The 228,023-nt window shown below is 61.8% G+C and carries 215 protein-coding genes and 2 tRNA genes (2 of these 217 only partly in view); 78 read left to right on the top strand and 139 right to left on the bottom strand.

Annotated elements, in window-relative coordinates:
• Nucleotides 1-320 carry the 3' portion of an aminotransferase class V-fold PLP-dependent enzyme gene (locus KHO49_RS07655; RefSeq protein ID WP_213664837.1) on the top strand. It extends 889 nt beyond the left edge of the window, so the window shows 320 of its 1,209 coding nt (coding positions 890-1,209); the start codon falls outside the window, past its left edge; it ends in the stop codon at nt 318-320.
• Here the strand turns inward: KHO49_RS07655 and KHO49_RS07650 are convergent.
• Nucleotides 317-658 carry an aspartate-semialdehyde dehydrogenase gene (locus KHO49_RS07650; protein WP_102861487.1) on the bottom strand — a complete coding sequence of 114 codons (342 nt, stop codon included), beginning with the start codon at nt 656-658 and terminating at the stop codon, nt 317-319. The genes KHO49_RS07655 and KHO49_RS07650 overlap by 4 nt on opposite strands.
• Before the next feature lie 218 nt (nt 659-876).
• On the opposite strand from KHO49_RS07650, the gene rapA reads away from it, so the two are divergent.
• Nucleotides 877-3,726, top strand: a complete 2,850-nt coding sequence (gene rapA, locus KHO49_RS07645; protein ID WP_102878638.1) for an RNA polymerase-associated protein RapA — start codon at nt 877-879, stop codon at nt 3,724-3,726.
• A 64-nt stretch (nt 3,727-3,790) separates the two neighbouring features.
• Here the strand turns inward: rapA and KHO49_RS07640 are convergent, their stop codons facing one another.
• Nucleotides 3,791-5,137, bottom strand: coding sequence for a spinster family MFS transporter (locus KHO49_RS07640; RefSeq protein WP_110595004.1), 1,347 nt, complete (start codon nt 5,135-5,137; stop codon nt 3,791-3,793).
• Nucleotides 5,138-5,467: 330 nt separating this feature from the next.
• Here KHO49_RS07640 and KHO49_RS07635 point away from each other — a divergent pair, with 330 nt between their 5' ends.
• Entirely contained in the window at nt 5,468-5,836 is a 369-nt protein-coding gene (locus tag KHO49_RS07635; RefSeq protein ID WP_102861484.1) for a YkgJ family cysteine cluster protein, read from the top strand.
• A gap of 142 nt (nt 5,837-5,978) precedes the next feature.
• On the top strand, nt 5,979-8,255 hold the full coding sequence (locus KHO49_RS07630) for a putative bifunctional diguanylate cyclase/phosphodiesterase (protein ID WP_213664836.1): 2,277 nt from the start codon (nt 5,979-5,981) through the stop codon (nt 8,253-8,255).
• On the opposite strand, the gene KHO49_RS07625 is transcribed toward KHO49_RS07630, so the two are convergent.
• Nucleotides 8,146-9,042, bottom strand: a complete 897-nt coding sequence (locus KHO49_RS07625; protein ID WP_213664835.1) for an NAD(P)-dependent oxidoreductase — start codon at nt 9,040-9,042, stop codon at nt 8,146-8,148. The two genes, KHO49_RS07630 and KHO49_RS07625, sit on opposite strands and share 110 nt — an antisense overlap.
• A gap of 197 nt (nt 9,043-9,239) precedes the next feature.
• Between KHO49_RS07625 and KHO49_RS07620 the strand changes: the two genes are divergently transcribed.
• Nucleotides 9,240-11,420, top strand: a complete 2,181-nt coding sequence (locus tag KHO49_RS07620; RefSeq protein WP_102878634.1) for a hypothetical protein — start codon at nt 9,240-9,242, stop codon at nt 11,418-11,420.
• A 289-nt stretch (nt 11,421-11,709) separates the two neighbouring features.
• Here KHO49_RS07620 and KHO49_RS07615 read toward each other — a convergent pair whose 3' ends face one another.
• Nucleotides 11,710-12,015 (bottom strand): DUF2288 domain-containing protein, encoded by a 306-nt coding sequence (locus tag KHO49_RS07615; RefSeq protein ID WP_102878633.1) that lies wholly within the window; start codon nt 12,013-12,015, stop codon nt 11,710-11,712.
• Between the two features lie 339 nt (nt 12,016-12,354).
• Here KHO49_RS07615 and KHO49_RS07610 point away from each other — a divergent pair, with 339 nt between their 5' ends.
• From KHO49_RS07610 to KHO49_RS07570, 9 genes are all read left to right on the top strand, one after another.
• Nucleotides 12,355-13,482, top strand: coding sequence for a branched-chain amino acid ABC transporter substrate-binding protein (locus tag KHO49_RS07610; protein ID WP_102861479.1), 1,128 nt, complete (start codon nt 12,355-12,357; stop codon nt 13,480-13,482).
• Between the two features lie 230 nt (nt 13,483-13,712).
• Entirely contained in the window at nt 13,713-14,636 is a 924-nt protein-coding gene (gene livH, locus KHO49_RS07605) for a high-affinity branched-chain amino acid ABC transporter permease LivH (protein ID WP_102861478.1), read from the top strand.
• The gene (locus KHO49_RS07600; RefSeq protein WP_102861477.1) at nt 14,633-15,889 is read left to right on the top strand and encodes a high-affinity branched-chain amino acid ABC transporter permease LivM; all 1,257 of its coding nucleotides are present in this window, start codon (nt 14,633-14,635) and stop codon (nt 15,887-15,889) included. Before livH ends, KHO49_RS07600 begins: the two co-directional genes overlap by 4 nt.
• A complete protein-coding gene (gene livG, locus KHO49_RS07595; RefSeq protein WP_016967588.1) occupies nt 15,886-16,653 on the top strand; it encodes a high-affinity branched-chain amino acid ABC transporter ATP-binding protein LivG in 768 nt (255 codons plus the stop codon). Before KHO49_RS07600 ends, livG begins: the two co-directional genes overlap by 4 nt.
• Nucleotides 16,654-17,355: an ABC transporter ATP-binding protein gene (locus KHO49_RS07590; RefSeq protein WP_025127774.1), complete on the top strand. Its 702-nt coding sequence runs from the start codon at nt 16,654-16,656 to the stop codon at nt 17,353-17,355.
• Between the two features lie 148 nt (nt 17,356-17,503).
• Nucleotides 17,504-17,809, top strand: a complete 306-nt coding sequence (locus KHO49_RS07585) for a BufA1 family periplasmic bufferin-type metallophore (protein WP_102861476.1) — start codon at nt 17,504-17,506, stop codon at nt 17,807-17,809.
• Between the two features lie 37 nt (nt 17,810-17,846).
• Nucleotides 17,847-18,725, top strand: a complete 879-nt coding sequence (gene bufB, locus KHO49_RS07580) for an MNIO family bufferin maturase (RefSeq protein ID WP_502937857.1) — start codon at nt 17,847-17,849, stop codon at nt 18,723-18,725.
• A complete protein-coding gene (locus tag KHO49_RS07575) occupies nt 18,722-19,492 on the top strand; it encodes an HvfC/BufC N-terminal domain-containing protein (RefSeq protein WP_213664833.1) in 771 nt (256 codons plus the stop codon). The genes bufB and KHO49_RS07575 overlap by 4 nt, the downstream gene beginning before the upstream one ends.
• Before the next feature lie 2 nt (nt 19,493-19,494).
• Complete coding sequence (locus tag KHO49_RS07570) at nt 19,495-20,004, top strand: DoxX family protein (RefSeq protein WP_213664832.1); 510 nt, start codon at nt 19,495-19,497, stop codon at nt 20,002-20,004.
• Nucleotides 20,005-20,075: 71 nt separating this feature from the next.
• On the opposite strand, the gene KHO49_RS07565 is transcribed toward KHO49_RS07570, so the two are convergent.
• The gene (locus KHO49_RS07565) at nt 20,076-20,984 is read right to left on the bottom strand and encodes a LysR family transcriptional regulator (RefSeq protein ID WP_102878628.1); all 909 of its coding nucleotides are present in this window, start codon (nt 20,982-20,984) and stop codon (nt 20,076-20,078) included.
• A 102-nt stretch (nt 20,985-21,086) separates the two neighbouring features.
• Between KHO49_RS07565 and KHO49_RS07560 the strand changes: the two genes are divergently transcribed.
• The 3 genes from KHO49_RS07560 to KHO49_RS07550 all read left to right on the top strand — a co-directional run bounded on the left by KHO49_RS07560 (nt 21,087) and on the right by KHO49_RS07550 (nt 24,284).
• On the top strand, nt 21,087-21,686 hold the full coding sequence (locus KHO49_RS07560) for a short chain dehydrogenase (protein WP_102878627.1): 600 nt from the start codon (nt 21,087-21,089) through the stop codon (nt 21,684-21,686).
• A 194-nt stretch (nt 21,687-21,880) separates the two neighbouring features.
• Nucleotides 21,881-22,558 carry a COG3650 family protein gene (locus tag KHO49_RS07555; RefSeq protein WP_213665258.1) on the top strand — a complete coding sequence of 226 codons (678 nt, stop codon included), beginning with the start codon at nt 21,881-21,883 and terminating at the stop codon, nt 22,556-22,558.
• Nucleotides 22,559-22,670: 112 nt separating this feature from the next.
• Nucleotides 22,671-24,284, top strand: a complete 1,614-nt coding sequence (locus KHO49_RS07550; RefSeq protein WP_213664831.1) for an NAD(P)/FAD-dependent oxidoreductase — start codon at nt 22,671-22,673, stop codon at nt 24,282-24,284.
• Nucleotides 24,285-24,416: 132 nt separating this feature from the next.
• Here the strand turns inward: KHO49_RS07550 and KHO49_RS07545 are convergent, their stop codons facing one another.
• Nucleotides 24,417-25,511, bottom strand: a complete 1,095-nt coding sequence (locus KHO49_RS07545) for a PLP-dependent cysteine synthase family protein (RefSeq protein WP_102878624.1) — start codon at nt 25,509-25,511, stop codon at nt 24,417-24,419.
• Nucleotides 25,512-25,830: 319 nt separating this feature from the next.
• On the opposite strand from KHO49_RS07545, the gene nhaA reads away from it, so the two are divergent.
• Complete coding sequence (gene nhaA / locus KHO49_RS07540; protein WP_213664830.1) at nt 25,831-27,018, top strand: Na+/H+ antiporter NhaA; 1,188 nt, start codon at nt 25,831-25,833, stop codon at nt 27,016-27,018.
• Between the two features lie 78 nt (nt 27,019-27,096).
• Here the strand turns inward: nhaA and KHO49_RS07535 are convergent, their stop codons facing one another.
• Nucleotides 27,097-27,561 (bottom strand): outer membrane lipoprotein, encoded by a 465-nt coding sequence (locus KHO49_RS07535; RefSeq protein WP_025127763.1) that lies wholly within the window; start codon nt 27,559-27,561, stop codon nt 27,097-27,099.
• Nucleotides 27,562-27,734: 173 nt separating this feature from the next.
• Between KHO49_RS07535 and KHO49_RS07530 the strand changes: the two genes are divergently transcribed.
• Complete coding sequence (locus tag KHO49_RS07530) at nt 27,735-27,971, top strand: hypothetical protein (RefSeq protein WP_102878622.1); 237 nt, start codon at nt 27,735-27,737, stop codon at nt 27,969-27,971.
• Between the two features lie 10 nt (nt 27,972-27,981).
• On the opposite strand, the gene pdxH is transcribed toward KHO49_RS07530, so the two are convergent.
• The 5 genes from pdxH to dinG form a co-directional block, all read right to left on the bottom strand.
• Nucleotides 27,982-28,629: a pyridoxamine 5'-phosphate oxidase gene (gene pdxH / locus KHO49_RS07525; protein WP_170002618.1), complete on the bottom strand. Its 648-nt coding sequence runs from the start codon at nt 28,627-28,629 to the stop codon at nt 27,982-27,984.
• 23 nt (nt 28,630-28,652) lie between these two features.
• Entirely contained in the window at nt 28,653-29,897 is a 1,245-nt protein-coding gene (locus KHO49_RS07520) for an OmpA family protein (protein WP_213664829.1), read from the bottom strand.
• Nucleotides 29,898-30,037: 140 nt separating this feature from the next.
• On the bottom strand, nt 30,038-31,183 hold the full coding sequence (locus tag KHO49_RS07515) for a serine hydrolase domain-containing protein (protein ID WP_102878620.1): 1,146 nt from the start codon (nt 31,181-31,183) through the stop codon (nt 30,038-30,040).
• 112 nt (nt 31,184-31,295) lie between these two features.
• Nucleotides 31,296-33,695, bottom strand: a complete 2,400-nt coding sequence (locus KHO49_RS07510) for a beta-galactosidase (RefSeq protein ID WP_213664828.1) — start codon at nt 33,693-33,695, stop codon at nt 31,296-31,298.
• 93 nt (nt 33,696-33,788) lie between these two features.
• Nucleotides 33,789-35,933, bottom strand: a complete 2,145-nt coding sequence (dinG, locus tag KHO49_RS07505) for an ATP-dependent DNA helicase DinG (RefSeq protein WP_102878618.1) — start codon at nt 35,931-35,933, stop codon at nt 33,789-33,791.
• Nucleotides 35,934-36,032: 99 nt separating this feature from the next.
• Here dinG and KHO49_RS07500 point away from each other — a divergent pair, with 99 nt between their 5' ends.
• Nucleotides 36,033-36,497 (top strand): CopD family protein, encoded by a 465-nt coding sequence (locus tag KHO49_RS07500; protein ID WP_102861461.1) that lies wholly within the window; start codon nt 36,033-36,035, stop codon nt 36,495-36,497.
• Nucleotides 36,498-36,553: 56 nt separating this feature from the next.
• On the opposite strand, the gene KHO49_RS07495 is transcribed toward KHO49_RS07500, so the two are convergent.
• The 4 genes from KHO49_RS07495 to KHO49_RS07480 form a co-directional block, all read right to left on the bottom strand.
• On the bottom strand, nt 36,554-37,312 hold the full coding sequence (locus tag KHO49_RS07495; protein ID WP_213664827.1) for a collagen-like protein: 759 nt from the start codon (nt 37,310-37,312) through the stop codon (nt 36,554-36,556).
• Nucleotides 37,305-37,586, bottom strand: coding sequence for a DUF1145 domain-containing protein (locus KHO49_RS07490; protein ID WP_102878616.1), 282 nt, complete (start codon nt 37,584-37,586; stop codon nt 37,305-37,307). The genes KHO49_RS07495 and KHO49_RS07490 overlap by 8 nt, the downstream gene beginning before the upstream one ends.
• 139 nt (nt 37,587-37,725) lie before the next feature.
• The gene (locus tag KHO49_RS07485) at nt 37,726-38,454 is read right to left on the bottom strand and encodes a PA1041 family peptidoglycan-binding anchor lipoprotein (protein ID WP_213665257.1); all 729 of its coding nucleotides are present in this window, start codon (nt 38,452-38,454) and stop codon (nt 37,726-37,728) included.
• Between the two features lie 89 nt (nt 38,455-38,543).
• On the bottom strand, nt 38,544-39,233 hold the full coding sequence (locus KHO49_RS07480; protein WP_102878615.1) for a PA1041 family peptidoglycan-binding anchor lipoprotein: 690 nt from the start codon (nt 39,231-39,233) through the stop codon (nt 38,544-38,546).
• 190 nt (nt 39,234-39,423) lie between these two features.
• On the opposite strand from KHO49_RS07480, the gene KHO49_RS07475 reads away from it, so the two are divergent.
• From KHO49_RS07475 to KHO49_RS07460, 4 genes are all read left to right on the top strand, one after another.
• The gene (locus KHO49_RS07475) at nt 39,424-39,921 is read left to right on the top strand and encodes a DUF6231 family protein (protein WP_102861456.1); all 498 of its coding nucleotides are present in this window, start codon (nt 39,424-39,426) and stop codon (nt 39,919-39,921) included.
• Nucleotides 39,922-39,925: 4 nt separating this feature from the next.
• Entirely contained in the window at nt 39,926-40,402 is a 477-nt protein-coding gene (locus KHO49_RS07470; protein ID WP_102861455.1) for a YchJ family protein, read from the top strand.
• Between the two features lie 63 nt (nt 40,403-40,465).
• On the top strand, nt 40,466-40,951 hold the full coding sequence (locus tag KHO49_RS07465; protein WP_102861454.1) for an LEA/WHy family protein: 486 nt from the start codon (nt 40,466-40,468) through the stop codon (nt 40,949-40,951).
• 6 nt (nt 40,952-40,957) lie between these two features.
• Nucleotides 40,958-41,158: an SEC-C metal-binding domain-containing protein gene (locus tag KHO49_RS07460; protein WP_007923047.1), complete on the top strand. Its 201-nt coding sequence runs from the start codon at nt 40,958-40,960 to the stop codon at nt 41,156-41,158.
• Nucleotides 41,159-41,209: 51 nt separating this feature from the next.
• Here the strand turns inward: KHO49_RS07460 and KHO49_RS07455 are convergent, their stop codons facing one another.
• Nucleotides 41,210-41,758 carry a cysteine hydrolase family protein gene (locus KHO49_RS07455; protein ID WP_102861453.1) on the bottom strand — a complete coding sequence of 183 codons (549 nt, stop codon included), beginning with the start codon at nt 41,756-41,758 and terminating at the stop codon, nt 41,210-41,212.
• A gap of 266 nt (nt 41,759-42,024) precedes the next feature.
• Between KHO49_RS07455 and KHO49_RS07450 the strand changes: the two genes are divergently transcribed.
• The 6 genes from KHO49_RS07450 to KHO49_RS07425 all read left to right on the top strand — a co-directional run bounded on the left by KHO49_RS07450 (nt 42,025) and on the right by KHO49_RS07425 (nt 48,995).
• Nucleotides 42,025-44,466: a penicillin acylase family protein gene (locus KHO49_RS07450; RefSeq protein ID WP_213664826.1), complete on the top strand. Its 2,442-nt coding sequence runs from the start codon at nt 42,025-42,027 to the stop codon at nt 44,464-44,466.
• A 334-nt stretch (nt 44,467-44,800) separates the two neighbouring features.
• Entirely contained in the window at nt 44,801-45,583 is a 783-nt protein-coding gene (locus tag KHO49_RS07445; protein ID WP_102878612.1) for a transporter substrate-binding domain-containing protein, read from the top strand.
• Between the two features lie 56 nt (nt 45,584-45,639).
• On the top strand, nt 45,640-46,368 hold the full coding sequence (locus KHO49_RS07440) for an ABC transporter permease (protein ID WP_102861450.1): 729 nt from the start codon (nt 45,640-45,642) through the stop codon (nt 46,366-46,368).
• Nucleotides 46,365-47,075, top strand: a complete 711-nt coding sequence (locus tag KHO49_RS07435; RefSeq protein ID WP_102861449.1) for an ABC transporter permease — start codon at nt 46,365-46,367, stop codon at nt 47,073-47,075. Before KHO49_RS07440 ends, KHO49_RS07435 begins: the two co-directional genes overlap by 4 nt.
• A gap of 23 nt (nt 47,076-47,098) precedes the next feature.
• A complete protein-coding gene (locus KHO49_RS07430; protein WP_213664825.1) occupies nt 47,099-48,217 on the top strand; it encodes a succinylglutamate desuccinylase/aspartoacylase family protein in 1,119 nt (372 codons plus the stop codon).
• A gap of 13 nt (nt 48,218-48,230) precedes the next feature.
• On the top strand, nt 48,231-48,995 hold the full coding sequence (locus tag KHO49_RS07425; protein ID WP_110594985.1) for an ABC transporter ATP-binding protein: 765 nt from the start codon (nt 48,231-48,233) through the stop codon (nt 48,993-48,995).
• Between the two features lie 69 nt (nt 48,996-49,064).
• Here the strand turns inward: KHO49_RS07425 and KHO49_RS07420 are convergent, their stop codons facing one another.
• Nucleotides 49,065-49,277, bottom strand: a complete 213-nt coding sequence (locus KHO49_RS07420) for a hypothetical protein (RefSeq protein WP_102861446.1) — start codon at nt 49,275-49,277, stop codon at nt 49,065-49,067.
• 105 nt (nt 49,278-49,382) lie between these two features.
• Entirely contained in the window at nt 49,383-49,949 is a 567-nt protein-coding gene (dcd, locus tag KHO49_RS07415; RefSeq protein ID WP_016965530.1) for a dCTP deaminase, read from the bottom strand.
• A 352-nt stretch (nt 49,950-50,301) separates the two neighbouring features.
• Here dcd and KHO49_RS07410 point away from each other — a divergent pair, with 352 nt between their 5' ends.
• Nucleotides 50,302-50,511: a cold-shock protein gene (locus tag KHO49_RS07410; protein WP_002554837.1), complete on the top strand. Its 210-nt coding sequence runs from the start codon at nt 50,302-50,304 to the stop codon at nt 50,509-50,511.
• 116 nt (nt 50,512-50,627) lie between these two features.
• On the opposite strand, the gene KHO49_RS07405 is transcribed toward KHO49_RS07410, so the two are convergent.
• Complete coding sequence (locus tag KHO49_RS07405) at nt 50,628-51,635, bottom strand: DUF481 domain-containing protein (RefSeq protein WP_102878608.1); 1,008 nt, start codon at nt 51,633-51,635, stop codon at nt 50,628-50,630.
• 159 nt (nt 51,636-51,794) lie between these two features.
• Between KHO49_RS07405 and KHO49_RS07400 the strand changes: the two genes are divergently transcribed.
• From KHO49_RS07400 to KHO49_RS07385, 4 genes are all read left to right on the top strand, one after another.
• Nucleotides 51,795-52,148 carry an MGMT family protein gene (locus KHO49_RS07400; RefSeq protein WP_102878607.1) on the top strand — a complete coding sequence of 118 codons (354 nt, stop codon included), beginning with the start codon at nt 51,795-51,797 and terminating at the stop codon, nt 52,146-52,148.
• Between the two features lie 42 nt (nt 52,149-52,190).
• Nucleotides 52,191-53,756, top strand: coding sequence for an AmpG family muropeptide MFS transporter (locus KHO49_RS07395; RefSeq protein ID WP_102878606.1), 1,566 nt, complete (start codon nt 52,191-52,193; stop codon nt 53,754-53,756).
• A gap of 127 nt (nt 53,757-53,883) precedes the next feature.
• Entirely contained in the window at nt 53,884-55,599 is a 1,716-nt protein-coding gene (locus KHO49_RS07390) for a proline--tRNA ligase (protein WP_102878605.1), read from the top strand.
• Between the two features lie 17 nt (nt 55,600-55,616).
• Nucleotides 55,617-56,567, top strand: coding sequence for a hypothetical protein (locus tag KHO49_RS07385; protein ID WP_213664824.1), 951 nt, complete (start codon nt 55,617-55,619; stop codon nt 56,565-56,567).
• A gap of 77 nt (nt 56,568-56,644) precedes the next feature.
• Here KHO49_RS07385 and dinB read toward each other — a convergent pair whose 3' ends face one another.
• Nucleotides 56,645-57,712 carry a DNA polymerase IV gene (gene dinB / locus KHO49_RS07380; RefSeq protein ID WP_213664823.1) on the bottom strand — a complete coding sequence of 356 codons (1,068 nt, stop codon included), beginning with the start codon at nt 57,710-57,712 and terminating at the stop codon, nt 56,645-56,647.
• Between the two features lie 294 nt (nt 57,713-58,006).
• On the opposite strand from dinB, the gene KHO49_RS07375 reads away from it, so the two are divergent.
• From KHO49_RS07375 to KHO49_RS07355, 5 genes are all read left to right on the top strand, one after another.
• Nucleotides 58,007-58,083, top strand: a tRNA-Met gene (locus KHO49_RS07375).
• Nucleotides 58,084-58,285: 202 nt separating this feature from the next.
• Nucleotides 58,286-58,362 (top strand) — tRNA-Met (locus KHO49_RS07370).
• A 278-nt stretch (nt 58,363-58,640) separates the two neighbouring features.
• Entirely contained in the window at nt 58,641-61,289 is a 2,649-nt protein-coding gene (gene mprF / locus KHO49_RS07365) for a bifunctional lysylphosphatidylglycerol flippase/synthetase MprF (RefSeq protein WP_102878602.1), read from the top strand.
• Nucleotides 61,289-62,587, top strand: coding sequence for a virulence factor family protein (locus KHO49_RS07360; RefSeq protein ID WP_170001050.1), 1,299 nt, complete (start codon nt 61,289-61,291; stop codon nt 62,585-62,587). The genes mprF and KHO49_RS07360 overlap by 1 nt, the downstream gene beginning before the upstream one ends.
• Nucleotides 62,588-63,023: 436 nt before the next feature.
• Nucleotides 63,024-63,299 (top strand): DUF3077 domain-containing protein, encoded by a 276-nt coding sequence (locus KHO49_RS07355; protein WP_213664822.1) that lies wholly within the window; start codon nt 63,024-63,026, stop codon nt 63,297-63,299.
• Nucleotides 63,300-63,467: 168 nt separating this feature from the next.
• On the opposite strand, the gene KHO49_RS07350 is transcribed toward KHO49_RS07355, so the two are convergent.
• Nucleotides 63,468-65,309 (bottom strand): potassium transporter Kup, encoded by a 1,842-nt coding sequence (locus KHO49_RS07350; RefSeq protein ID WP_420793964.1) that lies wholly within the window; start codon nt 65,307-65,309, stop codon nt 63,468-63,470.
• 381 nt (nt 65,310-65,690) lie between these two features.
• On the opposite strand from KHO49_RS07350, the gene rimO reads away from it, so the two are divergent.
• From rimO to tsaA, 5 genes are all read left to right on the top strand, one after another.
• Nucleotides 65,691-67,028 carry a 30S ribosomal protein S12 methylthiotransferase RimO gene (gene rimO, locus KHO49_RS07345; RefSeq protein ID WP_047284184.1) on the top strand — a complete coding sequence of 446 codons (1,338 nt, stop codon included), beginning with the start codon at nt 65,691-65,693 and terminating at the stop codon, nt 67,026-67,028.
• Nucleotides 67,029-67,125: 97 nt separating this feature from the next.
• Entirely contained in the window at nt 67,126-67,599 is a 474-nt protein-coding gene (locus tag KHO49_RS07340) for a GNAT family N-acetyltransferase (RefSeq protein WP_102861435.1), read from the top strand.
• An 82-nt stretch (nt 67,600-67,681) separates the two neighbouring features.
• Nucleotides 67,682-68,392, top strand: coding sequence for an rRNA pseudouridine synthase (locus KHO49_RS07335; RefSeq protein WP_102878598.1), 711 nt, complete (start codon nt 67,682-67,684; stop codon nt 68,390-68,392).
• A 66-nt stretch (nt 68,393-68,458) separates the two neighbouring features.
• A complete protein-coding gene (locus tag KHO49_RS07330) occupies nt 68,459-68,920 on the top strand; it encodes a YehS family protein (RefSeq protein WP_110594980.1) in 462 nt (153 codons plus the stop codon).
• Nucleotides 68,921-68,996: 76 nt separating this feature from the next.
• The gene (gene tsaA, locus KHO49_RS07325) at nt 68,997-69,692 is read left to right on the top strand and encodes a tRNA (N6-threonylcarbamoyladenosine(37)-N6)-methyltransferase TrmO (protein WP_110594979.1); all 696 of its coding nucleotides are present in this window, start codon (nt 68,997-68,999) and stop codon (nt 69,690-69,692) included.
• A gap of 122 nt (nt 69,693-69,814) precedes the next feature.
• Here the strand turns inward: tsaA and fpr are convergent, their stop codons facing one another.
• Nucleotides 69,815-70,594 (bottom strand): ferredoxin-NADP reductase, encoded by a 780-nt coding sequence (fpr, locus tag KHO49_RS07320; RefSeq protein WP_016966062.1) that lies wholly within the window; start codon nt 70,592-70,594, stop codon nt 69,815-69,817.
• 119 nt (nt 70,595-70,713) lie between these two features.
• Between fpr and KHO49_RS07315 the strand changes: the two genes are divergently transcribed.
• Nucleotides 70,714-71,640, top strand: a complete 927-nt coding sequence (locus KHO49_RS07315) for a LysR family transcriptional regulator (RefSeq protein ID WP_102861432.1) — start codon at nt 70,714-70,716, stop codon at nt 71,638-71,640.
• Here the strand turns inward: KHO49_RS07315 and KHO49_RS07310 are convergent.
• Together KHO49_RS07310 and erdR are read right to left on the bottom strand one after the other, a co-directional pair.
• Nucleotides 71,637-71,999 (bottom strand): diacylglycerol kinase, encoded by a 363-nt coding sequence (locus KHO49_RS07310; RefSeq protein WP_011059587.1) that lies wholly within the window; start codon nt 71,997-71,999, stop codon nt 71,637-71,639. The two genes, KHO49_RS07315 and KHO49_RS07310, sit on opposite strands and share 4 nt — an antisense overlap.
• A gap of 73 nt (nt 72,000-72,072) precedes the next feature.
• Nucleotides 72,073-72,723, bottom strand: a complete 651-nt coding sequence (erdR, locus tag KHO49_RS07305) for a response regulator transcription factor ErdR (RefSeq protein WP_110594978.1) — start codon at nt 72,721-72,723, stop codon at nt 72,073-72,075.
• A 237-nt stretch (nt 72,724-72,960) separates the two neighbouring features.
• Between erdR and KHO49_RS07300 the strand changes: the two genes are divergently transcribed.
• On the top strand, nt 72,961-73,869 hold the full coding sequence (locus KHO49_RS07300) for a DMT family transporter (protein ID WP_213664820.1): 909 nt from the start codon (nt 72,961-72,963) through the stop codon (nt 73,867-73,869).
• On the opposite strand, the gene KHO49_RS07295 is transcribed toward KHO49_RS07300, so the two are convergent.
• A complete protein-coding gene (locus tag KHO49_RS07295; RefSeq protein WP_110594976.1) occupies nt 73,853-74,563 on the bottom strand; it encodes a tRNA-uridine aminocarboxypropyltransferase in 711 nt (236 codons plus the stop codon). The genes KHO49_RS07300 and KHO49_RS07295 overlap by 17 nt on opposite strands.
• Before the next feature lie 191 nt (nt 74,564-74,754).
• Here KHO49_RS07295 and KHO49_RS07290 point away from each other — a divergent pair, with 191 nt between their 5' ends.
• The gene (locus KHO49_RS07290; protein WP_102861428.1) at nt 74,755-75,180 is read left to right on the top strand and encodes a quorum-sensing-regulated virulence factor family protein; all 426 of its coding nucleotides are present in this window, start codon (nt 74,755-74,757) and stop codon (nt 75,178-75,180) included.
• A gap of 1 nt (nt 75,181) precedes the next feature.
• Here the strand turns inward: KHO49_RS07290 and KHO49_RS07285 are convergent, their stop codons facing one another.
• Nucleotides 75,182-75,376 carry a hypothetical protein gene (locus tag KHO49_RS07285; RefSeq protein WP_102861427.1) on the bottom strand — a complete coding sequence of 65 codons (195 nt, stop codon included), beginning with the start codon at nt 75,374-75,376 and terminating at the stop codon, nt 75,182-75,184.
• A 453-nt stretch (nt 75,377-75,829) separates the two neighbouring features.
• Here KHO49_RS07285 and KHO49_RS07280 point away from each other — a divergent pair, with 453 nt between their 5' ends.
• Nucleotides 75,830-76,948, top strand: coding sequence for an LOG family protein (locus KHO49_RS07280; protein ID WP_102878593.1), 1,119 nt, complete (start codon nt 75,830-75,832; stop codon nt 76,946-76,948).
• Nucleotides 76,949-76,988: 40 nt separating this feature from the next.
• On the opposite strand, the gene recX is transcribed toward KHO49_RS07280, so the two are convergent.
• The 43 genes from recX to KHO49_RS07065 form a co-directional block, all read right to left on the bottom strand.
• Nucleotides 76,989-77,456 (bottom strand): recombination regulator RecX, encoded by a 468-nt coding sequence (gene recX, locus KHO49_RS07275; RefSeq protein ID WP_102861425.1) that lies wholly within the window; start codon nt 77,454-77,456, stop codon nt 76,989-76,991.
• Between the two features lie 8 nt (nt 77,457-77,464).
• Complete coding sequence (gene recA, locus KHO49_RS07270; RefSeq protein WP_011059579.1) at nt 77,465-78,517, bottom strand: recombinase RecA; 1,053 nt, start codon at nt 78,515-78,517, stop codon at nt 77,465-77,467.
• A gap of 83 nt (nt 78,518-78,600) precedes the next feature.
• Entirely contained in the window at nt 78,601-79,101 is a 501-nt protein-coding gene (locus KHO49_RS07265; protein WP_110594973.1) for a CinA family protein, read from the bottom strand.
• Nucleotides 79,102-79,346: 245 nt separating this feature from the next.
• Nucleotides 79,347-79,679, bottom strand: coding sequence for a hypothetical protein (locus tag KHO49_RS07260; RefSeq protein WP_102861423.1), 333 nt, complete (start codon nt 79,677-79,679; stop codon nt 79,347-79,349).
• Nucleotides 79,680-79,684: 5 nt separating this feature from the next.
• Entirely contained in the window at nt 79,685-79,879 is a 195-nt protein-coding gene (locus tag KHO49_RS07255; RefSeq protein ID WP_181433922.1) for a Com family DNA-binding transcriptional regulator, read from the bottom strand.
• A 77-nt stretch (nt 79,880-79,956) separates the two neighbouring features.
• Complete coding sequence (locus KHO49_RS07250; RefSeq protein ID WP_102878590.1) at nt 79,957-80,463, bottom strand: hypothetical protein; 507 nt, start codon at nt 80,461-80,463, stop codon at nt 79,957-79,959.
• Between the two features lie 156 nt (nt 80,464-80,619).
• Nucleotides 80,620-81,183 carry a glycoside hydrolase family 19 protein gene (locus KHO49_RS07245; protein ID WP_102878589.1) on the bottom strand — a complete coding sequence of 188 codons (564 nt, stop codon included), beginning with the start codon at nt 81,181-81,183 and terminating at the stop codon, nt 80,620-80,622.
• Nucleotides 81,184-81,232: 49 nt separating this feature from the next.
• Complete coding sequence (locus KHO49_RS07240; RefSeq protein WP_249735481.1) at nt 81,233-81,661, bottom strand: phage tail assembly chaperone; 429 nt, start codon at nt 81,659-81,661, stop codon at nt 81,233-81,235.
• An 8-nt stretch (nt 81,662-81,669) separates the two neighbouring features.
• A complete protein-coding gene (locus KHO49_RS31355) occupies nt 81,670-82,986 on the bottom strand; it encodes a phage tail protein (protein WP_306394517.1) in 1,317 nt (438 codons plus the stop codon).
• Nucleotides 82,987-83,084: 98 nt separating this feature from the next.
• Nucleotides 83,085-83,447 carry a tail fiber assembly protein gene (locus tag KHO49_RS07230; RefSeq protein WP_110653778.1) on the bottom strand — a complete coding sequence of 121 codons (363 nt, stop codon included), beginning with the start codon at nt 83,445-83,447 and terminating at the stop codon, nt 83,085-83,087.
• The gene (locus KHO49_RS07225; protein WP_349628956.1) at nt 83,444-85,231 is read right to left on the bottom strand and encodes a phage tail protein; all 1,788 of its coding nucleotides are present in this window, start codon (nt 85,229-85,231) and stop codon (nt 83,444-83,446) included. Before KHO49_RS07225 ends, KHO49_RS07230 begins: the two co-directional genes overlap by 4 nt.
• A 15-nt stretch (nt 85,232-85,246) precedes the next feature.
• Nucleotides 85,247-85,846, bottom strand: coding sequence for a YmfQ family protein (locus KHO49_RS07220; RefSeq protein WP_110596503.1), 600 nt, complete (start codon nt 85,844-85,846; stop codon nt 85,247-85,249).
• Nucleotides 85,834-86,874, bottom strand: a complete 1,041-nt coding sequence (locus KHO49_RS07215; protein ID WP_213664819.1) for a baseplate J/gp47 family protein — start codon at nt 86,872-86,874, stop codon at nt 85,834-85,836. The genes KHO49_RS07220 and KHO49_RS07215 overlap by 13 nt, the downstream gene beginning before the upstream one ends.
• Nucleotides 86,864-87,262 (bottom strand): phage GP46 family protein, encoded by a 399-nt coding sequence (locus tag KHO49_RS07210; protein ID WP_213664818.1) that lies wholly within the window; start codon nt 87,260-87,262, stop codon nt 86,864-86,866. Before KHO49_RS07210 ends, KHO49_RS07215 begins: the two co-directional genes overlap by 11 nt.
• Nucleotides 87,263-87,264: 2 nt before the next feature.
• A complete protein-coding gene (locus KHO49_RS07205; RefSeq protein ID WP_170001060.1) occupies nt 87,265-87,771 on the bottom strand; it encodes a phage baseplate assembly protein V in 507 nt (168 codons plus the stop codon).
• Nucleotides 87,772-87,879: 108 nt separating this feature from the next.
• Nucleotides 87,880-88,920 (bottom strand): phage baseplate assembly protein, encoded by a 1,041-nt coding sequence (locus KHO49_RS07200; RefSeq protein ID WP_102878584.1) that lies wholly within the window; start codon nt 88,918-88,920, stop codon nt 87,880-87,882.
• A gap of 3 nt (nt 88,921-88,923) precedes the next feature.
• On the bottom strand, nt 88,924-90,168 hold the full coding sequence (locus tag KHO49_RS07195) for a DNA circularization protein (protein ID WP_102878583.1): 1,245 nt from the start codon (nt 90,166-90,168) through the stop codon (nt 88,924-88,926).
• A complete protein-coding gene (locus tag KHO49_RS07190; RefSeq protein ID WP_213664817.1) occupies nt 90,158-91,879 on the bottom strand; it encodes a phage tail family protein in 1,722 nt (573 codons plus the stop codon). The genes KHO49_RS07195 and KHO49_RS07190 overlap by 11 nt, the downstream gene beginning before the upstream one ends.
• A 130-nt stretch (nt 91,880-92,009) precedes the next feature.
• The gene (locus KHO49_RS07185) at nt 92,010-92,306 is read right to left on the bottom strand and encodes a phage tail assembly protein (RefSeq protein WP_102861412.1); all 297 of its coding nucleotides are present in this window, start codon (nt 92,304-92,306) and stop codon (nt 92,010-92,012) included.
• Entirely contained in the window at nt 92,303-92,650 is a 348-nt protein-coding gene (locus KHO49_RS07180) for a phage tail tube protein (protein ID WP_011059564.1), read from the bottom strand. Before KHO49_RS07180 ends, KHO49_RS07185 begins: the two co-directional genes overlap by 4 nt.
• 66 nt (nt 92,651-92,716) lie before the next feature.
• Nucleotides 92,717-94,213 carry a phage tail sheath subtilisin-like domain-containing protein gene (locus KHO49_RS07175; protein ID WP_102878580.1) on the bottom strand — a complete coding sequence of 499 codons (1,497 nt, stop codon included), beginning with the start codon at nt 94,211-94,213 and terminating at the stop codon, nt 92,717-92,719.
• A complete protein-coding gene (locus tag KHO49_RS07170) occupies nt 94,213-94,395 on the bottom strand; it encodes a DUF2635 domain-containing protein (protein WP_047302105.1) in 183 nt (60 codons plus the stop codon). The genes KHO49_RS07175 and KHO49_RS07170 overlap by 1 nt, the downstream gene beginning before the upstream one ends.
• A complete protein-coding gene (locus KHO49_RS07165) occupies nt 94,392-94,976 on the bottom strand; it encodes a phage tail terminator protein (protein WP_213664816.1) in 585 nt (194 codons plus the stop codon). Before KHO49_RS07165 ends, KHO49_RS07170 begins: the two co-directional genes overlap by 4 nt.
• A gap of 197 nt (nt 94,977-95,173) precedes the next feature.
• The gene (locus tag KHO49_RS07160; protein WP_213664815.1) at nt 95,174-95,674 is read right to left on the bottom strand and encodes a fimbrial protein; all 501 of its coding nucleotides are present in this window, start codon (nt 95,672-95,674) and stop codon (nt 95,174-95,176) included.
• Between the two features lie 181 nt (nt 95,675-95,855).
• On the bottom strand, nt 95,856-97,007 hold the full coding sequence (locus KHO49_RS07155; RefSeq protein ID WP_213664814.1) for a glycosyl hydrolase family 18 protein: 1,152 nt from the start codon (nt 97,005-97,007) through the stop codon (nt 95,856-95,858).
• Nucleotides 97,008-97,112: 105 nt separating this feature from the next.
• Nucleotides 97,113-98,156 carry a phage late control D family protein gene (locus KHO49_RS07150; RefSeq protein ID WP_213664813.1) on the bottom strand — a complete coding sequence of 348 codons (1,044 nt, stop codon included), beginning with the start codon at nt 98,154-98,156 and terminating at the stop codon, nt 97,113-97,115.
• A 61-nt stretch (nt 98,157-98,217) separates the two neighbouring features.
• Entirely contained in the window at nt 98,218-98,424 is a 207-nt protein-coding gene (locus KHO49_RS07145; protein ID WP_047302087.1) for a tail protein X, read from the bottom strand.
• Nucleotides 98,399-99,244, bottom strand: coding sequence for a phage tail protein (locus KHO49_RS07140; protein ID WP_170001067.1), 846 nt, complete (start codon nt 99,242-99,244; stop codon nt 98,399-98,401). The genes KHO49_RS07145 and KHO49_RS07140 overlap by 26 nt, the downstream gene beginning before the upstream one ends.
• Nucleotides 99,245-99,253: 9 nt before the next feature.
• Nucleotides 99,254-101,827 (bottom strand): phage tail tape measure protein, encoded by a 2,574-nt coding sequence (locus KHO49_RS07135; RefSeq protein WP_213664812.1) that lies wholly within the window; start codon nt 101,825-101,827, stop codon nt 99,254-99,256.
• Nucleotides 101,828-101,968: 141 nt separating this feature from the next.
• On the bottom strand, nt 101,969-102,274 hold the full coding sequence (locus KHO49_RS07130) for a phage tail assembly protein (RefSeq protein WP_110596493.1): 306 nt from the start codon (nt 102,272-102,274) through the stop codon (nt 101,969-101,971).
• A 12-nt stretch (nt 102,275-102,286) separates the two neighbouring features.
• Nucleotides 102,287-102,796 carry a phage major tail tube protein gene (locus KHO49_RS07125; protein ID WP_016965333.1) on the bottom strand — a complete coding sequence of 170 codons (510 nt, stop codon included), beginning with the start codon at nt 102,794-102,796 and terminating at the stop codon, nt 102,287-102,289.
• A 12-nt stretch (nt 102,797-102,808) separates the two neighbouring features.
• On the bottom strand, nt 102,809-103,975 hold the full coding sequence (locus tag KHO49_RS07120; RefSeq protein ID WP_102878571.1) for a phage tail sheath subtilisin-like domain-containing protein: 1,167 nt from the start codon (nt 103,973-103,975) through the stop codon (nt 102,809-102,811).
• Between the two features lie 101 nt (nt 103,976-104,076).
• Nucleotides 104,077-104,529 carry a phage tail assembly chaperone gene (locus tag KHO49_RS07115; RefSeq protein ID WP_258010200.1) on the bottom strand — a complete coding sequence of 151 codons (453 nt, stop codon included), beginning with the start codon at nt 104,527-104,529 and terminating at the stop codon, nt 104,077-104,079.
• Nucleotides 104,526-105,296, bottom strand: coding sequence for a hypothetical protein (locus KHO49_RS07110; RefSeq protein ID WP_146036617.1), 771 nt, complete (start codon nt 105,294-105,296; stop codon nt 104,526-104,528). The genes KHO49_RS07115 and KHO49_RS07110 overlap by 4 nt, the downstream gene beginning before the upstream one ends.
• Nucleotides 105,296-106,321, bottom strand: a complete 1,026-nt coding sequence (locus KHO49_RS07105) for a phage tail protein (RefSeq protein WP_102878570.1) — start codon at nt 106,319-106,321, stop codon at nt 105,296-105,298. Before KHO49_RS07105 ends, KHO49_RS07110 begins: the two co-directional genes overlap by 1 nt.
• Nucleotides 106,318-106,923 (bottom strand): phage tail protein I, encoded by a 606-nt coding sequence (locus KHO49_RS07100; RefSeq protein WP_102878569.1) that lies wholly within the window; start codon nt 106,921-106,923, stop codon nt 106,318-106,320. Before KHO49_RS07100 ends, KHO49_RS07105 begins: the two co-directional genes overlap by 4 nt.
• A 1-nt stretch (nt 106,924) precedes the next feature.
• Nucleotides 106,925-107,806 carry a baseplate assembly protein gene (locus KHO49_RS07095; protein WP_102861400.1) on the bottom strand — a complete coding sequence of 294 codons (882 nt, stop codon included), beginning with the start codon at nt 107,804-107,806 and terminating at the stop codon, nt 106,925-106,927.
• On the bottom strand, nt 107,803-108,129 hold the full coding sequence (locus tag KHO49_RS07090; RefSeq protein WP_102861399.1) for a GPW/gp25 family protein: 327 nt from the start codon (nt 108,127-108,129) through the stop codon (nt 107,803-107,805). The genes KHO49_RS07095 and KHO49_RS07090 overlap by 4 nt, the downstream gene beginning before the upstream one ends.
• A gap of 4 nt (nt 108,130-108,133) precedes the next feature.
• Nucleotides 108,134-108,337 carry a hypothetical protein gene (locus KHO49_RS07085; RefSeq protein WP_213664811.1) on the bottom strand — a complete coding sequence of 68 codons (204 nt, stop codon included), beginning with the start codon at nt 108,335-108,337 and terminating at the stop codon, nt 108,134-108,136.
• A gap of 103 nt (nt 108,338-108,440) precedes the next feature.
• Nucleotides 108,441-109,031, bottom strand: a complete 591-nt coding sequence (locus tag KHO49_RS07080) for a phage baseplate assembly protein V (protein ID WP_170001070.1) — start codon at nt 109,029-109,031, stop codon at nt 108,441-108,443.
• Nucleotides 109,028-109,549: a hypothetical protein gene (locus KHO49_RS07075; protein ID WP_170001071.1), complete on the bottom strand. Its 522-nt coding sequence runs from the start codon at nt 109,547-109,549 to the stop codon at nt 109,028-109,030. Before KHO49_RS07075 ends, KHO49_RS07080 begins: the two co-directional genes overlap by 4 nt.
• 79 nt (nt 109,550-109,628) lie before the next feature.
• The gene (locus KHO49_RS07070; protein WP_102861395.1) at nt 109,629-109,979 is read right to left on the bottom strand and encodes a phage holin family protein; all 351 of its coding nucleotides are present in this window, start codon (nt 109,977-109,979) and stop codon (nt 109,629-109,631) included.
• 519 nt (nt 109,980-110,498) lie between these two features.
• Entirely contained in the window at nt 110,499-111,245 is a 747-nt protein-coding gene (locus KHO49_RS07065; protein WP_213664810.1) for a LexA family transcriptional regulator, read from the bottom strand.
• Nucleotides 111,246-111,431: 186 nt separating this feature from the next.
• On the opposite strand from KHO49_RS07065, the gene mutS reads away from it, so the two are divergent.
• Both mutS and fdxA read left to right on the top strand, forming a co-directional pair.
• Nucleotides 111,432-114,011, top strand: coding sequence for a DNA mismatch repair protein MutS (gene mutS / locus KHO49_RS07060; RefSeq protein ID WP_102861393.1), 2,580 nt, complete (start codon nt 111,432-111,434; stop codon nt 114,009-114,011).
• A 142-nt stretch (nt 114,012-114,153) separates the two neighbouring features.
• Nucleotides 114,154-114,477, top strand: a complete 324-nt coding sequence (gene fdxA / locus KHO49_RS07055; RefSeq protein WP_102861392.1) for a ferredoxin FdxA — start codon at nt 114,154-114,156, stop codon at nt 114,475-114,477.
• 516 nt (nt 114,478-114,993) lie between these two features.
• Here the strand turns inward: fdxA and rpoS are convergent.
• The 8 genes from rpoS to KHO49_RS07015 all read right to left on the bottom strand — a co-directional run bounded on the left by rpoS (nt 114,994) and on the right by KHO49_RS07015 (nt 122,221).
• Nucleotides 114,994-116,001, bottom strand: coding sequence for an RNA polymerase sigma factor RpoS (rpoS, locus tag KHO49_RS07050; RefSeq protein ID WP_016964675.1), 1,008 nt, complete (start codon nt 115,999-116,001; stop codon nt 114,994-114,996).
• 106 nt (nt 116,002-116,107) lie between these two features.
• Nucleotides 116,108-116,968, bottom strand: coding sequence for a peptidoglycan DD-metalloendopeptidase family protein (locus tag KHO49_RS07045; protein WP_102878564.1), 861 nt, complete (start codon nt 116,966-116,968; stop codon nt 116,108-116,110).
• 212 nt (nt 116,969-117,180) lie between these two features.
• Nucleotides 117,181-117,816 (bottom strand): protein-L-isoaspartate(D-aspartate) O-methyltransferase, encoded by a 636-nt coding sequence (locus KHO49_RS07040; protein ID WP_170001073.1) that lies wholly within the window; start codon nt 117,814-117,816, stop codon nt 117,181-117,183.
• Between the two features lie 41 nt (nt 117,817-117,857).
• Nucleotides 117,858-118,607: a 5'/3'-nucleotidase SurE gene (gene surE, locus KHO49_RS07035; protein ID WP_102861388.1), complete on the bottom strand. Its 750-nt coding sequence runs from the start codon at nt 118,605-118,607 to the stop codon at nt 117,858-117,860.
• Nucleotides 118,595-119,653, bottom strand: coding sequence for a tRNA pseudouridine(13) synthase TruD (gene truD / locus KHO49_RS07030; RefSeq protein ID WP_213664809.1), 1,059 nt, complete (start codon nt 119,651-119,653; stop codon nt 118,595-118,597). Before truD ends, surE begins: the two co-directional genes overlap by 13 nt.
• Nucleotides 119,650-120,123, bottom strand: a complete 474-nt coding sequence (gene ispF / locus KHO49_RS07025; protein WP_102878561.1) for a 2-C-methyl-D-erythritol 2,4-cyclodiphosphate synthase — start codon at nt 120,121-120,123, stop codon at nt 119,650-119,652. The genes truD and ispF overlap by 4 nt, the downstream gene beginning before the upstream one ends.
• A gap of 52 nt (nt 120,124-120,175) precedes the next feature.
• Complete coding sequence (gene fghA, locus KHO49_RS07020) at nt 120,176-121,021, bottom strand: S-formylglutathione hydrolase (RefSeq protein WP_110596486.1); 846 nt, start codon at nt 121,019-121,021, stop codon at nt 120,176-120,178.
• An 87-nt stretch (nt 121,022-121,108) separates the two neighbouring features.
• Nucleotides 121,109-122,221: an S-(hydroxymethyl)glutathione dehydrogenase/class III alcohol dehydrogenase gene (locus KHO49_RS07015; protein WP_102861385.1), complete on the bottom strand. Its 1,113-nt coding sequence runs from the start codon at nt 122,219-122,221 to the stop codon at nt 121,109-121,111.
• A 104-nt stretch (nt 122,222-122,325) separates the two neighbouring features.
• Between KHO49_RS07015 and KHO49_RS07010 the strand changes: the two genes are divergently transcribed.
• Nucleotides 122,326-123,225, top strand: a complete 900-nt coding sequence (locus KHO49_RS07010; protein WP_123393586.1) for a LysR substrate-binding domain-containing protein — start codon at nt 122,326-122,328, stop codon at nt 123,223-123,225.
• 117 nt (nt 123,226-123,342) lie between these two features.
• Here the strand turns inward: KHO49_RS07010 and ispD are convergent, their stop codons facing one another.
• The 23 genes from ispD to rpsB all read right to left on the bottom strand — a co-directional run bounded on the left by ispD (nt 123,343) and on the right by rpsB (nt 149,463).
• A complete protein-coding gene (gene ispD / locus KHO49_RS07005; RefSeq protein WP_102861383.1) occupies nt 123,343-124,050 on the bottom strand; it encodes a 2-C-methyl-D-erythritol 4-phosphate cytidylyltransferase in 708 nt (235 codons plus the stop codon).
• Nucleotides 124,047-124,325, bottom strand: coding sequence for a cell division protein FtsB (ftsB, locus tag KHO49_RS07000; protein ID WP_102861382.1), 279 nt, complete (start codon nt 124,323-124,325; stop codon nt 124,047-124,049). Before ftsB ends, ispD begins: the two co-directional genes overlap by 4 nt.
• Nucleotides 124,326-124,498: 173 nt before the next feature.
• On the bottom strand, nt 124,499-125,788 hold the full coding sequence (gene eno / locus KHO49_RS06995; protein ID WP_102878558.1) for a phosphopyruvate hydratase: 1,290 nt from the start codon (nt 125,786-125,788) through the stop codon (nt 124,499-124,501).
• A 157-nt stretch (nt 125,789-125,945) separates the two neighbouring features.
• The gene (gene kdsA / locus KHO49_RS06990; protein ID WP_213664808.1) at nt 125,946-126,791 is read right to left on the bottom strand and encodes a 3-deoxy-8-phosphooctulonate synthase; all 846 of its coding nucleotides are present in this window, start codon (nt 126,789-126,791) and stop codon (nt 125,946-125,948) included.
• A gap of 5 nt (nt 126,792-126,796) precedes the next feature.
• Nucleotides 126,797-128,428: a CTP synthase gene (pyrG, locus tag KHO49_RS06985; protein ID WP_213664807.1), complete on the bottom strand. Its 1,632-nt coding sequence runs from the start codon at nt 128,426-128,428 to the stop codon at nt 126,797-126,799.
• A 274-nt stretch (nt 128,429-128,702) separates the two neighbouring features.
• Complete coding sequence (tilS, locus tag KHO49_RS06980) at nt 128,703-130,019, bottom strand: tRNA lysidine(34) synthetase TilS (protein ID WP_213664806.1); 1,317 nt, start codon at nt 130,017-130,019, stop codon at nt 128,703-128,705.
• Between the two features lie 115 nt (nt 130,020-130,134).
• Nucleotides 130,135-131,082: an acetyl-CoA carboxylase carboxyltransferase subunit alpha gene (locus KHO49_RS06975; protein WP_016964689.1), complete on the bottom strand. Its 948-nt coding sequence runs from the start codon at nt 131,080-131,082 to the stop codon at nt 130,135-130,137.
• A 139-nt stretch (nt 131,083-131,221) separates the two neighbouring features.
• Nucleotides 131,222-134,743, bottom strand: coding sequence for a DNA polymerase III subunit alpha (gene dnaE, locus KHO49_RS06970; protein ID WP_123393590.1), 3,522 nt, complete (start codon nt 134,741-134,743; stop codon nt 131,222-131,224).
• A 69-nt stretch (nt 134,744-134,812) separates the two neighbouring features.
• The gene (rnhB, locus tag KHO49_RS06965; protein WP_102861377.1) at nt 134,813-135,445 is read right to left on the bottom strand and encodes a ribonuclease HII; all 633 of its coding nucleotides are present in this window, start codon (nt 135,443-135,445) and stop codon (nt 134,813-134,815) included.
• Nucleotides 135,446-135,456: 11 nt separating this feature from the next.
• Nucleotides 135,457-136,587: a lipid-A-disaccharide synthase gene (lpxB, locus tag KHO49_RS06960; protein WP_102878553.1), complete on the bottom strand. Its 1,131-nt coding sequence runs from the start codon at nt 136,585-136,587 to the stop codon at nt 135,457-135,459.
• Nucleotides 136,588-136,589: 2 nt separating this feature from the next.
• A complete protein-coding gene (lpxA, locus tag KHO49_RS06955) occupies nt 136,590-137,366 on the bottom strand; it encodes an acyl-ACP--UDP-N-acetylglucosamine O-acyltransferase (RefSeq protein WP_102861375.1) in 777 nt (258 codons plus the stop codon).
• On the bottom strand, nt 137,363-137,803 hold the full coding sequence (gene fabZ, locus KHO49_RS06950; protein WP_007924058.1) for a 3-hydroxyacyl-ACP dehydratase FabZ: 441 nt from the start codon (nt 137,801-137,803) through the stop codon (nt 137,363-137,365). The genes lpxA and fabZ overlap by 4 nt, the downstream gene beginning before the upstream one ends.
• A 109-nt stretch (nt 137,804-137,912) precedes the next feature.
• The gene (gene lpxD, locus KHO49_RS06945) at nt 137,913-138,968 is read right to left on the bottom strand and encodes a UDP-3-O-(3-hydroxymyristoyl)glucosamine N-acyltransferase (protein WP_213664805.1); all 1,056 of its coding nucleotides are present in this window, start codon (nt 138,966-138,968) and stop codon (nt 137,913-137,915) included.
• A gap of 3 nt (nt 138,969-138,971) precedes the next feature.
• A complete protein-coding gene (locus tag KHO49_RS06940) occupies nt 138,972-139,475 on the bottom strand; it encodes an OmpH/Skp family outer membrane protein (protein WP_102861373.1) in 504 nt (167 codons plus the stop codon).
• Nucleotides 139,476-139,519: 44 nt separating this feature from the next.
• The gene (gene bamA / locus KHO49_RS06935) at nt 139,520-141,910 is read right to left on the bottom strand and encodes an outer membrane protein assembly factor BamA (protein WP_102861372.1); all 2,391 of its coding nucleotides are present in this window, start codon (nt 141,908-141,910) and stop codon (nt 139,520-139,522) included.
• A 74-nt stretch (nt 141,911-141,984) separates the two neighbouring features.
• Complete coding sequence (gene rseP, locus KHO49_RS06930; protein ID WP_110596481.1) at nt 141,985-143,337, bottom strand: sigma E protease regulator RseP; 1,353 nt, start codon at nt 143,335-143,337, stop codon at nt 141,985-141,987.
• A gap of 48 nt (nt 143,338-143,385) precedes the next feature.
• Complete coding sequence (ispC, locus tag KHO49_RS06925) at nt 143,386-144,576, bottom strand: 1-deoxy-D-xylulose-5-phosphate reductoisomerase (RefSeq protein WP_213664804.1); 1,191 nt, start codon at nt 144,574-144,576, stop codon at nt 143,386-143,388.
• Complete coding sequence (locus KHO49_RS06920) at nt 144,573-145,379, bottom strand: phosphatidate cytidylyltransferase (protein ID WP_123393595.1); 807 nt, start codon at nt 145,377-145,379, stop codon at nt 144,573-144,575. Before KHO49_RS06920 ends, ispC begins: the two co-directional genes overlap by 4 nt.
• On the bottom strand, nt 145,379-146,134 hold the full coding sequence (uppS, locus tag KHO49_RS06915) for a polyprenyl diphosphate synthase (protein WP_011059528.1): 756 nt from the start codon (nt 146,132-146,134) through the stop codon (nt 145,379-145,381). Before uppS ends, KHO49_RS06920 begins: the two co-directional genes overlap by 1 nt.
• A gap of 15 nt (nt 146,135-146,149) precedes the next feature.
• Nucleotides 146,150-146,707 (bottom strand): ribosome recycling factor, encoded by a 558-nt coding sequence (frr, locus tag KHO49_RS06910; RefSeq protein WP_102861367.1) that lies wholly within the window; start codon nt 146,705-146,707, stop codon nt 146,150-146,152.
• Nucleotides 146,704-147,447 carry a UMP kinase gene (gene pyrH / locus KHO49_RS06905; RefSeq protein ID WP_011059526.1) on the bottom strand — a complete coding sequence of 248 codons (744 nt, stop codon included), beginning with the start codon at nt 147,445-147,447 and terminating at the stop codon, nt 146,704-146,706. Before pyrH ends, frr begins: the two co-directional genes overlap by 4 nt.
• A gap of 208 nt (nt 147,448-147,655) precedes the next feature.
• Nucleotides 147,656-148,522: a translation elongation factor Ts gene (gene tsf / locus KHO49_RS06900; RefSeq protein ID WP_016962579.1), complete on the bottom strand. Its 867-nt coding sequence runs from the start codon at nt 148,520-148,522 to the stop codon at nt 147,656-147,658.
• 203 nt (nt 148,523-148,725) lie between these two features.
• The gene (rpsB, locus tag KHO49_RS06895) at nt 148,726-149,463 is read right to left on the bottom strand and encodes a 30S ribosomal protein S2 (RefSeq protein ID WP_011059524.1); all 738 of its coding nucleotides are present in this window, start codon (nt 149,461-149,463) and stop codon (nt 148,726-148,728) included.
• A gap of 407 nt (nt 149,464-149,870) precedes the next feature.
• On the opposite strand from rpsB, the gene map reads away from it, so the two are divergent.
• Genes map through dapC form a run of 3 tightly spaced genes read left to right on the top strand, consistent with a single transcriptional unit; the run spans nt 149,871 to nt 154,642 of the window.
• A complete protein-coding gene (map, locus tag KHO49_RS06890) occupies nt 149,871-150,653 on the top strand; it encodes a type I methionyl aminopeptidase (RefSeq protein WP_102861366.1) in 783 nt (260 codons plus the stop codon).
• Nucleotides 150,654-150,701: 48 nt separating this feature from the next.
• On the top strand, nt 150,702-153,404 hold the full coding sequence (locus KHO49_RS06885; protein WP_213664803.1) for a [protein-PII] uridylyltransferase: 2,703 nt from the start codon (nt 150,702-150,704) through the stop codon (nt 153,402-153,404).
• A gap of 38 nt (nt 153,405-153,442) precedes the next feature.
• Nucleotides 153,443-154,642 (top strand): succinyldiaminopimelate transaminase, encoded by a 1,200-nt coding sequence (gene dapC, locus KHO49_RS06880; protein WP_213664802.1) that lies wholly within the window; start codon nt 153,443-153,445, stop codon nt 154,640-154,642.
• Between the two features lie 73 nt (nt 154,643-154,715).
• Here the strand turns inward: dapC and KHO49_RS06875 are convergent, their stop codons facing one another.
• Complete coding sequence (locus tag KHO49_RS06875; protein ID WP_102861360.1) at nt 154,716-156,362, bottom strand: Na+/H+ antiporter; 1,647 nt, start codon at nt 156,360-156,362, stop codon at nt 154,716-154,718.
• Nucleotides 156,363-156,599: 237 nt separating this feature from the next.
• On the opposite strand from KHO49_RS06875, the gene KHO49_RS06870 reads away from it, so the two are divergent.
• The 4 genes from KHO49_RS06870 to KHO49_RS06855 all read left to right on the top strand — a co-directional run bounded on the left by KHO49_RS06870 (nt 156,600) and on the right by KHO49_RS06855 (nt 159,719).
• Nucleotides 156,600-156,962, top strand: coding sequence for an ArsC family reductase (locus KHO49_RS06870; protein WP_102861359.1), 363 nt, complete (start codon nt 156,600-156,602; stop codon nt 156,960-156,962).
• A gap of 33 nt (nt 156,963-156,995) precedes the next feature.
• Entirely contained in the window at nt 156,996-158,030 is a 1,035-nt protein-coding gene (gene dapD, locus KHO49_RS06865; protein WP_102861358.1) for a 2,3,4,5-tetrahydropyridine-2,6-dicarboxylate N-succinyltransferase, read from the top strand.
• 76 nt (nt 158,031-158,106) lie between these two features.
• The gene (locus tag KHO49_RS06860; RefSeq protein ID WP_213664801.1) at nt 158,107-159,312 is read left to right on the top strand and encodes an aminotransferase class V-fold PLP-dependent enzyme; all 1,206 of its coding nucleotides are present in this window, start codon (nt 158,107-158,109) and stop codon (nt 159,310-159,312) included.
• Entirely contained in the window at nt 159,309-159,719 is a 411-nt protein-coding gene (locus tag KHO49_RS06855; protein WP_213664800.1) for a SufE family protein, read from the top strand. Before KHO49_RS06860 ends, KHO49_RS06855 begins: the two co-directional genes overlap by 4 nt.
• Nucleotides 159,720-159,842: 123 nt before the next feature.
• Here the strand turns inward: KHO49_RS06855 and tcdA are convergent, their stop codons facing one another.
• Entirely contained in the window at nt 159,843-160,652 is an 810-nt protein-coding gene (gene tcdA / locus KHO49_RS06850) for a tRNA cyclic N6-threonylcarbamoyladenosine(37) synthase TcdA (protein ID WP_372342423.1), read from the bottom strand.
• Between the two features lie 217 nt (nt 160,653-160,869).
• Between tcdA and KHO49_RS06845 the strand changes: the two genes are divergently transcribed.
• The 4 genes from KHO49_RS06845 (at nt 160,870) to KHO49_RS06830 (ending at nt 166,073) form a co-directional block, all read left to right on the top strand.
• Nucleotides 160,870-163,461, top strand: a complete 2,592-nt coding sequence (locus tag KHO49_RS06845) for a glycosyltransferase (RefSeq protein WP_110596474.1) — start codon at nt 160,870-160,872, stop codon at nt 163,459-163,461.
• Nucleotides 163,462-163,646: 185 nt separating this feature from the next.
• Nucleotides 163,647-164,798, top strand: a complete 1,152-nt coding sequence (gene dapE / locus KHO49_RS06840) for a succinyl-diaminopimelate desuccinylase (RefSeq protein WP_102878542.1) — start codon at nt 163,647-163,649, stop codon at nt 164,796-164,798.
• A complete protein-coding gene (locus KHO49_RS06835) occupies nt 164,798-165,607 on the top strand; it encodes a putative RNA methyltransferase (protein ID WP_213664799.1) in 810 nt (269 codons plus the stop codon). The genes dapE and KHO49_RS06835 overlap by 1 nt, the downstream gene beginning before the upstream one ends.
• An 88-nt stretch (nt 165,608-165,695) precedes the next feature.
• A complete protein-coding gene (locus KHO49_RS06830) occupies nt 165,696-166,073 on the top strand; it encodes a hypothetical protein (RefSeq protein WP_102861352.1) in 378 nt (125 codons plus the stop codon).
• A 100-nt stretch (nt 166,074-166,173) separates the two neighbouring features.
• On the opposite strand, the gene KHO49_RS06825 is transcribed toward KHO49_RS06830, so the two are convergent.
• A complete protein-coding gene (locus KHO49_RS06825) occupies nt 166,174-166,383 on the bottom strand; it encodes a cold-shock protein (RefSeq protein ID WP_011059510.1) in 210 nt (69 codons plus the stop codon).
• 253 nt (nt 166,384-166,636) lie between these two features.
• Here KHO49_RS06825 and plsB point away from each other — a divergent pair, with 253 nt between their 5' ends.
• From plsB to KHO49_RS06810, 3 genes are read left to right on the top strand one after another with little or no spacing between them, the layout of a single operon-like run.
• Nucleotides 166,637-169,141, top strand: a complete 2,505-nt coding sequence (gene plsB, locus KHO49_RS06820; RefSeq protein WP_102878541.1) for a glycerol-3-phosphate 1-O-acyltransferase PlsB — start codon at nt 166,637-166,639, stop codon at nt 169,139-169,141.
• Between the two features lie 51 nt (nt 169,142-169,192).
• Nucleotides 169,193-169,591 carry a YbaY family lipoprotein gene (locus tag KHO49_RS06815; protein ID WP_102878540.1) on the top strand — a complete coding sequence of 133 codons (399 nt, stop codon included), beginning with the start codon at nt 169,193-169,195 and terminating at the stop codon, nt 169,589-169,591.
• 24 nt (nt 169,592-169,615) lie between these two features.
• Nucleotides 169,616-170,305: a DUF4197 domain-containing protein gene (locus KHO49_RS06810; RefSeq protein WP_102878539.1), complete on the top strand. Its 690-nt coding sequence runs from the start codon at nt 169,616-169,618 to the stop codon at nt 170,303-170,305.
• A 367-nt stretch (nt 170,306-170,672) separates the two neighbouring features.
• On the opposite strand, the gene KHO49_RS06805 is transcribed toward KHO49_RS06810, so the two are convergent.
• Both KHO49_RS06805 and KHO49_RS06800 read right to left on the bottom strand, forming a co-directional pair.
• Nucleotides 170,673-173,729, bottom strand: a complete 3,057-nt coding sequence (locus tag KHO49_RS06805; protein WP_110596471.1) for an efflux RND transporter permease subunit — start codon at nt 173,727-173,729, stop codon at nt 170,673-170,675.
• A 6-nt stretch (nt 173,730-173,735) separates the two neighbouring features.
• Complete coding sequence (locus tag KHO49_RS06800; protein ID WP_213664798.1) at nt 173,736-174,824, bottom strand: efflux RND transporter periplasmic adaptor subunit; 1,089 nt, start codon at nt 174,822-174,824, stop codon at nt 173,736-173,738.
• Nucleotides 174,825-174,918: 94 nt separating this feature from the next.
• On the opposite strand from KHO49_RS06800, the gene KHO49_RS06795 reads away from it, so the two are divergent.
• A complete protein-coding gene (locus tag KHO49_RS06795) occupies nt 174,919-175,554 on the top strand; it encodes a TetR/AcrR family transcriptional regulator (protein WP_102861347.1) in 636 nt (211 codons plus the stop codon).
• 148 nt (nt 175,555-175,702) lie between these two features.
• Here KHO49_RS06795 and KHO49_RS06790 read toward each other — a convergent pair whose 3' ends face one another.
• Complete coding sequence (locus KHO49_RS06790) at nt 175,703-176,485, bottom strand: class I SAM-dependent methyltransferase (protein WP_102861346.1); 783 nt, start codon at nt 176,483-176,485, stop codon at nt 175,703-175,705.
• A 93-nt stretch (nt 176,486-176,578) separates the two neighbouring features.
• On the opposite strand from KHO49_RS06790, the gene KHO49_RS06785 reads away from it, so the two are divergent.
• A complete protein-coding gene (locus KHO49_RS06785; RefSeq protein WP_213664797.1) occupies nt 176,579-177,196 on the top strand; it encodes an energy transducer TonB in 618 nt (205 codons plus the stop codon).
• 9 nt (nt 177,197-177,205) lie between these two features.
• Here the strand turns inward: KHO49_RS06785 and KHO49_RS06780 are convergent, their stop codons facing one another.
• The 7 genes from KHO49_RS06780 to ppc form a co-directional block, all read right to left on the bottom strand.
• The gene (locus KHO49_RS06780; protein ID WP_102878534.1) at nt 177,206-177,904 is read right to left on the bottom strand and encodes an extensin-like domain-containing protein; all 699 of its coding nucleotides are present in this window, start codon (nt 177,902-177,904) and stop codon (nt 177,206-177,208) included.
• A gap of 13 nt (nt 177,905-177,917) precedes the next feature.
• Nucleotides 177,918-178,748: an isocitrate lyase/PEP mutase family protein gene (locus KHO49_RS06775; protein WP_102878533.1), complete on the bottom strand. Its 831-nt coding sequence runs from the start codon at nt 178,746-178,748 to the stop codon at nt 177,918-177,920.
• Between the two features lie 33 nt (nt 178,749-178,781).
• Nucleotides 178,782-179,642: a DUF72 domain-containing protein gene (locus KHO49_RS06770; protein WP_102861716.1), complete on the bottom strand. Its 861-nt coding sequence runs from the start codon at nt 179,640-179,642 to the stop codon at nt 178,782-178,784.
• Nucleotides 179,639-179,941: a hypothetical protein gene (locus tag KHO49_RS06765; RefSeq protein WP_102878532.1), complete on the bottom strand. Its 303-nt coding sequence runs from the start codon at nt 179,939-179,941 to the stop codon at nt 179,639-179,641. The genes KHO49_RS06770 and KHO49_RS06765 overlap by 4 nt, the downstream gene beginning before the upstream one ends.
• A gap of 186 nt (nt 179,942-180,127) precedes the next feature.
• Nucleotides 180,128-180,802, bottom strand: coding sequence for a tRNA (adenosine(37)-N6)-threonylcarbamoyltransferase complex dimerization subunit type 1 TsaB (tsaB, locus tag KHO49_RS06760; RefSeq protein ID WP_102878531.1), 675 nt, complete (start codon nt 180,800-180,802; stop codon nt 180,128-180,130).
• A 90-nt stretch (nt 180,803-180,892) separates the two neighbouring features.
• Complete coding sequence (adk, locus tag KHO49_RS06755) at nt 180,893-181,540, bottom strand: adenylate kinase (RefSeq protein ID WP_102861340.1); 648 nt, start codon at nt 181,538-181,540, stop codon at nt 180,893-180,895.
• A gap of 289 nt (nt 181,541-181,829) precedes the next feature.
• Nucleotides 181,830-184,460, bottom strand: a complete 2,631-nt coding sequence (ppc, locus tag KHO49_RS06750) for a phosphoenolpyruvate carboxylase (protein WP_102861339.1) — start codon at nt 184,458-184,460, stop codon at nt 181,830-181,832.
• Nucleotides 184,461-184,664: 204 nt separating this feature from the next.
• Here ppc and KHO49_RS06745 point away from each other — a divergent pair, with 204 nt between their 5' ends.
• The 3 genes from KHO49_RS06745 (at nt 184,665) to lptF (ending at nt 186,547) form a co-directional block, all read left to right on the top strand.
• Nucleotides 184,665-185,009 carry a pilin assembly protein gene (locus tag KHO49_RS06745; protein ID WP_102878530.1) on the top strand — a complete coding sequence of 115 codons (345 nt, stop codon included), beginning with the start codon at nt 184,665-184,667 and terminating at the stop codon, nt 185,007-185,009.
• A 285-nt stretch (nt 185,010-185,294) separates the two neighbouring features.
• Nucleotides 185,295-185,708: a DUF4398 domain-containing protein gene (locus KHO49_RS06740; RefSeq protein WP_016967758.1), complete on the top strand. Its 414-nt coding sequence runs from the start codon at nt 185,295-185,297 to the stop codon at nt 185,706-185,708.
• A 50-nt stretch (nt 185,709-185,758) separates the two neighbouring features.
• A complete protein-coding gene (gene lptF, locus KHO49_RS06735) occupies nt 185,759-186,547 on the top strand; it encodes a lipotoxin F family OmpA-related lipoprotein LptF (RefSeq protein WP_110596467.1) in 789 nt (262 codons plus the stop codon).
• Nucleotides 186,548-186,658: 111 nt separating this feature from the next.
• On the opposite strand, the gene KHO49_RS06730 is transcribed toward lptF, so the two are convergent.
• From KHO49_RS06730 to KHO49_RS06665, 14 genes are all read right to left on the bottom strand, one after another.
• Entirely contained in the window at nt 186,659-186,985 is a 327-nt protein-coding gene (locus tag KHO49_RS06730) for a PA3694 family proteiin (protein WP_102878528.1), read from the bottom strand.
• Nucleotides 186,982-187,896, bottom strand: a complete 915-nt coding sequence (locus tag KHO49_RS06725; RefSeq protein WP_110596509.1) for an alpha/beta hydrolase — start codon at nt 187,894-187,896, stop codon at nt 186,982-186,984. The genes KHO49_RS06730 and KHO49_RS06725 overlap by 4 nt, the downstream gene beginning before the upstream one ends.
• 53 nt (nt 187,897-187,949) lie before the next feature.
• Nucleotides 187,950-189,227 carry a flavohemoglobin expression-modulating QEGLA motif protein gene (locus KHO49_RS06720; RefSeq protein WP_102878527.1) on the bottom strand — a complete coding sequence of 426 codons (1,278 nt, stop codon included), beginning with the start codon at nt 189,225-189,227 and terminating at the stop codon, nt 187,950-187,952.
• Between the two features lie 243 nt (nt 189,228-189,470).
• Nucleotides 189,471-190,187 (bottom strand): TetR/AcrR family transcriptional regulator, encoded by a 717-nt coding sequence (locus KHO49_RS06715; protein WP_102878526.1) that lies wholly within the window; start codon nt 190,185-190,187, stop codon nt 189,471-189,473.
• Between the two features lie 105 nt (nt 190,188-190,292).
• Nucleotides 190,293-191,795 carry a lysine--tRNA ligase gene (lysS, locus tag KHO49_RS06710; protein WP_102861335.1) on the bottom strand — a complete coding sequence of 501 codons (1,503 nt, stop codon included), beginning with the start codon at nt 191,793-191,795 and terminating at the stop codon, nt 190,293-190,295.
• A 92-nt stretch (nt 191,796-191,887) separates the two neighbouring features.
• Nucleotides 191,888-192,983 (bottom strand): peptide chain release factor 2 gene (gene prfB, locus KHO49_RS06705; RefSeq protein WP_102861334.1). Its coding sequence is split into 2 segments (ribosomal slippage): nt 191,888-192,910 and nt 192,912-192,983, totalling 1,095 coding nucleotides; the frame shifts between segments, so codons are not numbered across the junction.
• A 237-nt stretch (nt 192,984-193,220) separates the two neighbouring features.
• Nucleotides 193,221-194,222: a response regulator gene (locus KHO49_RS06700; RefSeq protein ID WP_102861333.1), complete on the bottom strand. Its 1,002-nt coding sequence runs from the start codon at nt 194,220-194,222 to the stop codon at nt 193,221-193,223.
• 48 nt (nt 194,223-194,270) lie between these two features.
• Nucleotides 194,271-195,281 (bottom strand): chemotaxis response regulator protein-glutamate methylesterase, encoded by a 1,011-nt coding sequence (locus KHO49_RS06695; RefSeq protein ID WP_102878525.1) that lies wholly within the window; start codon nt 195,279-195,281, stop codon nt 194,271-194,273.
• Nucleotides 195,278-197,596 (bottom strand): hybrid sensor histidine kinase/response regulator, encoded by a 2,319-nt coding sequence (locus KHO49_RS06690; RefSeq protein WP_110596466.1) that lies wholly within the window; start codon nt 197,594-197,596, stop codon nt 195,278-195,280. Before KHO49_RS06690 ends, KHO49_RS06695 begins: the two co-directional genes overlap by 4 nt.
• Complete coding sequence (locus KHO49_RS06685; RefSeq protein ID WP_213664796.1) at nt 197,593-198,279, bottom strand: chemotaxis protein CheW; 687 nt, start codon at nt 198,277-198,279, stop codon at nt 197,593-197,595. Before KHO49_RS06685 ends, KHO49_RS06690 begins: the two co-directional genes overlap by 4 nt.
• Nucleotides 198,276-199,553, bottom strand: a complete 1,278-nt coding sequence (locus KHO49_RS06680; RefSeq protein ID WP_110596465.1) for a CheR family methyltransferase — start codon at nt 199,551-199,553, stop codon at nt 198,276-198,278. Before KHO49_RS06680 ends, KHO49_RS06685 begins: the two co-directional genes overlap by 4 nt.
• Nucleotides 199,550-200,086, bottom strand: a complete 537-nt coding sequence (locus KHO49_RS06675) for a chemotaxis protein CheW (RefSeq protein WP_102861328.1) — start codon at nt 200,084-200,086, stop codon at nt 199,550-199,552. The genes KHO49_RS06680 and KHO49_RS06675 overlap by 4 nt, the downstream gene beginning before the upstream one ends.
• The gene (locus KHO49_RS06670; protein ID WP_110596463.1) at nt 200,086-201,708 is read right to left on the bottom strand and encodes a methyl-accepting chemotaxis protein; all 1,623 of its coding nucleotides are present in this window, start codon (nt 201,706-201,708) and stop codon (nt 200,086-200,088) included. Before KHO49_RS06670 ends, KHO49_RS06675 begins: the two co-directional genes overlap by 1 nt.
• Before the next feature lie 214 nt (nt 201,709-201,922).
• Nucleotides 201,923-202,648, bottom strand: coding sequence for a tellurite resistance TerB family protein (locus tag KHO49_RS06665; protein ID WP_110652331.1), 726 nt, complete (start codon nt 202,646-202,648; stop codon nt 201,923-201,925).
• A gap of 402 nt (nt 202,649-203,050) precedes the next feature.
• Between KHO49_RS06665 and KHO49_RS06660 the strand changes: the two genes are divergently transcribed.
• The 3 genes from KHO49_RS06660 (at nt 203,051) to KHO49_RS06650 (ending at nt 205,897) form a co-directional block, all read left to right on the top strand.
• Nucleotides 203,051-203,461: a hypothetical protein gene (locus KHO49_RS06660; protein WP_102878519.1), complete on the top strand. Its 411-nt coding sequence runs from the start codon at nt 203,051-203,053 to the stop codon at nt 203,459-203,461.
• 35 nt (nt 203,462-203,496) lie between these two features.
• Nucleotides 203,497-204,519, top strand: coding sequence for an SEL1-like repeat protein (locus KHO49_RS06655; protein ID WP_249735480.1), 1,023 nt, complete (start codon nt 203,497-203,499; stop codon nt 204,517-204,519).
• A 184-nt stretch (nt 204,520-204,703) separates the two neighbouring features.
• Nucleotides 204,704-205,897, top strand: a complete 1,194-nt coding sequence (locus KHO49_RS06650; protein WP_213664795.1) for a DUF418 domain-containing protein — start codon at nt 204,704-204,706, stop codon at nt 205,895-205,897.
• Here the strand turns inward: KHO49_RS06650 and KHO49_RS06645 are convergent.
• Nucleotides 205,894-206,427 (bottom strand): GNAT family N-acetyltransferase, encoded by a 534-nt coding sequence (locus KHO49_RS06645; protein ID WP_102861323.1) that lies wholly within the window; start codon nt 206,425-206,427, stop codon nt 205,894-205,896. The two genes, KHO49_RS06650 and KHO49_RS06645, sit on opposite strands and share 4 nt — an antisense overlap.
• Nucleotides 206,428-206,626: 199 nt before the next feature.
• Between KHO49_RS06645 and KHO49_RS06640 the strand changes: the two genes are divergently transcribed.
• Nucleotides 206,627-208,246, top strand: coding sequence for a glucan biosynthesis protein D (locus tag KHO49_RS06640; RefSeq protein ID WP_102878516.1), 1,620 nt, complete (start codon nt 206,627-206,629; stop codon nt 208,244-208,246).
• A gap of 163 nt (nt 208,247-208,409) precedes the next feature.
• On the opposite strand, the gene KHO49_RS06635 is transcribed toward KHO49_RS06640, so the two are convergent.
• The 4 genes from KHO49_RS06635 to KHO49_RS06620 all read right to left on the bottom strand — a co-directional run bounded on the left by KHO49_RS06635 (nt 208,410) and on the right by KHO49_RS06620 (nt 212,795).
• The gene (locus KHO49_RS06635; RefSeq protein WP_102878515.1) at nt 208,410-209,516 is read right to left on the bottom strand and encodes an NADH:flavin oxidoreductase/NADH oxidase; all 1,107 of its coding nucleotides are present in this window, start codon (nt 209,514-209,516) and stop codon (nt 208,410-208,412) included.
• A gap of 231 nt (nt 209,517-209,747) precedes the next feature.
• Nucleotides 209,748-210,131 carry a DUF6124 family protein gene (locus tag KHO49_RS06630; protein ID WP_102878514.1) on the bottom strand — a complete coding sequence of 128 codons (384 nt, stop codon included), beginning with the start codon at nt 210,129-210,131 and terminating at the stop codon, nt 209,748-209,750.
• A 354-nt stretch (nt 210,132-210,485) separates the two neighbouring features.
• Nucleotides 210,486-212,195, bottom strand: a complete 1,710-nt coding sequence (recJ, locus tag KHO49_RS06625) for a single-stranded-DNA-specific exonuclease RecJ (protein ID WP_213664794.1) — start codon at nt 212,193-212,195, stop codon at nt 210,486-210,488.
• 57 nt (nt 212,196-212,252) lie between these two features.
• Nucleotides 212,253-212,795, bottom strand: coding sequence for a YaeQ family protein (locus tag KHO49_RS06620; RefSeq protein ID WP_011059467.1), 543 nt, complete (start codon nt 212,793-212,795; stop codon nt 212,253-212,255).
• A 219-nt stretch (nt 212,796-213,014) separates the two neighbouring features.
• Between KHO49_RS06620 and KHO49_RS06615 the strand changes: the two genes are divergently transcribed.
• Together KHO49_RS06615 and KHO49_RS06610 are read left to right on the top strand one after the other, a co-directional pair.
• Nucleotides 213,015-214,751, top strand: coding sequence for a tetratricopeptide repeat protein (locus KHO49_RS06615; protein ID WP_213664793.1), 1,737 nt, complete (start codon nt 213,015-213,017; stop codon nt 214,749-214,751).
• A gap of 139 nt (nt 214,752-214,890) precedes the next feature.
• Entirely contained in the window at nt 214,891-216,621 is a 1,731-nt protein-coding gene (locus tag KHO49_RS06610; RefSeq protein ID WP_213664792.1) for a hypothetical protein, read from the top strand.
• Nucleotides 216,622-216,650: 29 nt separating this feature from the next.
• Here the strand turns inward: KHO49_RS06610 and KHO49_RS06605 are convergent, their stop codons facing one another.
• From KHO49_RS06605 to bacA, 6 genes are all read right to left on the bottom strand, one after another.
• Entirely contained in the window at nt 216,651-217,340 is a 690-nt protein-coding gene (locus KHO49_RS06605) for a phospholipase D-like domain-containing protein (protein ID WP_102878510.1), read from the bottom strand.
• A 39-nt stretch (nt 217,341-217,379) separates the two neighbouring features.
• Nucleotides 217,380-222,524 (bottom strand): DNA repair ATPase, encoded by a 5,145-nt coding sequence (locus KHO49_RS06600; RefSeq protein ID WP_213664791.1) that lies wholly within the window; start codon nt 222,522-222,524, stop codon nt 217,380-217,382.
• A 192-nt stretch (nt 222,525-222,716) separates the two neighbouring features.
• On the bottom strand, nt 222,717-224,792 hold the full coding sequence (locus tag KHO49_RS06595) for a flotillin family protein (RefSeq protein WP_170001087.1): 2,076 nt from the start codon (nt 224,790-224,792) through the stop codon (nt 222,717-222,719).
• Between the two features lie 36 nt (nt 224,793-224,828).
• On the bottom strand, nt 224,829-225,470 hold the full coding sequence (locus KHO49_RS06590) for an OB-fold-containig protein (RefSeq protein ID WP_213664790.1): 642 nt from the start codon (nt 225,468-225,470) through the stop codon (nt 224,829-224,831).
• 66 nt (nt 225,471-225,536) lie between these two features.
• On the bottom strand, nt 225,537-226,232 hold the full coding sequence (locus KHO49_RS06585) for a PspA/IM30 family protein (RefSeq protein ID WP_102861313.1): 696 nt from the start codon (nt 226,230-226,232) through the stop codon (nt 225,537-225,539).
• Nucleotides 226,233-226,247: 15 nt separating this feature from the next.
• A complete protein-coding gene (gene bacA / locus KHO49_RS06580) occupies nt 226,248-226,868 on the bottom strand; it encodes a biofilm formation regulator BacA (RefSeq protein WP_102878507.1) in 621 nt (206 codons plus the stop codon).
• Nucleotides 226,869-227,186: 318 nt separating this feature from the next.
• Between bacA and KHO49_RS06575 the strand changes: the two genes are divergently transcribed.
• Nucleotides 227,187-228,023 carry the 5' portion of a CaiB/BaiF CoA transferase family protein gene (locus KHO49_RS06575; RefSeq protein ID WP_102861311.1) on the top strand. 363 nt of this gene lie beyond the right edge of the window, so the window shows 837 of its 1,200 coding nt (coding positions 1-837); it begins with the start codon at nt 227,187-227,189; its stop codon lies beyond the right edge, outside the window.

The following is a 228,023-nucleotide window of genomic DNA, read 5'->3' as shown; positions in this document are numbered from 1 at the left end:
AGACCCTGGCCGACACGCTGCGTCAGGACCTCGACCGCCTGCCCGGCCTGCAGCGCCAGGACCTGGGGGTCGCCGGGCAGCAGTCAGGCCTGATTGCCTTCACCCTCAAGGGCTGGGACTGTTTTGCGCTGAAGGAAGCGTTGGCTCGAAGGGGCATCAATATCGGTGCCAATGGCGTGGCCTACACCCCGCTGGACATGCAGGCCCGAGGCCTGACCCAGATTGCCCGGATCGCCTTGAGCTATTTGAATACCGAAGCGGAAATCCAGTGCCTGCTGGAGGCGCTGACGGAACTGGCCGAACGCGGCCCCGCGGGCTAGACCTGCACGTCCACCCACAGGCCCTGGCGCGGGGCATCCTCGATCAGCGGTGCCACCGGCACGGTGTTGTCGGCGTTCAATTCGTCGCCGGGCACGGCCAGGTGCTGCTCCGGATCGTCATCGGCCTCACGCTTGCGCCGCTGCTTTTCCTGTTGGCGCTGCTGCTCCTCGCGCAAGAGCAGGGCCGACTGCTCGGCATCGCGCTTTTGCAAGTCGATGGTGCTTTCGTTGGAGCTTTCCTGCACCGGCACCACTGGCGGGATATCCGGACGCTGCCGGATCGGGTCCTGCTGGGCAGTGATGGGCACGGCACTCAAGGGGAGCATCGGTGGCAGCATGTTATGGGTCTCCTGTCGGCAGGCTGTCGGCTGCGGCACGGGCGACTTGAGCCATCGGTCGCAAAACTGTGACCCGGTCGTCAGCCGATAGTGCCCTCGGGGCCGACGAACGCCGCTGTACGCTACCTTTTATTCCAGGGGTTTTTATCAGAGTTCTTTGGACTGGAAGCGTCGTTCCGTTAAGATAGTCGGCTTTTTCAAAGCGGGAGTCAGGCAGCATGGCGCAGCAGTATCAACCGGGGCAACGCTGGATTAGTGACAGCGAAGCCGAGCTAGGTTTAGGCACCGTTCTGGCACAGGACGGTCGCTTGCTGACCGTGCTCTATCCGGCCACTGGCGACACCCGCCAGTATGCGCTACGGAATGCGCCCCTCACTCGCGTGAGGTTTTCTCCAGGGGACAGCATCACCCACTTCGAAGGCTGGAAAATGACTGTTCAGGAAGTCGACGACGTCGACGGCCTGCTGGTCTATCACGGCCTCAACGGGCAGAACGAGGCCGTTACCCTGCCGGAAACCCAACTCTCGAACTTCATCCAGTTCCGTCTGGCCAGCGACCGTCTGTTCGCCGGACAGATCGACCCGCTGGCCTGGTTCTCCCTGCGCTACCACACCCTGGAACACACCAGCCGCCAACTGCAGTCCTCGCTCTGGGGCCTGGGCGGCGTGCGCGCCCAACCCATCGCTCACCAGTTGCACATTGCCCGTGAAGTCGCCGACCGTATCGCGCCACGGGTCCTGCTGGCGGACGAAGTGGGCCTGGGCAAGACCATCGAGGCCGGCCTGGTCATCCATCGCCAACTGCTCTCGGGCCGCGCCAGCCGGGTGCTGATCCTGGTTCCGGAAAACCTCCAGCACCAGTGGCTGGTGGAAATGCGCCGGCGCTTCAACCTGCAAGTGGCACTGTTCGACGAAGAGCGCTTTATCGAAAGCGATGCCAGCAACCCGTTCGAAGATACCCAGTTGGCCCTGGTGGCCCTGGAGTGGCTGGTGGACGACGAGAAGGCCCAGGACGCGCTGTTCGCCGCCGGCTGGGACCTGATGGTGGTGGACGAAGCCCACCACCTGGTGTGGCACGAAGATCAGGTCAGCCCGGAATACGCCCTGGTGGAACAGCTGGCCGAGACCATCCCTGGCGTGCTGCTGCTGACCGCGACCCCGGAACAACTGGGCCAGGACAGCCACTTCGCCCGTTTGCGCCTGCTGGACCCGAATCGCTTCCACGACCTCGCGGCCTTCCGCGCCGAGAGCGAGAACTACCGCCCGGTGGCCGAAGCGGTGCAGGAGTTGCTGGACAAGGGCCGCCTGTCTCCCGAGGCGCACCAGACCATCCACGGCTTCCTCGGCAACGAAGGCGAAGCCCTGCTGGCCGCAGTCAACGACGGCGACAGCGAAGCCAGCGCGCGCCTGGTGCGCGAACTGCTGGACCGCCACGGCACCGGCCGCGTGCTGTTCCGCAACACCCGCGCCGCCGTGCAAGGTTTCCCGGAGCGCAAGCTGCACGCCTACCCGCTGCCGTGCCCGGACGAATACCTGGAACTGCCCCTGGGCGAACACGCCGAGCTGTATCCGGAAGTCAGCTTCCAGGCCCAGCCCGACGCCAGCGATGAAGAACAGCGCTGGTGGAAATTCGACCCGCGGGTCGAGTGGCTGATCGACCAGTTGAAGATGCTCAAGCGCACCAAGGTCCTGGTGATCTGCGCCCACGCGGAAACCGCCATGGATCTGGAGGACGCCCTGCGCGTGCGCTCCGGCATTCCGGCCACGGTCTTCCATGAAGGCATGAACATCCTCGAACGCGACCGGGCTGCCGCCTACTTCGCCGATGAAGAGTTCGGCGCCCAGGTGCTGATCTGCTCGGAAATCGGCAGTGAAGGCCGCAACTTCCAGTTCGCCCACCACCTGGTGCTGTTCGATCTGCCGTCGCACCCGGACCTGCTGGAGCAGCGGATCGGCCGTCTCGACCGGATCGGCCAGAAACACGTGATCGAACTGCACGTGCCGTACCTGGAAACCAGCCCGCAAGAGCGCCTGTTCCAGTGGTACCACGAAGCCCTGAACGCCTTCCTCAACACCTGCCCGACCGGCAACGCCTTGCAGCACCAGTTCGGCCCGCGCCTGCTGCCGCTGCTGGAAAACGCCGACGACGGCGAGTGGCAAGCCCTGATCGACGAAGCCCGTGGCGAACGCGAGCGCCTGGAAGCCGAGTTGCATACCGGCCGCGACCGCCTGCTGGAGCTCAACTCCGGCGGCGCCGGTGAAGGCGATGCACTGGTGGAAGCGATCCTCGAACAGGACGACCAGTTCGCCCTGCCGATCTACATGGAAACCCTGTTCGACGCCTTCGGCATCGACAGCGAAGACCATTCGGAAAACGCCCTGATCCTCAAGCCCAGCGAGAAGATGCTCGATGCCAGCTTCCCCCTGGGCGACGACGAAGGCGTGACCATCACCTACGACCGCAACCAGGCGCTGTCCCGCGAAGACATGCAGTTCATCACCTGGGAGCACCCGATGGTGCAGGGCGGCATGGACCTGGTGCTATCCGGTTCCATGGGCAACACCGCCGTGGCGCTGATCAAGAACAAGGCGCTCAAACCCGGCACCGTGCTGCTTGAGCTGCTGTATGTGAGTGAAGTCGTGGCCCCGCGTTCGCTGCAACTGGGCCGCTACCTGCCGCCGGCCGCCCTGCGCTGCCTGCTGGACGCCAACGGCAACGACCTGTCGGCACGGGTGGCTTTCGAGACCCTCAACGACCAACTGGAAAGCGTGCCCAAGGCCAGCGCCAACAAGTTCATCCAGGCTCAGCGCGACCAGCTGGCACCGAAGATCAACGCTGGCGAAGCCAAGGTCGCACCGCGTCACGCCGAACGCGTGGCCGAGGCCCAACGTCGCCTGGCGGCCGATACCGATGAAGAACTGGCGCGCCTGACCGCGTTGCAGGCGGTCAACCCGACCGTCCGTGACAGCGAGCTGGTCGCCCTGCGCAAGCAACGGGAACAAGGTCTGGCGATGCTGGAAAAAGCCGCCCTGCGCCTGGAAGCGATCCGGGTGCTGGTGGCGGGCTGATTGCCCGACGCCAAGCGCTAAACAAAAGGCCCGCATCGTGCGGGCCTTTTTTTCATCTGCCAGATCAGACCGCCAACGCCGTCGCCGCAGGCTCAGCCAGCGCCAGCCCCTCCTTCATGCGCTGGGCATCGCGGACAAAACAACGAGCGGCCTGGAACAGAAACAGCAGGGTCAGGAACAGCGCCACCGGAATCAGGTACATGGCGTCGTGCAGGCCGATGGCCTTGAACTCCTCGGTCATCAGCTCGGCACCGGCGGCATACATCGCCGAGTGGGCGAAGTGATCCGACAGCGCACCGACCACCACTGGCCCCAACCCGCCGCCCAGCAGGTACAGACCGGCGAAAAACAAGGCCATGGCCGTGGCCCGCAAACGGGGTTCGACCACGTCCTGCAAAGCGGTATAGACACAGGTGTAGAAGTTGTAGGCAAACAGCCAGCCGACGCTGAACACCGCAACAAATACCCCGATCTCGACGCGCCCGGCATGCAACGCCCAGCCAGTGGCCAAGGTCGAGATGATCAGGCTGCAGGCCGCAAACAGCAGGCGGCCGTTGGCAACCCGCTGATGAATCTTGTCGGCGACCCAGCCCCCCAGGGTCAAACCCACCAACCCGGTAACGCCGACAATCAGCCCCGTCGCCATGGCCGCCTCCTGCAAGGGCATGAGGAAGTAACGCTGCAGCATCGGCACCAGGAAGGAGTTGCAGGCGTAAGTGGCGAAGTTGAAGGTCAGCCCGGCCAAGGTCAGCCAGAGAAAGGTCGGAATCGCCAACACCCGGCGAATCGGACGGTCGACAGGCACTTGCGCCACCTTCACCGCTTCCGCCGCGCCGCGCTTGGGCTCCTTGATGAAAAACATGAACACCGCCAGCACCAACCCGGGTACCGCAGCGATGAAGAACGGTGCCCGCCAGCTGTCAAAAGCCTTGACCATGGCCCCGATGGTGAAGAAGGCCAGCACCAGCCCCAGGGGCAGCCCAAGCATGAAGATACCCATGGCCCGGGCCCGGCGGTGCGCGGGGAACAGGTCGCCGATCAGCGAGTTGGCCGCCGGTGCGTAGCTCGCCTCGCCAATGCCCACCCCCATGCGCACCAGCAGGAAACTCCAGAAACTGCCGACCATGCCGTTGACCGCCGTCAGCCCGCTCCACACCGCCAGGCCCCAGCCCATCAGCTTGCTCCGCGAGCCAGTATCGGCCAGGCGCCCGAGGGGCAGGCCGGCGATGGCGTAGACGATGGTAAAGGCGGTGCCGATGATCCCCAGCTGGAAGTCACTCAAGTGCCATTCCATGCGGATCGGCTCGATGATGATGGCGGGAATGGTGCGGTCGAAGAAGTTGAACAGGTTTGCCAAAAACAACAGGAACAGAATGCGCCAGGCATTTGCCGCTTGAGTCGAGTTATCCATGGGGTCGATCTCTTTATTGTTATTCGGCCAGACGCGAGCGAGCCTGGAAGCTGCAATCTAGTCAGGCCCGGCTTGGCTGTCTGTGATCATTCGTCAGCCTGATATCAAACCATCGCATGCAGGCCCCGGCCGCGACCTTCAAAACCCTCACAGCGCGGCGCGGCGAATTCGCCACAGCCCCCAGGACCCGGGGCTTTCCCAGTCTTTTCAAGGGCTTGGCCGGCACTGAAAAAATACCTGGCGCCCCCCCCTTCCCAAGGCCGATGGGAAGCCTAGAATAGCCGCCTTGCCTGCCCCCCCTTACCCTTCCCTCTCCCTTTGAATACGCCTATGTCCGAAGCCAGTCCGTGTCTGAATTGCGGTGCCTGCTGTTCATACTTTCGTGTGTCTTTTTTCTGGGGCGAATGCGCCTCATCCGGTGGCACGGTCCCCGACGATCTGGTGCAGAGCATCAGTCCCACTCGGGTAGCCATGCTCGGCACCGACTGCAAATCGCCGCGCTGCATCGCCCTTGAAGGCGAGGTCGGCCAGGGCGTGAGCTGCTCGATTTATGAGCAGCGTTCCAGCCCCTGCCGGGAGTTCGAAGCCTCCTGGGCCGACGGCCAGCACAACAGCGACTGCGACGCCGCCCGGGCCGCCTTTGGCCTGGCGCCCCTGGAGCCGCTGGATCACGAGCCCTGGTTCGAGAAAAGCGCATAGCACCATTGGCGATAGGGCTCATAAGCAAATCATTAGAGCCAGATTGCCACCTCCCATTGCAGCCAACGGGTGCCTTCTATACTGCAAGCACTTGTTGGCGCGCGGGTCCGCCGACACCACATGACTCAGAGATGGGCATGCTATGGAATGGCTGGGTCTGCATTTCCTCACCGAGCTTCCAGATAGCGGGCAAGTGGTTCTGCAATGCAGTCACAACCCGGTCCTGGTGCTGCTGGCTTATATAGTGGCCTGTGCCGCCAGCTTCGCGACACTGGATATGGCCGAACGTGTCAGCCACGTCGAACAAGCCACCCATCAACGCCTGTGGCGCTGGGTCGGTGTCTGCTGTCTGGCCGGCGGTATCTGGGCCATGCACTTCATCGCCATGCTGGCGCTCGAAGTGCCCCTGGAGATCCAGTACGACCTGCCACTGACCCTGGTTTCCCTGCTCCTCGCCCTGATCGCCGCCTGGCTGGCAATGAACACCTTGAGCCATATCGAGCTGCCGCTCTGGCGCTATGGCGTGGCTTCGGTGTGGATTGGCCTGGGCATCTGCTGCATGCATTACGTGGGCATGGCCGCTATGCGCTCCAGTGCCAGCCTGTACTACGAACCAATGCTCATGGGGCTGTCGCTGCTGGTGGCGATCGGCGGCAGCCTGGCCGCGCTGCTGCTGTCCCGGCACCTGCGCGATGGCAGCGGGATGTTCCATCAACTGCTCAAGTACGCCATCAGCCTGGTGCTGGGTGGCGCCATCGTGCTGATGCATTTCACCGGCATCTGGTCCATGACCCTGGTGCTGCCCGCAGGCAGCCTGCCGACCTCAGTGGCACCCAACGGCCACATGCAACTGGGCCTGACCCTCAGCGTGATCACGCTCCTGATCATCGCCAGCGGTATCAGTGCGGCCCTGGCGGACAAGAAGCTGCAACACAAGGAGCGGGACCTGCGTCGGGTCAACGCCTTGCTCTCGCAACTGGACCAGGCCCGGGTCTCGCTGCAGCAGGTGGCTCATTACGATGCCCTGACCAACCTGATCAACCGCCGTGGCTTCAACCAGCTGTTCGCGGAAAAACTCATGGAGAAAAACACCTTCGGCGGCATGCTGGCGGTGATGTTCCTCGACATCGACCACTTCAAGCGAATCAACGACAGCCTCGGCCACGATGCCGGCGACGAGTTGCTCAAGGTCATCGCCGGGCATATCAAGAGTTCCACCCGCAGCCATGAAGACGTGGTGGCACGCCTGGGTGGCGATGAATTCTGCATTCTCATCAACCTCCATGAGCGAGATGAGGCGCGGCTCATGGCCCAGCGCATCATGCAGAAGATGAAGGAACCGATCGAACTGGGGGGCCGGCGCATGGTGATGACCACCAGCATCGGCATCAGTGTCTTCCCTGACGACGGCAAGACCTGCGAGGAGCTGCTGAAGAACGCCGACCTGGCGCTCTATCAGTCCAAGGGTGCCGGGCGCAACAGCCTGCACTTCTTCAGTTCCGGCCTGAAGACCCGCGCCACCCTGGAGCTGCAACTGGAAGAAGAGCTGCGCAATGCCCTGCGCGACGATCAAGGGCTGCTGCTGTATTACCAGCCGATCTACGACCTCAAGCTCGGCAGGGTCACCAAGCTCGAAGCCCTGGTCCGCTGGCAACATCCGCAGCATGGATTGCTGTTACCGGATCGCTTCATCGACATTGCCGAAACCAACGGCATGATCGCCGAGCTGGACAACTGGGTATTGCGCAAGGCTTGCGAGGACCTGGCCTACCTGTCCCAAAACGGCAGTGGCGAGTTGAAGATCGCAGTCAACTGCTCGGCCCTGAACCTGACCCGTGACACCCTGGCCGAGGAAATCGCGACCGCCCTGCGTGACGCCCAGGTAGCCCCGCAACGCCTGGAACTGGAAGTCACGGAAAACGCCCTGATGGGCAACATCGCCAGTACCCTGGCCCTGCTCCAGCAGATCCGCGACCTGGGCGTATCCCTGTCGATCGACGACTTCGGCACCGGTTACTCATCCCTGGCCTACCTCAAGCGCCTGCCGCTCAATACCCTGAAGATCGATCGATCGTTCATCCAGGACATCCCCAAGTCGACCCAGGACAGGGAAATAGTCCAGGCAATCATCGTCATGGCCCACACCCTGCACCTGCAGGTGGTCACCGAAGGGGTCGAGACCCTGGAGCAGCAGCAGTTCCTCGAACACTACGGCTGCGACTACCTGCAGGGCTACCTGCTCAGTCGCCCGGTGCCGCTGCAGGACTTGGGTCGGGTACTGGATGAACTGAACCAGCGCCACGATAGGCTCAATCTGCGGATGCCGGGTCTCGATAGAGGCGAACCAGGGTCGCCGGGTCCTGCTCCAGATAGCCCTGACCACCATGCAGACGCATCAACTGTGCAGCTAATCCGCTGATCGGCGTAGCCGAACCCTGCTCCCGGGAAAACTTCACCGCACCGTCCAGATCCTTGAGCAGGGTCCGCACATGCCACTTCACCGGTTCGAAACGGCTCTCAGCCATCTGCGGGGCCAGGATCTGCAGCGGCTTGGAGTCAGCGAAACCGCCGGCCAGGGCCTCGGCAATCAACCGTGCATCCACGCCGGAACGCTCCGCCAGGGCCACCACTTCGGCAATCACCAGGGCATTGCAGGCGACAATCATCTGGTTGCAGGCCTTGGTGATCTGTCCTGCCCCCACAGCCCCCATGTGCGTGACCCGCTGCCCCAGGGCCAGCAACACCGGGCGAACCCGTTCGATATCCGCCGCCTCACCGCCCACCATGATCGCCAGGCTGCCGGACTCGGCACCGGGGGTTCCACCGGAAACCGGGGCATCGACCCAGGCCATGCCGGTGTCGCGAGCCAGCATCGCGGCCATCTCCCGGGTGGCGATGGGTTCCAGGCTGGACAGGTCCAGCAGCAGTTGCCCGGCCCGGGCGCCCTGGGCGATGCCATCGGCAGCAAACACCACCTGGCGCACCACGTCAGTGTTGGCCAGGCACAGCAGCACCAGATCCGCGTGCTCGCACAGCTGCGCGGGTGTGGCCACTTGTCGCGCCCCGGCGGCCACCAGAGGCGCGCACTTCTGCGGATTGCGGTTCCACACCGTCAGCGGATAGCCCGCAGCCAGCAGGCGCCGGCACATGGGCAGCCCCATCAGGCCGATCCCGGCAAACCCGAGTGAAGGTAACGCTGACATCATATTGCCCCCATTTGATTAAAGATCATCGAATACTGGCCGATTCATCATGATTCAGGAAAGGATTCCCCCGAGCGACGCTCAGTAAATACCCTGACGCCTTGGGCAAAATTCGCGCTCCACGCAGCGGCGAGGTCCCATTCCGTGATGGTTCGCTGACACCTCGTCTCGAGCCAACCAGACCAGGCATATGGCGCACAATGACTTCTAAAAACAATCCTGCCAACGCAGTCTCCGAGATGACGCTGACCTCCCCCACATCAAGCCACTCAGATACGAAGCCATTGTCCAGTTCACGCCCCCTGTCGACCCAGCAGTACCTGTATTTCACCGAAACCAACACCGACCGCATCCTCGACAACCTCGATGGCCTGCGCGACTCCGTGTTCCCGCGCCCGCCGCACCTGGAAGACGAGCAGGAAAATCGCCGTGACCAGGAATTCCCGTCGGTGTGCCTGATCGGCCTGGGCCGCTGCGGCTCCAACATCGCCCTGGACGTGGCGGAGCTGGTGTACAACGCCCGCAAGTTCTACCTCAACGAATTCAATAACGAAGACAAGGCCTACGAAGGCGGCTACAGCCCCGGCCAGTGGATCCGCCAGAACCTGCGCCTGGGCCAGAGCAAGGCCAGCAAGCCGGTGTTCCTGGTGGAGCCCCTGGTGATGCTCGGTGACCTGGACAAGGACATCGCCGGGCGCATCCGCTTCTCGCGCAAGGGTGAGAAAAGCGGCTTCATCCGCGACTACAGCAAGATGAAGATCATGGACCTCTCGGAAGTCCACGCCGGTGGCGCCGGTAACGCGCCGATCCTCGGCCAGTACCTGGCCAAGATCATCCTCAACAAGGACACCCAGCGTTTCTCCAGCCCTGACTGGAAAATGATCCACTCGTACCTGATCGATTCCTGCGGGATCAAGGCCAACCAGTCGCGTCTGTACTTCTCGATCTTCAGTGCCGGTGGCGGTACCGGCTCGGGCATGGCCTCGGAATTCGGCCTGGCCCAGCAGTACTCGTACATGAACAAGACCTTCGACACCAAGCCGATGGACGAGCACGACAGCAAGAGCGGGCACTCCTTCGTCTTCGAGCCGATCTTCACCAGCGGCATCTGCGTGCTGCCGAACATCTCGGACCATCGCAGCGAAATGTCCGAGGCGCTGCACATCAACGCCGGCCGCCTGCTGTGCAAATACCTTTCGGAAGAGTGGGACTTCTCCTACAACTTCGACAATGAAGACAGCAGCGAAGCCAGCGTCATGGGGCGGATCCGCCCCTGGAACGCGATGATGCTGATCTCCAACGACATCATGCGCTACGCCGAAGAAAGCGATGACGGCAACATCCAGAACATTGACGTCAACGCCATGGAGAAGCACGCCAACCAGTACATCTCCCAGCAGATCTTCAACATCCTCACTGCCCAGGCAGTGACCACCGACTACGACCAGAACTACTTCCGTCGCGCCGGCATCGACATCGGCGAGACCATCCGCCTGGACGCCAACGACCTGTTCATGAGCCTGGCCGGCCCGGTGGCGATCGCCTACGCCGAATCCGTGGTGCCGGAGCAGCCGGTGCCCAGCGGCGACAAGTTCAAGGTGTTCGAGAAAGAGCCGCAGCGCCTGAACATCGACGACCTGTTCTTCCGCTCCATCGACCTGCCGCACTTCAACAAGGTGACCCAGGCCATTGAAGGCATCAGCCTGCTGCCCATCGAGTCCAAGCGCTATCGTGCGGCCCTGGAGCAGTACAAGGCCTCGGGGTATGACGCCGCGGCGCTGCACGACCTGCATTTCTTCAAGAACTGCTCGTCGGTGGTATCGATTGTGTCCCTGCCCAAGGACTACAAGCTGTCCTACATGGACCTGAACCGGCTCAAGACTCACCTCAACAGCCTGTTCCCCAACACCACCCTCAAGCGCTACGCGCTGGTGATCGGCGCCTCGGCCAACCTGTCGCTGACCACCCTGATCGCCAAGAGCCCGTGCCTGTCGGATGATTTCCTGACCCTGATCGTGGCCTTTATCAAGCGTTGCTTTGCGCGCAATCCGTACCGCTTCGACGACACCCTGGACAACTCGGTGCTGGATTTCATCGTCAGCGAGCAATTCGACGAAGACCGCATCGACGATCTGCTCAACGAATTCGAGAACCCGGCGAAGATCCTCGATACCAACTGGTACGCGATCAAGCCGATGTACGAGAAGAAGTACCGCGAGCTGATCAACGACAAGGACAAGTTCGTCTCGATCAACGACATCCGCCTGTCCCGCGATTGCGTGAAGAAGGCCATCAAGTACCTGCGCGAGATCTACCGTCACCGCATCGGCAAGACCCGGGTCATCTCCCTCAATAGCCACACCGGCAAGACCGCCTATTAAGAAGGGCTTCGCCAGCGAGCCGGCTCCTACACAGCAGGGAAAAAACCTGCTGCCCTGTAGGGGCGGCCGGGCGGCGTTCCGCTCGCCGGCCAATGGTCTATTTGTTCACACCGCGAAACAATTAAGCAGCTCGTCGGACCGACTTGAAACTGTGCCCCTTCCGTGAACGTCACCCTGGCTGAAATCCCTGTGGGGCCTTTCTCCACGGCAAGATGCCATCACTGGACTCACGGTTACTCGGCTACACACTTTTGTCCGACAAAATAGCGCACCAGATTGGCGCTCACCTTCAGCGCGACGCCCTCTCCTGGGTCAGAATCCAGGGCGAGACCACCACGGCCCACAGCTGCGGATCACGCTCCAACAGATCGGACGCCCGCGTCGCAGACAGCTTTTCAACCTTCCCTTCGGCCAGCCAGGCCGCGACTTTTTGTGCCTGATTCTCCGCTACCGCCTGGGCCGCCTCGATCAGATCCAGGTCGGCGTCGACCCACAATAGGGCACCCTTGGCAAAGAACGGCTCCAGTTCCTTCCAGCTGATAGATGCGGTCTCACCAAGCAGCTTGGCATAGAGGGTGCTAGGTTCTTGAGTCATGGGACTGTCCAGAAATGAAATCGGCGCAATCATAACGTCGGTGCTCTGGCAGAAAAACCCAGAAGCAAATGCATCACCGATCGAGAAGCTCAGAAGCGCCAGGGACTGACGCCGAACCGGGCGCAAGCCACGCCGCAAATCTGTCTTTTTCTTTCGATTAAGCGACACCCCGCGTTTTTGCCCCCAGCCGCCAGCTTTTCAAGCGAACAACCGGCGCTCTACACTGTACCGGTACAGTTGCCAGGGGCACTTCCGACGGATATTCGCGATATATCTGATTCGGTTCTGCGACCAAGGCCGCCGGAACTATAAAAATTACAACAGTAAGAGTGGAGCACTATGAATAAGGCTACTAAGCAGATTTCCAAACTGTTTGCCGCTATGGTCCTGGCCGGTGTTGCCAGCCATTCGTTCGCAGCTGACACCATCAAGATCGGTATCGCCGGCCCCAAGACCGGCCCGGTAGCCCAGTACGGCGACATGCAGTTCAGTGGCGCGAAAATGGCCATCGAGCAGATCAACGCCAAGGGCGGCGTCAACGGCAAGAAGCTCGAAGCCGTTGAATACGATGACGCCTGTGATCCAAAACAAGCCGTGGCGGTGGCCAACAAAGTGGTCAACGATGGCGTCAAGTTCGTGGTCGGCCACCTGTGCTCCAGCTCCACTCAACCCGCTTCCGACATCTACGAAGATGAAGGCGTGATCATGATCACCCCGGCAGCCACCAGCCCGGACATCACCGCCCGTGGTTACAAAATGGTGTTCCGCACCATCGGCCTGGACAGCGCCCAGGGCCCTGCCGCCGGTAACTACATCGCCGACCACGTGAAGCCAAAAGTCGTTGCCGTACTCCACGACAAACAGCAGTACGGTGAAGGCATCGCCAGCGCCGTGAAGCAGACCCTGGAGAAGAAAGGCACCAAGGTGGCCGTGTTCGAAGGCATCAACGCCGGCGACAAGGACTTCTCTTCGCTGATCGCCAAGCTCAAGCAAGCCAACGTCGACTTCGTCTACTACGGCGGCTACCACCCGGAGCTGGGCCTGATCCTGCGTCAATCCCAGGAAAAGGGCCTGAAGGCCAAGTTCATGGGTCCGGAAGGCGTGGGTAACGACTCCATCTCGCAGATCGCCAAGGACGCGTCCGAAGGCCTGCTGGTGACCCTGCCCAAATCCTTCGACCAGGACCCGGCCAACGTCGCCCTGGCTGACGCATTCAAGGCCAAGAAAGAAGACCCGAGCGGTCCTTTCGTATTCCCCTCCTACTCCGCGGTTGAAGTGATCGCTGGCGCCATCACCAACGCCAAGAGCGAAGACGCGGCCAAGGTGGCTGAAGCCATCCACGCCGGGACCTTCAAGACCCCGACCGGTGACTTGAGCTTCGACGCCAAGGGCGACTTGAAAGACTTCAAATTCGTGGTCTACGAGTGGCACTTCGGCAAACCTAAAACCGAAGTCTCTCCTCAGTAAGGCGCGCCCTGACTGACTGCCAATAAAGCCCACGGCTCGCCGTGGGCTTTGTTTTACGAATGTATGGGCCTGTGTTCCGTGATCCGGAATCCCGCCCACCTGAAAATCTCAAAACCGTCATCAGCGGTTCGCTGGCAAAACCCAGCCCGAAGTGGGTGCAGATCCACGGGGCCTGGGCGGGAAAATGACTCCACCAGTGAAATGCGTATCAGGTTTTTAGGAGCGTTGTAATGCCTGACCTCTATCACTTTTTCCAACAGCTGGTTAACGGTCTCACCGTTGGCAGCACGTATGCCCTGATCGCCATCGGCTATACGATGGTTTACGGCATCATTGGAATGATCAACTTCGCCCACGGCGAGGTGTACATGATCGGCTCCTATGTGGCGTTCATCGCCATCGCCGGGCTGGCCATGATGGGACTCGACAGCGTGCCGCTGTTGATGACCGCAGCCTTTATCGCGAGCATCGTCGTCACCAGTGCCTACGGCTACAGCATCGAACGGATCGCCTACCGCCCCTTGCGGGGCAGTAACCGCCTGATCCCGCTGATCTCGGCCATCGGCATGTCGATCTTCCTGCAGAACACCGTTCTGCTGGCGCAAGACTCCAAGGACAAATCCATTCCCAACCTGATCCCGGGCAATTTCTCCATCGGGCCAGGTGGCGCACATGAAGTGCTGATTTCCTACATGCAGATCGTGGTATTCGTGGTGACCCTGGTCGCCATGCTCGGTCTGACGCTGTTCATCTCCCGTTCTCGTCTGGGTCGCGCCTGCCGTGCCTGTGCCGAAGACATCAAGATGGCCAACCTCCTGGGGATCAATACCAACAACATCATCGCCCTGACCTTCGTGATCGGCGCCGCACTGGCGGCCATCGCCGCCGTGCTGCTGAGCATGCAATACGGTGTGATCAACCCCAACGCCGGTTTCCTGGTGGGCCTCAAGGCCTTCACCGCAGCGGTCTTGGGCGGCATCGGCAGTATCCCGGGCGCGATGCTCGGCGGGCTGGTGCTGGGGGTGGCCGAAGCCTTTGGCGCCGACGTGTTCGGCGACCAGTACAAGGACGTCGTGGCGTTCGGCCTGTTGGTTCTGGTGCTGTTGTTCCGTCCGACCGGCATTCTGGGCCGTCCGGAGGTTGAGAAAGTATGACTAGGAATCTTAAATCGGCGCTATTCAGCGCCTTGCTGGTCTGGGCCGTCGCCTACCCGGTACTGGGCCTGAAACTGACCATCGTCGGCATCAACCTGGAAGTCCACAACACCAGCCCGACCATCCTGGCCACCATCGCGGTGTGCTCGGTGCTGATGTTCCTGCGGGTGCTGTTCCATAGCCAGATCAGCGCCGCCTGGAAGTCTTCTCCCAGCATGCCGCTGATTCCGGCCAAGGCCAGCAACTTCCTGACCCTGCCGGGCACCCAGCGCTGGATCATCCTGGCATTGATCGTCGTTGCCCTGGTCTGGCCATTCTTTGGCTCCCGCGGTGCGGTGGACATTGCCACGCTGATCCTGATCTACGTGATGCTGGGCCTGGGCCTGAACATCGTCGTCGGTCTGGCCGGCCTGCTGGACCTGGGTTACGTGGGGTTCTATGCCGTCGGTGCCTACAGCTACGCGCTGCTCTCGCACTACTTCGGCCTGAGCTTCTGGATCTGCCTGCCGATCGCGGGGATGATGGCGGCCACCTTCGGCTTCCTGCTGGGCTTCCCGGTGCTGCGCCTGCGCGGTGACTACCTGGCGATCGTGACCCTGGGCTTTGGCGAGATCATCCGTCTGCTGCTACGCAACATGACCGATCTCACTGGCGGCCCGAACGGCATCAGCAACATCGACAAGCCGACCTTCTTCGGCCTGACCTTCGAGCGCAAGGCAGCAGAAGGCATGCAGACCTTCCACGAGTTCTTCGGCCTGCAATACAACTCGATCAACAAGGTGATCTTCCTCTACCTGGTGGCCCTGCTGCTGGCGCTGGCGGCGCTGTTCGTCATCAACCGCCTGCTGCGCATGCCCATCGGCCGTGCCTGGGAAGCCTTGCGTGAAGACGAGATTGCCTGCCGCGCGCTGGGCCTGAACCCCACCGTGATCAAGCTCTCGGCCTTTACCCTGGGCGCCGCGTTCGCCGGTTTCGCCGGCAGCTTCTTCGCCGCGCGCCAAGGCCTGGTGACCCCGGAGTCCTTCACCTTCATCGAGTCGGCGATCATCCTCGCCATCGTCGTGCTGGGTGGCATGGGCTCGCAGCTGGGTGTGATCCTGGCGGCGATCGTGATGATCCTCTTGCCTGAAATGATGCGTGAATTCAGCGAATACCGGATGTTGATGTTCGGCGCCATGATGGTGCTGATGATGATCTGGCGTCCTCAAGGTCTGCTGCCCATGCAACGTCCTCACATGGAGCTGCGCAAATGAGCCGTGAGATCCTCAAAGTAACCGGCCTGTCGATGCGCTTCGGCGGCCTGCTGGCGGTCAACGGCGTGGCCCTGACCGTCAAGGAAAAACAAGTGGTGGCGCTGATCGGCCCGAACGGCGCCGGCAAGACCACGGTGTTCAACTGCCTGACCGGTTTCTACCAGCCAAGCGCCGGCAGCATCCTCCTGGACGGTGAGCCGATCGAAGGCCTGCCGGGCCACCAGATCGCCCGCAAGGGTGTGGTGCGAACCTTCCAGAACGTGCGCCTGTTCAAGGACATGACCGCGGTCGAGAACCTGTTGATCGCCCAGCACCGTCACCTGAACACCAACTTCCTGGCCGGTCTGTTCAAGACCCCGGCGTTCCGCAAGAGCGAGCGCGAAGCCATGGAGTACGCTGGCTACTGGCTGGACAAGGTCAACCTGCGGGAATTCGCCAACCGTCCCGCCGGCACCCTGGCCTACGGTCAGCAACGGCGTCTGGAAATCGCCCGCTGCATGATGACCCGCCCACGGATCCTCATGCTCGACGAGCCGGCCGCCGGCCTCAACCCCAAGGAAACCGAGGACCTCAAGGCGCTGATCAGCGTGTTGCGTGAGGAGCACAACGTCACCGTGCTGCTGATCGAGCACGACATGAAGCTGGTCATGAGCATTTCCGACCACATCGTGGTGATCAACCAGGGCACGCCCCTGGCCGACGGCACACCGGAACAGATCCGCGACAATCCCGAAGTGATCAAAGCCTACCTGGGGGAAGCGTAAATGCTGCAGTTCGAAAACGTTTCCACCTACTACGGCAAGATCCAGGCGTTGCACAGCGTCAACGTCGAGATCCGCCAGGGCGAAATCGTCACCCTGATCGGCGCCAACGGCGCCGGCAAATCCACCCTGCTGATGACCCTCTGCGGCTCGCCACAGGCCCACAGCGGCAGCATCCGTTACCTGGGTGAAGAGCTGGTGGGGCAAAGCTCGGCGCAGATCATGCGCAAGAGCATTGCCGTGGTGCCGGAAGGCCGCCGGGTGTTCGCCCGCCTGACCGTGGAAGAAAACCTCGCCATGGGCGGTTTCTTCACCGACAAGGGCGACTATCAGGAGCAGATGGACAAGGTCCTGGAGCTGTTTCCACGGCTCAAGGAGCGCTTCACCCAGCGCGGCGGCACCATGTCCGGCGGCGAGCAGCAGATGCTTGCCATCGGTCGGGCGCTGATGAGCAAGCCCAAGCTGTTGCTCCTGGACGAACCGTCCCTGGGCCTGGCGCCGATCATCATTCAGCAGATCTTCGACATCATCGAACAGCTGCGCCGCGACGGCGTGACGGTGTTCCTGGTGGAGCAGAACGCCAACCAGGCGCTGAAGATCGCCGACCGCGCCTATGTGCTGGAAAACGGCCGGGTGGTGATGCAAGGCACCGGCGAAGCGCTGCTGACCGATCCGAAGGTGCGCGAAGCCTATCTGGGCGGCTAAACACCTGCGTCACAAAAAACGGCCCTTCGGGGCCGTTTTTTTTATTCCGGGATAAAAAACTGTCCCGGGCTGTAACGAATGCCAATGAGCCTTCTCTAGAGGGGTAAGCAAGCACAAATGCTTCCTTACCCAACCGATCTGGAGAAACATCATGAGCACCACTCGCACCCTGTCCGCCACCGCCCTAGTCCTGGCCCTGGGCTCCGCCCTGAGCATCGCTGCCGTCTCCACCACCGCCCACGCCGCCGACGACATGGAGAAATGCTTCGGCGTGGCCATGAAGGGCAAGAACGACTGCGCCGCGGGCGCCGGCACCAGCTGCGCCGGTACCTCCAAGGTCAACGACCAGGCCAACGCCTGGAAACTGGTGCCCAAGGGCACTTGCGAAAAAACCGCCAGCAGCACCTCGCCCACCGGTTTCGGCCAGCTCGAAGCCTTCAAAGCCAAGTCCTGATCCTGCGCCAGCCTGAGTGTCGATGATGAACACAGCCTTGATCCCACGTCCCCGCCAAGACATTCAGGCGTCCACCCCGAGCCTGCCGCCCTGTGCAGGCCTGGGGCTCAAGAGCCAACACTTCAAGGACGTCCTCGAACAGCGTCCCGACATTGGCTTTTTCGAGGTGCATGCCGAGAACTACATGGTGGCGGGCGGGCCCTTCCATCATTACCTGGGCCTGATTCGCCAGGAGTATCCGCTGTCGCTGCACGGTGTCGGTCTGTCCATTGGCGGCGAAGGCCCCCTGGACAGCGAGCATCTGCGGCGTCTGGCGGTCTTGATCGAGCGCTATCAACCCCAGTCCTTTTCCGAACACCTGGCCTGGTCCAGCCACGGCCCGGTGTTTCTCAACGACCTGCTGCCCCTGGCCTACGATGTGCCGACCCTGCAGCGGGTCTGCGACCACATCGACCAACTGCAGAATCATCTGGGGCGAACCATGCTGCTGGAAAACCCCGCTACCTACCTGCAGTTCCAACGCTCGACCCTGGACGAGACGGACTTCATCCGCGAAGTGATCCAGCGCAGCGGTTGCGGCCTGCTGCTGGACGTCAACAACCTCTACGTGTCCTGCATCAACCACCAGCGCGATCCCCTGGCCTATCTGCAGGCACTGCCGCTGCAGGCCGTGGGCGAGATCCATCTGGCCGGGTTCGCCGAAGACCGGGACAACCTCGGCGACCGCCTGTTGATCGACGACCACGGCGCCCCGGTGGACCGGGAAGTCTGGGCCCTGTACCAACAGGTGCTGGGGCGGATCGGCCCCATGGCCACCCTGATCGAACGGGACAATCAGGTGCCGAGCCTGACCACGCTGCTGGGGGAGGCCGCTCAGGCCCAGGCGCTGTTACACCAGGCGCGGGTGCAGCCATGAGCAACCACGCCCTCTTTGCCCAGGCGCTACTAAGCGCCGAATCCATCTGCCCAGAGGGGCTTTGCAGCAGCAACGGCGCCGATCCGGCCAGTCGCTTCGCGGTCTATCGCAACAACGTGCAAGGCTCGCTGATCAACGCCCTGGCGGAGGCCTACCCAGTGCTGGCGCAACTGGTGGGGCAGACATTCTTCAACGCCATGGCCCGTCTGTATGTGCAGGATTTCCCTCCACACAGCCCGCTGCTCAACGACTACGGCCAGGACCTGGCGGACTTCATCCAGGGCTTCGCTCCGGCGGCGGCCCTGCCCTATCTGGCCGATATGGCGCGCCTGGAACGGCTGCGGGTCGAGGCTTATCACGCCGCCGACGCCGAGCCTCTGCAACCGGCCCAACTGCTGGCGGCGATGAACCAGCCCGATCGCCTCGGCCAGCTCTGCCTGCAGTTGCATCCGTCACTGCGCACCCTGCACTCGGCGTTCGCCGTCGTCAGCCTGTGGGCCGCTCACCAGAGCGACGCTGCCTGGCCGGCGTTCGACCTGCACCAGAGCCAGCACGCCCTGGTGCTGCGCAATGCCATGGAAGTGCGGGTGATCGCACTGGACGCCGGCAGCGCCACCTTCATCGACAGCCTGCGCCACCACTGGCCGCTGGAAATCGCCGTCGCTTATGCCCTGGACGCCCAGGCCGACTTCGACCTGGGCCAGTGCCTGGGCCTGCTGCTGGCCCACGGCGCCCTCATCGACCTGCAACCTCACCAAAAGGCTTGACCATGAACACCCAGACACCTGCCCCCGTTAGCGGACTGCTGCACCGAATCATTCAAGGGTTCGAGCGTATTCCCTACAGCCTGATCGCCTTTATCGCGCGCTTCTCCATCGCCGCGGTGTTCTGGAAATCCGGCCAGACCAAGGTCGAGGGACTGGCCATCGACCTGTTCTCCGGGACCTTCGAGCTGGGCTGGCCGCGTCTGGCGGACTCCACCATTCCCCTGTTCCAGAGCGAATACCACGTACCCCTGCTGAGCCCGGAAGTGGCGGCGCACCTGGCGGCCTTTGCCGAGCACTTTTTCCCGGTGCTGATCCTGCTGGGACTGGCCACGCGCTTTTCCGCCCTGGCGCTGCTGGGGATGACCCTGACCATCCAGCTTTTCGTCTACCCCGACGCCTACCCGACCCACGGCACCTGGGCGGCGATCTTGCTGCTGTTGATGGCCCGTGGCCCGGGCATGTTTTCCCTCGACCACCTGCTGGCCCGGCATTTTCACCACCGTCCTCTGTAGCCGCTGCCGCAGGTTGCGAAAAGGGCCATAGGCCCTTGAACCGATTCAAGTTCGCACCCCACTGGCCGCGGCTACAGACGATCCAGCGCCTCACCGCTGCGGCGGAACCAGTCCATCAGGTAATCGGCCAGCACCTGGGTGCGCCTGGGTAGGCCGCCCTGATAGGGATGCACCAGGTACATCGGCATGCTGCGGGTCTGGTAGTCCCGCAGCAGCCAGCGCAAGCGGCCATCGGCCAGCTCGCTGTGCAGCATGTAGGAAGGCAACCGGGCGATTCCCGCCCCCACCAGGGCGGCCTTCTTCAGCAGGTTGTAGTGATTGCTGGCAAAAGGACCGCTGACCCGCACCCGCAGCAGTTCGTGACGCTGGTGATAGAGCCACTCTTCCCGCCCACTGTAGTGGCTGTTGAGCAGGCAGCGATGCTCGGCCAGCTCCGCGGGAGTCTGCGGCTCACCGTATTGCTCCAGATAGGCCGGGCTGGCGCAGGTCATCTCATGCCAGGCCAGCAGCGGCCGGGCGACCAGGCGCTGATCGTTGGCCACTTCCGAGCGCACCGCCAGATCAAACCCCTCCCGAGCCAGGTCGCGGTAGCTGTTGTTCAGGTCCAGCTCGATCTGCACCTGGGGATAGTGCCGGGAGAACTCCAGCAGCAGGCCGTCGAAAAAGGTTTCGCCCAAGGACACCGGCACCGTCAGGCGCACCGGGCCGGCCATGTCGTCCTTGAGCCGCGCCAGGGCCTGATGCGCTCGCTCGACTTGAGCCACCAGCGCCTGGGCCTGAGGCAAAAGTGCCGCGCCGGCGGCGGTCAGGTCCAGGCGCCGAGTGGTGCGTTGCAATAGCACCACGGCGAACTTGGCTTCCAGAGCACTGATGCGCTTGGACAGCTGGCCCTTGCTGCACCCCAGTTGCTGGGCCGCCAGGGTAAAGCTGCCCGCCTCCACCAACACTGCAAACGCCACCAGATCATCCATCTCGCTCATGGATTGTTTCCATTTGAAAACCAAAGGTTGCCTATTAGCGCGTTAATCCATGGAAAAAACCACTCTAGACTGCAACCTCCCCCCCTTTTCGAGGAACAGCCCATGAAGATTCTCTTGATCGGTGCCAACGGCACCATTGGCTCGGCGGTAGACCGGGAACTGTCCCAGCGCCACGAAGTGATCCGTATCGGCCGCACCAGCGGTGACTTCCAGGTGGATATCAGTGATGCCCAGTCGATCCGCGCACTGTTCGAAAAGACCGGTCGCTTCGATGCGCTGGTCTGTGCCGCAGGCAACGTCACTTTCGCCCCCTTGGCAGAAATGACCGCCGAACACTTCAGCCTGGGCCTGCACGACAAACTGATGGGCCAGGTCAACCTGCTGCTGATCGGCCGCGAATACGCCAACGACGGTGCGTCCTTCACCTTCACCACCGGCGTGCTGAGCCACGACCCGATCCGCAGCGGCGCTTCGGCCGCCCTGGTCAACGGCGCCATCGACAGCTTCGTGCGGGCCGCCGCCATCGAGCTGCCCCGGGGCCTGCGAGTCAACTCCATCAGCCCCAACGTGCTGCAGGAAGCCATGGGCAGCTATGCCCCCTACTTTCGCGGCTTCAAGCCGGTGCCGGCGGCCGACGTGGCCCTGGCCTACGCCAAGAGCGTGGAAGGCCTGCAGACCGGCCAGACCTACCACGTCGGCTGATCCGGCTTGTGTAGGAGCTGGTTTGTGTAGGAGCTGGCTTGTCAGCGAAGGCGTCCTCCCGAACCACACAAGGCTCCAGGGCCTCTTCGCCGGCAAGCCGGCTCCTACGGTTGATGGCGCTGCTGCGTTCAATCCGGGGTTGTGGTGACCGGGCGGGCTGCGTAACGTGTCGGCTTCCGCTTGGAGGCCCCATGATGCGCACCGCCCGTTCACTGCTTTGCTTCGCCCTGTTACCGCTGTTTGCCGGCTGTCAGATGTTGCCGATGTTCAACTCACAACCCGAGGCGCCCTCCATGGCCGGGCTGACCCGGATGCAGGGTGAACTCAGCGCGGCAGACGGCAAGTTGCTGTTCAAGCCCTGCGCCGAAGATCGCCGTTATGTGGTCAGCGATGGCGGCGACACCAGCGTGCTGCAAGAGGCCGCTACCCTGGCTGAAAAACAGGGCAAGCTGTTCGCCGACCTGCGAGGCAAGTTTTCCGCCAGCGGCAGCAGCGACGGGCAGCTGGACCTGCGCCAGCTGTATCGCATCGAAGGTTCCGGCAATGCCTGCAACGACCCGAATTTCCAGCGTCTGATCCTGCGGGCCGGCGGCAAGAATCCGGCCTGGAATGTCGATGTCAGTGCCAAGGGCATGATGATCGAGCGCGTCGGCCAGCCAAACCTGGCTCTGCCGTATCTGGAAGAGCAACTGGGCGACGGCCGTTTCAACCTCAGCAGCGAAGCCAATCACCAGCGCGTGGAGCTTTGGGTCGCACCGCAACGCTGCGTCGACCCCGTTACCGGCAGCGTCCAGCACCTGAGCGCCGAGCTGCGGGTGGATGGTCAGGTGCAGCGCGGTTGCGGCTATTTCGGCGGCTCGCGCAACGACTGATTCGACGAGCAGCGGTTTTAGCCTCACGGCGACGGTGGATTGCGGCTTATAATCGCCGGTTTGTGCAAAGCAAGCCGGCGCACTGTTGCGCACCGCCTACCCGGATCCTGTCATGTTACGAATCACCGAACTCAAGTTGCCGATCGACCATCCCGATGAAGACCTGCGCGCCGCTATCGTGCAGCGCTTGGGGATCGCCAGCGATGACCTGCTCGATTTCACCTTGTTCAAACGCAGCTACGATGCGCGCAAGAAATCTTCCGAGCTGTGCTTCATCTACACCATCGACCTCAACGTGCGCGACGAAGCGGCGCTGCTGCTCAAGTTCGCCGACGACCGTAACGTCAACCCGGCGCCGGATGTCAGCTACAAGGTGGTGGGCCAGGCCCCGGCAGACCTGAGCGAGCGACCGATCGTGGTGGGTTTCGGCCCTTGCGGCATCTTTGCCGGCCTGTTGCTGGCCCAGATGGGCTTCAAGCCGATCGTCCTCGAGCGCGGCAAGGAAGTGCGCCAGCGCACCAAGGACACCTGGGGCCTGTGGCGCAAAAGCGTGCTCAACCCCGAGTCCAACGTGCAGTTCGGCGAAGGCGGCGCCGGGACCTTCTCCGACGGCAAGCTCTACAGCCAGATCAAGGACCCGCAGCACCACGGCCGCAAGGTGCTCCACGAGTTCGTCAAGGCCGGTGCGCCAGACGAGATTCTCTACGTCAGCAAGCCGCACATCGGCACCTTCCGCCTCACTGGCGTGGTGGAAAACATGCGCCAGCAGATCATCGCCCTGGGCGGTGAAGTGCGCTTCGAGCAGCGGGTCACCGACGTGCTGATCGAAGACGGTCAATTGCAGGGCGTGGAACTGGCCAGCGGTGAACAACTGCATTCCCGGCACGTGATCCTGGCCCTGGGTCACAGCGCCCGCGACACCTTCCGCATGCTCCACAGTCGGGGCGTGTACATGGAAGCCAAGCCGTTCTCGGTGGGTTTCCGCATCGAACACCCGCAATCGCTGATCGACAGCGCGCGCCTGGGCAAGTACGCCGGCCACCCGAAACTCGGCGCCGCCGACTACAAGCTGGTGCACCACGCCAAGAACGGCCGTTCGGTCTACAGCTTCTGCATGTGCCCGGGCGGCACCGTGGTTGCCGCCACCTCTGAGCCAAACCGGGTGGTGACCAACGGCATGAGCCAGTACTCGCGCAACGAGCGCAATGCCAACTCGGGCATCGTGGTAGGCATCACTCCTGAAGTGGACTACCCGGGCGGGCCGTTGGCGGGTATCGAGTTGCAAGAGCGCCTGGAGTCCCACGCCTTCGTCCTGGGTGGCAGCAACTACCAGGCCCCAGCGCAGTTGGTGGGCGACTTCATCGCCGGCAAACCCACCACGGTACTGGGCAGCGTCGAACCGTCCTACAAGCCCGGCGTAAGCCTGGGGGATCTGGCGCTGGCCCTGCCGGATTTCGCCATCGAGGCCATTCGCGAGGCGCTGCCGGCCTTCGAACGGCAGATCAAGGGCTACTCGTTGCACGATGCGGTGCTGACCGGCATCGAGACCCGCACCTCATCGCCACTGCGCATTACCCGTGATGCCTCGATGCAGAGCCTGAATGTGAAGGGTCTGTACCCCGCTGGCGAAGGCGCCGGTTATGCCGGGGGAATTCTTTCCGCCGGAGTGGACGGGATTCGTATTGCCGAAGCCGTGGCCCGCGACATCCTCGGCATTCAGGCCTGACGCACCGGCCCTTTCGCCGGCAAGCCGGCTCCTACCGCCTGCCGTAGGAGCTGGCTCGCCAGCGAAGATGTCATCCAGGACAGTGCAAGGCTCAAGGGCCTCTTCGCCGGCAAGCCGGCTCCTACGACAGGTTCAGATGCCGGCGCGCAATACGCTGGCCGGGAGTGCCTCGCCACGCTCGACGCTGGCCGCTACCGCATCGATCAAGGCATCCAACTCATACCCCTGCTCCGCCAGCCACTGCTCATCGTAGTAAGTGGTCGCATAGCGCTCGCCACCGTCACAGAGAATCGCCACGATCGACCCCGTCTCACCCGCGGCGGCCATCTGCTGCGCGGCCATCAGTGCGCCAATCAGGTTGGTGCCGCTGGAGCCACCAACCCGTCGGCCAAGGCGCTGGGCCAGGTAATGCATGGCCGCCAGGGACAAGGCATCCGGCACCTTGACCATGGCGTCGATCACTTTGGGCAGGAACGAAGCTTCGACCCGCGGACGGCCGATGCCTTCGATCCGCGAACCGCAGTCCAAACGCAAACTAGCATCGCCGCTCAGGTAGTAGTCGAAGAACACCGAACGCTCGGCGTCGGCACACAACACCCGGGTGCCGTGCTGGCGATAACGCACGTAGCGACCCAGAGTCGCGGTAGTGCCGCCGGTACCAGGGCTGGAGATCAGCCAGCTGGGCTCGGGATAACGCTCGAAGCGCAGCTGCTGGAAGATCGACTCGGCAATGTTGTTGTTGGCCCGCCAGTCGGTGGCCCGCTCGGCGTAGGTGAATTGATCCATGAAGTGGCCGCCACTCTCCCGGGCCAGGCGCTCGGATTCGGCGTAGATCTGCGTGGGGTCCTGCACCAGATGGCTCTTGCCACCATAGAAGGCGATCTGCGCGATCTTTTCCTGGGAGGTGGTGGCTGGCATCACGGCAATGAAAGGCAATCCCAGGAGACGGGCGAAATAAGCCTCGGAAATCGCCGTGGAGCCACTGGAGGCCTCGATCACTGGCGCACCGGGCTTGAGCCAGCCGTTACACAGGGCATAAAGAAACAGCGAGCGAGCCAGGCGGTGCTTGAGACTGCCGGTGGGATGGCTGGATTCATCCTTGAAATACAATTCAATGCCCGGCAGTCCCGGCAAAGGCAGCGGAATCAGGTGGGTGTCGGCGCTGCGCTGGAAGTCGGCTTCGATGATGCGGATGGCCTCACGGGCCCACTGGCGATTGTCACTCATGTTCTATTCTCGTCAGATCGAACGCCGTACCGGCGCAAGAAGATGAAATGCACCCGGCGGAGATGATCCGGGTTCGTGGCTGACTGGCGTTTTCCCGGGAAAAACAGCTCGGAACGGCCCTGAAAAGACATGTTATGAAATAACTTTCGGACCTTACAGGTACAGCTGGGAAGCAATTGGAAACACAACTGCAAAAGCGCATTTTCAAGCAGGCCCTTTAGCCTCTGCATATAACAAAAAAGAATATAATTTTTGTTTTAACAACTATCTGTACGGGTTAGGGTGTGCCACCTTTTTTAGATTTAGATGGAGAGCGACCTTGCCTCTGCGTAGCACTTTCACTCGTTTCTTTGCCATGGAAGCTGCCAGCGGTCTGTTATTGATCGCCGCTGCCATCCTGGCTCTCATCATCAACAACTCGCCACTGTCCTGGCTGTACAACGGCCTGCTGGAAACCCCGGTGGTGGCCCAGATCGGCGCCTTGAAGATCGCCAAACCGCTGTTGCTGTGGATCAACGACGGTCTAATGGCGCTGTTCTTCCTGCTGATCGGCCTTGAGGTCAAGCGCGAAGTCCTGGAAGGGCAACTGTCCAAGCCTTCGCAAATCGTCCTGCCGGGCATGGCGGCCATTGGCGGCATGCTGGTCCCGGCGCTGATCTACTGGTTTCTCAACCGGGACAATCCGGCGGCACTCAATGGCTGGGCGATTCCCACCGCCACCGACATCGCCTTCGCCCTGGGGGTCCTGGCCCTGCTGGGCAAGCGGGTGCCGACATCGCTGAAACTGTTCCTCATGACCCTGGCGATCATCGATGACCTGGGGGCCATCGTGATCATCGCGATCTTCTATTCCGGCGCCCTGTCGACCCTGTCACTGATGCTGGCGGCCGCCTGTATTGCCGCCCTGGTGGCGATGAACCGCATGGGGGTGGTGAAACTCGGGCCGTACATGATCATCGGCCTGATTCTCTGGGTTTGCGTGCTCAAGAGTGGTGTCCACGCCACCCTGGCCGGCGTGACCCTGGCCTTCTGCATTCCCTTGCGTACCCGTAATGCCGAACCCTCGCCCTCGCTGGCCCTGGAACATGCGCTGCATCCCTGGGTGGCGTTCGGCATCCTGCCACTGTTCGCCTTCGCCAACGCCGGCCTGTCCCTGAGCGGCGTGACCCTTGAGAGCTTCACCCACCATGTCCCCATGGGCATCGCCATCGGCCTGTTGCTGGGCAAGACCATCGGTGTGTTCGGCCTCAGCTGGTTGGCGGTCAAAGCCGGACTTACGGCCTTGCCTGCCGGCGCCAACTGGGGCCAGATCCTCGGGGTGGCAATTCTCTGCGGCATCGGCTTCACCATGAGCCTGTTCGTCGGCTCCCTGGCCTTCGTGCCCGGTAGCAGCGAATACGCCGGCATGGATCGCATGGGGATTCTCACCGGCTCGTTGCTGGCCGCACTGATTGGCTATGCGGTTACCGCCGCCGCCAGCCGCAAGAACACGGCGCCGGCCTCCTGATCCACACCGATCCGACCGCCTGAAAACACAAAACCCCGACCAGTTGCCTGGCCGGGGTTTTGTTTTGTAGCAGAAATATCAGCGGGTAACGCGGCTGGTACCGTTGACGCTCATGATGCGTACGCGATCGCCAACCCGGAACACTTCGTTTTCCTGTACCTGCTGTACATAGGCACGCATGCTGCCATCGTCTTCACGCACGGTGATTTCCACGCCCTGGGTACGGGTCAGGCCTTCTTCAGTGGCCGAACCCAACAGACCGCCAGCTACCGCACCGATCACAGCGGTGACGATGCTGCCACGGCCGCCGCCGATGGCGCTGCCACCCACGCCACCAATCACAGCGCCAGCAGCGCCGCCGATGGGGGTCTTGGTGCCTTCGATTTTCACCGGACGCAGGGACTCGATGGTGCCCATACGCACGGTTTGCACACGACGTGCTTCATCACGGGAGTAGGAGTCACCGGTCAGGTTAGAGGCACAACCGCCGAGCAACATTGCCATCGTGGTGAAAGACGCAACCAGCAAAACAGACTTACGCATAGGATCAACTCCAAAGGACAGATAGCCATTAGACTCCGCAGCTTGACGCCTGTCACGGCACCGCCCGGATAAAATTGGTTTCATTCAGCCAAAGTACAGACTGCAAAAAAGCCAAACCGTCTCAATACGGTAACGCCGATTTCCAGCATAGCGCCAACCAGCAAGGGATTTTCATGGATTACTTCATCATCATCGTGACCACCATCGCCGGTCTGTATTTCCATTGGTGGCTCTATGTGCGCATCAAGCGTTGGGTGGACCGGGACCTGGCTTTGTCCCTGGCCGGAACCGATGAACAGAAGAAACAATTCATGCTGCAACAGCTGGCCGAGGCCCAACGCCAGAAAGTAAAACGCCGGGACCTGCCGCAATGGCTGGAAGCCGCTGCGGCCGGTTATCCCGGCGACTGACCTGCGCGCTTCAGGGGGCCAGGCGCTCCCGGCTCCACTGCCCCGCCTGCAGGCGATAGTTCAAACGGTCATGCAGGCGGCTGGGGCGACCCTGCCAGAACTCGATGCGCTCCGGCAGCAGGCGATACCCCCCCCAATGTTCCGGGCAATCGGGCTGACTATCACTGAAACGCGCCTCGGTGGCCTTGAGCAATTCCTGCAACTCGTTGCGATCGGCGATCACCCGGCTTTGCGGTGAAGCCCAGGCCCCCAACCGACTCCCCAGAGGGCGCACCTGATAATAGGCATCAGACTCCTGGGGAGTGACCTTGACCACCTTTCCTTCGATCCGCACCTGACGCTCCAGGGTCGGCCAGAAGAAGGTCATGGCGGCAAAGGGCCGTGCGGCCAGTTGCTCGCCCTTGGCGCTTTCGTAGTTGGTGAAGAAGGTGAAACCCTGTTCATCCAGCCCCTTGAGCAACAAGATGCGGCAGTGGGGACGACCCTCGGTATCGACAGTCGCCAGCGTCATGGCATTGGCCTCTACCGGCGGTTGCTCGGTCTTCACCGCTTCGGCAAACCACTGATGAAACAGCGCGAAGGGTTCACCCGGGGCCTGAGCCTCGGACAAACCATCGCGGGTGTAATCCCGGCGCATATCAGCCAGAGACTGAGTCATGCCTGCTTCCTTATCCTTGAGAATCAGTTTTTAGCCTGAGCAGTAGCCGTTGTTTTCTTCGCTGGAGCTGCGGCCTTCTTCGCTGGAGCCTTCTTGGCGGCAGGCTTCTTGGCAACGGTGGACTTCTTCGCCGGCGCTGCGGCCTTTTTGCCGGAGGCAGCAGGAACGGGCAGCTTGGCATCTTGCACCGCGACCATTTCGGTCTCGGACGGCGTCGGCTGGTTGTACTTGCTCAGCAGGCCCAGCATGGTGCTGCGCTGGGTCAGCATGATTTCCACTCGACGGTTCAGCGAACGGCCTTGAGGGCTGTCATTGGCAGCACGTGGCATGACCGCACCCATGCCACGCAGCATCAGGCGGTCCTGCTTCAAGCCGCTGAGGCTGAAGATGGCAGCAACGGACTGGGCGCGATCACGGCTCAGCTTCTGGTTGGCCAGGGTCGGGCCGGTCGCATCGGCGTGACCGAGAATCAGTACGGCGGTCTTGGGGTCACCTTCAACAGCCTTGGCCACGCGGGTGAATGGGCCCAGGGTCACCGGCAGCAGCATGGCTGGACGGTCCGGGTTGAAGGACGCATCGACCAGCGCAGTCACCACCAGCACGTTTTCGCGACGTTCTACTTGCAGCTTGCTGTCCTTCACCGCTTCACGCAGGCGCGGCTCGTAGTCGTCCAGCCAGGCCTGGGTGATTTTCGGGTCGGGCATTGGAATGTCCGCCACGTTGACCTTGCTCAGGGGCCTGGGTTGGCTCTTGGCAAACGGCCACCACCAGTGGGTCTCGGAGTCGGCGGCCTTGGCGACCTCTGGAGCTGGAGTCGGCTCGGCTTTCTTGGTCTCAGCCACAGGCTTGTCGGCGGATTCCTTGGAGGAGAACGGCCACCACCAGTTGCTGCTCTCGGCCTTGGCGGCAGGAGCGGCAGGTGCTGCGGCTACAGGGGCAGGAGCTGGAGCAGGCTCGGCTGCTGCCGTCTTGGCGGCAACCGGAGCTTTGCCGGCCGGTGCTGCCTGCTTCGCGGAGGCGGTGGTTTTACCGGCAGCGGCCGCAGGAGCAGCGGGCTTGGCCGCCACTGCCGGCTTGCCCGCTGGAGCGGCAGGAACTGGAGCTTCGGCTGCGACGGGTTTTTCAGCGGCCTGCGGGGCTTCCTTGCTGCTGGCCTTATCGGACCCGAACGACCACCAATGGCCGCCATCCGCTTCATTTTGTGGGGTTTGTGCACAACCGGTGACGGTCAGGCAGATGGCCAAGGCTAGAGACTTGTTCGACGACATGGGATATCCACAAAATGAGATAAAAAATTCGGTCTACATGACCGGTACAAACAGACGCTTGGAAATTATAAAAGCCACAGGGTTCCGTCCTGCAGCTTTCCAAGCATGTTTAAGCAAAAAAGTGCTTAACAGCAACCTTTTTACAGACAATCCGACAAAGCCCGCACCAGCTTCTGTGCCCGTGGATCCATCAATACATAAGGCCCCAGGGTATTTGTCACAAAACCGAACGCCACATCATGCTCCGGGTCAGCAAAACCGATGGAACCCCCGGCCCCCGGATGCCCGAACGCCCGAGCCCCCAGGCCAAAAGTGGCATTGGCGACCTGGGGTTGATCAAGCATGCAGCCCAGGCCGAATCGGGTCTGGGTCAGCAGGGTCTTGTCCATGCCCAGGCTGTGTTCGCGGGTCAGCTCTTCGAGCATATCGGCCTCCAGCAAGCTGCCATCGAGCAGGCCGCTGTAGAACCCGGCGAGACTGCGGGCGTTGCCATGGCCATTGGCTGCCGGCTGCTGCATGCGCCGCCATTCGGGTTTGTTGGTGCTGGTCATGATAGACGGTGGATTGGTGAAGGCCCGGGTGGTCATGGCCGTCGGCTCGCGCAGGGTCACCTGCAGCAAGCGCTGGGCTGCTGCGTCACCCACATTGCCCTTGCCACGGGCGATATGCGCCACCCGATGGAACTCTTCGTCGGCCAGGCCGACATGGAAGTCCAGCCCCAAGGGTCTTGCCACCCGGGCCGCAATGGACTCTCCCGGACCGCGTCCATCGGCGCGTCGGATCAGTTCACCCACCAACCAGCCATAGGTGATAGCGGCGTAGCCATGCCCGTCACCCGGCGTCCACCAGGGCTGCTCGGCGGCCAGGGCATCGACCATGGTCTGCCAGTCGTAGAGGGCCTCGGCAGGCAGCAACTCGCGCAGGGCCGGCAAGCCCGCCTGATGACAGAGTAATTGGCGCAAGGTAATGGCAGCTTTGCCTGCTGCGGCAAACTCCGGCCAGTAACTGGCGACCGGCGCATCCAGCCGGAGCTTGCCTTCGGCCACCAGTTGCAGGGCAGTGACCGCAGTGAAGGTCTTGGTGCAGGAGAACAGATTGGCGATGGTATCGCTGTGCCAGGCCTCGGCACCGTCCTTGTCGGCGGTGCCGGCCCACAGGTCGATGACGGTTTCTCCGCCGATCTGGATGCACAGCGCCGCGCCGCGCTCCTGGGGATCGTCGAACAGTGCCGCGAAGGCTTCGCGTACCGCCTCGAATTTAAGTTCGTAATGACCCTGAATCTGCACCCTGACTCCCCCAGCACATTTGCTCGACAACGAGGCGCGCATTGTTCCAGCCCGAAACGGATTTGGGAACAGCCAACGGAGCTCTGCGCAGCGCGGCAGAGCCCCGGATCAGTCAATGACCGTTAGCGGAATGGCCGCCAGCGTGCTCACCCGCGCCCTTGCCTTCGTGGCCCTTGCCCGCTTCCTCGCTGCCATGCTCGGCGGCTTCAGCCTGCTGCGCCTGAACCCGGGCCTTCTGTGTTTCCTTGGCCAGTTGTTCAATCGCCTGCAGGTTGCTCTTGCGCACATTGTCGACAAAACCCTGGAAGGGCACATCGGTAATGCCCACCAGGCCAAAATGGCCATTTTCACCGTCCAGCAGACGTCCGGTTACCGGTTGGTCGAGATACTGGAACCAATGCACACCGACAATCGATGGCTCACTCACGGCCTGTTTGAGGAAGTTGGCGTAGGCCGGTCCACGATCTTCCTCCCGAGCCAGCTCGGTCACCCCGCCCCAGAACGGGCCACGATCCCGGGAGCCGAAATTGAACTCGGTCACCAGCACCGGCTTGTCCAGGCTGCGCAGGTACGCAAAGTCCTGACCGTCCTGAGGCTTGAGGGTGTACATGTTGAAGCTCAGCACATCGCAGTACTGGGCACAGGCCGCCACCGCCTCGGGATTGCTGACGGCAAAGCGACCGCCCAGCAGCAGATGGTTGGGGGCATGCCACTTCAGCGAGTCGGCGATGGTCTTGAAATAGGTCTCGGCAAAGACTTTCTGGAAATACTTGAAGTCAGCCTCGATCTCCGGGTGTTCGGGACTTGGCTGTGGCGGCACGAAACCCGGGTCTTCCATCAACTCCCAGGCCGGCAGATCGATGCCCCAGGCTTTCGACAGGCCCGCCTGGTTACGATATTTGTCCCGCAGTTGCTTGAGGAAGGCCCGTTTGGCCGGCACATCGGTGGTCAGGCGCAGGGTGCCGTAGGCCAGGGCATAGCGGGCTTTTGGATCATCACCGGGACCGGCCCAGGCCAGCTCGTTGTCGGCAAAATAACCAATCAGCCACGGATCATCCCGATGGTCGCGGGCGGCGATGGCCACGGCGCGCTCGGTGGCCATGGCAAAGCGCGGATCGAAGGGATCCGGCATGCCGCCCCACCAATCACTGCCCGTGCTGATGCTGGCGTAATCACCCACGATGGACAGCGGCAAGGTGTAGGGCACCCGGTCGGCCGCCCCCAGCGCCGGGGCGCTCCAATTACCGATGGTGTTGAATCCCCAGGCCTGCAAGCGGTCCAGGGTGTGGCTGACCCAGCGTCGCTCATCGAAGGTCGGTGTCGCGCATGGGACTGCGGCGGCTTCAGGCGCCGCTGGCTTGGGCTCGGTACTGGAGGCTTCGGCCGGAGCTTCGCTGGCCATTGCACAGGGGGCGCTGTAGGTACGTTGCAGGTTGGCCCGATAGAAGTCGTACCAGCGGCCGGCGTTGTAAGCACGTCCCCGGTCGGCGCCGTTGCCGCCACGGTTGTCGCCTTCACCGTAATGGCTCGCCAGGGGCTCGCCGTCCTTGGGCAAGGCGCTGAACATCCACTCACGCCCGGCGACATAGGTCTGGCTGTTATCCGGGGCCACGGTGTTGACGCCCAGGGAGTAGAACGGGTGACCTTGCGGAGTCACCAGGAACCAGCGCCCGTCACGCTTTTCCGTGCGAAAGAAACCGCTGGCCTTGAAGCTCGGGCCCTTGTCCCAGCCGCCAAACTTGTCCAGGGAAGTCTTCTCGCGCTCGCCAAGCCACGCCTTGAGTTGCTGCTGTTCCTTGGCATCGGCCGCCTTGAGCTGATCGTCGCTGGTAATCTTTTCCGGCCAGCGGGACCGGGTCGACTGGCCGTAGCCATCCACCAGGGAACCGTAGACCGCCTTGATCACGCCCTCGCCGTCCTGCACGCCAAAGCGCTCGAGGAGAATACTCTGAGCGGCCTTGGGGCTATCCAGGGACAAGGTCACCGACACCACCTGGCTGCGGTCCAATTGTCCCTCGCTGCTGGCCAGCAGGATGCGCTGGCCGTCCACGGTCATCGGCATCGGCGGCGCGGCCTTCATGCCCTGGCTCAGGGGAGTGTTGGCCACCAATGGCACCAGCAGGGTCTGCGCCGGCCCCGCGAGCAGATCGACGCGGCTGACCAGGGTCTTGCCGTCGTTGCTTTGAATGGTCACATAGAGGGTCAGGGCCCAGTTCATGGCGCTCTGGATGCGCAGGCTCATCATCCCCGACTGCGACCAGTCCCAGGCACCGCTCTGGGGCGTCAGGGTCAGGCTGGGCCGACTGGTCGGGTTGAAGATGATGCGCCGCAGCACTTCGCCTTCGGCCGTTTGCTCCGCGTTGGACTGCGGCAGGCTGGCATCTTGTGTCGCCACCTGCACCACAGCGGCAGGCCGGACAAAGTTGAACAGCGTCTGTTGTCCGGTCGGGGCCGCCCACACAGGCGCGGTAAACAACAGGGCAAATACAGCGGGCAACGAACGGCGAATCATATGAACCTGGCTCTCCCTAAAGACCGATGAACGGCCGGTGCTGAAGCGGTGATATGAAATAGACAGCAAGGCGCGCAAAGGTGCGCGCCTTGCTTATGATATTTCTCGGCGAAATGGCGGCAAGGCATTGAGGATAGCCTTGCCATAGCGCTGGGTGACCAGGCGGCGGTCCAGCAGGGTGATGGTGCCGCGGTCCTGCTCGGTACGCAGCAGACGGCCGCAGGCCTGAACCAGCTTGAGAGAAGCATCCGGCACCGAGATTTCCATGAATGGATTGCCACCCCGGGCCTCGATCCATTCCGCCAGCGCCGCTTCCACCGGATCATCCGGTACCGAGAACGGGATCTTGGCGATCACCACGTGCTCACAATAGGCACCGGGCAAGTCCACCCCTTCGGCAAAGCTCGCCAGGCCGAACAGCACGCTGGAATCGCCACCGTCGACCCGGGCCTTGTGCTTGTTGAGGGTTTCCTGCTTGGACAGATTGCCCTGGATGAACACCTGCTTGCGCCAATCCCGATCCAGACCGTCGAACACGTCCTGCATCTGCTTGCGCGAAGAGAACAGCACCAGGGTGCCCCGGGAGCCTTCCACCAGTTCCGGCAGGTCGCGGATGATCGCCGCCGTATGCGCCGGCGCATCCCGCGGATCGGCACGCAGGTCAGGCACTCGCAACACCCCGGCATCAGCGTGATGGAACGGGCTGGGTACCACCGCAGTCACGGCTTTCTTCGGCAGCCCGGCACGCATGCGGAAGCGGTCGAAGGTGCCCAGGGCGGTCAGGGTCGCCGACGTCACCAGGGCGCCGTAGGCCACGTTCCACAAATTGCGTCGGAGCATCTCCGCCGCGAGGATCGGGCTGGCGTTGACCTCGATGTCGAACAGCGAGCCGCTCTCGGCCAGGGTCAGCCAACGGGCCATGGGCGGATTGTCTTCCGGGTCCTCGATGGTGAACGCGGTCCACAGCTCCCAGTTGCCCGACGCCCGCGCCAGCAGGCTACCGAACAGCGGATACCACTCTTCGGCCTGATTGCTGGCGATGCCGATATTGACCTCGCCATCCATGCCTTCCTTGAGCAGCTCAGTGAGGCGGGTGAACAGATCGGTGAGACGGGAGAAGCCCTTCTTCAACTCGATGCCCATCTCGCGCATGTGGTCGGGGATCAGCCCGCCGACGAAGCGATGGCGTGGCCGTTCGCGGCCTTCCATGTCTTCGCCGGTCTTGAAGTCGGCGATCTGCTCGCAGGCGCTGAACATGAACTGCTGCTGGGTCTTGATCTCCCGCGCCAGCTCCGGCACTTGCTCGATCAAGCGCCCCAGATCCCCCGGCAGCGGGTGCTGGGCGAGCAACTTGGTGAGGTTCTTGGCGGTCTGCTCCAGCCAGTCGGCGGTGGAGCGCAGCCGGGTGTAATGGGCAAAGTGGCCGATGGCCTTATCCGGCAAGTGGTGGCCTTCGTCGAACACATAGAGGGTGTCGCGCGGGTCCGGCAGCACGGCGCCGCCGCCCAGGGCCAGGTCGGCCAGGACCATGTCATGGTTGGTGACGATCACGTCCACCTTGCCCATGCCTTCCCGAGCCTTGTAGAAGGCGCACTGGCCGAAGTTCGGGCAGTGTCGATTGGTGCACTGGCTGTGGTCGGTGGTCAGGCGTGCCCAATCGGCGTCTTCCAGGGCGGTGGGCCAGCTGTCGCGGTCACCGTCCCATTTATTCCCGGCGAGCTTCTCGATCATGCTGGTGAACAGCTTCTGGCTGGCTTCATCCACTTCGATCTTGAAGCCTTCTTCCTCGAACAGCTGGGCCGTGGCGGTCTGCGCGTGGCCTTCCTGAAGCAACATATCGAGCTTGGACAGGCACATGTAGCGCCCGCGGCCCTTGGCCAGGGAGAAGCTGAAGTTCAGCCCGCTGTTGCGCATCAGGTCCGGCAGGTCCTTGTAGACGATCTGTTCCTGCAGGGCGACGGTGGCGGTGGCAATCACCAGGCGCTTGCCGGCGGCCTTGGCCGTGGGAATGGCCGCCAGACTGTAGGCCACGGTCTTGCCAGTACCGGTGCCGGCTTCCACCGCGACCACCGCCGGGTCGCCACTGCGCCGGCCCTCGTCGTCGGTGTCGATATCACCCAGGACCTTGGCCACTTCGGCAATCATCAGGCGCTGGCCGTAACGCGGCTTGAGGCTCTTGGCTTCGAGAAAACGCGAGTAGGCGCCCTGGATCGTGGTTTTGAGTTCGTTGCTGATCATGGTTTTTCGGGCGCACAAAACGCTGGATAAATTTTCAGTGGTTCGAATCGGCCGCTATCATACCCCGCTAATTCATGTCGCGCAGAACGGAGTACCCGAATGACCGCTTTCGCCCTTGCCTACACCTTGCATGTACTGGCCGCCCTGGTCTGGGTCGGCGGCATGTTTTTCGCCTGGATGGTCCTGCGCCCGGCAGCCGTGGCGGCTCTTGAGGGACCGGCGCGACTGCAGCTCTGGGTGCAAGTGTTTCCGCGTTTTTTCGTCTGGGTCTGGGTCGCCGTGGTGCTGTTGCCGATCAGCGGTATCGGCCTGCTGCATTTGCGCTTCAGCGGCTTTGAAACCGCACCGAAGTATGTGCAGATCATGATGGGGCTGTATCTGGTGATGACCGCCCTGTTCATCCGCATCCAGTCCCTGCAACTGCCGGAGCTGCGCAAGGCCGTCGCGGCGCAGGACTGGCCGGCCGGCGCCGCGGCGCTGGGCAAGATCCGCCGGCTGGTGGGCAGCAACCTGATCATCGGCCTGGTACTGGTGGCCCTGGCAGCGGCCCGGCCAAGCTTCTGAAAGCAACCGCCCGCTACAGGAGCGGGCGGCTGGAACAATCCATCTTTCGAGGTTGACTACAAGCGCTGGACCGTCAGTGACCCCGCCTCGCCCACAGGGCCCGGCTGCCCCTGAGCACCGGGACGCCCGCTTTTGCCGCCGTCGGTTCGGTAAACCAGGCAGCCCTTGGACTTGCCCCCAGCCCCCGGTTTGCCGCCGGCACCGGCCAGGCCGCCGGCGCCACCATCGACCAGGACCTTGATCTGCTCGCTGGGGTAATCACGGGGCAACTCCAGCCGGACCACCGCGCCCGAAGCCCCGGGCCGGCCGTCACCGCCGTTGTCACCATCGGCACCGCGCCCGGCCTGCCCCCAGGTGCAACCCGGCTCCTGGCCATTGGCGCCATCAAGGCCGACGTAACCGGGAGCCCCCTTGCCACCGCGGGCGTCCACGAACAATTGCTCCGCGTTCAAGGACTCGATTCGCAGGTTCAGATTGCGCCCCGGCTTGGCCACCTTCTCATAGGTGCCCGGTGCACCACGGGAGCTGATCTGGCTGCCGCTCTCCAACTGCGCATGGCGGACAATCAGTTGCAGGCTTTGCCCGGTAGGCGCGATGGCGATCCGCGCGTCACGTCCCAGATGCAGGTCGTCGACCTTGAGTTCGGTGACATTGGCCGGAATCAGCAAGGTGCCGTAGTCCGCCACGTCCAGACGCTCCAGCTGCAGGGTGCTGGCGGCATTGGGCAGGCGCATGAAGGAGTTGGTTTCAACCTGGACCACCTGGGCCACGGCCAGAGGACTGCAGAACAGGGCCAGCAGGCAAAGCTTACGCATGGTCGGTCTCGGCAACAGGAGCAGCAGCGGGAAGGGTTTGCAGGTGGAAGATCCCCACCAGCAGGATGTGTAAACGATCACGCCAGGGATGTGGACGCTCCTTGAGGCTGCCATTGAACAGCAGCAGTTCCAGCAAATGGGTCAAAAGCAACAGGCTACCCGCCAGGTTGACCAGCAGGTGCAACGGATTGATCAATGGATTGACCAGATTGATCAACACCACCAGCCAAAAGACCAAGGTCAGAAACTTCCCCGCCCCCCATAAGACCTTCATAGGCTCCCCTTGTGAATTATTCTTTGCGCGCACAGTAACGACTTACCCCGGGGATACGCCAGAGGTCGATGAAAATTCTTCCCGAAGCGTCTGTTTAGCGGCCCGATCGGCGAGGATCGCCGACCCGGACCGCCTCGTTTCAACGTTGGAGATGCAGTTCCACGCGACGATTCGTTGCTCGCCCCTGCTCACTGTCGTTATCCGCTACCGGCTGACTTTCTCCCAGGCCCTGGCTGCTGATTTTTTCCGACGCCACGCCCTGGCCAACAAGAAAGGTGACGACACTGCTAGCGCGGCGCTCCGAGAGCTTCTGGTTATAGGCATCGGAACCCTGGCTGTCGGTATGCCCGAGCACCTTGATGCTGACCACATCGGCATCGGCCAGCTTGGCCATCAGCCCCTGCAGCTGGTTGCGCGCCTCGGCGGTCAACTCCGCGGAGTCGAAGGCGAAAAGCACATTGCCCTGGTCACTCAGGGTGATCACTTCCGCAGGCGCTGCTACCTCAGGCTCCGGCGCCTTGACCACTGCCGGATACTCGGGCATCGGGCAACCGCGATTATCCACCGCCGTGTTGGAAGGCGTGTCCGGGCAACGATCGCGACGATCGAATACCCCATCGCCATCCTCGTCGCCATCCTGGGCGTAACAGATCAGGCCACCACCGATCAGCCCCAGGGCCGCGCCTCCAGCCGCCCAACTACCACTCTCGATCGCTCCCAAGCCACCGCCGGCCAGCCCGCCGAGCAGACTACAGAGGGGCCAGGTGCGTTGGTTGAGGGGAGCAGTGCCATCACTGTGGGTTGCGCAACCTGTCAGTAGGCCGCCGAGCAACAGGACCGGGAAAACGGCCCGAGGAAGAAGGTTCATCATGAATGCTCCTGTGTCACCGGCAAGACCGGTCACACAGGAGTAAAGACTGCCATCGACGGCTGCACAAGCCGCGCAGGCAAAGGGTTTCAGCGGTTGATCTGGATCTCCGTACGACGGTTCATCGCCCGACCCGCGGCCGTCTTGTTGTCCGCCACCGGCTTGCTTTCACCGGCTCCGGTCACTGACACGAAACTGTTGCGGGGGATGCCGTTGCTGATCAGATAGTCCACGACCGAGTGGGCACGCTTGTCCGAGAGTTTCTGGTTGTAGGCATCGCTGCCGACGCTGTCGGTGTGTCCGGTCACGCGCAGCTGTGCAGTCGGCGCTTCCTGTTTCAGGCGGCTCACGATGGTGTTGAGCTTGGTCTTGTCGGCGTCGGTCAACTTGGCCGAGTCGAAATGGAAGTAGACATCGCGGATGACGATGGTTTCCTCCTTGACCACCACGACTTCTTCCACCACCGGAGGCGGCGGCGGGCAACCGTTGGCATCGACCTGTACACCTTTGGGGGTATGCGGGCACTTGTCGCGGCTGTCCGGCACGCCATCGCCGTCTTCGTCGCCATCGCCTTTTACCCAGCAGTAGGCACCTGCCAGACCACCGACCAACAGTGCGCCACCACCCGCCCACGAGGCGCTTTCGGTGGCGCCCAACGCCGCGCCCGTGACGCCGCCGACTGCGGCACAGGTTGGCCAGTCGGTTTTCTGCAAACCTGCACAACCAGTCAACACACTGGTTAACAGAACCAAGGGTACTGCCGTCCGAATGATGCTCATCTGATTTCTCCTGAGGGATCGGCTCGAGGCCGATTCACGGAGTAAAGACTGCACATTTCATCTGCGCCAGCACCGGGCTATCAGTGATTTCGCCCCGTAAATACGGGAGGTTCGCCGATTTAGTGGCGAACCGCTCTAGGCCCGAGGGTGCCAGCACGCTAGTCTTGGGCGTTCTGATCGAGGAGCTACAATGAGCGCCGGAATTTCTACCCGTACCCCCCAGCAGGCTCTGGCGGCCTTGCTGGACCGTTACGCCCCCCAACAGCTGCTGCTGATCGGCGCCAGCGACTTCCCCGCCCTGGCCGCATTCAAGGAGGCTCATCCCGCTACCGAGGTGGCTCAGGCGGCCCCCGGCCCCTTGCCTGCGGAGCTGGCTGCACGGCGTTTCGACCTGGCCCTGGCGGTGGATTGCCTGGAGCACCTGCCCAAGCGTGATGGCCTGAACCTGCTTGGGGGCATTCGCAACCTCAATGCCAGCCGGATTGCCGTGCTGGCCGACCTGAGTGCCTGCGGCTGGCAGGAGACCGACTTTTTCTCCCTGGCGCTGCAGGCCAGTGAACGCTTCCAGCGGGACGAACAGGTGCTGACCCTGTTTACCTATGATCTGCTTGAATACAAACAAGTGCCCGACTGGCTCAACGCTCGCTTCTGGGCGAACCCGGAAAACTTTGGAAAGTATTGGTGGTAACACAATGAGCGCCTCGATTTGTCCTTGTGGCAGCGGCAACCTGCTGGACGCCTGCTGCGGCCACTACCACGCCGGTCATCCCGCCCCTTGCGCCGAAGCCCTGATGCGTTCGCGCTACAGCGCCTACGTGCTGGGGCAAGTGGACTACCTGCTGGCCACCACACTGCCCGTACAACAGGCAGGCCTGGATCGCCAATCCATCAGTGACTGGAGCGCACAAAGCACCTGGCTGGGGCTGGAGGTAGAAAGCTCGGAGGTCTTCGGCGGTCAGCCCGAACATGCCTTCGTCACCTTCACTGCGCGCTGGCATGACAACCAGGGCGAACACAGCCATCGCGAACGCTCGTCCTTCGTGCAGAATCATGGACGCTGGTATTTCATCGACCCCACCGTGCCCCTGAATGCCGGACGCAACGACGCCTGCCCCTGTGGTAGCGGGCAAAAATTCAAGAAGTGCTGCGCCGGCTATTTCACACGCTGAGCCTTTGCAGGCCAGGCACCCCATGCCCAGGACGGGTACAGGGGGTTCAAAGGGAGTCTTGCAATGATCGGTGAACTGCGCGCACTACGGGCCGTCTGCCTGTTCGGACTATTGAGCCTGTCGGGATGCGCGTCCTGGTTCACCGATGAGGACCTGGCCCCTGCGGTCCACCTGGTCAAGGTCGAAGTGGTCAAGGCCAACCTGCTGGAGCAGCGCTTCACCCTGCACCTGCGGGTCGACAATCCCAATGACAGCGACCTGACCGTGCGCCGCTTGACCTACCGGGTCTACCTGGAGCGTTTTCTGCTCAGCGAGGGCGAGCATGAACACTGGTTCACCGTCACGCCCCACAGCAGCCGCTACTTCAAGGTGCCGGTGCGCACCAATCTCTGGCCGCAGATCCGGGATGTGGTGAAACTGTTGCGCAAGCCCGAACGGCCGATCCCCTATCGCCTCGAAGGGGAGCTGGAAATAGGATTATTCATCGGCCAGGACGTGCACCTGAAGCGCAATGGCGTGATAATTCCCGGCGATTTTATCCCGGAGTAACCCGCAATGACCCAGCAACCTCATGTCCATGGCCCGGACTGCAACCACGACCATGACCACCACGATCATGACCATGGCCATGTTCACGGTCCGCACTGCAACCACGCCCACCAGGAACCCGTGCGCAACGCGCTGAAAGACGTTGGCCGCAACGATCCTTGCCCATGCGGCAGCAGCAAGAAGTTCAAGAAGTGCCACGGCGCTTGATCTGATCGCGCAGTAGAGGCCTGTCCGCGCCACGTCGCCGTCCGGCCTCTCCTAAAAAAGCTGCGCCAGGTTCAACACCGTGGCGTACTCGCCGTGCAGGTTGGCCAGCGACATGTCATGCACCTCCTCGGCAGAACGGGCTCGACCGGCAAAGTCGCGCTTGTCGAAGGTGAAGCAGGCGTCGGCCACCACCCATACCGCAAAGCCCAAATTACCGGCGGTTCTTGCCGTCGACTCCACCGAATTGTTGGTGGCCACACCGACTATCACCAACTGCCCGATCCCCTGCTGGCGCAGATCCGCCTCCAGCGAGGTGCCACAAAAGGCATCCGGCACCTGTTTCTGAATCAGTCCCTCCCCCGTTTGCGGACGAAAACGCGGCTGAAATTCCACGCCGGACTGCCCGGGCCAGAACACCGAATCCGTCGAGCGCGACAGATGCTGCACATGGATCACCGGCCAACCCCGGGAGCGCCAATGGGCCAGCAACTCGAGCATCCGCTCCTCTGCCTCGGGATTGTTTCGTGGGCCGAGCCGGGGATGCAGGATGCCTTGCTGTTGATCGATGATTAGCAGCGCCGTGTCGGCCGGAATGGGCATGCAACATTCTCCGTTGGAGCGTCATTGAATTTTGCCAACTTCAACATCACCTGCTGTGACAGGCAAGCCACTCATTGCACACCGGACGACCTAATGCAGACGCTTGCTGTCGTGCCATCGTCGAGCATGAAACGACAGATGACGGCGCTCCGGCGCTGGCTATTTGTGGCGCGGTCAAGAAATACCTCCAGCCCCCGCTTGCGCGGCACTCGCCTGCTCACTAACGTAGCGCCTTTATCGACGCTACCCCCCGCAGGAGCTTTGCCATGGCCTCGCCAGCCCTCTCACATTTTCTTCCCCGGTTCGGCGTTGCCGCGGCAGTGGCCGGTGCTCTCAGCCTGGCCGGTTGCCAGTCCTGGAACACTCAAAACAGCCTGCCACCCACCTCCGGCGTACAGCCCCTCAAGGGCCTGGCGCAGAATGTTTCGGTTAGGCGTAGCGTCGTCGGTGTACCGCTGATCGAAAGCAACAGTTTCCACGACGCGCTGTTCACCCTGGGCTATGTACACGCCAGCGATCGTATCGAGCAGATGGTCACCCTGCGCCTGCTGGCCCAGGGCCGCTTGGCGGAGATGTCCGGCGCCGAGGTGCTGGAAGTCGACCGCCTGATGCGCGCGGTGAATCTGAAGAAAAGCGCCGACGAGCTGTACAAGGCCTCATCACCACGGATCAAGCGTTTCTTCGAGGTCTACGCTCGAGGCGTCAACGCCTACCTGTTCCGCTACCGCGACAAGCTGCCGCCAGACCTGGCCGCCCGCGGCTACATCCCTGAATACTGGAAGGCCGAGGATTCGGCACTGATTTTCTGCCTGCTGAATTTCGGCCAGTCCGCCAATCTGCTGGAAGAGATCAACAGCCTGGTACTGGCACAAAAGGTCGGCAGCGACAAACTGCCCTGGCTGACCCCGAGCTACCCCGATGAACCGCTGCCCACGGCCGAGGCCGACAAGCTCAAGGGGCTGGCCTTGCAGGTGCCGGGCTTGAGTGAACTCAGCCTGGCCGCCAAGCAGATGTCGACCCTCAACTCACTGGGTGTCACGGCCGGCAGCAACCTGGCCGTCGCCCCGCAGCGCGCTCGCAGCGGTCGCAGCCTGCTGGCCAGCGACAGCCAGATCGGCGCCTGGTACTACGTACAGATCCGCGCGCCGAAATATCAGGCGGCCGGGGCCTCGATCGCTGGTCTACCGGCCATTCTGCAAGGCTTCAACGGCAAGCTGGCCTGGAGCATGAGCTCGGCGATGGGCGACAACCAAGACCTGTTCCTGGAAAAACTCAAACGCCAGGGCAACGCTCTGTACTACCAGAACAACGGAAAATGGCAGCCGGTCATCGTTCGCAACGAGACCTACTTCATCAAAGGACAGCGGCCAATTCGCGAAGCGGTGTACGAAACCCGCCACGGTCCGCTGCTCAACAGCACCCTGGGGATCAACGCCAACAATGCCCTGGCCAGTGGCTACGGCCTGGCGCTGCAAATGCCGGAGCTCAAGGACGACAGGAGCCTGGATGCGTTCTTCGATCTGTCACGGGCCCAGAATGTGGAGAAGGCCTCCGACGCCAGCCGCGAGATCCGCGCCATTGCCCTGAATATGGTCTATGCCGATGCCAGCAACATCGGCTGGCAGGTCACCGGGCGCTTCCCCAACCGCCGCGAGGGCGAAGGCCTGCTGCCCTCTCCCGGCTGGGACGGACGCTATGACTGGGATGGCTACGCCGACCCGATGCTCCACCCTTATGACCAGGACCCGGCGCAAGGCTGGATCGCCACCGCCAATCAGCGGGTCATCCCCCGCGGTTACGGCATGCAGCTGTCCAACTCCTGGGACGCTCCGGAGCGGGCCGAGCGCATCGGCCAATGGCTGTCGGGCGGCAAGCAGGACAACCGCAGCCTGATTGCCCTGCAGTACGACCAGACCACCCTGTTCGCCGCCAAGTTGAAGATGATGTTCGAGGCGCCGGGCATGGCCCTGCCGCTGAAAAACGCCATCGACGCCCTGCCCGATGCAGACCGCGCCAAGGCCCGTGAAGCCTACAGCCGGCTGATGGCGTTCGACGGCAAGCTCAGCGCCGGCTCCGCCGACGCCGCGCTCTACGAACTGTTCCTCCAGGAAAGCGCCAAGCAGACCTTCCTCAAACAGCTCGGTCCGGAGCCCGGCGTTGCCTGGCAGGCGTTCGTTGCCAATGCGGGCCTGTCCTATCCGGCCCAAGCCGACCATCTTCTGAGCCGGGAAGACAGCCCGTTCTGGGGCGACTCGCGCAACGGGCAAAAAGAGGACAAGCCGACCATTCTCGCCCGCAGCCTGGCGGCGGCCATCAGTTCGGGCGAGCAACTGCTGGGCACGGACCGCAAGGCCTGGCAGTGGGGCAAGTTGCACAGCTACCGCTGGACCCACAACAGCGGCCAGGCGATACGCGCCCCCTTGCAGGCCGGTGGCGACCAGAACACCGTCAACAGCGCCGGCTATCGCTGGGGACAGGACTTTGCCATCACCACGACCCCGGCCCTGCGTTTCGTCGTCGACTTCGCGCTGAGCGAGCCGCTGATGGGCCTCAACAGCAGTGGCCAATCCAGCAACCCGGTGAGCCCGAACTACGCCAACGGCATCGACGGCTGGCTCAAGGCCCAGTACCTGAGCTTCCCGATGCAACCGCAGAACTTTGAACGCAGCTACGGCAAGACCCGCCTGACCCTGGTCCCGGGCAAGTAACCTCCCCCCGGCCGAACCCGCTGGCGCATCCTGCGCCAGCGGTGTCGCCCCATAACGATCACTAGCTCTCCAGACGCCAGCGCCCAAACCAGCAGACATCCGCTCTGCAGCGCCTCGTAGTCCGCTCCCCTGCATCGCCGCCCCCTCTTGGCGCCGCGCCGCCCACACGCCTCCTTTCAGTGCACAACAGGCCTTGCCCAGGTGTTGCCAACTGCTTTTAAAACACTTGTTCGGGGCTCTGGTTCGGAAATTGCTACTTTCAATAAGTCTTATGCGTTCCAGTAACAGTACTCATGCGCCACAAGCGCTCATATTGGTTCTTAGGGATTGAATAATGAAAAAAGCATTGCTGACCCTTTCCGCACTGGCTCTCTGCATGGCCGCCGGCTCCGCGCTGGCCAAGGAATACAAGGAACTGCGCTTTGGCGTCGATCCGTCCTATGCCCCCTTCGAATCCAAGGCCGCCGACGGTAGCCTGGTGGGCTTCGACATCGACCTGGGCAACGCCATCTGTGCCGAGCTGAAGGTCAAGTGCAAATGGGTCGAAAGTGACTTCGACGGCATGATTCCCGGGCTGAAAGCCAATAAATTCGACGGTGTGATCTCGTCCATGACCGTCACTGCAGCCCGGGAAAAAGTCATCGACTTCTCCAACGAGCTGTTCTCCGGTCCCACCTCGTTCGTGTTCAAGAAAGGTTCGGGCTTGAGCGCAGACACCGCCTCGCTCAAGGGCAAGACTGTGGGCTATGAGCAGGGCACCATTCAGGAAGCCTATGCCAAGGCCGTGCTGGACAAGGCAGGAGTCAAGACCCAGGCCTATCAGAACCAGGATCAGGTCTATGCCGACCTGACTTCAGGGCGCCTGGATGCCTCGATCCAGGACATGCTGCAAGCCGAACTGGGCTTCCTCAAATCGCCGCAGGGGGCGGGCTACGAAGTCAGCAAGCCGGTGGATGACCCACTGCTGCCGTCCAAGACCGCCATCGGTATCTCAAAAGGTAACAAAGAGCTGAAAGCGCTCCTGGATAAAGGTATCAAAGCGTTACACGATGATGGCACCTACGCCACCATCCAGAAAAAACACTTCGGTGACCTGAACCTCTACAGCGGTAAATAACCTGCCGGCGCCCATCCTCGATGGGCGCCTTTTTTATCGCCACGGGTCATTGATCAATGCTCGAAGAACTTCTAAAAAACCTGGGGCTTTCCGCCTTCAGCCTGAAGGGTTTCGGCCCTCTGCTGCTGGAAGGTACCTGGATGACCATCAAGTTGTCGGTGTTGTCGCTCCTGGTCAGCGTCTTGCTCGGCCTGCTCGGCGCCAGTGCCAAACTCTCCAGCGTTGCCTTGCTGCGGGTCCCCGCCCAGCTTTACACCACCCTGATCCGCGGGGTGCCGGACCTGGTACTGATGCTGCTGATTTTCTACAGCCTGCAAACCTGGCTGACCTCCTTCACCGATTTCATGGAGTGGGAATACATCGAGATCAACCCTTTCAGCGCCGGGGTGATCACCCTGGGTTTCATCTATGGCGCCTATTTCACCGAAACCTTCCGCGGGGCGATCCTCGCCGTGCCCCGGGGCCAGGTAGAAGCGGCCACCGCCTATGGCCTCAAGCGCGGCCAGCGCTTTCGCTTCGTGGTCTTCCCGCAGATGATGCGCTTTGCCCTACCAGGCATCAGCAACAACTGGATGGTGATGCTCAAGGCCACGGCCCTGGTGTCGATCATCGGCCTGGCCGATCTGGTCAAGGCCGCCCAGGATGCCGGCAAGAGCACCTATCAGCTGTTCTACTTCCTGGTCCTGGCGGCACTGATCTACCTGTTGATCACCAGCGCCTCCAACTTCGTCCTGCGCAAGCTTGAACGGCGCTATGCCGCCGGCGCCCGGGAGGCCGTGCGATGATCGAACTCCTGCAGGAATACTGGCGTCCCTTCCTTTACAGCGACGGTTACCACATGACCGGGCTGGCCATGACCATGTGGCTGCTCACGGCCTCGATCTGCATTGGCTTTTTGGTGTCGATCCCGCTGTCCATCGCCCGGGTCTCGCCCAAGCGCTACATCCGCTGGCCGGTGCAGTTCTACACCTACCTGTTTCGCGGCACACCGCTCTATATCCAGTTGCTGATCTGCTACACCGGGATCTACAGCATCGCCGCGATCCGCGCGCAACCGCTGCTCGACGCGTTCTTTCGCGACGCGATGAACTGCACCATCCTCGCGTTTGCCCTGAATACCTGCGCCTACACCACGGAGATTTTCGCCGGGGCGATCCGCAGCATGGCCCACGGCGAAGTGGAGGCAGCCAAGGCCTATGGTTTGAGCGGCTGGAAGCTGTATGCGTACGTGATCATGCCTTCGGCCCTGCGCCGCTCGCTGCCCTACTACAGCAACGAAGTGATCTTGATGTTGCACTCCACCACGGTGGCCTTTACCGCGACCATTCCCGACATCCTGAAAATCGCCCGGGACGCCAACTCGGCGACCTTCCTGACGTTTCAGTCGTTCGGTATCGCCGCCATCATCTACCTGTGCGTGACCTTCACCCTGGTGGGCCTGTTCCGTCTCGCTGAACGCCGCTGGCTGGCCTTCCTCGGGCCGACCCACTAGGACTTGCTGCCGGGAAATCATCAATGCGCCACGAGATCCACGACCTGCTCGCTCCGCTGCCGGGCACCGCGCGCCAGGTCCACAGTTTTCATTTCGGCCCCGCCCAGGCCCAAGGCAAGGTCTACATCCAGTCCTCCCTGCATGCCGATGAAATGCCCGGCATGCTGGTGGCCTGGCACCTCAAGCAACGCCTGACGGAGCTGGAAGCCGCCGGTCGCCTGTTGCATGAAATAGTCCTGGTGCCGGTGGCCAATCCGGTGGGCCTGGAACAGGTGTTGATGGACGTTCCACTGGGGCGCTACCAGCTGGAAAGCGGCCAGAACTTCAATCGCGGCTTCGTCGACCTCAGTGAAGAGGTCGGCAACGCCATCGAAGGGCTGCTCACTCACGATCCGCAGCACAACCTCGACCTGATTCGCCGACACCTGAGCGATGCCCTGCCCCGTCAACGACCACAGACGCAATTGCAGTCCCTGCAACTGACCCTGCAACGGCTGGCCTGCGACGCCGACATGGTGCTGGACCTGCACTGCGACTTCGAAGCCGTGGCGCACCTGTACACCACCCCCGAAGCCTGGCCCCAGGTAGAGCCATTGGCCCGCTACCTCGGCGCCGAAGCCTGCCTCCTGGCCACCGACTCCGCGGCCTGGTCGTTCGACGAGTGCTTCAGCCTGCTGTGGTGGCAACTGCAACAGCGCTTCGGCGAACACTTCGCCATTCCTACGGGCACCTTTGCGGTCACGGTCGAGCTGCGTGGTCAGGGCGACGTCAACCACGGCCTGGCCAGCCTCGACTGCCAGGCCATGCTGGACTACCTGACCCGCTTCGGCGCCATTGCCGGCCAGGTTCCGCCGCTGCCTGAGCTGCCCTTTCCGGCCACGCCGCTGGCGGCGGTCGAACCGGTAGCGACGCCGGTGGGCGGGCTGCTGGTGTTCGCTGCGCTACCGGGGGAATACCTGGAGGCCGGGCAGTTGGTGGCTGAAATCATCGACCCGATCCATGACCGGGTTACCCCTATCCATTGCAACAATGCCGGGCTCCTGTATGCCCGCTCGCTGCGGCGCATGGCCACCGCCGGCATGGTGATCGCCCATGTCGCCGGCCGCGAGGCCTATCGCAGCGGCTATCTACTTTCGCCTTGAGGATGCAAGCCCCATGTACAAACTGACCGTTGAAGGCCTGCATAAATGCTACGGCGACAATGAAGTGCTCAAAGGTGTGTCTCTGAAGGCCAAGACCGGTGACGTGATCAGCCTGATCGGCGCCAGCGGTTCGGGCAAAAGCACCTTTCTGCGTTGCATCAACTTTCTCGAAACCCCGGACGACGGCGCCATGAGCCTGGATGGCCAGCCGATCCGCATGGTCAGCGATCGCCACGGCATGCACGTGGCCGATCCTGCCGAGCTGCAGCGGATTCGTACGCGCCTGGCGATGGTGTTCCAGCATTTCAACCTGTGGAGCCACATGACGGTGCTGGAAAACATCACCATGGCCCCGCGTCGGGTGCTGGGAGTCAGTAACAAGGACGCCGAAGAACGGGCCCGGCGCTATCTGGACAAGGTCGGCCTGCCGGCCCGCGTCGCTGGCCAGTACCCGGCCTTCCTCTCCGGCGGCCAGCAGCAGCGAGTGGCCATCGCCCGGGCATTGGCCATGGAGCCGGAAGTCATGTTGTTCGACGAACCCACTTCAGCCCTGGACCCGGAGCTGGTGGGCGAGGTGCTCAAGGTGATCCAGGGCCTGGCCGAGGAAGGCCGGACCATGATCATGGTCACCCACGAGATGAGCTTCGCCCGCAAGGTGTCGAGCCAGGTGCTGTTTCTGCACAAGGGTCTGGTGGAGGAAGAAGGTACTCCTGAGGAGGTGCTGGGCAACCCGAAAAGCGAGCGCCTGCAGCAGTTTCTCAGTGGCAACCTGAAATAGCGGCCGCGTAGAACGCCACCGTCCGCGCAAGATTGTCGCGGACGGGGCGACTGACGGTATCCAGTGAGTTCAAGCCACAGGCGCGGGCGGCGGCTCGTCCGGCAAAGTGGGCTCACCAGGTTCGGTAGGTTCTGGGGGTTGGGGAGAGTCCGGGTCGGGCTGACCGGGAATGCCGCCTGCCATGTTGACAGGCGGATGTGCCAGCAGGGTCCAGGCCAATACCCCAACCTGATTGGGTTCCAGCCTGGCCAAGGTGGCGCTGATTCGCGGATCTATCTTCATGGGGCACTCCTGAGCTGTGCCCGGTACACCTTGCGCATACCGGAAATACACCCAATAGAGTGTGGGTGTGCTCAGGAATTCCCGCTATTTGTCAGACGGACGCAATCAGGTACGCGGCAGGGTCACGCCACGCTGGCCCTGGTATTTGCCGCCACGGTCCTTGTAGGAAACCTCGCACTCTTCATCCGACTCCAGGAACAGCATCTGCGCCACGCCTTCATTGGCGTAGATCTTGGCCGGCAAGGTGGTGGTGTTGGAGAACTCCAGGGTCACGTGGCCTTCCCACTCGGGTTCCAGCGGAGTCACGTTGACGATGATGCCGCAACGGGCATAGGTGCTCTTGCCCAGGCAAATGGTCAGCACGTTGCGCGGAATGCGGAAATACTCGACGGTACGGGCCAGGGCGAAGGAGTTTGGCGGGATGATGCAGACGTCGCTCTTGATGTCGACGAAGCTCTTTTCATCGAAGTTCTTCGGGTCGACGGTGGCCGAATTGATGTTGGTGAACACCTTGAATTCATCGGCGCAACGCACATCGTAGCCGTAGCTCGACACCCCGAAAGAGATCAGCCGATCCGGGCCTTCGCCACGCATCTGGCGCTCTACGAAGGGCTCGATCATGCCGTGCTCTTGCGCCATGCGGCGAATCCACTTGTCCGATTTGATGCTCATGGCGGGTGTCCTGAAATAACGAGGTGAAAAAAATCTGTCCGGCATCTTACCGGGGCGCGGGGTCGGGTTCAAAGTCCGGGACGTTTTTCTCGCCCGACACCAGGATTTTCAAGGGTTCGGCGACGAACGACGGGCCGTCAGTCACGAAAACCGAGAAACCTTGGCCCTAGCCATTGGCACGTTCAGGAAAAAGGGTTAAGGTGGCGCCACTGTGCTGCTTGTGTCACTGAGAATCTCTACACGATGTTGAATTTCGATCCAACCATCTCCAAGAATTTTTCCTGCTCTTTGCACTCAGTCTCGGCCAGGGCTTTTCCTGAGTCGCAGTTAACTTTGTCCAAGGAGATACACCATGTCTAATCGCCAAACCGGTACCGTTAAGTGGTTCAACGATGAAAAAGGCTTCGGCTTCATCACTCCACAATCCGGTGACGACCTGTTCGTACACTTCAAAGCTATCCAATCCGACGGCTTCAAAAGCCTGAAAGAAGGCCAACAGGTTTCTTTCATCGCTACCCGCGGTCAGAAAGGCATGCAAGCTGAAGAAGTTCAAGTTATCTAACTTGTACTGATCCAGTAAAAAGCCCCGCCCTCAACAGCGGGGCTTTTTTGTGCCCGCAGGTTTTTGCGGCGTGCAGCCAAGGCGCATCCTCGCGAATGCACCTGGCTGGTACCCCGTTACCAGGTCACGCCAAAGCCCACGGTATAGCGGGTCTTATCCAAGTCGCTGTCCTCGGTACCGCGGATCAGATCCTTTTCCGCCTTGAGGTTGAGCGACGCCCAGTCCGTGACCTTGTAGCGCAGCCCCATCTCCGCATCCAGCGCGTAATCGGCGACGCCGGAAAACGGCCTGCCCACTTCGCCATTAGTGAAGAACTCCACCCGCTTGCCAATCAGGTAACGGTTGTAATCCCACTTCATCGCCAGTGAGTAGAAGCTGTCCTTACCGCCATCGGCGTACTCGTAATCCGTGCGGTTGAGCAGCGAGCCCAAGGAGAACGCCCCAAGCTCATCGTCCCAGAACTGGTAGCCGGGACCCGTACCCACCACCCGTTGCCGCGCAAGATCTTCTACTTTGTCGCGCTTGTAGGTCAGGCGTCCTTCCCAGAACCACTTCTCGGTAATGAAGCGGTCCAGAGCGTACTCGGCATTCCAGTTGTCGGTAGTCACCACCTGATTCTGGAACTCACGGTTGTACTCACCCTGGGCGTTGTGACGCCAGGCACCATGGCGCGCCGAAGTCTTGAAGTCGATGTCATAGTCATCGGTGTCCTTTTCAGCACGTTTGTAATCCATGGCCACGTCGACATTGCCCTTCCAGACCACATCCTCCACCAGCGGCTTGGGTTTCATGATCTGCTGGATACTGGCCAACTCCACGGTCTTGGGCGCCTCACCGTTGGCCAGGACAACCTTGCCCTCCTCCGCCGCCTGCAGCGACTTGGCCTTTTCCCCGGTGTAGGCATCCTGTTTGACCAGCAACTCCTGATCGCTTTCCAGGGTCTTGACCTGCTTCCAATCAATGGAAATGGCGCCACCGTAATCGGTCTGGATCAACAGCTTACCGCCGTCGAAAACCTTGATCTTGCCGCTCAACCGGTCACCGTTCTTCAACCAGACGGTATCGGCCAGAGCAGGCATGGAGGCGCTGAGCACCGCGAAACACAGCAACGTTCTAGGCAACATAAGCAATACAGGACTCGATCTTGCGAAAAAAAACGGCATTATTCCTGCTGAACAAGCCTTAGTCAGGACTGACCCGGGTATCGAGAGTGAGTTCAATACTCACAAGACTTTCATCCTCACAATCTCCCCGTGCCCCTGCCCCTATCTGGAACCGCGAATGTGACCGAACACGGCGAAGACTCGCAAACCCCCGCGCAAATCCGACGCACGGCGCTGTACCTGACCCTGGCCCAAGTCCCCGAAGGCAAGGTCGTCAGCTATGGCCAACTGGCAGAAATGGCCGGCCTGGGCCGGGCCGCGCGCTGGGTTGGACGCACCCTCAGTCAGCTACCCGCCGATACCAGCCTGCCCTGGCACCGGGTACTCGGTGCTGGCGGCCGCATCAGCCTGCCCGTCGGTAGCCCATCAGGCGACGAGCAGCGCGCCAGACTGCGCGGCGAAGGTGTCTCTATCCTGAACAATCGCGTGGATATTCAGCGCCATGGCTGGCGCCCGGTAGAGCACAGCGGTTAGAGTGCGCGCTTTGTTTCCGTAATCTGAGGCAGACTTCAGCCCATGCCCCGTAAAACCTGGCGCGCCGCACTTGCCGCCTATGCCAGCCCCTCGACGCTCGTGCTGTTGCTGCTTGGTTTCGCTGCCGGCATGCCTTACATGCTGGTGTTCTCGACTCTTTCGGTGTGGTTGCGCGAGGCCGGTGTGGCTCGCGAAACCATCGGCTACGCCAGCCTGATCGGTTTGGCCTATGCCTTTAAATGGGTGTGGTCGCCACTGCTCGACCAATGGCGCCTGCCTCTATTGGGCAAGCTCGGCCGACGCCGCTCGTGGTTGGTACTGGCCCAGGTCCTGGTGATTCTCGGTCTGATCGGCATGGGCTTCTGCGATCCGCAAAAACACCTGTCCTGGTTGATCGCCATTGCGGTGGTCGTGGCCTTTGCCTCGGCGACCCAGGACATCGCCATCGACGCCTATCGCCTGGAAATCGCCGACGACAGTCGACAGGCCGCGCTGGCCGCCAGCTACATGTCCGGCTACCGGGTCGCGGTACTGCTGGCCACCGCCGGCGCGCTGTTCTTCGCCGAAGGCTTCGGCTCCACCGGCTTCAGCTACAAGCATTCGGCCTGGACCGGTACCTACGTGCTGTTCGGCGTGCTGATGATTCCAGCACTGCTCACCACCCTGCTGATGCGTGAACCAGCAGTGCCATTGCGCACTCAACTGTCGGCAGGGCGCTACAGCTTCGCCCACCAGTTGATCTCGGTGTTCGTCCTGATCGTGCTTCTGGTTTCAGTGCCAGCCACCTTTACCCAGCTGTACAACACCGACTTCGCCAGCGTGATCTTCGACGGCGTCAGCCTGCTGGACCTGCTGCTGGAAGACCGGGCCTTCCTGCGGGCGATCCTCTACATCACCCTCAGCACCCTGTGCCTGTCGGCCATGGGCCGTCGAGGCCTGGCGCCGGTGTTGACCCCGGTGAACGACTTCATCCTGCGCTACCGCTGGCAAGCCTTCCTGCTACTGGGTCTGATCGCCACCTATCGCATGTCGGACACGGTCATGGGCGTGATGGCCAATGTTTTCTATATCGACCAGGGTTTCACCAAGGACCAGATTGCCGGGGTCAGCAAGATCTTCGGCCTGATCATGACCCTGCTTGGGGCCGGCATGGGCGGCCTGCTGATCGTGCGCTTCGGCATCCTGCCGATCCTGTTCATCGGTGGTGCCGCGTCTGCCGGCACCAACCTGCTGTTCCTCATGCTCGCCGACATGGGCCCGAACCTGAAAATGCTGATTGCCACCATTTCCCTGGACAACTTCAGTTCGGGAATGGCCACTTCCGCCTTCGTCGCCTACCTGTCGAGCCTGACCAACCTCAAGTTCTCGGCCACTCAGTACGCCCTGCTCAGCTCCATCATGCTGCTGCTTCCACGCCTGATCGGCGGCTATTCCGGAGTCATGGTGGAAAAATACGGCTATCACGACTTCTTCCTCATCACCGCCATACTCGGGGTGCCGACCCTGATTCTGATCGCCATTCACTGGTTCCAGGAGAGCCGCCGCGCCGGACCGAAAGACCCGTCGGAGCAGCCCGCCAAGGGCGCTGTCGTGGGCGAGGAATCCTAGAAAATCCCGGGAGTTGCGGCTTTTCTCCGCGGCTCCCGTCCCCTCAAAGCGCAATCCTGTACGCCAGCGGAACTCGCCCGTACAATGCTCCGTCACTTCCAGTCTCAGCAACCGACAACGGCCTACCATGCGTACCAGTCAATATTTGCTCGCCACACAGAAAGAAACGCCTTCCGACGCGGTCGTGATCAGCCACCAGCTGATGCTGCGCGCCGGCATGATCCGTAAACTGGCTTCCGGCCTGTACACCTGGCTGCCGATGGGCTTGCGAGTGATGCGCAAGGTTGAAGCCATCGTTCGCGAAGAAATGAACGCCGCGGGCGCGCTTGAAGTGTTGATGCCGAGCACTCAACCGGCTGAGCTGTGGCAGGAATCCGGTCGCTGGGAAGAGTACGGCCCGGAGCTGCTGCGCTTCAAAGACCGTCACGGGCGCGATTTCTGCGCCGGCCCGACCCACGAAGAAGTGATCACCGATCTGGCCCGCAACGAGTTGAGCAGCTACAAGCAGCTGCCGCTGAACCTGTACCAGATCCAGACCAAATTCCGCGATGAAATCCGCCCACGCTTCGGTCTGATGCGCGGCCGCGAGTTCATCATGAAGGACGCCTACTCCTTCCACGCCGACCAGGCGTCCTTGCAGGTCACCTACGACCGCATGCACCAGGCTTATTGCAACGTTTTCACCCGCCTGGGCCTGAAGTTCCGCCCGGTTGAAGCAGACAACGGTTCCATCGGCGGCGCCGGCTCCCACGAATTCCACGTACTGGCCGAGTCCGGCGAAGACGATATCGTCTTCAGCAACGGTTCCGACTACGCAGCGAACATCGAGAAGGCTGAAGCCGTGCCGCGCGAAACCTCGCGCCCGGCTCCGACCGAAGAGATGCGCCTGGTTGACACCCCTGACGCGAAAACCATCGCCCAGCTGGTGGAAGGCTACAACCTGCCGATCGAGAAGACCGTCAAGACCCTGGTGGTGCATGCCGAAGAAGCCGGCAAGCTGATCGCCCTGATCATCCGTGGCGACCACGAACTGAACGAAATCAAGGCCGCCAACCAGCCTGGCGTTGCCAGCCCGCTGGTCATGGCCTCCGAAGCCGAGCTGCGTGACGCCATCGGCGCCGGCGCCGGCTCCCTGGGCCCGGTGAACCTGCCACTGCCGATCATCATCGACCGCTCGGTGGCGCTGATGAGCGACTTCGGCGTCGGCGCCAACATCGACGACAAGCACTACTTCGGCGTCAACTGGGAACGCGACCTGCCGGTTCCGACTGTTGCCGACCTGCGCAACGTGGTGGCCGGCGACCCGAGCCCGGACGGCAAGGGCACTCTGGAAATCAAGCGCGGCATCGAGGTCGGGCACATCTTCCAGCTGGGCAACAAGTACAGCAAGGCGATGAAGTGCGAAGTGCTGGGCGAAAACGGCAAGCCAGTGACCCTGGAAATGGGCTGCTACGGCATTGGCGTGTCCCGCGTGGTGGCGGCCGCCATCGAGCAGAACAACGATGAAAACGGCATTATCTGGAGCGATACCCTGGCGCCGTTCCAGATCGCCCTGGTACCGCTGCGCTACGAAACCGAGCAGGTTCGCGAAGCCACCGACAAACTGTACGCAGAACTGACTGCCGCCGGTTTCGAAGTGCTGCTGGACGACCGTGACAAGAAAACCAGCCCGGGCATCAAGTTCGCGGACATGGAGCTGATCGGCATTCCTCACCGGATCGTGGTCAGTGACCGCGGCCTTGCCGAAGGCAACCTGGAATACAAGAGCCGTACCGAAGCCCAGGCACAAGCGCTGCCCGTAGCCGACGTCCTGCCCTTCCTCCAAGCCCGTATCCGTCGCTGAAACCAGATAGAGAAGTCATGTTCAAGCGAAACACCTTAAGCCTCGGGGGCGCCGCCGTGTGCGGCGCCCTGCTGGTCAGCGGCTGCGCCAACCAGATGTCGCAACGCAGCGAACACGAGGAACGCGTCGAGCGCAAACTGCTCGACCACAGCCTGCAGATCGATGTCGGTGAGCCTAAGGTGCTTGAGCTGCCGCAACGCCGGGTACGCATCCACGAGCAGAAGACCTTCGAAGTGACTGAGTTCGAGGTCACTCGCCGCTACGATCGCTATACGCCCTATCAACCCTGGCGGGAAATCTACGAGATCCCGCTGGGCGCGGTAGCCCTGGTGGCCGGCGTCGGCGCCAATGTGGTCAACGTGTTTGCTCTGGGCAACCTGCCGGATAGCGTCACCAAGGACTGGGTCAGCTATGGCGTGTCCGGGCTCAACCCGTTCATGAACATGCCGTCCCACGGTCGGGCCCAGCAGAACCTGGCAGCCATCGATGAAGTCCAGCGTGACAAGCGCCTGGAGTATTCGAGCCTGCCCTGGAGCGAGCGCCCGGTGCAGGTCAAGGCCGGCAAGCAAACCTACGACATGAGCACCGATCGTAATGGCGTGCTGCGCTTGAACCTGCTGGACGCGCCATTCTCCGAACAGGATCTGAACCACATCGGCAAGTTGCAGATCAGTGTCGAGGATGCTCAGGACGAAGTGCATTCCGACTCGTCCCTGAGCCTGAGCAGCACCCTGCGCGGCAAGCTGGTGGAAGCTCACGCACTGATCTACGACGACCTGGAAGATGACGAAGTGAGCCAATGGGTGCACCGAGTCAAGCGCCTGTCGGAACTGGGGCTGGAAGAAGAAGCCAGCGAGCTGGAGCAGAGCCTGATCGAGCTGACCCGCAACGATCCGGAACTGCAGAGCGAGTTTCTAAAGTCCCTGACCAAGAACGCCGGCCGCCTGGTCGCCGATCCCGGTCACTGATTGACAAGGAGCCGGCTTGCCGGCGAACACAACGCCGCGGATCGATCGCGACGCCCAATTCGCCAGCCAGCCAGCGCCTACAACACGCCCCGAAACAGCTCCAGCTGTTCGTGACCACCGCGTAGATCCTGCAATCGCACGCCAATCCCCAAGAGCCGCACTGGCTTGCCGCCACGCTTGAAGGCCTGGGTCAGCAGTTGCCGATAACTCTCCAGATCCCGTCCGGCCCCCGCCTGCTCAAGAGTGGTCTGGGTAAAGTCGTGGAACTTCACTTTGACGAAGGGTTTGCCCGGCCGATAACTGCTGTCGATACGCGCAATGCGCCCTGCCAGAGTCTCCATCAGCTCCGGCAGCTTCTGCAGGCAGCTATCCAGATCGGGAAGGTCCACGTCGTAAGTGTTTTCCACGCTGATGGACTGCCGCCGGCTGTCATTCTGCACCGGCCGCTCGTCGATCCCCCTGGCTAGACTCCACAGGCGTTCGCCGAAACTGCCGAACTCGCGCACCAGGGCTAGCTTGTTCCATTCGCGCAACTGCAGGCAGTCGACAATCCCCAGGCGACCCAGTTTGTCCGCCGTGACCTTGCCCACCCCATGCAACTTGCTCACCGGCAGTTCGGAGACAAAATCCTCCACCTGATCCGGAGTGATCACGAACAGGCCGTTGGGCTTTTTCCAGTCGCTGGCAATCTTGGCCAGAAACTTGTTGGGCGCGACCCCGGCCGACACCGTGATATGCAACTGGTTGGAAACCCGCCGGCGAATGTCCTGGGCAATGCGCGTGGCGCTACCGGCGAAGTTCGGGCTATCGGAAACATCCAGATAGGCCTCGTCCAGCGACAAGGGTTCGATCAGATCGGTGTAGTCACGAAAGATCGTATGAATCTCTTTCGACGCCTCGCGATAGGCATCCATGCGCGGCTTGACGATCACCAGGTCCGGGCACAGGGTCAACGCGTGCCGCGACGACATGGCAGAACGCACGCCATAGGCCCGCGCCTCGTAGTTGCAGGTGGCGATCACCCCCCGCCGATCTGCGGAACCACCCACTGCCAGCGGCTTGCCGGCCAATTGCGGGTCGTCGCGCATTTCGATGGCGGCGTAGAAGCAATCACAGTCAATGTGGATGATTTTGCGCTGCATCATATAAAGGCAGTGATCATTGAAAGCCGAAGTTGGAATCAAAGCGGGCAGCCAGTATCTACCGACACCTGTATATAGCACCAGTACCTTGCATCTCAGATCAATCGGCAAAGCGCGATGAGAAATTTATTCTCTTAATGAGCAGCAAGCGTTCCATAGAGCTGAAAGCCACGTTCTACCTGGGCCCAAGCCTCAAAAAACGCTCCTGGAAGCACGCTAAGCGATTGAACAGGAAGCCTTTTTTAAAAATTAGTGATTGACAGGCGCCAGCGACGCTGTAGAATCCGCCCACACAGACGCGGGATGGAGCAGTCTGGTAGCTCGTCGGGCTCATAACCCGAAGGTCGTCGGTTCAAATCCGGCTCCCGCAACCAAACATCAAAAAAGGCTACTCGAAAGAGTGGCCTTTTTTGTGCGCGCCTGTTTTGCACTACTCCCTCTCAAACACGGCATAGGCAAAACTCTTTAGCTGTCGATGACTTAAGAGACGGAACCGGCCATTCGACGTTTATTTGACCTGTCGAACCATTAATGGTTGACACTCAGTCGTTCGCCTGTAGAATGCCGCCACACAGACGCGGGATGGAGCAGTCTGGTAGCTCGTCGGGCTCATAACCCGAAGGTCGTCGGTTCAAATCCGGCTCCCGCAACCAAACATCAAAAAAGGCTGCTCGAAAGAGTGGCCTTTTTTGTATCTGTTGAAAAAGTCCTTTCGCAACAATGACCTGGCAAAGTGTTGCGAGCCTTTTAGCGATGCTTCGACCCTTCAAGATGCGAGCTATGCTCTGTCTCGAGCAACCACCCGGCGGCCATCGCCCAGGGTCGCCGGGCCACGGTGAGACGCGTTAATATTTGAAACTATTTTTTCTACAGGGATTGGTAACTTGGCCGGATACCCCCATCCTGTCGCGCACAATCCACGAGGTGATTGATGCGCGCCAACACGTCTGATTCGCAAGACAGCGATACCACTACCGCCACTCAACCTGTGACAACCACTCGCCTGCGCTGGCTGGACCTGTTGAGCAAGTACCGCCAACCCTTGGGCCTGGCCATAACCCTGCTGCTGTTCGCCATTGCCCTGATCGCTTGCCGTCACCTGCTTAGCGAGCTGGACTTCTACGCCCTGCACGACTCGATCCTCGAAGTACCCAAGCCCGCCCTACTGGGCGCCCTGGGCGCGACCATCGTCGGCTTCATCATTCTGCTGGGATACGAGTGGTCCGCCAGCCGCTATGCCGGAGTCAACCTGCCCGGCCGCACCCTGGCTCTGGGCGGCTTCACCGCCTTCGCCATCGGCAACGCCATTGGTCTGTCGCTGCTGTCCGGCGGCTCGGTACGTTATCGCCTGTATGCACGTCATGGGCTGGGGGCCTCCGACGTCGCGCACATGACCCTGTTTGCCAGCCTCTCTCTGGGTTGTGCCTTGCCACCGCTGGCGGCACTGGCCACTTTGAGTAACTTGCCGGCAGCCTCGGCGGCCCTGCGCCTGCCTGAAAGCCTGCTGGCCGGCATTGCCCTGGCCATCCTGCTGCTGGGCGCGGTACTGGCCGTCGGTATCTATCGCCGACGCCTGCCAGAGCAGCCTCTGCGCGACAACCTGCTGGTGCGGGTCGGACGCCGCACCCTGCGCCTGCCTGGACGCCGCCTGACCTTCCTGCAACTGATCATCACCGCCCTGGACGTCGCCGCAGCCGCCACCGTGCTCTACCTGCTGCTGCCCGAGGCACCGCCGTTCGGCGCCTTCCTGCTGGTGTACCTGCTGGCCCTGGCCGCCGGTGTGCTCAGCCACGTGCCTGGCGGCGTCGGGGTGTTCGAAGCCATCCTGCTGGCGGCGTTTGCCGACAAGCTCGGGGCCGCGCCCCTGGCGGCCGCACTGCTGCTGTATCGCCTGATCTACGTGGTGCTGCCGATGCTGGTGGCCTGCGTCCTGCTGCTGATCAACGAAGCCCAGCGCCTGTTCCAGACCCGACAATCCCTGCGAGTGGCTTCTGGCCTGGCGGCGCCGATCCTGGCGGTGCTGGTGTTTCTCTCCGGCGTGGTGCTGCTGTTCTCCGGCGCCACCCCGGAAATCGATACCCGCCTGCAGCACATCGGCTTCCTGATTCCTCACCGCCTGGTGGACGCTTCGCACTTCGGCGCCAGCCTGATCGGCGTGCTCTGCCTGCTGCTGGCCCAAGGCCTGCGCCGGCGCCTGTCCGCCGCCTGGATGCTCACCACCATTCTGTTGCTGGTAGGCGCCCTGCTCTCGCTGCTTAAAGGCTTTGACTGGGAAGAAGCCTGCCTGATGACCCTCACCGCCAGCCTGCTGGCCGTGTTCCGGCGCTCGTTCTATCGCCCCAGCCGCCTCACCGAACTGCCCTTCTCGCCGCTGTACCTGGTGGCCAGCGTCTGCGTGCTCGGCGCCTCCACCTGGCTGCTGCTGTTCGCCTATCAGGACGTGCCCTACAGCCATCAACTGTGGTGGCAGTTCACCCTCGACGCCGACGCCCCTCGGGGCCTGCGTTCGCTGTTGGGGGCTGCGGTGCTGTTGCTGGTGGTGTCCCTGACCTGGCTGCTGCGTACCGCGCGCCCGGTCATCCACCTGCCCACCAGCGACGAGCTGGACAAGGCTGCGAAGATCCTCATGGCCTCGTCCCAACCTGACGGCGGCCTGGCCCTGACCGGCGACAAGGCGCTGCTGTTCCACCCCAACGACGATGCCTTCCTGATGTACGCTCGCCGCGGCCGCAGCCTGGTGGCGCTGTACGACCCCATCGGCCCGACCCAGCAGCGCGCGGAAATGATCTGGCAGTTCCGCGACCTGTGCGACCTGCACCACGCGCGCCCGGTGTTCTACCAGGTACGGGCGGAAAACCTGCCCTACTACATGGACATCGGCCTGACCGCGATCAAGCTCGGCGAAGAAGCCCGGGTCGACCTCAAGCGCTTTGATCTGGAAGCCAAGGGCAAGGAGATGAAGGACCTGCGCTACACCTGGAACCGCGGCACCCGCGACGGCCTGTCGCTGGAGATCCACGAGCCGGGGCAAGCGCCGATGGACGAGCTGAAAGTGATCTCAGACGCCTGGCTGACCGGCAAGAATGTCCGCGAGAAAGGCTTCTCCCTGGGCCGCTTCAGCGACGACTACCTCAAGCACTTCCGCATCGCCATCATCCGTTTTGAAGGACGCCCGGTGGCCTTCGCCAACCTGCTCGAGACCTACAGCCATGACCTGGCCAGCCTCGACTTGATGCGCGCGCACCCGGACGCGCCGAAGCTGACCATGGAGTTCATGATGGTCGGCCTGATCCAGCATTATAAAAATCATGGATACGCCCGCTTCAGCCTGGGCATGGTGCCGCTGTCCGGCCTGCAACCGCGGCGTGGCGCGCCGCTGACCCAACGCCTCGGCTCGATGGTCTTCCGCCGTGGCGAGCAACTGTATAACTTCCAAGGCTTGCGCCGCTTCAAAGACAAGTTCCAGCCCGACTGGGAACCCCGTTACATGGCCGTGCCGGCCGGGCTCGACCCGCTGGTGGCACTGGCCGACACCGCCGCCCTGATCGCAGGCGGCCTGACTGGATTGGTGAAACGCTGATGATTCAACGCTCTTGGCGGTATCTGCTGGCCACACTGGTGGTACTGGCTTTGCTTGCGGGTGGTGGCTACTGGTGGTGGAACCGCCCCGCCCCTGAACCGACCCTGGAACAACTGACCCAGGCCGATGGCTCGACCCTGACCCGAGTGACCCCAGGCGCCAAGGCCAAGGCCCGGGTGGTGGTGGCGGTGCTGCCTGACTCGACCCTTACCGATAAACAACTGCTGGCCCTGAGCCGCAGCGGCGCGGCGCAGATCGTCCAGGTGATCCTGCCCAAGGACGATTGCAAACTGCAGGAACAAGCCCTGCAAAGCGCCCTGCCCCAGCTCAGTGGCCCGGCCACCCTGGTCAGCGGCATCGGCCCTGGCGCCGCCCTGGCCTGGCGCTGGGTCGCCACCCAGAACGACGACAAGGCCCAAGCCGTGTCGGTAGGCTTCACCATCAACCCGGCGCCCGGCTGCACCGATCCACTGCCCAAGACCCTGGCCCACGGCCACTGGCTGGTGGCCTGGAACGACAACCCGGATGACGAAAGTGCCGGCTTCGTGCGTGATACCCCCAACGCCACCACCAGCATCAGCGACTACGACATCCACCTGCCCCAAGTGCTGAACAACGAGCTGCGCAAGCTGCTGGTGGGTTCTGAAAACGGCGGCCTGAACATTCCCGTGGTGGAAGTCCCGGCCGGTCAGGCCAAGGACACCGTAACCCTGTTCCTCTCCGGCGACGGCGGCTGGCGCGACCTGGACCGTGACGTAGCGGGCGAGATGGCCAAGATCGGCTACCCGGTGGTGGGCATCGACACCCTGCGCTACTACTGGCAGCACAAGACGCCTGAGCAAAGCGCCGTTGACCTCACCGAACTGATGCAGCACTACCGGCAGAAGTGGGGCACCAAGCGCTTCGTGCTGACCGGCTACTCCTTCGGCGCCGACGTGCTGCCGGCGATCTACAACCGCCTGCCGGAAGCCGAGCAGCAGCGGGTCGACGCCATTATCCTGCTGGCCTTCGCCCGTACCGGCAGCTTCGAGATCGAAGTCGAAGGCTGGCTGGGCAATGCTGGCAAGGAAGCCGCCACCGGCCCGGAAATGGCCAAGCTGCCCGCCGCCAAGGTGGTGTGCATCTACGGTGAGGAAGAAGTCGACGAAAGCGGCTGCACCGACAAGACTGCGGTCGGTGAAGCCATGAAGCTGCCGGGCGGCCATCACTTCGATGAGAACTACCCGGCACTGGCCAAACGCCTGGTGGACGCCATCGAAAAGCGCCAGGCCAAGGATCAGGCCACCGCTCAAGAGTGAGCTGAGCCTCGCCCGACAAAGCCCCCGCAGCCTCAGGTTGCAGGGGCTTTTTTACATCAGCTGCCTAGTTGCCTCGTTGAAGACCGCGTAATGGCGGATGACTCCCGCGCAGGTTGTAGGCAAACTCCGAGAGTTGTGTAGGGGGTGCGTTTTGGGCACTTTGCTGCCTTGTTGGCCTGCGCTTCGACGGGCTAGGCTCCGGGTGTCGCTGATCCTTCAGCGGCCGGGCTTGGAAACCCGAAGAGTCTGGGCAACTAGCACCCCATAGTGATTGCAGGCGAATTTAGCACCTGCAATCCATCTGTTATGGCGGCTGTGCGTGGGAGACCTTCGGGTCTGCCGGTTTCCTGGATTCCCGGTTTTCCAACCTGCGTACAGCTGCCACCCATTCGCTTGGAAACGAACGTGGTAGCTCCTCAAATTCAGGAGTTGGACCATGAACAATGCGAACCTGCCTCAACTGTCAGATCTGAAAACTATCGGCTTAAGCACTTTCCTTTACTGCTCGGAACGCCCGCTGTTCCAGGTCAGCCCCGGCCTGCCCATTGGCGACGCCCTGGCCCAAGCTTCCGATATGCTGTCCCTGGCCAAGGCCTTTGCCGAAGACGCTGCCTACAGCAAAGACAGCGATCGTCACGCCTGGGCCGCGCACTACCTGACCGCCATGGGCAAGGCGGTGGTGGACGATGTGGTGCAGGCGCTCGCCGCGTAAAGACTAAGGGCGATCACGGGGCCGGTGGGCTCCGGGAGAAACCGTCCTGTCATCAGCATCGATGTTGATGGTCGGTCCGTTATCGCGAGCAAGCTCGCTCCTACAGGGTCCGTGAAACGAAAAAGCCCCCGCTGCCGCAAAGCAACGGGGGCTTTTGTCTGGTCAGGATTACATCTCGACCTGAGTACCCAGTTCAATCACCCGGTTCACCGGCAGCTTGAAGAAGCGCAGGTTGCCGTTGGCGTTCTTCAACATGAAGGCGAACAGCGCTTCGCGCCAGCGGGCCATGCCCACCAGCTTGGAGGCGATCACGGTTTCACGGCTGAGGAAGTAGGTGGTGCGCATGGGGCTGAAGTCCAGCTCGTCCAGGTGGCACAGTTTCAGGGCCTCCGGGACGTCCGGTTCGTCGGTGAAACCGAAGTGCAGGATCACCCGGAAGAAACCTTCACCGTAGGAGTCCACCTCGAAGCGCCGATTTGCAGGCACCCGCGGAATGTCCTCGTAGACCACCGTCAACAGCACCACTTGTTCGTGCAGCACCTGGTTATGCAGCAGGTTATGCAGCAAGGCGTGGGGCACGGCGTCTGGACGGGCCGTGAGGAACACGGCAGTGCCCTGCACCCGATGCGGCGGCTGTACGCGGATGCTGCCGATAAAGATTGGCAGCGGCAGCCCGCCTTCGTCCAAGCGATCCACCAGCAATTCCTTGCCGCGCTTCCAGGTGGTCATGAGCAGGAACAGCACGATCCCCGCCAGCACCGGGAAGGCGCCGCCCTGGAAGATCTTCGGCACGTTGGCGGCGAAGAACAGCCCATCCACCAACAGGAATCCCAGCAGGAGCGGCACCACCAGCATCGGCGGCCACTTCCACAGCAGCAGGATCACCGCCGACACCAGGATGCTGGTGATCAGCATGGTTCCGGTCACCGCCACGCCGTAGGCCGAAGCCAGGGCACCGGAGGACTCGAAACCGAGCACCAGCAGGATCACACCCACCATCAGCGCCCAGTTCACCGCACCGATGTAGATCTGCCCCTGCTCGGCGCTGGACGTGTGCTGAATGTGCATCCGCGGGATGTAACCCAGCTGGATTGCTTGGCGAGTCAGGGAGAAGGCGCCGGAAATCACCGCCTGGGACGCGATCACCGTGGCCAGGGTGGCCAGCACCACCAGCGGAATCAAGGCCCAGCTCGGCGCCAGCAGGTAGAAGGGGTTGCGGGCGGCTTCAGGGTTTTCCAGCAGCAACGCGCCCTGGCCGAAGTAGTTCAGCACCAGCGCCGGCAGCACCAGGGCGAACCAGGCCCGGGCAATGGGCTTGCGCCCGAAGTGCCCCATGTCGGCGTACAAGGCTTCGGCACCGGTCAATGCCAGAACCACCGCCCCGAGGATGGCGACCCCCATGCCCGGATGGACAATGAAGAAGCGCACGCCCCACATCGGGTTCAACGCCTGCAGCACTTCCGGGTGCTGGAGAATGCCGTTGACCCCCAGCCCGCCCAGAACCACGAACCAGGCCACCATCACCGGGCCAAACAGCTTGCCGATGCGATCAGTGCCGTGTTTCTGGATCAGGAACAAGGCCACCAGTACCACCAGCGCCATTGGCACCACCCAGTGTTCCAGGCCGCTGAATGCCAACTCCAGGCCCTCGACCGCCGACAGCACGGAAATCGCCGGGGTGATCATGCTGTCGCCATAGAACAGGGCTGCACCGATCAGACCCAGAATCACCAGCATCGAACGCAAGCGCGGATAGGAACCGGAAGCCCGCCTGGCCAACGCGGTCAGGGCCATGATGCCGCCCTCGCCCTGGTTATCGGCCCGCAGGACGAACAGTACGTACTTGATCGAGACGACCCAGACCAACGACCAGAAAATCAGCGCGAGGATGCCAAACACCCCGTCATGATTGACCTGAACCCCATAATGGCCGGCAAACACCTCCTTGAGGGTGTAGAGCGGACTGGTGCCGATATCGCCATACACCACCCCGACCGCCGCCACCAGCATCCCCAGAGGCTTGCCCCCGGAGTGCTCGCCACTCGCCGCCTGACTACTTGCCTGACCCATCAATGACTCCTACTACTCAAGACCGGGGCTTCTTATATAGAAAGCGCAAGGTTATACAAGCGCTATTCTCTTAAGTTGCGCAGTTTGCCATGTAATTTGCAGATTCTTATTACCACTAAGGCGCCAACTAACGTCGTATGAAAGCAACCGGGCATAACGGGAAGAAGCATAGTCCAGCGCTGGTCGTATTTCCCCCGTATAAAGCTGGTCAAGCGCGTCGACCATCGCTAGAATTGCGCACTTTTTGATCAGAGGCGCAGCCAGCGCCCAAGCGTCGCACTTGCCCCCCAAGTGATTCGATACCCAATACCGAGGTTAGACATGTCCACCCCCTCCGCGCCGGCCAACCCGAAAGTCGGCTTCGTATCCCTGGGTTGCCCAAAAGCTCTGGTCGACTCCGAGCGCATCCTCACTCAACTGCGCATGGAAGGCTATGACGTGGTGTCCACCTACCAGGACGCCGATGTCGTGGTGGTCAACACCTGCGGTTTCATCGATTCGGCCAAGGCCGAATCCCTGGAAGTGATCGGCGAAGCCATCAAGGAAAACGGCAAGGTCATCGTCACCGGCTGCATGGGCGTGGAAGAAGGCAATATCCGTGACGTGCACCCAAGCGTGTTGGCAGTGACCGGCCCGCAGCAGTACGAGCAAGTGGTCAACGCCGTGCACGAAGTGGTGCCGCCGAAACAGGACCACAACCCGCTGATCGACCTGGTGCCGCCGCAAGGCATCAAGCTGACCCCGCGCCACTACGCCTACCTGAAGATTTCCGAAGGCTGCAACCACAGCTGCAGCTTCTGCATCATTCCGTCGATGCGCGGCAAGCTGGTCAGCCGCCCAGTGGGCGATGTGCTCGACGAGGCCCAGCGCCTGGTCAAGTCCGGGGTCAAGGAACTGCTGGTGATCTCCCAGGACACCAGCGCCTACGGCGTCGACGTCAAGTACCGCACCGGCTTCTGGAACGGTGCGCCGGTGAAGACCCGCATGACCGAGCTCTGCGAGGCCCTGAGCACTCTGGGCGTGTGGGTGCGCCTGCACTACGTGTACCCGTACCCGCACGTGGACGAGCTGATCCCGTTGATGGCCGCCGGCAAGATCCTGCCGTACCTGGACATCCCGTTCCAGCACGCCAGCCCGAAAGTGCTCAAGGCCATGAAGCGTCCGGCCTTCGAAGACAAGACCCTGGCGCGGATCAAGGCCTGGCGCGAGATCTGCCCCGAGCTGATCATCCGCTCGACCTTTATCGTCGGCTTCCCTGGCGAAACCGAGGAAGACTTCCAGTACCTGCTCAACTGGCTGACCGAAGCCCAGCTGGACCGCGTCGGCTGCTTCCAGTACTCGCCGGTGGAAGGCGCTCCGGCCAATGACCTGGACCTGGAAGTGGTCCCGGACGAGGTCAAGCAGGACCGTTGGGAGCGCTTCATGGCGCACCAGCAGGAAATCAGCTCGGCACGCCTGCAACAGCGCATCGGCAAAGAGATCGAAGTGCTGATCGATGAAGTCGACGAGAATGGCGCCGTGGGCCGCTGCTTCTTCGATGCGCCGGAGATCGACGGCAACGTGTTCATCGACGGTGCGGGCGACCTGAAGCCGGGTGACAAGGTCTGGTGCCGGGTCACCGACGCCGACGAATACGACCTCTGGGCCGAGACCCTGTAAGGCGTAAAAAAACTGCCAAGCCCCGCTCTCGCCACGAGATGCGGGGCTTTTTTCGGTCTATCGTTAGCCCTTGCCAATCACTTCAGGGACAAGCGGCATGCGCCACCACTCGGTCATCCACACCCCCAAACTCAGCGACTACCCGGAACTGGTCCGCGTCTGGGAAGACTCGGTGCGCGCCACCCACGACTTTCTCCCGGACAGCTATATAGAGCTGCTGAGAAATCTGGTGCTGACTCGCTACCTGGATGCGGTGATGCTGATCTGTACCCGGGATCAGCGGCAACGCATCACCGGTTTCGCTGGCGTGGCAGCGGGCAAGATCGAGATGCTGTTCATCGACCCGGCTCATCGCGGCCAGGGCCTGGGCCGGCAACTGCTGCATTACGCGGTGGAACACCTGAATGCCCAGCAACTGGACGTCAATGAACAGAATCCCCAGGCCCTGGGCTTCTACTTCAAGCAGGGCTTTGAGGTGGTCGGCCGCTCCGAACAGGACGGCATGGGCCAGCCCTACCCGTTGCTGCACATGCGCCTGAAACAACCACAACTGCAGGCCCGACGCGGCTAAAAGCCACAGCGGGCAAATGGACCCGCGATTAACCGGCGCCAGGCAGGTACAATAGCCGCCCTCTTTTGATACGGCCCCTGACATGACTGACCCGATTCGTCTCTCCAAACGCCTCATCGAACTGGTCGGCTGCTCCCGCCGGGAGGCTGAGCTGTTCATCGAGGGCGGCTGGGTCACCGTAGACGGCGAAGTCATCGACGAACCGCAGTTCAAGGTCGGCGCGCAAAAGGTCGTCCTCGACCCCGAGGCCAAGGCCACCGCCCCGGAGCCGGTAACCATCCTGCTCAACGTGCCCGCCGGCCAGGATCTGGACAGCGCCCTGGCATCCATCGGCGCCGACAGCCTGTCGGACGAGCACCGCTACGGCAAACGTCCGCTGCGCGGGCACTTCCTGCGCCTGACCGCCAGTGAAGACCTGCAGCCCAACGCCAGTGGCCTGTTGGTGTTCACCCAGGACTGGAAAGTGCTACGCAAGCTGACGGCCGATGCGGCCAAGATCGAGCAGGAATACGTGGTCGAGGTCGAAGGCGAGATGATCGATCACGGCCTCAACCGCCTGAACCACGGCCTGACCTACAAGGGCCGCGAGCTGCCGCCGGTCAAAGCCAGCTGGCAGAACGAAAACCGCCTGCGCTTCGCCATGAAGAACCCGCAGCCGGGCGTGATCGCACTGTTTTGCCAAGCCGTCGGCCTCAAGGTCGTCGCCATTCGCCGCATCCGGATCGGCGGCGTGTCCATCGGCAAAGTGCCGCTGGGCCAGTGGCGCTACCTGTCGGCCAAAGAAAAGTTCTAAAACCGCCCCCATTCAGACGCCGTGCCCTGGCGCGGCGCTCAACGCGCATTGATCAGGACTGTAACCATGATTCATAACGATGTACTGCGCAGCGTGCGCTACATGCTCGACATCAGCGACAAGAAGGTCGTGGACATCATCAAGCTCACCGGCTTCAAGGTCAGCCTGGACGATATCGTCAGCTACCTGAAAAAGGATGAGGAAGAAGGCTTCGTGCATTGCCCGGACGAGGTCATGGCGCACTTCCTCGACGGCCTGGTGATCTTCAAGCGTGGCAAGGATGAAAGCCGTCCGCCGCTGCCGATCGAACTGCCGGTGACCAACAACATCATCCTGAAGAAGCTGCGCGTGGCCTTCGAGCTTAAGGAAGACGACATGCACGCCGTGCTCAAGGCCGCCGACTTCCCGGTGTCCAAGCCTGAGCTCAGCGCGCTGTTCCGCAAGTTCGGCCACACCAACTACCGCCCTTGCGGCGACCAGTTGCTGCGTAACTTCCTCAAGGGCCTGACCCTGCGGGTTAGAGCTTAAGACAGCTGCAAGCCTCAAGCTGCCAGTTCAACGCTTGTAGCTTGCGGCTTGTGGCTCAAAGCTTGAGGCCTGCCAAATGACCTACAGCGTTTCCCCCATCGGTTTCGTGCGCTCCTGTTTCAAGGAGAAGTTCGCCATCCCGCGCCAGCCGCAACTGGCACCCGCCGCCCGTGGGGTACTGGAACTGGTGGCGCCCTTCGATCAGGGCGAGGCGGTGCAAGGGCTGGAGCGGGTCAGCCATATCTGGCTGCTGTTCCTGTTTCACCAGGCCCTGGAAGACAAGCCGCGGCTCAAGGTGCGCCCGCCGCGCCTAGGGGGCAACAAGTCCATGGGGGTCTTCGCTACCCGAGCGACCCACAGACCCAACGGCATCGGCCAGTCGGTGGTCAAGCTGGACAAGGTCGAGGCCAACCGCCTGTGGATCTCCGGCATCGACCTGCTGGACGGCACACCGATCCTCGATATCAAACCCTACGTGCCTTACGCCGACATCATTGCTGCGGCGAGCAATGAGATCGCTAGCGCTGCACCACAGTTGATACCAGTGCAGTGGCAGGATAATGCCCTGCACCAGGCTCAGACCCACGCTCAGCGCCTGCAGGAGCCCTTGGTGGAGCTGATCGAGCAGTGCCTGGCCCAGGACCCGCGCCCGGCCTATCAGGTGCCCACTGCCGAGCGGGAATACGGTGCGCAGTTCTGGGACCTGGATGTGCGCTGGCATTACCCCGAGCCAGGGCTGATCCGGGTGTTGGAAGTAGTCCCGGCGGGCTGAACCGCAGAAACGAAAAAGCCCGCGTTGCCTTGACAGGCAACGCGGGCTTTTTTGCGTTCGGGAGATCGTGCCCAATTAGCACGAATGCGCTGCTTGGGCGATCTTCGCGAGCAAGCTCGCTCCTACTTCTCGACGAAGGCGCGCTCGATCAGGTAGTCGCCCGGCTCGCGCATGCGCGGCGAAACGGTCAGGCCGAAGCTGTTGAGCACTTCGCTGGTTTCTTCCAGCATGCTCGGGCTGCCGCACAGCATGGCGCGGTCGTCCTGCGGGTTGATCGGCGGCAGGCCGATGTCGCGGAACAGCTTGCCGCTGCGCATCAGGTCGGTCAGGCGGCCTTCGTTCTCGAACGGCTCGCGGGTCACGGTGGGGTAGTAGATCAACTTCTCACGCAGCGCTTCGCCGAAGAACTCGTTCTGCGGCAAGTGCTCGGTGATGAACTCACGGTAGGCGACTTCGTTGACGTAGCGAACGCCGTGGCACAGGATCACTTTTTCGAAACGCTCGTAGGTTTCAGGATCCTGGATCACGCTCATGAATGGCGCCAGGCCGGTGCCAGTGCTGAGCAGGTACAGGTGTTTGCCCGGCTTCAAGTCATCCAGCACCAGGGTGCCGGTAGGCTTTTTGCTGATGATGATCTCGTCGCCTTCCTTCAGATGCTGCAACTGGGAAGTCAACGGACCGTCTGGAACCTTGATGCTGAAGAATTCGAGATGCTCTTCCCAGTTCGGGCTGGCAATGGAGTAGGCACGCATAAGCGGACGGCCATTGGGCTGTTGCAGGCCGATCATCACGAACTGACCGTTCTCGAAGCGCAGACCCGGGTCGCGGGTGCACTTGAAGCTGAACAGAGTGTCATTCCAGTGATGAACACTGAGGACACGCTCGTGGTTCATGTTGCTCATGTACGGGGGCTCCTAGAAATTGCCTGCGCTAACCATGAGCGCAATTGCACAGCATTCTAATGGCGGCGACAATATCTGTTAACTGGATTATTAAGATAAGGGTTATCGGTTATATCGATATGCGATTTACTCTCCGTCAACTGCAAGTCTTCGTCGCCGTCGCCCAGCAAGAGAGCGTTTCTCGCGCTGCCGGGCTCCTGGCCCTGTCGCAATCGGCGGCGAGTACCTCGATCACCGAGCTCGAGCGCCAATCCAGCTGCCAGCTGTTTGATCGCGCTGGCAAGCGCCTAAGCCTCAACGCCCTGGGCAAACAGCTTTTGCCACAAGCGGTGGCGCTGCTGGACCAGGCCAAGGAGATCGAGGACCTGCTCAACGGCAAGTCCGGATTCGGCTCGCTGTCGGTGGGCGCGACCCTGACCATTGGCAACTACCTGGCGACCCTGCTGATCGGCAGCTTCATGCAGGTGCATCCGGAAAGCCAGGTGAAGCTCCATGTGCAGAACACTGCGCATATCGTGCAACAGGTGGCCCACTACGAAATTGATCTGGGTCTAATCGAAGGCGACTGCAGCCACCCGGATATCGAGGTGCAGACCTGGGTCGAGGATGAGTTGGTGGTGTTCTGCGCGCCCCAGCATCCACTGGCCAAACGCGGCCACGCCACCATGGAGGAGCTGACCCACGAAGCCTGGATTCTCCGGGAGCAGGGTTCCGGGACACGCCTGACCTTCGACCAGGCCATGCGTCATCATCGCAGTGCGCTGAACATCCGCCTGGAGCTGGAGCACACCGAAGCCATCAAGCGTGCAGTGGAATCTGGATTGGGGATTGGTTGCATCTCCAGGCTGGCGCTGCGAGATGCCTTTCGTCGTGGCAGCCTGGTGCCAGTGGAAACACCGGGCCTGGATCTGGCCCGGCAGTTCTACTTCATCTGGCATAAGCAGAAGTATCAGACTTCAGCCATGCGCGAGTTCCTCGAACTGTGCCGTTCCTTTACCGCCGGGGTACAGCGCAGCGACGAAATCGTCCTGCCGAGCATTCCTTAGATCAGGATCACGGCCCACACGATGGTGATCATGCTCAGGGCGACAAATTGCGCCGCGCTGCCCATGTCCTTGGCGTTCTTCGACAACGGGTGACGATCCAGGGAAATCCGGTCGATCGCTGCCTCCACCGCCGAGTTGAGCAATTCGACGATTAGCGCCAGCAGGCACACGGCAATCAGCAGCGCGCGCTCGACCCGGCTGACGTTGAGCAGGAAGCTCAAGGGAATCAGGATCACGTTGAGCAACACCAACTGACGAAATGCCGCCTCGCCGGTGAAGGCGGCGCGCAAGCCATCGAACGAATAGCCGGCGGCGTTGAGGATACGTTTGAGACCGGTTTGACCTTTGAAAGGCGACATAAGCTGAGCAACTGAAAAAAGGAGTGGGGAAACTAGTTCAACCAAAGTCAAAAAAGCGTGAACAACCCGTGGGTTAATGGTTGGAAATTGACTCAAGTTGTTGCAAGAGCAAGGCCGCCTGGGTACGGGTGCGAACCCCGAGCTTGCGGAAAATTGCCGTCACGTGAGCCTTGATCGTCGCCTCGGAAACACTCAGCTCATAAGCGATCTGTTTGTTCAACAACCCCTCGCAGACCATGGTCAGTACCCGAAACTGCTGAGGCGTCAGGCTTGCCAGGCCTTCACTGGCGGCCTTGGCTTCCGCCGAAACACTGACTTCTTCAAAAGCTTGCGGCGGCCACCAGACGTCACCATCGAGGACACTACGCACCGCCTGCTGAATGACTTCCAGAGAACTGGACTTGGGAATGAAACCGCTGGCCCCGAACTCACGGGAACGAACCATGACGGACGCTTCTTCCTGCGCCGAAACCATCACCACCGGAATCTGCGGATACTGCCCACGCAACAGCACCAGGCCAGAAAAACCGTAGGCACCAGGCATGTTCAGGTCCAACAGCACCAGATCCCAGTCAGCTTTTTCGGTGAGGCGGGCTTCCAGCTCGGCGATGCTCGCCACTTCCACCAGACGCACATCAGGACCCAGGCCCAGAGTGACAGCTTGATGCAGTGCGCTGCGAAAAAGCGGGTGGTCATCGGCAATCAGGATTTCGTATGTGGCCATTTTTCAAATGATCCTGTTTTTCATGGCAGGACTGATGCATTCAGCCCTCACCCAGCAACATGGGGGCTCGCCAGAATGCGATACCCAAAGAGCACGAACACCGCGAAAAGCCTGAGCAAAACGGTGGTTCAAACAGCGCTGGCGCCCTAATCGGCGCCAAGCATGCCCAGCGAAGCCAGGGTGGTCAAGCGTGAAGCTTTGCGGCATCTTAGCCAGCTAACTAATAAGAGAGCCCTCATGCGAAGCCAAGCCTTGCGTGCCGATGTCCTGATGCTGATCACCGCTGTCATCTGGGGGGCTGCGTTTGTCGCACAATCCTCCGGCATGGATCATATCGGCCCCTTCCTCTATTCCGGCCTGCGTTTTGCTCTGGGCTCACTCTGCCTGCTACCACTGGTACTACGCAGAACGCCCGCTGATCGCCACCCCGCCCCCCTGCTCAATCGTGGCCTGTTGCTGGGCGGCGTACTCATGGGCCTGGCCCTTACTCTGGGGATCAACCTGCAGCAGGTCGGTCTGATGTTTACCAGCGTAACCAATGCCGGGTTCATCACCGGGCTCTACGTCATTGTAGTGCCGCTGCTGGGACTGCTGATTGGCCACAAGACGGGACTAGGTACCTGGCTCGGCGCGGTGCTGGCCGTGGTGGGCATGTTCCTGTTGACCGTCAGCGACAGCTTTCACGTTGCGTCCGGCGACTGGCTGCAATTGATCGGCGCCTTTGTCTGGGGCGCACACGTGATTCTGGTGGGAGTATTCGCCAGCCGCCACGACCCGATTCGCCTGGCCTTCCTGCAATTTGCCACCTGTTCGGTGGTGAGCCTGATCCTCGCGCTGTGCCTGGAGCCGATTCACTGGAACGCGATTGTCGCCGCCGGTCCGGCCATTCTTTACGGGGGCGTGATTGCTGTCGGCATCGGCTACACCCTGCAAGTGATTGCCCAGAGGGACGCGATCGCCTCCCACGCGGCAATCATTCTGTCCCTCGAAGCCGTGTTTGCCGCCATTGCCGGGGCCTGGCTGCTGGATGAATCACTGCAGCTGCGCGGTTACTTCGGCTGCGCACTCATGCTCAGCGGCATGTTGGTGGCCCAGCTATGGCCGCAAAAATCCCAGGCAACGGCTACCACTACACAAAGGGCTTGAGCCGGGAATGCACTTCATCTTGCGGATCGATGGCCTTCTGGAACTTCGCCGACAGGTAATGAGTGCTGAATACGTCAAGGTAGGCGTCCATGACCTGGCTGACCTGCTCGTCCCCCGCCAACTCCAGGCACAGGGCAGCTACCTCGGCGGTACAGAAATGGTCGTCACGCTTGGAGCGCCGCAACTTGTAGCGCGAGAGCTTCTCCGATGACAGGCTCAGCACCGGCAAGTGCTCAAGATAGGGGCTCTTGCGAAACATCTTGCGGGCTTCGCTCCAGGTGGCATCCAGCAGAATGAACAGCGGGCGCTTGCCTTCCTGCTGCCGGACCTCGCTGACCACTCGCTCGGGGGCCACGAACTCTCCGGGAAAGACGATATAAGGCTGCCACTGCGGATCAGCCAGTAAGGCCAGCAATTGCGGATCGACCTCGGTACGGGACCAGTGAAACGCCCAGGTATCGGCAATCACATCAGCGATCAACCAGCCGGTATTACTCGGTTTGAGCGGCTCCACATCGTGCATCACCAGGCACATGGCCGACTCGGCGCTGACCTTGGGCCGCCAGGCACACAGGCAGTGGCTGGGAATCACTCGGCAACGCGGGCAGCGCTCAGCGCGTGAGCCGCGCGCAAAAAAGGGTTTGACTGCACGAGCCATGCGCAGATCACGTAGACGGGATACCGCATGGCTCATCGCTGAGCACACCGGCAAAGGACAGGAATCGACACGGAAATAACTCGAAGGGGTAAAAAGTCGGACAAGTTTATCAGAGCCATCTGTTCAAACCTGTACCGCCTTCCTAGCTCTCCCCCTATAATTCGTCGCCACTGAACGCACAGTCGAGTGGCTGGTCGAAGCATCAGTCACTGCACCAGGAGAGTTTCATGTTGCGCTTTACCATCCCTACCGTCGCCCTTCTGCTGGCCTTGCCCCTGGGTGTCCAGGCTGCGTCCTTGCAAGAGTTCGAACTGAGCAAAATGCTGGAGAAGGTCGCTGCGGAAAGCAACGTCGGCACTCCCCGGGAAGTCAACGAGAACATTCTCGATCAGGGTTATACCGTTGAAGGCAAGGAGTTGATCAATCACCTCAGTGTCCAGGCCGGCCACGCCGAACAAATGCGCGCCAACCCCAAGGCCGTCTACTTGCAGCTGGGTGCCAGCGTCTGCCGTAACCCCAACTACCGCAAGCTGATGGCCAAAGGCGCAGTCATGCGCTACGAGTTCACCGAAAACCGCACCAATCGCCCTGTAGCCTCGGCGCGCTTCCAGGAATCGGATTGCCCTTCCCAAAACACGCCCAAGAAGAAGTGAATCAAGGACGGGACGCGCGCCGCTGCTGATCATCGGCGCGCAACTCCGCTACCAGGGCCTGCAGATATCGCGAAGGCCGCTCCTCCCCCGCCAAGCGACGCCGGCACTCTTCCTCAAGACTCAAATGATGGGCTGCCGCCGCAGCTTGCAACAGCTGGTACAACTGCGGATCGACTTCCAGCACGACAGTGGTCATCCCTTGCCTCCCTGCCCTCGGCTTGCACGGACGGATGGCCGCGCCCCCTTCCTGGAGCCGGCTCCTGAACCAAGCGCTGCACTTTAGTAAATCAGAGGCTCGAGCCCTTGCCGCGGCGCCTGACCAATGGTGCCAAGGCCGCTAAATTCACTAAGAAGCGGTTGCCAGCCAAGACTTTATGGGCACATGATCAAGTCATGTCCGAAGGTTCCCATCGATTGTTCCAGGACGGTTCAGGAGGCCGTTCTTGTGCGTCTTGCAGTGCAATTTTTTCTTAATAAAGGAAAGCAGAACCTCTGTGGATACCTCGATTGCTGCCCAGCGACGGTCAGCGGTGATCGGGTCAAGAGAGTTGCTCACACGCTGGGCTGAGCAGGCAGCGACACAGGCTGTGTCGTGGCACGTTCGAATACCTCGGCCGTGCACAAGGTTCTGTGCAGAAGGAGAAGCTGAATGCCTTACCAATCGAATGACCTGTTAACTCGTCATTTCCAAAGCAAGGGCGTCGACCTCACAAGCCAGGTCGAAGCGCAACTCAACCAGATTGCCCCCAACAGCCCGAATATCCCCCTCTACCGCGACATGGTTCTCACCGTCCTGCGCATGGCCGAGGACGACCTCAACCGCTGGAACGCCAAGATTACCCTGCAAGCGCTGCGCGAGCTGGAACATGCCTTCCGGGTACTGGAACAGTTCAAGGGCCGGCGCAAAGTGACGGTATTCGGCTCGGCGCGAACGCCCAGCGAACATCCGCTTTATGCCATGGCCAAGGAACTGGGAGCAGCCCTGGCCCGCTCGGACCTGATGGTGATCACCGGCGCTGGCGGCGGCATCATGGCAGCGGCTCATGATGGCGCAGGGCTGGAGCACAGCCTGGGCTTCAATATCACCCTGCCCTTCGAACAGCATGCCAACCCCACCGTGGGCGGCACGGAAAACCTGCTGTCGTTCCACTTCTTCTTCACACGCAAGCTGTTTTTCGTCAAGGAAGCCGATGCCCTGGTGCTTTGCCCTGGTGGTTTCGGCACCCTGGACGAAGCCCTGGAGGTCCTGACCCTGATCCAGACCGGCAAAAGCCCTCTGGTACCGGTGGTATTACTGGACGCACCTGGCGGGCAGTTCTGGCAAGGCGCCCTGGACTTCATCCATAACCAGTTGGAGGCCAATCGCTACATCCTGCCCAGCGACATGAAGCTGGTGCGCCTGGTACACAGCACCGAAGAAGCAGTTAAGGAAATCCAGCAGTTCTACGCCAACTTCCACTCCAGCCGCTGGCTAAAACAGGAGTTTGTCATCCGCATGAACCACAGCCTCAATGAGCAGGCGCTGGAACACATGCAGACAGCATTCGCCGACCTGTGCCTGAGTGGCCAGTTTCGGCAACATACCTACAGTGGAGAGGAGCACGACGAAGTTCAGTTCAGCCATCTGACGCGGCTATCGTTCGTTTTCAACGCTCGTGACAACGGCCGTCTGCGGGAACTGATCGACTTTATCAACCTGCCGGAGAACTGGACCAGGCAACAATCCGAGACCCGCCAGCGCGCACGAGAAACCAGCAAAGTCAGCTGACCTGCACCATCACCCGCTGCACCAGGCAGCGGGTACAACCTCAGTCATCCATCCCTCGGCCGCTCAACAGACGGCCGATCATGTCCATGGAATACCCGCGATAACTCAGAAAGCGCCCTTGCTTGGCCCGTTCACGGGCATCCACAGGAAACTGCCCGGCAAACTTGCGCTGCCAGACGTCTCGCAACTGCTCTTGCCAGTCGATACCGCACTCGCGCAGCGCAAGATCGATATCACCTCGCTGCAAGCCACGCTGGCTGAGCTCTTCGCGAATACGCATCGGCCCGTAACCTGAGCGCGCACGATAGGAAACAAAACTTTCGAGATAACGGGATTCGGACAGCAGCCCCTCTTCCGTCAAACGGTCCAGGGCGACTTCGATCATTTCAGGAGGAGCGCCGCGCTGACGCAGTTTACGCGTCAGCTCGACTCGACCGTGCTCGCGTCGCGCGAGCAGGTCCATTGCAGTTCGCCGCACCGCGACGAGGGTATCGAGTACGGCGGTCATTGGATCAATCAGATATCAGCGTCGGCCATATCGTCTTCGGTCTCTTTGACCGGATTGGCTTTGACGTCTGGCGAAGCGGTCAGCAGCTTCTCGCGGATCTGCTTCTCCAGCGCGTTGCCGATTTCCGGGTTGTCCTGCAGGAACTTGGCCGAGTTGGCCTTGCCCTGACCAATCTTGTTGCCCTGGTAGCTGTACCAGGCACCGGATTTCTCCAGGAAACCATGCAGCACGCCCAGATCGATGATTTCGCCGTTGAGGTAGATACCCTTGCCGTAAAGAATCTGGAACTCGGCCTGACGGAACGGCGGAGCCACCTTGTTCTTGACGATCTTGACTCGGGTTTCGCTACCGACCACCTCGTCGCCTTCCTTCACCGCACCGGTACGACGGATATCCAGACGAACCGAAGCGTAGAACTTCAGCGCGTTACCACCGGTGGTGGTTTCCGGGCTGCCGAACATCACGCCGATCTTCATGCGGATCTGGTTGATGAAGATCACCAGGCAGTTGGCATTCTTGATGTTACCGGTGATTTTACGCAGCGCCTGGGACATCAAGCGGGCTTGCAGGCCCACGTGCATGTCACCCATCTCGCCTTCGATTTCAGCCTTGGGCACCAGGGCCGCCACGGAGTCGACGATGATCACGTCAACCGCGTTGGAGCGCACCAGCATGTCGGTGATTTCCAGGGCCTGCTCGCCGGTATCCGGCTGAGAAACCAGCAGGTCGTCGACATTGACACCCAGCTTGCCGGCGTATTCCGGATCCAGCGCGTGCTCGGCGTCGACGAAGGCACAAGTGGCACCAGCTTTCTGCGCCTGGGCAATGACCGACAGGGTCAGAGTGGTCTTACCGGACGACTCAGGGCCGTAGATTTCAACGATACGGCCTTTTGGCAGACCGCCAATGCCCAGAGCAATGTCCAGACCCAGAGAGCCAGTGGAAATGGCCGGGATCGCCTGACGGTCGTGATCGCCCATACGCATTACGGCACCCTTGCCGAATTGACGTTCGATCTGACCCAGGGCCGCAGCCAAGGCTTTCTTCTTGTTGTCGTCCATTAAAGTCCTCACGTAATCAATAAGGCCTGACGGCCAACACCTGTATAAGTAGCCAGTATTATTCCACAGCGCTCGAGGATCGCCTACCCCTGATTTGCGATTTCTGCTGCAGCGTGTTGCAGCAACCCCTCTAGCGCGGCCTTCACCGTTTGTCGGCGAACCTCATCGCGATTCCCGGGGAAGTGTCGGCACTCGGAGGTCAACGTCTCTCCCGCGCCCCAGGCTAGCCAAACCGTACCCACCGGCTTCTGCGCAGAACCGCCATCCGGCCCAGCGATGCCACTGACCGCCACCGCAAAATGCGCATGACTCTTGGCCTGTGACCCACGGACCATGGCCTCTACCACTTCACGACTGACCGCACCAACCGAATTGAACAAATCGGCCGGCACATTCAATTGAAGGGTCTTCTGGCGGTTGGAATAGGTGACATAACCGGCCTCAAACCAGGCCGAACTGCCCGGGATCCGCGTGATCGCCTCGGCAATCCCGCCGCCAGTGCAGGACTCCGCCGTGGTGACGTGGGCATTCAGAACCTGCAGACGCCGGCCGAGTTCAGCGGCAAGCTGGGTAATTTCTTTCACAGTTCTCTCCTGATGGGGCTGGCGTGTGCTTACCGTACACCAGGAAAGAAGGCTTGCAAGTGACAAGCTGTCAGGAAAACCAACGGCTCTGGAACAAGGCTTCAGAGGATCTGGCGCGAACAGTCCATCATTGCGCCAGGAACAGCGCCAGCCACCAAGCTGACGCGGCTAGTCCAGCGACCAAAGCCTGCCGAAATGAGCAAAAGCACCGACGCCTGTTGATCTAACTTCTCTGCGCAGACAGGTCAGGCCAGCAAGTCCCAAGTCAAAGCTATCGCGCCACCCGGAGTGGATGCGTATGCCCACAATGCCTGGCCTGCGGGAATACGGATCGGGTACGGCATGACAATCTCGGAGTCGCTGCCGGAAATGCTAGAGCCGTTGCCAGAGAAGATGACGGCCGAATTGGAGATGGAAGAGCCGGTCGGTCCCACATACAGGTCGACAACACCGGTCGAGGTCTTGATCAACCCCGTCTGGATGATCAGGCCACCGGTGTTTTGAGCTGCCGAAACGATCTCCACAATCCCTTTTGGGAATACGGTAATAAAGTGCTTGCCCATGGTTACTGCGTTCATATTTTTCACCTTTGAGTGGAATGGTCGGTCACTGAGAGTGCCGTTTTCATGTCGCTCAAAGGCGATTGCCCAAGGCTCGAGGCCTTCACATGATTCAAGGTTCCGCAGCGGGAACATTTGATCTGGAGCTCGGTAAACTCGCCCACACGGGCGAGCAGTCGTTTGCAGTTGCCGCATCTGCATTCTTTTAACATCTGCAAGTCCATTTGATTTCAGTCACTCCACGCGCCTACACAAACCGCGGCAGCGATCCATTTTCATACACGCCTCAAGGCCCTCAGCGCATCGCCGGGGCACCTTGCAGCAACGCCTGAGACTCCCGCACCCACTGCTGCAACGCTTTCAGTTGTTCGGCGTTTGCGTGGCATTGGCTGTAGTTGTCGACGACGCTGGCGGCGACGGTAGAGAGTGCAAGGCCCGAGGCGGCGTCATCAGCGACGCCGGGGCCTGCGGCCATGGGCAGGTTGGCGGCGCCGGCGTCGTGCACCCGGACAAAACCAGCAGGTACAACGCAGGCGTTATCAGCCGCTTTCGAAACATAGATAGGAACCTCCTTGGTGATAGTGGCGCCCGCCTGATAGACCTTGACGACGCGATCGACGTACTCGACCACCACCTTCTCCTTGACCGTGCCCAGGGCCTGGCCTTGTTCGAAGGATTGCTGCAGTCGAGCCTCGTCCAGGCGCTGCTGCTTACTGCGTTCGCTGCCGGCACCGCTGACGAAGCCAAGGGCATAGAGCAACCCAGCTACGACGGCGAGAGCCAGCCAACTGCGGATATTCATCACGCCCTCCCTTGACCGATGTGAAATGCATCAGGTGGCCTGCAAAAATCCCTGTAGCCGCTGCCGCAGGCTGCGAAAAGGTCCGCAGGACCTTCCCTCCAGGTCCAATCGCAGCCTACGGCAGCGGCTACAGAAGGTGCCCACCTCCCCATGACCTCAGACCACGGGCAGGCACAGCACCGCCCGCGCCCTGGCCCAGAGTTGCAGGCGATCCTGCAAGCCGTTCAAACCGCCATTGATACGGCGGGTGATGCTGTTGAACTCATCGCGATCAGCCAGAGCATTAAGCCCGCCGCGCTCCCAGAACCAAGCCGCCGACTCGGCGGCCCATTGCGGCTGCTCCAGCAGCTGTGGCAACTCCAGCAGGCGCTCATCGCCAAACAGCCCGAGGCTGCACTGGCGATAGTTGCTGCGCCCGGTGATCTGGATCAGCCCACGCCCGCGATACCGCTGGCCGTCGCCGTCGGCTTCTGGGGTGTTGCCCAGGCGTGCCGCGAGCGTGCCGGTGTCGTACTTGCTCAGGTATTGATCACTGCCCAGCTCGCGCACGTATTGCAGTTGCCCGGATTCGTGACCGATCTGGGCGAGAAAGGCCGCCTGGCGCTTCGGCGTATCGATCTGCCGATGAGCCATGGCGGTGTTGAGTGGAGAAACAAAAACGCCCGCTTGGCGGCGGGCGTTAGGCATGATTTGTTGCAGTTGTTGTTCGGTGATTGGCATGGTCGGTGTTTGTAAATGGATAAGAAAACGCCCCGGCGGTGCGGGGCGTTTATTGGGTCTGTTCAGTTATCCACGATGGTGCAACAGGGCGATATCGACTATTGGGAAAGTTGGCAGATTGCGGCCAATCGCGTAAAGCCTGGATATACACAAGCAGAGTATTGAACTGCTCACTATCAAGACTAGTCGGCGCTTTAACTTCCAATTGATCACGGTGCCGCTCACGCAACCATATGACGGACATCAGATTTTCATCGCGCCACCCTCGCTCTTGGCTTGAAAAATCCTGGACCACTATAGGCGCATCAATTAAGAATGGCAGCCCTTGTTCATCATGCACGCGAATCTGACCAGGCAAAGGATTTCCAATCACAGATTGATAAAGCGCCTCTGATATCTGGATAGCATCCATTGGGATGCGAGCATGAATCCCCATGAGATATGTCGTCTGTGTTGTCTTGCTATAAAGTCTTTTCATCTCAGATCTCAACTTCCAATTGCAATCCAACGGATAGGAATTCCGGCACTCATAGCAGTTCCATTATTGCTATCAAGTCTCCATCTCGCGCCCGTGAGTGTTATTAAATCAAACGCAACAATAGGGATACCGCCTGATCCAGAAGTATTGAGGCCTACATTGATATTAGTGGCACCAGGTGCGCCCAGCACTACACGTGTAACGCCTGGAAATGCCATAGGAAAGTTTAATGTACCGAACGGGGCAGTACCTCCAGTCGCAGAGACCACACCCCACTGGAGAATTAATCCTCCTAGCCAACTTGGCAAAGCAATGTATCCATTAGGTGAAAGACTGATTGAGAATCCCCACCGCAGCTTATTCGGAGTGACGATCACGGAGTCGTCTGTCCCTGTAAACGTCTGCGCTAACGTCGCAACCCTCGCTGTACCCTGATTCATCTCTGTCGCCTGAACAGCTAAGGAAGCCAACGCAGCGACATCGATATTCCCTTGGTTGATAGGAGCGTTCCAGGCCTTGATGCACCACATAACCGCCAGGTTGCGAGGGCGGGTTTCCGCAGCCGTTCTGGCCACTCGGCTTGCATCAAAATCAATGGATGCGGAACTCCAAGCCCCTCCTCCAGCGATACCAGTAGGTACAAGAGATCGAGCATTCGTTTTGAAAGCCCCCGAACTGCTTAACGGCGCGGTGCTCCCTATTGGAAACGTTGACGATTCCCCCGTGATGTTCTGCAGTGCGTCAGTTTGGCTAGCGCCCAACGCTCTTCCCGCATCCACCCCCCGACCATGATCCCAACCCCGCAGGAACTCTCCCCGCGACTCCGGCAAACGGAAGTTACCCGCGCCCTCGCCCCCGGTGTTGAAGGTCGTCCCCAGATAAGCCGCCAGATCCGGATAGGTCGCAGCACTCTGCACACTACCATCCACCTCCAGGAATCCCGGCGGCACCGTACCCTTGGGAAACGGCACCATGGCCCCCACCGGCAAGGCCGACATGTTCTTCAGCAACGCTTCGATCTCGGCCTTGGTGTAGGTCACCGACTTGGTGTACGCATCGGTGATCCCATACTCGGCCAAGGTCGTGCGTATCTTTTCCGGCGGAATCGAATCACGCACGATCGCCTTGATCGCCGCCAACAACTGGTCATGCTCGGCCTCGGCCGGCTCCTTCCCACCCGCACGAATCACGTTGAGCAATTCATCGGTCACCGCATTTCCCCAGTCGGAAGAAATCAGTGAGCCGACTTGCCCCGTGACCGGGTTCTCGTCGACAAACTTCCCATTAACCAACCCAACACTTGGCACACTCTTTGGATAATCCACTCGTCTGTCCTCTCGTTGTCATTCATCCACACCGACACAGCTCGGCGTGGACATAGTTAGAAAACTGGAAAAGAAAACGCCCCGGCGGTGCGGGGCGTTTATTGAGTCAAAATTTCATCTGGAGATAGAGGCCACTGAAATTCACTCGAAAAGAAATCCTGCTCCTCAATTCTGTTAAGACTGATTCGATAGTTTTTCCACAATAAAAGTTGCTTTGCTTCTACGTCTGTAATGCAACCGATATCCATTGCATCCTGTAACGGGCCCATTCTGTGTGCTGCAAACGTCAGCAATTCACTTCGCCGCACCTTCACTAGAGCAGAAAGATCTTCAATACTGTGTGGGGAAGGCATCACCTGCACGGGCTCAAATTCTGAATAAACTTCATTCGGAAAAAGCTCATCAGCACCCTCTATCGCACGCCACCCCTGAACACCATCATTTCGTACAGCCCAACTCATACATCGTCCTCCCAGCCATAACACATCAGCCCTGCGGCGCCTGCTCCCCAGTAGTAAACTCTTGGCTCCTCCAGCACAAACCGCCCCTGGGTATTGTGCTGCGTATTAGTAGAGCCGGTGCTATTGAGCGGTGGACTATTGGGCCCAATGTAACCACCGATGTAACTTGCGTTTGGCGCAGCTGAAGAGTTGCTGTTGGTTGCCCCAAGTAGTTGAAGGCAGATACCTGTGGCCGTTGGCGGAACAAACTGAAAAATGCTGACAGCAACAAGAGCTGTGGCAGTCCCCATGGCCCCCGACGCCATCATTGGAAGTGATGCCAGGTTCGAACCTGACGCAACTTTGTAACGACTGCTCCGACCAGCCTGTACATATGACAGTGGGTATCGGTTTGCCGTGGTGTCTGTGAAAAATGCGCTCACGCGTGTTGCAATGAAACCTGCTGGAATAATCGGTTCAAACACAAACCTCAGCGTTGTATCTACGGCGGTGATGAGCGCAGGCACGCTCGCCGTGATCTGACTCGACGAGTCAACAGACTTGATGAAAGTTCCTGGCGGAAAGCTTGCTCCACCGAACGGCATTCCAACACGCATTGAAGAAGTGCTGGCAATGCCGGTTACGACTGCCGAACCGACGATGGTCGAACACTGGACTGCCGGCATCAAGGCAGCAATACCGGCAACTTGAGTGCCATTGGATACAACCCAGGCGCTGTACCAACTGGAAGCCGCAAGCACACCGCTATCGAGACCGTTCAGACCTATGGTTTGCAGGTTGATACTCAGGTCCACGGCATTCAATGCCTGTGCCGCACTAGCTTTACCGACAATCAGGCTGCGAGCCTTCACCGAGATCAGTGCATTGGTTCCCGAAGCAGAAACGTAGAGTCCCTGATAGCTGCTACCCGATAGAGCTTTGAGCTTCTGAACTTCGGCAGCTAGAGCAGCGACATCGATGTTTCCCTGATTGCTCGGTGCGTTCCAGGCTTTGATGCACCACATGACTGCCAGGTTGCGTGGCCGAGTCTCTGAAGCTGTTCGCGGCGTACCATCGACGCCGTTATTGATTGCGTCTCGTACTCCGTTTGTTGTTGGATTCCCCGTCCCGAAGCGGGCGAGGTAGTCACCAACAGTTCCGCCAGTCGAATACGGTCTAGCTGTATCGGCAGCACTAGCGTGGTAGTGCCCCTGAAACGCATCCGCCTGCCAACTGCCAGGAGAGCGCCCCGCATCCACCCCCCGCCCATGATCCCAACCCCGCAAAAACTCACCCCGCGACTCAGGCAGACGGAAATTCCCCGCGCCCTCGCCCCCGGTGTTGAACGTAGTCCCCAGATAAGCCGCCAGATCCGGATAAGTCGCAGCGCTCTGCACACTGCCATCCACCTCCAGGAACCCCGCCGGCACCGTGCCCTTGGGAAACGGCACCATGGCCCCCACCGGCAGGGCCGACATGTTCTTCAACAGTGCCTCGATCTCCGCCTTGGTGTAGGTCACCGACTTGGTGTAGGCGTCGGTGATGCCGTACTCGGCCAAGGTGGTGCGAATCTTCTCTGGCGGTATCGAATCACGGACGATCGCCTTGATCGCCGCCAGCAACTGGTCATGCTCGGCCTCGGCCGGCACCTTGCCACCCGCACGAATCACGTTGAGCAACTCGTCGGTAACCGCGTTTCCCCATTGCGAGGAAATCAGTGAGCCGACTTGCCCCGTGACCGGGTTCTCGTCGACAAACTTGCCGTTCACCAGCCCTACGCTGGGAACACTTTTCGGATAATCCACTTGTTCTTGTCTTCTCTAGTCATAGTTGATGTACACCTGGGTATGCGCCGGTGCACTGCGATGGATCAGGCACTCCAGGGCGCTGCCCGGGTTCATGCCAAAACGTTCGCCCCAATAGCTCGCGCCGAAGCGCCGGCCCAGTTGCAGGCGGCCGCCGGTATTGAGGGTCCACATGAAATTCGCCCGCCAGGTGCCGAAATGCGCGTGACCAAAACGTGAGCGGCCCATGCGCGGAGTGCTCAGTTCGGTGACGCTGGCATTGGGGTAGCCCTGGCTGCGGGCGATTTCGACGAAGTAGGCGGCGCGCTGGCTGCCCACCGCCAGCAGGCGGCGGCGCACGGCCAGGCGTCGGTCTTCGAACAGCGGGGTCAGGCCCAGGCAGGGATCGGGCAGGTTCATGACCTTTTCCCAATCGGTCACCAGTTCGCTGACGCTGGCCGGGTCCATTTCGTTTTGCAGGTCCACGGCCCGGGCGTCGATGCGCGCCAGCTCCTGGGAGATGCCCTGCAACACTCGCTCAAGCTCCGGCACCCGCTCCGGGTCCCAGGCCGGGCCGCTGGGCAGCAGGCTGCGCAACTGATCCTGGTACTGGGTGGCGCTTCTTATTGCTGCCATTGGCAACCTCCGAATACCAGCAACTGATTATTCGCCGCCGGAACATCGGCCAAGGGCGCCAGCAGTTGGTGATCCTGCTCGCCGGTGGCGCTGCTGATGGCTTCGCGGATATGGCTGAGCAACAGGGTCTGGCCCAGGCCGGCCTCGCGGCTGTGCAGATCGCGCAGCTGGTCCTCGACGGCGGCGCGCACCGCGCTGGTGTCGGGAGTCAGGCGCAGTCTGTAGGTCACCGGCAGCATCACCGGGGCCAGTACATGCACCTCGGCGGTCACCGGGCGCAGCGGCTCGATATACGCCTGAACCTGCGCCAGTTGCTCGGCGTTGGGGATCGGCTGCGGGTCATCGTCACGCATGACGAACAGGCCCACAGTGCCCGGCCCCAGGTAATTGCGCCGGGACCAGGCGCGGGTGATCCCCGGGCATTCCAGGGCCCAGGTTTCGTAGTCGTCCGCCGAACCGCCGTGGGGAATGATCCGGTAGGAGCGAATCACCCGAGAGCGCAGGGATTCGAGGCTTTCCCGGGCCACGCCACCGCTCAGCCCCGGGGCCAGGACGGTGAACGCGTTGCCGATGCCTTGCACCGGCTGCACCGCGGTCAATTCCAGGCCCGCATCGGCATTGCTCAGGGTCCCGCCATCGACCGCCTGGATCGTGGTGCTGTTGAGCCCCGCGATGGTGGTGCGGGCGGCCGTCACCTTGTAGCTACGGCCGTCGCTGCTCTGCAGCAGGGTGTCGACATCCAGCACGGCACCGGCCGCGGCGTTGAAGCTGACGCTGCCACGGGCCGCCTGAGCCGCCTTGCGCGGCTGGTTCAGACGCAGCGCGGCGATGCGTTCCAGGGTCGACTCATCGGCCTTGTCCGGGAGGATCTGCTCAGCGATCCAGTCCAGGTAGCCATACAGGCCAAAGGCGGCACCGCTCAAGGTACGGGCCAGCACTTGGGCATCGGACTGGCGCAGCGAATCGCTGGCCAGGTCGCTTTGGGTGCGCTGAATCAGCACCGGCAGCGAAGGGGTTTCAAACGGCATAGGTCACCTGCCAACTGTGAATGGGGTTGATGTCCAGGCGCTCGCCGTCGGCCAGGATCAGCACCGTGCGCAGGTTCAGGCGCTGGGCATCGAGGCGTTCACTGAGGATCTCGACGGCATTGCAATGACCGTCGTCGATCAGCCATTGCAGGGCCTCACGGGCATAGAACTCGGCGTCGAGCTGGGTCTGCCGGCTAAGCTTGACCCGCCGCAGCAGCCACAGCCGCGAGCCGATGCGGTCGTCGGCCACCGTGGGAAAGCTATCGCCCCACCAGCCGTAGCGCTGGTCATCGTCCAGGGCGTCGTCATCAGCAGCACGGCGCCAGGTGAACAGGCTGATTTCCACGGCCCGGGTCAGGGCGTTCTTCAGGTCATAGGTGGCAAACATGCTTAACCTCCCACCGGCGCGCCGGTCTGCCCCGGGCCGGGTTGCACGCCGCTGTGGACGTGGTTGATCTGGCTGATACCGGCGGCGACCTGATCGCCCTGGGAGACGATCTTGCCGCTCATGCTCAGGGTCGGGCTGTCGATGTTGACGCCGCTGCTGGCGCGGATATTCAAGGTCGCGGTGTCGATGTCGATGACCCGACCGCGCTTGAAGTGGATCTTGTCGCCCTCGTCGGTGTAGATCGCCACTTCGCCGGCGGCCAGGGCCTGCAAGCGGTAGCGCCGGTCCGCCACCACCAGCACCACCGCGTGGGAACGGTCGCCACCGAGGAAGGTGGCAATGCCCTCGGCGCCGGCCAGGGGATTGCTGGTGAACCCGTAAGGCTCGAAATGCTCCATGTCGTCGTTGACCTCGCCGGCGGTGAGGCGCATTTGCAGCGATTGCAGTTTGTTGGCCGAGTTGGCGAGCACCACGGTGCCCCGCGCCAACAGGCGTGTCAGTAGGCTCATGCTGAGTTCCTTGGAGGGTAGGAGCCGGCTTGCCGGCGAACAGGGATTGCGCGGTTTCGTGCCGGATGCCTTCGCCGGCAAGCCGGCTCCTACGGATGGGCGCGGGTTTCAGGTTTTGCCGGGTGTCGGATTGGCGTCGAAGGTGTGGGGCGGGGCCACCTGCAGGGTGGTGATCGAGCCCTGCTCGGACAGCGACCAGGTGACCTTGGAGATCAGCATGTCCTGATCAAACCCCAGCACCGGATCGATCACTCGCACCAGGGTGTTGTGCCTCCACAAGTCGCCATTGCTCTGGCGCCAGCCCTGCACCTGATAGGTGGTGGTCAGGGCCTTGCCGGTGCGGGTGCCGCGCTCCCAGTCAGCGCGCTGCTGAGCCAGTTCCGCACTCAGTTGCGCCGCCTCGCTGATCACCGTCACCCGTTTGCGTGAAGCACTGGCATCGCTGGACTGGCCGGATACTTCGCTGACTGCTGCCCCACTGCTCTGGTCGCTACCCTTGTGCTGGCCGATCACCCGGTACTCGGAAAACACCGCGGAAAAATCCATGGCGGCATTGGCCGAGAGAATGTTCTTGCCCAGCTCCAGGGCATCGCTGGCGCGCCCACCACTGCCCGGCGCCGCCAGCAGCAGGTAACCGTCAGCGTCGTCGGTGGAAAATACTCGGTACAGGGTCAGCAAACGGTCGATGGAGGCAAACACCGTCTCCCCCGGCACGATGCTGTGGGTGTGCAGCTTGCTGGTTGGAGCGATCTCGCTGCGCACCCCGACCCCATAGGAGCCGGCCAGGGCGCGGACGATGCTCAGCACGTCCTGCTTACGCCACTGACTCGGCCGGTTGATGGCCGCGCAATCCACCAGATCCTGGGTCAAGGAACTGCCCTGGATGCTCAGGCTGATCTGCTGGCCGTCGTAACTGATCGGCGCCTTGTAGACATGCCCGGTGAGCACCAGATCGCAACCGATGCGCACCTGGCAGCGAGCGCCCGGACGGATGCGTACCTGCGCATCCTGCCCCGGCCATTGCCAGGTGATGTTGAGGCTGAAGGTACGGAACTGACGCTCCAGGTCCGCACTGATTTCGACGCTTTTCCAGCCGCTGTAATCCAGTCCGTCCACCGTCAGGGTGACGATATTTGCCAATTCGTCCATGGGTCACTCCCGAGCGATTTGCAGATCAGCCGGCGGCAGGAAGCCCGGATGAGCCACCCGGTTGCGCTGCACCACTTCGCCGACCCGCGTCGCATCGGCAAACCGCTGATAGGCCAGTACCAGCGCCGGCACGCTGCTTTTGGGGCTGAGGCTGACCAGCCGCACCCCCGAGGACGCCACCGCATTGAGGTGCCCCTGCACCTGCTGACGCAGGGTGTTGAGCGCCTGGTAATGCACCGCGTCGGCCTTGAGCGCGGCTTGCCAGATCAGCTCATTGAACTGATCGCGCAGCGCCAGCACATCGTCGGCCACCGGCACTTCAAGGCGCTGCACCGGCCGGCTGGCCTGCTGCGCCAGGGGCGGCGTGTTCTTGAGCTTCACCACCGGGGTAGCTACCGGCAGCGCCGACACCAGCCGGGCGATCTGCACCAGCAGCGCATCCTGCACCAGATTGGCCACCGCCTCGGCCGCCGCCGTGGTGTCCTTGCCGGTGGTCAGCTTCGGCGCATCGATGCGCCGGGCCGCCTCCACCTGCTGGGAAATATCGGCGAGCATCTGCCGATAGCCGGTACGGGCAAAGCCCTTGAGCCCGCGTACATCGTCCAGCAACCCCTTGAACTCCGTGCTCAGCTCCTTGGGTATTTCCTTGACCGCTTTGACCAGGGTGTTGAGATCGCCATAGAACTCGATCAACGGCTTGAACTCGTGCTCGATGACCTGATACACGTCCGCCAGCCCCTGGCGCAAAGACGCCACGCCGATCCGTGCCTGCTTGATCAGGTTGGTGGCAAACTCGAACCGCAGCACCGCCGACCCCAGCAAGGTATCGCTGGCCACCAGCACCTGCTGCTGGGTATTGACCACCGCCGAGGGAAAGCGCAACGGCTGGTCCGGATAGAACTTCAGGCTGAAAGTCACCAGACCGCCGTCCTGGCGGCTCTGGGTCATCTCGCATTCGCCGACCTTGACCTGCATCCGCCCAAGCCAGGGGTGCACCAGCTCGCCGCTGCCCTCCTCCAGGGCCTTGAGCAGCTTGTCGCGCTGCTCCAGACAATCGGCGCCGACGATAAAGGCCGTCAGATCGTGGATTTTCGCCTGCTGGCCAAGGCCCTCGAAAAACGGCTGGTCGCGCTGCGGGTACTCGTGCAACTGGCCTTTCTGCCCCACCGGGGTTTTCGCCTGATCGACCCAGAACGGCACGCCGCGAAAGGATGCGGGCAACAAACGATCACGCCAGTTATCCGCCATTGGAACCTCCTAGGGAAAGTGAGCGATAGCCCAGGGTCGAAGCCACGTTCAGGCCTGGTTGATTGGTCTTGGCCTGTTCCGCACGCAGGCCTGCCGGGGCGTTTTCGAAACGCACGGTCAGTCCGCCTTCGAGTTGCGTGCGGTTGTTGGCAGCGTTCTGTTGGATCAGGGCACTGGAGTTCTGGGTCAGCGAGCTGCCCTGGGTTGCGGCAAAGGGTGATGCCAGCCCGCCTTTACCCTCGGCGTTGATTTGCCTTTGCGCCTCGGTAAAGCCTTCGACCTTGCCGGTGACCGTGGCAATCAGCCCTCCGAAACCGCCCTCGAACAGCTCCTTGATCGGCACCATCAACTCTTGAAGCTTGCTCCACAGCCCGGAAAACCAATCGGCGATGGGGGCCCAATTGGTCATGATCAGCTCCATCGGCGACCAGTCGAACAGGGCTTCAATGGCCTTCCTGATCGAGTCGATACCCGGTTGCAACTCGGCCCAGATCGAACTAAAAAAGCCCGTGACCGCGCCCCAGTTGTTGTAAAGAATCACCAGCGGAGAGAAGTCGAATAGCGTTTGCAGGACCTTCTTGATCGCATCGATACCCGGTTGCAGCGCCGCCCAGATCGAGCTGAAGAAGCTGCTGACAGCCCCCCAGTTGTTGTAAAGCAACACGGACGGAGAAAAGTCGAACAGCGTCTGGAACACCGTTTTGATCGCCTGGATGCCCGTTTGCAACGCTCCCCAGATCGACGCGAAGAAGCCGGTGACCGCGCCCCAGCTCTTGGTGATCATGTCCATCGGCACCCAGTCGAACAGGCCTTTTAGAAAGGCCATCGCCGGTACCGTCAAGGCCTTGAGCGACTCCCAGATGGATGCGAACAGGCCCGTCAACCCAGCCCAGTTATCGATGATCAGTCCCAGAGGTGACCAGGAAAACACCTCTTTGAGGAAGCCGACGACCGAAGCCGTCATTGCCTTGATACTGTCCCAGAGCCCGGCAAAGAACGCCGTGATGGTCCCCCAGTTGCCGATCAGCATGCCCAAGGGCGTCCAGCTGAACAGGGTCTTGAGTCCTTCCAGCGCCTGCGCCGCAAGATTCTTTACGCCCTCCCAGAGACTGACAAAAAAGGCCGAGATCGGCCCCCAGTTGGCAATGATCACACCGGCCGCCAGGGCAATGCCCATAGCAATCAGCATCACCGGGTTGGCCTTGGCCACGGTGCCCATCAGGTCGAGCACCTGGGTCGCACCGGTCACGGCGGTTTGCATCGCCGAAAAGGCAATGGCACCCATCGCCAGCCCCTCAACCAGCTTGGGGTTGTCGTCGAGCAGCGTCCCCACGCTGTTGAGCATGGGCTCCAGACCGACCACCAGTGCCCCCACCGCCGGCGCCAGCGCAGCATCAATGGCCGAGGACACCTTGGCCATGGACTGACTGAATACATTCATGCCTTTGGCTGCATCAGTCGACGCGCTGGAATCGCCAACCTCGGCCAGCTTGCCCTTGAACGCGTCGCAGGCCTTGATCCCGTCGAGAAACGGGGTGATCAAGCTGCCGCCCTTGAACAGACCGCTGATATCCAGCTTGCCCAGCCCGGTCTGCTCAAGGTTTTTCTTGAAAGAGTCGACCTTGCCTTGAAGGGCGACGAGTTTGGGTGACAGTTCGTCGATGCCGGTCAACAGCACCGACTTCTTCTCTACGGTTTGTGTGTCTGCCATCACTGCACCTGCTGCATCGCATTGATCCGTTGCGCGTGCTCCAGGGATTCCCGGAGCACATCCAGTGGCCTGGCCATCATCTGTTCGGGGTCGACCTTCCAGAACCAGGCCAGGTCATAGGCGACAGCGATCAGGTCGGCGATGGCTGCGATGCCGCACTCATGAAAAAACTCGCCACCGCCCAGCTCAGGGCGTTGAGGTCCACCAGGTCCAGCTGGTTCACCGAAGACGGTGGAATGCCGGCGCAGACCGCGATGTATTTGGCCGCGACGTCCATGTCGAGGCTGACTTCTTCGCTCTTGTCGATCTTGTACGGCAGCGCCTTGATCGCCCGCACTTCCTGCACCGTCGGGCGGCGCAGGGTGAGTTCGGCCAGGGGCTCGCCGTGGGCCTCGATGGGCACCTGCAGCTTCACGGTGTTGCTCATTGCCAGGTCCCCTTCTGCCCTTCGAAGTTCAGCTCGATGCTGGCGTCGTCGCCCTTGGCAATAGGCTCGTCCACCAGGTAGGCGCCAGCCAGCACGTAGACCTTGCCGTTGGCGAACTCGCAGGTGACGGTCATGTCGACACCTTCGATCAGCTGCTTGAGCGGAAAGTCCGGGGTGTGCAGCGCGGTGACTTTGAACGACGGGGTGAGGTCGGTTTCCTTGTAGAAACCCGGAACCACGGTTTCCCGCTTGACGGCCATCAGCGGTGCTTCGCAGCCACCGCTGATGGTCAGTTGAGCGCCGTCCACTTTGACGTAGCAGGTGCCCGCAATCAGTTGACCCATGATGTTTCTCCCAAAAAATAAGCCCGCTCAAGGCGGGCTGAAAAAGCGCAGTGATGCAGGTCCGGCTCAGGCCGCGGCGTCGTACTGCAGACGGAATTGGTTGAGCAGCGCGAACACCCGCAGGCCGTTGATGTAGTCCGGCGGGAACAGCACGTTGACCCGGCTCGGGTCCTGCACGTCGCGCTCGACGATCAGGTGCTCGGCGAACAGCTCGGCGTTCTCCACATGGCCTTCCAGCTCCAGCTTGGCGTACTGGGCGATCAGCTCACCGCGAATGGTGCTCGGGGTGACGATCGGCTGGCCGGCGCCGAAGCGGGTGCCATCCGCGGCCAGCTTGTGGCGCCCGTACTTGCTGGTGATCACGCTTTGCAGCCGGCGCACGATGAACGCCGACTGGTGCATGGTTTCGCTGTCCAGGTAGGAGTTGTCGGCCTGGCCGTAGGCGTTCTTCTGGTAGGTGGTGATCGCCCGCTGAATGCGCATGTAGCCGCCTTCGTAGTAGGCAGTAGCAATGCCGTAGCTGAGCAGCGACTGGCGCTCGGTCAGGGTAAAGCGTTCGCTGGCCGGCGCCGGATCGATCCCCGGCAGGCTACCGCTCTGGGTCGGACGGCTGGCGTCAGCGGAGATGAACACCGAAGTCCGCGCCGCCAGGGCTGCGGCCTGAACCCACACGGGTTGGGGCACGCCGGTTTCCAGGGCCTGGATGGTGATGTGCTGGTCGTTGCGCGCCTGACCGGCCGCCACCAGGGTGCCGACGGTGCCGCGCTTGGCGCTGTAGACATGACCGAACAGCTGCTTGGCCCAGGACCAGCGGCCGGTGTTGTCGTCCATCACCGCTTGCCACGCATTGAGGCTGGCGGTGTCGGTCCAGGGCATGCAGATGAACTCGAACGGCTCATCGCCCAGGGCCGCCAGGGCCGCGACCTGATCCGGCACGCCGGTGCCGCCGGCCATCTTGCCCAGCACCAGGGTCAGGCCTGCCGGGGTTTCTTCACCATTGCTCTTGCCCAGGCGATTGAGTTGCAGGCTGATGTCATTGCCGCTGTCGCCGGTCCACTTGGCACTCAGGGTCACCGTGCCGTCGACCGCCGCTGCGGTCACCGGCAGATCCACTGCCGCATTGACCTTCAGCGCCAGGGCGCTGGCCGCCTGAGCGGCAGTGGCGCCGCTGACGATCGAGGCCTGCACCCGCACACCGCCGACGTACAGATTGAGCAGGCCGGCGGCGCTGGCGCTACCGGTGAGCTTCAACTCGGCCTTGGCCACGCTGCCTTCGGTGCTGTGCAGCGGCAGGCACCAGATCTCGCCCACCGGGTCGGTCTTGCGCCAGGTTTCATACATCGAGGCGAGCATCGAACCTTGCCCGCCGATGCTCTTGGCCAGGGCCACGCTGGACACCAGCACCAGCTTGCCGAGGTCATCTCCGGTCTGGTTGTCATTGACTTGGGCGACGATCAGACGGCGCATGGCCGAAGACGCGCTATTGGCCGCCGAGTTGTCCATCTCGGCGTAGAACAGCGGAACACGGATGTCCGCCGGGATATTGCTGAAACCGATCGCCATTATTTGGCTCCTTGAGATTTCGCCGCTTTCACGGCTTTGCTAGTGATATCGCCATCGGCCAGACGCCGGCGCCACCAGGCGTTGTCCGGCACTTCACGGCCGGAGGCGGGCAGCAGATCGCCTGCTTCCGGGTCCGGTACGGCGCGGCCAGCGACCGGCAGCACGGTGATGCGTTTGCTCATTGCTTCAGCTCTCCTGAAAAAGTCAGCTCCAGGCGCCCGTCGGGGCCCGGTTTCTTCAAATTGGGGTCCGCCGGATCGATGGCATCGACCCGCACCGTGACCCCGGTCAAGGACGGCAAGCCGTCGAGTTCACGCTCATGCCAGGTTTCCGCCGGCTGCCCGGGCAGATTGCGCCCCAGCTGGAACTCGGCGAAGAAGCGCAGGCGGTAGAGCAAGCGGGTGGCGTCGAACGACACCAGTTCACCGCCGTCGTATTGGATCGGGTTGTACTCGGCGCCGGGCTTGAAACCGACCAGGGCGCGCCAGACTTCGGCGCGCAGGTCGTGGAGTTGGTCCAGGGCTTGTTGTGGGTTGCTAGCGTCGAGGAGCAAGGCGACTTCGAAGCGGTCGCGGATGGTCTGGCGGTGGACGTTCTGGGCGGTGTTGCCGGAAGCCAAGTCGTTGATCGGAGCCCAGTAGGCAGCCGGTAGGGGTTGGCTGGTGTTACCGCCCAGAGTATCGAGGTTGATGCCCGCCAGAATGCGCCCGCTGAGACGGGGACACTGGCTTTGCAGTTGGTTGATAACAGCACTGAGTTTCATCGAGTGGCTCCGGGACCGGGGCTGATCCAGGTCCGTTGCGGGCTGCCACGATCGAGCATCAGGGTCTCTCGGGAAGCAGTTGCCATAGGTTTCTCCAAGGCACAAAAAACCCGCCGCAGCGGGTGGGAGAGAAGTAGCCTGAAGCATCCACCCCAGGCCGATGACAGGGTCCTGCGAATGCCCGCAGGACCGCAGGTTCAGGCATAAACGATCACGCACTCGGACAGCGCGGCGTAGAGTCCGGCCGTGACCGCCCCTTGAGTTCCGACCAGTCGAGCCATGAACTGCAACCTGTCGGTATCCGCGGGGTAGTGCACAGCGGCTTGCCCCAGGGTCATGGCATTGCCGAACGCGTCCAGGATCTGCACACCGACATTTCGCGCCGCGCTCGCTCCGCTGCGCTCGTTCTCCAGTGTCACGCCGTCATGGGTAATACCATCGAAATAGACTTGAACCGTCTTCGCGCCGTGGCGCTTTTGCGGGTCAAGCAAGACTTCGAACATGACCGCCGGGACGCTCCCCTGGTCAATCTGCGAGGCCGATGTCGCTCCCAGATCGACAAACCGCTCCCACTCCACGGCGCGAGCACGCAATGGCAGAAGCTCGACATCGGTACACAGGTCGTCGTCGATGCTGCAGGTAGGCGCGACAACCGTTGCCTGGAAGTTCATGAACTGAAGATGTTTTTGCGAAGTCATTGATCTGTTCCTTCAAGTCGACAGGAGCCGATAGACATTGATCCGGCACCTGTATGGTTAAAGCGCAGGCTCCCGGCAACTCCCAGGACATTACGCGCAACGCATAAACTCCCGCCGGCAAGGACTGCGATGCCGCAGGAAACGCGGTTCTACGGCCGCTGTTTTCTCGCTAATCGGCCTCTCACTCCTGCCCGACAGGCAGCAGTGCTCGACCTTCCTTGAGCCCCGCCTGCAGCGCCGTCCAGAACTCGGCATTTTCATAGCCCATGGCCCAGACACTGGTACCACCCAGGCCCAGCTTGGTCACCAGTGCGGTCTTGGTCTTGATGCTCGTGGCATCGTCGTACCAGAGCACCGGCTGCGCGCGCTCCGGGGTCCATTCCACGCCATCGGCGAAGCTCTTGACCGGCCCCCAGGTGGCGTAAGGCGTTGCGGAAGCGGCGTCTCGGCGGGCGACGGCGCGGTGCTCGGCAATCACTTCCTGATAAGCCGACCAGTGCACTCGGTTGCCAATGCTGTAGTCCTGACCGTAGGCCGGCAGCCCGGACAGGACCTTGCTCGGCGCGACTTGCGACACGGCGTAGCTGAGCAGCACCTGCTGCCAGTCGGCACCGGACACGGGGCCGGGCCAGACTTCGCCATGGAAACCGCCACTGCTCCAGCCGGGGCCGACCTGGTCGTAGGTCATGACCTGGAAGTAATCCACCGCCGCGCCCAGGGCCTTGTAGTCGTAGCCTTGCAGGTACTCGGGCTCGCGGTCGCTGGACTTGGGCGGGACGCTGATGATCAGTTTCTTGCCACTGGCATGCAGGGCGTTGCCCAGGGCTTTGACATAGGCGGAAAAGGCCTTGGCGTTCCTTGGCTCGACCTGTTCGAAGTCCAGGTTGATCCCGGCAAAACCGCCCTCCTTGGCCAGCCTCACCAGTTGCTTGATGCTGCCGGCACTCAAGCTCTTGTCGTTGACGATGGAGTGGGAAATGGCCGGGTCGAAATCAGCAATGCCCTCGTTGTAGTCGGAGACCGTGGGGTACAGCGGCAGGGCCTTGGACTGGGCGAAGCGAATGATGTTTTCGCTGGTTGGGTTCATCCCTTCCTGGTGCAACTGGCCGGTGACGGTCAGCCCGTAGATGCTGCCCAGACCGACAGCAGAAAGGTGGCGGTGGAACGCTTGCAGGTTGCTGTAGGACGCTTCGACCTGGCCATCGATGTAGGCCAGAACAAAGGGCCCGGCATGGGCTGCGGTTGCCAGCAACAGAGTGCAGCCAGCGATCAATGCCTGAAAAAAACGCCGGATGCCTCGCTTCGAGGCCGGGCTGCTGAAGCCTGGATTCATGAATGCTCCTGCGGACTTTCCGCGTGGATTGAAAGGAAGTGAATGCGGGATCGGAGGCGATCCGAATGAGCCGCTCGCAAGGATGCTCGCGGCGCCATTGAAGGGTTAAAGCTGCACCACCCTGAGTGGTTTTTTGGCGGGGATTTTCTTGGCCTTGGCTTTGGCCTTGCCTTGTTTGCCGCCGTTACATTCGACCGTGGTGCTCCACCCCGACGGGTTGAACAGTTGCTCCACCGAGTCCACCAGGTACTCGCCGTCCAGGCCGGCCTTGAAGCCCTGGGCATTGATCAGGCGCTCGGCAAACAGATCGGTGCGCCCGGGCATTTCCAGGCGCAGGCTGGCGCTGCTGCGGTTGAAGGCTGCCAAGCGGGCCTTGGCCGCTTGCTCGGCGGCGGACTTGTTGGGGTACAGGTGCCGATCGGTGTGCACCGCCGGCACGCTGGCCGGTGAGTCGCTGTTGCCCAGGTCGATGACCTTGAGCGTGCCGCTCTTCGGGTCCTGATGCTTGGTCTGCACCGCCTTGTGGGTGCTGCTGTCACTGAGGCGGAACTGATAGCGGCTGACGTCGCGGCGGCTGAGGCTGACAACGCCCAGGGCCTTGCCGCTGGCACTCAATCCGGACTGACGGGGCAGCACCAGTAACCTGCCTTCGGCCACCTTGGCGGTGCAGTCGTACTGCCGGGCCAGGCGGGTGATGAAGTTGAAGTCGGACTCGTTGAGCTGGTCGATCCGCGGCACCTTGGTCGCCACCGGACAGACCGCCTGCCAGCCGTTGCGGGCTGCCAGATCGCGGACTATCTGCGCCAGTGCCACGTTCTCCCAGCTGCCGCTGCGGGTGGTCTTGCCACTGCCGCGCATGTCGCTGGCCTTGCCGCGGATCTCGATGGAATCCGGCGGCCCGTTGACCACCACTTCATCCACCGTGTAGCGCCCCAGGCGAGTCAATGCCTGCCCGGCATAGCCGAGGAACACTTCGATGGCGGCGCCACGACGGGGCAAGGCGACCGCACCGTCACGGTCATCGATGCGCAGTTCGAACTCGTCCGCTTCCATTCCCGGTTTGTCCAGGGTGCGCAGGGTCAGCAGCCGGTCATTGATCTGCGCGGTGATGTCGCGGCCATCGGCGAGGATACGAAAGACCGGGGTCATGGCCTGTGCTCCAGAAAATGAAGACCCCGCACGCAGCGGGGTCTGTTGAGTGGAGGCAAGGTCAGTCCCATAGCTGAACCATCGCCTCTGTGCGAATCGGCAGCTCCGGTAGCAGGATCAGTACCCCGGCCCGAAAGGGTTGTGGCTCATCGGCCAGGCCCTGGTTGGCGTCCAGCACCGCCTCGACGCTGCCATTGAGGTGCCCGTAGTAGCGATGACACAGGGTGTCGAGCAGATCACCGTCAGAGGTTCTGCAGGTCGTTGCCATAGCTCACAAACTCCAGTGAAAACCCTTGTTTGCGGGGAATGCCGCCCGCCAGCAGGTGGCTCTGTTCCTCGTCGATGCTGGTGAGGCACCAGGTGCCCAGCACTTCGCCGTAACCCGTGGTCAGGCTCAGGGGCTGCAAGCGCCGGCCAATGCTGCGCAACGCCTGCAACTGCCCCAGCCCGCCCTTGAACCCGGGAAAGATCGCGCCCTTGAGGGAGATCTTGTCGTCGCCCTGCCCCACCGCCTGCTGCGCGATGCTGCGGCTCAGGCGCTCCTGGGCCGCCCAGCGAAAGCCGGTTTGCCGGCGCAACTCATCGAAGGCCGCGGTATCGAGGTTGAAGTAGAACGGCTCGGCCGCGGTCCCCAGGGGCTGCAGAATCAGCAGGTGCGGGAAGGGTTTCACCGCCTCCGCCGCCGGGGTGTCCTGAGGCGCCAGCGCGCCGGAAGGGAAGATATTGCCCAGGGCCGGGCTGATCTGCCCGCCGATGCGGTTGATCGCCGCGCCGGCCTTGGCCACCTGCTCCTGCAAGGCGCCAAGACGCTGCTGCATCTGCCCCGCCACGGTCACGGCCTGGCTGTACTTGGCCGCGACTTCACCCACCGCCGACTGCGCCGCGCCGATGCTGCGCATCGTGCGTTGCAGCTTGGCGCCCAGCACCGGGCCGACCCAGGGCAGATTTTCCAGCTCCGAGGCGGCGCCAGTGATGTCGCTGATTGCGCCGTTCATGGGCCCCAGCATTTCATCGGCGCTGCGCCGCCCCGCCTCCGCTGCCGCCACCAGGGACGTGAGCCCCGATTGCAGCTGTTCCATATAGGCCATGCCGCCTCCTTAAACGTGTGCCGCGTCGAACAACTGACGACCCGCCGCCTGACGGCTGTATTCGTCGAACTGAAAGCGCAGATAGGGTTCCAGCTCCCGGGCCAATAGCGCCGGATCTCTGACATCGCCCTGCACCGAAATCGACAGATAAGGCGCGAAGCTGAACTGCTGTTCGATCGAAGGTGGCGTCGCCGATGTGAACGGCTCCGCCGGTTTGAGCAGCGAAGAGGTCGATGCCGACGGCGACGGGCTGGCCATCGAACGCACGGCCTGCCCCATCAGCGGAGGTGTCTGCCCCGGCTGGAAGGACTTGGCGATATCGCCCATTACCGGCGGGATGTTCTGCCCGGCGTTGCGCATCATCAGCGGACCGGCTGCGGGCATTCTCTTGAGCGAGTCGTCGGAGCCGAACATCGCCTTGCCAGCATAGGAGCCCAAGGCTCCACCGCCCCAGTAACCAAGAGCGCCACCGATGACGGAACCTATGGCGCCGCCAATGGCTGTTCCAAGGCCTGGCACGACAGAGCCAATGGCAGCCCCGGCAACAACCCCCGCTTTGGCCCCGGCCAATGTGCCTGCTAAACCTCCGAGCGCACCGCCATAGCCTTCGGCCTTCTCATCGCGGGTCTTGGCATTCTGATAGGTGTCTGCGATCTGCAGACCGGCATCCAGTATCGACAGGGCACCACCCCGCTTGAATAACTTCTTGCCGTTACTCCACAGAGACTTCAAGCCGCTTCCGACAACCTGGGCGACTCTCATCCCAGCATTGGCAAGGCGACTCAAATTGCCAGGGCTGAATACATTTTTCAGTGTCTGGACAATGCGACCGAGCACGCCACGCTTGGGTCTTGCGCCACCGGGGCCATTGCCGCCTTTGTTGCCCTTCTTGTTCCTACCACCGTCCACGTCGAAATCACCCGCGCCCATTCCCAGCGCATTGGTGACAAACACGCGCTGGACAACGTTGGGGTCAACCTTCAACCCACCACGCAAGACATTGATCAGGCCCTTGCCCATGGTGTAGACGGCCATGAGCTTTTTCACCGCGACATAAGCAGCGCCCAGGGCAACCACACCCTGCACCAACGATGGGTTCTGCTCTGCCAATTCGCTCAGCTTGCCGACCACCACGGTGATGCTTTTGGCCACCAGATCCGTCACCGGTTGCAGGGCCTGCCCCACGACCCGCTGGCCTTCATCGATGGCTTGACCTGCTTCAGCCCACAACTGCTTGGAGGCTTCTCGACGCTCCGCGAGGTTCCTGGCGAGAACGCCAGAGGCGCTCAACGAGTCCTTCTTCACTTGCTCATACTGCTGCCGGCCCTGGGTCTGGGCCAGCAAGGCCGCCTTGATCTGCATATCGGTAAACAGGTCACCGGTACGCAGGGACTCTTCCAAAGCCTCAAGCATGGCCTTGGCCTTGGCCGGGTCTGTTTCCTGGCTGATCTTCGCCTGGGCCTCGGCCATCTTCGCCGCCTTGGCCGGGTCGATGGCCCTGACGTAGCGCATGGCCAGGGCAAAGCTCGCCTCCAGGCTCGACATGCCCTTCTGGATACCGGTATTCAGCGAAGCCTGATAATCAATGCCGGCGTCTTCATAAGCCTTGACCGCCTCACTGGAGCCGATTTTCTCGATCCAGTTCTGCAATTGGCCAGCGGCCTGATCAGCACTGCCCGCAGTGTTCATCTGCACTTGCAGCATGGACCCCAACTGACTCACCGCCTCCATGCCGGTGAGTCCTTCCGCGCTCGCGCTCTTGAGCAGCGCCGGGAGCAAGCGCGCCATGTCGGCCGCCTCGAAATTGCCGGCCTGCCCCTGCAGGGCGATGGCCTCAAGAGCCTGCTCCATAACCTTGGGATCGCTGATCCCGGCCTTCAGCTCCAGGGCCCGCATCAGCTTCGCGGTGTCGTCGACACTCGCGCCCTGCCCCACTGCAAACTTGGCGGCCAGCCCTGTGTAGCCTTGCGCCTTGTCCAGCGACATGCCGCTGGCCATCATCTGGCTCACCAGAGCCGCCACATCGTTACGGGCCATGCCCGTGTCACGGGAGGTCTGAATCACCGTGCGGCTCAGCTGCGCTTCCTGAGGCTGGTTGACCACATTGGCCTTAATCGCCATGTCGCGGATCAGCGCTTGATAATCAGCACTGATCTTGACCGGGGCGCGGAGCTTATCGACGCCAAACTTTGCCCAGTCATAAGCCGCCTTGAAGTCGGCCTTGCCCTGGGCAACCTGCTGCAGTCCTCGGGCCTGAAGCGCCGAGCCCCGCGCTACATTGCCCAGCGCTTGATATTCCTGGCGCAGCTTGTGCACCTGAATCCCCTGCCGGCGCAGCCCATCCCGGCTCTCCTCCAACCGGCGCAACAGCCCGGCCGCGGAAGCGGCGCCGGTGTCATGGGCCTTTTTCCATTCATCCTGCAGGCGCAGGGTCTGGCCGATGGTCTTTTCCAGCACCCTGGCCTTGCCGCCCTGCCGCTCCAGCTGCTTGATCCGGTCTTCCACCGTCTTGAAGGCGGCGTCCCACGTCGAACTGAGGGCAGTACCCACTACCACCAGCCCCGATACCAGTTTGTTCGCCATGTGCTTCTCCTGATCCTTGGGTGACGGGCTCAATCCGTGAGCCACCAGACCATCTCGGAAAACCTCATGGTCATGATTTCCTCAGCGGCGAAATGCAGCTCGCGAGCGAGCCGTTTCGCCGCCACCTTCATCACCCCCGGATCAAAGCTCGTCGTCTTGCACCAGGCGAAAATAGCCGGCCTGCAGGCGTTGATAGTCCTTGAGTGCCATGCTCTCCAGGTCCTTGGTACTGATTTGCGCGAGGCTGGCAAACAGCATCAGCTCGCGCTGTTCATCGTCACCAACGCCGGCCGCACTGGCGGCGCGCACATCACGCACCGTCGGCGCTCGCAGGGTGAGCCGGTCGCAGACCACACCGTTCATCTCCACCGGCTTGCTCAGCGCCACCACCACGCTGTCGCTGCTCAGGGTCATCCAGGCCGGGGTCTTGTCGATTGCTTGAGACATGAGGTGTCTTCCTTACAGGCCCAGGGCCGAACGTTGAGCGGCGAGCTGGTCGACGCCGTTGATCACACGCTTCATGCCCAGCGCATCAATCTCGTAGATCAGGCGACCGTCGACTTCCAGCTTGTAGTAGGTCAGGGCCACGTTGTGCTTGATCTCGGCCTTGTCGCCGGACTTCCAGTCGCCCATGTCGACCTCTTTGAGCAGGCCGCGCAGGGTGACGATCACCGGGGTGACCTTGCCCTTGAGGCCCTTGAAGGCGCCACGGAACACACCGTTGAAGCCGCTGCCATCGGCCAGGCCGAACATCTTCAGCGACTCGCGGCGCACGCCGGTGGTGGTGAAGCCGGCCTCTTGTTTCTCCATGCCCATGTCCAGTTCCACCGGCACATCCATGCCACCGACGCGGTGTTCCTCGGTCTTGAGGGTCAACTTGGGCAGGGTCAGGCTCGGCACGTCGCCTTGAAAGCTGATGCCATCGACGAACAGGTTCATGTTCGCCAGGGTTTCGGGAATCATTGCCATTGCTGCGGCTCCTTAAGCGGCTTGGTCGAGGACTTCGGTCAACCACTGATTGGTGACCTCGACCCGGAAGTTGGGGTTTTCGGCGGGCGGTACGTCGGTGAAGCGGATGTTCCAGTACACCTTGCCCTGCTCCAGCTGGCTGGCGGTGTTGAGCTCGGTGTCGGCGTAGACCTCGAAATTGATGATCGCGCCCTGGTTCTTCAGATCACGCATGAACGCTTGCAGGCCCTCGGTGACGTCCTTGACGTAGGTCGCGGTGATCGAGCGGTCCACGGCCCATTTGTGGCCGAAGAGGATGGCGTCCATGACGATGTCCATGGTCCGCACCCGGGTGACGAAGGCCCATTTCGGATCGCTGGACAGCGTGCGGTTGCCCCACAGGCGGAAGCCCGCATCCCGAATGATGGTGGTGATGTTGGCGTTGTTCAGCAGATTGGCGCGGCAGGTTTCATCGCCGTCGAGGAACTCGATCGGCCGCTTGGTGCCGGTGATGCCGACGAACTCCTTGTTCGACGGCGAGGCCCAGAAGCCGTACTCGTTGTCGGTCCAGGCGAACAGACCGGCAACCCAGGCCGAGGCCGGCGCATCGACGGTGGCATTGGCGCCGTTGTCCCAGTGCTGCACACCCGGATCGACCATATAGGCGCGCTTGGCGCCGAAGTTCTTGGCGTAGGCCATGGCCGCTTCGTCGGTGGTATTGGGACCATCGAGAATGGCCAGGCCACGCAGCTTGTCGGCCAGGGCCACCAGGGCGGTGCCGATGGCCAGGGTCGAGCTGTGCTTGGGGGTGACCAGCAGACGTGGCTGGGCGTTGAAACGGCTCTTGCCGTCCAGCAGCGCCTGCAGACCGGTACGCTTACCGTCGGCCAGCACCCCGCCGATGATCGCCGAAGTCTGCTCGGCCGCGTCGGTCATCTTGGCCACGCCACAAGCGACGATCACCGCCTTGGCCCGCTGATAGATGGCCTGACAGGCCTTGGTGATGGCCGCATCCGGGCCCCAGGCGGCAATGGCCTCACGCTCGTTGGTGATCAGCAGCAGGTCATTGACCTTGGCAGCGGCGGTCGGGCCTTCGGTGAAGGTGTCCACCAGGCCGATGATCGAAGACGACGGCAGCGAAATAGTGCGCGTGCCGGTGTCGACGTTAGTAACGGTAACGCCGTGGAAAAAACCACTCATGGATAAACTCCAGACATGAAAAAGCCCCGGATGAAGGGGGCTGTAAGGGATGTTGAGTTAAGGGAAAGCGGGAAAGAAAACGCCCCGGCGGTGCGGGGCGTTTACTGGGTTTGCTCGGCGATCCAGGGCGGCGCCACCGGACGATGTTCAATCTGTGGAAAGTCCGGGGATTGCGGCCAGTCGCGTAGGGATTGCATGTACACAAGCAGCTCGTTGTACTGATTGTCCGAAAGGGCAGTAGGCACTTTGATTTCAAGCTGATCTCGATGGCGGTCGCGCAGCCATGTAACGGCCGCCAACTCGGCAGCTCGCCAGATTCGTTCATCCTCCCCCTGGTTGAAAGGTTCAACCATAGCGTGGAGCGCATCAGGCAGCGGCAACGTGACAGCTGGTGCCGGCCGCATACCTTCGATGACTTTTGCCAATGCCACCGAGTCGATGTCAGGGTTAGTTAAGATTTCTTGGGGGATGTAGTGGTTTAACGTCACATTTCCCCAGTCGACAAGCATGGTGCCAGCGGTAGCCGACACAGAGAGAACTTTAAATCCACTCACAAGATATTCCCCTTTACTCGATCAGGGCTGTTGCCCCCTTCAAAGATCAAGTTGTTGCCATTTTTCTCAATCGAATAGCCACCAGCACCAGGTGCATTGGTCGACGCTGCACCGGGGCTACCAGGAGCGCCGCCTGCGCCACCGTTCCATCCGGCTGTATACCAGCCCCCAGCGCCACCAGCATCCAAACTGCCTGCCGCTGGGTAGCCATAGCCGTAAGTAGAAACTTGATACATTCCGCCACCTGCGCCGCCAGGACGTCCCGCGCCACCGCCACCTCCGGTATGCAGTACGTTGGGCCAGTAGGCATCCCCGCCGCCACCTCCGCCACCGAAAATGTAGCCATTGCGGTTATCGAGCGTTGCAGGAAAATCAAGAACAACAGCTGTGGCGCCTGGCAAGGGCCGAGCGGGATAAGCCCCCGCGCCACCCGCACCACGGATGTAGTGTTCATTGACGATTTTTAGCGTGGAGCCTGGTGGAAAGACTCCCGTTCTCAATGAAAACCCCGTACCACCGCCGTAAATCATTGCCCGGTTGATAAAGAGATAACGTCGCGCCTTGGTCGGCTTGCCCATGAGGTCAAAAATGCTCGCACCTGCTCGTTCTACTGTGTTGATAAACACAACGGTTCGACGCCAGACCGTGCGCCACCCACTTTCGGTTTTGATGAACAGCTCTGCCCCTTCTCGCCAGCCATCTGCAAGCTTTACATAAGGCATAACACCAGGTCGGTAACCTCCATCCAGCTTTACGTGGAAGTTCATTATGGTTCCTCGTATTGCAGCCAAAGCGTACCAACCGAACCGTCAGTTGGTTTAGGGGCATTTGGAGAGTAGATAAAACGGTTGGCCGGCAATGCATCGGTGATGCCGTATCCCGCAAGGGTGGTCGCCTTGTCTGCTTTGCGTGTCGGGTCAAAATTGGCGGCGTCCCATAGCAAGTTGCCAAAGACGGTTGCGGACTTGTTGGCAAGGCTCAGAAGAAGCGGCGTTATTGTTTCCCCGCCATAATTTGCAAAAATCCTCACATTGTCATTCAGAAGATCCATGCGGGCTTCGCTGCTGGGCGTCACCCAACCGAACTCCGGAGAGTCGCTACCTTCACTCGACAGTAATATTGAGCCATTCAACCGTCCACCCGTTATGGGAAGGAGCTTGCTGACTGCGCTAGTCAGCTCTGCCTTTGTTGCCCCATCAGCAATCCCATAACCAGACAGAGTTGTGGGGTTGATACCACTAACAACTAGGCCTCGTTTATCGATCGTGACTTGCCGATAAGTACCAGCCACCTTATCCGCCGGAAGTGCAGCAGCCAGGGAGTCGTCCACATACTGGCGGGTAGCAAGCACCACCGCCGGATCAATCTTCAACACGATCTGCGCGGTGTTGGCGACGATGAAGTTCATGCGGATGACTTGGGTCTTGCCGGTGCCTTGGGCCAGCAGGGGCTTGAAGCTTGGGGCGCAGTTGGCTACCGCCACCAGGTCACCGTCGGCATCGAACAGGCCGATCTCACGAATCCAGCGACCGCCAACATCAGGCGGGATCACTTGTTCGGTGATGATGATGTTGGGGTTGGCCGGGTCGGTGCGCACCTGGTTGACCGGGGCGCGACGCCATTCGTTGATCAGCTTGGTCTGAGCCCGGTTTGGGATGGGGTCGGTGCCGTTGGCATCGCCGACCGCCATTTCCTTGAAGGTCCAGGGCGTGCCCAGGGCCGTGGCGTTGGCCTGTTTCGCCTCGCCCACCGCCGTGAGAATGGCAAAGAACTGACTGTTGGAATCAATCATGAGTACACATCCAGGGTGTCTGTTTCATCAATACACATGACCTGGCCATAACGGCCGGTCACTTCGATATCGCGGGGTGTCGGGGGGTAAACGTCGATGTCTTCGCCCTGATATTCATAGGCGCCAAGACCAATCACTCCGGAGCTTTCCAGGCTGATGGCCAGGCCAGTCATGTGCCGGCTGACAGGCCTGGCGTCGTCGATCAGCCGGGTCAGCTCCTGGTACATTTCCTCAGTGATACCGGTGTCCAGAACGCCGACTTTCAGGGCAAAGGTGGCCGGTTCGCCTTCAGGGACCGTCTGCCACCATTCGACCACTTCGATCAGGTAGCCCAGCGGTTCCACCACCCGGCGCAGTGCACCGATGGTGCCTTTGCGAGCGTGGATGAAGTACGAGGCACGAATGGCGTTGCGCTTGACCGTCTCGGACCAGCGCGGGTCCCAGCGATCCACCGACCAGGCCCAGGCCAACTGCGGTAGCAGATGCACCGGGCAGGTGGACGGGTTGTACAGGGTGCGCAGCATGATGGCGGTATCGCCCGCGCTGGCCGCCTCAAGGGCGCGCTCCAGCGGCGTGCTATTGATCGGCAATAGGCTGGTCATCTCAGCTCCCCAGCGTGACGCTGTAACCGGTGCAATACGCCGCTTGAGCCTTGGTCGGGGTGATGTCTTGCCAACCCGCCAGATCGACCCGAGCCACGCCGGCCACATGCAACTGCGCATCAATGGCCGAACGGGCCACCTCGATGCCCAGGCGCCGGCGTGGGTTGACCCAGGCAGCCAGCTTGCGCTCGGCTTCTGCCAGGGCAGCATCACCTTCCGGGCCGGAGCCCTTCATGTGCAGCACCGCGTCGATGCGATACGGCAAGACCTGGGCACTCTGGACCGTGACCCGGTCGCCGAGCGGTCGCACGTCTTCATCGTTGAGGGCTGCGGCAACGGTCGCCAGCAAGTCAGGACTGGCCGCGCCATTTCCCTCCAGGCTCAGCACCGTGACCGTCACCCGGGCCGGTGCCGGGCTTTCGGCCTCGGCGTCTGCTACCAGCGCAGAAGCGTTACGGGCATGCAGGATGTAGCTGTTGCGCGGGCCGGCCGTGGTCAGTCCTTCATAGGCCAACTGCACGCGCTCGCGCAGAGCGTCGTCGGCTTCCTTGACCTCCTCCACCGGCGGCACTGCCTGCGGGTCACCCTGCAGGATCACCAGGCGCTGCAGTTTGACGTTGGCCGCCAGGTGATCCAGGTCCGTGCCCTTGGCATGGGCCAGCAGCAGCGCCTTGGCGGCATCGTTGACCCGGGCCCGCAATTGCATATCGCCGTAGGCCGATAGCTCCAGCAGTTTGCTCACCGGGTCGCTTTCCAGGTTGGCCGTCCAGTTATCGCCCATATGCCGGCGAAAGGTGGCCAGCTTGCCTTGGTACAAGGCCTCAAAATCCAGGGCCTCAAGCACCTGCGGCGCCGGCAGCGCCGACAAGTCCAACGTACTCATGCCGTCACCTCCAAAACCGCGCTATCACCCAGGTACTGGCCGGTCAGTTGAAAACTGATCTGACCACCCACCACCGCAACCACTCTTACCCGTTCCAGCTTCAGCCGGGGCTCCCAGCGCAACAGCGCTCGGGCCACTTCGGCCTGCACCGCACTTTTCCACCCGCCGGTTACCGGCAAGTCGACGTAGCGGCGCAGGTTGCTGCCGTACTCCGGGCGCATCCGCCGACTGCCCAGCGGCGTGGTCAGAATGTCCTCGATGGACTGCCGCACATGCTCGATGCCGGACAGCGACAGGCCGGTACGGCGATCCATTCCGATCATCGTGTCACTCCTGCGCTTGCAGATCCGGGTGGGCGTTCAGGTAGTCCAGGGCGACAAGGTCGCCGGCCTTTACCGACACCTGTCCGTGGGCAACCCGCAACTGGCGGCCATCCGGCAGGATCAAATTGCGCGAGGTGTAAAGGGTGTCGCGAAACACCACAGTGCCGGCGCCCACAGGGCGACCGGGAGTTTTCTTAGGGGTGGCCATAGGTATCTCCGGGTACAAAAAAACCGCTCGGGGCGGGTTGATGGGGTGTTCGGTGATAGATGAGACGTGAGCGCTGAGTCGTGAGGCCCACGACCCGCGTGGGTCACTGCGGCGTTGCAGTTGAACCGGGCCCCGGCATCACACCCAGATGGGTATGGGTCGAGCCGACGTTGACCCCGTTGTGCTTCAAGCTCCCGCCGTTGATGTGCACATCGCCATTCAAGGTGATCGCTCCGGTCAGGGTGATGCTGTCGGCCTTGCCGGTCAGGGCGCTGTCGGTCACCACCGCCGAGCTGCCGCCGACCTGAATGGTCACCGTGCCGCTGGGCAGGCTGATGCTGTAACTCTTGGCCTGCCAGTCATAGACCAGCGAGCCGCCATCCTCGAAACGCCAGACCTCGACGTGGTCACGGTTGTCCGGCTGGGGACCGGCGTTGCCATACAGGCCGGGAACGAAGGTGCCCTGGGCCGGCTCGCCGCTGGGGCTGATCAGCACGCCCTGCTCCCCCAGGCTCGGCGCCCGCCAGTGCCGGGCCTTGCCGGCGGCCTGGCTGTGCCAGCGCACCCAGGCGCTGGTCCAGCCGGCGCCATCGGATACCCGCACCAGGCCAGCAGCCAGATCCACGCCGACCACGCTGCAAGGCAGGATCAGGCCGGCAATCATGCGGTCGTGGGTTGCAGACACGTAACTCACGCCATGTGCTCCGGCGACTGGTAGCCGCCCTCATGACCGGAGCCAGTGTCGGGACTGAAACCCAACACCAGCGTGCCCGGTGGTTGATTCGGCCAGGGCCATTGCTCCTGACCCAGGTAGATAAGCTGCTGCCACTGCACGATCCACTCGGCCCGGTAAACCGACTCTGCAGCCGTACCAACAGGCTTGGCCCACACGGCCGTCGCGCCTTCGACAAAGTCCAGATCCCACTGCTGACAACGCAGCAGCTCGATTAACTGAGCCGCCAGAATGGCCGCCTGCAAAGGTGCCTGTGCAAGCTCGGGGTCAACCCGTACCCGGGCCTCCAAAGTGGCCCGCATGCAGCAGCGACCGTCACCCGGGTCGGCTGCCTGGTCCAGGCCGGTGACGGCAAAGTAGAGCGCCGGCTCAGTGGCGCCTTCAAACGCCTTGGGGAATGCCTCAACCGTCTGCAGATGGGGCATCGCCAGCTTGATCGTGGACGTGATGGCGTCTTTTAGCTGGGTCAGTTCGTTCATTGTCTAGTTCCAGAATTAGGTCGAGGCGGTCCAGCCTTCGGGCTCAAGTCCAGTGGACCTTTTGAAAGGCCGGAGCGGATCAACGCTGATCCGAGTTCGAGTCCCGTGAGGGCGGTTCGCAAACCCCGATGCGCTTGGCCGCCCAGCGCTCATAAAGGCCGATGGCGACGTCGGCGCCGGCCATGGCGGTCAGGCAGCCGAAGGCGCAGGCGGTCCAGATCGAGACGCCGGCGGCATACAGCAGCATGATTGCCGAGACTCCGCAGACCACGCAGGCTCCGGAGCGCAGCGCCAGGCGCCGCAGCAGCGACCAGCCACGAGCGCCCTCCTTGTCGGCGCGCCACATTTCGCCGGAAACGCCACCGACCAGCGCCAGGACGATGACCAGCCAGATCGGCATGTCCAGCAACGCTTGTTGCTCGTTTGTCATTCACGTCTCCCGTGCGGATTGAGGCCAGCGAGATGGCCAGTTGATAGAAGGCTGATAACGATGTTTCAAGGGGTCCCTGTCTGTTGGTGGCCCACGTTAGGCAGGCATTCCAAAAAGCCCGGTCGCCCGGGCTTTTCAGTAATGCAAACCTTGGTCTTTCGGCACGACTGGTGCGGTACGGACCCATTCAAATTGTTCCTCCGACCGCGACCCTGTCCGCCGGATAACTGCTTCTGGTGCTTTACGCTGCACACCCGGGTCAGTTGCCAACCCTCTGAACCGTCGAGGCCGGTTCATCGCTGCCTTTGCTTTGCCACTAAAGAGCGTCGTTGCAGCCGTTGTTGAACGGCTTGAGATGGATAATATGCATTCATGCATATGCAGTCAATGCGTAAACGCATTTATTTATGCATGCGAATTGCGCGAATGCATGAGAGCCGCATAGATGCAGGGCGGGGGGGATTTTTCGAGGGCGAAAAAAAGCCCGCTCAGTGGCGGGCTTTGTCTGACAGTGATGGCTTAGCGGGCGTACATGCCCCACCAGAAGACGTGACCGAGGATGCTGATCTGCTCCTCCTGGATTTCCTGGAAGCTGTAGTCCTCATCCGGATGCTCATCGCGGTTGAAGCTGCGCAGGCGAATCCCGGTGGGCAAGCGATACAGCTGCTTCACTCGCAGTTGGCCATTGTGGTTGATCGCATACAGGTCGCCATCGACGATATCGCCGATGGCACACTTGCCGGCATTGACCCCGACCGTGGCACCATCGCGCAGCACCGGCAACATACTGTTGCCCCGCACCGTGACGCATTTGGCCTGATCGAACTGTACGCCGTTGTGCCGCAGGCTGCGCTTGCCGAAGCGCAGGCTGGCGCGCTCGCTCTCCTCGATGACGAATCTTCCTGATCCAGCAGCCAATTCAACCTCACGCAGAAAAGGAACCGACACCTCGTCGTCATCGACAGGGGTATCGTCGTCCCACAGGCTTATGTCCTTGAGTTCCGAATGAATCTCGTCGCGGGGCGCAGCAATCCGGGCAGGCGCGATATCCACGCGCCCGCGCAATTGGTCGGTGCTCACCTGGAAGTATTCAGCGATCCGCGAGATGTGTTTATCCGAAGGATCGACGATCTTCCCGCTGAGAATCCGCGAGAGGGTGGATTGAGGCACACCAGTCCGACGGTGAAGCTCCGTGGGGGAGATTCCATCACGATCCAGCAGCTCTCTTAAGACGGTAGAAACATTGCGTATTTGCATAGAACGCATAGTGCTCGAACTTTTAGCCCATGACAAATGCTGTTTTGCATATTTGTGCTGCATTTACCGGACAAACGCAGTAGTGCCTTGGTGTCTGCGAGGCCAGGGCGCCCATGGTAACCTTGCCGCCATCTGCAAAAAGCCGGGCCCAGCGCTCCTTTGCTTCACCCATTCAACGAATCCGCCTAAATACCAATGAGTAAAAATACCTCCGATCTGTCCTCTCACACGCCGATGATGCAGCAGTACTGGCGCCTCAAGAACCAGCACCCTGATCAGTTGATGTTCTACCGCATGGGCGACTTCTACGAGATCTTCTATGAAGACGCGAAGAAGGCCGCCAAGCTGCTGGACATCACCCTGACGGCACGCGGACAGTCGGCGGGACAGGCAATTCCCATGTGTGGCATTCCCTACCACGCCGCCGAAGGTTACCTGGCCAAGCTGGTGAAACTCGGCGAGTCGGTGGTCATCTGCGAGCAAGTGGGTGATCCGGCCACCAGCAAAGGCCCCGTGGAACGTCAGGTGGTGCGCATCATTACCCCGGGCACCGTCAGCGACGAAGCCCTGCTGGACGAACGCCGCGACAACCTGATCGCGGCCGTGTTGGGCGATGAGCGCTTGTTCGGCCTGGCGGTGCTGGACATCACCAGCGGCAATTTCAGTGTCCTGGAAATCAAGGGTTGGGAGAACTTGCTGGCGGAGCTGGAACGCATCAATCCAGTGGAGCTGCTGATCCCTGATGACTGGCCACAAGGCCTGCCGGCGGAAAAGCGCCGGGGTGTTCGACGTCGCGCCCCCTGGGACTTCGAGCGCGACTCGGCCCACAAGAGCCTCTGCCAGCAATTCTCCACCCAAGACCTCAAGGGCTTTGGTTGCGAGACCCTGACCCTGGCCATCGGCGCCGCCGGATGCCTGTTGAGCTACGCCAAGGAAACCCAGCGCACCGCCCTGCCCCACTTGCGCAGCCTGCGGCACGAACGCCTGGACGACACGGTGGTGCTGGACGGTGCCAGTCGCCGCAACCTGGAGCTGGACACCAACCTGGCCGGGGGACGCGACAACACCCTGCAATCGGTAGTCGATCGCTGCCAGACCGCCATGGGCAGCCGCCTGCTGACCCGCTGGCTGAACCGCCCGCTACGGGATCTCAAGGTCTTGCAGGCGCGTCAGTCCTCGATCACCTGCCTGCTGGACGGCTACCGTTTCGAACGGCTGCAGCCGCAGTTGAAGGAAATCGGCGATATCGAGCGGATTCTCGCGCGAATCGGCTTGCGCAATGCCCGTCCTCGGGACCTGGCTCGCCTGCGTGATGCCCTGGCAGCGTTGCCAGAGCTGCAAGAGGCGATGACCGAACTGGAGGCAGAGCACCTCAAGCAACTGGCAGTCACCACCAGCACCTACCCGGAACTGGCCGCGCTGCTGGCCAAAGCGATCATCGACAACCCGCCGGCGGTGATCCGCGACGGCGGCGTGCTCAAGACCGGCTACGACGCCGAGCTCGACGAACTGCAATCCTTGAGCGAGAACGCCGGGCAATTCCTGATCGATCTGGAAGCCCGGGAAAAAGCCCGTACCGGTCTGGCCAACCTCAAAGTCGGCTATAACCGCATTCATGGCTACTTCATCGAGCTGCCGAGCAAACAGGCCGAGCAGGCACCTGCGGATTACATTCGTCGCCAGACCCTGAAGGGCGCCGAGCGCTTCATCACTCCGGAACTCAAGGAGTTTGAAGACAAGGCGCTGTCGGCCAAGAGCCGCGCCCTGGCCCGGGAAAAGATGCTCTACGATGCGCTGCTGGAAACCCTGATCAGCCATCTGCCGCCGCTGCAGGATACCGCCGGTGCCCTGGCGGAACTGGACGTGCTGAGCAATCTGGCCGAACGCGCGCTGAACCTGGACCTCAATTGCCCGCGTTTTGTCAGCGAGCCTTGCATGCGCATCACCCAGGGCCGTCACCCGGTGGTGGAGCAAGTATTGACCACACCTTTTGTGGCCAACGACCTGAATCTGGACGACAACACCCGGATGCTGGTGATCACCGGTCCTAACATGGGCGGTAAATCCACCTACATGCGCCAGACTGCGCTGATCGTACTGCTGGCCCATATCGGCAGTTTTGTCCCGGCGGCGAGCTGCGAGCTGTCCCTGGTGGATCGGATCTTTACTCGGATCGGCTCTAGCGACGACCTGGCCGGCGGTCGCTCGACCTTCATGGTAGAAATGAGTGAAACCGCGAACATCCTGCACAACGCCACTGAACGCAGCCTGGTGCTGATGGACGAAGTGGGCCGCGGCACCAGTACTTTCGACGGACTTTCCCTGGCCTGGGCTGCGGCAGAACGTCTCGCCCATCTGCGGGCCTACACCCTGTTCGCCACCCACTATTTTGAACTGACCGTACTGCCGGAAAGCGAGCCGCTGGTGGCCAACGTGCACCTCAATGCCACTGAACACAACGAGCGCATCGTCTTCCTGCACCATGTATTGCCCGGCCCTGCCAGCCAGAGCTATGGCCTGGCGGTAGCCCAGCTGGCGGGGGTTCCCAGCGCTGTCATCGGGCGAGCCCGTGAACATTTGAGCCGCCTGGAGACCACCAGCCTGCCCCATGAAACACCACGCCCCGCGCCAGGCAAAGCCTCGGTTCCGCAGCAAAGCGACCTGTTTGCCAGCCTGCCGCACCCTGTCCTCGAGGAACTGGCCAAACTGGATCTGGATGACCTGACGCCACGCCGGGCACTGGAAATGCTCTATACATTGAAGACACGCATCTAACGCGAACGCCTTCAAGCTGTTAGAATCTCGCGCGGTTTGGGATGCTGCGGACTATTAGCCTGGTTCGCAGACTATCGCTCCCAAACCTGGCGACCCCGTCATGTAGGGGCTCCGCTGCCGCCGCCTGAGGAGAGAATTAGAAATGACCTTCGTCGTCACCGACAACTGCATCAAGTGCAAGTACACCGACTGCGTAGAAGTCTGTCCGGTGGACTGCTTTTACGAAGGGCCGAACTTCCTGGTGATTCACCCGGATGAGTGCATTGACTGCGCGCTGTGCGAGCCTGAATGCCCGGCTGTAGCCATTTTCTCCGAGGATGAAGTCCCGGAGGAGATGCAGGAGTTCATTCAGCTGAACGTCGAGCTGGCAGAGATCTGGCCGAATATCACTGAAAAGAAAGAATCGTTGCCGGATGCCGCAGAGTGGGATGGCGTCAAAGGCAAGATCAAAGACCTCGAACGCTGATTGCCCCCGCGTTCCTGAAAAGGCCCCTTGCGGGCCTTTTTGCATTTCTGGGAATAGGGCTCTTGTCCTCGGGACTTTTCGACAGGCAAAAAAAGGGGCGGTATGACCCGCCCACATTTTTCCCTAGTCCCTGTGTTCCTTTTCATCGTCCTGATGAATCGCTTCCTGCGATGTCCTGACCATCGTCCTTGATGGCTGTGTCTATCCGTCGACACAGGGCTGATATTAGAGAATTCCCTGGTAAGAGCAATCGCACTATTCCCCGGAAAACTTGTCGAACACAAACAGAAAGACTTAAAAAATACTTATAAATCAACAATATAAAAAATCACTTAAACCATTTCAGGCAAGTCTGAAGCAATCGAGAACCGAACACTTACGGAAACGTAATCTATTGCTTACACGCCAGTGAAGAGTAATCCCAACCCTGACCAGAATCCCAGAACTCAGAGTCAAAATAATCACGCAATAAAAAGCCCCGAATAGATCGGGGCTCTTGCGAGTCAGTTCCAGAAGCTACTGAAATAGAGACTCACTGGACAACCCATTCTTCTCAAGGATCTCTCGCAGGCGCTTGAGGCCTTCAACCTGGATTTGTCGAACCCGCTCACGGGTCAGGCCAATCTCCAGGCCAACATCTTCAAGAGTGCTGCTCTCATGACCTCGCAGGCCAAAGCGGCGGACCACCACTTCACGCTGCTTTTCAGTCAATTCGGACAGCCATTGATCGATGCTTTGCGACAGATCATCGTCCTGTAACAGTTCACAAGGATCCGTTGGACGATCGTCAGTCAAGGTATCCAGCAGGGTTTTATCCGAATCCGGTCCCAGCGAGACATCAACCGAAGAAACCCGCTCATTCAGACCGAGCATGCGTTTGACTTCAGCCACCGGCTTCTCCAGCAGGTTGGCGATTTCTTCGGGAGAGGGTTCATGATCGAGTTTTTGCGTCAACTCACGGGCGGCGCGCAAGTAGACGTTAAGCTCTTTGACCACATGAATCGGCAACCGAATGGTCCGGGTTTGATTCATGATCGCCCGTTCGATGGTCTGGCGAATCCACCAGGTGGCGTAGGTCGAAAAGCGGAAGCCGCGTTCCGGGTCGAACTTCTCCACTGCTCGGATCAGGCCGAGGTTGCCCTCTTCGATCAGGTCCAGCAGCGACAATCCACGATTGACATAGCGCCGGGCAATTTTCACCACCAGTCGCAAGTTACTTTCAATCATGCGCTTGCGCCCGGCGGGGTCGCCACTCTGCGACAAACGCGCAAAGTGCACTTCCTCTTCGGGAGAGAGCAATGGAGAAAAGCCGATTTCATTGAGGTACAACTGCGTTGCATCGAGGGCACGCGTGTAATCAATGTACTTGTGTTGCTTAAGTGAAGCGGAGCTTTTGGATTTGGCGCGAACGGAAGGTGGAGTTGCCCCCTCATTATTCGACATCGAATCCATATCGATGCTGCTCTCCATAAGGAGAACTTCATCGTCGATGTCAAACTCCGGCACTTCTTTACTGAGAGCCATTGTTATAGTCCTTTGGTGAGTTCGACCTCAGGCTCAAGCGGCGCCTTAATCCTTGGCAACGCTGGAGCCTGTTCCCTCTACGTGAGCGGAACAGGCTGGTAACGGATCAACGACGTGGCAGGAATTGCAGCGGATCTACAGGTTTACCTTGTCGGCGAATCTCAAAGTGCAGTTTCACCCGGTCTGTACCAGTTGATCCCATCTCGGCAATTGTCTGTCCGACTTTGACCTGCTGTCCCTCCCGAACCAATAGCTTGCGGTTGTGGCCGTAAGCACTGACGTAGGTTTCGTTGTGTTTGATGATGACTAATTCGCCGTAGCCCCTTAAGCCACTCCCGGCGTAAACCACCGTCCCATCAGACGCAGCTAAAACAGGCTGTCCCAAATCCCCGGCGATATCAATGCCTTTATTCAAACTACCGTTTGAAGAGAATTTTCCAATCAGAACACCGTTGGAAGGCCAGCCCCAGCCCGTCGGAGCGGGGCCTGCAGGCGTAACCGGAGCGGGCGCCGGCTTGCTTGCAGTAGCTGTAGAAGTGCCCGTTGCGGTGGCTGTCGTTGCCCCCGCCGGACGACGAATAACCGTGGTCTTGCTGGAGGACGATGCACCAGACTGGGTGCTGGTAACCACAGTTGTCGGCGCAACACCCGTGCGACCATCAAAACGAATGGTTTGCCCCGGATGGATGGTATAGGGCTCGGCAATATTGTTACGAGCAGCCAACGCCTTGTAGTCCCAGCCGTAGCGAAACGCGATGGAGAACAGCGTATCCCCGCGACGTACTACATATTGTCCCGTGGTCACAGTTGGACGCTGAGGCGCCGCATTATTACTGCGTTCAACCACACCCACACTGCTGGACTTGGTGCTGGAACAACCGACCAACAAGGAACTCAAGACAAGGCCAATCATCAGTCGCTGAAAGCTTGTTATACCCATACGCTGCGCAATGACTGTGAGACTCACCCGCCGCTCCCTTTATGGTGGTTGACGATATTAATTGCCTGGCTCAGGCATGAAATGACGCAAGTATAACTGGAGGCAGGCGCTTTACGGCTGGCAAAGCGCAACACACAGTCACAAGAGGTTGCCATTGATCGCCGTCCCACTCATTGCCGATCAATACGGCACTAAGACACAACCGGGCAAACAGAATTCACCCAGGCGGCGATAAATGCTCAGGCCAGTGGCCCATTGAGCAACGGCACAAACCGCACCGCCCCCAGGACATGTCGGGCAAAGCCATGTTCTTCACGAATGATCAGCATCAACTGCTGTACTTCTCCGGCTCCCACTGGAATGACCAGGCGCCCACCAGGCGCCAGTTGATCAAGCAGTGCCTGAGGAATATCGGTAGCCACGGCGGTGACGATGATGCCGTTGTAAGGCGCCAACGCTGGCCAGCCCTCCCAACCATCGCCCCAGCGGAACACCACATTACGCAGGTTCAATTCCTGCAGACGCTCCTTGGCCCGATCCTGCAGGACCTTGATCCGCTCCACCGAAAACACCCGCTCAACCAACTGCGACAGTACTGCCGTCTGGTAGCCGGAACCGGTACCGATCTCCAGCACTTTGTCCAGCGGGCCTGCCGCCAACAGCAACTCGCTCATGCGAGCCACCATATAAGGCTGGGAGATCGTCTGGTTATGGCCGATGGGCAGCGCTGTGTCTTCATAGGCACGGTGCGCCAGAGCTTCATCAACGAACAGATGCCGTGGTGTACGACGAATGACTTCCAATACCTGGGGATTGGACAGGCCCTCATCGTAAAGCCGTTGGATCAGGCGCTCGCGGGTTCGCTGGGAAGTCATGCCTATTCCCCGTCGTAGCAAATCGTCCTGCTCACGAGCCATCAGCGCAGCCCCTCCAACCAACCATCCAGACTCCTGAACGCCTCATTGAAGGTGCGATCGAGCTGTAACGGCGTGATCGACACATAACCTTGCATGACAGCATGGAAGTCAGTACCCGGACCGCCATCTTCGGCGTCCCCTGCGGCGGCAATCCAGTAACCCGACTTGCCACGGGGATCGACGACCTTCATGGGCGCCGCTGCGCGCGCGCGATGGCCCAACCGGGTCAGCTGTATGCCACGGATATGATCAAGCGGGAGGTTGGGAATATTCACGTTCAACACCGTCCGTGGTGGCAAATCCAGCAAGCCCTGAGCCTGTACCAGCTTGCGCGCGAAATGGGCAGCAGTGGCGAGGTTTTCTACCTGCCTCGACACCAGCGAAAAGGCAATCGCCGGGCGCTGCAGGAAACGTCCTTCAAGCGCAGCGGCGACGGTTCCGGAATACAGCACGTCATCACCGAGGTTGGCCCCCAGGTTGATTCCCGACACCACCATGTCCGGCTCATGCTCCAACAGGCCGTTAAGCCCCAGGTGAACGCAGTCGGTCGGTGTGCCATTGATACTGATGAAACCATTGCCGAGGGTATGCGGATGCAACGGACGGTCGAGCGTCAGCGAACTGCTGGCGCCGCTTTTGTCTTGATCCGGTGCGATAACCACACACTCGGCGTAATCCGCCAACGCAGCATGCAGCGCGGCGATACCGGGTGCAGTTACCCCATCATCGTTAGAAATCAGAATACGCATGAGCTGTCCGTCTGCCCCACCGGCACCAGATCGACGAGTTCACGCACCAATGCGGTGGCGAAACACCCGGCCGGCAGGACGAATTCCAGTTGCAGAATGTCAGGCTCGGGATAATGCCACGTCAAACCGCCAATGGGCAGCCGCAGGATGCGTCGTTCGTGGCTCATGCCGGCTTTAATCAGCCAATCACAGAGTGCCGCCTCACGATCGGCAATCTGTTGCTCAAGCTCATGGGATACACCGCCCGCCGGAGAAACACCCTCCCCCCACAGCGGACCGGTGGGGTGCAGGTCGAGAATCGCCAGGCGTGGGTCCGAGCATTCATCAGGCCCGGCCATGAAAAAGCTGCGACTGTCGGTAAACGCCAGCAGGTCACCTATCTGCGCCTGCTGCCAACTACCGTTCGCCACCCGTGCTGCCAGCACCTGGTTGAACAAGTAGCTGCGGGCCGTAGACAACAACCGCGAACGCACATTGCGCTGCTCTGGCAGTGCCTGGCGCGCGGCCCAGCCGCGGGCATCCACTAGATTGCCGCCGTCGTGGCCAAAACGCTGGGCGCCGAAATAGTTGGGAATCCCAAACTGGGCGATCTGCTGCAAACGCTCATCAATGGCCGAATGGTCCGCCGTAAGCTCTGTCAGACGCAGGGTAAAACCGTTGGCCGCATGGGCTCCACGCTGTAGCTTGCGCTTGTGGCGGGTGGCCTTGAGGATTTTCAGGGTGTGGTTTTCCGCCGCGCCAAGATCCGGATCAGCCTTGCCCGGCAGTTGCACACTGAACCATTGGCGAGTCAGCGCCTGGCGATCCTTGAGCCCGGCGTAGCTCACGGTGCGCAACGACACTCCGGCGGCCTTGGCAATCCGCCGCGCGGCCTCTTCGGTATTCAAGCCACGCTTTTCCACCCACAGCCACAGGTGCTCGCCTTCACCGCTCAGCGGGATATCGAGCACTTCATCGACCTGGAAATCTTCGGCAGTGGCCTTGAGCACCGCGCTGCCCAGGGCATCGCCATAGGCCCGCGGGCCCAACAGTTGCAGTTCATTCATGGGCGCAGCAACAAGGCCACGGAGTGCACCGCGATACCTTCCTCGCGACCGACGAAACCGAGTTTTTCGGTAGTGGTGGCCTTCACGTTCACTTGATCCAGTTCGACTTGCAGGTCCTCGGCAATCAAGGCCCGCATGGTTTCAATATGAGGCGCCATTTTTGGGGCCTGGGCGACGATGGTGTTGTCGACGTTGCCGACCTTCCAGCCTTTGGCATGGATCAGCGCGACAACATGACGCAGCAGGACGCGGCTGTCGGCACCTTTGAACTGCGGATCGGTGTCCGGAAAATGCTTGCCAATATCCCCCAGCGCCGCGGCGCCCAGCAGGGCATCACTGAGTGCGTGCAACAACACATCACCGTCGGAGTGGGCGAGCAACCCAGAATGATGGGCGATACGCACACCGCCCAAAGTAATGAAGTCGCCCTCAGCGAAACGGTGCACATCGTAGCCGTGGCCAATACGCATAAAAAAACGCCCCGAAAAAGTCAGGGCGTGATTCTACCTGCTTTGGCGGGTATTAGGCGTTAAGAGCACGTGCATGGTGCTGCAAGTGATCGTCTATAAAGCTGGCGATAAAGAAGTAGCTGTGGTCATAACCGGGCTGCATGCGCAGCGTCAGCTCATGCCCGGCATTCTTTGCCGCTTGCTGCAGAACTTCAGGCTTGAGCTGGCCGGCGAGGAAATCGTCGCGATCCCCCTGATCCACTAGCAACGGCAGCTTCTGCGTGGCCTCGGCGATCAATACGCTGGCATCCCACTCGCGCCAGCGTGAGCGCTCTTCCCCCAGATAACGGGAAAACGCCTTCTGCCCCCAAGGACAATCCATGGGATTACTGATAGGAGCGAACGCCGAAACCGACTGATAGCGACCGGGATTACGCAACGCGCAGACCAACGCCCCGTGACCGCCCATGGAGTGGCCGCTGATCCCACGTTTCTGCGACGCGGGAAAGTGCGCCTCCACCAACTCCGGCAGCTCGTTCACCACATAGTCATGCATCCGATAATGCTGGGCCCAGGGCTCCTGTGTCGCGTTCAGATAGAACCCCGCGCCCAGGCCAAAGTCCCAAGCGCCCTCCGGGTCACCGGGCACGCCTGCGCCGCGAGGGCTGGTGTCCGGAGCGACGATGATCAGGCCCAGTTCCGCCGCCAGGCGCTGGGCGCCGGCCTTTTGCATGAAGTTCTCGTCGGTGCAGGTCAGGCCGGACAACCAGTAAAGCACCGGCAGCTTGCCCCCCTGCTCCGCCTGGGGCGGCAAGTACACGGCGAACACCATGTCACAGCCCAACACCTGGGAATGATGCTTATAGCGTTTGTGCCAGCCGCCGAAGCTCTTCTGGCAGGAAAGGTTTTCCAGACTCATGGCAGACCTCCAGCCACAAGCCGCAAGCTACGAGCCGCAAGTGGGAATCCCTTCTTGGTGCTTGTGGCTTGCCGCTTGCCGCTGCTCTTAGAAATGAATGACCGAACGAATGCTCTTGCCTTCGTGCATCAGGTCGAAAGCCTTGTTGATATCTTCCAGGCCCATGGTGTGAGTAATGAAGGTATCCAGCGGGATTTCGCCGGTCTGGGACATTTCCACGTAGCTTGGCAGCTCACTGCGACCACGCACGCCACCGAATGCCGAACCGCGCCAAACGCGGCCAGTCACCAGCTGGAAGGGACGGGTCGAAATTTCCTGGCCGGCACCGGCCACACCGATGATCACCGATTCGCCCCAGCCCTTGTGGCAGCATTCCAGGGCTGCGCGCATCAACTGTACGTTGCCGATGCATTCGAAGGAGAAATCCACGCCGCCGTCGGTCATGTCGACGATGACCTCCTGGATCGGACGGTCGAAATCCTTGGGGTTGACGCAGTCGGTGGCGCCCAATTGCTTGGCGATCTCGAACTTGGCCGGATTGATATCGATAGCAATAATGCGCCCGGCCTTGGCCTTGACCGCACCGATTACCGCCGACAGACCAATGCCGCCCAGGCCGAAGATGGCCACGGTGTCACCGGCCTTGACCTTGGCGGTGTTGATCACCGCGCCAATACCTGTGGTCACGCCGCAACCCAGCAGGCAGACCTTCTCCAGAGGCGCGTCCTTGGGAATCTTGGCCACGGAGATTTCCGGCAGCACGGTGTACTCGGAGAATGTCGAGGTACCCATGTAGTGGAAAATGGGCTGACCCTTGTAGGAAAAACGGGTAGTACCATCAGGCATCAGGCCTTTGCCCTGGGTAGCGCGAATGGCCTGACAGAGGTTGGTCTTGCCCGACAGACAGAATTTGCACTTGCCACATTCCGGGGTGTAGAGCGGGATCACATGATCGCCGACGGCCACCGAGGTCACGCCCTCGCCCACCGCTTCCACCACTGCACCACCTTCATGGCCGAGGATCGCCGGAAAGATACCTTCCGGATCAGCACCGGACAGGGTGTAGGCGTCGGTGTGGCAGACGCCGGAAGCGACAACCCGCAACAGCACTTCGCCGGCCTTGGGCATGGCAACATCCACTTCGACGATTTCCAGGGGCTTCTTGGCCTCGAAGGCTACGGCAGCACGTGACTTGATCATCCTGACTCTCCAGCGAATAAAAACGAGGCAGTGAGTGTAAAACAGCGCAAGGCGATGAATAATCCAGGCAAAAGCAAAACATTATTGCCATGCAGGGATAATCAATGAGCGAAAACCGTTGGGAAGGCATCGACGAATTTGTCGCGGTTGCCGAATGCAGCCAGTTCACTGCCGCTGCCGAACGCCTGGGGGTGTCCTCATCTCATATCAGCCGCCAGGTGGTGCGCCTGGAAGAGCGCTTGCAGACCCGCCTGCTGTATCGCAGTACCCGCCGCGTCACCCTGACCGAGGCCGGGCAGACCTTTCTCCAGCATTGCCAACGCTTGCAGGACGGACGCGAGGAAGCATTGCGAGCCGTGGGGGACCTGACCAGCGAGCCCAAGGGCATGCTGCGCATGACTTGCGCAGTGGCCTATGGCGAGCGTTTCATCGTGCCGCTGGTCACGCGTTTCATGGGCCTCTACCCGCAATTGCGGGTGGACATCGAATTGAGCAACCGTCCCCTGGACCTAGTGCACGAGGGGCTCGACCTGGCCATTCGCCTGGGACGCCTGCAGGACTCACGCCTGGTCGCCACTCGCCTGGCACCGCGCCGCATGTACCTATGTGCATCGCCGTCCTATCTGGAACGCTATGGCCGCCCTCACAGCCTTTCGGAATTGAGCCGGCACAACTGCCTGATCGGCAGCTCGGATATCTGGCAGTTGGAGGTCGACGGGCGCGAATTTTCGCAAAGGGTGCAGGGCAACTGGCGCTGCAACAGCGGACAGGCAGTGCTGGACGCGGCGTTACAAGGCGTCGGACTCTGCCAACTGCCGGACTACTACGTTCTGGAGCACCTGCAGGACGGTACGCTGGTTTCCTTGCTGGAAGCTCACCAGCCGCCCAACACCGCAGTCTGGGCGCTCTATCCACAGCAACGGCATCTGTCGCCGAAAGTGCGCAAGCTGGTGGATTATCTCAAGCAAGGTTTGGCCGAACGCCCGGAATACCGCGATGTGTAGCCGCTGCCGCAGGCTGCGACAAGGCCCGCAGGGCCTTCAGGGTTTTAAGAGCGGCGCCTCCTTCGGAGTCGTTCGCAGCCTGCGGCAGCGGCTACAAGGTTCAGCGCCCGCCCGCGATCAGCGCCGATTGGACCAACGCTGGCGCAGCCACTCAAGATCCTCGGGGCGAGTGACCTTGAGGTTGTCGGAACGGCCTTCGATCAGGCGTGGCGCCTGCCCGGCCCATTCCATTGCCGAAGCCTCATCGGTGATCGCCACATCGGCTACCAGGCTGTCGGCCAAGGCGCGGTGCAGCGCGCCAAGACGGAACATCTGCGGTGTGTAGGCTTGCCAGATCAGGCTGCGATCCACGGTTTCCAAAACCCTTCCGTGCTTGTCGATCCGCTTCAGGGTGTCCCGGGCCGGCACCGCCAGCAGCCCGCCCACCGGGTCGTGCGCCAATTCACTCAGCAGCTTGTCCAGGTCATCTCGGGAAAGATTGGGGCGTGCGGCATCGTGAACCAGAACCCAATCCTCATCGGCCGCGCCCTGAGCATGCAGATGAAGCAAGGCATTGAGTACCGACCCGGAACGCTCGGCGCCGCCTTCGACCCGCTGAATCCGCGAGTCATGGGCACAGGCCAGGGTTGGCCAGTAAGGATCGTCCAGCGCCAGGCTGACCACCAGCCCCTTGAGGCCAGGATGGTCGAGGAAACAGCCGAGGCTGTGTTCGAGAATTGTGCGTCCGCCCAGTTGCAGGTACTGCTTGGGACGATCCGCGGCCATGCGGGCACCGACGCCCGCGGCAGGAATCACGGCCCAGAAGGCCGGCAATCTATCGCTCATTGGGCCAACTGGTAGAGGGTTTCACCCTCCTTGACCATGCCCAACTCGTGGCGAGCCCGTTCTTCAACGGTCTCCATGCCTTTCTTCAGTTCCATGACTTCCGCATCGAGTACGCGATTTCGCTCCAGCAAACGCTCGTTTTCAGCGTGCTGGTCGGCAATCTGCTGAGTCAGGTCAGCTACCTGGGCCAAGCTGCCGCTCCCCACCCACAGGCGGTACTGCAAGCCAGCCAGCAGCAAGAGCAAGACCAGGAACAACCAATTGGGACTGCGCATCGAATATCGGGTATCCAGTGAAAAAAGACAGCCATGCCAACAACTTCGGACCTACTGATAGCACGAAGCCTGGAAGAACCAGGCTTCGTGCTCTTAAGGCATCAGATTAGTGGCAAAAAACTCGCTGTAGCGATTTTCCCGACACAATCCGGTGTCTTTTTACCATCTACGGCTTAGCCGCGAAACTCGCTGCGACCGTTGTACTTGGCCTTGCCGTTCAATTGCTCTTCGATACGCAGCAATTGGTTGTACTTGGATACGCGGTCGGAACGGCACAGGGAGCCGGTCTTGATCTGGCCAGCCGAGGTGCCCACAGCCAGGTCGGCGATGGTCGAGTCTTCGGTTTCGCCGGAACGGTGCGAAATCACGGCGGTGTAACCGGCAGCCTTGGCCATCTGAATGGCTTCCAGGGTTTCGGTCAGGGTGCCGATCTGGTTGAACTTGATCAGAATCGAGTTGGCGATCTTCTTGTCGATGCCTTCTTTCAGGATCTTGGTGTTGGTCACGAACAGGTCGTCACCGACCAGTTGCACCTTGTCGCCGATCTTGTCGGTGAGGATCTTCCAGCCAGCCCAGTCGGACTCGTCCAGGCCGTCTTCGATGGAGATGATCGGGTAGCGCTGAGTCAGGCCTTTGAGGTACTCGGCAAAACCTTCGGCGGTGAACACCTGGCCTTCGCCGGACAGGTTGTACTTACCGTCTTCGTAGAACTCGCTGGCGGCGCAGTCCAGAGCCAGGGTCACGTCGGTGCCCAGGGTGTAACCGGCATTGGCCACGGCCTCGGAGATGACTTTCAGCGCATCTTCGTTGGAAGCCAGGTTGGGCGCAAAACCACCTTCATCGCCCACAGCGGTGTTCAGGCCACGGGCCTTCAGCACGGCTTTGAGGTGATGGAAAATCTCGGTGCCCATGCGCAGACCTTCCGAGAAGGACTTGGCGCCAACCGGCTGCACCATGAACTCCTGGATGTCGACGTTGTTATCGGCGTGCTCGCCACCGTTGATGATGTTCATCATCGGTACCGGCATCGAGTAGACGCCCGGAGTGCCGTTGAGGTTGGCGATGTGAGCGTACAGCGGCAGGTCCTGGTCCTGGGCGGCAGCCTTGGCCGCGGCCAGGGACACGGCGAGGATGGCGTTGGCACCCAGGGTGGCCTTGTTCTCGGTACCGTCGAGCTTGATCATCGCCTGATCCAGCGCTTTCTGGTCGATCGGGTCTTTACCCAGCAACAGGTCGCGGATCGGACCGTTGATGTTGGCTACCGCCTTGAGCACGCCCTTGCCCAGGTAACGGCTCTTGTCGCCATCACGCAGCTCCAGCGCTTCGCGCGAGCCGGTGGAGGCACCGGACGGCGCGCAAGCACTGCCGATGATGCCGTTGTCGAGAAGCACGTCCGCTTCGACAGTGGGGTTGCCACGGGAGTCGAGAACTTCACGACCTTTGATGTCGACGATTTTTGCCATTGTTGTAAACACTCCAAAGTTGACGAAAACGCTGAGTACCGCTCGATTTATAACTTGTGGGTCAAATTGCATTCTTGTAGGAGCCGGCTGGCTGGCGAACGGGCCCGCGAGGACACCTTCGCCGGCCAGCCGGCTCCTACAGAGGAAGTCGCCGGTTTTACGCGGTTTCTACCGTGGGGAAACTCTTGACCAGCTCGTCCAGAGCCTTGAGCTGAGCCAGGAACGGCTCAAGCTTGTCCAGGCGCAAAGCACAAGGGCCGTCGCACTTGGCGTTGTCCGGATCCGGGTGGGCTTCCAGGAACAGGCCGGCCAGGGACTGGCTCATGCCGGCCTTGGCCAGATCGGTGACCTGAGCCCGGCGACCGCCAGCAGAGTCGGCACGACCGCCCGGCATCTGCAGGGCATGGGTCACGTCGAAGAACACCGGGTATTCGAACTGCTTCATGATGCCAAAGCCGAGCATGTCCACCACCAGGTTGTTGTAACCGAAGCTGGAGCCGCGCTCGCAGAGGATCAACTGATCATTACCCGCCTCTTCGCACTTGCTCAGGATGTGTTTCATTTCCTGAGGCGCGAGAAACTGGGCCTTCTTGATGTTGATCACCGCGCCGGTCTTGGCCATGGCCACCACCAGGTCGGTCTGCCGCGAGAGAAACGCCGGCAACTGGATGATGTCGCAGACTTCGGCGACCACGACGGCCTGGGCCGGCTCATGGACATCGGTGATGATCGGCACGCCGAAGGCCTGCTTCACGTCTTCGAAAATCCGCATGCCCTCTTCCAGGCCAGGACCACGATAAGAAGTCACCGACGAACGGTTGGCCTTGTCGAAGCTGGCCTTGAACACATAGGGAATACCGAGTTTCTCGGTAACCCGTACGTACTCTTCACAGACCTGCATCGCCATGTCGCGGCTTTCCAGCACATTCATGCCGCCGAACAGCACCATCGGCTTGTCGTTGGCGATCTCGATGTTGCCTACGCGGATGATCTTCTGCGCCATCAGGTTCAAGCCTTCTTCTGGTGTTGAGCCAATGCTGCTTTGACGAAACCGCTGAACAGTGGGTGACCGTCACGTGGCGTCGAGGTGAACTCAGGGTGGAACTGGCAAGCGACGAACCATGGATGATCCGCAGCTTCGACCACTTCAACCAGCGCGCCGTCGCCCGAGCGACCAGAGATTTTCAGGCCAGCCTCGATCAGCTGTGGCAGCAGCTTGTTGTTCACTTCGTAACGGTGACGGTGACGCTCGATGATCACGTCCTTGGCGTAGCAGTCGTGGACCTTGGAGCCCGCTTCCAGCAAGCATTCCTGGGCGCCCAGACGCATGGTGCCACCCAGATCGGACGCTTCGTTACGCACTTCGACAGCGCCCGTGGCGTCTTCCCACTCGGTGATCAGACCGACGACCGGGTGACCACTGATGCGATCGAATTCGGTGGAGTTGGCATCTTTCCAGCCCATGACGTTACGGGCGAACTCGATGACCGCCACTTGCATGCCCAGGCAGATACCCAGGTACGGCACCTTGTTCTCGCGAGCGTATTGCACTGCAGTGATCTTGCCTTCCACGCCACGCAGGCCGAAACCGCCCGGGACCAGGATCGCATCAACGCCTTCCAGCAGCGCGGTGCCTTGGTTCTCGATGTCTTCGGAATCGATATAGCGCAGGTTGACCTTGGTGCGGTTGGTGATGCCGGCGTGACTCATCGCTTCGATCAGCGACTTGTAGGCATCCAGCAGTTCCATGTACTTGCCGACCATGGCGATGGTGACTTCATGCTCAGGGTTGAGCTTGGCGTCTACCACCTTTTCCCACTCGGACAGATCGGCGCCGTTGCATTGCAGGCCGAAACGCTCGACGACGAAATCGTCCAGACCCTGGGCGTGCAGTACGGCCGGGATCTTGTAAATGGTGTCGACGTCTTCCAGGGAGATCACCGCACGCTCTTCAACGTTGGTGAACAGCGCGATCTTGCGACGCGAGGACACATCCACCGGATGGTCGGAGCGGCAGATCAGCACGTCAGGCTGCAGACCGATGGAGCGCAGTTCCTTCACCGAGTGTTGGGTCGGCTTGGTCTTGGTCTCGCCAGCGGTGGCGATGTACGGAACCAGGGTCAGGTGCATCAGCATCGCGCGCTTGGAGCCGACTTCGACCCGCAGTTGGCGGATGGCTTCGAGGAACGGTTGCGACTCGATGTCGCCCACAGTACCGCCGATTTCCACCAGGGCCACGTCGGCATCGCCGGCGCCCTTGATGATGCGACGCTTGATCTCGTCGGTGATATGCGGAATCACCTGGATAGTGGCGCCCAGGTAATCACCACGGCGCTCCTTGCGCAGTACGTGCTCGTAGACACGGCCAGTGGTGAAGTTGTTGTTCTGGGTCATGGTCGTGCGGATGAACCGCTCGTAGTGGCCCAGGTCCAGGTCGGTCTCGGCGCCGTCGTGGGTGACGAACACTTCACCGTGCTGGAACGGGCTCATGGTGCCCGGGTCGACGTTGATGTACGGGTCCAGCTTGAGCATGGTGACCTTAAGCCCCCGCGCCTCCAGGATGGCCGCCAATGAAGCCGAGGCAATGCCTTTCCCCAATGAAGAAACAACACCGCCCGTGACGAATATGTAGCGCGTCATGAAAAACCCTAGAAGTCTGCGTTAAAGCGGTCAGTGCCGCCGGGGAAAGCGAAGGAAGGCCGAAGCCCCCGATCACCTGCATTAATCACAGTGCACCTTTCAAAAAAACCGCCGCGTGGTGACAGACCGGATGCAAAAACACCGGTAGGTTGCTCGCTACACATTTTTTGGAATCGCCCAGCAAAGACTGCTTGGTAATCGGCAACTCCTGCAATTCAGGCGAATCCACAGAAGTTGTATCAAGAAGGGAGCGTAGTCTACCGGAAAGCCCCTTTCAGCTCAAACCTTGATCGCTGGTCAGTGGTCGCCAATGCAATTGCCAGCCAGCCTGGGGATTTGCCGCAAGCGCCGGCAGGTTTGCCACTGCCAGCAACCGCTCATCCTGGTACAGCAGCGGCAATCTGCCACGGACGAAGCTCGGTAGTCCGGCCTCGTTGAGCAGACGCTTCAGGTCACGATGACCACGTCCGGCCACCTGCATGACTTCCCCACCCTGCCGATAACGGATGTGCAACGGGCCCTGGGGCACCGAGCCGACGAAAAACACCTGGCCATTGTTCGGCAACTGCAACGGACTGCCCGGATCCTGCCATTCGATCCCGCTTTTCACCTGCGGCAACCAGGCACCAGACAGCCACCAGATTCGCCCTCCCGCGCGATGCACTTCGCCGTCGGCCAGACGCCATCGAGGATGCCCCTGCGCGCTGGCATCCCGCAGACTCTCCCAGCCGGCCCAATGATCGGTGTCCGGTAAACGGCCACGCTTGCTCAGCCAGTGACTCAAGACGTTGCGCTGCCGGGCCGGGGATAACGACTGCAAAGGGGCAAGGGTCAGTGACGGCAAGTCCAGCCAGGGAAAGTCGCTCTCCCCCTCGGCGGTCGCCAGATCCATCATCGCCAGTTCATCGAGCAGGCCCTGTGCTTCTCTCAGGTGGGCGGCGCTGCGACTTATGCTGGTCGCGGCCTGAGGCCAGCGAGCAATCAACGACGGCATCACCTGATGCCGCAGATAATTGCGCGAATATTGATGATCGGCATTTGAAGGGTCCTGGACCCAGCTCAGGCAATGCTCGGCGGCGTAACGTTCAAGTTCGGCACGGGACACGCCGAGCAAAGGCCGCAACAGGTGCCCTGCGCCCAAAGGTCGGCTTTCCGGCATTGCCGATAGCCCCCTGACGCCAGCACCGCGCAACAGTCGAAACAACAGGGTTTCGGCCTGATCATCACGATGCTGCGCTGTCAGCAGCAACTCATTGGCAGCGGTCAAGCGCTCGAATGCCCCATAACGCGCCTCCCGGGCAGCCCCTTCGAGACTGGAACCGGCCCGCACCTGGACATGAATCACCTGCAACGGCACACCCAGGGCAGCACAGATCGCCTGACAGTGGGCCGGCCAAGCATCCGCCGCCGCTTGCAGCCCGTGATGAACATGCACAGCCGTGAGCCGTGGAAGGCCATGTTGATGCGCCAGATCGACAAGGAGATGCAGCAGGACAGTGGAATCAAGTCCACCGGAGAAAGCGATGCGCCAATGAGCGGCTTCACGCCAGGGCGCCAGGCTTTTTAGGAGTTTGGCGGAGAGAGAGTTCATGAAGCTTCAAGCCCCGCAGGAGCATGTGCTCGAGAAAGGACGACGCCGCAATCTGATCGATTGCGGCGCCGGGGTCGCGAGCAAGCGTACCCCTACAAAGGGGAACAGTGCTCGATCAGAGACCGTAGCTCATCAGGCGGTCATAACGACGGGCCAGCAGGGTGTCGTTATCCATTTCCTTGAGCATTGCCAGCTGCGAGCTGAGTTCGGCACGGATCGAGGCAGCCGCGGCGGCTGGATCACGATGGGCGCCACCCAGCGGCTCGCTGATGACCTTGTCGACAATGCCCAGGCCTTTCAGACGCTCGGCGGTGATGCCCATGGCCTCGGCTGCATCGGCGGCCTTTTCCGAGGTTTTCCACAGGATCGAGGCGCAGCCTTCCGGCGAGATCACCGCATAAGTGGAATATTGCAGCATGTTCAACTGGTCGCAGACGCCGATGGCCAATGCGCCGCCGGAACCACCCTCACCGATCACGGTGGCGATGATCGGGGTCTTCAGGCGTGCCATGACCCGCAGGTTCCAGGCAATCGCCTCGCTCTGGTTGCGCTCTTCAGCGTCGATGCCCGGGTAGGCGCCCGGGGTGTCGATGAAGGTCAGGATCGGCATCTTGAAGCGTTCGGCCATTTCCATCAGGCGGCAGGCCTTGCGGTAGCCTTCCGGACGCGGCATGCCGAAGTTGCGGCGTACCTTCTCGCGCACTTCGCGGCCTTTCTGATGACCGATGATCATCACCGGCTGCTCGTCCAGGCGAGCAACGCCGCCGACGATCGCGGCGTCGTCAGAGAAGTGGCGATCGCCATGCAGCTCGTCAAACTCGGTGAAGATGTGCTGGATGTAATCCAGGGTGTACGGACGACGCGGGTGCCGCGCCAGACGTGCGATCTGCCAGCTGGTGAGCTTGCCGAAGATGTCTTCGGTCAGGGTATTGCTCTTGTCCTGCAGGCGGGAAATCTCATCGCCGATATTCAGCGAATTGTCATTACCGACCAAGCGCAACTCTTCGATCTTGGCTTGCAGGTCGGCGATCGGCTGTTCGAAATCAAGAAAATTCGGGTTCATAGGCGTCCGTCTGGGCTCGACGTCCAAGGGGGCTTGGGCCGGCCGGTTGTCTATTCGCGCCCTACCTTAAGGGACGGACGCGTTGAGGTCGAGATTAAAAATTCATGTGGCGATGAGGCGCAATGATGGCACCTCACCGTCAACGGTATTGGAGGAAGACGTTGTCTCGCCCGAACTGGTCACGCAGGGCTTGAATCAAGCTGTCTGCCGGGTCGATCCGCCAGTTCTCGCCAAACTGCAGCAAGGCCTTGGCGTCGTTACGGGTGTACTCCATGGTAATCGGGCACGCACCGCGGTGACGCTTGAACAAGTCCCCCAGCCAGCGTAGCTGATCGCCCTTGAGGGCATCGGTATGGACTTTCAGGCGCAGGCTTTCCGCCAGGTTGGTCCGCGCGTCTTCCATGCTCATCACCCGCTTGACCCGCAAACGCAGGCCGCCGGAGAAGTCGTCGTTGCTCACCTCGCCTTCCACCACCACCATGGCGTCGGTCTGCAACAGCGACTGGGCCGAATGGAAAGCATCGGCAAACAAGGAGGCCTCGATCCGCCCCGAACGGTCGTCGAGGGTGATGAAACCCATCTTGTCGCCCTTTTTGTTCTTCATCACCCGCAGGGCAATGATCATGCCCGCTACCGTCTGGGTATCCCGGGCCGGTTTCAGGTCAATGATGCGCTGACGAGCGAAGCGGCGGATCTCGCCTTCATACTCATCAATCGGGTGCCCGGTCAGGTACAGGCCGAGGGTATCTTTCTCGCCTTTAAGGCGCTCCTTGAGGGTCAGCTCCTTGGCCTTGCGATGGTTGGCGTAGACATCCGCGTCCTCATCGACGAACACCCCGCCAAACAGGTCGGCGTGGCCGCTGTCGTGGGTACGAGCAGTTTGCTCCGCCGCCTTGATCGCCTCTTCCATGGCGGCCAGCAGTACCGCGCGGTTCTGGTCGATGTTGGCCTGGTAGGCCTTGGGCTCGTCGAAGAAGTGCGGGCCGAGACGGTCCAGGGCACCACTGCGAATCAGACCATCCAGGGTCCGCTTGTTAATGCGCTTGAGGTCGACCCGGGCACAGAAATCGAACAGGTCCTTGAACGGCCCCTCAGCACGGGCTTCGGTGATGGCTTCCACCGGTCCCTCGCCCACCCCTTTGATCGCGCCAAGGCCATAAACGATGCGACCTTCATCGTTCACCGTGAACTTGAATTCGGAAGTGTTCACGTCTGGCGCATCGAGGCGCAGTTTCATGGTCCGCACTTCCTCGATCAAGGTCACGACCTTGTCGGTGTTGTGCATATCCGCGGACAGTACCGCCGCCATGAAGGGCGCCGGGTAGTGAGCCTTGAGCCAGGCAGTCTGGTACGACACCAGGCCGTAGGCGGCGGAGTGGGATTTGTTGAAACCGTAACCGGCGAATTTTTCCACCAGGTCGAAGATGTTGCCCGCCAGGTCCGCATCGATGTTGTTGCTGGCGCAACCCTCAATGAAACCGCCACGCTGCTTGGCCATTTCCTCGGGCTTTTTCTTACCCATGGCCCGACGCAGCATGTCCGCACCACCGAGGGTGTAACCGGCCATGACCTGGGCAATCTGCATCACCTGTTCCTGATACAGGATGATGCCGTAGGTCGGCGCCAGAACCGGGCGCAGGCCATCGTACTGATAGTCGGGGTGCGGGTAGGCCAGTTCGGCGCGACCGTGCTTACGGTTGATGAAGTCATCCACCATGCCCGATTGCAGCGGCCCCGGACGGAACAGGGCCACCAGTGCAATCAAGTCTTCCAGGCAGTCGGGCTTGAGCTTCTTGATCAGCTCCTTCATGCCCCGGGATTCAAGCTGGAATACCGCAGTGGTTTCAGCTTTCTGCAACAGGCTATAGGTCGGCTTGTCGTCCAGCGGGATAAAGGCGATATCCAGCGGTTCCTCGCCGACCTTGGCGCGGTCGCGGTTAATGGTTTTCAGCGCCCAATCGATAATGGTCAGGGTCCGCAGACCGAGGAAGTCGAACTTCACCAGGCCAGCAGCCTCGACGTCATCCTTGTCGAACTGGGTCACCAGGCCGCCGCCTTCTTCGTCGCAGTAGATCGGCGAGAAGTCGGTGAGCTTGGTCGGCGCGATCACCACACCACCGGCGTGTTTACCGACGTTACGCACCACACCTTCAAGCTTGCGCGCCATCTCCCAGATTTCCGCCGCCTCTTCATCGACCTTGATGAAGTCCCGCAGGATCTCTTCCTGCTCGTAGGCTTTTTCCAGGGTCATGCCGACTTCGAAGGGGATCATCTTCGACAGACGGTCGGCCAGGCCATAGGACTTGCCTTGCACCCGCGCAACGTCGCGCACCACCGCCTTGGCCGCCATGGAACCAAAAGTGATGATCTGGCTTACCGCGTTGCGGCCGTACTTCTCGGCCACGTAATCGATCACCCGGTCGCGACCGTCCATGCAGAAGTCGACGTCGAAGTCGGGCATGGAAACCCGTTCCGGGTTAAGGAAACGTTCGAACAGCAGGTCGTATTCCAGCGGGTCGAGGTCGGTGATCTTCTGCACATAGGCCACCAGGGAACCGGCACCCGAGCCACGGCCCGGACCCACCGGCACGCCGTTGCTCTTGGCCCACTGGATAAAGTCCATAACGATCAGGAAGTAACCGGGGAATCCCATCTGGATGATGATATCCAGCTCGAAATTCAGCCGGTCGACGTAGACCTGGCGCTTGGCTTCATAGTCCTCGGTGGTGTCCTTGGGCAGCAGCACGCTGAGGCGCTCGTCCAGGCCGTCGAAGGAAACCTTGCGGAAGTATTCATCGATGGTCATGCCATCAGGAATGGGGTAGTCGGGCAGGAAGTGCTTGCCCAGCTTGACTTCGATATTGCAGCGCTTGGCGATCTCGACCGTGTTTTCCAGCGCCTCGGGCAGGTCGCTGAACAGCTCGGCCATTTCCTCGGCGCTTTTCAGGTACTGCTGATCGCTGTAGTTCTTCGAACGGCGCGGATCGTCCAGGGCCCGGCCTTCGCCGATGCACACCCGGGTTTCATGAGCCTCGAAATCTTCCTGCTTGATGAAACGCACATCGTTGGTGGCCACCAGCGGTGCACCGATCTTGTCGGCCAGGGCCACGGCGGCGTGCAGTTGCTCTTCATCATTGGGCCGGTTGGTACGCTGCACTTCCAGGTAGAAACGGTCCGGGAACACCGCCATCCACTCCCGGGCCAGGGTTTCGGCGACCTCCAGGTCACCGGCGATCAGCGCCATGCCAATCTCGCCCTCCTTGGCCGCCGAGAGCATGATCAGGCCTTCTGCGGCCTCTGCCACCCACTCGCGCTCGATGATGATCTGGCCATTGCGCTGGCCATCAATGAAGCCCCGGGAAATCAGCTCGGTCAGGTTGCGGTAACCCACGGCGTTCATCACCAGCAGGCTGATGCGGCTCAGGGGGTTATCCGGGTCCTTGTTCGACAGCCAGAGGTCGGCGCCGCAGATCGGCTTGATCCCCGCACCCATGCTGTTTTTGTAGAACTTGACCAGGGAACACATGTTGTTCTGGTCGGTGACCGCCACCGCAGGCATGCCCATGCCGGTGAGAGCCTTGACCAGCGGCTTGATCCGCACCAGACCGTCGACCAGGGAGTATTCAGTGTGCAGGCGCAGGTGAACGAATGAAGCCGGCATAGTGATCCTGTAATAAGCGCGAAAACAACAAGGCCCGGATTGTACCGGGCCTCGACTAAAACATCAGCCTCAGGACTGAATCTCGCCCTGCGCCTCACGGGCTTCATAAGCTTGCCGCACAGGGGCGAAGGAACGCCGGTGAATCGGCGTCGGCCCCAGGCGGGCCAGGGCCTCCAGGTGCACTGGCGTCGGATAGCCCTTGTGACCACCTATACCGTAACCCGGGTAGATCAGCTCGAAAGCGGCCATTTCCCGGTCGCGGCTGACCTTGGCCAGAATCGACGCTGCAGCGATTGCCGGAACCTTGCTATCGCCCTTGACCACAGCTTCCGCCGGCATCGCCAGCTTCGGGCAACGGTTGCCGTCGATCATCGCCAGCTTCGGCGTCACGCTCAGGCCTTCCACCGCTCGCTGCATCGCCAGCATGGTGGCGTGGAGGATGTTCAGCTCGTCGATCTCTTCGACTTCAGCCCGAGCAATGCACCAGCTCAGGGCCTTCTCACAGATTTCATCGAACAGCTTCTCGCGACGGGCCTCAGTGAGTTTCTTCGAGTCGTTGAGGCCGAGAATCGGCCGTTGCGGATCAAGAATCACTGCAGCAGTGACAACCGCCCCGCACAACGGGCCACGGCCAACTTCGTCGACACCGGCCACCAGGTCCTCGGCATCGGCCACCAGGGTGAAATCCAGGCCCATCTGCATCTTTGAATTACTCACAGGGTTTTGCCGATCAGCCCCAGCACCGCTTGCGCGGCCTGGTTGGACGCATCACGGCGCAAGGTTCGGTGGATCTCGTCAAAGCCACGGGTCTGCTCTTCACCGCCATCGATCAGCGGCGACAGCGTCTGAGCCAGGGCCTCGGCAGTGGCGTCGTCCTGCAGCAACTCGGGTACCAGCAAACGCTGAGCCAGCAGGTTCGGCAAGGAAATATACGGACTCTTGACCATGCGCTTGAGAATCCAGAAGGTCAGCGGCGCCAGGCGATAGGCCACCACCATCGGCCGCTTGTAGAGCAAGGCTTCCAGAGTCGCGGTACCGGAGGCGATCAGCACCGCATCACAAGCGGCCAGGGCCTTGTGGGACTGACCATCGAGCAAGGTCAGCGGCAGGTCGCGACTGGCCAGCAGCTCTTCCAGCTGGACCCGACGCTCCGGGCTCGCGCACGGCATGATGAAGCGCACGCCGGGGCGCATGGCTCGCAAACGCTGGGCGGCATCGAGGAACAAGGCACCCAGGCGCCCTACTTCGCCACCACGACTGCCGGGCAGCAAGGCCACCAGCGGACCGTCGGGCAAGCCCAGCTCGGCACGCGCTGCGGCGCGATCGGCTTGCAGCGGAATGGCATCGGCCAAGGAGTGACCGACGAACTTCACCGGTACACCCTGCTCTTCATAGAAGCGAGCCTCGAAGGGAAACAGGGTCAGCATCAGATCGCAGCCTTCGCGGATCTTCAGTACCCGCTTCTGCCGCCATGCCCAGACCGACGGACTGACGTAGTGCACCGTCTTGATCCCGGCCTGACGCAACTTGAGTTCGATATTCAGGGTGAAATCCGGGGCATCGATCCCGATGAACACATCCGGCTTTTCAGCAATCAGGGTCTGGATCAGCTTCTTGCGTCGCGCCAGCAATTCACGCAACCGCCCAAGCACCTCCACCAACCCCATGACCGCCAGGCGCTCCATGGGAAAGTAGGAAGTGAGGCCTTCGGCCTCCATCAGCGGACCGCCGACGCCAATGAATTCAACGGCCGGGTGCTGAGCCTTGAAGGCTCGCATCAAACCGGCGCCGAGAATGTCGCCGGAGGCTTCGCCAGCCACCAGCGCAATACGCAGAGTGTTCATGATTAACGGGTGATGCCGCGAGTCGAAGACTGGATCGAGTCACGAAACACCGCGACTTCGGGGAACTGTGCAGCCGGCTCGGCCAGTTCGGCCAGGGCCTGATCCACCGTCAGCCCTTGGCGATAGACCGTCTTGTAGGCGCGACGCAGTGCATGGATTGCATCTTCGCTGAAACCACGACGGCGCATGCCTTCGAAGTTCATGCTGCGGGCTTCGGCAGGGTTGCCGAATACCGTGACGAATGCCGGCACATCCTTGCCGATGGCGGTGCCCATGCCGGAGAAGCTGTGAGCGCCGATATGGCAGTACTGATGCACCAGGGTGAAACCGGAGAGAATCGCCCAGTCATCCACGTGCACATGCCCGGCCAACGCAGTGTTGTTGACCAGGATGCAGTGGTTGCCAATGACACTGTCATGGCCGATATGGGCATAGGCCATGATCAGGTTGTGATCGCCCAGTGTGGTTTCGGAACGGTCCTGGACGGTGCCACGGTGAATGGTCACGCCTTCGCGGATCACGTTGTGGTCGCCAATAACCAGGCGGGTTTCCTCGCCTTTGTACTTCAGATCAGGCGTGTCCTCACCTACCGAGGAAAACTGGTAGATGCGGTTGTGCTTACCGATCCGGGTAGGGCCCTTGAGAATCACATGGGGCCCGATCACTGTACCCTCGCCGATTTCCACACCAGCGCCGATGATCGACCACGGGCCAACCTCAACGTCGTCGGCCAGGATGGCCGTCGGATCGATGATTGCGCGAGGGTCAATCAAACTCATAGTTTGCGTTCCGCACAGATGATTTCAGCGGAGCAGACAGGCTTGCCGTCTACCGACGCCTGGCACTCGAACTTCCAGATCTGACGCTTGCAGCTGATGAACTTGGCTTCAAGAATCAGTTGGTCGCCCGGCAGTACTGGCTGACGGAAGCGCAGCTTGTCGGAACCGACGAAGTAATAAAGGGTGCCGTCGGCTGGCTTCACGTCGAGCATCTTGAAACCGAGAATGCCCGCAGCCTGAGCCATGGCCTCGATGATCAACACGCCCGGCATGATCGGATGCGCCGGGAAGTGACCATTGAAGAACGGCTCGTTGATGCTGACATTCTTGTAGGCACGAATGCACTTGCCCTCGACATCCAGGTCCACTACCCGATCCACCAACAGGAAAGGGTAACGGTGAGGCAAGTATTCGCGAATCTCGTTGATGTCCATCATTTCGGGGGGAAGCCTGTAGTAAAGAGTGGGAGCGCGCGACTAACGCACGCCCCTCTAGCAAATCAAGGAGGCAGTCTAGCGGCTGTGCACACTTGATATGGAAATGGTATCAGCCATCTGATGAAGCATTGCCGTCAGGGGTCACGTCCCCAACGCGCTTTTCCAACTGGCGCAAACGCCGCGCAAGGTCATCGAGCTGACGGATGCGTGCCGCGCTTTTGCGCCACTCGGCAGCAGGTTGCATGGCCGTACCGGAAGAGTAAGCGCCCGGCTCGGTAATCGAGTGGGTCACCATGGTCATTCCAGTGAGGAATACGTTGTCACAAATCTCGATGTGCCCTACCAGACCCACACCGCCGGCGAGCATACAGTGCTTGCCGATCTTGGTGCTGCCGGAAATTCCCACACAAGCCGCCATCGCTGTGTGATCGCCGACCTGGACGTTGTGGGCAATCTGAATCTGGTTATCCAGCTTCACACCGTTGCCGATGACGGTATCGGCCAGGGCGCCGCGGTCAATCGCCGTATTGACGCCGATTTCCACATCGTCACCGATGGTCACACCGCCAATCTGCGCGATCTTCTGCCAGATGCCTTTTTCATTGGCAAAGCCGAAACCTTCACCACCGAGCACCGCCCCCGACTGGATGACCACACGCTGACCAATGCGCACATCGTGGTACAAGGTCACCCGCGGGGCCAGCCAGCCGCCTTCGCCGATTTCGCAGCGAGCGCCGATAAAGCAGTGGGCACCGATGGTCACTCCAGCCGCAATCCGCACACCAGACTCGATCACTGCAAACGGACCAATGCTGGCCTCCGGGTGCACCAGCGCATCGGCGGCAATCACCGCTGACGGATGGATACCCGCTGGCGCCTTGGGCTTGGGATCGAACAGATGGGAAATACGGGCGTAGGACAGATAAGGATCAGCCACCACCAGTGCATCGCCGGCATAAGCCTCAGCATCAGCGGCCTTCAGCAATACCGCGCCGGCCTGGCAGTCCACCAGGTACTTGCGATATTGCGGATTTGCCAAAAAGCTCAACTGAGCTGGGCCAGCCTCCTGCAAGGTGGCTAGCCCAGTGATTTCCTTCTCCGCGTCGCCACGCAAGGTGGCGCCGAGGAACTCGGCCAATTGGCCGAGTTTTATGGTCGCGGTCATGGCTTACTTCAGCTGATTCATGCGCTCGATAACTTGGCGGGTGATGTCGTACTGAGGTTTGACATCGATCACTGCGCCACGCTCGAAAACCAGGTCGAAAGCACCTTTCTTGATGACTTCTTCAACGGCGCTGTCCAGCTTCGGCTTCAATTGCTTGAGCATTTCACGGTCAGCAACAGCCTTGGCTTCGTTCAGTTCCTTGGACTGGAACTGGAAGTCCCGAGCCTTTTGCTTGAACTCGAGCTCCAGACGCTCACGCTCGCCTTGCTGCATCTTGTCGCCACCCGCAACCAGGCGGTCCTGGATACCCTTGGCACTGCTTTCCAGAGTCTTCAGCTTGGTCAGTTGCGGGCCGAATTTCTTCTCGGCATCCACTGCGTACTTCTTGGCCGCGTCGGATTCCAGCAGAGCCATCTGATAGTTCAGAACAGCGATTTTCATTTCGGCAAACGCCGGGCTCGCGACCAGTACGGAGGCCAGGAGAACCAATTGAGTCAACTTACGCACGATGCACTCCTACAAAATCCATTGTCGTTATCTTGGGTAGACTATTAGAAAGTCTGACCGAGAGAGAATTGGAACACCTGAGTTTCAGCGTCATCCGGTTTCTTGATCGGCATCGCCAGGGCAAAGCTCAATGGCCCCAAAGCAGTGACCCAAGTCACACCAACACCCACCGAACTGGCCAGATTGCTCAAGCTGATATCGTTGCACTGCGTTTTCACATTCGACGCCGCAATGGTGTTGGACGTGCTTTCACAGCGAGAGTTGAAGACGTTACCCACATCCCAGAACAACGAAGTACGCAGGGAACGCTGATCTTTGACGAACGGCAGCGGGAACAGCAACTCGGCACCGCCCTGGATCAATACGTTACCGCCGAATGGCAGTGGATCCTGGTCTGGGTCGGCAGCTGTACCGGCGTTACCGGTTACACCAGCACCACGACTCGGAGTACTGCGCGGACCCAGGGTACTGTCCTTGAAGCCACGTACCGAGTTGAAACCACCAGCATAGTAGTTCTCGTAGAACGGCAAGCCCTTGGTATCACCAAAGCCGTCGCCATAACCCAGTTCGGTATGGAAGCGCATGGTGTAGTTCTCACTCAGCGGAGTGAACAACTGACCACGGTAGTCGAGCTTGAAGAACGACAGGTCACTACCTGGAGTAGTGGTTTCCAGAACCAGGCTTTGCGAATGGCCGCGAGTGGCCAGCACACCTTTGTTCAGGGTCGACTCGGACCAGCCGGCCGACGCCTTGAAGTTAAGGTAGCTGTCGCCCTGTTTGTTCACGAAGTCGAAGATTTCGTCGACGGTGTACAGGCCGGTCTTGATCTTGTCCTGCTGCGCGGTCAGGCCGAAGGTCAGACGCGAAGTCTCACTGATCGGGTAGCCCACGCTGACGCCGGCACCGAGGCTGTCCACCGCATAGCTGGCCACGTCGACGTCGAGGTCTTTGTAGTCAGTGGTGCGATAGAAAGCGTTGTAACCCAGGCTCACGCCGTCGGCGGTCCAGTAGGGGTCAACGTAGCCGAAGTTGTAGCGGCTCTGGTATTCGCTGCGGGTCAGACCGATGCTGACCTTGTTACCGGTACCCAGGAAGTTGTTCTGGGTAATGGAACCACCGAGGATCAGACCAGCGCTCTGGGCGAAACCGACGCTGGCGGTGATCGAACCGGATGCTTGCTCTTCAACCGCGTAGTTCACGTCAACCTGGTCATCAACACCCGGTACAGCCGGTGTCTCGACGTTGACTTCCTTGAAGAAGCCCAGGCGCTCAAGACGGGTCTTGGACTGGTCGATCAGGTAGGTCGAAGCCCAGCCGCCTTCCATCTGACGCATTTCGCGACGCAGCACTTCGTCCTCGGACTTGGTGTTGCCACGGAAGTTGATACGGTTGACGTAGGCACGTTTACCCGGGTCTACCACGAAGGTGATGTCCACGGTGTGGTCTTCATCATGAGGTTGAGGCACGCCGTTGACGTTGGCGAAGGTGTAGCCCTCGTTACCCAGACGGCGGGTAATCAGTTCGGAAGTGGTGGTCATCAGCTTGCGCGAGAAAACCTGGCCCTTCTCCACCAGCAACAGTGCCTTGACTTGGTCTTCAGGTACTTTCAGGTCGCCGCTGAGCTTCACGTCACGAACGCTGTACTTCTCGCCTTCGTTGACGTTGACGGTAATGTAGACGTGCTTTTTGTCCGGGGTGATGGACACCTGGGTCGAAGCAATATCCATATTGATATAGCCACGGTCCAGATAGTAGGAACGCAGACGCTCCAGGTCACCGGAGAGCTTTTCACGGGCGTACTTGTCGTCGTTCTTGAAGAACGACAGCCAGTTGGTGGTCTTGAGCTCGAACAGGCCGATCAGGTCTTCGTCTGGAAAGACAGTGTTGCCCACCACGTTGATGTGCTGGATGGCTGCGACCGTGCCTTCGTTGATATTAACCTTCAGGCCGACACGGTTGCGTGGCTGCGGAACCACTTCAGTCTCAACGGTGGCCGAGTAACGGCCCTGAGCGACATATTGGCGCTGCAACTCGTTACGAACGCCTTCGAGTGTCGCACGCTGGAAGATCTCACCTTCGGCCAGACCGGACTGTTTCAGGCCCTTCATCAAGTCTTCGGTGGAGATCGCCTTGTTGCCTTCGATCTCGATACTGGCAACCGACGGCCGCTCGACTACCGTAATGACCAGGACGTTGCCATCGCGGCCCAGTTGGATGTCTTGAAAGAAACCGGTTTTGAACAGCGCACGAGTGGATTCCACCAGGCGACGGTCGTCCGCCTGCTCGCCGACGTTCAACGGCAAGGCACCAAAGACGCTACCCGCGGAAACGCGCTGAAGGCCGTTGACGCGGATATCGGAGATAGTGAAGGACTCGGCGTGAACTTCGGCGATCATCAATACGGTGAGAACCGCAGTTAGCAGCAGACGTTTCATGAAGTCCTTTCTTATTCCAACTGGCAATAAACAAACTGCCGCAAAATGCGGCAGATTCGCAATTCAGCGAAGCGTTACAGACGACCCAGATCGTTGACCAGAGCAAGCAGCATGACTCCGACCACCAAGCTGATACCGATCTGTATCCCCCAACCTTGCACCCGATCCGACAAGGGACGACCACGCGCCCACTCGATCAGATAAAACAACAAATGCCCCCCATCCAATACCGGGATGGGCAACAAATTCAGAACACCCAGGCTAATACTCAGATAAGCAAGGAAATTCAAGAAATCAGCAATGCCCGACTGGGCAGAAGCGCCCGCCACTTTAGCAATGGTTATCGGTCCACTCAAGTTTTTTACCGAGAGCTCGCCGAACAACATTTTCTTCAGTGATTCGAGGGTCAGGACACTCATGGTCCAGGTCCGTCGAGCCCCTTCGCCAATCGCCTCCAGCGGGCCATAACTGACCTCGCGAAGCATCTCCGCAGGCCAGTCGACAGCTTTCACCCCAGCCCCAAGGTAGCCATTGGGCGCTTTGTTTTCGCCACGGCTGGCCAAGGTCACGGGGACGTCGATTTGAGCACCATCGCGCTCGACTTGCAGCACAATTTTCGTATCAGGGTGCACACGGACCCAATCAACCACCTGCTGCCAGTCACTGAGCGATTGCCCATCGAGCGCCAGCAGACGGTCGCCGGTTTTCAGGCCGGCAGCCTGGGCCGGGCCTTTCGGATCGAGTTCAGCCAGCACGGGGGGCAATGCCGGGCGCCATGGGCGAATCCCCAGGGAGCGGATCGGGTCCGGCTCGTCGGCGCCCTTGAGCCATTTGTCCAGCACCAACTGGCGAGAGGAGTCAACCGTCGCACCCTGCTCGCGCACCTGCACCTGCAGCGTTCCACTCTCACCCAGACGGCGCACCAGTTGCAGATTCACCGCCGCCCAACCGGAAGTTGGCTCACCATCGATGGCAACGATTTCCTCGCCGGCACCGAGGCCGGCCTTGGCGGCTATGCTCCCCGCCTCCACGCCACCGATGACCGGTCGCACCTGCTGACTGCCCAGCATCGCCAGGGCCCAGAAGAACACCAGGGCGAGTAGGAAGTTGGCGATCGGGCCGGCGGCAACAATGGCGATACGCTGGCGTACGGACTTGCGGTTGAAGGACTGGTCGAGCTCATCGGGGGCCACTTCGCCTTCACGCTCGTCGAGCATCTTCACGTAGCCACCCAGGGGAATGGCGGCGATCACAAACTCGGTACCGCGACGATCGTGCCAGCGCAGCAACGGCATACCAAAGCCCACGGAGAAACGCAGCACCTTGACGCCACAGCGACGCGCGACCCAGAAGTGACCGAATTCATGGAAGGTGACCAGCACACCCAGGGCTACCAGGGTGCCGACAATCATATAGAGCGCGCTCATCTACTTTCTCCGCAATCCTATTCGCCGCCACTCGCCCGGTCGCAAATCCTATCGCCCGTTACGCTGCAACCATTGTTCTGCCAGGCTTCGGGCCTTGGCATCCGCCGCAAACACTGCATCGAGCTCATTGACTGCAACTACAGGCTCAAGGACCAAAACTTCTTCGATGATACTCGCGATCTCCGGGTAACGGATGCGCCGATCAAGAAAGGCCGAAACAGCCACTTCATTGGCCGCATTGAGCATCGCCGGAGCGCTGCCCCCCGCCTCGGCAGCTTGACGCGCCAGACGCAGGCAAGGGAACCGCTGCTCGTCGGGTGCCTGGAAGTCCAGACGGGCAATCGCGAACAGATCCAACGGGGCTACACCGGAGTCGATACGCTCCGGCCAGGCCAGGGCGTTGGCGATAGGCGTGCGCATATCCGGATTGCCCAACTGGGCAAGCACCGAGCCGTCGACATAATCCACCAGGGAATGGATCACGCTCTGCGGATGCACCACCACCTCGACCTGGGAAGGCTTGGCATCGAACAACCAGCAGGCCTCGATCAACTCCAACCCCTTGTTCATCATGCTCGCCGAATCCACGGAGATCTTGCGCCCCATGGACCAGTTCGGATGGGCACAGGCCTGTTCCGGCGAAACATGTTCGAGCTCGGCCAGAGGCGTCTGACGGAATGGACCGCCCGAGGCGGTCAACAGAATCCGTCGCACCCCGACCTGACTCAAGCCCCGAGAAAAATCCCCAGGCATGCATTGGAAAATCGCGTTGTGCTCACTGTCGATAGGCAGCAGCACCGAGCCACTCTTGCCTACCGCCTGCATGAACAGTGCGCCGGACATCACCAGCGCTTCTTTATTGGCCAGGAGGATCTTTTTGCCGGCCTCCACCGCCGCGAGGGTCGGACGCAGGCCCGCCGCCCCGACAATAGCCGCCATCACCGCATCGACTTCAGGCGCCGAGGCGACTTCACACAACCCCTCCTCCCCCACCAGCACCCGAGTCGACAGGCCAGCGGCTCGCAGATCGTCCTGCAAAGTCCTCGCCGCAGCGACCTCAGGCACCACGGCAAAACGCGGCACATGGCGTACGCACAACGCCAGCAACTCGGCCAGACGACTGAACCCGCTAAGGGCAAACACCTGATAGCGATCCGGATGACGAGCAATCACATCCAGCGTACTCAGGCCAATGGAGCCCGTAGCCCCCAGAACCGTGATCTGTTGCACACGACTCACAGTGCAGCCATCCACAGCAGCACCGCAAACACGGGAATCGCTGCCGTCAGACTGTCGATCCGATCAAGCACACCGCCGTGCCCCGGCAACAGATTACTGCTGTCCTTGATGCCGGACTGACGCTTGAACATGCTCTCGGTCAGGTCACCGACCACCGAAATGAAGACCACAATGGCCGCACCCAACAGCCCCAACAGGATCTGTCCGAAGGACCAATCACGCACCAGCCCGACCACTGCCGTGATCACCAGGCTCAATGCCAGGCCGCCATAGACGCCCTCCCAGCTCTTGCCAGGACTCACCTGTGGCGCCAACTTGCGCTTGCCGAAGGCCTTGCCGGAGAAGTAGGCACCGATATCTGCCCCCCAAACCAGCACCATTACCGCCATGATCAACCAATTGCCCAGTGGCAACTGCTTGATGAACACCAAGCCCTGCCAGGCCGGCAACAGGATCAATAGACCGATCAGCAGCTTGGGGGCCGCCCCGGACCATTGCTCACTGGTGCGCGGATAGGTCAGCACCAGGAAAGTCGCCAACCCCCACCACAACACCGCGGCACCCAGCACCCAAGGCGCAACACCCGGGACCAGATGCATCAAGAACAGCAGCGCCGCCACTACCAGCGCGTAAGCCACCCGAGCCGGCTGCGCCTCGAAACCCGCCAGACGCGCCCACTCCCAGGCCCCCAGGCTCACCACCACACCGATGAACAGGGCAAACCCTGAACCTTCGAGCAGGAAAAACCCGCACAAGGCGATCGGCAGCAGGATCAGCGCAGTAATGATTCGTTGTTTAAGCATTAAACCCGGGCTCCAGCCTCGACCTGCTCGCTCGTTTTACCGAAGCGCCGCTGTCGAGATGCGTAATCGGCCAGCGCGTTGCGCATGGCTTCGTGTTTGAAGTCCGGCCAGAACAGGTCGGAGAAATACAGCTCGGCATAGGCCAGCTGCCACAGCAGGAAATTACTGATGCGATGCTCGCCACCGGTGCGGATGCAGAGGTCCGGCAACGGCAAGTCGCCGGTTGCCAGACAGGTCTGCAACAGGCCCGGAGTGATGTCCTCGGGTCGCAGATGGCCGGCCTGAACCTCACGCGCCAGGCGCTGGGCAGCCTGGGCGATATCCCATTGACCGCCGTAGTTGGCAGCAATCTGCAGAATGAAACGATCACTGCCCGCGGTAATCGCTTCCGCCTCGCGCATCGCCGCCTGCAACTCGGGATGGAAACGCGAACGGTCGCCAATGATCCGCAGACTGATGTTGTTCTCGTTAAGACGCTTGGCCTCACGCCGCAGCGCCTTGAAGAACAGATCCATCAAGGCACTAACTTCGTCGGCCGGGCGCTGCCAGTTTTCACTGGAAAAGGCAAACAGGGTCAGGACTTCAACCTTGGCCTCAGCGCACACTTCGATCACTGCACGTACCGCGTCAACGCCCGCTTTATGCCCGGCAACACCCGGCATAAAGCGCTTTTTTGCCCAGCGGTTATTACCGTCCATGATGATCGCCACATGGCGCGGCACCGAGGACAACACGGACTGCTTGGTCTTTTCCATGAAAACGCCTGACCCTTATACGGCCATCAAGTCCTTTTCTTTTTCCTCAGTCGCCTTGGCGATCTGAGCTTCAAAGTCCTTGATCAACTTGTCGATTTCGGCGCTGCCACGACGCTCTTCGTCTTCGCTGATTTCCTTGTCCTTGGTCAGCTTCTTCAACTCGCCCAAGGCATCGCGGCGAATGTTGCGCACAGCAACCCGCGCATCCTCGGCGGCGGCACGCGCCTGCTTGGTGAAGCCCTTGCGGGTTTCCTCGGTCAGCGGCGCCATCTTGATCAGCAGCAGCTCGCCCAGGTTGGTCGGGTTGAGGTTAAGACCGGCACTGCCAATGGCCTTGTCGATGGCTCCGAGCATGTTGCGCTCGAACGGCACGACCTGCAGGGTCTGGGAGTCCTTCACGGTCACGTTGGCAACGCCGCTCAACGGCGTGTCGGTACCGTAGTAAGGCACCATCACGCTGCCCAGAATGCTGGGGTGCGCCTTGCCGGTGCGGATCTGGCCGAATGCATGCGCCAGAGACTCCAGGGTTTTCTTCATGCGCTCTTGAGCGTCTTTCTTGATTTCGTTGATCATTGCTCGCCTTCCTCGATCAGGGTTCCTTCAGCGCCACCATGCACGATATTCAGCAGGGCGCCGGGCTTGTTCATGTTGAATACCCGCAGCGGCATCTTGTGGTCGCGGCACAGGCAAATGGCCGTCAGGTCCATCACTCCCAGCTTGCGATCCAGCACTTCATCGTAAGTCAGATGATCGAACTTCTCGGCATGCGGGTCTTTGAACGGGTCTGCAGTGTAAACACCGTCGACCTTGGTTGCCTTGAGCACGACATCGGCATCGATCTCGATGGCGCGCAGACAGGCTGCGGAGTCGGTAGTGAAGAACGGGTTGCCGGTACCGGCCGCGAAAATCACCACTTCTTTGGAGTTCAGGTGGCGCATGGCCTTGCGACGATCATAGTGATCGGTCACACCCACCATGGAAATAGCGGACATCACGATGGCCGAGATATTCGCACGTTCCAGCGCGTCGCGCATGGCCAGGGCGTTCATCACAGTGGCCAGCATGCCCATGTGGTCGCCTGTGACCCGATCCATCCCGGCAGCGCTCAATGCGGCGCCACGAAACAGGTTGCCACCACCGATCACCAAACCGACCTGGACACCGATGCCAACCAGCTGGCCGACTTCCAGCGCCATGCGGTCCAGCACCTTGGGGTCGATCCCGAACTCTTCCGAGCCCATCAGGGCCTCGCCGCTAAGCTTGAGTAGAATGCGTTTATAGCGAGCTTGATAACCACTGCCCTGCTGAGCCATTGCGAATCTCTCCTGCGGCGTATTTTAAAAATTCTTTGCGGGCTGTTTGCAGCCTGCGTTCACTCTAGCTTGACGCTGTCACAGCGCCATCAGAACACGACTTTGTAAACCGGTTCCGAGGTAAAGCAACAAAATTGCCCTGCCCATTTGAAAAGAGGCTGCGCGCGTGAGCGGGCAGCCTCTTCTGGGCGACAGTTGAAAAACCGTCTTACTGTTGCTTGGCAGCAGCCAGTTGTGCAGCAACTTCTTCAGCGAAGTTGTCTTCTTTCTTCTCGATGCCTTCACCTACTGCGAAACGGGTGAAGGAAACGATTTCAGCGCCGCCTTTCTTGGCCAGAGCACCTACGGTGACTTCTGGATCCTTGACGAACGCTTGCTCAACCAGGCTGGCTTCAGCCAGGAACTTGCTGATACGGCCAGCGATCATTTTCTCGACGATTTCGGCCGGCTTGCCTTTCATCTTGTCTTCGTTCAGCTGCAGGAACACAGCTTTTTCGCGCTCGATGGCTTCGGCAGAAACCTGCGAAGGCAGCAGGAACTCAGGGTTGCTTGCCGCTACGTGCATGGCGATGTCTTTGGCCAGCTCAACGGAGCCGCCCTTCAGGACAACCGCAACACCGATCTTGTTACCGTGCAGGTAAGTACCGACCACGTCACCTTCAACGCGAGCCAGACGACGGATGTTGACGTTCTCACCGGTCTTGCCCACCAGGATCAGACGGTCAGCTTCTTGAGCTTCGATCAGTGGAGCGGCGTCGGTCAGTTTGTCAGCGAACGCTTTTTCAACGCTGGCAGCAACGAATGCCTTGAAGTCGTCCTGCAGAGCCAGGAAGTCGGTCTGCGAGTTCACTTCCAGCAGGACAGCGGCTTTACCGTCGTCCTTGATGGCGATAGCGCCTTCAGCAGCCACGTTGCCTGCTTTCTTGGCAGCCTTGATGGCGCCGGAAGCACGCATGTCATCAATGGCTTTTTCGATGTCGCCGCCGGCCTTGGTCAAGGCCTTTTTGCAATCCATCATGCCTTCGCCGGTACGCTCGCGCAGTTCTTTGACCAACGCTGCAGTAATCTCTGCCATTTTCAAAATCCTCTTGGATAGGTTTTCAACCATTCCACCCGATCGAACGGGCGTTCAATTCTTGGGCGCTGCCCCGAATTCACTTCATAACAGCCCCGCATTACAGAAACTGTCGGGGCGCAACGACGAAATGATTTTCGAGTTGGCAAAAAGGGGGCCAAGCCCCCTTTTTGCGTACTGAGTAAACGCTAAGCGTCAGTTACTCAGGCTTCAGCCGCCGGTGCTGCAGCTTCTTCGAACACTTCGGTGCCGCCAGCAACGTTGTTGCGACCACGGATCACAGCGTCAGCCATCGAACCCATGTACAGCTGGATGGCGCGAATGGCGTCATCGTTGCCTGGGATGATGTAGTCAACGCCTTCCGGGCTGCTGTTGGTATCGACAACGCCGATGACCGGGATGCCCAGCTTGTTGGCTTCGGTGATCGCGATGCGCTCGTGATCAACGTCGATCACGAACAGTGCGTCAGGCAGGCCGCCCATGTCCTTGATACCACCCAGGGAACGATCCAGCTTTTCCAGGTCGCGAGTGCGCATCAGCGCCTCTTTCTTGGTCAGCTTGGCGAAGGTGCCGTCTTCTGCTTGCACTTCAAGGTCACGCAGACGCTTGATGGAAGCACGGATGGTTTTGTAGTTGGTCAGCATGCCGCCCAACCAGCGGTGATCGACGTACGGCGAACCGCAACGTGCTGCTTCTTCAGCAACGATCTTGCCAGCGGAACGCTTGGTGCCGACGAACAGAATCTTGTTTTTGCCCTGGGCCAGACGCTCTACGAAAGTCAGAGCTTCGTTGAACATTGGCAGGGTTTTTTCAAGGTTGATGATGTGAATCTTGTTACGCGCACCAAAAATGTACTTACCCATTTTCGGGTTCCAGTAACGGGTTTGGTGACCGAAGTGCACACCGGCCTTCAGCATATCGCGCATGTTGACTTGGGACATGATAGTTCCTTAATAAGTCGGGTTAGGCCTCCACGTATCCCAATGACCAACCAACAGCATGTGCTGAGGGCACCCAGGTCATCGTGTCGACACGTGTGTGGGTTTGAGCTTTTCGGGGCATCCCCGGAAAGCGGCGCATTTTATACCACAGCAAGGGCCAAAACGGAACCCGGATTCACATCCGTCGATCCTTGCAGTTTTCGCCCTGACCTTGGAAACAGCCCAGAATGCACCATTGTATGGAGACAAGCGCCAGCAGAACCTCAGATTTACGCTGAGCCTCTGTTAGAATCGCACCTTTGCGGCTTCCGAAAACCTCACCGGTTCCATCCCGGTTCCAGCCTTGCAGGGGCAGGTTTTCAAGCCATTCCGTGTATATCGCGCCATTGAGCGTCAAGAGAGCCTGTATGACCGTCACCCTCAAAACTCCCGAGGACATCGCCAAAATGCGTGTCGCCGGCAAACTGGCCGCCGAAGTCCTGGAAATGATTGCCGAGCATGTCAAACCCGGTGTCACCACCGAAGAACTGGACCGCATCTGCCATGACTACATCGTCAACGTGCAGGGCGCTATCCCGGCCCCGCTGAACTACAAGGGTTTCCCCAAGTCCATCTGCACCTCGATCAATCACGTGGTGTGCCACGGCATTCCCAACGAGAAGCCCCTGAAGGACGGCGACACCCTGAACATTGACGTCACCGTCATCAAGGACGGCTACCACGGCGACACCAGCCGCATGTTCCACGTCGGCACCGTGCCGGTCTGGGCCGAGCGCCTGTCGCAGATCACCCAGGAATGCATGTACAAGGCCATCGAACTGGTGAAGCCGGGCTGCCGCCTGGGCGACATCGGCGAAGTGATCCAGAAGCACGCGGAAAAGAACGGCTTCTCGGTGGTTCGCGAGTTCTGTGGTCACGGCATCGGCAAGGTGTTCCACGAAGAGCCGCAGATCCTGCACTACGGCCGCGCCGGCACCGGCATGGAACTCAAGGCCGGCATGACCTTCACCATCGAGCCGATGATCAACCAGGGCAAGGCCGACACTAAGGTACTGGGCGACGGTTGGACCGCCATCACCAAGGACCGCAAGCTCTCGGCACAGTGGGAACACACCCTGCTGGTGACCGAAACCGGCTACGAGATCTTTACCCTGCGCAGCGATGACACCATCCCCCGGGTATCTGCCTGATCCACAACGCCGCGTCCCGACCTTATAGATAGAAAGGAAAGCCAATCGATGCCGCAGGTGGATCCCGAACTCTTCGACCGTGGCCAGTTCCAGGCGGAACTGGCACTGAAGGCCAGCCCCATCGCCGCCTTCAAGAAAGCCATCCGCCAGGCACGGGAAGTGCTCGACAACCGCTTTCGCAGCGGACGGGAAATCCGCCGGCTGATCGAGGACCGCGCCTGGTTCATCGATAACATCCTGCAAAAGGCCTGGGACCAGTTCACCTGGAGCAACGAAGCCGACATCGCCCTGGTGGCGGTCGGCGGCTACGGCCGCGGCGAGCTTCACCCCTATTCCGATATCGACCTGCTGATCCTCCTGGACAGCGCCGATCATGAGATCTTTCGCGACTCCATCGAACGCTTTCTCACCCTGCTCTGGGACATCGGCCTGGAAGTCGGGCAAAGCGTGCGTTCGGTGGATGAATGCGCCGAGGAGGCCCGGGCCGACCTGACGGTCATCACCAACCTGATGGAAAGCCGCACCATCGCCGGCCCCGAGCGCCTGCGCCAGCGCATGCTGGACGTCACCAGCACCGCACATATGTGGCCGAGCAAGGACTTCTTCCTGGCCAAGCACGCCGAGCAGAAGGCCCGCCACCACAAGTACAACGACACCGAATACAACCTGGAGCCCAACGTCAAAGGCTCCCCAGGCGGCCTGCGGGATATCCAGACCATTCTGTGGGTCGCCCGGCGTCAGTACGGCACCCTGAATCTGCGAGCCCTGGCCGGCGAAGGCTTCCTGGTGGAAAGCGAAAACGCCCTGCTGGCCTCCTCCCAGGAGTTCCTGTGGAAGGTCCGCTACGCCCTGCACATGCTCGCCGGCCGCGCCGAAGACCGCCTGCTGCTGGACCACCAGCGCTCCATCGCCGAGCTACTGGGTTTCAGCGGTGAAGACGTCAAGCAGTCGATTGAAAGCTTCATGCAGCAGTACTACCGGGTGGTGATGAGCATCGCCCAGTTGAGCGACCTGATCATCCAGCACTTCGAAGAGGTGATCCTCGCCCCCGAGGACGAAGCCCCGCCACAGCCGATCAACGCCCGCTTCCAACTGCACGACGGCTACATCGAGGCAATCAACGACAACGTGTTCAAACGCACGCCGTTCGCCATGCTGGAAATCTTCGTGCTGATGGCCCAGCACCCGGAGATCAAGGGCGTACGCGCCGACACCATCCGCCTGCTGCGCGAGCACCGGCACCTGATCGACGACGACTTCCGTCACGACATCCGCAACACCAGCCTGTTCATCGAGCTGTTCAAATGCGAGATCGGCATCCACCGCAACCTGCGGCGGATGAACCGCTACGGCATCCTCGGCCGCTACCTGCCGGAGTTCGGCTTCATCGTCGGACAGATGCAGCACGACCTGTTCCACATCTATACCGTGGACGCCCACACGCTGAATCTGATCAAGCACCTGCGCAAGATGCAGTACACGCCGATCTCCGAAAAATTCCCCCTGGCCAGCAAGCTCATGGGCAAGCTGCCCAAGCCCGAACTGATCTACCTGGCCGGCCTGTATCACGACATCGGCAAGGGCCGCCACGGCGACCACTCGGAGATCGGCGCGGTGGATGCCGAAGCCTTCTGCGTGCGCCACCAGCTGCCTCTGTGGGACACCCGGCTGATCGTCTGGCTGGTGCAGAACCACCTGGTGATGTCCACCACCGCCCAGCGCAAGGACCTGTCCGACCCACAGGTGATCCACGATTTCGCCCAGACTGTGGTCGACCAGACCCGCCTCGACTACCTCTACGTACTCACGGTCGCCGACATCTACGCCACCAACCCGACCCTGTGGAACTCCTGGCGCGCCAGCCTGTTGCGCCAGCTCTACACCGAAACCAAGCGCGCCCTGCGCCGCGGCCTGGAAAACCCGGTGGACCGCGAAGAGCAGATCCGCCAGACCCAGAGCGCCGCCCTGGACATCCTGGTGCGCAACGGCACCGATCCGGACGAGGTCGAGCAGCTCTGGTCGCAACTGGGAGACGACTACTTTCTGCGTCACACCGCTGGCGATGTGGCCTGGCACAGCGACGCGATCCTCCAGCAGCCGGCCGATGGCGGGCCACTGGTGCTGATCAAGGAAATCACCCAGCGCGAGTTCGAGGGTGGCACACAAATCTTCATCTACGCCCCGGACCAGCACGACTTCTTTGCGGTGACCGTGGCCGCCATGGACCAGCTCAACCTGAACATCCATGACGCGCGCATCATCACCTCCAGCAGCCAGTTCACCCTCGACACCTACATCGTCCTGGACAACGACGGCGAGTCCATCGGCAACAACCCGCAGCGGGTCGAGCAGATCCGCAAAGGCCTGACCGATGCCCTGCGCAACCCCGACGACTACCCGACCATCATCCAGCGCCGGGTGCCGCGACAGCTCAAGCACTTTGCCTTCGAGCCCGAGGTGACCATCCACAACGACGCCCAGCGCCCGGTCACCGTGCTGGAACTCAGCGCCCCGGATCGTCCGGGCCTGCTGGCGCGGATCGGCAAGATCTTCCTGGAGTTCGAACTGTCGCTGCAGAACGCCAAGATCGCCACCTTGGGCGAGCGCGTGGAAGACGTGTTCTTCATCACCGACGCGCACAACCACCCTCTTTCCGACCCACAGCTGTGCAGCCGCTTGCAGGATGCGATCGTCGAACAGTTGAGTGTCAGCCATGAACCGACTATCGAAATGACCCGCCTGAGCATCTGAAGGGTCCGAACCGCCGCTTTGAGTGAGAAAACGCACCGATGAACAACGCTCTGAACCAGTTGCAGCCCTACCCGTTCGAAAAGCTGCGGGCCCTGCTCGGCACCGTGACCCCCAACCCGGACAAGCGCCCGATCGCCCTGTCCATCGGCGAACCCAAGCACCGCTCGCCGAGCTTTGTCGCCGAAGCCCTGGCAAGCAACCTCGACCAGATGGCGGTCTACCCCACCACCCTGGGCATCCCGGCCCTGCGTGAAGCCATCGCTGGCTGGTGCGAGCGACGCTTCGGCGTGCCGACCGGCTGGATCGACCCGACGCGCAACGTCCTGCCGGTCAACGGCACCCGTGAAGCCCTGTTCGCCTTCACCCAGACCGTAGTCAACCGCGGTGACGACGCCCTGGTGGTCAGCCCCAACCCCTTCTATCAGATCTACGAAGGCGCAGCCTTCCTTGCCGGGGCCAAGCCGCACTACCTGCCGTGCCTGGATGAAAACGGCTTCAACCCGGATTTCGACGCCGTACCGGCCGAGATCTGGCAGCGCTGCCAGATCCTCTTCCTGTGCTCCCCGGGCAACCCCACCGGCGCGCTGATCCCGCTGGACACCCTGAAGAAACTGATCGCCCTGGCCGACGAACACGACTTCGTGATCGCCGCCGACGAGTGCTACAGCGAGCTGTACTTCGACGAACAGACCCCGCCGCCGGGGCTGCTCAGCGCCTGCGTCGAACTGGGCCGCAAGGACTTCAAGCGTTGCGTGGTATTCCACAGCCTGTCCAAGCGCTCCAACCTGCCGGGCCTGCGCTCCGGCTTCGTGGCCGGCGACGCCGACATCCTCAAGGGTTTCCTGCTGTACCGCACCTACCACGGCTGCGCCATGCCGGTGCAGACCCAACTGGCCAGCATCGCCGCCTGGAACGATGAAGTGCACGTGCGCGCCAACCGCGCCCTGTACCGCGAGAAGTTCGACGCGGTGCTGGCAATCCTCGCGCCAGTAATGGACGTGCAGCGCCCGGACGGCAGCTTCTACCTGTGGCCCAACGTGGCCGGGGATGACGCCGCCTTCTGCCGCGACCTGTTCGAGCAGGAGCACGTGACCGTGGTTCCGGGTTCCTACCTGTCGCGGGATGTGGACGGCACCAACCCGGGCGCCGGACGGGTGCGCATGGCGCTGGTCGCGCCGCTGGCGGAGTGTGTCGAGGCAGCCGAGCGGATTCGCGACTTCGTTCTGCGTCGCGCGTGAGCCCCTTCGCCGGCAAGCCGGCTCCTACACCCTCCCCAGTAGGAGCCGGCTTGCCGGCGAAAGCGTTATTCGCTCACTTCACCTGCCCCAGATTCGCCTCGCTCAAATCCAGGTCCGCCAACACCTCTCGCAGCACATCATCACCGATCTGGTGATGCCGGCTCAGGCGGTACAGCTCAAGCCGTTGCGCGCGCAGGGCCTTGAGCCGCAGGCGCCGTTCCAGCAAGTCCATCTGCAATGCCAGGGCCTGGGCCTCGGCGGAATCGTTGTAGACCTCCAACTGATGCCGGTACTCAGCCATCAAACGGCCCTTGAGCTCGGTGGCCAGTGCCGCCTGGGCCGCATCGGGGGCCTCACTGGTTTCAGCCACTTCCTCGGCTTCCAGGGCATGGATCGCCGCCTCGGCGGTCTTGCGCCAGGCATCGCGGACTTCTCCACGGCGTTTGTCGTCGGGGCTTTTGACGATACCGCGCAACAGCAGCGGCAGGGCAATGCAGGCCGCCACCAGGGACAGCAGGATCACTCCAGCGGCGATAAAGATCAGCAGATCACGTTCGGGGAAGGCCTCCCCGGCGCCCAGGAACAAGGGCACCGACATCACGCCGGCCAGGGTCACAGCCCCACGCACCCCGCCCACCGTCAGCAGCCAGCAGGAGCGCGCCGTGGGCACCAGGGTCAGCTCGCCCTTGCCGCGCCAGCGCCGCAGCAGCCCGGACAGGCGCCAGATGCTCTGCACCCAGATAAAACGCAACACCAGCAGCACCAGGAAGATCGCCAGCACATCCAGGCAGCGGTAGAACAGGGTCGGCCAGAGTGAAGTTTCATGACTGACCACGGCCTTGATGATGTCAGGCAATTGCAGCCCCAACAGTAGGAAGATCAGGCCATTGAAGGCGAACTCCAGCAGCGACCAGACACTGCGATTGAGCAGTCGGGTGCTGGTCTGGCGCGGCAGCAGGTCGAGCCAGCTCTGCATCATTCCCGCCGCCACCGCCGAGAGAATGCCCGAGGCCCCCAGGCGCTCGGCCAGGACGTAAGCCGCGAAGGGCAATAGCAACATGAACACCACATGGGTCGCCGGATCGTCCCAGCCGCGGGCGATCATCCAGGCCCGCAGGCGCCCGACCAGCCAGCTCAGGGCCACGCCGACCGCCAAGCCACCCACCGCCACCAACACAAAGGTCAGGCTGGCATTGGCCAGGGAGAACACCCCGGTAACGGCGGCCACCAGGGCGAACTTGAAAGTCACCAGGCCCGAGGCATCGTTCATCAGGGCCTCGCCCTGGAGCATGTGCATCAGCGGGGTTGGCAGGCGGTTCTGGGAAATGGCCGACACCGCTACAGCGTCGGTGGGCGACAGCACCGCAGCCAGGGCGAAAGCCACCGGCAACGGAATAGTCGGCAACAGCCAGTGAATGAAATAACCGGCCCCGACCACGGTGAACAACACCAGGCCCACCGCCAAGGTCAGGATCGGGCCACGCAAGCGCCAGAACTCGCGCTTGGGCATGCGCCAACCGTCGGAAAACAGCAACGGCGGCAGGAACAGGAAAAGGAACAATTCCGGGTCCAGGGCCACATGCAAACCCAGGGTCGGCCAGGCCAACAGGGCTCCGGCGGCGATCTGTACCAGAGGCAAGGGCAGCGGAATCACCCGTCCGACCAGTCGCGAAAGACTCACCAGCATCAGCAGGATGAGGACGGTATAGGCGGTTTGCATAAAGCGAAAATCCAAGGCTCAACAGGAAAAATCGTACGCATCTCAGCTGAGAATCGCCGACGAAGTGCCATATTAGCCGCTTAAACTCGGTACTGACCGCTGCACAAAAGTCGCAAGCCCCATGACCTGCCATGCAACAACCTGCGACAAAGCCGATTTCAGGCCGACGCTGAAGCGCTGCGGTCGTGGCATAATCCGTGACCTTTCATCTCCAGCATCTCCAAAGGGGGCAATTCCTTGACCGCTTCAAGCAAAACGTTGCACCTTTTCGGCATCAAAGCCTGTGACACCATGAAAAAGGCGCGCACCTGGCTCGATGAACACGCTGTCAGCTATGACTTCCATGATTACAAAACCTCCGGCATTGACCGTGAGCACCTGAATCAGTGGTGCAACGAGCACGGCTGGCAGGTGGTGTTGAACCGCGCGGGCACGACCTTTCGCAAACTCGATGACGAAAGCAAAGCCGATCTCGACCAGGCGAAAGCCGTTGAACTGATGCTCGCGCAACCTTCGATGATCAAGCGCCCGGTGCTCGACCTCGGAGACAAGACCCTGATTGGCTTCAAGCCAGACCTTTACGCAGCGGCGCTCAAGTAAGCCTGCTCACTCTATTTCGCAAGAGGTAACTGCATGTCCACTACTCTGTTCAGCCTGGCATTCGGTGTCGGCACCCAAAATCGTCAAGGCGCCTGGCTGGAAGTGTTCTACGCATCGCCACTGCTCAATCCTGCCGCCGAAATCGTTGCCGCTGTCGCACCGATCCTCGGCTACAGCGAAGGCAACCAGGCCATCACCTTCACCACCGCCCAGGCCGCGCAAATGGCCGACGCGCTGAAAGGCATCGACGCCACCCAGGCTGCCCTGCTGACCCGCCTGGCCGAAAGCCACAAGCCGCTGGTAGCCACCCTGCTGGCCGAAGACGCTCAATTGACCTCCACCCCAGAGGCTTACCTGAAGCTGCACCTGCTGTCCCACCGCTTGGTCAAGCCGCACGGCCTGAGCCTGGCCGGGGTGTTCCCACTGCTGCCGAACGTAGCCTGGACCAGCCAGGGCGCCATCGATCTGGGCGAGTTGGCCGAGCGGCAACTGGAAGCCCGCCTGCGCGGCGAGCTGCTGGAAGTGTTCTCCGTGGACAAGTTCCCGAAAATGACCGACTACGTGGTGCCGAGCGGCGTGCGTATCGCTGACAGCGCGCGGATTCGCCTGGGCGCCTACATCGGCGAAGGCACCACCGTGATGCACGAAGGCTTCGTCAACTTCAACGCCGGCACCGAAGGCCCGGGCATGATCGAAGGCCGTGTGTCGGCTGGCGTGTTCGTCGGCAAAGGTTCGGACCTGGGCGGTGGCTGCTCCACCATGGGCACCCTGTCGGGTGGCGGCAACATCGTGATCAAGGTCGGCGAAGGCTGCCTGATCGGCGCCAATGCCGGTATCGGCATTCCCCTGGGCGACCGCAACACCGTGGAGTCGGGTCTGTACGTGACCGCCGGCACCAAGGTGGCGCTGCTGGACGAAAACAACCAGTTGGTCAAAGTGCTCAAGGCCCGTGAACTGGCCGGCCAGCCGGACCTGCTGTTCCGCCGCAACTCGGAAACCGGCGCCGTGGAGTGCAAGACCCACAAGTCGGCCATCGAGCTGAACGAAGCGCTGCACGCTCACAACTAAGCAGCGATTCGGTTTCACTGGAACCGGCCGGGCGCTTATCATCGGCGCCCGGCCTGTTCAAACGAGTTCTGCCACCATGCTTGTACCCTCCCCCTGGCGCGCCGACTTCCCGGCCATCGCCGCACTGCATCGCCAGGACCAGACGTACCTGGACAACGCCGCCACCACGCAAAAACCCCAAGCCCTGCTGGACGCCCTGGCCCACTACTACGCCAATGGCGCGGCCAATGTGCATCGCGCGCAGCACCTGCCCGGCGCCCATGCCACCCAGGCCTTCGAGGACAGTCGCCGCAAGGTCGGCCAATGGCTGAATGCCGGTGACAGCGGACAGATCATCTTCACCCACGGCGCCACCAGTGCGCTGAATCTCCTGGCTTATGGCCTGGAGCAGCAATTTGAAAGCGGCGATGAGATCGTCATCAGCGCCCTTGAACACCATGCCAACCTGCTGCCCTGGCAACAGTTGGCCCAACGTCGCAACCTCAAGCTGCTGATCCTGCCCCTGGATGCCGACGGACTGATCGATATTGATGCGGCAAGCCGTCTGATTGGCCCGCGCACTCGCCTGCTGGCAGTGAGCCAGTTGTCCAATGTGCTCGGCGCCTGGCAACCCTTGACGCCACTGCTGGCCATGGCCAAGGCCCAGGGCGCACTGACGGTGATCGACGGCGCCCAGGGCGTGGTCCATGGCCGTCACGATGTGCAGGCCCTGGGCTGCGACTTCTATGTGTTCTCCAGCCATAAACTTTATGGTCCGGACGGCGTCGGCGTGCTGTTCGGCCGTCATGCCGCGCTCAAGCACCTGCGTCATTGGCAGTTCGGCGGAGAAATGGTCCAGGACGCCGACTACCAGCACGCCAGCTTTCGCCCGGCGCCCCTGGGATTCGAGGCCGGCACCCCGCCGATTGCCGGAGTCATTGGCCTGGGGGCGACCCTGGATTACCTCGCTGGCCTGGATCAGCAGGCAGTAGCCACGCACGAAGCCGCGCTGCATGCCTATCTGCTGCAGGGCTTGCAGGCACGCAATGGCATCCGCCTGCTGGGCACGCCGCAACTGGCCCTGGTCAGCTTCGTCGTCGATGGCGTGCACAACGCCGACCTGGCCCACCTGCTGACCGAACAGGGCATTGCCGTTCGTGCCGGTCATCATTGCGCCATGCCGCTGATGAAAAGCTTCGGCCTCGCCGGGGCGATTCGCGTATCCCTGGCACTGTACAACGACTCCGAGGACTTGGAGCGTTTCTTCGAAGCCCTGGATCAGGCCCTGGAGTTGCTGCGATGAGCCTGCCGGCGGACGCCGTGACCGCCCTTGAAGTTTTCCAGGGGGCGGCCGGCTGGGAACAGCGGGCCCGCCTGCTGATGCAATGGGCCGAGCGCCTGCCGCCCCTGGGCGAGGACGACAAGGTAGACGCCAATCGAGTCCATGGCTGTGAAAGCCAGGTCTGGCTGGTGGCGGCCCTGGAAAATGGTCATTGGCAGTTTGCCGCCGCCAGCGACGCACGGCTGATTCGCGGTTTGGTGGCCTTGCTGCTGGCCCGGGTCAACGGCCTGACGGTGCAGCAATTGCAGGAAGTGGACCTGGCGGACTGGTTCAACCAGCTGGGCCTGTCGCGCCAGCTCTCGCCGTCGCGCAGCAATGGCCTGAACGCCGTCTTGCAACGCATGAACGAACTGGCCAGCGCCCTGTAGCCGCTGCCGAGCCTGCGAGGCTGCGAAAAGGTCCGCAGGACCTTGCTTGGCGATCTCCCGCCAGACCTCTAGCGGCCTCAAGCCCCCACGGCCCGCCGGGCCGCTCGCAGCCTGCGGCAGCGGCTACAGGGGCTTGCTGCGTTCCGAGGGGCGACGCACGCCGGCAACGATCTTGTCCACCGCCTTGGTCGCCGCCACCATGCCAAAGGTCGCGGTCACCATCATCACCGCGCCAAAACCGCCGGCGCAGTCGAGCTTGACCCCGTCGCCGACAAAGCTTTTCTGCAGGCAGATGCTGCCGTCCGGTTTCGGGTAGCGCAGCTGCTCGGTGGAAAACACACAGGGCACGCTGTAATGGCGGGTCACGGTGCGCGAGAAGCCATAATCGCGGCGCAAAGTGGAACGCACCTTGGAGGCCAACGGGTCATTAAAGGTGCGGTTCAGGTCGCAGACCTGGATCAGCGTCGGGTCGATCTGCCCGCCGGCACCGCCGGTGGTGATGATCTGGATCTTGCGCCGCTTGCACCAGGCAATCAGCGCCGCCTTGGCATTTACGCTGTCGATGCAGTCAATCACGCAATCAATGTCCGAGGTGATGTATTCGGCCATGGTGTCGCGGGTGACGAAGTCCGCTACCGCGTGCACCTTACAGTCTGGGTTGATGCCCCGCAGGCGCTCGGCCATGACCTCGACCTTGGGCTTGCCCACGGTGCTGTCCAGGGCGTGCAACTGACGGTTGCTGTTGCTGACGCAGACATCGTCGAGGTCGAACAGCGAGATCTCCCCGACCCCGCAACGGGCGATGGCTTCCGCCGCCCAGGAACCGACTCCGCCGACGCCAACGATCGCCACATGGGCCGCCCGCAGCCGCTCCAGGCCTTCAATGCCATACAAACGGGCGACGCCGGCAAACCGTGGATCTTCTGTACTCATGACCATCACCTAAAAAACCGGCGCGCATTATAGAGCTGGGAAGCGACAAGTTTTAAGCCGCCAGCTACAAGTAAAGAACTTAAACGCAATTACAGTGCCCAAGGTCTGGCTTTCCTCTGTGCGCTGTACGCTCAGTTGAGGGCCGGTGTAGGATGCCCGCCGTTTGGCGCCTGCCACCCCTTCCCTCGTTCCACACCTTTTGGAACCCGAAATAGCTATGTCATCGCGTAAATTTGGACTCAACCTGGTGATAGTGCTGGCCATTGCCGCGCTGTTCACCGGTTTCTGGGCGCTGATCAATCGCCCGGTCTCGGCCCCCGACTGGCCGGAACAGATCTCCGGTTTTTCCTACTCGCCTTTCCAGCAGGGCCAGTTCCCGCAGAAGGAGCAGTACCCGTCCGACGATGAAATGCGTCGTGACCTGGAGATCATGAGCAAGCTGACCGACAACATCCGTACCTATTCGGTGGACGGCAGCCTGCAGGATATTCCCAAGCTGGCGGAAGAGTTTGGCCTGCGAGTGACCCTGGGGATCTGGATCAGCCCGGACCTGGAGCGCAACGAGCGGGAAATCATGCGCGCCATCGAGCTGGCCAACAGCTCACGCAGCGTCGTCCGCGTAGTGGTGGGCAACGAAGCGATCTTCCGCAAGGAAATCACCGCCGACCAGTTATCGGTGCTTCTCGACCGGGTCCGCGCTGCGGTGAAAGTTCCGGTGACCACTTCAGAACAGTGGCACGTCTGGGAAGAACACCCAGAACTGGCCAAACACGTCGATCTGATCGCCGCGCACATCCTGCCCTACTGGGAATTCATCCCGATGGACAAGGCCGGGCAGTTTGTCCTCGACCGCGCCCGGGACCTGAAGAAGATGTTCCCGAAAAAGCCGCTGCTGCTGTCCGAGGTGGGCTGGCCGAGCAACGGCCGCATGCGCGGTGGCGCTGACGCCAGCCCCGCGGACCAGGCGATCTACCTGCGGACCCTGGTCAACAAGCTCAATCGCCAGGGCTACAACTACTTTGTCATCGAAGCCTTCGACCAACCGTGGAAGGCCAGCGACGAGGGTTCGGTAGGCGCCTACTGGGGCGTGTTCAACGCTGCGCGCCAACAGAAATTCAACTTCGAAGGCCCTGTGGTGGCGATCCCGCAATGGCGGGTGCTGGCCATCGGTTCGGTGGTGCTGGCGCTGCTGTCGCTGACCCTGCTGATGATCGACGGCTCGGCCCTGCGCCAGCGCGGCCGCACCTTCCTGACCTTCATCGCCTTCCTCTGTGGTTCAGTGCTGGTGTGGATCGGCTACGACTACAGCCAGCAATACAGCACCTGGTTCAGCCTGACGGTGGGCTTCCTGCTGGCCCTCGGCGCGCTGGGGGTGTTTATCGTGCTGCTGACCGAGGCCCATGAACTGGCCGAGGCGGTGTGGGTCCGCAAACGCCGGCGCGAATTCCTGCCGGTGGAAGGAGACTCCAGCTACCGGCCGAAAGTCTCGATCCACGTGCCCTGCTACAACGAGCCGCCGGAGATGGTCAAACAGACCCTCAACGCCCTGGCTAACCTCGATTACCCGGACTTCGAAGTCCTGATCATCGACAACAACACCAAGGACCCGGCGGTCTGGGAACCGGTGCAGGCCTATTGCGAGACCCTGGGACCACGCTTCAAGTTCTTCCACGTCGCGCCCCTGGCCGGTTTCAAGGGCGGCGCCCTGAACTACCTGCTGCCGCACACCGCCAAGGATGCCGAAGTGATCGCGGTGATCGACTCCGACTACTGCGTCGACCGCAACTGGCTCAAGCACATGGTGCCGCACTTCGCCGATCCGAAGATCGCCATCGTGCAATCGCCCCAGGACTACCGCGACCAGAACGAAAGTACCTTCAAGAAGCTCTGCTATGCGGAATACAAGGGCTTCTTCCATATCGGCATGGTCACCCGCAACGACCGTGACGCGATCATCCAGCACGGCACCATGACCATGACCCGGCGTTCGGTGCTGGAAGAATTGGGCTGGGCCGACTGGTGCATCTGCGAAGACGCCGAGCTGGGCCTGCGAGTGTTCGAGAAAGGCCTGTCGGCGGCCTACCATCACGAAAGCTACGGCAAGGGCCTGATGCCCGACACCTTCATCGACTTCAAGAAGCAGCGCTTCCGCTGGGCCTATGGCGCGATCCAGATCATCAAGCGCCACACCGCCAGCCTGCTGCGTGGCAAGGACACCGAACTGACCCGTGGCCAGCGCTACCACTTCCTGGCGGGTTGGCTGCCGTGGGTGGCGGACGGCATGAACATTTTCTTCACCGTCGGCGCCCTGCTGTGGTCGGCGGCGATGATCATCGTGCCGCAACGGGTCGACCCGCCGCTGCTGATCTTCGCGATCCCGCCGCTCGCGCTGTTCGTGTTCAAGGTGGGCAAGATCATCTTCCTCTACCGCCGGGCAGTGGGGGTCAACCTCAAGGATGCGTTCTGCGCGGCCCTGGCCGGCCTGGCCTTGTCCCACACCATCGCCAAGGCGGTGCTGTACGGCTTCTTCACCAGCAGCATCCCGTTCTTCCGCACCCCGAAGAACGCCGACAACCACGGCTTCTGGGTAGCCATCTCGGAAGCCCGGGAAGAGTTGTTCATCATGCTGCTGTTGTGGGGCGCGGCGCTGGGGATCTTCCTGGTACAGGGGCTGCCCAGCAACGACATGCGCTTCTGGGTGACCATGCTTCTGGTGCAGTCGCTGCCCTATGTGGCGGCACTGATCATGGCGTTCCTGTCGTCACTGCCAAAACCTGCGGAACACCCCGAGCCGGCTCCAGCCGCCTAAATCGATGCAAAGCACTAAACGGCGGCCTCAGGCCGCCGTTTTGCTTTAAGATATCCGCCATTTTGCGCGCCCCGCCCAACCCTGTAGGCGCTGGCTGACCAGCGAACCACGCGACGCGGTGTAACCAGTAAACCGCCATCGCCGGCCAGCCGGCTCCTACACAATGCCTTGCACCGGAGTTCCCCATGACGGCCCCTGCCGAGCTTTCGCCGACCCTGCAACTTGCCTGTGATCTGATCCGTCGCCCCTCGGTGACGCCGGTCGACGCCGACTGCCAGAAGCTGATGATGCAGCGCCTGGGGGATGCCGGCTTCAAGCTGGAACCGATGCGCATCGAGGACGTGGACAACTTCTGGGCCACCCATGGCCAGCATGAAGGCCCGGTGCTGTGCTTCGCCGGCCACACTGACGTGGTGCCCACCGGCCCGGTCCAGGCCTGGCAGAACGACCCGTTCGAAGCCCTGATCGACGAGCACGGCATGCTGTGTGGCCGTGGCGCGGCGGACATGAAAGGCAGCCTGGCCGCCATGCTGGTGGCCGCCGAGCGCTTTGTCGCCGATTACCCGGACCACAAGGGCTCGGTAGCCTTCCTGATCACCAGCGACGAAGAAGGCCCGGCGCACCACGGCACCAAGGCGGTGGTGGAACGCCTGGCGGCACGCAAGGAGCGCCTGGACTGGTGCATCGTCGGTGAACCTTCGAGCACCAGCCTGGTGGGCGATGTGGTCAAGAACGGCCGCCGCGGCTCCCTCGGCGCCAAGCTCACGGTGCGTGGAGTGCAAGGCCACGTGGCCTACCCGCACCTGGCCAAGAACCCGATCCACCTGGCGGCTCCGGCCTTGGCGGAACTGGCGGCCGAACACTGGGACGACGGCAATGCCTTCTTCCCGCCCACCAGCTTCCAGATTTCCAACCTCAATTCCGGGACCGGCGCCACCAATGTGATCCCGGGGGATCTGGTGGCGGTGTTCAACTTCCGCTTCTCCACCGAGTCCACCGTTGAAGGCCTGCAACAACGGGTTGCAGCGATCCTCGACAAGCACGGCCTGGACTGGCACGTGGACTGGGCCCTGTCCGGCCTGCCGTTCCTCACCGAACCCGGCGCCCTGCTGGACGCGGTCTCGGCCAGCATCAAGCAAGTCACAGGTCGCGAGACCCAGGCGTCCACCAGCGGCGGCACGTCCGACGGGCGCTTCATCGCCACCCTGGGCACCCAGGTGGTGGAATTGGGCCCGGTCAACGCCACCATCCACCAGGTCAACGAGCGGATCCTGGCCAGCGACCTGGATGTGCTGACCGAGATCTACTATCAGACTCTCGTCAAGTTGCTTGCCTGATGCTTGCCTGTCCTCTTTGCAACGCACCGCTGAACGCGGTGGACAACGGCGTGGTCTGCCCGGCCGGGCATCGCTTCGACCGTGCCCGCCAGGGCTACCTGAACCTGCTGCCGGTGCAGCACAAGAACAGCCGTGACCCGGGCGACAACCAGGCCATGGTCGAGGCCCGCCGCGACTTTCTCAACGCTGGGCACTACGCCCCGGTGGCCCGGCGCCTGGCAGAGCTGGCGGCAGAACGCACGCCCCAGCGCTGGGTCGACATCGGCTGCGGCGAGGGTTACTACACCGCGCAGTTGGCCGACGCCCTGCTCGACGCCGACGGCTACGCCCTGGATATTTCCCGGGAGGCCGTGAAACGCGCCTGTCGTCGCGCGCCGCAACTGACCTGGATGGTCGCCAGCATGGCGCGCATCCCGTTGGCCGATGCCAGCTGCCAGTTTCTCGCCAGCGTCTTCAGCCCCCTCGACTGGCAAGAGGCCAAGCGCCTGTTGAGCCCGGGTGGCGGCCTGATGAAAGTCGGCCCTACCAGCGGCCACCTGATGGAGCTGCGCGAACGCCTGTACGACGAAGTGCGTGAATACACCGACGACAAGCACCTGGCCCTGGTGCCGGAGGGCATGGCCCTGGCCCACAGCGAAACCCTGGAGTTCAGGCTGCGCCTGGAACGCCCGGAAGATCGCGCCAACCTGTTGGCCATGACGCCCCACGGCTGGCGCGCCAGCGCCGAACGCCGGGCCGCAGTGATCGAGCAGGCCGAGCCTTTCGAGGTCAGCGTGTCGATGCGCTACGATTACTTCGTGCTGCAGTAACCCCCCACTTAACCCAACGACCGCGGGCATGGGCCCGAGGTCGAAGAAATCCGCGAATGGATTTTTCAGACCGGCAATGAGGACATCCATGCGCCAGCCCGATATCGAGATTTACCTGAAAGACGCCGACGTCGACTACAAGGCCATCGCCACCTGGCTCGGCGCCGTGCTCGGCCCGTGCAGCGACTGGGTGCAAAAGGGCCAGACCTACAAATGCACCGCAGGCTCAGTACCCGTGACCTGGCTGCCCAAGGCCGTGGGCAAGTGGAACAGCCTGTACCTGGAAAGCGACCAGACTCCGTGGGATGACGACATCGCCTGTGCCCGCGCCGCCTTTGCCGCGCTGAATGTGGAAGTGCGCTGCGCACCGGGCAGTTGGGTCGAGGAAGAAGGTGAAGAGACCGCCGATCGCTGGATTCGCATCAGCACCGACGGCGAAGAAGAGATTACCTGGCGCACTGCCTGAACAGCGCAATCCGGTAGGAGCCGGCTTGCCGGCGAAAAGGCCCCTGAGCCTTGCATCGCCAGCGCCCCGTTCGCTGGCAAGCCAGCTCCTGCAGGGTTGGTTACAGGCCGACGACGTCTTCGGCTTGCAGACCTTTCTGACCTTCGACCACGGCGTATTCCACCTGCTGGCCTTCGGTCAGCGAACGGTGGCCTTCGCCACGGATCGCTCGGTAATGGACAAACACGTCCGCCCCACCTTCACGCTGGATAAAGCCGTAGCCCTTGGCGTCGTTGAACCACTTCACGTTGCCGGTCTCACGAGTAGTCATGAATCCACACCTCATTTTTTTATTATTGGCTGGGCGCACTGCCACCCTGCCTTGAGAACTTTCCCTCGAGCTGCCTCTCTATGACTGGAGGCAATACGACCGCGGGAGAGTCGGCCGAGTATATGACAGGCGTAAAAACTCTCAACTCAATCTTGTTTGGGTGCTTTTTTGCCGATTTTCGGCGAATCCGGCACACTACCGGCCCCGAGCAGGTGCTCGGTTTTGATTTCTTATTCACTCACGCAGAAGCCGTATGACCCGCTCCCCGATCCGTCGTCTTGTGTTTGGCACCTTGCGCCGCCTGCTGTACCTCTGGGTCCGCTCGGAAACCATCAACCAGTCGTCCTTCACCCTCGACCTCGACCGCAGCCGGCCGGTGTTCTACGTCCTGCAAAACCCATCCCTGACCGACCTCGCCGTGGTCGATACCGAATGCACCAAGGCCGGCTTGCCGCGCCCGGTACTGCCGGTGTCGGTGGGCAACCTGCTGGAGCCCGCGGCGTTCTTCTACCTGACCCCGGAACCCGACTGGCTCGGTCGCCAGGACAAACGCGGCGCACCGCCAACCCTGACCCGACTGGTCAGCGCCCTGACCCAGAACGCTGCCGAAGATGCGCAAATCATTCCGGTCAGCGTGTTCTGGGGCCAGTCCCCGGACAGCGAGTCCAGCCCCTGGAAGCTGCTGTTCGCCGACAGTTGGGCGGTCACCGGACGCCTGCGCCGGCTGCTGAGCATCATGATCCTGGGGCGCAAGACCCGGGTGCAGTTCTCGGCCCCGATCAACCTGCGCGAACTGATCGAGCACAACAAGGGTCACGAGCGCACCGTGCGCATGGCCCAGCGCATCCTGCGGGTGCACTTTCGCAACCTCAAGGCCGCGGTCATCGGCCCGGACATTTCCCACCGGCGCAACCTGGTCAAGGGCCTGCTCAATCAACCCCTGGTGAAACAGGCGATCCTCGACGAGGCCGAGCGCGAGAAGATCTCCCCGGAAAAGGCCAAGGCCCAGGCCCTGCGCTACGGCAACGAGATCGCCTCGGACTACACCTACACTGCAATCCGCTTCCTGGAAGTGGTGCTGAGCTGGTTCTGGAACAAGATCTACGACGGGATCAAGGTCAACCACCTCGAAGGCGTGCAGAAAATCGCCCAGGGCCACGAAGTGATCTACGTGCCCTGCCACCGCAGCCATATCGACTACCTGCTGCTGTCCTACCTGCTGTTCCGCAATGGCCTGACCCCGCCGCACATCGCCGCCGGGATCAACCTCAACATGCCGGTGATCGGCAGCCTGTTGCGCCGCGGCGGGGCCTTCTTCATGCGCCGCACCTTCAAGGGCAACCCGCTGTACACCTCGGTGTTCAACGAGTACCTGCACACCCTGTTCACCAAGGGTTTCCCGGTGGAGTACTTCGTTGAAGGCGGCCGCTCGCGCACCGGGCGCATGCTGCAGCCCAAGACCGGGATGCTGGCCATCACCCTGCGCAGCTTCCTGCGTTCCTCACGCATGCCCATCGTTTTCGTGCCGGTGTACATCGGCTACGAGCGGGTTCTGGAAGGCCGCACCTACCTGGGCGAACTGCGCGGCGCGAGCAAGAAGAAGGAGTCGATCTTCGACATCTTCAAAGTCATCGGCGCCCTCAAACAGCGCTTTGGCCAGGTGGCGGTGAACTTCGGTGAACCGATCAAACTGGCGGAATTCCTCGACCAGGAACAACCGGACTGGCGCACCCAGGAGCTGGGCCCGCAATACCGCCCGGCCTGGCTCAACGAAACCACCAACCGCCTGGGCGAGCGCGTGGCTCAGCACCTCAATGAAGCCGCGGCGATCAACCCGGTGAACCTGGTGGCCCTGGCCCTGCTGTCCACCAGCCGCCTGGCCCTGGACGACCGAGCCATGGCCCGAGTCCTGGACCTGTACCTGGCGCTGTTGCGCCGCGTGCCCTACTCGCCCCACACCACCTTGCCGGAAGGCGACGGCCAGGCGCTGATCCAGCACGTCAAGGACATGAACCTGCTGGCCGAGCAGAACGACGCCCTGGGCAAGATCCTCTACCTGGACGAGCAGAACGCCGTCCTGATGACCTATTACCGCAACAACGTGCTGCACATCTTCGCCCTGCCGGCACTGCTGGCGAGCTTCTTCCAGAGTTCGTCGCGCATGAGCCGCGAACAGATACTGCGCTACACCCGCGCGCTGTATCCCTACCTGCAGTCGGAGCTGTTCATTCGCTGGTCCCTGGAAGAACTGGACGGCGTGGTGGATCAATGGCTGGAGGCCTTCGTCGAACAGGGCCTGCTGCGCTTCGAGAAAGACCTGTACCTGCGCCCGGCGCCCAGCTCGCGGCATTTTGTTCTGCTGACCCTGCTGTCCAAGAGCATCGCCCAGACCCTGCAGCGCTTCTACATGGCCATTTCCCTGTTGCTCAACAGCGGGCAGAACAGTATCAGCGCCGAAGAACTGGAAGACCTGTGCACGGTCATGGCCCAGCGCCTGTCGATCCTGCATGGCCTCAATGCCCCGGAGTTCTTCGACAAGAGCCTGTTCCGCCACTTCATCCAGACCCTGCTGGATCAGGGCGTACTGCGCCGCGACGAAGCCGGCAAGCTGAGCTATCACCCACTGCTGGGGGAACTGGCCGAGGGCGCGGCCAAACGGGTGCTGCCGGCGGAGATTCGCCTGTCGATCCGCCAGGTCGCCCTGCACCGCAGCGAAGATGCCGCCGACCAGCTCGCGGCACCGGCGCAAAGCGACTAGATTCTTATCGGCGCCGCAGAACCTGCGGCGCCCTCGATACGGAGATCCGTCATGAAAAAACTCACCCTGCTGGCAGCCACTGCGCTGCTTGGAGCCTGCCAGGCCATGCAACCCGCAGCCAAGGCCGGCCTCGACGGCGAAGTCTTCTATCTGCAACGCATCGCCCTGCCGCCTGCCGCCACCTTGAGCGTGAGCCTGCAGGACGTCTCCCTGGCGGACGCTCCGGCGGTGGTCCTGGCCGAGCAGAGTGGCCCGGTCAAAGGCCAGGTGCCGCTGCCCTTCCACCTCAGCTACGACCCGGCCCAGGTCAAGCCCGGCCACCGCTACGCGGTCAGTGCGCGGATCGAACTGGACGGCAAGCTGATGTTCATCACCACCGAACACAACGGGGTCAACCTCGACGGCAAAGATCCCCAGCCGTTGAAACTCCGTGTCGACGCTGTACGTTAATTTTCATTGCCCAAGGAAGCCGCCATGCTCCGTACCTCGCTCCGTTTCACCAGCCTGTGCGCTGGCCTGCTGATCTCCGCCAGTGCCCTGGCCCTGTCCCTGAGCGACCTGTCCCAGGGTGACGCCAGCGGTGGCCTCAAGGACGCCCTGACCCAAGGCGCACAGATCGCCGTCAAACAGCTGGGGACGCCCGGCGGGTTCAGCAACAACCCCGATGTGCGTATCGAACTGCCGGGCAACCTCGGCAAAGTCGCGAAGAAAATGAAACAGTTCGGCATGGGTGATCAGGTCGATCAGCTGGAAACCAGCATGAACAAAGCCGCTGAGGCCGCCGTGCCGCAAGCGCAGGCACTGCTGGTGGACGCGGTGAAGAAGATGACCGTGGCCGACGCCAAGGGCATTCTCGCCGGTGGCAAGGACTCCGCCACCCAGTATCTGGACAAGAGCAGCCGCGAACAGATCCGCGCCAAGTTCCTGCCTATCGTCAAGCAAGCCACCGACCAGGTAGGCCTGGCCAAGCAGTACAACTCCTTCGCCGGCCAGGCCGCGACCCTGGGTGTGCTGGATGCCAAGAGCGCCAACATCGAAGGCTACGTGACCGAGCAAGCCCTCAATGGTCTGTTCGAAATGATCGGCAAGCAGGAAGAAACCATTCGCCAGAACCCGGCGGCTGCGGCCACCAGCCTGGCCAAGAAGGTCTTCGGCACCCTCTGATCCGCCCTACGGCCTTGCCCACTGTTTAGCGGGCAAGGCCGCGAGTGCCGGCGAAAGTACAGCAGGTTGCCCTGACGGTGCAGGTCCCATTGGCTCTTGGGCAAGCCCCGCAGCTCCTACTGAAGGCAGACTCCCTGGCTAGAGGGCAGCCCCCGGATGAAATGCCAGAGCTGGCGGTCCGGTCATGCCCCCCCCCTGCGGACTGCTGTCCATTGACGACCTTGCGGTCCTGGCCTGCTCCCCCTAAGTCCCAGGCAGCAAATGTTCGAAGAGCACGCTGCCCAATTGCTGGAAAACCTGCACTGCGGAAAAACCAGGCCGGGTAATCTCTACCCGGCCCAGGTTGATGCCTTGCGAGTTGCCCGGATCAGTCCTTCCTGACCCGGAACCAGGCCGCATACAGCGCTGGCAGAAACAGCAGGGTCAAGACCGTGGCGATAATCAGGCCGCCCATGATGGCCACCGCCATCGGCCCGAAGAACACACTGCGCGACAGCGGAATCATCGCCAGTACCGCCGCCAGGGCAGTCAGCACGATGGGACGGAAACGCCGCACAGTGGCTTCGATGATCGCATCCCAGGGACGCAGGCCAGCCTTGATGTCCTGTTCGATCTGGTCCACCAGGATCACCGAGTTGCGCATGATCATCCCGGACAGGGCAATGGTGCCGAGCATGGCCACAAAGCCGAAGGGCTGGCGGAACACCAGGAGGAACAGGGTGACCCCGATCAGCCCCAGGGGCGCGGTGAGGAACACCATGGCGGTGCGCGAAAAGCTGCGCAGCTGAATCATCAGCAAGGTCAGCACTACCACGATGAACAGCGGCACGCCGGCCTTCACCGAGTTCTGGCCACGGGCCGAATCCTCGACAGTACCGCCCACCTCCAACAAGAAGCCGTCCGGCAGTTCGGCACGGATCGGCTCCAGGGTCGGCAGAATCTGCTGCACCAACGTCGCCGGTTGTTCCTTGCCGTAGATATCGGCACGCACGGTGACGTTGGGCAAGCGGTTACGGTGCCAGATCACCCCTTCCTCGAAGCCGTACTCCAGGGTCGCGACCTGGGACAGCGACACGCTCTGGCCGTTGTCGGTGGGCACTGCCAGGCTTGGCAACAAGGCCAGCTCAGTGCGCTCCTGCTGGGTTCCGCGCAGGAGAATCTCGATCAGTTCGTTGTCCTCACGGTACTGGCTGACGGTGGAACCGATCAGCGAGCTCTGCAGGAACTTCGACAGGTTGGCCGTGCTGACACCCAGCGCCCGGGCCCGGTCCTGATCGATGTTCAGGTAGACCACCTTGCTCGGCTCCTCCCAGTCCAGGTGAACGTTGACCACATGGGGGTTCTCCCGCACCTTGGCCGCCACCTTGCGCGCCAGGGCGCGAACCTCCTCGATGTGCTCGCCTGTGACCCGGAACTGCACCGGGTAACCCACTGGCGGACCGTTCTCCAGGCGCGTGACCCGAGAGCGCAAGGCCGGGAACTGTTCATTGAGGGTCGCGATCAGCCAACTGCGCAGGCTCTCCCGCTCCTCGATGGTCTTGGCCAGCACCACAAACTGGGCAAAGCTGGTGGCCGGCAGTTGCTGGTCCAGCGGCAGGTAGAAACGCGGTGAACCGGTCCCCACATAAGCCACGTAGTTGTCGATGCCTGGGTGGTCCTTGAGCATCGCCTCCAGACGCTTGACCTCATCGGCGGTGTTGCTCAGGGAAGCGCCTTCGGCCAGTTTCAGGTCGACCATCAATTCCAGGCGGCCCGAGGCCGGGAAGAACTGCTGCGGGACAAAACGGAACAGCATCACCGAACCGACGAACGCCAGGATGGTCAGGACGATCACGGTCTTGCGCCGCTCCACGCACCAGCCCACCACCCGGCGCACGCGCTGGTAGAAAGGCGTGCCGTGGGGATTGGACTCGGCGCCGTGCTTGGCGGCGTGGATCTTGGCCAGGTCCGGCAGGAGCTTTTCCCCCAGGTAGGGAACGAAGACCACGGCGGCAATCCACGAAGCCACCAGGGCGATGGTCACCACCTGGAAGATCGAGCGGGTGTACTCGCCGGTGCCGGACTGGGCCGTGGCAATCGGCAAAAAGCCCGCTGCGGTAATCAGGGTGCCGGTGAGCATGGGAAAGGCGGTACTGGTCCAGGCAAAGCTGGCGGCCTTGATCCGGTCGAAACCCTGCTCCATCTTGATCGCCATCATCTCCACCGCAATGATCGCGTCATCCACCAACAGGCCCAACGCCAGCACTAGGGCGCCCAGGGAAATCTTGTGCAGGCCTATCCCCAGGTAGTACATGGTGGCGAACGTGATCGCCAGCACCAAGGGAATCGCCAGGGCCACCACCATGCCGGTGCGCACACCCAGGGAGAAGAAGCTCACCAGCAGGACAATGATCAGGGCCTCGGCCAGCACCCGGACAAACTCGCCGACCCCGGTTTTCACCGCCGCCGGCTGATCGGACACCTTGCGCAACTCCATCCCCGCCGGCAGGCTTTTCTGCAGGCGGGAGAACTCGCCTTCCAGGGCCTTGCCCAACACCAGGATGTCGCCGCCGTCCTTCATCGCCACGGCCAGGCCAATGGCGTCTTCCCCCATGAAACGCATGCGCGGTGCCGGTGGATCATTGAAGCCGCGACGCACATCCGCCACATCACCAATGCGGAAGGTGCGATCGGCGACCCGGATCGGGAAATTGCGGATCTGCTCCACCGTCTGGAAATTGCCGGATACCCGCAATTGCACCCGCTCGCTGGGGGTCTCGAAGAACCCCGCAGTGGACACTGCGTTCTGCTCCTCCAGCGCCTTTTGCACCGCTGCCAAGGGCAGGCCCAGGGTTGCCAGCTTGACGTTGGATAGCTCGATCCAGATCTTTTCGTCCTGCAGGCCCAGCAGATCGACCTTGCCCACGTCCTTGACCCGCTGCAGCTGGATCTGGATACGGTCGGCATAGTCCTTGAGCACGGCGTAGTCGAAGCCCTGCCCTGTCAGCGCATAGATATTGCCGAAGGTCGTACCGAATTCATCGTTGAAGAACGGTCCCTGGATGCCCGGCGGCAGGGACTGGCGAATGTCGCTGATCTTCTTGCGAACCTGATACCAGAGTTCGGGAATCTCGTTGGAGTGCATCGAATCCCGGGCAATGAAGGTCACCTGGGATTCCCCGGGGCGGGAGAAGGAAACGATGCGATCGTACTCGCCGGTTTCCATGAGTTTCTTTTCAATGCGCTCGGTGACCTGGCGCGACACTTCCTGGGCCGTGGCCCCCGGCCAGTTGGTGCGGATCACCATGGCCTTGAAGGTGAAAGGCGGGTCTTCGCTCTGGCCCAACTTGGTGTAGGACAGCGCACCGACAATGGCCAGCAACAGCATCAGGAACAGGACGATCTGGCGATTGCGCAACGCCCATGCAGAAAGGTTGAAACCCATCGGGGACTACTCCTTGACCGCCAGATTGACCACACGGTTGGAGCGATCCACCGGGCGCACCTGCAAGCCCTCATGGAGCACATGCACTCCGGCTGCCACCACCCAATCGCTGGCGCTCAAGCCTTCGAGCACCGGCACTGTCTTCTCACCGAAGGCACCGACCCGTACCGGCGTCTTGTGCAAGGTGTTGTTGGCATCGACTCGCCAAACGTAGGTCGCGCCCCCTTCGGCAGTCAGCGCCGACAACGGCACCGACAGCGACAGCGCATCAGCGCTCTGGATGAACACCCTGGCGCTCTGGCCCAACTCCGCCGGAACCTTGCCGGCACTGAAGGCAATGCGTGCGGCAAAGGTCCGGGACTTGGGATCGGCAGCCGGGGACAGCTCGCGGATGCGCCCGTCGAAACGTTGGCCCGGCTGGGTCCAGAGCTCCACGGAGACGGGCTGACCGACCTTGAAGCGGCCGTAGTTCTGTTCGGGGAAGCTGATCAGCACCTCGCGCTCACCGTCAGTGGCCAGGGTAAAGACTGTCTGCCCGGCCGCCACCACTTGCCCCACTTCCACTGCGCGCTTGGCCACCACGCCATCCTGCGGGGCACGCAGCACGGCATAACCGGCCTGGTTGTTGGCCACGTCGAACTCGGCCTTGATCTGCTTCAGGCGTGCTTCACCAGCACGGTAGAGGTTTTCGGCGTTGTCGTATTGGGAATGGCTGACCATCTGCCGCTCCAGCAGGGTCTTGTAGCGATCACGCTCGGCGCGCACCAGATTGAGGTTGGCAGTGGCCGCCGTGACCTGGGCCCGAGTGGCCTCCAGTTGCAGGCGAACATCCTGGGGATCGAGTTCGGCCAGGGGCTGATTGGCCTTGACCCGCTCGCCCTCTTCCACCAGTCGTCGACTGACCTTGCCACTGATACGGAACGCCAGCTCGGGTTCGTAGCGGGCTCGCACCTCGCCCGGATAACTGTCCGAAACACGCGCCGAAGGCTCTGGCTGGACCACCATGGCCGGTCGGACGCCAATTTGAACGGGCTCTTCGTGCCCACAAGCAGACAGAAAAAAAGCCAGGCTGACTGGCAAGGCATAGCGGAACATGGCGGCGACCTTTCGCTAATGGTGCTTGGAATAATTATACTGGCCGGTATGTTATTAATAGCAAACTCACCAGTCCAGTATTAACAGCGAAAAAATGTCCGACAATCACTCCGCAAACGTTGGGCCAGGCAGGCCCAAGGATCTGGCCAAGCGCCAGGCCATTCTCGAAGCAGCGAAAAACCTGTTTCTGAGCAATGGCTACGCCAGTACCAGCATGGATGCGGTCGCCGCCGAAGCCGGCGTTTCAAAACTCACGGTCTATAGCCATTTCAACGACAAAGAGACCCTGTTCACCGCCGCCGTGGTGGCCAAGTGCGAAGAGCAGCTGCCCACGCTGATCTACGAACTGACGCCCGACACACCAGTGCGAGGCGTCCTGTTGAACATCGCACGAGGCTTTCATCAGCTGATCAACAGCGACGAGTCGGTGAACCTGCATCGCTTGATCATGGCCCTGGGCAATCAGGATCCCAAGCTCTCGCAAATGTTCATTGAGGCCGGCCCCGAACGCGTACTGCAGGGTATGGAGCGGCTGCTAGGGCGAATCAATCAGTTGGGCACCTTGCACATCGACAAGCCGCGCAATGCCGCCGAGCATTTCTTCTGCATGCTCAAGGGCGGGGCGAACTTCCGCCTGCTCTATGGTTGCGGCGAGCCCTTGAGAGGCCCCGCTGCGGAAGAGCACGTGCAAGAAGTGGTGGATCTGTTCATGCGCGCCTACCGGCCATAGAAACCGGCATGTGCGGGAGCAGGCTGTTGTAGGAGCTGGCTTGCCAGCGAAGAGGCCCTGAGATCGCCTTCGCCGGCAAGCCGGCTCCTACAACCAGGAGCCCTCCCCTGAAACCGCTTTTGCCAGCAAGCCGGCGCCTACATCGGGTTCAGGCCTTGAGGGCCTTCTTCGGGTAGATATCGTAGCGACTGGATTTGCCTTCCAGTCCATGGCTTGGCTTCGGCCCTTCAATGCACGGTGCCTTGCGCGGGCGCTTGACCACCACTCGATGGCTGGCCAGGGCCAGGGCTGCGGCCAGCAGTGCCGGAGCGTCATTGTCGTCCCCCACCAACGGCCGGAACAGACGCATTTCCTTTTTCACCAAGGCGCTTTTCTCCCGATGGGGAAACATCGGATCGAGGTAGATCACCTGAGGCGGCTCGCCCTCCCAGTTGCGCATCAGCTCGATAGAGTTGCCCTTGAGCAAGTGCATGCGGGCAACGATAGGCGCCACCTCGGCGTCCAGCGCCCCCCGGGCCAACCCGTCCTCCAGCAGCGCACCAATCAATGGCTGGCGCTCGATCAGACTCATTTCACAGCCGAGGGTAGCCAGGACAAACCCGTCCTTGCCCAAGCCTGCCGTGGCATCCAGCACCCGTGGCCGCACGCCCTGAGCAACGCCCACCGCCTTGGCAATCATCTGCCCGCTGCCACCACCGTACAGCCGCCGATGGGCCGCTCCGCCTTCAACAAAGTCCACCCGCACCGGCCCCGGTGCATCGGCGCCCAGTTGCTGCAATTGCAGCCCCTGCTCACCCACCTGCAGGGCAAACTCGGCCTCGTCGATCTGCAACGGCAGTCCCAGGCGTTGTGCCCATTGCTGAGCCTGCGGCGCGAATCCAGCGTCCAGGGCCTCGACTTTGATGCGGCAGGCCGCGGGTTGCTCATTCATCTGAAAACACACTCAAAAAATTAATGATCGGCAAAAACTGCCGATAACAGAACTATCGGCCATTTTGCCAGAGCTCAGCGTCGACCGAGAGCAATGTCAGACATTCAACGCACATCGATAGGTTATATCTCTCGCCACGGCGACTATGGCCTACGCAACTCCCAGGCACTGAGCGGCGTCAGCCATCTGTGGCAGGACTTCTTTGCCCAGGCCCTGGCCGAGCAACAGGGAGAAGGCACGAGCGTTGAAGGGCTGCCCGCGGTGGCCATCGATGGTCCCGTGGAGCCGGTTGGCGGCACCGATGTTCTGACGCAGATCGTCAACCAGCGCCATTGCGATGTTCAGGACACCGAGATTCGCCCCCCTGAGCCGCTGTTCCTGCCGATCGCCGAATTCGAAATGGAACTGCTGGACAAGCCGGCTCCACCCTTCCCGCCGGAAGAAATCGTTGCCCAGCAACGTCAGCAGGACTTTGAGAGTGGCTGGGTCCGCCCGATCGTGCTCAATGCCGGTCAGCCGCTGCCGGCCCCCGGCCCGGCGCCGGAACCACGTCCGCTGCACCTGCCCATCGCCGAATTCGAACTGGACCTGCTGGATAAACCGGCCGAACCGTTCCCGCCGCAGGAGCTTATCGAGCAACAGCGGCAGATGGACTTCGACATCGGCTGGGCACGCCCACTGATTCTGCAGAACCTGCGCATCGCCGCCTGAGCCGGCTCCTCAGCGACATATCCACCAAGGCCCTACATCCAGATGAAAATGGTTGCGATGGGCGCTGTTGTAATCCGGCCCCAGTACCACATTGAATGCATCGCAGGCACCGTCCCGGGCCAGTCGCAAAAAACGTCCCGCATCGCTGTCCTTCGGCCAATCCTTGAGCACACTGATGCTGCGCCCGTCCGCCAGTCGAAAACCGGCAATATCCAGGGCGTTGGCACTGGCGTGCTGACTGCGAGCACCATTCTCACGACTGTACATATTGCGGCAGGCAAAACTGCCCAGATGATCGACCCGCGCCACGCGCTGCCCATACACCGCCTGTGCCGCGGGCTGCAGCCCGTGGCGCTCATAAAGGGCAAAGGCCACCGCCAGTGGGCAACTGGCAAGAAAGCTGCTGCTCAAGGCGACATCGCCACCTTGCACGCGCAAGGTATTGCTCAATGGGCAGGCCACATCACCACGACTGTCGGGCTGGCGACTGGTGCGCAGGCCAGAGCGGCCAAGCACCTCGTCGCACAGCTGCGGATCGTCCCGCAGCCGCGCCAGCTTGAAGCGGGTCAACAGATTCGGCTTGGCCCTTACATCCAGCGGCGCCCAAGGGTTCCAGGCATCCGCCAGCGGCACCCAGCCCAGGCGTATACCGATCAACAGCAAGGCGCCCAGCAACAACAGGACGCCCAGAATTCTCACCACCCGCACAGAATGTCCCGTTTTATGGCTGTTTGAACAATTGATTGATCTGCCGAAACGGCATCGCACGATCGGCAAAATCAAAGCGACCATGCTCGCGGATATCCTCCGCAGCCCGGTAGAAAGCACCGTAGGCGGCCCGGGCCAGGGCCGAACCGACACTGATGCGCTTGACCCCCAGCTCCGCCAGTTGCGCCACGCTCAGGTTGAGGCCACCAGACATCAGCACGTTCACCGGCTTGGGCGCCACAGCCCGCACCACCTGCACAATCTCCTCGGCGCTGCGCAGGGCCGGAGCATAGAGGACATCGGCACCGGCTTCGGCAAAGGCCTGCAAGCGGCGAATGGTGTCTGGCAGATCATCACGACCGTGGAGCAGGTTCTCCGCCCGGGCAGTCAGGATGAAGGGGAATGGCAAGCTGCGCACGGCGGCAGCACATGCCTCGATACGCTCCACCGCCAGGTTGAAGTCATAGATAGGGTCGTCGGCGCGACCGCTGGCGTCCTCGATCGAGCCTCCAACCACACCACTGGCTGCCGCCAACAACAGGGCTTGGGCGCAACCTTCAGGACTGTCGGAAAAGCCGTTTTCCAAGTCCACCGCCACCGGCAGGCTGCTGGCACCGACTATGACCCGCACATTGTCCAGGGTGTCTTCCAGGCTGACGGCGCCCTCGGCATCCGGACGCCCCAGGGAGAAGGCATAACCGGCGCTGGTGGTGGCCAGGGCCTCGAACCCGAGACCGGCCAGCATCTTCGCGGAACCGGCATCCCAGGGGTTGGGAATGACAAAGGCGCCGGCACGTTCATGCAGGGCCTTGAAGGCATTGGCTCGAAGGGTTTGCGCGTCCATTTGCTCGCTCCGGAAGAAGGCAATGAAGACGCCTCAGAGCAAGCCAAGCTGCTCCGCGGCGGGCTCTCTGTATAACTCAGGCAACGCGGGCAAGCCAGGCAAACGTTGCATCAGCTGGCCATGAAAACGACGAGCCAGTTCAGCGGCCAGTCGGTTGTCCGAGGTATGCAGGAAGACATAAGGGGTACGCCCCTCTTCGATCCAGCCGGCGACCTTGTCGATCCAGGGCACGAGAAATGGATCGTTGGCCTCAAGCTCCGGATGACCGATGAAGCGCACTTGCGGAAACTGGGTGAACGCCGCAGGTCGCGGCGGCACCTTGGGCTTTTTCGACTGGGCGTGCAGCACCGCGGGAGCAGTGGACGTGCAACTGAACAGGGCCCGTGGATCAAGGCAGATACGCTCGACGCCACGCTCACGCAACAGTCGGTTGAGCATGCGCTCCGCATCGCCCTTGGCAAAGAACTCCGGATGCCGGACCTCCACCGCCAGCGGCCGCTCCAGACCCTCGATAAAGCCCGCCAACTCCCCCAGACGCTGCGGTGCGAAGCTGGCCGGCAATTGCAGCCACAAGGGCGACACACGTTCCCCCAGGGGGCTGAGCAACTGGATAAAGGTCTGGGCAGCGCTCAGTTGTTCGCGCAGGTCACCGCCGTGGCTGATGTCACCGGGAAACTTGGCGGTGAAACGAAAGTGCTCGGGCATGATCTGGGCCCAGCGCTGCACAGTGCCGGGCGCGGGCCGTGCATAGAAGGTGGTGTTGCCTTCAACGGCATTGAAGACCTGGGAATACAGGCCAAGGAAATCAGTGGGTCGCGCATCCTCCGGGTACAGGTACTCACGCCAGGCGTTTTCGCTCCAGGAAGGACAACCCAGGAAATAAGGCAGCATCAGATGTACAGGTCGAGCCCCACCACTTCCAGATCCCAATCGACAAAGCCGGCGGTGGTCAGGTAGCTGGCCAGGGCATTGGCCACGCTCTTTTTCATCGCGCGCTGAAAGATCATGTCCTGAGGACGGGCGGGGAGATTACCGGTGCGGGGGGCAGATGCCTGGGAACGGCTTTGAGTCGCAGGTTCGGACTGGACTTCAATGGCGTCGTCATCGTCCAGAGACTCGTCTACCAGCGCCAGGCCTTTACGAGGCTTGCGCTTGATGGGGTAGGACTGAGAGGAGATGCCGTCTATGCGCATACTGAAAAGCCCGGGGTCAATGATGGCAATTTAGCGGCACCGCTTCGACTTAGCAAATGCCCAAGTGATAACTAGAACACAGAAAAGCCAAAAGGTTTAAACCCGAGCAGAATCGACTCCGAAAACCAGACGATTGGCCGGTTTACACCGGAAAAATCTGAACCCCCGCAAACACTTGGACAACCCTCAACGGGCTTTGGGCGTGGCCACCTTGTCGCGCAGATAGACCGGTTGTGCGTCGTCGGCAACTATCGCTTCGCCCCGCTCCCAGGCAAATTTCGCCAGGGTCAGCAGGTCTTCGGCGTGGGGCAGCATGCCCGCGTCCTGACCACTGAGAGGGACCGCGATGCGCTCGCCATAACCCCAGCCGGTGCCCGCGCCGAACCAGTCGCCGCTGGCCCCTTCCGGCAAGGCCGCGACTTCCGGCGGCAGCACCGCTTCGGCGCCCACCAGACGCATCTCGCCAGCCGTTTCCCGGTAGCAGCCCCAATAGACTTCATCCATGCGCGCATCGATGGCCGAGGCCACCTGGGTCGCACCGTGCTCACGCAAGGCGCGCTGGGCCAGCACCGCCAGGTTGGACACCGGCAGCACCGGACGCTCCAGGGCGAAGGCCAGCCCCTGCACCACGCCAATGGCGATCCGCACGCCGGTGAAAGCGCCGGGGCCACGGCCAAAGGCAATCGCATCCACCGCCTGCAAGGTGGTGCCGGCATTGGCCAGCAGCTCCTGGATCATCGGTAACAGCTTCTGCGCATGCAGGCGGGGGATCACCTCGTAATGGCTCGTAACCTTGCCGTCATGCAGCAAAGCAACGGAGCAAGCTTCAGTCGCGGTGTCCAGGGCCAGCAAGGTGCTCATCGGGGGTTCCATCGGCATTGAAAAAAGTGACGCATTATAAACAGCAACGGCCCGCAAGCGGGCCGTTGAACGATCAAACGATCAGGCAACTCAGCTCAGGGCTTCGAGCACCTTGGCGGTGATCACTTCCACCGAACCCACGCCAGGGATATGGCTGTACTTCGGTTTGCCTTGAGCCGCGGCCAGTTGCTGGTAGAACTCCACCAGCGGCTTGGTCTGGGAGTGATAGACCGACAGGCGATGACGCACGGTTTCTTCGGTGTCGTCCTTGCGCTGCACCAGGTCTTCACCGGTGATGTCGTCCTTGCCGGCAATCTTCGGCGGGTTGTAAACGGTGTGGTAGACCCGGCCCGAAGCTTCGTGCACCCGGCGGCCGGCAATACGCTGGACGATCTCTTCGTCGTCAACAGCGATTTCTACTACGTTGTCCAGCTCAACACCGGCTTTGACCAGCGCTTCGGCCTGAGGAATGGTGCGCGGGAAGCCGTCGAACAGGAAGCCATTAACGCAGTCGGCCTGGCTGATGCGTTCCTTGACCAGGTTGATGATCAGGTCATCGGACACCAAGCCACCGCTGTCCATCACGCTCTTGGCCTTCAGGCCCAGCTCGGTGCCGGCCTTGACCGCAGCACGCAACATGTCGCCGGTGGAGATCTGTGGAATGCCGAACTTTTCGGTGATGAACTTTGCCTGAGTACCTTTACCGGCCCCGGGAGCTCCCAGCAGAATTACGCGCATCGATGTGCTCCTCAATTTTTTATTTAGAAACGCTCGGATTCGCCTCGTGGGGCCAATCTCAAAAATAGGATAGTGGCCGCCCAAACGGCCAAAGGCTGATCAAGATACACAGCCGACACAGCGCACACAAGCAGTCGAAAGTCGGAGGAACCCGGCCCTTTTGTGCCCCATCGGCACGGTAGAACAAGTCGCAACCCCATAACAAAGTGTCGCCAGATGAATCTGAGCGACACCTTGGGATTGTCCCGATCAGGGCCGTGCCAAAGCAGGCCGACAGCCCTCTGCAACCTCAGCCGGTATTGCGCAAACCGGCGGCGATACCCGCTACGGAGACCAGCAGCGCCTGTTCCAGGGGGCTTCCTTGCGGCGCCTCCTGTTTGCGCGAGCGCGCCAGCAACTCCGCCTGCAACAGATGCAGCGGGTCGAGGTAGGTATTGCGCAGGCGGATGAACTCCAGGGTGTCGGGGCTGTGGGCCAGCAGTTGCGACTGCCCGGTCAGGCCCAGGACCACCGCGCAGGCCTGCGACAATAGGTCGCGTAAATGCGCACCCAATGGCAGCAGTTCCGCCTCAACCAGACGCTCGTCATAGGAACGGGCAATGTCGGCATCGGCCTTGGCCAGGACCATCTCCAGCATGTCGATGCGAGTGCGGAAAAACGGCCATTGCTCACGCATCTGCCCCAGCAACTCACCCTCGCCTCGGGCCAGCGCCTTGCTCAAGGCCGCTTCCCAGCCGAGCCACGCCGGCAGCATCAGGCGCGTCTGAGTCCAGCCGAAGATCCATGGGATAGCCCGCAGGCTTTCAATGCCACCGGCACGGCGCTTGGCCGGCCGACTGCCCAGGGGCAGGCGCCCCAGCTCCTGCTCCGGGGTGGACTGGCGGAAGTACTCGACAAACTGCGGGTTGTCCCGCACCACCGCGCGATAGGCCTGGACCCCGTCGCTGGCCAGCTCGTCCATCAGGTGACGCCAGGCTGGCTCCGGAGGCGGCGGCGGCAGCAAGGTGGCTTCCAGTACCGCAGCCAGATAGAGGTTGAGGTTCTGCTCGGCGATGTCCGGCAGGCCGAATTTGAAACGGATCATTTCCCCCTGCTCGGTGGTGCGGAAGCGCCCCGCCACCGAACCCGGAGGCTGCGACAGAATCGCCGCGTGGGCCGGACCGCCGCCGCGCCCCACAGTACCGCCGCGGCCATGGAACAACAGCAGTTCCACCTGTTGCTCACGGCAGATATCCACCAGCCGTTCCTGAGCCCGATATTGCGCCCAGGCTGCAGCGGTGGTCCCGGCATCCTTGGCCGAGTCGGAATAACCGATCATCACTTCCTGAGGCCCTTGCAGGCGTGAGCGATAGCCCGGCATGTGCAGCAGTTTTTCCATCACCGGCCCGGCGTTATCCAGGTCCGCCAGGGTTTCGAACAACGGCACCACACGCATCGGCCGCAGCACCCCAGACTCCTTGAGCAGCAACTGCACCGCCAGTACATCGGAGGCCGCGCCCGCCATGGAAATCACGTAGGAACCCAAGGAAGCCGCCGGGGCGACGGCGATCTCGCGACAGGTAGCGAGCACCTCCGCCGTGTCAGCCGAGGGTTTGAAATAACCCGGCAGCAAGGGACGGCGACTGCTCAGCTCGCGCATCAGGAAGCTGATGCGATCTTCCTCGCTCCAGTCCTCATAGCGGCCCAGGCCCAGATAGTCGGTGATTTCGGTCATGGCCGAGGTGTGCCGACTGGAGTCCTGACGCACATCGAGACGCACCAGGAACAGGCCGAACGTCACCGCCCGCCGCAAGCAATCGAGCAATGGGCCATCGGCGATCACCCCCATCCCGCATTCATGCAGCGACTGGTAGCACAGCTGCAGCGGCTCCAGCAGGTCACGGTTGTTCTGCAATACCTCGGCACCCGCCGGCACCGGAGCGCCAAGCGCCGCGTGCGCCCAGTTACGGGTGGCCCGCAGACGCTCGCGCAATTGCTTGAGCAGCGCCCGATACGGCTCGGCACTGTCCCCGGCCCTGGCCAGCAAGGCCGCGTTGGCCTGCTGCATGGACAGTTCGGCGGCCAGGTGATCGACGTCCCGCAGGTACAGGTCGGCAGCCATCCAGCGCGCCAGCAACAGTACCTCCCGGGTCACGCTGGCGGTGACATTGGGGTTGCCGTCACGGTCGCCGCCCATCCACGAAGCGAAGCGGATCGGTGCCGATTCCAACGGCAGGTGCAGCCCGGTAGCCTCGAACAACGCCTTGTCGGCCTTGCGCAGGTAGTTGGGAATGGCCTGCCACAAGGAGTGCTCGATCACCGCGAAACCCCATTTGGCCTCATCCACCGGCGTCGGCCGAGTACGGCGGATTTCCTCGGTGTGCCAGGCTTCGGCAATCAAGCGCTGCAGGCGTTCCTGGATCTGCCCGCGCTCGGCGCTGGTGAGATCGCGATGGTCCTGGGCCGCCAGTTGCCCGGCTATGGCATCGTATTTCTGAATCAGGGTGCGGCGCGCCACTTCGGTGGGGTGAGCAGTGAGCACCAGCTCGATCTCCAGGCGCCCCAACTGCCGGGCCAGAGCATCGGCAGAATGCCCAGCAGCCCGCAGCCGAGCCAGCAGCTCCGGTAGTACCCGGGCCTCGAACGGCGCCGGCTGCGACTCGTCGCGGCGGTGGATCAACTGATACTGCTCGGCGATGTTCGCCAGGTTGAGGAACTGGTTGAAGGCCCTGGCCACCGGAAGCAGTTCGTCCTCGCTCAACTGGTCGAGGCTGGCACTCAATTCGACCCCGGGCGAGCCCCGTCGATCGGCCTTGGCGCCCTTGCGAATCTGCTCGATCTTGTCGAGGAAAGCCTCCCCGTACTGATCACGGATGGTATTGCCCAACAGTTCTCCCAAGAGGTGAACGTCTTCGCGCAAGCGCGCATCAATATCGGTCATCGAGGTGTTCTCCAGCAGACTCAAGGCGGCACGGAAGGCTCAAGAGTGCCGCTTGCAGGCATCCCTTAGCAAGCACGTGGCAAACCGGCGCCCAACCTTCGGCGATGGAGCTAGTCTCAACAGTAGACCGCACAAGGGCCACGCACCGGCCCGTGCCGGTCACTCAACCCAACTTGCCACAAGCAGGTGTTCATTGAGGTCATCATGAAAATCCGTGAACTTGCGCAACACTGGGAAGAAAACGCCAAGGGTCGCCTGACCAAGACCGGCTACCGGATTCACCTGGATGTGGAAGCCGCCGCGCGCCTGGCCGCACTCTCCGAGATGTACCCCAAACGCCAGACCGAGGAACTGCTCGGCGAACTGATCGGCGCCGCCCTGGAAGAGCTGGAAGCCAGCTTCCCCTACATCCAGGGTCAGCACGTAGTGGCCACCGACGAGGAAGGTGATCCGCTGTACGAAGATGTCGGCCCCACCCCACGCTTTCTGGCCCTGTCACGTCAACATCTGCAGTTGATCTCAAGCCAGGCCGACAAGCCCAAACACTGAGTCCACCGTCTCTCGTTTCCCTTGAGAAAACCATCGCTCCCGGTCCTGAAAAGGGCCGGGGATACCCCTGCGCACAGCAAAAGTTCCCGATTTAGAGCCCTGACCAAGGCGTCAGATTTTTTTCCGGCCAATCGCCATCTTTCTCTGAACTATTCAAAAAAGCCTCGGGTCACACCCATTAGCCATCACTGGAACGGCCGTTTCAAATTTTGCCATCAGCGCCCGTCACTCAGCGTCACGGCGCCAGGACCGGGATGGATATTGATGTTTTTCAGGAGTTACCCAATGGAGTTGAAGACCATGAAGATCAGCACTGCCAAATCCTCGTTCACCTCTCTGCGCGGGCTGAAACTGGCCGCGCTGGCCCTCGGTAGCAGCATGGTACTGGCCGGTTGTGCCGGTAACCCGCCTTCCGAGCAGTACGCGGTCACGCAATCTGCGGTCAACAGCGCAGTGAGCGCAGGCGGCACCGAATTCGCCGCCGTGGAAATGAAATCGGCCCAGGACAAGCTCAAGCAAGCCGAGATTGCCATGCACGACAAGAAGTACGACGAAGCCCGTCGCCTGGCTGAACAAGCCGAGTGGGATGCCCGTGTCGCCGAACGCAAGGCCCAGGCCGCCAAGGCCGAACAGGCGCTGAAAGATTCGCAGAAAGGCGTTCAGGAACTGCGTCAGGAAGGTATGCGCAGCGTGCAGTAAGCCGCCGCCGATTCCCACGTACTCGTATTTGATTGAAAGGACGAACCATTATGCGCAAACAACTGATGATCCCTGCCCTGTTGGCCATGAGCGTAGCCCTGGCGGCCTGCTCCACCCCGCCTAACGCCAACCTGGAAAACGCCCGGACCAACTTCTCCGGCCTGCAAGCCAACCCGCAGGCGAGCAAAATCGCGGCCCTGGAAACCAAGGATGCCGCCGATTGGATGGACAAGGCCGACAAGGCCTACCTGAACAAGGAAGACGAGAAGAAAGTCGACCAACTGGCCTACCTGACCAACCAGCGGGTTGAAGTGGCCAAGGAAACCATTGCCCTGCGCACCGCCGAAGCCAAGCTCAAGGACGCCGGCGACCAGCGCGCCCGCGCCATCCTCGATGCCCGTAACGCGCAGATCAAGCAACTGCAGGACAGCCTCAACGCCAAGCAGACCGATCGCGGCACCCTGGTGACTTTCGGTGACGTGCTGTTCGCCACCAACAAGTCCGACTTGAAATCCAATGGTCTGGTGAACATCAACAAGTTGTCGCAATTCCTCCAGGAGAACCCGGACCGCAAGGTGATCGTCGAAGGCTACACCGACAGCACCGGTAGCGACTCCTACAACCAGTCCCTGTCCGAGCGCCGTGCCGGCTCGGTGCAGATGGCCCTGATCCGCATGGGCGTCGATCCGGCGCGGATCGTCAGCCAGGGTTACGGCAAGGAGTATCCGGTGGCCGATAACGGCAGCGTTTCCGGTCGTGCCATGAACCGTCGTGTGGAAGTGACCATTTCCAACGACAACCAGCCGGTAGCGCCACGCTCGGCCATCAGCCGCAACTGATGGAGCGCCCTGCTTATATAGGCAGGTAAAACCAAACGCCGCCGACCTCTTCAGGTCGGCGGCGTTTTTTATGCGGTTATCCAGACGGGAACCGGCTGGCCGGCAAATCGATCACTGCTGCAGTTGCGGCGTCTCTTGCCCCATGCAGCGCACGGCCTGCTTCTTCTTGTTCACCAGCACCCCGGTCAAGCCCTTCTGCTGGGTGTCGAACAACACCAGCACGCCATCGATGCACTGGGCCACTTCATCGGCCGGTTGCAGGGAGATCTTGTAGTCCTCGCCGGGCACGGTCTTGAGCATGGTGAAATCGCTGAGTAGCAGCGCGTCCTCCGGTTTGGCGAAGTGCAGGTAACCGTAGTACCACAGGCAGGCCACGGTGCCGATGATGCTGCAGATACCGGTGATGATCATTGGAATGGCGTTACGTTCTTCACTCATTGCGGACTCTCTGGAGGTTCAACTGCTGAATTCGGCGTCGCCGGGTAGTTGGGGATTTCCCCCAGGCGGCGCAACCCGTCGAAATGCTGCGGATCATCGAGGTAGCGCAGCATCACGCGGCGCCAGGTCGGATCGGCAAAGGTTTGCACATGGCCGCCGCGGGTCAGTTGCAGGACCCGCGGTGGCGGCGCAGCTTGATACACGCGGATGCCGTTGGAAAGGGGCACGATCGGATCGTCGATGCTGTGGTAAATGAGTTTCGGCACGCCGGTCAGGCGCGGCAGCAGGTGAACCGCGCTGTCGGCGTCTGGCACCAGCCACGACAAAGGCACCTGCAACGGCCAGGTCAGCCAGGACGTGCTCAGGGCATAACGCCCGACATCACGGTAGCTGGCCGGCACGCCGTCGAGGACGATGGCCTTGAGTTGGGCCTGACGCTCGGGGTGCTCCACCAGATAATGAATGGCCAGGGCGCCGCCAAGGCTTTGTCCAAGGACGATCAAGGGTTTGCCTTGAACCTCCGGGGCCTGGTCCAACCACTTGAACGCGGCATCGACGTCCTGGTAGATCGCCGGCAGGCTCGGCGCACCTTCGGACAAGCCATAGCCGCGGTAGTCCAGCAGCAACACCTGATAGCCCTGCTCCGGCAGCCACCAACTGCCCCCCAGGTGCCAGGCCAGGTTGCCGCCGTTGCCGTGCAGGTGCAGCACCGTGCCCTTGACGGCCACCCCCGGTTTGGCCGGCAGCCACCAGCCGTGCAGCTTGAGGCCATCGGCGCTGGTCAGGGTAATGTCACGGTATTCGAGCTTGGCCCGTTCGGGGGTAAAGGGCAGCCCGGGCTCGGGATAGAACAGCAACGAGCTGCAGCCGGTGAGGCACAGCAGCAACGTCAGTGCGGCCAACAAACGCATCATCGGCCACCCCGTGTATCTATGAATACGTCCATGTGCGCCCCCGGAAAAATTCAAAGGATATTGGAGTAGTCCGCCTCGATCCGATCCAGGCTCAGGTGGTTGAGGAAGTTGGAGAAACACATCCACGCCGACAGCGCATTCATGTCGCGGAACTGGTCGGGCAGGTACTTGGGTGGCACCACCAGGCCTTCATCCACCAGTTGGCGCAAGGTGCGCATGTCTTCCAGGGTGGTCTTGCCGCAGAACAGCAAGGGGATCTGTTCCAGCTTGCCCTTGCGCACAGCCAGCTGAATGTAGTTGTAAACCATGATGAAGCCCTTGAGATAGGACAAGTCTTTGGTAAACGGCAGCCCGTTGGGCACCGAACCGCGGAACACCCGGCTGGCGTTGCCGTAGCTCTCGGCCATCTCGAAACCCTGCTCACGGAAGAACTCGAACACCTGCAGAAAGTCCGCGCCCTCCTCCACCATGTGGATGGCTCGGGTGCGGTTGGTCAGCTTGCGCAGGCGGCTCGGGTAGGAGGCGAAGGTGATGATCTCCATCAGGATCGCCAGGCCTTCCTGGGTCACCGTGGACGACGGCGGGCCCTTGGCCAGGAAGGTGCAGATGGGCTGGTTCAACCCGTTGAGGGTGGTGCCCACATGCACCAACCCCTCATGGACTTCCAGCGCCCGCACGTCCCGGTTGTTGAACATCGCATCGCTGCGGATCTTGATGTAGTCGGCACCCGCCGCCGCGTCGGCGACAATGCCGTCGGACTCGAATACGCGGATGGTTTCCTCGGCCTCGCCGAACACTTTGTTCAACCGGCTTTGCAGCAGGCTCACCGCCTCCTTGGCGCTGAGAATCTTGGGTTCGTCCTTGAGATCGCCACGCCCGTCGATGTTGTTCAGGTAGTCGGACATCATCAGCCCGAGGTCTGCCAGAGTCGGATCACCGGCGTGGAAGGCATCGGACGCGGCGCCATAAAGCTCTTGGGAAATCAGCCCGAAATCAGCGGTCCCCCGGGCTTCGAGCATGCGCACCACCATGCGGTATTCCTTGCACATGCGGCGCATGATCTGCCCCACCGGGTTGAACTGGCCCAACTGGCGGGTGATGTCGCGCTCAATGTTCTGGAACTCCAGTTTCACCGCGCCAGAGTCGAAGGACAGCGGCCGCCCTTCGTAGTAGGCGCGGTCCACCGCCGGCATTTCCTTGCCCTTGGCCTTGAGAAAGCCCTTGCGGATGTTCTCGTCCCACTTCACCGCATCCAGCACCCGGATCGGTGTCTGGGCCAGCACTATGCGATCGGACAAAGTGCGTATCGTCTGCTGGTAATCGTCCACCCGAAACTCCTATTGAATGGGTCTGTAGCGCGGGGTCACTTGCCCAGCAATTGGGGAGGCGCCGCCTGTTCAGCCGGCAGCGGGTCCTTGAAGAGCATCTGGCAACCGCTGAGCAGCGGGAACGACGGGGCAATCAGAATGCGCCAGGCTTGCATGCAACTCTCCTTTGAACACCAGAATGACTGTAGCCGCTGGCGTGGGCCTCGGCCGACAGGCCGCAGCCGGTCAGCCGTGTGGGGCGCGTCAGACCGAAGCCAGGACCAGATGCATGTAGCGCGTGAGGATACCGAGCATCTCTTCCTCCGCCAGCGGCTCAGCGCCGTTGAGCAGGCCCTGATACTCCATCCGGCCGATTATAGACGTCAACACCTTGGCATCCTGCTGCGGCTCCCGCGAGCCCAAGACCTGAAAGAACTGACAGGTGCCGTGGAGCAGGATCTGCTGGTGCGAGCGCACCAACTGCGCCAGGCGTGGGTTGAGCAAGGCTTCCTGGCGGAAGGCCTGCTCGGCCATCAGGTGCTCACGGCGGGTGCTCAACTGGCGCTGCACATAGTCGGCGGTCAGCCGAGCGATGTCGTCGGCCAGCTGCGAGCGAGACGCCGGACTGCCATCACCGTAGGCGACCATTTCTCGCAGCAACCCTTCGTTGTTGGCCCACAGCTTGCCCATGAACGCCGCGCTGCGTTCCACATACTGAGCGAAGGTATCGGTGAGCAGGTCATCGATATCCTTGAAGTAATAGGTGGTGGCCGACAAGGGCACACCGGCTTCGGCGGCCACCGCGCGATGGCGCACGGCCCGCACGCCGTCACGCACCACAATGCGCATGGCGGCATCAAGAATGTCCTGTCTACGCTGCTCACTGCCCTGCCGGCTGGCCTTGCGCCCCTGGTACTGAACACTTTCAGCCACCGCAGTGGCGATGCCGGCTGCACCTTCTTGAGCAATTGCGCGGTTCACGACAGATATTCCCTCTTGAAAATCACACAGAATTAGAAGCGGTACGTCAGTTCCAACCAGACAATAAAAAGCCGCCTGTTAAAGGCGGCTTTTTATTCACAACACTTAAGCTTGCGGCCGCATGTGCGGGAACAGGATCACGTCGCGAATCGACGGCGAGTTGGTCAGCAGCATCACCAGACGGTCGATACCGATGCCTTCACCGGCGGTGGGCGGCATGCCGTATTCCAGGGCACGGACGAAGTCGGCGTCGTAGTGCATGGCTTCGTCGTCACCGGCGTCCTTGTCGGCCACCTGGGCCATGAAGCGCTCGGCCTGATCTTCCGCGTCATTGAGCTCGGAGTAGGCATTGGCAATCTCGCGGCCGCCGATGAACAGCTCGAAACGGTCGGTGACGTTGGGGTTCTCGTCGTTGCGACGGGCCAGCGGCGACACCTCGAACGGGTACTGGGTGATGAAGTGCGGCTGTTCCAGCTTGTGCTCCACCAGCTCTTCGAAAATCATCACCTGCAACTTGCCCAGACCTTCGAAACCCAGCACCTTGGCGCCGGCCTTCTTGGCGATGGCGCGAGCCTTGTCGATGTCGTTCAGGTCATCGGCCGTCAGCTCAGGGTTGTACTTGAGGATCGAATCGAACACCGAGAGACGGGCGAACGGCTCGCCGAAGTGGAACACCTTGTCGCCGTAAGGCACGTCGGTGCTGCCCAGCACCAGCTGCGCCAGTTCACGGAACAGTTCTTCGGTCAGGTCCATGTTGTCTTCGTAGTCGGCGTAGGCCTGGTAGAACTCCAACATGGTGAATTCAGGGTTGTGACGAGTCGAAACGCCTTCGTTACGGAAGTTGCGGTTGATCTCGAACACTTTTTCAAACCCGCCAACCACCAGCCGCTTCAGGTACAGCTCGGGCGCGATGCGCAGGAACATTTCCATGTCCAGGGCGTTGTGGTGGGTCTCGAACGGCTTGGCCGCGGCGCCGCCAGGAATGGTTTGCAGCATCGGCGTTTCGACTTCAAGGAAGTCGCGCTTCATCAGGAAGCTGCGGATGTGGGCAATGACTTGCGAACGCACGCGGAAAGTCTGGCGCACGTCTTCGTTGACGATCAGGTCAACGTAACGCTGGCGGTAGCGCTGCTCGGTGTCGGTCAGGCCGTGGTGCTTGTCCGGCAGCGGACGCAGCGATTTGGTCAGCAGGCGCACGTGGGTCATTTCAACGTACAGGTCACCCTTGCCGGAGCGGGCCAGGGTGCCTTCGGCGGCAATGATGTCGCCCATGTCCCAGGTTTTCACCGCGGCCAGGGTTTCTTCGGACAGGGTCTTGCGGTTGACGTAGACCTGGATCCGCCCGGTCATGTCCTGGATCACCATGAACGAGCCACGGTTGAGCATGATGCGACCAGCAACCTTGACCGGGATCGCCGCCTCTGCCAGCTCTTCCTTGGTCTTGTCGGCGTACTTTTTCTGCAGATCTTCGCAGTAGTTTTCGCGGCGGAAGTCGTTCGGGAAGGCATTGCCCTTGGCGCGCTCGGCAGCAAGCTTTTCCTTGCGCAGGGCGATCAGGGAGTTTTCTTCCTGTTGCAGGGCTTGCGGGTCGAGTTGTTGGTCGCTCATGTCTTTAGATATTCCATCAGGTTCGTTGCCCCCGGCCTGCGGCCGGGGGGCGCCGGGCAAGGACTCGTCGTCCCCCCGGCTCCTACAGGGTTTTACAGGCCGGACTTCAGGCTGGCTTCCAGGTACTCGTCGATGTCGCCGTCGAGCACCTTGTCGCAGTCGCTGCGTTCGATGTTGGTGCGCAGGTCCTTGATCCGCGACGCGTCGAGCACGTACGAGCGAATCTGATGACCCCAGCCGATATCCGACTTGGTGTCTTCCAGGGCCTGGGAAGCCGCGTTGCGCTTCTGCATTTCCTGCTCGTACAACTTGGCCCGCAGCATTTTCATGGCGGTGTCCTTGTTGGCGTGCTGGGAACGTTCGTTCTGGCAACTGACCACGGTGTTGGTCGGTACGTGGGTAATACGCACGGCCGAGTCGGTGGTGTTTACGTGCTGACCACCAGCACCGGAGGAACGATAGGTATCGATCCGCAGGTCGGCCGGGTTGATCTCGATTTCCACCTTGTCATCGATCTCTGGCGAGACGAACACTGCCGAGAACGAGGTGTGGCGACGGTTGCCGGAGTCGAACGGGCTCTTGCGCACCAGGCGGTGCACGCCGATTTCGGTGCGCAACCAGCCGAAGGCGTATTCGCCCTTGATGTGCACGGTCGCGCCCTTGATTCCGGCCACTTCACCGGCCGACAGCTCCATGATGGTCGCTTCGAAACCGCGCTTGTCGGCCCAGCGCAGGTACATGCGCAGCAGGATGTTGGCCCAGTCCTGAGCCTCGGTACCGCCGGAGCCGGCCTGGATGTCCAGGTAGGCGTTGTTCGGGTCCATTTCGTGGCTGAACATGCGGCGGAATTCTAGTTTGGCGAGGTTTTCCTCGAGACGGGCCAGTTCGGCGACGACATCGCCCACTGCACCTTCGTCGTTTTCTTCGACGGCCATGTCCAGCAGGTCGCGGCAATCGGCCAGACCGCCGTTCAGCTCGTCCAGGGTCTCGACGATCTGTGCCAGCGCAGCGCGCTCGCGGCCCAGTTCCTGGGCGTATTCGGGTTTGTTCCAGACACTCGGATCTTCAAGCTCGCGATTGACCTCGGTCAGACGCTCATGCTTTTGATCGTAGTCAAAGATACCCCCGAATAGTTTCGGAGCGCTCGGACAGGTCCTTGATGGTGTTAAGGATCGGGTTGATTTCCATGGGGGGCAGCACTCGTTGGCGAACTTTTGAAAGCCGGAGATTATAACGGAATCACCGAATCACGGCAGCCCGCTTAGCGGCTTTAGCGGCCAATCAGCCATCTAATTTCAGTGACCGAACCACTGAGATTCGCGCGCAGGCGCCATTTTACCGCCCTGATCCATCTGCGCCCGGGTCCGAAAGGCAGCCGGGGCCAGCCCGCTACCCGCAGGCCATGAGCCGTCCCCCCCAGAGCCGCTACTCGATCCCTACCTGGTTGCGACCGTTGTTCTTCGCCAGGTACAACCCTTTGTCCGCCGCCGAAATCAACTGCCGACAATGGCTGTTGGGCTGCGGCGTTACAGTGGAAAGACCGATGCTGATGGTCAGGCTGGCGCCCTCCACCGGCACGATATGAGGGATTTTCAGGGCTTCCACGGTCTGGCGCAGCTTCTCCGCCACCAGTCGCGCCCCGCCCGGCGAAGTATTGGGCAGCACCAGCACGAACTCTTCGCCGCCGTAACGCGCCGGCAGGTCGGAAGGCCGGCTGCTGGCCTCGCGTATCGCCGTGGCCACCTTGCGCAGGGCTTCATCCCCTTCCAGGTGGCCGAAGGTATCGTTGTAGGTCTTGAAGTAGTCGACGTCGATCATCAACAACGACAGCTGGCTCTGCTCACGCATCGCCCGACGCCACTCCAGCTCCAGGTATTCGTCGAAGTGCCGGCGGTTGGACAGCCCGGTCAGGCCGTCGGAGTTCATCAGTCGCTGCAGCACCAGGTTGGTGTCCAGCAATTGCTGCTGGCTGACCCGCAACGCACGGTAGGCCGCATCGCGCTGCAACAGGGTCATGTAGGAGCGCGAGTGATAGCGGATGCGCGCCACCAGCTCGATGTTGTCCGGCAGCTTGACCAGGTAGTCGTTGGCCCCGGCGGCAAAGGCCGCACTCTTGATCAGCGGGTCTTCCTTGGTCGAGAGGACAATGATCGGGATGTTCTGGGTCGCCGGATGATTACGGTACTCGCGCACCAGTGTCAGGCCATCCAGCCCTGGCATCACCAGGTCCTGGAGGATCACCGTGGGCTTGATGCGGATGGCCTGGGCGATGGCCTGGTGAGGATCGGCGCAGAAGTGGAAGTCGATGTTTTCCTCATTCGCCAACCCACGCCGAACGGCCTCGCCGATCATGGCCTGGTCATCCACCAGCAACACCATCGCGGCGTTTTCGTCGGTCTTGAATTCGTCGAGCTGTAAATCATTCATGGGTTGTCACCTGAGTTGCTACCTGGCCAGGACAGCTGCGTTTTTCAGTCATTTGGCAAATATCTCCAGCAAACGTGGAGCAATCTTGTCCAGTGGGCGAATCTCTGCGGCGGCATCGATGGCAGCGGCCGCCTTGGGCATGCCATACACCGCGCTACTGTTCTGGTCCTGAGCGATGGTCAAATAACCCTGATCGCGCATCAACTTCAAGCCCTGGGCACCATCGCGACCCATGCCGGTCAGCAGCACCCCCACCGCATCGCCATTCCAATAGCTGGCGACACTCTCGAAAAACACGTCGATGGAGGGCCGGTAGATTTCATTCACCGGTTCGGCGGTGTAGGCCAGGGTGCCGTTCTTCAACAAGCGGATATGGTGGTTGGTGCCTGCCAGCAATACGGTGCCGCTTTGCGGCGGCTCGCCTTCCCGGGCCAGCCGTACCTGCAAGCCGGACGCGCTGCTGAGCCACTCGGCCATGCCGGCGGCGAACACTTGGTCAACATGCTGGACCAGCACGATGGCGGCGGGAAAGTCCTTTGGCAAGCCCTTGAGCAGCACTTCCAGGGCCGCCGGGCCACCGGCGGAAGAGCCAATGGCCACCAGGCTCTGGCGTGGCGCCCCACTGCGCAGCGGCACCGGCGCCGAGCGCACCCGACTGCCGCGCTGGCCGATCAGCCAGCCGATATTGAGGATCTTGCGCAGCAGCGGCGCCGCCGCCTCCTGGGCATTGCCCGCGCCCAGGGCCGGGGTGTCCACCACGTCCAGGGCGCCATGGCCCATGGCCTCGAACACTCGGTGCACATTCTGCTGGCGGTCGACGGTGACGATCACAATGGCGCAAGGCGACTCGGCCATGATCCGCCGCGTGGCCTCGACACCATCCATGACCGGCATGATCAGGTCCATGAGAATCAGGTCCGGCGTCAGTTCGGCGCAGTATTTCACCGCCTCGGCGCCATTGGTGGCGACCCACACCACCTCGTGGCTGGGGTCGAAGGCCAAGGCCCGGCGCAACGCCTCCACGGCCATGGGCATGTCGTTGACTATCGCTATCTTCATGCCCGCGCTCCTCCAATCAGCTCAACCACTGCGTCGAGCAGGGCGTCGTCATGGAAACTGGCTTTGGCTAGATAGTAGTCGGCGCCGGCATCCAGTCCACGGCGCCGGTCTTCCTCACGATCCTTGTAGGACACCACCATCACCGGCAGGGACTGCAGGCGATTGTCGCGACGCAAGAGTGTGACCAATTCAATTCCATCCATTCGCGGCATATCGATATCGGTGATCAGCAAGTCGAAGCTTTCCGAACGCAAGGCATTCCAGCCATCCATGCCGTCCACTGCGACGGCCACATCGTAGCCGCGATTGATCAATAGCTTGCGCTGCAACTCTCGCACCGTCAGTGAGTCGTCCACCACCAGAATACGCTTGCGCGCAGCCTGTGCATGCTGCTGGTGATGACGTGCGATGCGCTCCAGGCGGCCGGTATTGAGCAGTTTGTCCACCGAACGCAGCATGTCCTCGACATCCACGATCAGCGCCACCCGACCATCATCGAGCAGGGCCCCGGCGGAAATATCCTGGATCTTGCCCAGGCGGTCATCCAGCGGTAGCACCACCAGGGTGCGCTCGCCGATAAAGCGTTCCACGGCGATCCCGTACACCGCATCGCGCTCGCGAATCACCACCACCTTGAGAGTCGGCGCGTTGGTCTCGGTCGCCGGCCGCTGCAACAGCTGACTGGCCGCTACCAGCCCCACATGCCGCCCCTCGTGCCAGAAATGCTGGCGCCCCTCCACCTGGACGATGGACTCGGGTTCCAGGTCGCACATGCGTTCGATATGGGCCAGCGGAAAGGCGTAGGCCTCGTCGCCGACCTCCACCACCAGGCTGCGCACCACCGACAGGGTCAAGGGCACTTCCAGGTGGAAACGGCTGCCCTGGCCGCTGGTCTGCTCCAGCTCCACCGCGCCACGCAGCTGCCGCACCATATGCTGCACCGCATCCAGGCCGACGCCGCGTCCGGAAACCTCGGTGACTTTGTCCCGCAGACTGAAGCCCGGCAGGAACAGGAAAGTCAGGAGTTCTTCCTCGCTGAGCTGGGCGGCGGTCTGGGCCGGCGACAGCTGACGCTCGACAATGCTCTGGCGCAAGCGCTCAAGATCCACGCCGTTGCCGTCATCACTGAGTTCCAGCACCAGAAGACCGGCCTGGTGCGAGGCCCGCAGACGAATCACCCCTTCGGCCGGCTTGCCCGCCAGCAGGCGCTGCTCGGGCAGCTCGATACCGTGGTCGACGGCATTGCGCAGCAGGTGAGTCAGCGGTGCTTCGAGTTTCTCCAACACATCGCGGTCGACCTGGGTTTTCTCGCCTTCGACTTCCAGGCGTACCTGTTTACCCAGGCTGCGCCCCAGATCGCGGACCATGCGCACCTGACCGGTGAGGACATCGGCAAAGGGCCGCATGCGACAGGCCAGGGCCGTGTCATAAAGCACCTGGGCCCGTTGACTGGCCTGCCAGCCGAACTCATCGAGCTCGGCGGTCTGCAGCGCCAACAGTTGCTGGGACTCGGCCAGCAAGCGTCGCGCGTCGGCCAGTGCCTCCTGGGCCTCCAGGCTCAGCGCATGCTCCTTAAGGTGCAGGTTGAGGTTTTCCAGGGCGGCCAGGCTGTTGCTCTGAATCCGTTTGAGGCGCTGCATCGTGACCAGGTAGGGCTTGAGCCGCTGGGTTTCCACCAGGGATTTGCTCGACAGGTCCAGCAAGCTGTTGAGGCGCTCGGCGGTCACCCGCAGCACCCGCTCGCCGCCCTCGGTCATGCGCTTGCCTGGGCGCCCGCTGCTCACTGCCGGCTCCAGGGCCGGATCGCTCGGTGGCGGCAAGGGCTCCAGTTCCTTCGGCAACTGCGCCATGGGCGCCACTGGTGCTTCCAATTGCGGCTCTGGCGGGGCGCTGGCCTGGGCCGGCACGCTTGGCGTTCCCGGTCCTTGAGTCAGCAGGCGCTCCATCAAGGCCACATAGACCGGAATATCCGGCGCCACGGTCTCGGCGCCCCCGGGACTGGCAATCCGCATCAACAGGTCGGTGCCCTGCAACAGGGCGTCGATATGCTCGGGCTGCAGGTACAGTCGCCCTTCCTGGGCACTGACCAGGCAATCCTCCATCACGTGGGCAACGCTGACCCCGGCATCGACCCCGACAATCCGCGCCGCGCCCTTGAGCGAGTGGGCGGCGCGCATGCAGGCTTCCAACTGGTCGGCCTGGGTCGGATTGCGCTCCAGGGCCAGCAGCCCGGTACTGAGTACCTGGGTCTGGGCCTCGGCTTCCAGGCTGAACAGTTCCAGCAACGAGGCATCGCGCATTTGATCGGGGGTCATGTCAGGCTCCGGGTCACGGCCAAGAGCAGTTGCTCTTCATCCAGCAAGCGCAGGCTGCGTCCCTGCCATTGCAACACGCCACGGGTGTACTTGGCATTGGCCTGTTCTCCGGAGAGCGAGGCAGCGTTGAGAAGGCGTTCATCGATGGCATGGATACCGTGCACCTCATCCACCGGCACCACCACCGGGCCGCCCTCGGCCCCAATGATCAGCATCCGCGGCATGACCCGCCCGGCAGCAGCGACCACCGGTGTGCCATCCAGGCCCAGCAGTTCGGTCAATGACAGACAGGCCACCAGGGCCCCGCGCACGTTGGCCACCCCCAACAACGCCCGGGAACGCTGGTGAGGCAAGGAATGGATTTCCTGCAGCGGTGCCACCTCCAGCAGGCACCGGGTCGCCAGTCCCAGCCACTCCTCGCCGAGACGGAACATCAGCAGCGAACGGGTGACCACATCGCTGTCGGCCTCCAGGTTCAGCGCGTGTTCCCGGTCCTCCTGACGCAACGAATAGCGGTCCAGCAGGCGCGTAGCAGCGGCGGAGTAGACCGCGCAGTTACGACAATGGATATGCTCGGCGAGCAAAGGGCAGGACTTGTCGCCGTGGATGCCGATGGGGTTCCAGCAATCGTCGATGGCCTGCGCATCTTCACGGGTCACGTCCAATGAGTAGGAATGGCTCATCGTTTCAACTCACTGTCGGCAGTGCGAGTGCTGCGGGCAGCGCGCTCCTGCAATCGTTGGGCTCCGGCGACATCGCCCTGGGATGCCAGCAGCGCCGCCAGGTGCGCCAGGGCTTCAGGGTGCTGGGGAGCCAGGTACAGGGCCTTGCGGTAGAAACCCTGGGCTTCCATGGCGTTGCCGGCCACATCGCTGAGCAGCCCCAGCCAATAGAACACCTGGGCCACAGGTTCATGCTGCTGCAGATAGCGCTCGCAGGCGGCACGGGCTTGCGCGCTCTTGCCCTCATTGGCCAAGGCGGCAATGTTGGCCAGCAGGCTCGCGGCATCGCTGTCCGGCGGCGTGCTCTCGGCCACCGGGGCCGGGGCTGCACGGACGGCAAAGGGGCGCTGGCGCGGCGCCGCAGGCACCGAGCTGCGCGGCGGCAGGGGCAAGGACAAGGGCTGAGGCAAGGCCACGGGAGCCGGTGCAGGCTCGGGCTCGCTGTGCCGGCTGAAGGCAAAGGACTGGGGAATGCCAATCGAACGCATGCCCAGCCGCCCCAGCAGGCTGCCCTCGGCAGGCCCGATGAACAGCACCCCCTCTTCATGGGTCAGGCGCTTGAGCACCTCGAACACCTGACGCTGGGTCGGCTGGTCGAAATAGATCAGCAGGTTGCGACAGAAGACAAAGTCGAAAGGCGGCTCGCTGGCCAGCAAGCCCGGGTCCAGGACATTGCCCACCTGCAGCCGTACCTGCTCGCGAACCCGCTCGCTCAAGCGATAACGATCACCCTCGGCGCAAAAGTGCAGCTCGCGGAACTCGGTGTTCTGGCCACGAAAGGAATTCTTGCCATAGACCGCCCCCCGGGCCCGCTCCACTGACAACGGGCTGACGTCCAGGCCGTCGACCTTGAACTGATGGGGAGCCAGGCCGCCATCCAACAGAGCCATGGCAATCGAGTAAGGCTCCTCACCGGTGGAACAGGGCAGGCTCAACAGGCGCAAGGCGCGCATGCCCTTGATCTGTGACAGACGTTCCTTGGCCAGCTTGACCAGGGTGGCGAAGGATTCCGGATAACGGAAAAACCAGGTTTCCGGAACGATCACCGCCTCGATCAGGGCCTGCTGCTCATCCCGCGAGCCTTGCAGCTTTTGCCAGTACTCATCGCTGCTGCGGGCATACAGGGCATTGCTGCGCTGGCGCACCGCGCGTTCGATGATCGCCGGGCCCACCGAGGCGACATCCAGGCCGATTCGCTCTTTGAGAAAGTCGAAAAACCGTTGTTCGTCGCTCATCGAAGCTCCTCAAGCGACGCCGGGTCCAGAGGCTCGGCCGGAAACAGCAACTCCCGCACCTGCGCGCTCAGCAAGTCATCGACCCGCACCCATTGCAAAAGACCCTGGGCGTCTTCACGCACCGGCCCCAGATACGGCGCCTGGCGGTTGTCCAGGCCATAGGGCTGGAATTCCTGGGGGTCGCAGCGCAACGTGTCGTTGGCCTGCTCCAGCAACAAACCCAGCACTCGGGGTGGCTGGAAGCCGTCGCCACGGTAGTGCACCAGCACCAACCGGGTACTGGTACGCAACTGCGCCGCACGCCCGAACGTCAGCTCGCACAGGTCGATGACCGGTACCACCACCCCGCGATAGGCAAAGACCCCGGCGACCCAGGACGGTGCCTGGGCAATGGGCTTGAGCTGCAGGCGCGGCAACACCTCCACCACGTCAACGGCCTGTAGTGCATAGCGCTCCTGACCGATGCGGAACACCAGGAACAGAGCACTGCGCGCCCCGGCTGCGGCGCTGCGCTTGTGCGCGAACTCATCCATCAGACTTTGAAACGCGAGACGCCGCTGCGCAGGCCCACGGCCACCTGGCTCAGCTCATCAATGGCAAAGCTGGCCTGGCGCAGGGACTCGACGGTCTGGCTGCTGGCATCCCCCAGTTGCACCAGGGCATGGTTGATCTGCTCGGCGCCGGTGGCCTGGGCCTGCATCCCTTCATTGACCATCAGCACCCGAGGCGCCAGCGCCTGGACCTGATGGATGATCTGCGACAGCTGCTCACCCACCTGCTGCACCTCGGCCATGCCGCGACGCACCTCTTCGGAAAACTTGTCCATGCCCATCACCCCCGCCGACACCGCCGACTGGATCTCGCGGACCATCTGTTCAATGTCGTAGGTGGCGACGGCGGTCTGATCCGCCAGACGTCGCACTTCAGTGGCCACCACGGCAAAGCCGCGACCGTACTCGCCGGCTTTCTCCGCCTCGATGGCGGCGTTCAACGACAGCAGGTTGGTCTGGTCGGCAACCTTGACGATGGTCACCACCACCTGATTGATGTTGCCGGCCTTCTCATTGAGGATCGCCAGCTTGGCGTTCACCAGGTCCGCGGCACCCATCACCGAATGCATGGTGTCTTCCATGCGCGCCAGGCCCTGCTGGCCGGAACCGGCAAGCACCGAAGCCTGATCGGCGGCGCTGGATACTTCAGTCATGGTGCGCACCAGATCCCGGGATGTCGCGGCGATTTCCCGCGAAGTGGCACCAATTTCCGTGGTGGTGGCGGCGGTCTCGGTGGCGGTGGCCTGTTGCTGCTTGGAGGTGGCGGCAATCTCGGTCACCGACGTGGTGACCTGCACCGACGAACGCTGGGCCTGCGATACCAGGGCAGTGAGCTCGGTCATCATGTCGTTGAAGCCGGTTTCCACCGCGCCGAACTCGTCCTTGCGCTCCAGGTTCAAACGGCCGCTGAGGTCACCGGTGCGCATGATTTCAAGAATGCTCACGATGCGATTCATCGGCGCCATGATCGCCCGCATCAACAGCAGGCCACATAGACCAGCGACGAAAATCGCCACCAGCAACGACACGCCCATCCCAACCTTGGCTGCGGCCACCGCATCGTCGATGGCATGGGTGGCAGAATCGGCTATGCGCTTGTTGAAACTGATGAGCTCGTTGAGCTTGATGCGGCCCTTGATCCAGAGCGGGGTCAGTTGCTCGTTGAACAAGCGGATCGCCTCAGCACTCTGGTTCCGCAGGTGCAGGTCCAGCACCTGGGCCATGACGCGATTGAACTCTTGATGGTCTTTCTCGAAGGCCGCGAACGCAATCCGATCCTCCTCAGTGGTGATGGACTTCTGGTAACCGGCCATCTGAGTCTGCAGGTTTTCTTCATATTTCTTGAAGTTTTCCTGGTCTTGGGCGCTGATGCCCTGGTCCCGCTTGAGCCCGATGATTTCCATCGTCTGTCGGTAGCTGTCGACCCAGGCTCCGCGAATCATCGAACTGAAATAAACCCCGGGCACTGCGTCATTGCGCATGCGCTCTTCACCGGCTTCGATCTTCAACAGGCGCGAGTACGAGACGACGACCATCAACAACATGATGGCAATAATCACCGCAAAGCTCGCCAAAATGCGTTGGCGCAACGTCCAGTTCTTCACAGTCAGTCCTCGAAGCCATTCAAAAATGGAAGGAGTATAGCCGAGGACGATGCAGGTTTTATGGGTGGTTTAAGAACCCGAATGGCACTTTCGGCATCTTTGTGCGCCCGCTCTGGATGGTGGCTTAGCGGGCACTTTCAGGCTTGCAGAAGGTATTTCGGCAATACCTTCCGGCAGAACCGCCATCCTTGGCAAACGACAAGTCCCAGGTGCTTCAGAGAACGCTCTGGCGCACCTGGCTTTCCAGTTCGGCCTTGAGCCCCGGCGCCAGTTTCAACTGACGCGCCAGTTCGTCCAGGTAGGCCTTTTCCATGAAGTGTTCTTCATCCACCAGCATCACGCTGGCCAGGTACATCTCGGCCGCCATCTCCGGGGTGCTGGCAGCACGGGCCACGTCCGCCGGGTCCAGGGGTTTGTTCAACTCGCTGTGCAGCCAGTTCTGCAATTGCGGATCGTTGTCCAGCTTGCGGAACTCGCCTTCGATCAGTGCCCGCTCACGCTCGTCCACGTGACCATCGGCCTTGGCTGCCGCCACCAGGGCCTTGAGGATTGCCTGGCTGTGCTGCTCCACCTGCTGCGCCGGCAGCCGGTCAAGGGTCTGCGGCTCGTTGCGAGGAGCAGTGCCCTGTTGCGCTTGCCAGTTGCCGTAGGCTTTGTAGGCCAGCACTCCGAGAGCCGCCAGGCCGCCATAGGTCAGGGCCTTGCCGCCAAACTTGCGGGCCTTCTTGTTGCCCAGCAGCAAGCCCATGGCGCCAGCTGCCAGTGCCCCGCCGCCCGCTCCGGACAGCAGTCCACCCAGCCCGCCGGCCTGGCCGCCGAGCAAACCGCCAAGACCACTGGAATCGGGCCTGGCCTTGTCCGTTGGCGCCGCGCCTGCCTTGTTCTGCAGCAACTCCTGACCGGACCTGAGTAATTGATCGAGCAATCCACGGGTGTTCATCTGCCGCCTCCGGAAAATTGGGTGTCACATCGACACATAAGGCCGTAAGCCTAGAGAGAAGTGCCCAGGTTCAGGGGGACGATAGTGCTTCTGAATGTTGCTTTCCCAGGAACCGGACAAAGGACCGGACAACAGGCCAGACACATGACCTGCACCACGACCAAGATCCCCTTGCAGGAGCCGGCTTGCCAACGAAGCCCCCCACGCGCGCGAAATGCCTGCATCAAGGGTCCTCGATCAGTACCCACCCAGGCTGCCAGACTGGATTAGCGCCCCGAGTTACGGCACTATCGCCCGCCTGAAAAAACCCGGCGCCACCGACCGGAATCGCTGAAGACCTTCCGGCAGCAAGGATGCGCCCATGCCCCGACAGAACTGCGCCACCGCCCACGAGTGCCGCCCATGAGCCTGGACGCCGTAGGCCGTTATCACCTGATACGCATCATCACCGGCCTCGTGCCCCTTTCGCTGCCGGCGCCGCTGTTCTATCTGGCACATGTCTGGGGCATATCGGTGTATCGCAGCCACTTCGGTTCCATCGCCAAGGGCTTCGGCCTGGGAATGATGGTGGAACTCCTGCTCCAATTGCTGATCCTCGTCAGCGTGCTGGTGGCCCTGGTGCCCAACCTGAAGGCCAAGCTGGGCCTGGTCGGCGCCCTGGTGCTGTTCACCGCCTGGGCGATGTTTCCCGACCATCCGATACGTGGCTACGTCTATTGCTTCCTGATGAGCGTGCCGCTGCTGCTGGCAATCTGGCTGGCGCAGTGGCTGTGCCGCTGCTGCGTGCCGACACCCCCGCCGGACACGCCATGAACCGCGCTCCGCCTCCAACCTCGATGAGTTCGCCGATGCCCGCCCTTCGTCATCTCTTGCGCCCGTTGCTCGCCGCCCTGTTGCTTGGCGCCGCCACCCAGGCGGCCCAGGCCGCTGCCCCCGCCTGCCCGTCCAGCGACCTGCCGACCTTCCTCAAGGCCTTTGCCAGCAGCCCGGAGCTGCAGCAGGCGTTCACCGATTCGCCGCTGATCGAACAGCGCCCGAGCCATGACGAGTACGGCCGCGAGATCACCACCCGGCACAAGCTGACGGGCGATACCCGCCACCTGCTGACCCTGCTCGATCCACAGGCCCAGGCTCGGGCCGGACTGCAAGCCTTCTGGGAGAGCCAGACCCTGGTGGTGCATGATCCGCTGGGCGACGTGGTCCAGGCCTTCGTCTTTCAACAGGGCGCCTGCTGGCAACTGGTGCGGGTGGAGCAGTGGTCCATGGACGGCCTGCTCAACCAGGACGCCCCGGCCAATGAAACCGCCCTGCAGCGACAGATGCGCAAGGCCGATCTGTTCCTGGGCTACGGCGGTCGCGAGCAGTACCTGTTGACCCAGTACTTCTTCGAGCTGGGCCAGCAGCTTCTGCTGGACGCCGCCCGGCATGGCTCGGCCACGGCGGCGGTGCGGGCAGTGAGCCTGGGTTACTCGGGCATGGCACCGGAGCTCAAGCCCGGGGAGCCGGAAGAACTGCTGCTGCCTTACGCCCAGGCCGATGCCGAGGCGGCGTTGATGCTGTCGATGTACTACTGCGACCCCCGCGGCGATGGCTCCGTCAATGAATGCCAGCAACCGCGCAAGTCCGAAGAGCTGGTGCAGCGCACCGCCCGGGAACTGGACTCGGCCGACGCCTACTACTACCTGGGCAGCGGCTACGCCGAGGGCAAGTGGGGCACCACCGATGGCCCCCGGGCCCTGGCCTGCTACCGGGAAGCGATCAAGCGCGGCGACCTGAACAGCATTCGGCCCCTGACCTGGTGGACGAAAAAAGGCCAAACACCCGCCGGTGAAGCCCAGTGCCTGCCAGCCACGGCGCCGGCGGGGAGCTGACCCCGGAGCGGCGTGCCGGCCCCGGGGCGGACACGGCGCCGCAGGTTTGTTGACTTTTTTTCACAAGAGTTTGATTGCCCGCACACCGCCTGATCGCGTTAATTGAGCCTTCACTCCATTCACCGACAGGCCCGCCCATGCACCTCGCCGCTCTGGAACACGCCCCGCAGCCCAGGTCCCGGAAATGAACGCGCCGTTGCCGCGCCAGGCGTCACGCCTGCAGCAGGTCGACGCCCTGCGCGGCTTCGCTCTGCTGGGCATCCTGGCGGTGAACATCTGGTCTTTCGCCGACCCCTACTACGCCTCGCCGGTCAGCAACCCGGCCTACGCCAGCGACCTCGACCACCTGATCCGCTGGCTGGTGTCGGTGCTGTTCGAGGCCAAGTTCTACCTGCTGTTCTCCTTCCTGTTTGGCTACAGCTTCACCCTGCAGATGGCCTCCGCCGAGCGGGCGGGCGAACGCTTCGTGCCGCGCATGCTGCGGCGGCAACTGGCCTTGCTGGCCATCGGCCTGGTGCACGGCGCACTGCTGTTCTACGGCGAGATCCTCATCCTGTACGCCCTGCTGGGCCTGGTGCTGCTGGCGCTGCGCGGGTTGTCGGCAAGGTGGGCCGCGACCCTGGCGCTGGTGCTGATCACGGGAACCGCCGGGCTGATCCTGCTGTTGGGTGTCCAACTGCTGAGCGCCGGTCTCTACACCGGCGCCGCCGACGGCGCAGCGGTGCTCAAGGACATGGCCCTGGGTGGCGATGCCCTGGATACCCTGGCCTACAACGCCTCTCACCTGCTGGAGACCGCTTCTGCCCTGTGGCTACTGCAGGGCCCCAGCACCCTGGCGATGTTCCTGCTGGGCTATGTCGCCGGGCGCAAAGGCCTGCTAGTGGCGCCTTACCGCTTTGAACGCAGGCTGCCAGGGCTGCTGGCCCTGACCCTGCCCCTGGGCCTGGGTGGCGCCCTGCTTTACGGATACTGGGCAGCCTACGCCCCCGGTGGTGGTCTGGAAGTCATCGGCTACGGCATCAGCCAACTGACCGCGCCACTGCTCTCGGCCAGTTACGCCATGCTGCTGCTCAGGGCCTTTAATTCCCCTCTGGGCCAGCGTCTGTGCCAACGCCTGGCCCCTCTGGGCCGGATGTCCCTGAGCAACTACCTGCTGCAATCACTGATCCTCTGCCTGCTGTTCACCGGCTACGGACTGGGGCTGATCAACCATCTGTCGCCGCTGTGGATGCCCGTCCTGGTAATCGCCATCTACTTGTTGCAGATGCAACTCAGCGCCCTGTGGCTGCGTTCTCATCAGTACGGCCCTTGCGAGTGGCTGCTGCGGGCGCTGACCATCGGTGCCTGGCCGAGCTGGCGCAAGCCCCTCCAGGCTTAAACCAGACGCAGATAGAGGTGGATATCCTCGGGCTCCAGGCGCAGCAGCTCGGGGTCCGGGATGGCCAGCAGCTCACAGCCCAGGCCGGTGTAAAAATCCACGGTGTGCCGCGACGGCGTGGCCGACACGTACAAGCCCTGGGCGCCCATGAACAGGGCCTGCTCCCGAGCCAGGGCGAAGAGTTGCCGGCCCAGGCCAAGGCCGCGATAAGCCCGGCTCACATGCAGGAACTTCAACTGCCGCAAGTCCAGCCCAGCAGCCTCGATAGGCAGGCAATCCACCACCGCCGCGGCCACCAGAGCCGGGCCATCGAACACCCCGTACAACCAGCCGCCGCGCTGGTAACACTGCTGCAAGATCAGCGCGTCATGCTCGGCCTCGCCCTCCGGCCAGCCCTCCACCACTTCATGCTGGGCATAACGCAGCAGAACCCCCTCCTGCAGGCGGTAGAACTCATCGATGACCTCGGCACGGTCGATCAATTTGAGCCGTTGGATATCGTCTTCGCTGAGCAAGCGCGGGTGCAGCATGGGACAGGTTCCTGGAGCTGATCAGTGGTTACCAATGGACACAAGCTAATCATTTTTCTGCCCCTGGCGAACCGTTTATTCTATCCGCCGTCTGTTTACATTCAGTTGCGTTTGGCCGATGGCTTGACCGAACCTCACCTCGCGATCCCCTCATACAGCCAGGAACGGCTGGGGATCTTTCCCCGTATAAGGTTCACCTATGCACCGCAGGAATCTCCTCAAAGCCTCCATGGCCCTGGCGGCCTACACCGGCCTCTCGGCCAGCGGTCTGCTGGCCGCCAGGGCCTGGGCCGGCGCCGCTGATGGCCAAGCCCAGGCATTCGACTTCGAGCGTCTCAAGGCCCAGGCCAAGCAACTGGCCGGCCAGCGATACGTGGACACCAAGCAGGTGCTGCCACCGACCCTGGCGCAGATGACGCCGCAGAACTTCAACGCCATCCAGTACGACAGCCAGCACTCGCTGTGGAATGACCTGAACGGCCAGCTGGATGTGCAGTTCTTCCATGTGGGCATGGGCTTCAAGCAACCGGTGCGCATGCACAGCGTCGACCCCAAGACCCGTCAGGCGCGGGAAGTGCACTTCCGTCCCGCGCTGTTCAACTACCAGAACACCAGCGTCGACACCGCCCAGCTCAAGGGCGACCTGGGCTTTGCCGGCTTCAAGCTGTTCAAGGCTCCGGAACTGGACAGGCATGACGTGGTGTCCTTCCTCGGCGCCAGCTATTTCCGTGCAGTGGACGCCACCGGCCAGTACGGCCTGTCGGCCCGGGGCCTGGCCATCGACACCTACGCCAAGCGCCGCGAGGAATTCCCCGACTTCACCCAGTTCTGGTTCGAGACCCCGGACAAGGACAGCACCCGCTTCGTGGTCTACGCCTTACTGGATTCGCCAAGCGCCACCGGTGCCTACCGCTTCGACATCGACTGCCAGGCCGAGCGCGTGGTGATGGAGATCGACGCCCACATCAACGCCCGTACAGCCATCGAACAACTGGGCATCGCACCGATGACCAGCATGTTCAGCTGCGGCACCCATGAACGGCGCATGTGCGACACCATCCACCCGCAGATCCACGACTCCGACCGCCTGGCCATGTGGCGCGGCAATGGCGAATGGATCTGCCGCCCGTTGAACAACCCGGCCAACCTGCAGTTCAACGCTTTCGCCGACAAGGACCCGAAGGGCTTCGGCCTGGTGCAGACCGACCACGAGTTCGCCAGCTACCAGGACACCGTGGACTGGTACAGCCGTCGTCCGAGCCTGTGGGTCGAGCCCACCACCGCCTGGGGCGAAGGCAGCATCGACCTACTGGAAATTCCCACCACCGGCGAAACCATGGACAACATCGTGGCCTTCTGGACCCCGAAAAAACCCGTGGCCGCCGGCGACTCCCTGAACTACGGCTACAAGCTCTACTGGAGCGCCCTGCCGCCGGTAGGCACGCCACTGGCCCGGGTCCACGCCACCCGTTCCGGCATGGGCGGCTTCGTCGAAGGCTGGGCCCCGGGCGAGCACTACCCGCCAGTCTGGGCCCGACGCTTTGCCGTGGACTTCACCGGCGGCGGCCTCGATCGTCTGCCCGCCGGCACTGGCATCGAACCGGTGGTCACCGCCTCCAACGGCGAGGTCAAGGACTTCAGCATCCTGGTGCTGGACGAGATCAAGGGCTACCGCATCCTCTTCGACTGGTACCCGACCAACGACAGCGTCGACCCGGTGGAACTGCGGCTGTTCATCCGCACCCAGGACCGCACCCTGAGCGAAACCTGGCTGTACCAGTACTTCCCCCCGGCGCCGGACAAGCGCAAATACCCCTGATCGGCTGACAGCCCCCGGCACACCCCAGGGGCCTCTTCGCCGGCAAGCCGGCTCCTACAGATCGCACCGCCTCCGTAGGAGCGGGCTTGCCCGCGAAGGCGGCCAGCAGTCAGACACAAAAAAACCGGCCCACACGGGCCGGTTTTTTTACATCGGCACAACCTCAATCGCGCAAGTCCGACTCATGAATCGGCTGGTCCCTGTGGGTCGCCCGCTGATACTGCGCCGGCCAGATTGCCTTGCGCCCGCCCAGGTCATCATCGGCATGCAGCGGCCAGTAAGGATCGCGCAGCAGCTCCCGGGCGAGGAAGATGATGTCCGCCTGACAGGTGCGCAGAATGTGCTCGGCCTGGGCCGGCTCAGTGATCAGCCCCACGGTGCCGGTGGCCATGCCCGACTCCTTGCGCACCCGCTCGGCAAAACGCGTCTGATAACCCGGCCCGGTGGGAATCTCGGCATTGGCCGCGGTGCCGCCGGACGACACATCGATCAAATCCACCCCCAGATCCTTGAGGCGCCGCGCCAGCTCGACGGTCTCGTCCGGGTTCCAGCCGTCCTCCACCCAATCGGTGGCCGACACCCGCACAAACAGCGGTAGCTCTTCGGGCCAGACTTTTCGTACCGCCTCGGTCACTTGCAACACCAGGCGAATGCGATTTTCGAACGAGCCGCCGTACAGGTCCTGACGCTGATTGCTCAGGGGCGAGAGGAACTGGTGCAGCAGGTAGCCGTGGGCGGCATGCACTTCCACCACCTTGAAACCAGCTTCCAGGGCGCGTTTGGCGGCCGCGACGAAAGCCTGGATGATCTCGTCGATCTGCCCTTGGTCCAATTGGGTGGGCGGCGTGTGCTGCGGATCGAAGGCAATCCGCGATGGCCCCACCGGCACCCAACCGCCGTCCTCGGGCTTGACGCTGCCGGACTTGCCCAGCCAGGGCCGATGGGTACTGGCCTTGCGCCCGGCATGGGCCAGCTGGATACCCGCCACCGCGCCCTGGGCGGTAATGAAACGGGTGATGCGCTGCAAGGGTTCGATCTGCGCGTCGTTCCACAGGCCCAGGTCCTGGGCGGTGATCCGGCCCTCGGCGGTGACCGCCGTGGCCTCGGTGAAGATCAACCCGGCGCCGCCGACGGCGCGGCTGCCCAGGTGCACCAGATGCCAGTCGTTGGCCAGCCCGTCCACCGACGAGTACTGGCACATGGGCGACACGGCGATGCGGTTGAGCAGGGTCAGTTGACGCAAGGTATAGGGTTCAAGCAGCAGACTCATGGGGCACCTCTCGATCAATGGTCAGGCTCCAGGGTTCTGTTTGAACGGTCGACGAGTGACTGCGAAGTGAAGCGCCCGCCCCCGCGGGTAGAAGAATGACAAAAGGTCACAAGGCCAATCAGACAGTGCTTAGAGACTAGTCGACAACACTGTCGCTGGCAGGGTTCCTGATGGGTGCCGGGCAAAAAACTGTTGCCCTGGCCGCTGCCAGCGGCAGCGGCCAGGGCACTATCAGCCAAGCGGGGCTTGGCGATTGCCATCGAGCAGGGCATCCACCACGCAGCGGGCCATTTCCACCGAATGCACCAGGGACCAGATCAGGCCGCGCTCCACGCCACTGGCCTGCTCGGTGATCTCGTCGGACACCTCCTCGGCGGCCTTGAGCAGCATGGACACATGAATCAACGCTTCTTCGGCACTGATACCGGGGCGCACAGTGAAGGGATTATCGGGGCCCGCAGAACCCGCGGCGGTGGGTTGCAGCGTCGCGATCAGCGAGCCCTCTACGCCGATATTGGCCAGGGCATGGCGAACCCTTTCATTGGCCAGATCGTGGGCAGGATTACGACGGGAAGAAGGAGGGGAAACAGGCGGATCGGGGACGATCTTTTTCATGGTGTAGCTCCTCGACGATGAAGCCTCCACACCTAACGCTGCTAGACGTTTGAAAAGGGTGGCGGCTGTACGCGGGCTAGCAGACCGGGTCGAGGAACCGGTGCGCCCGAAAGCGCCCCCACGCACAGCCGCCATAACAGCACACTGCAAATCTGAATTGCAGTGCTGATGGCATCGCTTGCGTTCGACCCGGGCTGCTATTCCCGATCACTGATAGGCAGTGATGAACCGAGACTAGTCAGCTGAGTAGATCGCCACAAGCGCCCGGGAGTGTCTCGGAAACCCCTTACAAAAGAAAGAGACCTACCGCCATCCCGCTTTCCAAAAGTCTGGCGAAACCAGCCACAGCGTCCCTTAGCGCGGTTCGATATGGGCAATCATCAACTGCACGGTTTCCTGGCCACGGAACTCGTTGAGGTCGAGCTTGTAGGCCAGCTCCACCCAGCGGATGGTCGGGTTGGGCCAGACTTCGCGGTCGATGCCGAAGGCGATGCCGTCCAGCTTCAGTGAGCCGCATTCGCTGCGCAGCACCACTTTCAGGTGACGCTCGCCGACGATGCGTTGTTCCAGCAGTTCGAACACGCCGTGGAACATCGGCTCGGGGAAGTGCTGGCCCCAGGGACCGGCGTGGCGCAGGGCGCGGGCCAGTTCCAGGTGGAACTCTTCCACCGCCAGGGTGCCGTCCGACAGCAGGCGCCCGGTAAGGTCTTCTTCGCGCAGCTGGCGCCGCACTTCTTCGTCGAAGGCCTCGGCAAAGGCCGGGAAGTTCTGCTCCGGCAGCGACAGGCCGGCGGCCATGGCGTGGCCGCCGAACTTGCTGATCAGTTGCGGATGGCGTGCGGCCACGGCGTCCAGGGCGTCGCGTATATGAAAGCCCGGCACCGAACGCGCCGAGCCCTTGAGCATGCCGTCGCCGGCATCGGCAAAGGCGATGGTCGGCCGGTGGTAACGCTCTTTCAGGCGCGAGGCGAGAATCCCGATCACCCCCTGGTGCCACTCGGCGTCGAACAGGCACAGGCCGAACGGCATGGATTCCACCGGCAGCTCCTTGAGCTGGGCCAACGCTTCGCGCTGCATGCCCTGCTCGATGGACTTGCGGTCCTGGTTCAGCTCGTCGAGCTGGGCGGCCATGGCCCGGGCGGCGGATACGTCGTCGCTGAGCAGGCATTCGATGCCCAGGCTCATGTCGTCCAGGCGTCCTGCAGCGTTAAGCCGCGGGCCGAGGATAAAGCCCAGGTCGGTGGAGGTGATGCGCGAGTGATCGCGCTTGGCCACTTCGAGAATCGCCTTGAGCCCCGGCCGCGCGCGACCGGCGCGAATCCGCTCCAGGCCCTGGTGCACCAGGATGCGGTTGTTGGCGTCCAGGGGCACCACGTCTGCCACGCTGCCCAGGGCCACCAGGTCCAGCAGCTCGCCGATGTTCGGCTGCGGCCGGGTTTCATAGCGACCCAGGCTGCGCAGGCGCGCACGCAGGGCCATCAGCACATAGAAGATCACCCCGACCCCGGCCAGGGCCTTGCTGGGGAACTCGCAGCCCGGCTGGTTGGGGTTGACGATGGCGTCCGCCGCCGGCAGTTCATGGCCGGGCAAGTGGTGGTCGGTGACCAGCACTTGCAAGCCTGCTGCCTTGGCTGCGGCCACGCCTTCGACGCTGGAGATGCCGTTGTCCACGGTGATCAGCAGCTGCGGCTCGCGCTGCAGGGCCACGGCGACGATTTCCGGGGTCAGGCCGTAGCCGTATTCGAAGCGGTTGGGCACCAGGTAATCGACGTGGGCCGCGCCCAGCAGGCGCAGGCCCAGCACGCCCACGGTGCTGGCGGTGGCGCCGTCAGCGTCGAAGTCGCCGACAATGAGGATGCGCTGGCGTTGGTCCAGGGCGGTCACCAGCAGGTCCACCGCGGCGTCGATGCCCTTGAGCTGCTGATACGGGATCAGCCGCGCCAGGCTCTTGTCCAACTCCTCCACCGATTGCACGCCACGGGCGGCATAAAGGCGGGTCAGCAGTGGCGGCAGATCGCCAAGAAAGGGCAGGACGGCGGGCAACTCACGGGGTTCGATACGCATGGGCTAACAGCAACTTCTCTTGGAGGACGGTGGATCGTTCAGGGGCAGAGCGGGCGATCAGCCGCGCTCGCCCAGCAGCCATTCCAGCTGCACTTCGTGCTGGCCGCGATCGTCGGTGACGAAGATCGTGCCTTCGCTGATCATCACGTCCCACTTGATGACGCGCGGCATGTCCTTGGCCAGGGTCTCAAGGACCTCCTGGGGCACGCCGGCGATGTTGAGGTTCTTCAGGTTCTTCACCGCGTCCAGCACCCGGGTCTGCCAGACCCGCAGGCTGCCGTAGGCCAGCAGGCTGGTGCGCTCGGTGCGGCGCGAGCACCAGGTCAGGCGATCGGCGTCCGGCTGGCCGACTTCGATCCAGTGCAAGACGCGGTCATCCAGGCTCTTTTCCCACAGGGCGGGTTCATCCACATCCGACAGACCCCGACCGAACGACAGGTGCTCGTTGTACCAGAAGGCGTAGGCCAGCAGCCGCACTGTCATGCGCTCTTCAGTTTCCGAAGGGTGACGGGCGATGGTCTGCTTGACGCTTTCATAGACCCCGCGGTCGAGGTCGGTCAGGTTCAGTTCGAATTTGTAGGTGGTGGACGGCTGGGCCATGTGCGGGCTTCTTGAGTGTGCGAAAAGGCGGCAAGTCTAACCCGAAACCTGCCGCCCTGCCCGACCGCTGACCGGGCCAACCCTGCTCTGGATGACATCCGCTGAAACGCATTGGCTGGGTAAAGTCGGTTGCCAGCCTGTAGCCATGGCTTTATAACCCCGCGCAAACCGGCTGGCGCGTAACGCGCCAACGCCGCAGTTCAATAGAAAAGGACGTCCATGACCCTCTTTGTCATCCTGCTTGTCATCGCACTGGTGTTCATCGCACTGATTCTGTACTCCCGCCGGAAAATCGCCGAACAGAGCGAGGGTCTGGTAATGACCAGCAACCTCACCGCCCAGATCAATCAGACCCTGCTGCTGAGCAAGGCCGAGCCGCTGCTGGCGCTGAAACTGGCAGAGACTTTACCCGGCGAGGCCCGGGAACTGGCCTTGCAACTGGTGGCCAGCGAGCTCTACCTGGCAGGACACAAGGCCCAGGCCCTGGCGATCTACCAGCAACTGCCGCCCCACGCCCGGGACTACGTGCTCAATACCCTGATCGAAACCCTGCTCGACACCGACGATACCCAAGCCTGCCTGGAACTCCTGGAGAACTGGGGTGAAGCCCTGCCCAGCTGGCCGCTGCTGCAAGTGCGTATCCTTCAGGCCCGCGGCGAACAGGACCAGGCCCTGGCCGTACTGGGCGAACTGAGCGACCCGCGCCAAGCGGCCGCCCAGGAACGCCAGAGCATCGGCAACCTGCTGATCCTGGCGCGCCTGCAGCATCAGGCCGGGATGCAGGATGCGGCGCTGGCCAGCGTTGAGCAGGCGTGGTCGGCGTTTGAAGAAACCGAAGAGGGCCATCGCCAGTCGACGCTGCGCAGCCTGTTCGAAGCCTGCGCAACCCTGGGTCAGTTCGACACGATCCTGACCCGGGCCGCGCCATTGCCGGCAGAAGAACAGGCCCAGGCAGTCGCCGCCCTGATCAAGGCCGCTCAGCTGGACTCAGCCCTCAACCTGCTGGCCCCCATCAACGACGCGCTCTACTCCACCACGTACAGCGAACTGATGGACCTGACCCTGGCCCTGCCGCCGATCGATAACGCCCTGCGTCTGCTGGACAAAGCCCCCGAACGGGATCGCTACAGCCTGCTGCTGAGCCTGCTGAACCATCTGGCAGCACAAGGCCAGACCGCAGAAGCCGAAGCACTGCTGCTGACTCTGGAACCTGAACCGAGCCAGCATCCCGGCCTGATGCTCAGCCTCTGTGAGCAGCACCACGCCACACAGCCGCAATGGGCCGAGGCACTGCTGGCCAAGGCGCTGCAACAGATCGACGGTTACAAGAATGACCATGAGTTCTGGAGCGGCATACGCATGCAGGCCCTGCGCACCCAGCTCCAGCTGCAAAGCCGGCTGCCGGCCCATCGCCGGGACAGCTGGCTGGTACGCAGCAGCCTTGAGGAGTTGCACCGCCTGCACCAGCAGCAAGACGGCGAACAGCAATTGCTGTGCATTCGCGAGCAGACCAAGTTGCTGCACGACCTGGGGCAGACCGCCCAGGCCAGGACCCTGTTGGAGCAGGCCCTGGCATTGCTGGACAGCGACAGCCTGCCGGAGGTCGATGAGATGGACACAACCTTCTACCTGGAGGACATCGCCAGCGCCTACCTGAGCATCGACGAAGCAGAGCAGGCCCAGGCCCTGCAGGATCGATTGCACAGCCTGGAGGCCGGTAGTCGCGACCTGGAAGAGGACCTGCTGCTCAATCACATCGAGCACCAGCGTTACGCCCAGGCCATCGAGGCCCTGACCCTGAGCGTCTTGCTCAGCAACAAGAAGCCTCTGTCACGCCTGTATCAGGCCCTGGAGGAGCTGCAGCAACGGGCCCCCGAGCGGGCCAGCGAACTCCAGCAACAGCTGCTGGAGCGGTTTAGCAGCGGGATGGCCTGGCGCGCCTTCCAGGCGAACTGACCCAGCGGCCTTTTGCGCGCCCCCAACGGGGCGCTATTGGCGTCCAAGGGCTTGACCATCGGCTCCAGCCGTTTCAATGCCGGCAGCACATTGCCGCGGTCCGCCAGGCTCAGTTCTCGCCCCCAAGGAAAACCGAATCATGGAAGTGTTTATCATCCTGCTGCTCATCACCGGCGTGATCTCGCTGCTGGTGGTCTATGCCCACAAGGGCAGCAGCAATGACCAGGGCACCAGCCTGGGCATCAACCTGGACGAGGAGGCGCAGATCTATCGCTCGGCGTACCTGAGCGCCGTCGAACCGCAGGTGGCCCTGCAACTGGCCCAGCGCCTGACGGGCAAAGCCCGGCAACAGGGGCTGCTGCAGATACCCGCCGCGCTGTACCGGCAAGGCAACCAGGCCCAGGCCCTGGAAGTCCTGGCCGAGCTCGATGAAACCTACCAGCCCATGGCGCTGTACCGACTGCTCGAAACCCTGCTCGACAAGGACGGCCCGCAGGCGGTGCTGAGCCTGTTGGAGCGCCTGCATCAGCCCCTGCCGTCAGCGCCCCTGCTGCGCATCCCGCTGTTGGTGGCCCGCGGTGAACTTGAGCAGGCCCGCGCCTTGCTGGTGACCTTCGGTGTCGAGCAGTTGAACCAGGGCTGTGCCAGTGAGCACCGAAAGTTGGCGACCCTGCAACGCAGTGTGGGCCTGGCCGAGCAGGCCGCCATCAGCCTCGGCCTGGCCTGGCAACTGCTGCTCAAACAGCCGGCCGACGAACTGGACCCGTATGAAGTGGAACAGACCCTGCGCGAGTTCCGTGCCCAGGGGCAGGACGCGCAGTTCCCGGCCATGGCCGCGCAATTGCCCGCGTCGGCCCAGATCATCGTTGTGGTCTTGCTGATACAAGCCGGGGAATTCGACGCCGGATTCGAACTGCTGGCGCAGAACCCCGAGCCCGATGACTACTGCGGCTACCCACCGCTGCTCAAGCTGATCCTGGACGCCAGCCGCCCGGATCTGGCGGCACCGCTGATCGCCCAGGTGCCAGTGAGACACGCCAGCGAGATGCTGCTGAGCCTGTTGCACTGGCATGTCGCGCGCCATGAGCTGGCCGAGGCCGAGGCGGCCTTGCAGGCCTGCGCGGTCGCGCCCTCGCAGCGTCTCTGGTGCCTGCTCTCTCTGTGGCGCACCTACCTCGAGGAGCACCCGCATTGGTGCGCCCACCTGCTGGAGCAGGCCCTGCTGACACTGGAGACCTGGCGTGGCGCTGAGCAATGGCCGTGGCATCGCCTGCTGATCGTGGAAACCCAGTTGTGGGTGCAGGCTGCCCTGGCGCCCCAGCACCGCGACAGCGAGCTGATCCGCAACGGTCTTGAGGAAGTGGCGCTCCTCAACACCCAGCTCGAATACGCCGATCGCCCGGTGAAACAGGCAGCACAGGCCAAATTGCTGCACGGCCTGGAACAGACCCGGCAAGCCATCGAACTGCTGGACCAGACCGTGCAAGCGCTCGACGACGAAGCTCAGAATGCGGCGATGGACCCTGCGGAAAAAAACTACCACCTGGCACAGCTGGCACTGGTCTACCTCTACATCGACGAGCAGGCAAAAGCCGCCGAGCTCAAGAGCCGCCTGGAACAGAGCATTTCCTATGCCAGCCAGTTGAGCCACGCCACGCTGCTGAACCATATCCGTCAGCAACGTTTCGAAGAAGCCATTGCCGGCCTGGAACTGGGCAGCCTGTTTAACAGCGAAAACCCGCTGCAGCAGTTGCACCTGGCCCTGGAAACCCTGAGCCAGAGCGCCCCCGAACAGGCCCATAGGTTGCGCCAGAAACTCCTCGACAGGCTGGCCGACGACAGCCTCTGGAGTCAGCCGAGCGCCGCCTGAGGCCGAGTACTGGCCCGCCGCGGCACGCCTTAACGCGGCGCGTAGCGGGCCCAGAGTTCGTTGAACTCCTTGAGGTAACTGACCACCAGTTGCGGGTGGTCGATCACCAGCAGGTTTTCCTCGTTGCCGGTGGTGGCGCTGCGGGTCCAGTTGAAGCTGCCGTTGAGCAAGGTTCGGCCATCGAACACGGCGAACTTGTGGTGCATGTGGAACGGCGTGTCGTCGATCCGCACCGGCACCCCGGCCTCGCGTAGCACGGCGATATCGCTGCCGACATCGAACTGCTTTTCACTGTCGCTGATCACCCGCACGGCCACGCCGCGCTGGTGGCAGGCGCGGATTTCGTCGCTCAGTTGATCGTCGGAAATGGTGAACACGCAGATATCCACCGAGATCCGGGCCTGGCGGCACAGGTCGCGGATCTTGCGTCGGCAGTCTTCACCGGGGCTGAAGTGGGCGCTGGCCATGTCGCGCACCGGGGCGCTGTTGGCGTCCAGGGTCTTGACCACCTGCTCCAGCCATTTCAACGCCGGCAGCACATTGGCGCTGTCCGCCAGGCTCAGTTCCCGTACCAGATCGAAAGCCCGATTGCGCAGGTAACGCACCTGATCGGCACTGAGTTCGCTGCCCAGTTGGCGCAGCTCGTCCCGCTCTTCGTTGCTCAGTTTCAGGTCCTGCAGGCTGTCGCGCAGCTGCTGGTCCAGGTGGGCAAAATCCATGTCGTGATCCTTGGCTGTTCGCCGGCAAGCCGGCTCCTACTATTGGGAGTCCTTGAGGGTGGGCACATCGCCGTGGCTGAGCATGCGGCTCAGTTCGTCCACACGCGTGGCGATGTCGCCGATGCGCTGGTGGCTGTGCAGATCGACGTCGATCTTCTTGTGCATGACCTTGATCAGCGGCAGGAAGCTGTTCTCCAGATGCTCGGAGAGGTTTTCCAGCACCGCGCGCAGGTCATGCTGCTGCGCGGGCCGGGCCAGGCCGCGTACGCCTTCCACCAGATCGTTGAGCTGGGCCACGACCCGGGTGCCGACATCGCTGTCGCTGCCGCCCATGGAGCGGTTACGCACGAAGTCGCGCTTGATCTGAGTCCAGCGTTCGCTCTGCTCCGGGGTCTGGTTACCGCGCAGTTCGGCGAGCTTGAGCAGGTTTTCCTCGGCGCCAGTGGTCAGCAACTGGGATTCGCCCTGGTAGTGGTCGGCCAAGAGTTGCAGGAGCTCGGCGTCGTTCATCACCGCCGAGATCTTCTCGGCCATCTTGTTCATGTTGCGGTAGCTGCCCTGCAGCTTGAACGGTGGCTCGCTGCGGTACTGGTCGGCCTGGGCGGCGCTGGCGATGTACTGCTGGTTGACCCGCAGCACCACGTCGCGCACCTGCATCAGGCGTTGCAGGGTGGTGGTGATTTCGTTGATCTCGGCGCCGCTGTAGCTGTGGCTCAGTTCGTTGCTGGAGAAGGCCTTGCCCTCGGCCTTGGCGACGAAACGGTAGACGTCGGCCATGTCGCGGGTGGCCAGGGGCGCCAGCACCGGGTTGGAAGTCAGGCCGTTCTCGATGTAACTCAGGGCGAAGGCTTCCTGCATGCCGCCCAGGGTGTCGCCGAGGTTATAGATGTCGGCCCGGTTGGCCAGCATGTCGGGGATCTTGAACACCTCGCCGGACTCGGTGTACGGGTTGCCCGACATCACCACGCAGAACTTCTTGCCGCGCATGTCGTAGGTCTTGGTGCGGCCTTTCCACACGCCTTCGATGCGCCGGGTGCCGTCGCACAGCGAGATGAATTTCTGCAGGAATTCCGGGTGGGTGTGCTGGATGTCGTCGACATAGAGCATCACGTTGTTGCCCATCTCCAGGGCCAGGTTGAGTTTCTCCAGTTCCTGGCGCGAAGTAGCGTCCGGTGCCTGGGCCGGGTCCAGGGAACGCACCTGGTGACCCAGGGCCGGGCCGTTGATCTTCATGAAGATCAGGCCCAGGCGGTGCGCCACGTATTCCATCAGGGTGGTCTTGCCGTAGCCCGGTGGCGAAATCAGCATTAACAGGCCCATCAGGTCAGTGCGCTTGTTCTCGCCCACGGTGCCCATCTGCTTGGCCAGGTTGTCGCCGATAAAGCCCAGGTACACATCGTTGATCAGCTTGTTGCGCACGAACGAGCTCAGCGGCCGCGGCTTGAATTCGCTCAGGCGCAGGGCCGAGCGTTCACGATTGATGATGCCCTGGCGCAGCGCCTGGTAGCGCTGCAGGCCGGGCAGGAACTGTTCGCGGTGGGCCCGCAGGCGAGCGAAGAAACCATCCACGGTGAGGGACAGGCTGCGCTCGTGAATGCGCGGGTGTTCGCCCATCAGGTTGTCGACCTTGAACCGCAGGTCGACTTCAGTGATGCGTTTGGCAAAGTCTTCCCGCAGCAGCGACAGGGCCACCGCCTCGGGCACGTAGTCGGCCCACTCGACGAACTCGCCCTCGGCGCACAGGGCCGAGAGCCAGTTCTCGGTCAATGCCCACTGTGCAGCAGGCCGCTCCACCAGCCGCGCCAGGGCCTGCTGGTAGTCGTCCCACATCCGCGCGCCCTGCAGACGCAAGGTCAGGGCTTCCTGCAGTTGCTTGGCGTATTTGCTGAAGGTGAATTCGATGCGTTCTGCGGCCAGTTCCTGAACCAGATACTCGGCGGCCTCCGGCAACAGCTCGGCGGCCAGGGTGAAGGCGTGCTGCTGATGCCAGTCACTCAGTGCCGCGAGGATTTCCTCCTGCAACTGCAGCAAGCCTTCACGACGCCCGAACAGCTGCTGAATATGCCGGCTGGTGCGCGCCCGCTCGACCCATTGCTGCGGTTGCGGCTGGTGCTGCTGGCGGCCCCAGAACAGCGTGGCGAAGGCCCGCGCCGCCGCGCCGAAGCGCAGCAGGCCGGCGCTGTCGCGCAGCGGTAGCAGTTGCAACAGGATCGCCGCCGCATCGTGATCGTGAATGCCCTTTTCGTAGCCTTCCTTGTAGCGCGGCGCGGCGAAGTCGCGGATCACCCGCGCCAATTCCTCAGGCTGCGCCAGCAAGGGTTTCAGGCTTTCCAGGCTCAGCCCTTCCACGCCGCGGTCGGCAGCGTCCAGCACTTGCCCGGCCAGGTACTCGGCGCGGTACAGCTGGGCCGATTCCGACTCCAGGGCCACCTGCCAGAAGTCGCGCAGGGCTTCCAGCTCGGGGTCGCGCAGAGGTTCGAGGAAATCCGTGCCGGTGAGGTGCAGGTGCAGTTCGTCGCCCCGGGGCATCAGGGTCAGGTCCAGCTCCTGGGTGTTGACGCTGAAACGGTGGCGCGGCCCCAGCTTGATGACGTTGCCGCCCTCTTCGAACAGTTCGGTCTTGTCGCGCAGCGCCCGTACGGCCTGATCCCGGGCGCCCTTGAGGCGCGACTCGACGTCGTCAGCCTTGACGCTGTCCTTGAGCTCGCGCAGGCGCTCGGCCAGCTCCCGCAGCTTGAGGATCAGCGGGTCGGCGGCGAAGAACGCATTGAGCTCCTCGGCCTGGGTGAACTTGGCGGTGCGCCGGCCGAGGCTGTCGAGAATCCGCCGCGCCGCATCCAACAGGCCCTGGGCCTTGCGCTGGCGCTCGTCGAGCAGCGATTGCTTGTGGGCCTCGAAGGTTTCCAGCAACTCCTCGCGCTTGCCGAGGATGTCGCCGAGGAATTGTTCGTGATCACCGAAGCGGCTTTCCAGCTCCTCCAGCTGCACCAGCAACCGCGACAGCTGCTCGTCGCAACGCTCGGGGTCCTGGGCCTGGGCCAGGGCATTGGTGATGCCCTGGCTGAAGAGTTTGAACTGGGCCCCGAACTGGGCCACGGTTTCGGTCGAGCCCAGGCCCTTGCGCCGCTGTTCGGCACGGGCCTTGGCCTGGTTCAGGCGGGCGTAGATCTGCGAGATGGATTCGATGATCCGGGTGCGCTGGGTGGCGTCGTCGATCTGCAACGAGGCCATCAGGCTCGACAACATGTCCAGGTCGCCAGCCATGGCTTGCAAGGCCCCCAAGGGCTCGCTGAGCTGAGCCACGGTTTCGGCTTTCTGCGCCTGGGCGTCGAGGGTTTCCAGCTGAGTGACGAAGGGCTGCAGGGCCTGATCGCTGGCGAGGAAGGTCGCGGTGCCGGCGGCGGTGCGCTCCTGGGCCTTGAGCAAATCGGCTTCCATGGCGTCGATGCGCGCCACGTCGATGTAGCGGTAGTCGCGAATGGTCAGCAGCAGACCGCGCTGGGCAGTGATGCCGTTAAGGGCATCGACAAAGCTCTGCACCTGATCCCAGCTGTCCACCAGCAGGCTGTCGAGCAGGGTTTTCTGCTTGGCCTCGGCGGCCACCATGGCCTGGTCCGACTGACGGCGGATGCTTTCGACTTTCTCGTACTCATCCAGCACCAGCTCAGAGGTGGAAGCCACCTCGCGCAGCAGCGGCGCCAGGCCATCCAGCTCGGCACTGCCCAACCAGTGGTACACATCGAACAGACGCCGGGTGTTCTGGCACAGCAACGAATAGCGCTGCACCGACACCGCCGGGGTGTCGATCTCGCGGCACAGATCGTAGAGATCGGAGACGCTGCGCACCAGTTCGGCATTGCCGATGCGCCCCAGGAAACCGCTACGGGTCGGTTGCCGCGCGGCGTATTCCTCGGTGAAGAACGGCGTCTGCCAGATCTGCATCGGATGCACCCGGGTCGGCTCTTCGCCCTCAGCGGCGAAGATCACCATGCGCCCGTCTTCCAGGCGTGCGTAGCCGTGACCGAACAGCGGGTTCTGCAACTGGCGGTTGATCATGTTGTAGGTCAGCAGCACCGAGCGGCCCTGCTCCGGGTGGTAGAAGATGTACTGCACATCTTCACCGTTGGGCGAGCGCACCGAGCGCTTGAAGCGCATGCCTTCCATGGACTGTTCGAAGGTCTTGTACTCGCCGCTCTGCAGGTAATAGCCGCCGGGGAAGATGATCCCGTGGTCTTCCGGCAGCTGCACGCAGGCCAGGCCGATGGCGTCGATGCGCTCCACCTGGCGAGTCAGGCTGTTGAACACCAGGTAGCGCCACTGCTCTTCGCGGTACGGCAGGACCTTGAGCAGGATCAGGCTGCCCAGGCGGGCGAATTCGATCTGCGAATCGTCCAGGGATTGGGTCTTGTCCAGCACCTCTTCGCGGTAGATGCCCAGGCCCGACTCGGTGTTGTTCTCGACCTTGATGGTCAGGTCGCCGCCGATGGTTTCGACGAACACCGTGTCGAGGATGTTCAGGTGCGGGAAGCGGCCTTCGACCACCATCTCGCGGGTGGCCTTCTTCCATTCGAAATCGAAGGGCGCCGGCAGGGCGATATCCCGCTCGCCGCGGTTGTCGATGTAACGGACATCCCGTCCGTCCACCGAAATCGACCAGCGGAACACCCGCACATCGGTAACGCGCTCGCCAATCTGGAAACTCGCCAGCAGCTTGCCGTCACGGATCGCCAGTTGCAGCAGGCGGGTGTTCTTGTAATAGGTGTAGAGCTCGTTGAAATCATTGAGGAAGCCCTGGGCAGAAAGGAAGCTGCCTTCCAGGGGCACGGGCTCGGCTTCGTAGCCTTCGCCCTCTTCCACCAGCCGGTAGAGGGAAAACACGTCGGCGACGCTGGTTTCCTTCTTCAGGCCGATAAACACGTTGTAGCCGAACAACAGGCAGTCGCCGACCTGGACGATGTCCCGGGCGATGCAGTTGTTCTCGGTACGGATGCGCACCCGCCCGACCACTTCCATGCGGCTGTTGCCGAACTCGTCGAGACGCCTCTGGTTGAGGTCGTCGGTGGTGGCCCGCAGGCGCTGGCCCTGGTCCAGCAGGCGCTTGTGCAGCACCTCATAGGCGCCGCCTTCGGCGACGGCCTTGTCCAATACGTCCTGCGGGGGAGTTGCGACTTGAGCGTCCGACATCGTGGCCTTCCTGGATCTACGGCGGTGTGCAAAAAAAGCGGGCTCCTCAAACCTGGAGCCCGGTACCCGACACTAGGCCGGTAGCCGCTGCCGCGGGCTGCGTGCTTGAGGGCCCGAAGGCCCTCAAGGGCTGCGCCTCCTACGGAGTCGGTCGCAGCCTTCGGCAGCGGCTACAGGTGTGTCAGGTGTGGGTCAGGCTTCGGCAGACGGCGCGTCGGCCTTGCGCGAGACGGCAGCGGCGGCCAGTTCAGCGGCAACGGCCGGGGCACCCTTGCCATTGAGCAGGCGTGCCAGGACGTCCTGGACCACCGGGCTCTTGCCCACCACGCCCTCGATGGCCTTGCCCACCGACAGCGATTTGGCGAAGGAATTGAAGAAGTCGCCTTCGCCGCCGACGATTTCGATCTTGGCCTTGCTGAGGGCTGCGGACAGCACTTCGGCCTGGTCCTTGGCGATGTCCTTGTTGGCGGCGATGGCGGCCATCGCTTCCTCGAAGTTCTTCTCCAGTTGCATGCGGAACTCTTCGTGCTGGCGAGCGCTGTCGCTGAGGGAATCCAGGGCACCGAACTTCTTGCCCAGGCCTTCGGCTTCGGCGTTCAGACGCTGCAGCAGCACTTCGGCTTCGGCCGAACCCAGGTCCTTGGTGGCCTTGGCCTTGGCCGCGCCCAGTTGCTCTTCGCCACGGGCTTGAGCACCGAGCTTCTCTTCCATGACCTTGGCTTCCGCCAGGCCGTCCTTCTCTTTGGCAGCCGCCTGGGCTTCCATGACGCGGGCGTCGGCCAGGCCTTTTTCCTGCTCGCCGCGAGCTTCGGCAATCAGCTGCTCGGTGCGTACGCGGGCTTGAGCCAGGCCTTCTTTTTCCTGGGCCGCTGCGGTGATTTCCAGCACGCGGGCATCGGCCAGACCAGGCGCGGCGCGCTCGGCTTCCAGGCCTTCGGCCAGGCGCTTCTTGGCTTCGGCCTGTTTAGCCGCCGCTTCCAGTTCGGCCTGGGCCAGGTTGTTGATCTCCACGGCCTTGTGCTTGGAGCGAGTCTCGTCGGCTTCGGCCTGTTTGACCTGACGCACCAGATCCTGCTCGGCTTCGGCCTGGGCCTGGATCACCACCACTTGCTTGGCGCGTTCGGCTTCGGAAATTTCGCGCACTTCCTTGATCCGCTCTTCTTCCTGGGCCACGGTCTTCTCGACCGCTACCCGCTCACGAATCACGGTGGCGATGTTCTTGCGCTGCTCTTCCAGAGCCTTTTCTTTCTCGATGCGCTGCAGTTCCACTTCACGCTCACGGGCCACTACTTCCAGGTCCTTGGCGCGGGTGACTTTCTCCACTTCGATGACCACCGCACGCTGACGGTTCTGCTGGGCCACTTCGACTTCGCGCTGATGGTTCTCGGTGCGCACGTCGATTTCCTGCTGCGACTGAATGCGTGCTTGCTCGGCCTTCAGGCGCTCTTCTTCCTTGACCTTGGCGGTCTCGGCTTCCTCGCGGGCGCGGATGGTTTCGATCTCGCGCTTCTGCCGCGCTTCGGCGTCGGCCTGCTGGCGTTCGAGGGACAGCGAGGCTTCGCGGGTCTCGACGTTCTTCTTCTGGATCGCCAGTTCCTGGTTGCGCTCCAGTTCGTTGGTGATGACGTTCTGCGCCGCGGTCAGCTCGGTGATCTTGCGGATACCTTCGGCGTCGAGGATGTTGCTCGGGTCCAGGGAGTGCTTGGCGGTCTGCTCCAGGTAGTCGATGGCCACGTCTTCCAGCACGTAGCCGTTGAGGTCGTTGCCGATGATCTCGATGATGCGGTCGCGGAAGTCCTGGCGGTTCTCGAACAACTGGACGAAGTCGAACTGCTTGCCCACGGTCTTCAGCGCTTCGGAAAACTTGGCGTTGAACAGCTCGTTGACCGCGGCGCGGTCGGAGGCACGGTCGACACCGATGGCCTTGGCCACCTTGAGCACGTCTTCCTGGGTTTCATTGACCCGCAGGTAGAAAGCCACGGTGATGTCGGCGCGCATGTTGTCGCGGCAGATCAGACCATCCTTGGCCCGACGGTCGACTTCCAGGGTGATCAGCGAGATCCGCATGAACTCCTTGAGGTGGATGACCGGGTACACCAGGGCGCCGGTGAAGTGCACCTTGGGCGTCGAGGACATGTCGTTGACGATCAGCGCCGTGCCTTGGGGGACCTTGATATAGAAGGCCTTGAACAGGGCCAGCAGGCCGAAGACCACCAGAACGACGAGGCCGATCCCGAGCAGGATGGGCAGCAGCGACGGTAAATTCATGCAATCAATCTCCTTTGATTCTGAGGAAGCCCGGGCTCAGAGGCCGCGAAACTCGTCCTCGGTAATGACCCGATAGGCGTGTTGCGCCTCCAGATACTCCAGTAACACGACGCGATCGCCGCGTTTGAAAGCTCGCGCCTCATCGGCACGCACACGCAGGATCAGGCCCGCGCCGCCGTTCTCGAGCACGGCTTCGCCGTGTTCCAGGGTGACTCTGCCGCTGCGTACCACGGCGGTCTGCCCCAGCACCGACTGGCTGCTGGTGGCTTCCATCTTGTGAAACAGCGGACGCAGCGGGCGGCAGATGGCCGCGCTGATGGGGGCCGCCAGAAACAGCGCAACCACAGCCAGCAACAGGCCCAGGGGATAGCGCAGCCAACCCAGGGGCAGGTGGCTGAGGACGTAAAGTTCGGCGAAATAGGTCAGGAACCAGCTGAAGAACATCAGCAGGGTCAGCACCAGGGTGACCGGCACCCCGTTGAGCTTTAACTTGATCAGCAGCCCGGCCAGGCCTTCAGTGGCATGGCCGCCTTCGAGCAGCGAATCAGCCTCGAAGTCCAGCAGATCGACCTCGAGCATGCCCATGGCCACCACGGCCCAGTAGATCACCGCTAGGCAGAGCATGAAGCTGAACAGCACTGTGGGGAACGACAACACTGTCTGCAGGAAGATTTCCATTGCTTTCCTATCCCTGAAAAAGCCGGGCAAGGCCCATCGGCCCCGCCCCTACAACACAACGATGAATCAGGACTTGTTGCGATCCTTGAGGCGCGCCAGCACGCTGTCGGCGCTGGTGCTGCCGGCGACGATCCCGGCCTCGCGCAACTTGGCGTCCAGGGCATCGTCGGGGTTGCTGGTGCTGGCCAGCTCCGCTGCGGCTTCCATCTTCGCCGCACGCTCGGCCTGCTTCTGCTTGATCCGCTCCAGGGACTCCACCGCGGTGTGCAGCTTGCTCTGCGAGCCGCCGTAGCGCTGGGCCACGGCCTGCTGAGCCTTCTGCACGCTCTCGGTGGCCTTGACGGTATCCACCTGTTGTTTCAGATGTTTGATATTGCCTTCGGCCTGGGTCACGGCCTTGCGCAACTGGGCCACGCTGGCGGCAAAGCCATCGGCCTGCTCGCGCTCGACCGCCAGGTCATTTTCCAGATTGGCGATCTTCTGCGCCACTTCCTGGGCAAGATTTTCATTACCCGCTTCCAGGGCCTTGAGGGCGTAGCTTTCATACTCGGCGATCTTCGCCGCGCTGCCGTTGGCGCGCTCGGCGGCGAGTTTCTGCCGGGCCATGATCTCGGCCAGGGCTTCCTTGGACTTACGCAGTTCCTGGTCGGCGTCGCGGATTTCCTGATCGAGAATCCTCAGGGCCTGGCTGTCCACCATGGCTTCGCCCGCCTCATTGGCGCCACCGCGCAGGGCGGTAAGCAACTTGCTCCATACGTTCATGTGCATTCCTCCAGGTCAGGCCTGAGCCTTCAGGTAGCCTTCATAGGCTTCGGTAGCCCTGATCACGTTGCTGGCCAGGGTTTCGATCTCGTAAAGCACGTTGGAGAGGATCGAGGTGGCGCTGAGCGCACCGAACATCATGTAGAAGCGCTCGCCGCCCAAGCCGGTTTCCAGACCGATGCTCGACAGCGGGAACAACTGGCGGCTGAGCAGCACTTCTTCATTGAAGGCTTGCACATCGGTGACTTCGCTTTGCGGCCAGAGCAGGGCTTCGACCAGGATCTGCTCGCCGGACAGGGCGACAAACAGCGGCAGGTCGCCGTATTCGCGCATGGTCACGTGCAAGCTCGGTTCGGCGCCTTCAAGCAGTTCAATGCTGGCTTCGCCGCTGCTGAACAACTCGGTGGCCATCAGGGCCTGGCACAGCGATCGGGCATTCCAGATCTGCGGCATGCTCATTTCTCCATCCTTTTCCACAGGAGCCAGCCCCTCGGAGGGCTGACGCAGTTTGCGTTCAACCGCCAGCAACGCCTGGGCGTTCTCGGGCAGTATCCAGACTTCCTTTTTCACCAAGCCCTGATCACGCAGGCGCTGGCGGAATAAACGTTGGTAATGGGCTGAGGATTTGTTTTCCATGGCGCACAGACTAGAGCATCACATGTAAGGTTTTCAATTCATCACATGTAATTTTTTAAAGGGGTATTTGTAACAATAGTTTTCTATCGATCCACTCGGAACAGAACGTCGAACCTGTCACGAGCCATAGACCAGATCGAAGGATTTGCAACCGCCCTTCTCATGAAAGGCGCCATTAAACCCGCCACCCCAGAGAATGAGAAGCACAATTATCCCGCCATCGACCTGCAAATAATGAATGAAGGCCACCGTCCAGCGCTGCCTTAATGGCAACCAATGGTCTAGGCTAGGCGGATTTTCCTGCCCAGCGGATGCCCCATGAACAGCCTCAGCAAGCCCCTCGCCGGATTGAAAGTGATCGAACTCGGCACCCTGATCGCCGGCCCCTTCGCCTCGCGTATCTGCGCCGAGTTCGGTGCCGAGGTGATCAAGGTCGAGTCTCCGGACGGCGGCGATCCGCTGCGCAAGTGGCGCAAGCTGTATGAAGGCACTTCGCTGTGGTGGTTCGTCCAGGCCCGCAACAAGAAATCCCTGACCCTGAACCTCAAGCATCCCGAAGGCCTGGCGGTGCTCAAGCAACTGCTGGCCGAAGCCGACATCCTGATCGAAAACTTCCGCCCCGGGGTCCTGGAAAAGCTCGGCCTGGGCTGGGACGTGCTGCACGCCCTCAACCCCAAACTGGTGATGGTGCGCCTGTCGGGCTTCGGCCAGACCGGCCCGATGAAGGACCAGCCGGGCTTCGGCGCCGTGGGCGAATCCATGGGCGGCCTGCGCTATATCACCGGCTTCGAGGATCGTCCGCCGGTACGCACCGGGATTTCCATTGGCGACTCCATCGCGGCCCTGTGGGGCGTGATCGGCGCGCTGATGGCCCTGCGTCATCGCGAGGTCAACGGCGGCCAGGGGCAAGTGGTGGACGTGGCGCTGTACGAGGCGATCTTCGCCATGATGGAAAGCATGGTTCCGGAGTTCGATGTGTTCGGTTTTATCCGCGAGCGCAGCGGCAACATCATGCCCGGCATCACCCCGTCTTCGATCCACACCAGCGCCGATGGCAAGCATGTGCAGATCGGCGCCAACGGCGATGCGATCTTCAAGCGCTTCATGCTGCTTATCGGCCGCGACGACCTGGCCAACGATCCCGCCCTGGCCAGC

Source organism: Pseudomonas sp. RC4D1, assembly GCF_018390395.1.
Classification (GTDB): Bacteria; Pseudomonadota; Gammaproteobacteria; order Pseudomonadales; family Pseudomonadaceae; genus Aquipseudomonas; species Aquipseudomonas danubii.
This window is presented reverse-complemented; position numbering and strand designations above follow the sequence as displayed.

Coding starts and splice junctions, on each gene's coding strand:
- KHO49_RS07300 (WP_213664820.1), top strand. CDS start 72,961: ATGCGAAGCCAAGCCTTGCGTGCCGATGTCCTGATGCTGATCACCGCT.
- KHO49_RS06885 (WP_213664803.1), top strand. CDS start 150,702: ATGCCGCAGGTGGATCCCGAACTCTTCGACCGTGGCCAGTTCCAGGCG.
- tcdA (WP_372342423.1), bottom strand. CDS start 160,652: ATGAGTACAGAAGATCCACGGTTTGCCGGCGTCGCCCGTTTGTATGGC.
- KHO49_RS07140 (WP_170001067.1), bottom strand. CDS start 99,244: ATGGCCTATATGGAACAGCTGCAATCGGGGCTCACGTCCCTGGTGGCG.
- KHO49_RS06815 (WP_102878540.1), top strand. CDS start 169,193: ATGAAAAAACTCACCCTGCTGGCAGCCACTGCGCTGCTTGGAGCCTGC.
- KHO49_RS07555 (WP_213665258.1), top strand. CDS start 21,881: ATGCGCACCGCCCGTTCACTGCTTTGCTTCGCCCTGTTACCGCTGTTT.
- KHO49_RS06740 (WP_016967758.1), top strand. CDS start 185,295: ATGGAGTTGAAGACCATGAAGATCAGCACTGCCAAATCCTCGTTCACC.
- pyrH (WP_011059526.1), bottom strand. CDS start 147,447: ATGGCTCAGCAGGGCAGTGGTTATCAAGCTCGCTATAAACGCATTCTA.
- KHO49_RS07180 (WP_011059564.1), bottom strand. CDS start 92,650: ATGGGTCAACTGATTGCGGGCACCTGCTACGTCAAAGTGGACGGCGCT.
- KHO49_RS07285 (WP_102861427.1), bottom strand. CDS start 75,376: ATGACCACTGTCGTGCTGGAAGTCGATCCGCAGTTGTACCAGCTGTTG.
- KHO49_RS07160 (WP_213664815.1), bottom strand. CDS start 95,674: ATGACTTCGCAAAAACATCTTCAGTTCATGAACTTCCAGGCAACGGTT.
- KHO49_RS07215 (WP_213664819.1), bottom strand. CDS start 86,874: ATGCCGTTTGAAACCCCTTCGCTGCCGGTGCTGATTCAGCGCACCCAA.
- KHO49_RS07165 (WP_213664816.1), bottom strand. CDS start 94,976: ATGAAACTCAGTGCTGTTATCAACCAACTGCAAAGCCAGTGTCCCCGT.
- kdsA (WP_213664808.1), bottom strand. CDS start 126,791: ATGGCGCAGAAGATCATCCGCGTAGGCAACATCGAGATCGCCAACGAC.
- KHO49_RS07550 (WP_213664831.1), top strand. CDS start 22,671: ATGTTACGAATCACCGAACTCAAGTTGCCGATCGACCATCCCGATGAA.
- KHO49_RS07310 (WP_011059587.1), bottom strand. CDS start 71,999: ATGTCGCCTTTCAAAGGTCAAACCGGTCTCAAACGTATCCTCAACGCC.
- KHO49_RS07465 (WP_102861454.1), top strand. CDS start 40,466: ATGATCGGTGAACTGCGCGCACTACGGGCCGTCTGCCTGTTCGGACTA.
- map (WP_102861366.1), top strand. CDS start 149,871: ATGACCGTCACCCTCAAAACTCCCGAGGACATCGCCAAAATGCGTGTC.
- KHO49_RS07410 (WP_002554837.1), top strand. CDS start 50,302: ATGTCTAATCGCCAAACCGGTACCGTTAAGTGGTTCAACGATGAAAAA.
- KHO49_RS07450 (WP_213664826.1), top strand. CDS start 42,025: ATGGCCTCGCCAGCCCTCTCACATTTTCTTCCCCGGTTCGGCGTTGCC.
- KHO49_RS06730 (WP_102878528.1), bottom strand. CDS start 186,985: ATGAGTGAAGAACGTAACGCCATTCCAATGATCATCACCGGTATCTGC.
- KHO49_RS07610 (WP_102861479.1), top strand. CDS start 12,355: ATGAATAAGGCTACTAAGCAGATTTCCAAACTGTTTGCCGCTATGGTC.
- KHO49_RS07480 (WP_102878615.1), bottom strand. CDS start 39,233: ATGAGCATCATTCGGACGGCAGTACCCTTGGTTCTGTTAACCAGTGTG.
- KHO49_RS07635 (WP_102861484.1), top strand. CDS start 5,468: ATGTCCGAAGCCAGTCCGTGTCTGAATTGCGGTGCCTGCTGTTCATAC.
- KHO49_RS07095 (WP_102861400.1), bottom strand. CDS start 107,806: ATGAGTACGTTGGACTTGTCGGCGCTGCCGGCGCCGCAGGTGCTTGAG.
- KHO49_RS07355 (WP_213664822.1), top strand. CDS start 63,024: ATGAACAATGCGAACCTGCCTCAACTGTCAGATCTGAAAACTATCGGC.
- KHO49_RS07560 (WP_102878627.1), top strand. CDS start 21,087: ATGAAGATTCTCTTGATCGGTGCCAACGGCACCATTGGCTCGGCGGTA.
- KHO49_RS06975 (WP_016964689.1), bottom strand. CDS start 131,082: ATGAACCCGAATTTTCTTGATTTCGAACAGCCGATCGCCGACCTGCAA.
- lptF (WP_110596467.1), top strand. CDS start 185,759: ATGCGCAAACAACTGATGATCCCTGCCCTGTTGGCCATGAGCGTAGCC.
- KHO49_RS07010 (WP_123393586.1), top strand. CDS start 122,326: ATGAGCGAAAACCGTTGGGAAGGCATCGACGAATTTGTCGCGGTTGCC.
- ppc (WP_102861339.1), bottom strand. CDS start 184,460: ATGACCGATATTGATGCGCGCTTGCGCGAAGACGTTCACCTCTTGGGA.
- KHO49_RS07360 (WP_170001050.1), top strand. CDS start 61,289: ATGATTCAACGCTCTTGGCGGTATCTGCTGGCCACACTGGTGGTACTG.
- mutS (WP_102861393.1), top strand. CDS start 111,432: ATGAGTAAAAATACCTCCGATCTGTCCTCTCACACGCCGATGATGCAG.
- fghA (WP_110596486.1), bottom strand. CDS start 121,021: ATGAGTCTGGAAAACCTTTCCTGCCAGAAGAGCTTCGGCGGCTGGCAC.
- mprF (WP_102878602.1), top strand. CDS start 58,641: ATGCGCGCCAACACGTCTGATTCGCAAGACAGCGATACCACTACCGCC.
- KHO49_RS07295 (WP_110594976.1), bottom strand. CDS start 74,563: ATGAGCCATGCGGTATCCCGTCTACGTGATCTGCGCATGGCTCGTGCA.
- KHO49_RS07185 (WP_102861412.1), bottom strand. CDS start 92,306: ATGAGCAACACCGTGAAGCTGCAGGTGCCCATCGAGGCCCACGGCGAG.
- recA (WP_011059579.1), bottom strand. CDS start 78,517: ATGGACGACAACAAGAAGAAAGCCTTGGCTGCGGCCCTGGGTCAGATC.
- KHO49_RS07405 (WP_102878608.1), bottom strand. CDS start 51,635: ATGTTGCCTAGAACGTTGCTGTGTTTCGCGGTGCTCAGCGCCTCCATG.
- KHO49_RS06655 (WP_249735480.1), top strand. CDS start 203,497: ATGCCCGCCCTTCGTCATCTCTTGCGCCCGTTGCTCGCCGCCCTGTTG.
- KHO49_RS06800 (WP_213664798.1), bottom strand. CDS start 174,824: ATGTTCCGCTATGCCTTGCCAGTCAGCCTGGCTTTTTTTCTGTCTGCT.
- bacA (WP_102878507.1), bottom strand. CDS start 226,868: ATGGAAAACAAATCCTCAGCCCATTACCAACGTTTATTCCGCCAGCGC.
- lysS (WP_102861335.1), bottom strand. CDS start 191,795: ATGAGCGACCAACAACTCGACCCGCAAGCCCTGCAACAGGAAGAAAAC.
- KHO49_RS07600 (WP_102861477.1), top strand. CDS start 14,633: ATGACTAGGAATCTTAAATCGGCGCTATTCAGCGCCTTGCTGGTCTGG.
- dcd (WP_016965530.1), bottom strand. CDS start 49,949: ATGAGCATCAAATCGGACAAGTGGATTCGCCGCATGGCGCAAGAGCAC.
- KHO49_RS06675 (WP_102861328.1), bottom strand. CDS start 200,086: ATGGATGAGTTCGCGCACAAGCGCAGCGCCGCAGCCGGGGCGCGCAGT.
- dinG (WP_102878618.1), bottom strand. CDS start 35,933: ATGATCAGCAACGAACTCAAAACCACGATCCAGGGCGCCTACTCGCGT.
- KHO49_RS07280 (WP_102878593.1), top strand. CDS start 75,830: ATGCCTTACCAATCGAATGACCTGTTAACTCGTCATTTCCAAAGCAAG.
- KHO49_RS06835 (WP_213664799.1), top strand. CDS start 164,798: ATGCTTGCCTGTCCTCTTTGCAACGCACCGCTGAACGCGGTGGACAAC.
- KHO49_RS06725 (WP_110596509.1), bottom strand. CDS start 187,896: ATGCGTTTGTTGGCCGCACTGACGTTGCTGCTGTGCCTCACCGGCTGC.
- KHO49_RS06785 (WP_213664797.1), top strand. CDS start 176,579: ATGTCAGACATTCAACGCACATCGATAGGTTATATCTCTCGCCACGGC.
- KHO49_RS06585 (WP_102861313.1), bottom strand. CDS start 226,232: ATGAACGTATGGAGCAAGTTGCTTACCGCCCTGCGCGGTGGCGCCAAT.
- KHO49_RS06810 (WP_102878539.1), top strand. CDS start 169,616: ATGCTCCGTACCTCGCTCCGTTTCACCAGCCTGTGCGCTGGCCTGCTG.
- KHO49_RS06645 (WP_102861323.1), bottom strand. CDS start 206,427: ATGCTGCACCCGCGCTTGCTCAGCGAAGACGATATCCAACGGCTCAAA.
- livH (WP_102861478.1), top strand. CDS start 13,713: ATGCCTGACCTCTATCACTTTTTCCAACAGCTGGTTAACGGTCTCACC.
- KHO49_RS07105 (WP_102878570.1), bottom strand. CDS start 106,321: ATGATTGATTCCAACAGTCAGTTCTTTGCCATTCTCACGGCGGTGGGC.
- KHO49_RS07535 (WP_025127763.1), bottom strand. CDS start 27,561: ATGCGTAAGTCTGTTTTGCTGGTTGCGTCTTTCACCACGATGGCAATG.
- KHO49_RS07290 (WP_102861428.1), top strand. CDS start 74,755: ATGTTGCGCTTTACCATCCCTACCGTCGCCCTTCTGCTGGCCTTGCCC.
- dnaE (WP_123393590.1), bottom strand. CDS start 134,743: ATGCCGGCTTCATTCGTTCACCTGCGCCTGCACACTGAATACTCCCTG.
- KHO49_RS07210 (WP_213664818.1), bottom strand. CDS start 87,262: ATGTTTGCCACCTATGACCTGAAGAACGCCCTGACCCGGGCCGTGGAA.
- KHO49_RS07330 (WP_110594980.1), top strand. CDS start 68,459: ATGATTCATAACGATGTACTGCGCAGCGTGCGCTACATGCTCGACATC.
- KHO49_RS07420 (WP_102861446.1), bottom strand. CDS start 49,277: ATGAAGATAGATCCGCGAATCAGCGCCACCTTGGCCAGGCTGGAACCC.
- KHO49_RS06920 (WP_123393595.1), bottom strand. CDS start 145,379: ATGCTTAAACAACGAATCATTACTGCGCTGATCCTGCTGCCGATCGCC.
- KHO49_RS06600 (WP_213664791.1), bottom strand. CDS start 222,524: ATGTCGGACGCTCAAGTCGCAACTCCCCCGCAGGACGTATTGGACAAG.
- KHO49_RS07390 (WP_102878605.1), top strand. CDS start 53,884: ATGCGTACCAGTCAATATTTGCTCGCCACACAGAAAGAAACGCCTTCC.
- KHO49_RS06620 (WP_011059467.1), bottom strand. CDS start 212,795: ATGGCCCAGCCGTCCACCACCTACAAATTCGAACTGAACCTGACCGAC.
- KHO49_RS06795 (WP_102861347.1), top strand. CDS start 174,919: ATGTCCGACAATCACTCCGCAAACGTTGGGCCAGGCAGGCCCAAGGAT.
- KHO49_RS06805 (WP_110596471.1), bottom strand. CDS start 173,729: ATGGGTTTCAACCTTTCTGCATGGGCGTTGCGCAATCGCCAGATCGTC.
- uppS (WP_011059528.1), bottom strand. CDS start 146,134: ATGGAAAAGACCAAGCAGTCCGTGTTGTCCTCGGTGCCGCGCCATGTG.
- KHO49_RS07445 (WP_102878612.1), top strand. CDS start 44,801: ATGAAAAAAGCATTGCTGACCCTTTCCGCACTGGCTCTCTGCATGGCC.
- KHO49_RS07085 (WP_213664811.1), bottom strand. CDS start 108,337: ATGGCCACCCCTAAGAAAACTCCCGGTCGCCCTGTGGGCGCCGGCACT.
- adk (WP_102861340.1), bottom strand. CDS start 181,540: ATGCGCGTAATTCTGCTGGGAGCTCCCGGGGCCGGTAAAGGTACTCAG.
- KHO49_RS07460 (WP_007923047.1), top strand. CDS start 40,958: ATGACCCAGCAACCTCATGTCCATGGCCCGGACTGCAACCACGACCAT.
- KHO49_RS06610 (WP_213664792.1), top strand. CDS start 214,891: ATGGAAGTGTTTATCATCCTGCTGCTCATCACCGGCGTGATCTCGCTG.
- KHO49_RS06765 (WP_102878532.1), bottom strand. CDS start 179,941: ATGCGCATAGACGGCATCTCCTCTCAGTCCTACCCCATCAAGCGCAAG.
- rnhB (WP_102861377.1), bottom strand. CDS start 135,445: ATGCAGATGGGCCTGGATTTCACCCTGGTGGCCGATGCCGAGGACCTG.
- KHO49_RS06665 (WP_110652331.1), bottom strand. CDS start 202,648: ATGAACACCCGTGGATTGCTCGATCAATTACTCAGGTCCGGTCAGGAG.
- KHO49_RS07130 (WP_110596493.1), bottom strand. CDS start 102,274: ATGTCTCAAGCAATCGACAAGACCCCGGCCTGGATGACCCTGAGCAGC.
- KHO49_RS06595 (WP_170001087.1), bottom strand. CDS start 224,792: ATGAATTTACCGTCGCTGCTGCCCATCCTGCTCGGGATCGGCCTCGTC.
- KHO49_RS07615 (WP_102878633.1), bottom strand. CDS start 12,015: ATGACTCAAGAACCTAGCACCCTCTATGCCAAGCTGCTTGGTGAGACC.
- KHO49_RS07315 (WP_102861432.1), top strand. CDS start 70,714: ATGCGATTTACTCTCCGTCAACTGCAAGTCTTCGTCGCCGTCGCCCAG.
- KHO49_RS07135 (WP_213664812.1), bottom strand. CDS start 101,827: ATGGCGAACAAACTGGTATCGGGGCTGGTGGTAGTGGGTACTGCCCTC.
- tsaB (WP_102878531.1), bottom strand. CDS start 180,802: ATGAGCACCTTGCTGGCCCTGGACACCGCGACTGAAGCTTGCTCCGTT.
- KHO49_RS07395 (WP_102878606.1), top strand. CDS start 52,191: ATGCCCCGTAAAACCTGGCGCGCCGCACTTGCCGCCTATGCCAGCCCC.
- frr (WP_102861367.1), bottom strand. CDS start 146,707: ATGATCAACGAAATCAAGAAAGACGCTCAAGAGCGCATGAAGAAAACC.
- KHO49_RS07470 (WP_102861455.1), top strand. CDS start 39,926: ATGAGCGCCTCGATTTGTCCTTGTGGCAGCGGCAACCTGCTGGACGCC.
- KHO49_RS07175 (WP_102878580.1), bottom strand. CDS start 94,213: ATGGCGATCGGTTTCAGCAATATCCCGGCGGACATCCGTGTTCCGCTG.
- KHO49_RS07510 (WP_213664828.1), bottom strand. CDS start 33,695: ATGATTCGCCGTTCGTTGCCCGCTGTATTTGCCCTGTTGTTTACCGCG.
- KHO49_RS07435 (WP_102861449.1), top strand. CDS start 46,365: ATGATCGAACTCCTGCAGGAATACTGGCGTCCCTTCCTTTACAGCGAC.
- fabZ (WP_007924058.1), bottom strand. CDS start 137,803: ATGATGGACATCAACGAGATTCGCGAATACTTGCCTCACCGTTACCCT.
- KHO49_RS06875 (WP_102861360.1), bottom strand. CDS start 156,362: ATGCAAACCGCCTATACCGTCCTCATCCTGCTGATGCTGGTGAGTCTT.
- ftsB (WP_102861382.1), bottom strand. CDS start 124,325: ATGCGCAGTCCCAATTGGTTGTTCCTGGTCTTGCTCTTGCTGCTGGCT.
- plsB (WP_102878541.1), top strand. CDS start 166,637: ATGACCCGCTCCCCGATCCGTCGTCTTGTGTTTGGCACCTTGCGCCGC.
- KHO49_RS07530 (WP_102878622.1), top strand. CDS start 27,735: ATGGATTACTTCATCATCATCGTGACCACCATCGCCGGTCTGTATTTC.
- KHO49_RS07230 (WP_110653778.1), bottom strand. CDS start 83,447: ATGAGTTGGGCTGTACGAAATGATGGTGTTCAGGGGTGGCGTGCGATA.
- lpxA (WP_102861375.1), bottom strand. CDS start 137,366: ATGAGTTTGATTGACCCTCGCGCAATCATCGATCCGACGGCCATCCTG.
- KHO49_RS07640 (WP_110595004.1), bottom strand. CDS start 5,137: ATGGATAACTCGACTCAAGCGGCAAATGCCTGGCGCATTCTGTTCCTG.
- rimO (WP_047284184.1), top strand. CDS start 65,691: ATGTCCACCCCCTCCGCGCCGGCCAACCCGAAAGTCGGCTTCGTATCC.
- KHO49_RS07485 (WP_213665257.1), bottom strand. CDS start 38,454: ATGAACCTTCTTCCTCGGGCCGTTTTCCCGGTCCTGTTGCTCGGCGGC.
- pyrG (WP_213664807.1), bottom strand. CDS start 128,428: ATGACGCGCTACATATTCGTCACGGGCGGTGTTGTTTCTTCATTGGGG.
- KHO49_RS07650 (WP_102861487.1), bottom strand. CDS start 658: ATGCTGCCACCGATGCTCCCCTTGAGTGCCGTGCCCATCACTGCCCAG.
- KHO49_RS06825 (WP_011059510.1), bottom strand. CDS start 166,383: ATGACTACTCGTGAGACCGGCAACGTGAAGTGGTTCAACGACGCCAAG.
- rapA (WP_102878638.1), top strand. CDS start 877: ATGGCGCAGCAGTATCAACCGGGGCAACGCTGGATTAGTGACAGCGAA.
- KHO49_RS07500 (WP_102861461.1), top strand. CDS start 36,033: ATGACCGCTTTCGCCCTTGCCTACACCTTGCATGTACTGGCCGCCCTG.
- KHO49_RS07425 (WP_110594985.1), top strand. CDS start 48,231: ATGTACAAACTGACCGTTGAAGGCCTGCATAAATGCTACGGCGACAAT.
- KHO49_RS06845 (WP_110596474.1), top strand. CDS start 160,870: ATGTCATCGCGTAAATTTGGACTCAACCTGGTGATAGTGCTGGCCATT.
- KHO49_RS07125 (WP_016965333.1), bottom strand. CDS start 102,796: ATGGCAATGATTCCCGAAACCCTGGCGAACATGAACCTGTTCGTCGAT.
- KHO49_RS06790 (WP_102861346.1), bottom strand. CDS start 176,485: ATGAATGAGCAACCCGCGGCCTGCCGCATCAAAGTCGAGGCCCTGGAC.
- KHO49_RS07220 (WP_110596503.1), bottom strand. CDS start 85,846: ATGGCAGCAATAAGAAGCGCCACCCAGTACCAGGATCAGTTGCGCAGC.
- KHO49_RS07170 (WP_047302105.1), bottom strand. CDS start 94,395: ATGAGCAAACGCATCACCGTGCTGCCGGTCGCTGGCCGCGCCGTACCG.
- truD (WP_213664809.1), bottom strand. CDS start 119,653: ATGAATGAACTGCAACTGTTGGGCCCGCGGGCCTATGGCGATGCCCTG.
- KHO49_RS07260 (WP_102861423.1), bottom strand. CDS start 79,679: ATGAACGCAGTAACCATGGGCAAGCACTTTATTACCGTATTCCCAAAA.
- KHO49_RS06630 (WP_102878514.1), bottom strand. CDS start 210,131: ATGAAAAAGATCGTCCCCGATCCGCCTGTTTCCCCTCCTTCTTCCCGT.
- KHO49_RS07455 (WP_102861453.1), bottom strand. CDS start 41,758: ATGCCCATTCCGGCCGACACGGCGCTGCTAATCATCGATCAACAGCAA.
- pdxH (WP_170002618.1), bottom strand. CDS start 28,629: ATGACTCAGTCTCTGGCTGATATGCGCCGGGATTACACCCGCGATGGT.
- KHO49_RS07120 (WP_102878571.1), bottom strand. CDS start 103,975: ATGAGTGGTTTTTTCCACGGCGTTACCGTTACTAACGTCGACACCGGC.
- KHO49_RS07335 (WP_102878598.1), top strand. CDS start 67,682: ATGACTGACCCGATTCGTCTCTCCAAACGCCTCATCGAACTGGTCGGC.
- KHO49_RS07630 (WP_213664836.1), top strand. CDS start 5,979: ATGGAATGGCTGGGTCTGCATTTCCTCACCGAGCTTCCAGATAGCGGG.
- ispD (WP_102861383.1), bottom strand. CDS start 124,050: ATGAGCGATAGATTGCCGGCCTTCTGGGCCGTGATTCCTGCCGCGGGC.
- KHO49_RS07195 (WP_102878583.1), bottom strand. CDS start 90,168: ATGGCGGATAACTGGCGTGATCGTTTGTTGCCCGCATCCTTTCGCGGC.
- KHO49_RS07200 (WP_102878584.1), bottom strand. CDS start 88,920: ATGGACGAATTGGCAAATATCGTCACCCTGACGGTGGACGGACTGGAT.
- KHO49_RS07430 (WP_213664825.1), top strand. CDS start 47,099: ATGCGCCACGAGATCCACGACCTGCTCGCTCCGCTGCCGGGCACCGCG.
- KHO49_RS06685 (WP_213664796.1), bottom strand. CDS start 198,279: ATGAGCCATTCCTACTCATTGGACGTGACCCGTGAAGATGCGCAGGCC.
- KHO49_RS07440 (WP_102861450.1), top strand. CDS start 45,640: ATGCTCGAAGAACTTCTAAAAAACCTGGGGCTTTCCGCCTTCAGCCTG.
- KHO49_RS06700 (WP_102861333.1), bottom strand. CDS start 194,222: ATGAATGATTTACAGCTCGACGAATTCAAGACCGACGAAAACGCCGCG.
- KHO49_RS07100 (WP_102878569.1), bottom strand. CDS start 106,923: ATGACCAGCCTATTGCCGATCAATAGCACGCCGCTGGAGCGCGCCCTT.
- KHO49_RS07385 (WP_213664824.1), top strand. CDS start 55,617: ATGTTCAAGCGAAACACCTTAAGCCTCGGGGGCGCCGCCGTGTGCGGC.
- KHO49_RS07490 (WP_102878616.1), bottom strand. CDS start 37,586: ATGAAGGTCTTATGGGGGGCGGGGAAGTTTCTGACCTTGGTCTTTTGG.
- surE (WP_102861388.1), bottom strand. CDS start 118,607: ATGCGTATTCTGATTTCTAACGATGATGGGGTAACTGCACCCGGTATC.
- livG (WP_016967588.1), top strand. CDS start 15,886: ATGAGCCGTGAGATCCTCAAAGTAACCGGCCTGTCGATGCGCTTCGGC.
- fdxA (WP_102861392.1), top strand. CDS start 114,154: ATGACCTTCGTCGTCACCGACAACTGCATCAAGTGCAAGTACACCGAC.
- tsaA (WP_110594979.1), top strand. CDS start 68,997: ATGACCTACAGCGTTTCCCCCATCGGTTTCGTGCGCTCCTGTTTCAAG.
- rpsB (WP_011059524.1), bottom strand. CDS start 149,463: ATGTCCCAAGTCAACATGCGCGATATGCTGAAGGCCGGTGTGCACTTC.
- KHO49_RS07495 (WP_213664827.1), bottom strand. CDS start 37,312: ATGCGTAAGCTTTGCCTGCTGGCCCTGTTCTGCAGTCCTCTGGCCGTG.
- KHO49_RS07155 (WP_213664814.1), bottom strand. CDS start 97,007: ATGAATCCAGGCTTCAGCAGCCCGGCCTCGAAGCGAGGCATCCGGCGT.
- KHO49_RS06650 (WP_213664795.1), top strand. CDS start 204,704: ATGAACGCGCCGTTGCCGCGCCAGGCGTCACGCCTGCAGCAGGTCGAC.
- KHO49_RS07040 (WP_170001073.1), bottom strand. CDS start 117,816: ATGACTTCCCAGCGAACCCGCGAGCGCCTGATCCAACGGCTTTACGAT.
- KHO49_RS06860 (WP_213664801.1), top strand. CDS start 158,107: ATGCTTGTACCCTCCCCCTGGCGCGCCGACTTCCCGGCCATCGCCGCA.
- KHO49_RS07625 (WP_213664835.1), bottom strand. CDS start 9,042: ATGATGTCAGCGTTACCTTCACTCGGGTTTGCCGGGATCGGCCTGATG.
- KHO49_RS07340 (WP_102861435.1), top strand. CDS start 67,126: ATGCGCCACCACTCGGTCATCCACACCCCCAAACTCAGCGACTACCCG.
- dapC (WP_213664802.1), top strand. CDS start 153,443: ATGAACAACGCTCTGAACCAGTTGCAGCCCTACCCGTTCGAAAAGCTG.
- KHO49_RS07575 (WP_213664833.1), top strand. CDS start 18,722: ATGAGCAACCACGCCCTCTTTGCCCAGGCGCTACTAAGCGCCGAATCC.
- eno (WP_102878558.1), bottom strand. CDS start 125,788: ATGGCAAAAATCGTCGACATCAAAGGTCGTGAAGTTCTCGACTCCCGT.
- KHO49_RS07565 (WP_102878628.1), bottom strand. CDS start 20,984: ATGAGCGAGATGGATGATCTGGTGGCGTTTGCAGTGTTGGTGGAGGCG.
- KHO49_RS07240 (WP_249735481.1), bottom strand. CDS start 81,661: ATGAAAAGACTTTATAGCAAGACAACACAGACGACATATCTCATGGGG.
- fpr (WP_016966062.1), bottom strand. CDS start 70,594: ATGAGCAACATGAACCACGAGCGTGTCCTCAGTGTTCATCACTGGAAT.
- tilS (WP_213664806.1), bottom strand. CDS start 130,019: ATGAACTCTCTCTCCGCCAAACTCCTAAAAAGCCTGGCGCCCTGGCGT.
- bamA (WP_102861372.1), bottom strand. CDS start 141,910: ATGAAACGTCTGCTGCTAACTGCGGTTCTCACCGTATTGATGATCGCC.
- KHO49_RS07145 (WP_047302087.1), bottom strand. CDS start 98,424: ATGGCAACGACCTGCAGAACCTCTGACGGTGATCTGCTCGACACCCTG.
- KHO49_RS06590 (WP_213664790.1), bottom strand. CDS start 225,470: ATGGAAATCTTCCTGCAGACAGTGTTGTCGTTCCCCACAGTGCTGTTC.
- KHO49_RS07015 (WP_102861385.1), bottom strand. CDS start 122,221: ATGATCAAGTCACGTGCTGCCGTAGCCTTCGAGGCCAAGAAGCCCCTG.
- KHO49_RS07570 (WP_213664832.1), top strand. CDS start 19,495: ATGAACACCCAGACACCTGCCCCCGTTAGCGGACTGCTGCACCGAATC.
- KHO49_RS07110 (WP_146036617.1), bottom strand. CDS start 105,296: ATGAACTTCCACGTAAAGCTGGATGGAGGTTACCGACCTGGTGTTATG.
- lpxD (WP_213664805.1), bottom strand. CDS start 138,968: ATGACCGCGACCATAAAACTCGGCCAATTGGCCGAGTTCCTCGGCGCC.
- lpxB (WP_102878553.1), bottom strand. CDS start 136,587: ATGAACACTCTGCGTATTGCGCTGGTGGCTGGCGAAGCCTCCGGCGAC.
- KHO49_RS07245 (WP_102878589.1), bottom strand. CDS start 81,183: ATGCCAATCACCGAACAACAACTGCAACAAATCATGCCTAACGCCCGC.
- dapE (WP_102878542.1), top strand. CDS start 163,647: ATGACGGCCCCTGCCGAGCTTTCGCCGACCCTGCAACTTGCCTGTGAT.
- KHO49_RS06855 (WP_213664800.1), top strand. CDS start 159,309: ATGAGCCTGCCGGCGGACGCCGTGACCGCCCTTGAAGTTTTCCAGGGG.
- KHO49_RS07070 (WP_102861395.1), bottom strand. CDS start 109,979: ATGACAAACGAGCAACAAGCGTTGCTGGACATGCCGATCTGGCTGGTC.
- recJ (WP_213664794.1), bottom strand. CDS start 212,195: ATGCGTATCGAACCCCGTGAGTTGCCCGCCGTCCTGCCCTTTCTTGGC.
- KHO49_RS06745 (WP_102878530.1), top strand. CDS start 184,665: ATGAAAATCCGTGAACTTGCGCAACACTGGGAAGAAAACGCCAAGGGT.
- KHO49_RS06640 (WP_102878516.1), top strand. CDS start 206,627: ATGCACCGCAGGAATCTCCTCAAAGCCTCCATGGCCCTGGCGGCCTAC.
- KHO49_RS07350 (WP_420793964.1), bottom strand. CDS start 65,309: ATGCTGGTGGCGGCGGTCGGGGTGGTGTATGGCGATATCGGCACCAGT.
- KHO49_RS07075 (WP_170001071.1), bottom strand. CDS start 109,549: ATGAACGAACTGACCCAGCTAAAAGACGCCATCACGTCCACGATCAAG.
- KHO49_RS06680 (WP_110596465.1), bottom strand. CDS start 199,553: ATGAGCGACGAACAACGGTTTTTCGACTTTCTCAAAGAGCGAATCGGC.
- KHO49_RS07150 (WP_213664813.1), bottom strand. CDS start 98,156: ATGACCCCGGTCTTTCGTATCCTCGCCGATGGCCGCGACATCACCGCG.
- KHO49_RS06695 (WP_102878525.1), bottom strand. CDS start 195,281: ATGAAGATAGCGATAGTCAACGACATGCCCATGGCCGTGGAGGCGTTG.
- KHO49_RS07475 (WP_102861456.1), top strand. CDS start 39,424: ATGAGCGCCGGAATTTCTACCCGTACCCCCCAGCAGGCTCTGGCGGCC.
- KHO49_RS07250 (WP_102878590.1), bottom strand. CDS start 80,463: ATGAATATCCGCAGTTGGCTGGCTCTCGCCGTCGTAGCTGGGTTGCTC.
- dapD (WP_102861358.1), top strand. CDS start 156,996: ATGTCCACTACTCTGTTCAGCCTGGCATTCGGTGTCGGCACCCAAAAT.
- KHO49_RS06775 (WP_102878533.1), bottom strand. CDS start 178,748: ATGGACGCGCAAACCCTTCGAGCCAATGCCTTCAAGGCCCTGCATGAA.
- KHO49_RS07590 (WP_025127774.1), top strand. CDS start 16,654: ATGCTGCAGTTCGAAAACGTTTCCACCTACTACGGCAAGATCCAGGCG.
- KHO49_RS06605 (WP_102878510.1), bottom strand. CDS start 217,340: ATGGATTTTGCCCACCTGGACCAGCAGCTGCGCGACAGCCTGCAGGAC.
- KHO49_RS06660 (WP_102878519.1), top strand. CDS start 203,051: ATGAGCCTGGACGCCGTAGGCCGTTATCACCTGATACGCATCATCACC.
- KHO49_RS06690 (WP_110596466.1), bottom strand. CDS start 197,596: ATGACCCCCGATCAAATGCGCGATGCCTCGTTGCTGGAACTGTTCAGC.
- rpoS (WP_016964675.1), bottom strand. CDS start 116,001: ATGGCTCTCAGTAAAGAAGTGCCGGAGTTTGACATCGACGATGAAGTT.
- KHO49_RS07190 (WP_213664817.1), bottom strand. CDS start 91,879: ATGGCAGACACACAAACCGTAGAGAAGAAGTCGGTGCTGTTGACCGGC.
- KHO49_RS07545 (WP_102878624.1), bottom strand. CDS start 25,511: ATGAGTGACAATCGCCAGTGGGCCCGTGAGGCCATCCGCATCATCGAA.
- recX (WP_102861425.1), bottom strand. CDS start 77,456: ATGACCGCCGTACTCGATACCCTCGTCGCGGTGCGGCGAACTGCAATG.
- KHO49_RS07520 (WP_213664829.1), bottom strand. CDS start 29,897: ATGTCGTCGAACAAGTCTCTAGCCTTGGCCATCTGCCTGACCGTCACC.
- KHO49_RS07065 (WP_213664810.1), bottom strand. CDS start 111,245: ATGCGTTCTATGCAAATACGCAATGTTTCTACCGTCTTAAGAGAGCTG.
- KHO49_RS07090 (WP_102861399.1), bottom strand. CDS start 108,129: ATGATCGGAATGGATCGCCGTACCGGCCTGTCGCTGTCCGGCATCGAG.
- rseP (WP_110596481.1), bottom strand. CDS start 143,337: ATGAGCGCGCTCTATATGATTGTCGGCACCCTGGTAGCCCTGGGTGTG.
- KHO49_RS06615 (WP_213664793.1), top strand. CDS start 213,015: ATGACCCTCTTTGTCATCCTGCTTGTCATCGCACTGGTGTTCATCGCA.
- KHO49_RS06635 (WP_102878515.1), bottom strand. CDS start 209,516: ATGAGTCTGCTGCTTGAACCCTATACCTTGCGTCAACTGACCCTGCTC.
- KHO49_RS06830 (WP_102861352.1), top strand. CDS start 165,696: ATGCGCCAGCCCGATATCGAGATTTACCTGAAAGACGCCGACGTCGAC.
- tsf (WP_016962579.1), bottom strand. CDS start 148,522: ATGGCAGAGATTACTGCAGCGTTGGTCAAAGAACTGCGCGAGCGTACC.
- erdR (WP_110594978.1), bottom strand. CDS start 72,723: ATGGCCACATACGAAATCCTGATTGCCGATGACCACCCGCTTTTTCGC.
- dinB (WP_213664823.1), bottom strand. CDS start 57,712: ATGATGCAGCGCAAAATCATCCACATTGACTGTGATTGCTTCTACGCC.
- KHO49_RS07205 (WP_170001060.1), bottom strand. CDS start 87,771: ATGAGCCTACTGACACGCCTGTTGGCGCGGGGCACCGTGGTGCTCGCC.
- KHO49_RS07620 (WP_102878634.1), top strand. CDS start 9,240: ATGACTTCTAAAAACAATCCTGCCAACGCAGTCTCCGAGATGACGCTG.
- ispF (WP_102878561.1), bottom strand. CDS start 120,123: ATGCGTATTGGCCACGGCTACGATGTGCACCGTTTCGCTGAGGGCGAC.